Origin of the sequence: Lacimicrobium sp. SS2-24 (genome assembly GCF_002201535.1) — a bacterium.
Lineage (GTDB): Bacteria > Pseudomonadota > Gammaproteobacteria > Enterobacterales > Alteromonadaceae > Lacimicrobium.
The window spans coordinates 229489-460174 of record NZ_NIWW01000002.1 but is presented as its reverse complement, the minus strand read 5'-3'; the positions used below and the strand labels follow the sequence as shown (position 1 = coordinate 460174).

The window sequence follows — 230686 nt, the reverse complement described above, 5'->3', positions numbered from 1 at the left end:
GATTGCGTGAAAACGCGAGTAATAGCGGCGATAAACAGCTTTTCAGAAGCAGTTCGGGACAGTGCTTACTAATAAGAAGAGAGGGTTATGGCAGCTTCAACTTAAGCTGATTCGCTTCAATAAAATAGAAATCTGCGTAAATAATACCGGTATCGATCTCGCTGGCTGCCGGCATGTTTCCGGTTGCAGAGGTCAGCACGAATCCGCGATGATATGCAGCTGAGGTAGTATCTGACTTGCTCAGAAAGTTTTCTGTCAGCGCTCTCATAATGGCATCTGCTTGTTCAATCACCCTTTGCTTTTCAGGCCATGCCGGATTCAAAGCAAGACGATAAAGAGCCGATGCCAGAACAGCTGCAGCGGAACTGTCTTTCGGTATTTTGCCTGTGTAACGCTGACTTAAATCGCGACCACATGGATAGAAGCTTTCTTGCACAAGCAAAGGTTCTCCTCCCTCAGATCTAAGACTTGCCAGTTGTACTATCGCTGAATCCTTTAATAATGTCGTATCCAGTCTCAATGGCCGAAAACCACGATAGGGCATAATCGCTTTTTCCAGTTGCTCAGGGCAGAGATCCTGCATAGGCGAATAAGGTATTCCGGTATCATCAATCACAAAATCTGCTGCATTATCCTGTGCCGCGATAAAATCCCAATCAGGTACTTTATGCTGCGACAACAGCACTTCCAATGTATCGACTAGTTTATGCGTATGGCGGAGAAATAAAGCATGCTGCTGCTCACTTAATGTCAATGAGGGTTGCTGCTCCAGCAGGGTAGCGAAGCCATATAATGACCAGCCCTGACCGCGGGACCAGATACTATGATTTCCCAGTCCCTGCCAGTTCCCCGGCAGCCTGAGTTCATAATCATAAAGATGATAGGCAAGCGTAAGTGACTCGCCAGAGGATGCCGTTTTAGTATAATAATGGTTATCCAGAGTCTGTTGCCCATGGCTCAGCGCCGCTAACTGATGCTCCCGCAGAGGGCTATTTAACAGAAGCTCCAGGTTCATCATATTGTCGATGATAACCGGTATCTTCCAAGGCGTGTCCAGCTCAAAAGCCTGTTGTTGAGTCCCTTTTTCACTCTGCACAGGAAACTTGATCGCATTGCGCCAGTCCCAGGAGCGAATCACACCATATTCCGGTATATAACGCTGATACAAAGATGCGCTGGCCTGTTGCAACGCCTTTTCATAGCGATGTTCGAGCAGTTCAGGCAAGTCTTTATAAGCCAGAGCTTCAGCAAAGGAGTCGTAAATAATAAAACCCAGGTCATGAGTATCTGTTCGCCATACTTCTGGGTAGAGGCGTTGCTGATGCGCCACGGCATGTCTGAACAACTGCTGTTCGAGCACCTTATCCAGCATGGACAACTCGTTACCGACAGACAGTAGTTTCCAGAACACGCCGGAATAGAAACCATTTGTCCACTTACCGGGAACTTCCATCTGAATATTATTCTGATGCAAGGCTCTGGGTGTACACAGGCTGAGCACTTGTTGGCAAAAGCCTGGAAGATTCAGGTGTTTTTCGTTTTCCACCTGCTCCATCATCTTCACATACTGGCTCAGAGCAAAGCCAAGGTTCGCTCTTGCCTGTGCACCGGTAAAGCTGTCGGCTTTACCGGAATTGACAATCACCACCAGAATGCCCACCACGCAGATACCAAACTTCGTCACAGACAGCTCCACTTTTATTTATTGGTTATATAATCCGGCCATCGTCGGCAACCATTCACTCACACCAGGTACATAGGTGACGATCATCAACACCACAAACATGGCCGCATAGAGTGGCAGCAAGGGAGGAATCACTTTAGCGATACTGCTTTTACCTACCGAGCAGCCGACAAATAATACCGAACCAACAGGAGGTGAACACAACCCAATTGACAGGTTCATTACCAACATGATGCCAAAGTGCAATGGCGTCATCCCGAGGCTTTCAGCCACAGGTAATAAAATGGGGGTAAAGATCAATACCGCCGGCGTCATATCCATAAACGCCCCTACTACCAATAGCATCAGGTTAATAACCAAAAGAATAATGATGGGGTTGTCACTGATCCCCAGCAACACTTGGGTGATTTTCTCCGGAATATTTTCATAGGCCAGAATCCATGACATCGCCGAGGACACGGCAATTAACATCATCACGATGGATGTGACTTCTGCGGTTTTCAGCAGTACCGAAGACAGCTCGCGCCAGCCGATTTGCCGATACACACCCATTGCCAGAATCAGGGAGTAAACAACAGCTATCGCGCCTGCCTCGGTAGCAGTGAACAGTCCGGAAATAATTCCTCCCATGACCAGTACAATCAGAAACAGAGCCGGTAATGCAGACCAGGTCCGCTTAATCACCTCCACAAGAGGTAATGCGGCAATAACAGGATATCCTCGGGTTTTAGCGAAAATGGCACATACGATCATCAGCGCAAGTGCAACCAGAATACCGGGTAAATATCCGGCCACGAAAAGAGCAGAGATAGACACGCCTCCGCTGGCAATGGCAAAGATAATCAGAATATTACTGGGCGGTATCACCATCCCCGTTGTTGCTGAGGCAGTGGTCACGGCAGTGGCAAAATGCCGGTCGTAACCCTTCTTTTCCATTTCCGGGATCATAAAGCTACCTATAGCACTGGTGGTGGCCACAGCTGAGCCTGAAATCCCACCAAACAGGGTACAGGCCGCCACATTGACCAGCGCCAAGCCACCTGGCAGCATGCCGATATATGCCATAGCAAAGTCAATAAGTCGCCGGGCAATGCCACCCCGCCCCATAATCACCCCGGACAATACGAAAAACGGAATCGCCAGCAGAGCGAAACTGTTCAGCCCCCCCACCATCCGTTGAGCCAGGGTTGCTAACGCGGGCATAAAATCAATGCTGAGCAACATGGTTACCAACGTTGCCAGGCCGATACTAAAAGAAATAGGTACGTTCAGAACCAACAGCAGCAAAAAAACACAAAGCAATACTGCGCCACTATATTCCACTACTGCTCCTCCTCAACGGGGATGAATAAAGCCGCCAGCGCATAGAACGCCATCAAACTTCCTGATATTGGCAGAGCAGCATAGACCCAGGCCATATTGACCTCCATTGCCGAAGAATACTGGCCAGGATCGATGGCCAGCGCCATTAAACAGATCCCACCGACAACCATCACCGCCAGCGAAAATGTCAGCACCAGAATATGAACCAACATTTCAATGCGCCGGCGCAATAGCTTTGGCAACTGATTGACCAGCAAATCCAGTCCTAAATGCGCCCCTGTCCGATAAGCATAGGCCGATCCCAGAATACCCAACCATATCAGCAAGAAACGGGCTATTTCCTCACTATAAGCACTGGGCGTTTGGGTAACATAGCGAGACAATACCTGCCAGCAGACGCAAATCACAATCGCAGCCACCAGCATCACCAGTAACCTGCTCAAGGCTTTGTCCAGCCCTGCCAGCAGCGATATCACTGACCACCTCCCATGACCTTTATACGCTTGATAAGAGGGCCGAGCGCTGTCTGGCTCAGGCGCTGATGCAAGGGCTCAACGGCCTGGTAAAAGGGCGCTTTTTCTGGACGACTTATACTGACCCCAGCCTGAGCCAGTTTATTCAGAGCCTGCTGCTCCGCTTCGTTCCAGAGCTGCCGCTGTTTGTTCACCGCATCCTTCATCGCCAGTTGCAACCATTGGCTTTCCTGTTTCGTCAGGCTGTCGAGTATATGATTGCTGGCAATAATGACATCAGGAATGGACGTATGCTCGTTGAGAGCGTAGTAGCCGGCGATTTCAAAATGCCGGGATGAGTAGTAACTGGGTGGATTGTTTTCTGCCCCATCCACTACCCCCTGCTGCAGTGCAGCATACAACTCACCCCAGCCAAGAGGGGTTGCCGCACCCTGCATGGCATCAATAAGTTGCACTGCCATAGGACTGTTCATTACCCGTATCTTCTTGCCCTGAACATCTGCGGGACCATTAACCGGAGCTTTAGTCATATAAAAACTGCGACTACCTGCATCCATATATGCCATGCCCGTAAATCTGGCTGAACGGGTTGCATGGAGAATGTCCTCTCCGATTGATGATTCCAACACCTGCCATCGGTGTTGGTCTGAACGGAATAAATAGGGCACACCGAAGACCTTCATTTGTGGCACAAAACCTTCGAGAGAGGCCGCTGACACTTTGGTCATGGCCAGACTGCCGATCTGTAACAACTCGACCATGGCCCGCTCTGAACCCAACTGACCATTGGGATAAAGCTTTATCTGCATTGTTCCGCCTGAGTAGTGTGCCAGCCTCTCTGCCATATACTCTAACGCCAGATGAACAGAATGATTCGTGTCAAGAGTATGTCCCACCCTTAATATCCGGGTGGAATCTTCTGTTTTGCAAGCTGATAAGGCCACCAATACAATGCTGAATAAAAATGGCTTCAGTGAATACATCTCTGCTTCCCGAAATCTGGCAGTAAAAATAACAACAAGCTGTTAACGTATCTCTGCAGGGCCGTATTTGTCCATATCATCATAATCCAGATTTTCGCCCGCCATCCCCCAGATAAAGGTATAATTGGCGGTACCTGCACCACTATGGATGGACCAGGAGGGCGAAACCACAGCCTGTTTATTGGACATCCAGATATGCCGGGTTTCTTTGGGTTCGCCCATAAAATGGCAGACGGCTTGATCTTCGGGAACATCAATATACAGATACGTCTCCATACGGCGATCATGCTGGTGCACCGGCATCGTATTCCAGATACTGCCTGGCTGCAGGCATGTCATACCCATTTGCAACTGGCAGGTATCTACCACCCCATTGATGATCATCTGATTAATAACGCGCTCATTGCACGTCTCTTTAGAACCCAGTTCCAGCACCCGGGCCTGATCACGGCCAACCTTTTTCACCGGATACTGTGCATGAGCCGGAGCCGAATTCAGATAAAACTGTGCAGGATGGGTTTCATCTGCACTCTCAAACAATACCCTTTCGTTACCGGCACCGACGTAGAGCGCTTCTTTTTGTCCGATTTCATATGTCTGACCATCGACTGTCACTCTGCCCGCGCCACCCACATTGATCATACCCAGCTCTCTGCGAGACAGGAAATAGGGGGCTTTCAGGGGGTCAATACTATCAAGTTCTAATGCCCCTTTTACCGGCACCGCAGCGCCAACGATAAAGCGGTCATAATGGGTGTAAACCAGTTTAATTTTGTCTTCGACAAACAATTCCGAGAGCAGGAAGTTATCGCGAATTTGCTCTGTACCAAAGCTCTTAAACTCATTATGCCCGACCGCATACAATACTTCATAATCTACCATGATGATGGTCTCCTGATTGATTCTAGCGTGCCAGCCAGCCGCCATCGACGGCTAATACATGGCCATTGATATAGTCACTACCCCGGGAGGCTAGAAAAATGACTGCACCGCTTAGCTGCTCCGGTTCACCCCAGCGCCCGGCCGGAATGCGTTTTTCAATTTCCTTATTGCGCTCGGGATCGGCCTGTAAGGCCGCTGTATTGTCTGTGCGGAAATACCCCGGAGCAATCGCGTTAACCTGCACATTTGCGCCAGCCCACTCGTTCGCCAGCGCTTTAGTCAGGCCTACAATGGCATGCTTGCTGGCAGCATAGGCAGGTACGGTAATACCGCCCGTAAATGACAACATGGAGGCGATATTGATTATCTTTCCGCTGCCACGTTCGACCATGTGTTTACCGATAATCTGACTCAGCAGGAAAGGCGCATCGATATTCACATCCATCACCTGCTTCCAGTCGTTAAAGGGATAATCCACCGCCGGACTGCGCGCTATCGTACCGCCATTATTGACCAGAACATCGACTTGTCCAGTAACACTCAAAGCCTGTTCTGCCAACGCGATGACCTGTTCAGGCTGACTTAAGTCAGCAACCAGTTCATGGCTCTGGCCTTTGAATTCTGAAATCGCGTTACGGGTCGCATCGCAACCGCCTTGTTTAGAGCTTGAACAAATTACTGTTGCCCCTGCGCTGGCCAAACCAATTGCCATGGCCTGCCCCAACCCGCGACTGGCCCCGGTGACCAGTGCCGTCTTACCTACTAAAGAAAAAGTACTCTCTATCTGGCTCATCATGCTTAAGCCTCATTATCTACCAGTCTAATATGACTTATGTTGTATGTCTTCATACAACATAACATCTGTTAACTCCGTGTCAAGAACCTATTGCCGATTTAAACCGACAACATCTCTACCGTTAATCCGTTACCCGCTTGCGCTATATAGATATCAGCCTGTAAGCCAAATTTGTCAGGGTAGATTTGCTCTATAAGTCGACAGAGCTCTTCCACCTGATGGTGAGGACACAAGCAAAGAATTGCGCCTCCGAAGCCACCACCCGTCATACGGGCAGCGCCAGTGTTTCCGAGGAGATCATCACAAATTGACACCAAGCCATCCGTGGCAGGCACTGTCACTTCAAAATCCTCACGCAAAGACCGATGAGAGGCTCGCATCAACTCGCTCATTTGCTGTATATCGCTATCTTTTAGAGCGCGATGGAAATCAATTACCCGATGGTTCTCACTGATCACATGCCTGGCCCGCGCAAACTGATTGTCTGTCAATAACGAACGGTGCCGTTGCAGCATGGGCAAAGTGGCATCTCGCAGTGATTTCAGTCCCATAATACGAGCGGCGTCTTCACAATCCTGACGCCTTTGGTTGTATGCACTGTCCACCAGCTTTCGAGGGACATTGGAATTGATAACCAGTAAGGAAAGATGTTCTGGCAGGGGGGCAAAATCGGTACTGAGATCCGCACAATCGATGAGAACCGCCTGACCGGCTCTGCCGGTTGCAGACACCAATTGATCCATAATGCCGCACTGACAATGCATGAATTCATTTTCGGCCTGCTGGCCGATGAGTGCCATCTGTTCTGGCGTCAGTTCGCATGACAACGCCGCATTGATTGCACCAGCAATCGACACTTCTAATGCGGCCGACGATGACAAACCGGCCCCTTGAGGTACATTGCTGGCAATGGCCAAATCCATCCCTCGCAAGCGATATCCACGACGCTGAAAGGTGGCAAATACGGCTCGCACATAATTGCCCCACTGGCATTCACCCGGCGTAACTACCTTTGCCACACAAAACTGATCCGACTCCCCGGGATAGTTATGAGAAATGACGCGAACCTCATTGTCATCTCTGAGTCTATAGGCCGTCTGGGTGCGAAATTGCAGTGCAACCGGATAGACGAAGCCATTGTTAAAATCCGTAAATTCACCGATCAGATTAACCCGTCCGGGCGCGCTGGCAATGCCTTGAGGAGCAGTTTTGAAATACCTTTGGAAGGCCTGCCCGACATCGGATTCAGTCATGACCCTCCTCCTTGTAATGAGTAAGCGGAAGCTGGCGAAGTACTGCTGCCGCCTTCTCCGGGGTCAGATCCCGCTGACTCTCGGCCAACATCTCATAACCCACCATGTGTTTTTTGATCGTGGCTGAACGTAACAACGGTGGATAAAAATGTGCATGCAATCGCCAGTGCCGGTTATCCTGACCGGTCGCAGGTCCGTTGTGCCACCCCATAGAGTAGGGAAAGCGGCACCGGAAAAGATTGTCATAGCGGGTAGTGATATTTTTCAGAATAGCGGCCAGGTCATGCTGTTGTGCCTGATTCAGTTGTGTAAAATCACTGACCTCGGCGCGAACGATCAGCAATATCTCAAATGGCCAGGCAGCCCAGTAGGGCACGACGGCCAGCCAGTTTTCATTCTGCTCTACAATCCTGTTCTGCTGGTCAAGCTCCCGCTCTATATAGTCACCCAGCAGTGAGCGACCATGTTGCCGGTAATATCCGGCCTGATGCACATCCTCCCGCTCAACTTCAGTGGAAAGATGATGGTGGGCCCATATCTGCCCGTGAGGATGCGGCTGTGAGCATCCCATCATTTCACCCTTATTCTCGAAAATCTGTATGCAGGCGTAGTCCTGACTCAGCGCCTGATACTGGCTTTTCCAGGTAGAAACGACATGAGTTAACTCATCTAATGATAGCTCCGGCAGCGTTTTATCGTGCCTCGGAGAAAAACAAATAACTCTGGCACAGCCTTGTGATGATTCGGCCTGCAACAGATCATCTTTTGCGCTCATGATTTCCGGTGAGTCGGGCAGCAAGGCCGCAAAGTCATTATTAAACACGAAGGTATTGGTGTAGTCCGGGTTCACCTCACCGTTCGCCCTTTCTACTTTGGGGCAGAGCGGACAGTCCTGCTCATAGGACGGTAAGTGAGGCTCTGAATGACTTTCCAGAGCCCCATTCCATGGCCGGTTATTGCGATGAGGCGAAACCAATACCCATTCACCACTCAGTGGGTTTCGCCGCCGATGTGGAAATTCCAGGTTCTTCATAACCACTCCTAAATACCCTCGGGATAATTTGATTGCCAACGCCAACTGTCACCAAGCATGGTTTTAAGATCACGTTGCGCATGCCATTCCAATACCTGCCTGGCTAAAGCCGGTGAAGCGACAGATACTGCTACATCACCGGGACGACGATGTGTTATCGAGTATGGGACGGACACGCCAGTCACCAACTCAAACTCTTTAAGCACATCCAGTACAGAGGCGCCGTTACCTGTGCCCAGGTTAAACGCATGAAACCCTTGCTCACTAAACAGCCGATCCACTGCCTGCACATGACCTTCGGCCAGATCCATCACATGCACATAGTCACGCACACCTGTGCCATCCGGTGTGTCATAGTCATTGCCATAGATATAGAGTTTTTCTCTGTGTCCTGTCGCCGTCTGGGTCACATATGGCATCAGGTTATTTGGAATACCGCTTGGATTTTCGCCAAGCAAGCCGCTGGGATGTGCTCCAACAGGGTTAAAATAACGAAGTGCAATGGCCAGCCAGTCAGCATTTGCTGAACACTGATCGCGCATTATCTGCTCCACCATCAACTTGCTCCACCCGTAAGGATTGGTCGGCGCTTTGCTATGATTCTCATCAATAGGAAGATATTGCGGCACACCATAAACCGTTGCCGATGAACTGAATACCAGACGCCGGACACCAGCATTCTGCATCTCAGACATCAGGGTGGCGCTGTGACAGACGTTATTCTGATAATAATTCAGGGGCTGAGCGGTAGATTCACCCACCGCTTTGTAAGCCGCAAAATGCAATACAGCCTCTATTGAAAAATCCGTAAAGCATTGTCTTAACGCCAAAGCATCGCCCACATCCGCTTGGATAAAACTAAACCGCTTGCCACAGATTTTCGCTAGCTGGTCCAATACAACAATGCTGGCATTACTCAGGTTGTCATAAATGACCGGTCTGTAACCGGCCTGATGCAAGGCAATACAAGTGTGACTCCCCACATATCCCAGCCCACCGGTAACCAGAACATCAATGGAACCTCTATTCGTCATCGTTACCACCACGTAAAATAAAATGCCGCCACGAGAACACATACACCCACAGCACTAAGGTTGAAACCGGGACCGGTGTGGAAGCTGACTGGGTGTGACGCATTGGGCTCTGTGGTCTGATTTTTATGTAACAGTGAAACCAATACACCTGTGATCAGACAGAGCACAAACACCAGCCCCACTCTGTCCATAAAAGGCAGGGCCGGCCAGGCCAGCTTAAATATGAGAGACATCAATGCAGATCCGAGCGCTGCGGCTAACGCACCATTGGCGGTAGCACGCGGCCAGAACATGCCCAGTAAGAACAACACCACAATGCCCGGTGTAAAGAAGCCCGTGAATTCCTGAATATATTGAAAGGCCTGGTCAAATTGACCCAATAGCGGCTTCGCCGTCAGCAGTGCCAGAGTCAACCCAATCAGACTGACAATACGCCCCACCTTCACATAATGATGTTGTGAACGGCCCGGTACCCGGTGCTGATAGATGTCCATGGTAAAAATCGTCGCGATACTGTTGCTCATCGACGCGACCGATGAAACGATAGCCGCCACTAAGGCGGCAAAAACCAGTCCTTTTAGTCCCTCAGGCATCAGCGTCATCAGTTGAGGATAGGCCTGATCCGGCCTATCCAAGCCAGGCACCAGAATCACTGCGGCCACTCCAGGTAAAACCACAATCACAGGCATCAGTATCTTTAGGAAAGCGGCAAAAACGATGCCTTTCTGGCCTTCTTCGAGGCTGCGGGCGCCCAGAGCACGCTGAATAATGTATTGATTGAAGCCCCAATACGACAGATTCATCACCCACAGACCACCCAACAATACCGAAAGGCCTGGCAAGTCAGCATAATGAGGACTGTCTTCAGATAGAATCATGTCAAACTTGGCAGGTACCTGATTGGTCAGCGCACTGAATCCGGCCAGCACACCCTGTCCGTCACCAATCAGATTTAACGCCGTATAAGTTAAGAACAGACCTCCAGCCACCAGCAATATCACCTGAATAATATCCGTCAGCGCGACTGCTTTTAGTCCGCCATAGAGAGAGTAAGCGACGGAGAAAAGTGCCAGGAAGACCATGGCTGCGACCATATTGATACCCGTAATGGTGTGAATGGCCAAAGCCCCTAACCACAGGATTGCGGTCAGATTGACAAACACGTAAACCCCCAGCCAGAAGATCGCCATCAGGGTCCTGACCCTGTGGTCAAAACGCTGTTCGAGAAACTGTGGCATGGTATAAATTTGCCGCTTCAGGAAAATGGGTAAGAAGTACTTGGCGACGATAATAAGTGTAATTGCCGCCATCCATTCATAAGAGGCGATGGCCAGACCGATCTGATAACCCGATCCTGACATGCCTATGATTTGCTCTGCCGAAATATTGGCAGCAATTAAAGATGCGCCAATGGCCCACCAGGGCAAGGACTTGCCAGCCAGAAAATAGTCATTCGTATCTTTATCATGGCCCTCTTTCTCTCGTGACACCCACCAGGCAAGCCCAATCAGCCCCATCACGTAGATGCAAAAAACACTGATATCCAACACAGTTAATTGCATGTTTTCTTGCTCCGTATCATGACAATCAAGTTAAAAGACATCATCTCATCTGACAACTAAAAGCGGGTTAAAAAAATGCCCCACCCAGGTGGGGCAACGTCAGGGAGACTAATTAGTCCGGTTGTACACTTTTAAGACTGAAGCTGTACTGGTATTCCCTCTGGCTCAGTGTGTAAGGTGGTAACATCGGCGTCTGCCAGCTATCCACACCACCCACGCCCATCTGGCCGAAATCAACATTGACGCTGACCAGCTCCCTGGGCTCCAGTTCGCCGGAATGATAATTCTGGCGGACCATGCCAGGGTCTAAATCTGCAATACGATAATGCAGCGCACTGAAATCAAAAGTTGGTCTACCCACTATGGCAACACCCTGGCCGTGCTGATTAACCAGCTTTGCCCAACGAACCCCAGTTTTATAACCACTTTCCTGGGGGCGTATATAGGGATGGTATTGTTCTTCCACTGTACTTTGATACAGACCCACATGGGCGCTGTAATGGCGATCCTGATAATTCTCATGGGGACCACGACCGTAAAATCTGAGTTGGTCAAACTCCTTAAACAATTCCAGATTGAGACCCACTCTTGGGATCATCGGAATGTCGTCATTATGCAGCGTCAGGGAATAGTCCACCTGCACATCACCAGCGCGATTCACGCGGTAATCAATGGCAACATCAGCTTCTACATCCGGCACAGCGAAGCGGGTTTTAAATCCAATATCGCCATTGTCGTAGCGAACCAGAGATGCGTTTTCCAGTGTCTGACGCTCCGAGGCAAGCTTCCATATCCGAAGCTTGTCCTGTAAACCGGCACCAAAGTCATTATCATTCGGGGCACGCCAAAAGTTTATCATTGGAGCCTGTTTAAGTAGTTCCTGGCCATGAGAACGCCAGCCAGCCAGTTGCCCACGCAATTTAGAAAAGCGCACTTCAAAATCCTGCCCGGCCACTGTCGCAATTCGCTCCGTGTCATACAGCTTCAGCGCGGGTAAATCATCGTAACTGGATTGCTCCCTGGCCAGCTGAAGAACCGGCAGCTTAAATTGTTCTTTAGCCACTTCATGTCCCTGCTCCAGTAACGGCAGAGACTGTTTGGTTACCACACTTAAGTTTAAGAACCATTCGCGGTGATCTTCATCCTCAATGTCATAGTCAAGTTCCAGTGTCCGCGATTGCTGAGGGCCAAGTTTAAGCTCTTCAACGCGACCGCTTTGGATCACTTCACCATCCGCCTGTACCTGCCATACCAGTTGATAGTCGCTGAGGTCCTTGAAGAAATACTCATTAAACAGTTCAATCTCACCGTCTTCCAAATCCTTGGCGGTAAACTGAATATTTTGATGGACTTTTTTGACCTCATACAGTGACGGGTGAGGCTGGCGATCCGGATTCACCAGACCATTGAGCAGGAAGTTACCATCGGATGGTGTTCCAGGGGGGCCATAATCACCACCATAGGCAAAGAAGGATTGGCCCTTTTCATTGGTCTTGCGCAAGCCCTGATCGACCCAGTCCCAGATATAGCCACCCTGCAACATGGGGTACTGACGAATATAGACCCAGAAGTCGCGGAAGTTACCCACACTATTACCCATGGCATGGGCATACTCGCTCATGATCATGGGCCGGCCATCATTGCTCTGTGCAAAGGCTTTCAGATCTTCAGGCCTGGGATACTGCGGCACATACATGTCCGTATTCCATTGATTGATAGCGCGCTCATACTGGATTGGCCGAGTCGGATCCCGCGCATCTACCCAGTCATAGGCATGGAAAAAGTTGTAACCATTACCGCCCTCATTGCCCAATGACCAGACAATAACCGATGGATGATTCTTATCCCGCTCCACCATCGCTTCAATACGGGCCAGATGGGCCTTTTTCCAGGCGGGGTTGTTACCCAGGCTTTCGCCACGGTCAAGGCCATAATAAAAAGCATGAGACTCGATATTGGCTTCATCGATGACATAAATACCGTAGCGATCACACAACTCATAAAAATAGGGATCATTAGGATAATGGGCCAGACGAACAGCATTGATATTAAACTGTTTAAATAGCTGAATGTCTTTGAGCATGCTTTGACGACTGACCACCTGCCCGCTATCCGGGTCGTGCTCATGACGATTCACGCCCTTGATCAGCACCGGTTTGCCGTTTACCAGCAACTGTGCATTCTCGACTTTTACATCCCGAAAGCCCAGATCCCGCTTAACCAGTTGCTGCAACTGCCCCTGGGCATTGTGTAATCTCAGTTCAAGTCTGTAGAGGTTGGGAGTCTCCGCGCTCCAGACATTTACATCAGCAATCTCTGCATTAAACTCATAATCTTGGTTACCCTTTGCGACATCATAGTCTTGGGATGACTGCCACAACACTTTGCCTTGCTGATCCAGTAATTGCGCCTGAAGCAGCCCTTTGGCCTTTTCCTCAGTTAAATTCTGTATGTCTACTGACAATGCTAACTGCCCGTCAGTGTAGTTATTGGTCAGGCCCCCTTTGGCGAAGTAATCCTGTATACGCTGCTGCGGAGTGGCATACAGATAGACATCGCGGGTAATTCCCGATAAACGCCAGAAATCCTGATCTTCGAGGTAACTGCCATCACTCCAGCGCAGAACTTGCAAGGTAATCTGATTATCGCCAGACTTCAGGTAAGGCGTGATATGGAACTCCGCCGGCGTCTTACTACCCTGGCTGTACCCCACGCGCTGACCATTTACCCAGACATAAAATGCTGATTTGACCGCACCAAAGTGTAGGAACACCTCTTTGCCCTGCCAGTCTTTATCCAGCACAAATCCCTTTCGATAAAGGCCTGTCGGATTGTTATGCTCCTGAATAAACGGCGGATTCTTCTCAAAAGGCAAAGGGATATTCAGGTAAATGGGAATACCATAGCCCTGTACCTCCCAGTTGGATGGCACCTCAATACTGTCCCACTGAGAATCGTCATAACCAGAGGCATAAAAGGGCTTACCTTGCTGATCCAGCGTCGCTGTCAGTGACGGCTTTTCCAGCCACTTGAACTGCCAGCGACCATTCAGATTCTGGTAATTAGCGGCCTGCTCAGGGGCTTTCTGCGCATCCTCCTCACTGATGAATGGAAAAAAACTGGCGCGCGGTTCTAGCTTGTTGAGCTGAATCACATTCTGATCCTGCCAATGAGTCGGGTTAGGCCCCTCACTTGCCAGGACTGCGGCTGAAAGGATAACGGCAGAGGTTAAGATTGTTTGCAGAAACTTAGTCATGTGCTTGCTCCCTGGCTTTATCTTCCTCTAACAATCGATACAACTCCGTACCAGTCAGCAGAAACGCCCCCACTGCATAAATCTGAGAATCGTCTTCATCCACCGACTCTGGTGATGCCGCAATTTGTTGTACCCATCCAAGCTTGCCATCGGGTTGAATGGCACTTTTAAGGCCTTGCCAGGCCGACAGCAACACTGGCATATAGGTGTTTTTATCCAACACGCCCTGATTGATACCGGAAGCAAAAGCAAAGGCCATCAATGCCGTACCACTGGTTTCTTTGTAGGGCTGCGTTTCAGGTGCCAGTACTGACGGTCGCCAGAATCCATCAGGCTGCTGAGCACCGGCCAGACGCGCCATCAGTTTCTTGAAAATGTCCTCATAGCGAGGTCGCTCAGGATAGTCGGCGGGTAGCTGTTCCAATATCCTGGCCAGGCCTGCGGCTACCCAACCCACACCCCGGGCCCAAATGACTTTCTCTCCATTGGGTTCGCGCTTGTCAAAAAATCGGGTGTCACGGAAAAACAGGTGATCTTCTTCATCCCAGAGCAAATCTACTGTTTCCCAGAATTCCTGATTGGCAAAATCACGATAGCGCTTGTCGCCGGTTACATTGGCCAGATGAAACCACACCGGCGGCCCCATAAAAAGTGCATCGGCCCAGCACCAGCGGTTTTTGCAGGGTACGTAGCTAAAGTCCCGACCATCAAAGTAATCAGCCATCAATTCGCCGGTGAACTGAGATTTCTGAGTAACGCGCTCGAAGCGAAGATCCACTGTTGGCGGGGAGTTCAGGATCTGGTCAAATATCACCTGCAACGGAGTGATCATCGCCGGATCCTGATATTTTTCATACAAATCCAGATATAACTGGCCGATGGCATAGTCATCAGCATTGTAGATACGCGGGGCAAAAAGGTAACCACTGCGTTTGGCAATGCGTTTTAGACGCTCAAGGTGCTCATCATTGCCTGACTCCTGAGCTAAGCGGGCATAGCGGGCCATACCAACATAAAAAGCCGCATATACCCAGCCCTGCGGGTGACTGTCTCCCGATGAAGGAGACATATGTGCGGACTCATCGTAACCTACAAACTGATTCAGGTTGGCATCAAACTGCTTCCACTGCCAGTCCGATACCGTTTCCATTGTCTCGATCAGGTTTGCCTGATTTAAGTTTATTGTCTGAGCAGGAGCAGAATGACACCCGCCCACGACCAGAAGACTGATGATGCTCGCGGCACGAATTTTACGACATACAAAAATGAACCCGGCTGTGGCATTGCTCATATTAATCCTCAAAACTACTTGTCAGTCTTCATACAACTATATTTAAAAAACACTTCAGTAACAACACTTACATATTATTTATTTTCCACCTAATAATTAATATTGTTTTTATTCAACAATTTAAGAGATATAAGTCTTCATACATGTGATATTAAGTTGAATGATTTTTAACCTCATGTTAACAATTAAGAGACCTTTGAAAATGGAAGACCTTCTATTCTTGCGGAACAATATCGCTGGACGCCCTATTGCTCCCCCTAAATACAACGGAGCGAAATATGATAAACACAAAATTCGAGCCAGGCGTACGGATATGGCTCAACATAAAGCCGGTTTTATTATCTTTGCTGTTAACTTTTCTGCTGATTTACAGCCATCAGTCAGCGGCTCAAAGTAGCGAAATTGCCACACTAAAGACCCGCCTAATACCCGACTTTATCAGTGATGAACAGCAGCGGGCAGAAGAGGACAGCACCACTATCAGTGTTCTGGCTGCGGACTATTACAACAGTCAGCAATCCAATGGCAGCTGGAGTGATATCGACTACACGGATATCTCACGCTCAGAATGGGCGCCATCAGAACACCTGGCAAGGCTTAGAACAATGGCCGCCGACTACTATCAGACACCGACATCCGCCAAGTTGTCTCAGCTGTCAGATGGCATTGACTACTGGTATCAGGTTAATCCTGTCAGCGACAACTGGTGGTGGGGAGATATCGGCAAACAGAAATACCTTGGCCCAATAGGGTTGATACTCGAATCACAACTCCAACCGTATCAAAAAGCCAATATCCTGAGTGATTTCCCTACTACACCGTCAATGACAGGTGCGAACCGAACAGACATATCGCAGTCAGTCATTTACGGCGGCTTGCTGGATAATGACGGCAACAGAGTGCAAGCCGGCATTGATGGTATTGGCGACAGCATTGTGCAGACAACAGCCGAGGGCATCCAGCCGGATAATTCCTACCATCAACACGGACCACTGCTGCATAACGGGTCCTATGGCAAGGTGTTGCTGGGCAGTTCACTTTACTGGGCGTATCAGGTGCGCGATTTACAGTGGGCTTATCCGCAAAGCAAAGTGAATATTATCACAGACTATTTTCTTGATGGTGATCGCTGGATGACCCGCCATGGTCGCATGGACTACAGCACCGGCGGCCGTTCCATATCCCGTCCTGGCCCGCTGATGCTCAGTAATGACACCTTGCTAAAGCGCATTGATTATGTAGAGGCCCTGGTACCTGCCCGAGCAAGTGAAACCCAGGCGTTCCGCGCTCATGTCAATGGCGGCCCCTCGGGATTGGATCAGTACAAGCATTACTGGCGCTCCGACTACAGTATCAACGCCCGCCCTGAGTACCTTTTTAGCGTACACATGAGCTCGAACCGGGTCCGCTCCAGCGAAACAGGCAACGGTGAAAATCTGCTCGGCTTCTGGCTTGGTTTGGGAAACACCTTCTTATACCAGAGTGGTCAGGAATATCGGGATATTTTCCCGGTGTGGGACTGGACAAAGCTACCCGGCGTCACCGGCCCTGCCTATGAAGGCCCCAGCAGCAGTTGGGGTGAATCACCATTACACAATTCAACTTTTGTGGGCGGAGTGAGCAGTGGCGATGCAGGTATCAGTGTAATGAAACTGGATATTCTCGCAACCCGGGCTAACAAAGCCTGGTTTCACTTCGAAGATATGATCGTAGCTTTGGGCAGTGATATTAACTCCACGCATGTTAATGACGTGTTCACTACCGTTGAGCAGAATCTGCTTGATGGTGACGTCACGGTTGATGGCAGTGCACTGAACATCGGGACTCATAACCTGACCAACGCTGGTTGGGTACATCATAAAAACGTAGGTTATCTGTTTCCCAACGACTGGTCCGGTACTGTCAGCCTGCAATCCCAAAATGGCAGCTGGAAACGCATCAACGAAAGCAAGTCTGACTCACTCATAAGTAAAGACGTGTTTAAACTTGCGATCGCCCATGGTAATCAGCCTGCATCAGATGATTATGCCTACATTATCCTGCCGAACGTTTCAGTTAGCGAGACCCAAAATGCGGCTCAATCCTCTGGCATCGACATCCTGGTAAATAACGAATCACTGCAAGCCGTCTACCACCAGAATACTCAAACAACTGGGATCGTCTTTTATCAGCCTGGTAGTCTGATACTGCCAGGCGGTGAAACCATCAGTGTGACTCATTCCAGTGCCGTTTTGATTGACCAGAGCCTCAGCACCCCGTCAATCATGCTCGCCACACCAGGGAGTGGCGGTATGGATGTGGGGATATGCTGGACCGATAACAGCGGGCTAACGCAAAAAGAGCTGGTTGCCATGCCCGGTAGCACGGCCGATCTGGGTCGTGGTCAACCCGTGACATTTGACGGAACTACTGGTGAATGCTCGGCCACGCCCGCTATATTACCCGCCCATGATGCTTATACCCGGGATGGCAGTTATGCCGACACCAACTATGGGAACCGTTCCTATATTGCAGTTAAAGACAGCGTCAGTGGTTTTCAGCGGGCGGGGTTTTTACAGTGGGACCTGAGTCAACTGGCGAACACATCTCTCCAGTCAGCCAACCTCAGGCTACACATTCGCAACAGTGATGCTGCCTCTATTAAGCTGTATGCAAGCGCTGATAACTGGGAGGAATTGTCGCTAACCCACAACACGGCACCGAATAAAGGCGTCTTGCTTGCCCAGCCAGGCATAAGTGGCAACGATCAGTGGCTAATGCTGGATTTAACCAGCTATATCAACAGTGAACTTGCCTCTGACCAGACGGCAAGTATTATCATCGAAGGTGGTGACCCTGAATCCTACACCGCCATTGACAGTAAAGAGCACAGTAGTTCACCTCAGTTGCTGATCACACCAATGGCATTACTGCCTAGCGAAGATGCCATGGTTAGAGATGGTAGTTACGCTAATGATAACTACGGAAGCTGGTCATATATGGCAACGAAGCCAAGTAGCAGCGGCTTCAATCGCAAAGTATTGATGCAGTGGGATCTCAGTAAGTTAAGTACAGACAATGTCAGTCAGGCCCAGCTTAAACTGCATGTGCGCAACACGGATGCCGCCACAACCCTGAACCTGTATAAAACCGGCGACGGCTGGAACGAACAAAGCCTGAGCTGGAATACGGCCCCGGCTAGTGGCTGGCTCTTTGCGCAGCCCGCTGTATCCGGCGATAACCAGTGGATAACAGTGGATATTACTGATTTTGTTAATGCTGAGCTGGCGGGTGACAAGCATCTCAGTTTTGTTATCGAGGGCAGCGATGCGGAGGTTTACACCGCCATTGACAGCAAGGAGGATAACAATCAGCCACAGATTGTGATCGGTCTCTGAACTTACTAGTGGCCATGACTGCCCCGGCTTGTCCGGGGCTTTTTTGTGACTATCGTCAGGTTTAATCACACTGTCTGAATGTCATTAATACACGGGCATTAAAAAGAAATAAAAAAGCCTCCACATGCGGAGGCTTTTTCAGGTAGCTCTGGTGCTCGTTATTAAAACTATGTGGCGCTTAGTCTTTTAACGACTTATCCCGCTGCACATCACTGTCTCCACCCCACACTTTTTTCGCTGTCCAGGCTTCGGACGGACTGGTCCAGAATGAATGTTCAGCTGGCAACCCAAGGGGTAAAAATCCCAGTGACGCCATATACAAGCTGCCAGCAGAAATGTAGGGCTCAGCCAAGCCGACTTGTTCGCCTATCACACCAATCTTTAACCAGCCATCATCGTCATAACTGACGTCACTCAGTAATCTCTTCATTACTGCAGTCATGGCTGCCCGCACCTGACCTTCACTAAGCTCTGCTGGAAGACGCTCCATTAACGCCATTTGTGCCAAAGTCTGAAACGCACCAAAGCGATAAATGGCAGAGCGGCCAACAATCGGATACGTACCCTGTGGCGAGATTTGTCTTTCCAGAATAGCGGCATAACGCTGTGAACGTGCCATCACCTTTTCATAGAGGGCATTCAGGCGATGTCCGGTCTTGTCTTTCAGGATCTGGTGTACATCCACCAGCATGGGCTGAATAACATAGGAGTTATAGTAATCCCAGTGATAGGGTTCCCCGTCAGAGTATACGCCGTCGCCCACATACCAGTCTTTATGTTTGTGCAAACCAAACTCTATCCTCGGCAGGTTGGCCTCGTAGCCAAATTTCAGATAAAACGCTTCCAGTGTGGCCGGAAACATCAGCCAGTTACTGTATGGGGTGTCCGTAATTTTGCGGGTCTTTTCAAATGCCGCCAGCACGTTTTTCTGCACCGGCTCTGACAACCCATACCAAAGCTGTTGCGGTGCACGAATGAAGGCCTGCGCTAAATAAGCCACATCAACTAACGGCTGATGGCCATTGTCAAAGTTCAGATAGTCCGGTGAATCGGGATTCACGCCATTGGCGATCGCCTTGTGCGCCAAGGCAATATATTCGGCTCTGAGTTTGCCCTCCGCCGTATCAGCTGGACCTAATTCCAACCAGGGTGCCAACCCGGCCATCAATCGCCCCAATGACTCGAGCGGCGCATACTGAATACGCTGCCCATACTCTGGCTCATATTCGCCTTGTTTATCAGGTATTGAGCGTTTCAGAGTTTCATTGGCCAGATTACGCAATACCGGATCTGCCAGTTTAGTCAAATGGTCAACCCAAAGCTGACGATCAGAGACTTCGGCCACTGCCGGAACAGTAAAAAAAATACTGAGCGTAAGAATTTGAATAAGTCGTTGGATACCCTTCATGGTCTTTCCTTTTAATCCCTTTTTAATCAATCTGTAGTTGTAATGGTTGATTAAGGCGTGTGAGTGTTCGCTCCAGTTCGGTCTTAAACTGCTCCTGATCTGAGATACCATCGGGCCCCTGTTGCCAATAGCCAGCGAAGTAATATTGCAAGTGTTTGGCTGATGGCTTCATGACCACAAGATGGTTGTGTTGATCTTCACCAAGCTTCTGAAGATCCTCAGCCCGATAAAAAATTGCCATACCCAGTGCATCATTGATGTAACTCTGAGGACCAAAGGTGGCGACATAATGCCAGTCTCCCTGCTGTTGCAAGTCTGAACGCATCAATGTTTCCACGTGTTTTACAATCCCGGTAACAAGAGGCGGAGCCTCGCCCTCAACGGATACCGTGACTTTAGTCAGGGCAGAGCCCGCGGCAATACTATAGTGGGTGTCGATAGCAGCCAGGCCCTCTTTGCTGACAAATCCGCGGTGAGCAACATTGACCTCACTATAAAGAGGGCTGCTGTGAGCAATACTGACCTGCATCATTTCACTATTATCGATACGTCTCGCCTGCCCATCTTCATAGAACGCCACACTGCCAAGGCCGATAGACGGCCCCGTCTTCAGAATATCCATCCCCCAGTCTTGCAGCTCATGATATGACGGTGCCCCTACCTGCCCAACCTGAGGCAGGGTGATGTCAGAACGGCGCTTACCGAAAATATCGAGTATATTGCGCTGATCAAAGTAAAGCCGATAGGCCACCTTGTCGGATTCCCAACCCGGGCCTTCGTACTTAAATAAACCATCACCAATTTCATGCTTTTCCGGCAGAGTCATTGCTTTCGCTGACTTAAAGCTACCGCCGGTCAGGCGCCCATCCTGCCATTTTGCATTCTGTCGCACCCCAAGTTCGGCGTGAGTACGCTTACTCAGATTGGCGTTTTGTGTACCTACCAATTCATAGCTCACCTTACTCTCAGCGGGCACGGAAACACTAAATAGCAGCTCGTCGGGCTGACCGTCCTTATCCGTATCCAGCCATTGCCCGGGTATTGTTGTTCGCCCATTGTCCAGCATCACCTCGCTGTGGATCAGCGTACTTTCCGCCTGCCCCAGTGAAGTTAGCGGGACTCTGACCACCTCATCCTGCCTGTCAATGGAGGAAGGATTGGTAATAGTGATTTGAGACCCCGATTGTGCTGCATACTGGCATCCGGTCATTGAGGAAGCGGTAAGCAGAAGGGCAAGATATGCCGTTCGGCGAATAGAATGTAAACTCATAAATGTCTCTCCTGGAATATTCCGGTTAACCTGCTAGCTATCAGACGTGTTTAGAACCATTGTCGGCATTGCAGAAGGTGGAATAATGGCACCGGCATGCTGAATAACCTCTGACGCCAGTGATGCAGCCCACTGCACACGCTCAGACAGCGGCTGCCCATCCAGCAGAGCCGCCAGGTATCCTGCGTTGAAAGAGTCTCCTGCCGCAGTGGTATCAACAACAGTGTCGACCGGCTCGATCTCAAAGGCATAATGATAATTTGGTGTTATCACCAGCACCTGTTCTTTGCCTGCTTTAATCACCAATTCCGGAATTTTTAAGGGAGTCAGCTCTCTGGCAACATCTTTGGCATTCATACCACAATGGTTGAGTACGCCAGCCATATCTTCCGCCCCGGCGAAGGCTAAATCGCTGCCTGCCAACATCTTATAGATCCAGACTCTGGCAATATCCGGACATTCCCACAAAGATGAACGATAGTTGGTGTCAAAAGCCAGCTTCACCCCACAACGTTGCAATCTCTGTAACTGCTGGAACAATCCTTGTCGATTCTCTTCAGATAAAATGGCTAGACTAATAGCGGACACAAACACCCAATCCATCTGCTCAGCGAATTCCAGCCAGTCATCGTCACTCAACATCTGAATGAGCGTGCGTGCTGCTGAATTTTCCCGATAATAGGAAAACTGCCGCTCACCCTGACTGTCTGTCTGAATGAAATACAAGCCACAGGAGCGCTCCTGATGGCACTTCAGCCATCGTGAATTAAGCATTTCGCTATCACAATATGTTCGCAAAGCTCGACTAAACATATCGATACCGACAACTGACGCAAACGCCACATCAGTTTGGGCCGACAGTCTTTTTAGATACACCGCGGTGTTAAACACATCGCCAGCAAAGGCTTGCTGCCAGTTTCCGCAGTCATTCTGGCGAAACTCGGCCATGCACTCCCCTATCACAAGTACCTTCATTGCCACCACTTATATGTCTTCATACAACATATGACATTACCTTTAAACTTTAGTAATATCAAATTGCTTTACATAGCCGTTGATACGCAAATAACCCGTTGTATTGTGCTGAAGATACTTCAGCTATAGTATTATCTTCAGATCAGATGACAGAGAAAGTTATATTATGGAAAACGCAATTTTCAGTATTTCGCAGTTACAGGGCTCGCGTAGCCTGTCTATCGACCTGACAAATTCACTTCGACAGAAAATTCTCGATGGCAATCTGCCCCCCGGCACAAAACTGCCAACAGCCAAAGAAATTGAAGAGCAAGCTGGAGTAAGTCGCAGTGTTGTCAGAGAAGCGGTAGCAGCCCTCAAAGCGGAAAAACTGATTATCAGCCGACAAGGAATTGGCGTTTTTGTTGCTGATGGGGTGACCAGTCGTCCTTTTGAAATCGAAACGAATGAATTCGCTTCGATTGAAGACGCCATTCAAATACTCGAACTTCGTATGGCAGTAGAACTGGAAATGTCGGCAATGGCTGCGCGTAATCGTAAAAAAGTCCAGATGAAACGGATATGGCAGTGTATTGAAGATTTTGAGACCAAGAAAAATCAGGGGGAAGACGCCGTCAAAGAGGATCTGGCTCTTCATTTAGCCATTGCTGATGCCTCAGGCAACCCTTATTTTGCCCGTTTTATCAAGTACATTGGCTCGGGGGCTATACCATCTCGGGATCTGATCAGTAAATACGATAAAACTGCGAATAAACCTGAATATCTGCAACAATTGCATGACGAACACCGTCGCCTGGCCCAAGCCATTGAGGACAAAAACGAAGAAGATGCCAGAGAAGCGGTGCGTCTGCACCTGGGGAACAGCCTTAAGCGTCATAGAGCGCTGGCTAAAAAAGCGGTCACTAAATAACCAGCGATTAGCCAATTAAGAGTGTTAAATACACGGCTTATTAACTTCTGTTTATATGGAAACGGGAGGCTTTAGCATCCCAATGACAGATCACCCGGGTGATCCGTCATGGTCATTATCAACCTGCGGCGAACTCATGGTCATTATCAACCTGCGGCGAACTATTGACCTCATCTTAACCTGAGGTTTTAGGCTACCCCTGAATCTTCATTTACAGGGGAGCGCAATGTCTACTATCGCTGTGATTTATTTCAGTCAAACCGGGGTTACACAGGCACTGGCACAATCCATTCGCCAGGGTCTTGAGTATCAGCCCCATACCACCGTCATCTGCCATGCACTAGAAGGGCGAGAAATCCTTAATGGCCGCTTCATCAACATGGCCCTGATAGAACGACTGCGCCATTGCGATGGGATCATTTTCGGCTCACCGACCTATATGGGTGGAGTAGCGGCGCAGTTTAAGGCCTTTGCCGATGCCACCAGCGAACTGTGGTGTGAACAACAGTGGGCAGGGAAACTCGCTGCCGGTTTTACCTGTGGCAGCAACCTCAATGGTGATCAATCCATGACTCTTCAGTATATGAGTACGTTTGCCAGTCAACATGGCATGCTGTGGGTCGGCCTGGATACCCCTCGGGGTTTTGGCTCCCACGGCGTCAATCGCCTTGGTTGCCAGATGGGCGTCACGGCGTGCACAACAACGGGCAAGGCGGACAGCGCTGATCTCGATACGGCCCGGTATTTGGGGCAGCGGGTGGCCAGACTCGCGTCTTGTTACATATGACTTTCGATAGCTGTCTTATCTGGTGTTCTACGCCCATTTGCCCTGACCACTATTGCTCAGTGCCGAACTCAAACGCTTTTTTATTGCACTGATTAAGACGCTTTCGCCAGGAATCGAGAACCGCTTGCAGCAGGTGGGTAGATTGAGCGTCTATGATTGAAGCGGTCAGTTTGGCCACCAGCGCGCCATGGGAACGATGCACATAGTGAAAAATATCCGCTTCCAGTTCAGGGATATAGCGATAAACAAATTGCTGTGTCTGGCTCTGACATAACAGGCTGGGCGCCAAATACAGCGGTACCAGCATGGCGTCCACCCGTCTGTTGTCAAACACCTTCACCAAGGTTTCCAGATCGGGCGCAAAATAACAATTCAACTGATTGTCCTGACAAAATGTTATGCCCATATTGTATCCCCCCGTCACACCGATGCGCTTATTTTCGAGGGAATGACAATCCGCCTGGGGTTGACAAAAAAACACCACTTTTAATTTACCCAGCACCACAGGCACCTTGACCAGGTGATCATATTCTTTAGCAACAAGCTCTGTGCGCGCCGCTTCAGCGTCCAGCAGTCCGCGGTTGACCATATCGAGACCGCGATAAGAGGGGAAATACACAAAAGAGGGGGCAATGCCAAGCGGTGCATACGCTTTGATGAAAAAGGCCTCTACGTCGGACTGCTCGCCGGAGAAGTGCAGATTGTTGATAACATTAATGGTAAAGCCCTGTGCATGGGGAAGATCAATCACACCAAACCACATCATGAAGGCGACAAACACCAATAGCGCACGGATCCTGGGCTTTTCCCTAAGCCTCGAAAATATTGAGGCTGGATACATCATTATGACCAATCAGGCTAATTACAAAAGGCATCAGCAGTTGCCATGCCCCCGTCTTTTATTTGCAATTAATAAAAGTTCGACGCCCAAACCCCTATCGGATCAGGCTATATCCAGTATAGTCCCTTAAGGTCAGAAAAAATATTGATACAGCTCAATATGTTAACTGAGTAGGCCGGGCATTGATTTCATCTGAGCCCCGCCTCCTGTGTCAAAACATACCATTTTCGTGAGGCATGGTACCGGGGATGTCTTGCCATACATCCCAATGCTCAACAATTTTACCGTCACTGACCCGGAAAATGTCCACGCCGGCGCGGCCTGGCTTGTCATTGCTGATATCGTATTGATGAACGTGCAGGACCACATGATCTGCCGAACTCACCACTCGCTTGATTCGGGTTCGCTGGGTTTCAGGCATTTGTGCTCGCCAGCTGCTCACAGCGGTAATAAAAGCCTCTCTGCCGGTGGGCACAAAGGGATTGTGCTGAATATAGTCAGGGTGCAGGTAACGTTCAGCTATTTCGCGAACATCCTGCTGCAGGATGAATATCCGTCGGTAAAAATCTACCACCATGGCTTCTGACTCACTTGTGTCATCTGAAACTACTTCATCCGCTTTGAGCCCCGGGCAAAACACTATCGTCATTATCAGCCACGATGCCAGAACAACTATTCTCATTATCTTACTCCATGCTTGTTTTAGGATTCCTCAACACCATGCCAGCGCTAATCGCAATGGCACCGGAACATGGCTTTTATATTGCTTCGGTCAGACAGACCTGTGTTTACTCAAAAAAATTACGCTGCCCCTGATTGCCCCCAACCCTGATAGCAAAAGGCCCATGAAGTAAGCGCTTCCATTGTCTCGAATTTATGTTGATTATTTTTTCGACAAAGTATCCGGCGAGGACTACGTTTAATCGACGCGCACTGTCGCGCGCTTAGATACGGAGATAATCAAAATGTATAAATTGTTACTCAGAGGAATCGTGTTTTGTGCTTTTAGCGTACTGGCGGTACAACATGCTTACGCCGATGACCATGAGCCACCCTTTATTGGTGGACAATATTGGGAAGTCACAGGCATTAAAGTGGCAGATGGTGCGGGACTCAAATATGCAAAATGGCTGGCCAGCGAATGGCGTAAAAACCTGGACTTTGCTGTTTCTCAGGGCTGGTTAACCAGCTACCAGGTATTAAGCAATGTGCACGCCAGAGCCGATGAGCCGGATCTGTACCTGATTCGCGTATTCGAAAACATGGCTACTGTGGCGGAAAATGAGAAACGCCGGGGCAAGTATCTGGAATGGGCGAAAAAAAGTATGGATAAGATGGCTGAAGAGAGCGGTAATCGCGCCGAATTCAGAACCATCATGAGTACCGCCCTGATGCAGGAGCTGAAATTCAGAAAGTAAGCGATACTTTTTAAACCAGGGCTGCCGTATCGCCCTGCTGCTTTTCTCTCCCCCCCTAATAATGCTGGCATATCTCAACAAAATTAACCGAGCTGAACACATTGACCCGGCGGCGCCTGATTGCGCACGCCGGGCCAGTCGCGGATGGCTATATTACTGAATCGGCGACAACAGTTTAGGGTTTTGCACCAGGTTACGCACTCCATGGGCGTGATCTTCTTCGAAGACATTTCCCTCACACCATTTACCCACTGAGTTGATATCAACCACGGCCACTTGTGGCCGAACACTCCAACTGACTTGTAGCGGGGAGCCTTGTTCATTGTACGAAGGGCCTGTGGTAGATCCCAGATAAGCCACCGGTTCTCCGGTATTCATTGGAATATTCGGTGCCTGGGCATAACCATTTACCTGTGCCACTTCCGCCAGATGATTGAAATCCAGAGCCTTATCGTCATTTGCCAACACAAAAACCTGCCCCTCTACGCGCAAGCCCGGGTTCATCGTGCTATCAGCCAGACAGGCACCTAGTGTGGGGCCCGGGCTCACTTGTGCAGAAGAGAAAACCCAATGCACCTCAATGGTATCGCCGGATTGCAAGGGATCACCTTTGGCTGCACAGACCCCACCGCTGACAGCTTTACGTTGCGCATCCGAGAGCTCACCGTCGTAAACGTAACCAGTGTTTTTACCTTTACCATCGCCATTCCCGGCATAAGTGGTGAATTCACCGCCTTTATGCTCGGCATTTTTGTGAAAATGGATATTACACAGGTTCATCTGGCTGCGATTCGGGGCCGTGCCGAATACCCGCAGGTTCGTGCCGTAGGCCTTGTCGATGTCTCTGGGAGATTGAGGACCAAATCCCTTGCCATCGGTATTCGCTTCCAGGTTGGCACGTTGCGTGGAGATGACGTCATCGCTAACGCCTTTGGCCACAGCAGAGCTGGCAACGATACCGGCCACTGCTGCACAAACAGCCCATTTCTGACGGGTAATACGTGTTGTTTTCATCGTTATCCTTACTGATATACGTTAGTTTCAATTCAGATTACGGCACTGAGTCTGAAAAAGACCTTACGAAAAGATTAAAATCAGATTAACAACCCGCAAATCACCCTAAGGGTAGGCTATAGATGGTGTCGATGCTGCATGTCAGTGCTGCGTGACGGCTCAGCAGCAACCCACGCCCACTATCTCTTGAAACTCAGGGCAAGAATACTGCGCAATACCCATGCTATCAGGTGACGTGGCGACCTTAGAGGTCAATGATCCTAAGCGTGCAGATGGGAGTAAATCACCCGCAAGGTGGACATAAGCTGCGCCTTGAACGCCGGCCAGCCGATGGAAATATTATCCATAAACCTGTGCTCACAGAAATATTCTAATTTCTTCGCCATGTCGTTGAGTGGTACCGAGGGAATGGTCGCAAGCACTGCAATCAACTTACGCGCAGCCAGTTGAATATCCCTCTCGGAGTCATCTTTGAGAGCCTGATCCATGGTATCGATGCTGCTTTGCAACTTCTCAATTAACTGTTGCAAAGCGATCGCCAGTGACGTAACTCCTCGTTGATTTTGCAGGTAAGGTAGTAGCTCAAACCAGACCTCTGGATCGTCTGGCATTGGCAGCTTGGCGAACTCCGGTACAGGCTGCGAAACGGTGTCTGATTGCTGGCCGCTGGCCAGCTTGAGCTCTTCTTTTTGCGCATCAATCAGCGCATTTTCCTGTTCAGCCAGCTTGCTGGCGTGACTGGCGATAAGATCCTGAGCATCTTTTAGGGCAGTTTCCTTATCATTGAGCTGCTCTTTACTGTTTTTAAGTTCGGTTTCCAGTTCTTTTAACTGCTGAGTAAGCTGCTGCTGACTGCTGTTCTGATCATCGAGTGAGCTCTGGCTTTGTTCATATTCCTCTTTCACCGAGCGCAGCGCTTCCGTCAGCCGCTGTTGTTCTTCTTTTAGCGCCTGTATGCTGTCTTCCCGCTGCTGCAAGCTACTTTGTTGCTCGCTGACCTGACGCTGAAGTTGTTTCTCCTGTTCTTCCTGGCGTGCAAGTTTCGCTTGTAATGCTTCTGCCTGCTCTTTGGCTGCGGCGAGCTCTTTTTGTAACTTCTGCTCATCGGACTGTGTTTTCGAGACAGTGGACTCGGCACCCTTGAGGGCTTCGAGTTTGCTCGCCAGAGTCGACTGCATTTCTTTGTTTTGCGCCTCAGCTTGTTCTAAAGCCTGTTGCAACTGCTGTTTTTGTTTTTCAATTTCTGCATGGTGCTGGCGCCATTGCTCATCGCTGCCCTCCAGCATTTCACGTTGCTTGCTGGCGCGCGACTCAACGTCCGCCATCTCCTGCTTCAGTTGCGCCAGTTTATCTTGTTGTGCCTTGCGGGCCAGCTTCTCAGCATCCATTTGTCGCTGATGCTCATCAAGCTGCTGTTGTGTGGCATCAAGTTGCGCGCGTTTTGCAGCCAGCTCCTCGGCCAGGGTCTGTTGTTCCTGCTGACGTTGCTGTTCACTTTTAGCAATCTTCTCCGCCTGAGCCGTGGCACGCTGTTCAACTTCCTGAAGCTCTGCTTCCAATTTATCTACCAGCGCGGCCTGCTGCGCCCTCTCTTCGTCGGTTTGCTGCTGAGTACTATTGAGCTGCTCTGTTACCTGTTGCAGCTCATCCTGTTTGGCTTTCAACTCACTCTGCAAGGCGGCTTGCTGTTGCTGCCATTTTTCATCGGCCTGGTTAATCTTCTGTTGTTGCTCTGCGTGGCGCTTCTCAACTTCCTGCAATTCCGTTTTAAGCTGCATTAACTCGGCTTCGCGGGCAGCACTCTGTTTCTTCTCCTGCTCAGACTGCTCTTTGGCCTGACTCAGTTGTTGCTCCGTTTCATCCAGTTTTTTCTGTTTGGCGGCTAATTCCTCGGCCAGTTGCTGGGTTTGCTTTTCCATGTCACCTTTTTGTTGCTGTGACATTTGTTCCAGCATCTTCATTTCATGTTGCAGGTGCTCAACGTAGCCGGTTTTGTTCTCCAGTTCCGACTGCACACTCTGACAGATCAGTTCCAGCTCGCGGCGTTTCTTCTCAGCGATTTCACTGGCTTTACGCTGATTTGCCAGACGCTCCCGTAATTTTTCACTGGCCTGTCCGGAACTGACCAGTTGTGACTGCAGTGTATTAATCTGACCACCGACATCACGAAGCTGCTTGTCTTTCTGATCGATGGAGTTTTTCAACGAGGCGATCTGTGCCTGTGACGCCTCAAGGGAAGCTAACTGCTTGGCCTGTTCTTCCTTCAGTCGCTGTGTCGCCTGTTCACTTAACGCCAGTTTTTCCTGCGCCTGTTTGTGACTGCGCTCACTGCGCTGCAGCGCATCAGCAATCTGATTACGCTGGTTTTGCAAGCGGCTGACTTTATCACTGGACTCTTCCAGCTGCGCTTCGAGTTCCGCATTGGCTTTCTGGCTCTGGTTCAGCAGTTCGAGGTTACGCTCATAGTCATTCTGTACCGATTGCAGGTGCCCGCTGATGTCCTCATGGGCCTGCTGCAAGCCCTTAATGGTATCCATTTTTGCGGCCAGATCGGTCTCTGCCGCTTCCAGTTTTTCCTGCGTGTTTTGCAACGACCGGGCTCGGCTGGCGAGAAGATCCTGGCTGTTCTGCAGCAATTGCTGTTTCTCAGCGATTTCTCGCTCCGCCGCCTGGCGCAGATTGACTGCCTCAAGTCGCGCCTCATTCGCGCGCTCCAATGCCCTTAGATCTGTCCACATACACAAGGTGGCTGTGTGTTGCTGCTGATAAAACAGCGGAACCAGCGTAATTTCGCAGGGCAAGGAGTCACCATGGTGCTGATGCACCCAGGAAAACTCCACAACCTGCTGCTGTTGTTGCAAGCGCTGTAAATGAGCCGCCATTTCCTCTGCACTTTGCTCTGAGGGGTTCAGTACCTTGCTGGCCGGTGACAGCCCGAGCAGTTCATTTTCAGATTTAACGTCAAAAAACGCACAGGCAGCCGGGTTAACGTTGCTAAAGCCGTCATCACCCAACACCGCAACTGGCATATTGCTGTAGCGAATCAACCGCTCTAACTGGTCACTTAAATAGCGTTGGTGCCGTGAGTCAGCCACCCAGCAAATATATTCTGTCTCCGCCCCTTTTAGCCGCGACACATCCAGCCGGGTTGAAAAAGGGATTTCGTCCTTACCAACCAATTCCGCTTGCAGGTCATTCACCTGACCTTTTTGATGCAACAATTTTGCCGCCCTTCCCGCTTGTTCAGGATTGCTGAACAACTGATAAAAGGTCTGCTGTTTGAGCGTGTCCGCACTCTTACCCAGAATCTCTGTCATGGCAGGGTTGACCCGAATCAGACTGTCGTCTTCATTCAGCAGGGCCACGCCCAACGGGGATTGCTCAATCAGGCTGTTAAGCCGTTCCTCACCCATCGACACCTGTTTTTCCAGATTTTTGAGTGGCGTAAGATCTTCAATGATGGCAACGGTACCGGCCGCCTCGTTGCCTGCACGGTAAGCCAGTAAATGCAGATTAATGTCTATTTGCCTGTCTTCAGCCAGCGTAATTGTCGCGGATTTGCGGCGCGTGGCTACGCCATCACCGCCAGCATGCAATGCTTTAAACGCCTGATCAAAGGCCGCAATGTCCTCAATGGATTTGTTTCTGAGCAGATTCATCTGCACGTTAAAGAGCCTGCTGAAGGCTTGATTACAATCCACCAGTTGCTTATTGGTATCTAGCAAATAAACCGGTAAAGGACTGGCACTCATGATGGCCTTGGCTTGCTTGAGGGAAAACTCCGCTTGCTGCTTAAGCTGTTCCAGTCGTGATAGATCAACGAAAACCAGGCTTGCCGAAGTCGTCTCTTCACTTTCTTCGTGTTGCGGACAGGCATGAATTTTTATGGGTACAGCACGGTCCTGCAGTTGCATTTTCCCTTCAAAGGTTTGCGCCTGCCCCTCATTCAACAGCTTCAACTGGGTATCCCACTTTGCCTTATCCGCGCTATCAAAGCATTCAGCGAAGCGCTCAGCACTAATTTGATGTTCGTCTCCCAGCTCCAACATTTTGGCCAGCGCCCCATTAACACTGAGTCTTTCCTGCGCAATTTCATACACTGCAAAGCCGATACCGGCCTGTTCCATTGCCTGCTCACGGTGGTGAATCAGACCGCGTTGTCGATTGATTTTTTGCTGATAGTGTTCGACATCATCAATCGTTACCGAAGCAGCCACCTCACCAATCGGCTTTTTATGCAATGTGATACGGATTCTGGCATGTCGGTGATAATGTCCTAACTGACAGGCAATGGGCGCGTCTTTCTCTCCTGCTAATGTGGCCGCAACCTCTGCTTGCAGGGGCTCAGGGCACACCTCAATGAACGACATTTCCGTCAGTTGTTCAATTTTTCGCTCAAAGAAATACGCGGCCATGGGGTTGGCATACAAAATGGTTCCTGATGCGTCCAGTTGTAAAACGCCGCTGACAGAACGGTCAGTTTGCTCCTGCATCCACTGGCGTTGCTGATGGGCCTCCGCCAGCGACCGCTCTCTGGCGTTAATGCGCACTTTGAACAGAATAAGCGCGATAACTAAACCCAGCAGCAGAGCAACTACGACGTACACCAGGCCATTGACCACAGGCTCACCCAGACTTTGTATGGATTGATAAACCGCCCGGGCTGGCAGGGAAAACAAACTGAGTAACAACACAGCTAGGGGCTTAACTATCAAAATAGGGGCCGTGCGGGACAAATGTGACATAAGAGTTTATTTCCGGTGCCTTCAGTCATTATTAACAAAACCAACACTATATAACTAAACCCATGCCGGTAAAGGCTTGCGATCACCCTGTGGGTGTCGGTTTTCATACGTTTTAGAAAACAGGCTGGCTGGTCACTAAAACATAGCAGAAAGCGGTGTATTCACCTTGTTTCAGCTGACAGGATATTGCTGAGGTATAACGTTTATCTTCAGGCTACCGAAAAAGCCGGTAAAAAACCATGACCGAAATATACGTAAATGTAGGGCAGTTTAGGTTCCAAGCCTTTTGGGCAATGCTTTGTCATGGGCATGAGTGTTGCAGGCCTCATCAACAGAAGTATGAATGTATCCGTGATGAAATCTCATTCCTGCGATAAGATACAAAAAATAGAAAAATAAGGCTGCAGGAAAACCCCATGCGAATCGTGATTGCCGATGATCACCAGTTGTTTCGTGAAGGCTTGCGATTAATTTTAAGCAATACACCTGCCTGGCAGGTCATCGCCGAAGTGGACAATGCCCAGGATCTGCTGAGCACTGTCAAGGCTGAGCAACCGGATCTTGTGATGCTGGATTACCGCATGCCAGGCGGTGGCAGTCTTTCCGCGCTGGAATATATCAAAAAGCGTTACCCTGAAATTAAAGTGATCATGCTCACCGGGGTGCAGTCCCGCACCTTATTTATGCAAATCATGGCCTGTCAGGCCGACGGCGTATTATTAAAAGAAATGTCGGCAGAGGACTTAGTAAAAGCCGTGCGTGGGGTCTTAGCCGGTAAAAAAGTCACCTCTGCCGCAGTGGCAGAAGAGCTGGGCAGTCAGGTTCCCGAGCTGACCGCCCGCGAGTTTCAGGTATTAGACCTGGTATTGACCGGGCTTAACAGCAATACCATTGCCGAGCGCCTGAATCTGTCCAGCAAGACAGTGGAAAACCACCGTTATAGCGTGATGCAGAAACTGGGGGTGAAAAATACCGTCGAGCTGATGCGCTATGCCAGCCGTCATGGACTCTTGTGAACACTTCGCTGAGTAACCTCTTTGCCGATAGCGCCCAGTCTGATCCTATTATGGAATCCAGGCTCGATGTGCTGATTAAACAAACCAATTTATCCGGTGTGGTCAGTCTGGGTGCAGCCATTATTCTGCTGGTATTACTGCGAAACCATGCCGATAGCAGTGCATTGCTGGCGTGGGTGGCAACCTTTGCGATCATCACCCTTGTTCGTTTTTTGTTTGTCTACCGGCCGATGCAACAGCGCCGCGAAAAAGGAGAAAAACGCTATCAACTGTATCACCTGACTATCGTATTTTTTTTAGCGTTGTCTGGTGCCAACTGGGGTATAGGGGTCTACGCGTTTTTACCCGAGCCGGGGGCCACCGAACTCTTTGTCACCTTCTTTATTTTTATCTTTGGCATTACCACCGGCTTATTGGTAGCGCTGGTGTATTCCTTCTGGGGTTATATGGTGTTCCTGATCCCCATGATGCTGGGTACCGTCCTGCGCATTGCAGAGTTTGATCAGTATCTGCTGCTCACAGGGGCCGGGCTTTACAGCCTGTATCTGACCATCACGGCCATGCGTTTATCCAAAGTGGTGACCAATGCCATCAGTATCGATGTGGCGAACGCCAACCTGCTGCAACAAGTGACCGAAGAGAAAATCAAGGCCGAGCAGGCCAATGCGGAGAAATCCCGTTTTCTGGCCGCGGCCAGTCACGACTTGCGCCAGCCCTTAAATGCCATCGGGCTGTTTATTCAGGCCCTGAGTCAGCGCTTAACCGACAAGCAGCACCAGGATATTTTATCGCCTTTAAGGCAGTCCTTTTCTTCCCTGAAAGGTCTGCTGGATACCTTACTCGATCTGTCCCGGCTGGACTCAGGCGATCTGGAACTGGACTGGCGTCAGGTCACGCTGGACAGCGTGGTGCTGCCACTGCTGGATGAATTCAGGGTCAAAGCCACAAACAAAGGCTTAAGCTTAGACTATGATTCTTGTGATGCGGTGGTGCAGACCGACCCGATGGTGTTGGCCCGTATCCTGCGCAACCTGCTCGACAATGCCGTCAAATATACCCATGAGGGTGGTATCCACATTCTGGTGTCTCGCCAGGAGAGTCAGTTGAGGCTGTCAATTCAGGACTCAGGGATAGGTATTCCCCGTCAGGAACTTGGCAAGATTTTTAATGAGTACCACCAGATTGCCAACAAACGCCGTGACGCCAGAAAAGGTATCGGCCTGGGTTTGTCTATCGTACAAAAATTGGCCCACCTTTTGGGCAGCGAGGTGGACGTAGAATCCGAGCCTGGCAAAGGCTCTACCTTTTCACTGACCTTGCCCGTGGTGGAGTCCATTGTAACCACGCCACAGGCACCTCGTATTCAGGGCAGTCGCCTGTTTGGGGTCAGGGTGCTGTTAATTGATGACGACCCGAACAGCCTCACCGCCCTGAGCCTGGTGCTGGAAGGGCAACAATGCCATGTTATCTGCGCCCAGAATGATGAGCAGGCGCTCAGCAGCCTGGAGCAACAACGACCGGATATTATTTTGTGTGATTACCGCTTAATGGATAATAAAACTGGTGTGGAGCTTATTGCGCAGCTTCGCCAGGCACTCGGTGAGCCGGTAAAAGCCATCATATTAACCGGTGATACCGACCCTGAGCTGCTTGAACGTATCAAAGCACAACACCTGCCCTTACTAAACAAACCCGTCGATCTCGACGTACTGGAACAGCTGATCTTCGATCTCTTGTCAGAATAAATTTCACCTCAGCCAGCAAAATGAGGGTTTTCACCCAAGCCTCGGCAATAAGAATCTGTTCCAATCTGAAACCACGTTTTTGCTTTTTTACCTAGTAGAGGGTAACCATGAATAAACTCGGGCTCTGTCTGGCCACAGCTACAACTGTTTTCACCTTACTTAACTCGCAACAGGCTGTTGCCAGTAGCACAACCGACATTGGCATTAAGCTGGCTGAGAAAGTCGCGGGGCTGATACTTGGGGACGCATTTGAATCAATTTTTGGCGGCGATGATCCTGCTGCTACGCCTCAACAAGTGCAAAACATCGTAGATGAAGGCTTTAATCAGGCTGCCTTAGATCAAATTGAAGTGAGCATCGGCGACGTTTTTAACGGTATTAACACCTACAATCCCAATTCAAACTATTTAAAGAACAAAAATAAAATAGATAAAATCGTCGACGACGCGGGCACAGTGCAAAACGAAATACGCACTCATATGAACCACAATAACTTTGTGGCTTTGCTAAAAACCTATACCACAGCGACAACCTTACGCCTCGGCTTCTTATCAGAGCGCCGCCGTTATATCCAGGAAGTAGGTCAGGCCGAAATCGACGGTCTCACTGCGGCTGATGCGGCCACCAAAGGCCAGGAAATGGCCGCCAACCTGACAGCCGAGCTACAGGAAGAAAACAATATTATTGCCACCATCGCCCTGGAAGGGGTAACCGATCTGGCCAACTTCTTTTATGAAGATTTCTATGAAAAAGGCCCAGGCACCCAGGGCTGTCTGTATAAATACCCAGAAACACCCTGGTCATTTCCTGATGGCCGCCTCGGCTTAAACCGTGACATGAGCGGTGATGAGCGTACGACTGTTACCTGTCGCAATTATAACTACATCATACCAGCAGCGGTTGGCGATAAATGGATGAATTATATGAGCAACTATCCCCAGATGATTGGCATGTACGGTAAATCCATGAATGTGTCTGGCACCACGCCCTTTCAAACCACGGATGTCATGCCTATTCACAAGGACGACCTGTGGGCCTTCTCCTTTAAGAAGTGGCAGAACAACCCGGGGGCTCATCAGTATGATTACCATATGATGGTGGTTAAAGGTGAAGATCTGGCCCGTTATGTGAGAAACTTAAACTCCATTACCAAGTATCCCAACTGGTTTGGTGACGTGGAAACTCAGGCCATCACCTGGATTGATATTATCGCCTCCAACGGTAACAGCGACCAGTTAAGCTCTGCTCTGAAAAAAGCCACCGAACTGGGTGTTGAGCACAGCAAACTGACCGCTCGCTACAAAGCCAAGCACCCTTCTGTTGTAGCCGCATTTGAACAGTGGTTCCAGGGTAAACTGTCAACCTGGGGATTATCCAGTGACCATGCGCCTACCCGCATCAGCTTTGATCCAACGGTGTTTTATCCGACCGATGCGCCCGCCTGGTTAGCGGACGCCATGCAATAACAGGTTATTTTGAACACATACCGGCACTACTTTAGTGCCGGTTTTTTCGTATTGAGGTTGCCATGAAGTATTTAGTTGCCTGCAGCACTGTGCTTATTCTTATAAGTGGCTGTACGTCCCTGGAATACCCCGTACCTAAGCAAAGCACCTTAGACAATAACCATGTTCTGACCACCACCTCCGGTCAGGGGCAAATCTATGTGATGCAACGGGACAATAACCATTATCTGTGTTCCCTGCCGCATCCGGACTCCGCCTTTGATCAAAAAGACGGGGGTAATATTGATGTGTCCCTGATCAATACCGGGGGCGACAAAGGTGCCAGCACCAATGAAGATTCAGAAGAAGTGGAATTGGCGGGCAGAACCCCCACGGTACTCATGACCCGGGAGTTGTTTTTTCGTGCCTGTGAGTTTTCCTCTAACTATCAACTGAGCAAAGACGAAGCCAAAGCCCTGTATATGAAAACCCTGGACGGCGTATTAACCAATTGGGCCATTGAAGCAGGCCACACCACCGTCACCATTGGCGATACCGTTGATAATAAAGCCGCCATCTCCAATCAGAAAGCGGAGCAAAGTTCAACAACACAGTCTACAACCGACGCCAGCAAAACGCCCAGCACCGGTATTCAAAGCTACTAATCAGACCTCCCAGCGCTTTATCTCTCACTAAGATGTAAGCGCTGGCTCTGCTCATTTACCCCCCCTGATTGAGCAGTTTTTAGCCTGAACAGGCAAAATAGGGGTTTTCACCCAAGCCTGAATCGCCCGGATTTGCTCTAATACAGCCTAATAGACTTTTGCATGTTGGCGGTGGTTTAGCCGGGGTAGGATGTCAGAGGCAAAAGAGTGGACAAATTTCCGTTTATCAGGAATCAACACATCAGCCTCTTCATCAATATAAAACGGTCGGGTTCCCATTCGAATACGGCGCAGCAAAGTAGTGGTTTAACGGGTTTTCAGGAGTAAACATTTTGCAAAAACGTATTTTATCTATTGGCATACTCGCCAGCGCGATGTTGATGTCAACCGCCCAGGCCGGTTTGGTGCAACTGGAATTTAACCACGGTACGACCCCTTCCGGACAGGCTAACTATATCAATGTGTTAAAGGATCTGACCTTCACCCAGACGCACCTGCTGAATTACGGTGAAGGCTTTGGCTACAACGATTTTCGGCTGGATATTCGTTTTTCAGACTTCAACCACCAGTTTGACCCCTCCAGCGGGGCGCTGTGGCATAGCTGGGAGGATCCTTTTCAGGTAAATTCCACCTTTAGCGTGGATTTTGATGACGCCAGTAATCAGGAAAAGTTTTATCAAACCGTCGCTAACCGGGATTTTTACCAACAAGCAACGGTTATGATGCTAGAAACTAGGATAGCTGACGGGTTTTCTGGCCCACTGTTTAATTTCTATGACCGTAACAACAGCCTGGTATCGGACCCGAATAAAAGCCTCAGCGATATCGCGCCAATGGCTGCCCCTTCAGGCAGTCACCTGGCAATAGGGCTGCAAGGTGAGTTTTATAACAAATCCGAATTTGATGCTGGTATATTCTATAGCGAATTGATACAGAATCCCTTTGAGAGTTTCTTTCTGGATACTTACCAAGGTTTCGAGCCTGGCCTAACAGACCCGACCCAAGCCGAGGTGGATCAATATGTGGCGGATAATTTTATCTCTGCCATTAACTGGAGCTTTTCCTTCAACCGCTCTTTCAATAGCCTGGACAGCGATTACCAGGGCTATTTTGTGGATGCAAAGATAAATTTTGAGTATGCCCCCAGCGCCGAGCCTTTTGTAAAAGACATTTTCAACAAGGAAACAGATAGACTGTTGCAGGTCATCGATTATATCCCCAGACCCCTGATTTATCTGGATGAAGCCAATACTTCTTATGAGTTTGTGGCGGCCAAGCCCACTGATGTAACAGCTGTGCCCGAACCGGGTACCTTCCTGCTTAGCCTGTTTGGCCTCTCAGCCCTGGCATGGCGAAGACGCAAAGCCGGTTAAATAACCAAGTTTGGGCCAGCGTTCGTCTGGCCCAACGTTTATCCGCTTCGCCCGCAGATAACCCCTGCGTATCCATCCTTGCCTTTGGTGGGCTGCGGGTTATTCATTGTCTGGTCGTCACGGGTTGTCTTCGCCTTCATGGTGAGTTGTCTGTTTCAGGTAAAGGCAACGCAGCCAGGTGCAGGCCCAGTCTATACCTGAGGCCGCCACTTCTATACATGTGAACAAACGAGGTCGCCAATGTATAAAAAATTACTTTCCACTTTACTCATTGCCATGATGTTAACCGCGTGCGGAGGGGGAGGCAGCGACAGTAGCCCCAACCCGGATAATAGTGGTGGAACCGGAACGGGTGGTGACACGGGTACAGGTGGGGATACCGGCACCAGTGACGATGCTCCCACTTTCACCCAGGGCTTGGCCACGGTAACAGAAGCCAATTTATTCCCTGCGGGTAGCCGGGTCGCTGCCCTTGGAAGCATCGATGACAGCCAGGGCAATAGCTGGACAGTACCGGCAGAAGTTCGGTTTTTGGATAATAGCGTTCCTGCCGCCAGCGACCTTTATAATACCTATGTGTCGGGCCATAGCTACAACAGTTCAGCCGATGCCATTGCCGCACTTAGCGGCAGTGATATTGTTGAGATAGATGCCGATGGCGAAATCATCAGTGCCTTTATTTTTGCCGACAATTACTTCGAGCTATACGTCAATGGCGTGGCTGTTGGCAAAGACCCCGTTCCCTTTACCGAATTTAACTCCAATATTGTACGTTTCAAAGTTAAGCAGCCCTTTACTGTAGCCATGCACCTGGTGGACTGGGAAGAAAACCTGGGCACCGGCACAGAAAGTAACCAGGGCGGTGACTATCATCCGGGTGACGGTGGCCTGGTGGCGGTATTTAAAGACGCTGATGGCGAAATCATCGGCAAAACCGATGAAAACTGGAAGGCGCAGACCTTTTATACTGCCCCGCTCACCGACACCGACTGCCTAACCCAATCTGATGGGTTACGCAGCAGTGCAGCCTGTTCCACTGATGCTCCTGCAGATATAAATCAGGTATATGGCGCCCACTGGAGCCTGCCTCAGAATTGGGCGGCCAGCAGCTTTGATGATGCCAACTGGCCAAGTGCCAGCACCTACACCAATACCACGGTAGGTGTGGATAATAAGCCTGCCTATACCCGTTTTACCGATCTATTTGATAACAGCGCCAATGACGCCCAGTTTATCTGGAGCAGCAATTTGGTTTTGGATAACGACGTGATTGTTCGCGCCACTATTGGCTCTGCGGATTCTTCAGGCGGCGATACGCCAACCGGCGACTTTACGTTGTCCAGCCCGGCATTGAAATCCAACCTTATTATGCCCCTTAGCACCACCTGCGAAGGCGCAGGCCACGGGAAGATGCTGCCCCTTAGCTGGGAAAATGCACCTGCCGGAACTCAGTCTTTCGCGCTGGAAATGTATACCTTCCCCAATCCGGCCGATACTAATTTGGCCGGGGCACATTATTACGAAATACTGTTTGATATTCCTGCCTCGACCACCGCTTTGGCGGAAGCCGAAACCAAAGTGGGGGTATTTGGCATTAATTCGGTCAACGGCCTTCAGGAATTTTCCGCGCCTTGCTCGCAAGGTCAGTCAGAGCACACCTATATCATTAAGCTGTATGCACTGTCTGCCGAGGTGGGTAGCCTCGGTCTGAACGGCAGTAGTACCGATCTGGTCACCCTGGAAGAAGCCATTGCTGACAAAGTTCTGGCTAGTAGCACACTGAACATGACCCGCATACGTTACGACCAAAACGATGACGAGCATGTGCCCACATCTACCCCAAGCGACTGTGCAACCAAGTCACAAGCGTTTGAAGACTACAGTGATCTGGTCTCGGTGAGCTGTGACAGCAACACTATGACGGTGAACACCTTAGTCGGCCTTCCCGATCGCTCACAACTGGACATAGATAAACCCAACGTCGGCACCCAGTCCTGGATTGGCCGTGTTCCACTGGAGCAACAGGTGAGTTGGGCGGTGCCGCTGCAGCCGGAGTATCTTGGAACCACCAGCAGCAATTTAAATATTCACTATCCCATTGGCATTGCCGTTGATGGTGTGCCCATTCTCCACTATGCAAAAGAAAACAGCCCCGGTGAAGTGGCACAACTTGGCGAAGACTATAGTGATCGCGATACCGTGCTGCTGGGTGAGCTGGACCAGTGTGGTGCCCATGCCGGTAACGGTGAAGACTATCACTACCATTATGCCCCATTGTGTCTGATGGACACCCATAACCCGTCCAAACCCCTGGGTTATATGTTCGATGGTATTCCCCTGTATTTCGGAACAGGTGGCGGACAACTGACCAGCGATGGCGTCAATTATGGTGGCGGTCGTTATACCGACCTGGATTATCGCCCTAACAAAGTGAAAACCGGAGACAGACCGTTAGACGAATGTAATGCCTACGACCTTCATGGTGACGGCAGCGAGTATGTCTATTACTCCAGCACAACAGCGCCTTATACCATCGCTTGCTATCGGGCAGCTGCAGATCAGGAAAACGCCATGTTAACCGCACCGGCACATTGGGAAAATGAGCGTCTTGATGATTTTAAATTTGGTACTGAGGTGGAGTTAACGGACTACGACACCATGACTTTCGAGGGCAAAAACTGGACCTTTATCGAGGTCACGCCGCACCCGGAAAATACTCATATTCCTGCCGGCAATATTGCCCTGATCATGTATCGGGCCTACGGCGAAGGGGAGTCAGGGTATGAGTCTGGCAAAGCCTGTTACAACTTCCGTTATCGTCTGGACAAAACCGACACCAGCGGCAGCAATGATGTGGTCACCAGCCATTGTCGTTAAGGCTGACAAGAGAGACGCAATAGCATGAAAAAGTTACTCTTGATAATACTGGCCTTGGGTTTGTTCGAAACTGCCATGGTCAGTGCCCACGGGTTAAATATCACCACGGCCACCATGACCTTACGGCAAAAAGATCATCTGTCGGTACGGGTGGCCACCTCGTTAACCGCCTTGTTTCAGCGTATGCAGTGGCAGGGAAAGCCGCTTTCCATCGCCCACCTGGTGGCTGACGAAAGCAAAATGGTGGAATTCCATCAACAACTGGTGAAGATGTTCAGTCAGGAGCTGGTTATTGCAGTAGACGGCCAGCCGCTGGAAAGTCGGCAAACCCGATTGCTAAACATAGCGCAGCTGCGCCAGCAACTGCAGGATGAGATTGCCACCGCCGTACTGCCTGGCCACACAGATCACCATAAACAGGATACACACGGGCGTTATCATGACCTGGTGATCAATATCGATGGGTTTATTCCCGCTGCCGGTCAGTTAAAGGATCTGCAAATCGACTTTCCCATCGAGCTTGGCCCTATTATGACCAGCTACAGTGAACCTAAGATCCAGACCCTGGCTGCCGGGCAGCAAACCACCCGCTACCATTTACAGCTTAGATAATAGCTTGCACATTTATTACAAGAAGGGGCATCTAAACAATGCTCCCTGGGGTTAACTGCTGTCATACCCTTTGCTATCGCAATGCACACAATAACCGCTTAATTACCCTGAGGAATATTGGTAACATCGCCTTTTTACCTTGCCCATATTTTGACAAGATTGCACAGGACCCTCGATGGAATCCAATGTTAGGGGCTTTACGCTCATCGAACTGATTATCGTTATTGTTGTTTTAGGTATTCTTGCCGTCATCGCCGCACCTAAGTTTCTCGATATCAGCGCGGATGCACGAATAGCCTCACTAGAGGCCCTCAAGGGGAACATGCGTTCGGCATCGGATCTGGTCAATTACAAAGCAAGAATCGAGAATAAAACCGATTGTTCCACTGATCCCACCATTGATGTTGGCACAGAGACCATCACCCTGCGCTGCGGGTATCCCTGCCCTCATCCCAGTGGTATCGCGCGGGCCGTAGCCACTGACGATCCATTTGAGTGGATCGGGGGGAATTGTGGCGGACAATTAGGTGCGATTGATGTGCGCATCAGCAACGCGCCCGATCCCGCCAACTGTAAAATTCGTTATACTTCTGCCCGCGAAGATCGCGCCCCAACCTTCATCGCTACAACGGATGGTTGCTGATACAACTATCCAAGACAGCTCATTACGCACCGAAGAGCTTTAAAAAATACCGCGACGTTGGGGGAGGCTAATAGAAGCGCCATCTTTAGAAGTATAGCCTGAGCTTCAAATACAAAAAAACGACTTCCGCTGGCATTAAGTCACTCTCTAAGAGTTGGTACCACAAAATTGCAGGAGCAAATTTTGCACAATGCGCAGCATTGGCCCGCAGGCAGAGCGGAAGGGACGTCGCGAATAATGGCCGGAGCACGATTGTCCGGAACAATCGTCAACAGCCGAAGGCTGGTCCGAAGGGCGAAGGCCATGGATGGCCTGAGTACTTTAACCGGATACCGGTTCTAGTCCGGCGAGTATCAGTTTTACTGTGTTCCAGAAACAACACAATTTTGTCTGGACAAAAAATTGGACAGCTTTAGCTGGCTCCGAAGGAGTGAATATCAGGGAAGATATGAACAAAACCCGCTAAAAAGCAGGTTTGGAGTTTGGTACCAGAGGCCGGACTTGAACCGGCACAGTGTTGCCACCGGCGGATTTTGAATCCGCTGCGTCTACCAATTTCGCCACTCTGGCACAGTACCTTTTTGTGCTCTCGCTAATATCGCGAGAGGGCCGCATTATAGCTATTGGGCTGGCCCTTGCAAGTCTTTTGTCCGGGCATATTTTGCAGTTGCCGGAAAAAACAACATCAGGCTGGCCTGATGGCTGTTGCTGCACGGATTAGCTGGTACACTGCGCTTTTATTGATTCTGTCTGGTTAGCCTGAATGAGCGAAACGACATCCTTTCCCCGTGCAGGATTTATCCGCCGTCTTGCGGCAATGATTTACGATACGCTGGTGGCCATCGCTGTGGGGATGTGCGCAGCATTAGTGGCCATTGTTGTACTGGTCATTTTGCTGGAAAACAACATCCTCGATAAACACGGCATGGAACACACCAGCGAAGTCATTCAGGCTTCGTTACTCTACAAAACCCTGATTCAGATCTGGGTCGCTGCCTGGGTGCTGGGCTTTTTTGTCTGGTTCTGGCGCAATGGCGGCCAAACCATTGGTATGCGCGCCTGGCGATTACGCTTGTTCAGCACCAACGATAAGCCACTGAGCTACAGCCGCGCACTATGGCGTATTCTGTGTTCTTTAGGAGGTATCGGCACGTTGCTGGTACTGCTGGATGTTAAAAGTAAGCAGTCCTTACAGGACAGGCTGGCCCACACCGAAATGCTGGTTTTATCAAAAGAAGCGAATCATCACCGCTCCTGGGGCAACGTTTAGGTCAGTGGCCCGGCGAAGCGCAGGCGGTTCCTGCCCATAGATTTTGCCTGATAAAGCGCCCTATCGGCCTGACGCAAGCACAGCTCCAGGTCTGTCTGCGTCGTGATATTACTTGTCGCACCAATACTGATGGTGACATCAATGGGTTTGCCCTGGTTGTTGAAAGGGGTGGAAGAAATGTCCCTCAGCAATCGCCGGGCAATTGACTGTGCCAGCTCCTGGGGCGTATCCGGCATCAGCACGCCAAACTCTTCACCACCCAGCCGTCCCAGCAGGTCGGTTTTTCGAATGTTGCCATATACCCGCTGTGCCACTTGTTGCAGCACCACATCACCAATGGCGTGACCATGGCGATCATTGATTTTTTTAAAATGATCAATATCAATCATCAGGAAACTGCATGATTTAAGAGGAGCGGTTTTTAGCAGGGCCTGCGCCCGGTCGAAGAAGCCTCTGCGGTTCAGCGCCGATGTCAGTGCATCTGTATTTGCCAAATCCTGCCAGCGCTGCTTAACACGGATGGCATGTAACATGGGCAGTGTCAGGGCTGTTGCAACCGTTAGAACCAGGTGACTGAATACCAATAGAGGCTGACTTCCCACAACCTCAGCGCCAGGAAATCGCACCCCGAAGTGAGTGATTGCCTGCGCTGCCATTACCACTGCATGCATAATCATCAGGGCGCGCAGCAACACCATCACAGAGCCCCCATAGGTATACCCTTTCGCCAGAGTCCGTTCCGTCAAAATGAATGCCAGTGCCATCATCATGGCAGCCAGGCCGCCCTGTTCCAGTCCCACCTGAGGCGCCAGCGCTATGCTCAGCGCAACCACGATGAAGACTGGGAGACTGGCCTCTGCGCCTTGCCAGCCAATCGCTTTATCCGCCAGTGATGCTGCACCGCGTAACAAAAAATACGCAGACAGCACTAACAGCGTGTAGCCTGCGGTGGGCTGGTAAAATGCCATGTGCTGGTTCGTTATCAGCAACCCACTTCCTGCCACAAAACAGCCACAGGCCAGTGCCCAGATCAAAAAAGCCTGCTCACGCTGATGGTAGAAATAGACCGCCAACATAAAGCCACTGACTAACAGATTGATAATGAGCGCCGAGGCAATGCCAACGACAAGTAAGGTGTCCATGAAGGAAGAACCAGATAAACAGGCGTATGTGATCCATGACTCTAACATGGCCTTTGCACTGTTACAGGGGTGTTTTCTATACCCGGGATGCAGCGATGATACCTGACAAGATGATCCTTTTCCCACGACCGGTTTTTGATCGGAATCAAGGCAACATGGCGCAAAGGGGTCTAGGCTGAAAGCTCTACCTGAACACGAGGGAATGAAGATGAAATATCTGCTTGGCCTAAGCGCCACACTGCTACTCATTGCAGCTTGTAAACAGGGACCTGAATCACCGCGGGGTTTTAGTTTACCCGAAGGAGATGCTCTGGCGGGTGAAGCCGTATTTATCGCTTATCAGTGCCTGGCGTGTCACACCCTAAAGGGCTATGAAGGCGCTGACGTTGCGCAAAAACTGGAAAAAAGGGTGCGACTGGGCGGTGAAGTGAGCACCATCAAAACCTATGCGGAACTTGTCACATCGGTCATTAATCCTTCCCATAAAATTGCGCCGGGATTAAGAAACGAGAGCTATACCGATGAACAAGGGCAGTCGAAAATGCAGAATTACAACGACGTGATGACGGTAACCGAAATGGTTAATCTGGTGGCGTTTCTGCAACCCCAGTATCAGTTGCTGCCCTTTAATCGGACCAATTACCCGCAATATTTCCCGTAGATTCGAGCGACCAACGGCATGACAACAAAACAGGCTGCATGGGCCGGTTTACAGGGTTCAGACCCACTGTTAGCCTGCGCTTTACCTGATTTCCAGCTCATTGCCGTCGGAGCAGGTAAACGGCCAGGCCGGCAAACAGCAGACTGGGTAACAAGGCACCGGCCACCGCGGGCAACTGATAAACCAGTGAAAGGGGCCCGAATACCTCGTTGGCAATAAAAAAGCCAAAGCCCGTGAGTACGCCCATGATCACCCTCGCCCCCATGGTCACCGTGCGCAGTGGGCCAAAGATAAAAGACAGCGCCAGCAGCAACATCACGCCCACTGTCACCGGCTGCATCACTTTGCGCCATAGCGCCAGCTCATAACGACTGGCATCCTGACTGTTGCTGCGCAAATATGTCAGGTAATCATTCAGGCCACGAATAGACAAGGCTTCAGGCTTGATTGTGACCACGCCGAGCTTGTCCGGTGTCAGACTCGATTGCCATTTATCGCTGGGCTGGCGGGTGACGGTCACCTGCTCCTGCAAAAGCTCGGTGTGCGTGACATCCAGCAAGCGCCAGCTCTGACCGCTGAAACTGGCCTGGCCGGCATTGATAATACGTACCAGGTTAAGGCTTTCATCGAACTGATAAATACTGATATCCAGCAGTTTATCGCGGCTCAAGACCTCGCCGATGCTGACAAAGTCGCTGCCGTCTTTGGCCCATACCAGACGTTGAGAGGAGAACAGGCTTCCCCCTGAAATGGCCTGGGTGCGAATTTCTTTGGCCTGGGTTTCACTCACCGGCGCCACCCACTCGCCGATCGCCATCACAAACACCACCATGAGCAGCGCAGATTTCATGGCCGAACCAATAATACTCAGACGACTCATGCCCGCCGCCTGCATCACAATAAGCTCGCTGTTACTGGCCAGCATGCCCATACCAATCAGCCCACCGATAAGGGTGGCCATGGGAAAAAACTGTTCAATTTCTCTGGGAATACTCAACAGTACATAAATGCCGGCCACCATCACATCGTAATCGCCACGATCTATGTACTTAAGTTGCTCGACAAACTTGATCAGACTGCTCAGGCCTATTAGCACCAGCAGTGTAATAAACACCGTGCCAATCAGCGTTCTGGCCAGATACACATCGAGGGTACGGATCATTTTCCGGCTCCTCTTAACCTGGCTCGCATTCTCACCCCCAGTGGGCGGCGCCGCACCACTAAAAAGGTGCCAATCAGTAACATCACACCGTGCACCCACCACAGTCCAATCACCGGAGGAACACCACCGGTTTCAAGGGCTTTGCGCCCGGCCATCAGCAACATGAAATAGCCAAGGTACAACAACAAACCGGGGAAGATGCGACCAAACCGTCCTTGTCTGGGGTCGACCGCACTCAGAGGCACGGCAATTAATACCAACAAGGGCATGGATAACGGGATCGCCAGTCGCCATTGCCACTCTGCCAGCGCTTCAATACTCGGATCATCAAGCAGTTTAGGGGTCGGGTACGCTGCCAGCTTGCGGCTCTGGTGTTCTGCCTGGCGTTCGGCAATCTGAACCTGATACTGATCAAAGGTTACCTGCCGGAAACTCGCCTGTCCCTGCTGTCCTTCAAACTGATAGCCCTGACTTAAGACCAGTTTTTCTGCGCCGTCGGCTTCCTGCTGAACACTGCCGTAGTTCGCATAGATAATCCGAAAGTCTTTGCGATCATCGCCCTGTTCCTGCTGAGCCAGAAACACTTTTTCCAGCTGATTGTCTCCGCCACCGATGTCATGCACGAAGATCACGGCTTTTTCGTTTGCCGTTTGCTGGAATCGCCCTGGCATCAGACTGGTCAGGCCCGATTCGGCGCTCACCTGCTCTTCCAGCTGATACTCAATTTCCATCGACATCGGTGCCAGCCACAATGTCAGGAGGGCAGAAAACAGCGCAACCAGGGTTGCCAGTACCAGCATCACCCGGGTCACATACCATTCACTGATGCCACAGGCATGCATAACCGCCATCTCATGATCCACATAGAAGCGCCCATGAGCGAGCATAATGCCCAGAAAGACACTTAATGGCAGGATCAATGACGCCAGCACAGGCATATTCAACGCAAGAAAGCCCAACACCAGCCCGGCAGGAATGTCACCGTCAGTGGCTGCCGCCAGCACCCTGACAAACTTTTGAATCACGAAGATCGCCATGAGCACCAAAAAGACGGCAATTTGGGACTTCAGGGTCTCCCTGAGTAAATATCGGAAAATCAGCACAGCCGTTCCAAAAAGAATACGTGTTTTCGTCGCCTGAAACCTGTCCTTGCGGTTATGCGAAGGCAGAGTAAACTGACGCTTTTAGTGGAATACTGTGAATTTTTAAGTAAACTTAACATTTTCACAAGTTTAATTTGCAATTCCGGCGTTTTTATCAGGCTTTTGATAGCAACGGTTTTAAAAAATGGCATGTCCTGACGGTGCAAAAACCTAACGTCACCGCCAGAGCTTACCGGAACATGAGCAAAAGGCTAACGCACAGACAGAAGTAACACCAGCACAGATGGGGTGATGAATGGAATTTAGTGTAAAAAGTGGTAGTCCGGAGAAACAACGCAGCGCCTGCATAGTGGTGGGCGTGTTCGAACCCCGCAGACTAACGCCAGTCGCCGAGCAGCTCGACGAGATTAGCGGCGGCTATATCAGCAATTTGCTGCGTCGCGGCGATCTTGAGGGCAAAGCCGGACAGATGCTGCTATTGCATCATGTGCCTAATATTCTGAGCGAACGGGTCTTGTTGGTAGGTTGTGGCAAAGAGCGTGAACTGGATGAGCGCCAGTATAAGCAAATCATTGCGCGCACCATCAGCAACCTCAATGAAACCGGCTCCATGGAAGCCGTGTGCTTTTTAACAGAGCTGCATGTCAAAGGCCGGGATACCTACTGGAAAGTACGCCAGGCCGTTGAAGCCACGCAGGATTGCCTTTACACCTTTACCCAGCTGAAGACCAAGAAAGATGAGCCTCGTCGTCCTCTGCGCAAAATGGTGTTCAACGTGCCGACGCGCCGTGAACTGGCAGTGGGTGAACGTGCTATCAATCACGGACTGGCCGTGGCAACAGGTGTCAAAATCTGTAAAGACGTGGCGAATATGCCGCCTAATATCTGTAATCCTCGCTATCTGTTGGAACAGGCACAGCAACTGGCCGAAAAACACGGCACCGTCAACGTTGAATACGTGGATGAAAAACAAATGGAAGAACTGGGCATGCAGTCTTACCTTGCGGTTGGACGCGGCTCTCACAACGAATCCATTATGACCCTGATCCATTACCAGGGCGCCGAAAATCCGGCTCAGGCACCGGTGGTGCTGGTGGGCAAAGGTCTCACCTTTGATTCAGGTGGCATTTCCATCAAGCCCTCAGAAGCGATGGATGAAATGAAATATGATATGGGCGGCGCGGCCGGCGTGCTGGGTGCCATGGCCTCTATCGCCGAGCTGAATCTGCCTATTAATGTGATTGGGGTACTGGCAGGCTGTGAGAATATGCCCGACGCCAATGCCTATCGCCCCGGTGATATCCTTACCACCATGTCGGGTCAGACCGTTGAGGTACTCAATACCGACGCGGAAGGTCGCCTGGTGTTATGTGATGCCCTGACCTACGTGGAGCGTTTCAATCCTGAGCTGGTGGTCGATGTCGCCACGCTGACCGGTGCCTGTGTGATTGCCCTGGGTAAGCATGCGTCTGCCGTGCTCAGCAGCCACAACCCGCTGGCCCATGAACTGATCAGCGCTTCTGAGCAAAGCAGTGACAAGGCCTGGCGCCTGCCGTTATGGGATGAATACCAGGAACAAATCGAGAGCCCCTTTGCCGATATGTCTAATGTGGGCGGGCGTCCTGCAGGTACCATTACCGCAGCCTGTTTCCTTTCCCGGTTCACCAAAAAGTACCATTGGGCACATATGGATGTCGCCGGTACAGCCTGGGTCAGCGGCGGCAAAACCAAGGGCGCTACGGGTAGACCGGTGCCAATGCTGACACAGTTCGTTATGAACCGGGCCGGTGTTGAAACCGAGGACTGATGCTTACATGGCAGACGTAACCTTTTACCTGCTTGAGCAGGAAGAGCTTGACCACAAGCCAGCGCCCCAGGCGCTGGCTTGTCAGTTGGCGGCCTCACTTTATCGGCAGAAACAAGCCTGTCTGATTCTGTGTGACAGCCAGCAGCAGGCTGAACAAATGGATGAGTTATTGTGGCAACTGCCCGCCAATGCCTTTGTACCGCATAATTTAAGCGGTGAAGGCCCGCCGCGGGGCACACCTGTGCAAATCAGCTGGGAACTGCCACAACGACTCAGTCAGCCCGTGGTGATCAATTTGCAAACGCAGTGTCCATCACTGCCCGGCAGTGTCCGCCAGATCTATGATTTTGTGCCTGCCGAAGAGACGCAGAAACAGCACGCCAGAGACAGATACAAACATTATCGCGCTGCGGGTTATCAACTGGATACCCGCCCCGCCAGCAGTTTAGATGAGAGTGAACATGGAAAAGACCTTTAATCCGCAGAATATAGAGCAGCAACGCTACCAGCAATGGGAACAAAGCGGCTACTTCAAAGCCAGCGGTCAGGGCGAACCCTACTGTATTTTACTTCCGCCGCCGAATGTCACCGGCAGTCTGCATATGGGGCACGCTTTTCAGCATACTATTATGGATGCCCTGATCCGGTATCACCGCATGAAAGGCGACAACACGCTATGGCAGTGTGGAACCGACCATGCCGGTATTGCCACCCAGATGGTGGTGGAACGTCAACTCAATGCGCAGGGCAAGACCCGTCATGATCTCGGCCGCGACGCGTTTATCGAGAAAATCTGGGAGTGGAAAGAGCACTCCGGCGGCACCATCACCTCACAGATGCGACGCATGGGCACCTCTCCGGACTGGAGCCGTGAAGCGTTCACCATGAGTGATGAGTTGTCCAATGCCGTCAAAGAAGTGTTTGTTCGCCTGCACGAAGAAGGCCTGATCTACCGCGGTAAACGTCTGGTGAACTGGGACCCGGTATTACACACGGCCGTATCTGACCTCGAAGTGCTAAATGAGGAAGAAAACGGCCACATGTGGCATATGCGCTATCCGCTGGCCGACGGCTCCGGTGAACTGATTGTTGCCACCACCCGTCCTGAGACGATGCTGGGTGATACGGCGGTGGCAGTGCACCCTGATGATGAGCGTTACCAGTCTTACATTGGTAAACAGATTCGCCTGCCCCTCACTGATCGCCTGATCACCATTATTGCCGACGATTATGTGGATCCGGAATTTGGCAGTGGCTGCGTGAAAATAACGCCGGCACATGATTTCAATGACTATGAGATTGGCAAACGTCACAATCTGGACATGATCAACGTGTTTACTGATGAGGCGCGCATCAACAACCAGGCACCTGAGATGTTTCGAGGTCTGGATAGGTTCGAAGCCCGCGAGAAAGTCGTTCAGGCACTGGAACAACAAGGCCTGCTGGTTAAAGTTGAAGATCACAAATTAAAAGTACCCAGAGGGGATCGCACCGGCGCCGTGATCGAACCCTACCTCACCAACCAGTGGTATGTGGCGGTAGAATCGCTGGCCAAGCCTGCCATTGATGCGGTGGAGTCCGGCGAAATCAAGTTTGTGCCCGAAAACTGGAACAAGACCTACTATCAGTGGATGTACAACATTCAGGACTGGTGTATTTCCCGTCAGCTTTGGTGGGGACATCGTATTCCCGCCTGGTATGACGAACAGGAAAATGTCTACGTGGGCCGTGATGAGGCCGAAGTCAGAGCCCGGCATCAGTTAGGCGATGATGTGGTGCTACGACAGGATGAGGATGTGCTGGATACCTGGTTCTCCTCTGCCCTGTGGCCTTTTGCCACGCTCGGCTGGCCCGAAGAAACCCCGGAACTGGAAACCTTCGTGCCCAGCTCGGTACTGGTAACCGGTTTTGACATCATCTTCTTCTGGGTAGCCAGAATGATCATGATGACGAAGAAATTCACCGGCAAAATTCCTTTTAAAGAAATCTACATTACCGGTCTTATTCGCGACGAGCAGGGCAACAAGATGTCCAAGTCGAAGGGTAACGTGCTCGATCCCATCGATTTGATTGACGGTATAGAACTGGAAAAACTGGTTGAGAAGCGCACCGCAGGCATGATGCAGCCGCAGCTGGCAGAGAAAATCGCCAAGCGTACCCGCCAGCAGTTTCCTGACGGTATTGCAGCATACGGCACCGATGCCCTGCGCTTTACGTTTGCGGCCATGGCTTCCACCAGTCGCGACATTAATTTCGACATGGGTCGTGTTGAGGGCTATCGCAACTTCTGCAACAAACTGTGGAATGCATCACGTTTCGTGCTGATGAACACCGAAGACCAGGATACCGGCGTAACAGGCGGTGAACTTGAACTGAGCCTGGCAGACAAGTGGATCTGGGCGCGCTTCCAGCAAACCCTGCAAACCTTTGAAGCAGCACTCAAAGACTACCGTTTCGATCTGGCTGCTCAGGCTGTGTACGAATTTACCTGGAATCAGTTCTGTGACTGGTATCTGGAGTTGTCTAAGCCCGTTCTCAATGCTGACAGCAGCACAGAGGCGCAAAAGCGTGGCACACGCCATACCCTGGTCAATGTGCTGGAGAGTCTGCTGCGTCTGGTTCATCCCTTTATGCCCTACATCACTGAAGAGATTTGGCAGCGGGTTTCACCACTTTGTGCCGACAATGCCGGCGACAGCATCATGGTGCAGTCGTTCCCTGTACAGGACAGCAGCCTCATCAATGAGCAGGTGCTGGCCGATATAGAGTGGGTTAAGCAGGTGATCATGGGTGTGCGCAATATTCGTGGTGAAATGGACATCAGCCCCAGCAAACCGTTATCGGTGTTACTGCGTAATGCGGGTGAAAAGGATCTGCGCCGGCTTAAAGACACGGAGCTGTTGCTTAGCCGCCTGGCCAGACTCGAACACATCGATATTCTGCCCGCCGGTGAAAAAGGGCCCGCGTCGGCCTCTGCCATTGTGGGTGATATGGAGGTTCTGATCCCCATGGCAGGCCTTATCGATAAGGACGCAGAGCTGGCCAGAATCAACAAAGCCATGGAGAAGCTTAACAGTGACATGCAGCGGACCGAAGGCAAACTGAACAATCAGAATTTTGTCAGCAAAGCACCGCCGGCCGTGATCGAAAAAGAGCAGGCCAAACTGGATGAGTTTCGTGCGCAAGCGACGAAATTGCAGGAGCAAAAGGAAACCATTGAGCAGTTATAAACCTGGGCAGGACGGCAGTGTTGTCGGCACGCCGTTCTGCTTATGCCGTTTTGCTTATTATGGTGTGTACCTGTTTGCTGATTAACCCACGGTGAGGCCCGAAAACAGCGGGTCTCGCATTTTGGATATCACAGGCATTTGATGACGCTGTTCAAAGAGCCACTCAAAAACATATTCTCTGTCAACGAAATGCTGCACAGTGCGGCGCTCATGTTTTGCTGGCTGTTGTTGTGGCGAGTGTCTGTACTGATGGAATACGCCCCCCATGCGAGCATCTGGTTTCCGCCTGCGGCCTTAAGCTTTGCGGCCTTTCTGGTTATGGGATTGCGGGCCATGCCTGTGTTAATGCTGTGCAGTATCATCGCCACCTTCTGGGTCGATGACATGTACCAGTCCCAGCAGCCATGGCTGCAACTGGCCAATAGCGGCATTTTATTTGGTGCCGTGCATTGCCTGAGCTACTGGCTAGGGGCCACATTGCTCAAGACTGCAGTGAAATCACTGGTGGTAGATGTACTGCCCAGGGTCATACTGTTGTTTCTCGTCATTGGCTCCCTTACCGCACTGGCGGCAGCGCTGCTAGGGGTGCAGGCTCTGCATGTCAGTGGCATGCTCTCAGCCCAGGACATCGCCACTACCTGGCTACCCTGGTGGATTGGCGATCTGGCGGCTACCATTGTATTAACGCCTCTTTTTCTCGGTCTGCTGAGCTGGCGCTACCCGCAGATAGATAACTGGTTGGGTGGCGTGGACTTTCACTCCCTTAATCAGCCTCTTAAGCCTTACCTGCTCAAACTCCTCGTCTGTGTGATGATGCTCAGCACCATCATGTTGCTGGCCCATTATTTCCCCTATGACGAGGTGGCCTTTGCGGTATTTTTCCTGATCATTCCACAAATGTGGATGGTGTATACCGAATCGGCGTTTCGCAGCGCCGTGAGCCTGGCAATATTCAGTCTGCTCACAGCAATCTGGGTTGCGGTACTCGGGTTGATGGACCAGGCACTGGTGTATCAGTTTGCCATCACCGTCATCGCCGCCACGGCGTATTTCGGGCTGGCGGTACCGGTACTGGTGGCAGACAACAGACACTTACGCAAGCTGGCCTTAAATGACGGACTGACACAAGTTTCCAACCGACTCTATTTCTTTGAGCGGGCTGAGCAGGAGCTACTGCGTAGCCGTCGCTATCAGCAACCGGTGTCGCTGATACTCTTCGATATTGATTACTTCAAGCAAATCAATGACAACCAGGGGCACAGTGCCGGGGATCAGGTTCTGGTTCAGGTCGCCAATCAGATTCAGGACAATCTTCGTCAGTCCGATATATTCGGGCGCTTTGGCGGGGACGAATTCATGTTGCTGTTACCGAATAACCACCTGGAACAGGCCTGTGAAACAGCACAACGCTTACGTCAGAGTCTGCTTCAGATTCCGGTTGATAACACGACCAAACGCCTGTCAGGCAGCTTTGGCGTGGTTGAGTTTGCCCCAGACGAAAGCGTACAACAGGCTTTTGAGCGGGCCGATGCTAACTTGTTGCTGGCAAAGCGTCAGGGGCGTAATCAGGTTGTCGCAGATCCAAAGCCGCAACCTCCCCTTAATTGAGGCTGTCGTCTTTCCAGTATTTGGTGCCTTTAATGGTTGCCTGCAAGGCAAGACCTGACTCCGTTAACTGATAGATCTCCACATCGTCGGCCATAATTTCACCACCGGCTGCCGCCCCTTTATCACCCCCTTTGGCAGCTGCATCGGCATGCGCACCGACCATCCAGCCGTGTTCAATAAAACGCTCAAAGGCCGCACGGGTCTTAAACACAAATATCGCCCGGAAGTCTTTGACCCCTAGTCCTAAACCCAGCCCGGCTTCTCCCATTTTCATATAGATGTCCTGCCCGCTCTGGTTGTCATGCGCCACACCATAGCCGCCGGAAAAACTGGCGAAAATAAGGTTCACATTGGCGTTACTAAAGACCGCGTAGCCCGGTGCAGACTTAATTTTACTGCGGATATTAGACTGGTGCGCTTCGATAGCAGAAATGGTTTGAGCACGCATCTTCAACACTTCCGCGCGTCGCTGCTCTACCGATTGCTTTGGTGTGGACGTGCAGGCCAGCAGCCCGGCACAGATAATCGCCGTGAAAATTACTCTGAACATCATCTGTCTCCTGTATGACATCATTGTTATTCCATCACCAGTTTGGCAGGCAGTGGCAAAAATCGCAGCATAATTCTTGATCGTGACCATTGGCCACTCTATAGTGATATCACTTTGATATCTATTTGCGGTAATTATGATGAGTGAGAAAATTGGATTTTCAATGAATGGCTATCTGGTGGCATTGATTCTGCTGATCCTGATCCCGGTTTCGACCCTGGGCCTTGGCCCTGTTATGAGCCACACAGTAATAGCGAGCCTGACCCTATTGGTGCTATCGCTGGGATGCCTGGCGGGCTTTTTTATGGTTCAGCCCAACCAGGCTAAAGTGATGACCCTGTTCGGCGCCTATGTCGGCACCGTAAAGGCAAACGGACTGAGATGGACCATCCCCTTCTTCATCCGCAAGAATATCTCGTTGCGAATACGCAACTTTGAAAGTGGTAAAATCAAAGTCAATGATAACCAGGGTAACCCGGTAGAGATCGCCACGATTGTAGTGTGGTCAGTGACAGACAGCGCAGAAGCCATGTTTGAGGTGGATGATTACAAGAGTTTTGTCAGCATTCAGAGCGAATCGGCGCTACGGAATATGGCCAGCAGCTACCCCTACGATCCCCATGAAGAAGAAGGCATTGCCCTGCGCAGTCACCCACAGACCATTTCAGATATTCTGAAAAAAGAGATTCAGGATCGACTGGACAAGGCCGGTGTTACCGTTCATGAAGCCCGCATCAGTCATCTGGCCTATGCGCCTGAAATAGCCAGCGCCATGTTGCAACGTCAACAGGCTTCTGCCATCGTTGCCGCGCGCACCCGTATCCTCGAAGGAGCCGTTGGTATGGTCGACATGGCGTTAGAACGACTCAAAGAAGATAATGTGGTGGAGCTGGATGAAGAGCGCAAAGCCGCCATGGTCAGCAACCTGCTCGTGGTGTTGTGCGGCGATAAACACACTCAGCCGGTGATTAATGCTGGCAGTCTTTACTAGACTGCCAGCGGCATAACGAACCCCGCCGATGTTAACCCCGAAACGGAGCCATTTTGTCTAAAAAAGCTTATCCTCTTCGTATCAATGCAGATGTACTGGCGGCCATGCAACGCTGGGCAGACGATGAACTTCGCAGCGTTAACGCACAAATTGAATATGTACTGCGCGACGCACTGGTGCGCCATGGAAGGGTCAAACTGGTACAAAAAGTGGTGACGGAGATCGAGGATGGCAACGCCGCCCCCGTGAACCAAAAAAAAGAGGGCAAGGATGGCACGCCAATTGAATAGCTAACCCGGAAATATCGTTAAACACATTTTTTTGACACCGGGAGAATCCATGAGCCAGCGTGCCTTAATTAATAATATCGAATCCTTCTCGACGACCCTGAATCAGAAACAACTGGTAAGGTTTCTGGACATTATGGATGAGATGGCCGAACTCATTCAAAAAGCACAACAGCAACCGCCTGTGGAATCCGCTTCGGTGGCCACAATGGCGCAGCAGGTTGCCGGCGTTCACTAACCGCCTTTGCTATTCAACAAAATAGGTTCCCCAGCCATCGTAATGAACCCGATGTTTATCGGCGATGGTCAGCAGTGTCTGGGTGTCCTGATTGATCTGCTCCAGATCAAGGGGCCTTTCCACCACCGCATCAAAGCAAAACAATGTGCCGCCGTCGTCGAGAATTAACTCTTCGGCGTCGCCCACCTCGAAACCGGCCTTGAACGCGTCCACCGCCGCTTTCTCCAGGCGATCGAAGTTGTCACTGGCAAAGTGGTATTCGATGGAATGGGGTTCGCTGGCGCTGGAACCATCGTCCAACAGGGCCTGTATCGTTTCCTGGTTAAAGTCGTACCACTGGCTGTGTTCTGGGTTCATTATTACATTCTCAATATCAATTTAGCCGCAGTCTAGCCCAATAGGGGGGACAGAAGAAAGCCTGTCGCTACACAGATTTTTCACTTTGTCCCCGACGGCCCCATACCAGACTCCCGGGGGCTGTTTATTGCGCCGCTTCCAGTTCAGCCACTTCTTCATCCAGGGCCCGGATTTTCTCCTGCATTTGCGCGTGAAAGTAATCACTCCACTCTTTCACACTACGACTCTTATCCAGCTCCACGGGTGCGGTGACTTCCACCAACACCACGCCATTATTCCAGCGATTGAGACGGATTTTATTGTGCAGGTTACTGGCACAAATCATTGATACGGGCTCCTTTGTGCCACGGGCAATCAGAAACGCACCGCTCTTGAACGGCAGCAACCCCCGCCCGTAGCTGCGGGTCCCCTCGGGAAACAACCACACAGACAGCCTGCGCTCGCGAATTTTTTTGATGGTTTGTTTCACCGTATTACTAGCTTTGCTGGAATTCTTGCGGTCGATGAGGATATTACCTGACAGCCAGTACAGTTGGCCCATCAGCGGTACCCAGGCCAGACTTTTCTTGCCTACGGTCACGGTGCCTGGCTGCGTGGCTGAGCAGATGGTAATGAGATCATAGCTGTTCTGATGATTGCCGATATACACCACCGGCTGCGTCGGGTTGAGTTTGTCCGACACCCTGACCACCACTTTTACTCCCAGTAATCTGGCCATCGTGCCATAGGCTCTGGCACTGTAATGCACGTTGTTGCGATGAAAGGGCCGCACAACACACATCAGCAGCAAAAACAGATTAAGCAGAATAAAGTACAGCAGAATAACAGGTATGCGGATCAGGGCTAACACTCAGGCTTCCGTTAGTTAAATCAGGCGCCAGAGTATACCTTTTCTGTGAGTACAAGATATCTGATCAGTCCGGCATTTCTGCTAAACTGATCCCGCTTGCTATTATTTACACTTTACCGGCCGATAGTCTTGAATAGCAGCTGGTATAATAGAATGATTCAAAGGCCCGCAACTGTTCATGCCGGGTAGTTTTCAGTGGATACCTTTTCCAACGAGGCAGCCGTATTAATGCAAAGTTTTCGACCCGACGATCTGGATGATGACATCCTCACCGACCTGCTTGAAGAAATTAATGAACTGTATGAAGCCAGTGAACAAACCCTGATGGAACTGGAGTTGCAGCCCGAAGATAACGAGCTGCAGCGGGCGTTATTTCGCTCCATACACACCATCAAAGGGGATTTGGGGCTGGTGAATTTCACACCGATGATCCCCTTGCTTCAGCATGTGGAAGACCTGCTCGATTATTTGCGCAAAGGTCAGATTCAGTACACCAGCACCATGAGTGATCTGGTGCTGCTGACCATGGACAGGGTCAAGCTGTTTGTAGAGGCTTGCAGTCGCCACGGTGTGGCAAAGTATGATGCCGAGCTGTACAAGCTGCTGGCGAAACACATCGCCCGGATCACGCCCCAGAATGCCACAGAGCATGAAAAGCTGCTGACCGAATCAGTCTTACTGCTGGACCCGTCACTGGATGCCACCCCAAAAAGCGAGGCTGCGGAAGAGTCGGCGCAACAAACGGCCGAGCAGGCGCTTAACCACATAGGCTTAACCGCCGACACCGAAGATGCAGAGCATAAGGATATTCTGTTCTTCCGAGAACTGATGGAGCCGGTTGAAAAACGCTCCAAGTACTGGGAAGGCCGGGGCGACCGTATCGCCAGACTGGCCCTGTTTCTGAATAAAATGCGCGGCAGCCCTGTAGAGCCAAACCAACTGGCCGTCGCCTGCTATGTGCATGACTTTGGCATGGCCTTTATGCCCTTGCGCGTACTGCACAAAGTGGAACCCCTGGATCAGAACGAATTTAATCTGATGCGCTCACATGTGTACAAGAGTGCGCGCTTGCTGGAACATCTGGATCAGTGGAACGAAGCCCGCAAAATTGTCATCCAGCATCATGAACGTATGGACGGGTCCGGTTACCCGTTGGGTATAAAGGGTGAAGAGATCTGTGAAGGGGCCAAGCTGTTAGCCATTGTCGATACTTTCGACGCCCTCACCCACTCACGGGCGCACCAGGGGCATCACAAACGGCCTAAGAAACGGGCCGTGATGGAAATCAATAAAGTCGCCACCAGCCAGTTTTGCCCTAACTGGATAAAAGTCTTCAATAAGGCCATGGCAAACCTGCTACTCAGACAAGGCGAATAGACAGCCTCAGTCATCAGTCCAAAAAAACAGTCGGGTCATACCCCTGGTGTCTTCAGGTATGACCCGCCTTAGGCGATTATCGCTGAGCACCCGAAACGAGCCGATCTTTTCTAGCTCAGTTAAATGGGGCAGAGACAACGTCATCTGACCGGTTTAATCATAGCGCCTGGCTACACCCGATAGTCAGCCAGAGGTGGACGTTTAACTTTGAACTGCCTCTTTTTTATTAGAAATAATTATAGCCGTGTCATAATCAATTAGAATCGCCAAAAATGAATAGCGGGGACGTATATCTCATGGAGTGGAAATCTATCAATTTTGATTGGAATCATGCGAAGACATTCCTGGTTACCGCTGAGGAGGGCTCGTTTTCTTCAGGCGCGGCGGCACTCGGCGTATCGCAGCCCACATTGAGCCGCCAAGTCAGCGCATTAGAAGAAAATTTAGGTGTGACGTTATTCGCAAGAAGCTCAAAAGGGATTACGCTGACACCCCATGGTCAAGCCTTGTTGCTCTATGTCAGAGAAATGGCTCGGCTTGCTAATCAGCTATCCTTTTCTGCAACAGGTCGGTCAGAAGAAATTGAAGGTAAGGTCATCGTATCGGTCACGGATCTGGTCGCTATGCATATCTTGCCCGACATTCTCAAAAATTTTGCACTTCAGGCACCCAGTATCGACATTGAACTCATAACTACCGACAGCCTGAGTGACCTTCATGCTCGGGAAGCTGATATCGCGATTCGCGCCTCCAGGCCCAAACAGCCAGAACTAATAGCAAGAAGACTGCGTGAAGTACGAGCCCACTTGTATGCCTCGAAGGAGTACATTGAACAATTAGGAAGGCCATTGGATCTGGATAAATTAAAACGAGCAAACTATGTCGGCTTTGCGGTAGGGAGTCCTTACATGTCCCTGCTCCAACAGTACATTGGTCAACCACCTCAACGTTCACCCTTGGTTATTGATAGCAGTATAATTCAATGGGAATACATCAAAAAGGGTATGGGGATTGGCTTTATGGTAGAGGATATTGGTGACAAGGAGCCGCTTGTCGAGAGGGTAATGCCTGATTCACCGCCACTCTCTTTCGAGATATGGTTAGTCGTACATAGAGAGTTGAGATCAAGCCGTCGATTAAAAATAGTGTATGACTATTTAGCTGAGCACTTAAGTGTTTGATGAAATGTACTGAAAGCTACTGATAGTAGTGTAATAGCCTGCCAGAACTCCCAGATTGAAAAACTGACTACCACCTTACATTTTATAAGAGGAGAACACTTGAAAAATATGGCACCCCAGGAAGGTTATAGGCATATTTTTGACTACAAATTGTGTTGTTGGTATACATTCGTTCACATTGTACTTCGCGCTGATTTCTCTTTTTTATTGTCCTGTTGGCTTCTTTGCACTCTTACTAATATTGCAAATACTATCGAATAATCGAACTCTCAATGACGGGCACTATTTAGGGTGCCTGGCTCAGTTTTGATTTAAGACAGAGCGTAACCCTACTTCATTCTTAGCTATACAAATATGCATATACCGCCTTCAGTTTGTGCTATTCAGCAATCACCTGGCTTTTGAAATAATCCTCCCATTCAATAACAAAGCGCTAACGGCTCCGCCACACTTTCGCTCTCATAAACCATTGTGGAGATTAAGTTTATGCAACATCGTACACAGACAATACTGTCGACACTTTGGATATTCATCGTCCTGAATATGTTTGCCAGAGACATTCATGAATTGGGCAGGCCAGGTATGTTGGAACAAATGATGTCTGGCGTGATAGACGGGGTGGTGATCACTGAAGAACTCATGCTTATTGGCGGCCTGATGATGGAGGTGTTCCTAATAATGGTCGTCTTGTCGCAAGTATTAACCTATCGAATTAATCGTATTACCAACCTTGTCATGGCCTTTATTGGAATAGCCATCGTAGTTGCAACTAACTTAACACCAGATTTGGATAATATTTTCTTCATGGTCATCGAGTTGACTGCGCTATTGGCGATTATTTTCAAGGCTTGGAAATGGCACGAACAACCTCAAGCTGATGCTTAATTTGAAATTACAAAAAGAGTAAATAGACATGAAACAGTTCTTTAGTCATTTGTGCATGGTAATTTTTATTGTTATATCGCCAACATCATTCGCTGATGAGCATTGTGATAATGCAGAATGTGTCGATCTAAGCAGGGTGAGTGATTCAAGTAAGAAAGCCGGTCTAGCCTTTGTTGCGTTGGTTGGTGCGGCAGCTGCTACTGCTTACTTAATCATGAATGATGATAAGACTGAGAACAAAGAGGATTTTTTAAGAAGAATGAATGAGTATGAAAAAGGAATGGGAATGCGCTTAACTTCCTATGATAGCGTGTTAGATGTCCGCCTTATGGCAAGACCCAAAAGTGACTTTGAATCCACAAAGTATATTAATTCTTTGAGTTATATTGTGGATAGGCACCGTTATAATTTAATTCACCTTAATATTGAATTTTAATGCTAATAGCTGACAGACTGGGTTTCTGCGACGACTACAACAGAAGCTTCAGTTTGTCTTTGCCGTTGCTTGCAAAGCACATACAAATAAAAAAGGTCACAAATAAAAGGGTCGATCCATATTAACAACCAGCAGTCATACTGTTCTTTTGCCTAAGCTAGCAAACTTATCTGAAAATGTCCGTTAGTGACTGCTTACAGCCTGCCAACTTAAGTCGGAACATCTCAGGCAATAGATCAGGTATGTGCCACTCCGCATTGAAGCGGGCCCGGAAAAAACCGGGCTTACTCCGGTTGCTCGATATCTGGCTCGGTTTGTTGTGGCAGTATGACTTCTATATCATCCACCCGTTGCAAGCCTCGCGGCAGTTTGTGTCCACGACGTCCACGTTCGCCGCGGAAGTGGGCAAGATCTTCCTGGCTCAGGCTCATGCCACGTTTACCGGCAATGATTTTCACCTGCGCACCATCGGGCACAACCGTTAACACCTTCACATACTCTTCGCGGGTTTTCGCTTTAGCCGAGCTGATGCTGATGATCTTGTTACCTTTTCCTTTACCCAGGGTAGGCAGATCTTTGAGCGGGAACATCAACATCCGCCCTTCGTTGGAGATGGCCAGACACCAGTCAGAGTCAGGATTTCTGACACGCTGAGGAGGTAACGCCTTGGCCGCCGTTGGCAGGCTTAAATAGGCTTTGCCGTTTTTATTTTTGCTGACCATGTCGGCAAACTGACCAATAAAGCCGTAACCTGCATCAGAAGCAATCAGGAATTTGTCTTCTTCGGCGCCCATCACTACATGTTCAATGGTCTCACCGGCCACAATATTAAACCGGCCGGTGAGTGGTTCGCCCTGACTGCGCGCCGACGGCAAGGTGTGAGCATCGCAGGCAAAGGCGCGCCCCGATGAATCAATAAACACGGCAGGCTGATTACTGCGCCCCCTGGCATCCGCCAGATAGGTGTCGCCGGCTTTGTAACTGAGTCCGGCGGCATCTACATCATGGCCCTTGGCACACCGTGCCCAGCCTTTTTCTGATACCACAATGGTGACCGCTTCTGAGGGAACCAGTTGTTTTTCAGATAATGCTCTGGCCTCACCCCGTTCCACCAAAGGCGAACGCCGGTCATCACCATAGGTTTCGGCATCGGCGAGAATTTCTTTTTTAATCAGGGTTTTAAGCTTTCTGTCTGAGGCCAGCAGGGCTTGTAGTTTATCCCGCTCTGCACTCAGTTCATCCTGCTCACCGCGGATTTTAATTTCTTCCAGGCGGGCAAGATGACGTAATTTGAGCTCCAGAATGGCTTCTGCCTGCGTATCGGTCAGACCAAAGCGCTCCATCAATACGGGCTTGGGGCTGTCCTCGGTACGAATGATATGAATCACTTCATCGATATTCAAAAAGGCAATCAGTAAGCCTTCCAGAATATGCAGGCGAGCCAGTACCTTATCCAGTCTGTACTGGAGTCGGCGCACCACGGTGTCGCGTCTGAACGCTAACCATTCCGTCAGAATAGTGCGCAGATCTTTGACCTGCGGACGGCCATCCAGACCAATCATGTTGAGATTGGCGCGATAGTTCTTTTCCAGATCTGTGGTGGCGAACAGGTGCTGCATCAGCTGGACCACATCCACCCTGTTTGAGCGCGGAGTGATCACCAACCGTGTGGGATTTTCATGATCTGATTCATCCCGCAGGTCGCTGACCATAGGCAGCTTTTTGGCCTGCATTTGCGCCGCAATTTGTTCCAGCACCTTGGCCCCGGAAGCCTGGTGTGGCAGTGCCGTAATCACAATTTCACCATTGTCTTCGGTGTACACCGCACGGGACTTAATCGAGCCACGGCCGGTTTCATAGATCTTCACCAGATCTTCACGGGGGGTGATGATTTCGGCTTCGGTGGGGTAATCCGGCCCTTTTACAAATTCCATTAAGTCGGCCAGCTGGGCCTTGCTGTTATCCAGCAAATGAGCACAGGCATGGGCCAGTTCACGCACATTGTGAGGGGGAATATCGGTGGCCATACCTACCGCGATACCGGTAATGCCGTTGATCAGAATATGTGGCAGTCGCGCCGGCAACACCTTGGGCTCTTTGAGGGTACCGTCAAAATTGGGCTGCCAATCGACCGTGCCCTGACCCAGTTCACTCAGCAGCACTTCACTGAAGCGTGACAACCGGGCTTCGGTATAACGCATGGCGGCAAAGGACTTCGGATCATCCGGTGCCCCCCAGTTGCCCTGACCATCCACCAGCGGATAGCGATAGGTAAAGGGCTGTGCCATTAACACCATGGCCTCATAACAGGCGGAGTCACCATGGGGATGGAATTTACCTAACACGTCACCCACAGTACGGGCCGATTTCTTGTATTTGGCATTGGCGCTCAGCCCCAGATCCGACATGGCGTAGATAATGCGCCGCTGAACCGGTTTCAGGCCATCGCCAATATTCGGCAGGGCACGGTCCATGATGACGTACATGGAATAGTTAAGGTAGGCGTCTTCTGTAAAGTGTCTCAGAGGAAGTTGTTCAACACCTTCAGCACTGATAGTGATTTCATGACTCATAGGTACACATTTTCTTATTGTGAAATCAGGTAATGTAACGTAGTGGGTTGCTGTGCCCGCAGACCAAACCCTGATGGATTCCCCCGCGCCCGTCTTTTCTGTAGCGAAAGGTGCAGACAGCAACCGTTTTATTAAGCTTACCGGATTGCAGCCTCTCAGGCACCCTGCATTTAGCCTCCACAACTTAGCATTGGTATCCCTCTGGGGACAATGGTTAAATAGAGAAATACAATACTCTTCACTGGAGCCAGCATGTCCTTGTTCAGACTGTTAATCAGTTGCTGTCTGTGTCTGATATCACTTCAGGTCAGTGCGCAGGTGAGCCTGCAGCTGATAGACAGTGACAAAGTGCAGTCACTCAAAGGACAGTATCGGGTGCTCTACGACGACAAAGGCACGCTGGATATCAACGAGGTCATGTCCAGATTATCCGAGTTCTCCTGGCCTGACAGTCAGAATCCGAATTTTGGCTTTGGTGATGAAGCCATCTGGTTGCATACCAGTTTCAGCAATGTCAGCCAGGCCTCTCAGTGGGTCATTGATTTAAGTTATGCCCAGAATGACCGGGTCGACTTCTATCTGATGGACGACGGCGTGCTGCTGGCCCATAGCACCCAGGGTAAAGAACATTCACAGGCCTATCGCTTTCCGACGCTGGAAACCCGGCTGCCCTTTGCCACCCGGCTGGATCTGTTTATTCGCATTCAAAGCACCGGCGAAGTGCGGGTGGCACCACTGGAATTGATGTCTAAATCCGCCCATGACCGCTTTTTGGCGCTGGACAATCTGCTCTGGGGCGCGTTTTACGGCGCCTTGTTGATTTTACTGCTGTATAACCTGACCCTGTTTGTCAGCCTCAAAGATGCCAGCCTGCTGGTGTATGGGGCGTACATTATCAGTGTGTTGTTGTGGCAGTTTGTATGGGGCGGGCACCTTCAGCAATTTACCCAAAGCCCGGTCACGCCATGGCTGAACCAACACGTAGACTTGTTGTTTATTCTGGTCGCCCTGTGCGCGGGGCTGTTTACCCTGGTGTTTCTCAACGCGCCGAAAACCGCGCCCCGCACCAGCAAGCTGATTTATATAACACTCAGCACGCTGTTGATACTGGGACTGTTTTCACTGACATCACTGCTGCCTGAATCGTGGCAAAGTAACCTGGTTTTTGTGGTCGGCATTCTGGCCATTTGCAGCTTCCTTTATGCGGGCTATGAAAGTTATGCCAACCATTTCAAACCGGCCCGCTACTTTATTTTCGCCTGGAGTATTCTGCTGGCCTGTGCACTGGTGGGCATGTTGGGCTTGCTGGCCATTCTGCCCTCCAACGCCTTTACCACCTATAGTTTTCAGGTTGGTGTCTTTATTGAAGTGTTCCTGTTCTCGCTGGCACTGATGGAAAAGAGCCAGAGTAAACTGGCATCATCGGTTGATACCGTGACCGAAGACTTGCGCAACAATATCGAAATTATTGAAGAGCAAAATGCGCGCCTGGATATCGCCCGCAAACAGGCGGTACAGGCGAGTAAAATTAAATCTCAGTTTCTGGCCAACATGAGCCATGAAATCCGTACACCGTTAAATGCCATCCTCGGCTTTAGCCAGGAGCTGGCACAAACCCCGTTACCGCCGCAGAAGCAGCAACATTTACGCATTATCAATTCCTCCGCCAATAGCCTGCTCAATATCATCAATGATGTGCTCGATTTTTCCAAAATTGAGGCGGGTAAATTACAGATCAGCAACGATCCCTTTTCGCCTGTTGAGTTGCTCGAAGAACTGAGCGACATGATGGCGCGCTCAGCACACGCCAAAAATCTGGAATTTATTTGTGACCTCAGTCCCCTGCCACAGAAGCTCATCGGCGATGCGCCGCGCATCCGCCAGGTACTGACAAACCTGCTCAGCAACGCGATCAAATTTACGCGTCATGGGCATGTAAGACTGGCGGTCAGTGGTGAGGATCAGAGCAACGGTTTATACGAGCTCGTCTTTGTGATTGAAGACACCGGCATCGGCATTAAGAGCCAGGATCGGCATCGGCTGTTCAGCGCCTTTTCACAGCTGGATGCCGCCATTAACCGCGAGTATCAGGGAACGGGATTAGGACTGGCCATTAGCCAGGAGCTGATCAAGATGATGCATGGCAACATAGAACTGCAGAGTGAACAGGGGCAGGGCAGCGAGTTTACCGTGCGCTTGCGGGTGCACAAGCTCAGTTATCGATTGGGCGTGGAAGCCAGTGAAAACTGGCGGGACAAACAGGTGTTGCTCTATGACCGCTACCCACCATCCCGGCGCGCCCATGCCAGACTACTGCAGCACCTGGGCGCAAAAATTACCAGTACTGACAGCCTTCAATACCTGGCAACCTGTGAGGATACCTACGATTACCTGATGTTTTCCTGCACGGAAGACAGTACCGATGTGTGTCCATTGCAGATCCAGATGCTGCAAAATGTTAATGCTCAGCAGCGCATATTACTGGAATGCTCTCAGCGCCCCTTTATGCATCCAGACAAAGAACAGCTTTTCCACTATGTGCTGACTCGCCCCATCACGCCCAATAAGCTCAAGGGATTGCTCGAACCTGCACCGGTACTGCAGCCCGACCGGTTCAAAAACAAGCTGGATACCCTGCCCGAGGCCAGAGTGCTGGCGGTTGATGATATGGAAATCAACCTCAGCCTGCTGAGTACCTGGCTGAAAAATTCACGTATCCATCTGACCCTGAGTTTCAGCGGTCGGGATGCCGTTGAGCGCTGTGAAACTGAAGCCTTCGACCTCATTCTGATGGATGTACAGATGCCCGGGCTGGACGGGCTGGCGGCAACACAACTGATTCGCAGGACCCAACAGAATCAGGGCACCCCCATTGTTGCGGTCACGGCCCACGCCTTCAGAGAAGAAAAAGAAAAATTGCTCAATTCGGGCATGGACGATTATCTGCCAAAACCCATCGACTTTGATGCACTGATCACCCTGATTAAAAGATGGTGTCAGCCGCTGGTGCAAGACACGGTGCAAACCCTCGACTGGAGCCTGGCGGTACAACGGGCAAACGGAGATGAGGACAGCGCCAGAGCGCTTTTACGCAGCTTTATCCAGCAACTACCGGATTTCAAAGAGCAAATCGCCTCTGCGGTGATCAATGAGGAAGAACTGAACCTGCAACAACTGATCCACAAACTGCATGGTGGCTGCTGCTATACCGGCGTACCGGCACTGAAAACCCTGTGCGAAGAAACCGAAAGCCTGCTGAAACAAGGCCAGCGCCAAGAAGCCATTGCCAAACTGATGTTTCTTGATGAAGCGTGCGATCAGGTCATTGCAGAAGCGTCTGCCTTTTTACAACAAGGCCAGATGCAACCGCGGCAGAGCCCCTAGCCCTGCTTAATAGTGTTCAAGGGCTTTTTGTTGGCAGGATTTTAGCAGCTCAACAAACTCTCTTTCTTCGCGGTCCAGTTCACTGGCATACAGATAAAGATCATAGCCAAATGCCTCGCGCATGCGCTGCATCCGATGCGCCAGCATGGCTATCATGCCGCGGTACACCTTACCCTCAGGCGACTTGAAGCTATCGTCTTCAATCAGCGAATCACTGTAGCAGCCACCCCCCACGCACTGCTGACGCTGAGCCTGTAACAGCAATGGACGTTGTTGCATCAGAATATTACTGGCCAGGCGCGGAGAAATATTATCCAGCAGCGGAGCATAGTGCTTAAGACGAATGCCCACTAATTCCAGTGGCTCATGGCTGAGCCCCGTATGCAGGCGTGGGATATCCACACGCTGAATATTGTTCCAGTCCAGGCTGTAACTGCCAAAACGATGAAGGTAGGTAAACTTGTCTGGCGTCAGCTCGAAGCTGTACGCCGGTTCACGAATTTTCAGCCAGCCAATGAGGATCGTCACCAACGATGCGCTGGTCAGAAAAATGCCCGCCAGCTTCAATATTTCCGGCATCCAAACCAGCCACATGGCACTCAGAAATAAGGCTACCATCCCCGCCAGACACAGGGTAAAACCATTGCGTTTAACACCCGCGCGAATACGAATAATGTCACTCATAATTACAGCCAGAAAAGCTCCAGTAACAGGTACATCAATGCGCCCCATAACAGCGCTGCCCGAATCGCTCTGCACCTTGGGCAGTCACTGAAAAGGGACGATTTCTTATCACTACTTTTATTTTTCTGCATCAGATCCATGTCAGGTATATGCTTTTGCCTGTGGTATCATAGATCAATTATTTTATTTGTTTACGGCAAAATCCAAATTCGTCACAGACGCGTATCTTTGCCATCGATTATTATTTGAGATCACACTATGTCCGATGAGATTAAGCATCATTATCAGAAAATTATAGAGCTGCTGGGAGAAGATGTCCGCCGTGACGGCCTGGTCGACACCCCAAAACGGGCGGCGACCGCCATGCAGTATCTGACAGATGGTTATAATAAAACACTCAGCGAAGTGGTGAATGATGCGGTATTTGAGTCCGACACCGATGAAATGGTCGTGATTCAGGACATTGAATTCTATTCACTGTGCGAACACCACATGCTGCCGTTCATCGGACGCTGTCACATTGCTTATCTGCCCACCGGTAAAGTACTGGGCTTATCCAAGTTTGCCCGTATCGTGGATATGTTTGCCCGTCGCCTGCAGATTCAGGAAGGCCTCACCAAACAAATCGCCGAGGCCGTGCAGGACGTTACCGGTGCCAAAGGCGTCGGGGTGATCATGGAAGGCAAACACATGTGCATGATGATGCGCGGTGTACAAAAACAGAATTCTTCCATGGTGACGTCCGTAATGCTCGGCCATATGCGCTCAAATCAGGCGACCCGCAACGAATTTTTACGTCTGATTGGTAAGTAGTCCTGGCATTACAAACACCGCAGAAAATGACGTGTTGAGTGAAAGCTCCAGGGATGAAAGGGTAGTGACAGAGAAAGTCTCCGCCCTTTGCATGTTATAGCTTCCTTACTGTAACGGTAAACTTGAGCTAACCTGACACCTCGTGCAACGCCCTGAGCGCTGTCAACACGTTTAAACGTATCTGATGCAACCGGTCCGAGCGCTTTGAGCTTAATCGTCTTCACCACTGGTGAAGGTTTCAAACTGGTTGGGCAGATACGCGGCCAGGCTGCCAGACAGGCGCACATAGCTTTGTAACGCCCGCGGCAAGGTTAATGCGATGTCAGCAAGCTGCTCGCTCAGATGAGGATTACCTTTCTCAGCGGCCTGTTCGATGGCCAGTTGCACATTGGCAAAGGTACTGAACAGGCGCAGCGTATGAGTCAATGTCCTGGCAGCCTCAGGTGCCTGCTGCGGGGTCTGTTGCTGCATCTTCTGCCAGGCCCCTTGCCAGACCGGTTCCAGTTGGCGATGTCCCAGCAAACAGCCACATAACCATTGACTCAGGGGGGACTCAAAGGTCATCCCCTGAAAGTATTCACACTCTTTGGGCAATACCCGGGCGGATAGTTCATCGCGCATCAACAGCAATTGTTGTTTAAAACAGTTCATCAGTGGCTCTGCCAGTTTGTCTGCCAGAGGTTGATCAATCTCATCAGGGCTGATCAGCGCCCAGGCCATCCATTGCTGTGGCGGAGGGATCTCCGGCGATGCCGCCACCGCAAAACACAGCCCCTGAATTTCAAAATGACTGCGCAGCTGTTGTGGGTATTCGTCACACAATTCAGCCAGTATGTCCTGATTCATTTTTTGCGCTCCTGCACAGCGATTACCTGACGCGTTTTATCCAGTTCATAGAGCCAGTCAACCCGCTCTGGTGGGGATTCCAGCTGGTATTGGGTAAGCCGCTGATAATGCAACATAAAATCTTTTAGTTCAGCACGGTTCATGCCTTTTCCGGAACCTGCAATCAGGGCTTGCTCCTGCTCCAGACGCCAGTCTATGACCGTTTCCCAATCTGGTGCCTGTAGCATGATCAGCTCATCTAATTGGCTAAACCAGCGCTGATACTCGCCACTCAGACAATCGTTCACATACCCACGCCATACGCTATTCTCGTCCTGCTGAGCCTCAAGTTCGTTGACCGGCTCCTGCAACTGCGCCTCGGATTGTGCCGTTGTACCAAGGCACCAGCCTTCCAGGATGAGGATATCTGCCGGTCCCTGCAACCAGTCAGACTCAAGTTTGCGATCATCTGAGGCTTTGTCAAAACGGGGAAGCTGCAGGTGACGACCGGCGCGAAAACGGCGCACCAGCTCGATGCCCAGAGCGACATCATGGGTACCGGGTACCCCACGGGTCAGGAGTAGCGGATGAATATGCTCTGACAGCCAGCGCCGATGGGCCCTGGTATGATAGACATCATCCATGGATAACACCGCCACCTGCAAGCCATACTCCTGCGCCAGGATACGCTGTAGCGCCGTGGCAAGGGTCGTTTTACCACTGCCCTGGGCGCCATTAATACCCAGCACAAAGGGGTGTGCGGCCTGTGCAACCCGCTCCGCCAGAGACCACCAGCAAGGAGGAAGCCGCTGCATAAAAGGTGCCTCAGTGGAGAGACTGTCAGTGAAACCGGCTCTGACAGATAGCCTGTGGTATTGGCGAGACATGGGACCGCTGGTTGTCATCAGGTAGGGCTATTACAACAAATTCTGAAGCGTTTGGTAATAACCGCTTTGGTAATCATGGGATCAATCTGGCAAAGGCACCTCCAGCCAGAACAGCGCACCGTCGCCGGGTTCAGAGGTAAATCCTACGCTGCCTCCCATTCGCTCCATCAGTTCGCGGGTAATGGCCAGCCCCAGTCCTGTTCCCCCTTTTTCGCGGGTATCTGAACTGTCCGCCTGGGCAAAACGGTCAAAAATACGTGTCTGGAACTGCTTGGGGATACCACTGCCATGGTCTTGCACGAAAATGCGCACGGACTTGTCGGAGATCTCGGTATACACCTCAACCCTGCCATTTTGTGGTGAGAACTTAATGCCGTTAGACAGCAGGTTTTTCAGTGCCTGCTTGAGTTTTTGTTCATCGGCCATCACATACTCGTCAGTCAGCTGCAACATACGCACGCTGACGCCTTTGTCCTGACCATAGTGCTGCAGCGACTCCGCCGTTTCCTGGACCACCGACCTGACCGACACCGGCTCAATATTCATGCTCATGTTGCCCGTACTGAGTTTCTCCAGATCGAGTAAATCATTGATCAACAGATGCAGATTCTGGGTGTTGCGCATGGCGATATTAATAAGGTTCAACACTTTCTCGGGTAACTCACCGAGCTTGCCGCTCGCGATCAACCCCAGTGAGCCGGCAATGGAGGTCAAAGGAGTGCGCAATTCATGGCTGACCGTAGAAATAAATTCCTGCTGCATTCGCTCGGTGCGTTTTTGCTGGGATACGTCTTCCACCACTAACCAGACGAAGCGTCCTTTGCTGCCCTCATCCACCAGCAATTCGTAACAGCGGGTTTCAACGGGCTGTTGCCAGCGATTCAGGTACTGTCGTTCAAAAGGCCCCGAATAGCCCTGCTTAAACTCGACTTTGCGTTTCGTATTCACAGGATTCGGCGGACTGAGTTGTATGTCCTCCTCCCGTTTGCCCAATAACGCTTTGGGCTCTATCTCCAGCATGGCTGCCATGGCCGGGTTGACGGCCACAAACTGTCCGTCGTGCCAGTTTTTCAATGCCATGCCAATCGGGGAGAACTGAAACAGCGCGCGAAAATGCTGTTGATTCTGGCGCTCACGCAGCATCAGGCGGGTGGGCCAGAAAACGGCGGCACTGAGCAATAGCCAGAACAAAATCAGCACCGCTCTGAGCAGCGGCGTACCCGGAGCCTGTCTTGACCAACCCTGCTCAGGACCGGCCAACAGTAACCAGTTGTTGCCCGGAATATAGATGCGGTTGATTACGGGTGCGTTGATGAGCGAACTTGCCTCTCCCCAGAAAATCTCGCCGGGCTCACCATCGCTGTTTTCTTTGGCAAGCCAAACCGATAGCCCGTTGAGATCGTCCAGACCAACGCTTTGATACAGCTTTTCCAGATCCAGCACCGCCGATATCAGTCCCCACAGCTCGCCAGAGTTCTCCTTGTAGACCGGGATACGTCCAATCAGCCCCTGCCCACCCTGCACCAGATTGACCGGCCCGGCAAATACCAGCTCGCCCCGTTCTATGGCTTGTCTTACCCCACCCCACTGATCCTCAAGGCCACGAAAATCCAGACCAATGACCGCTTCGTTTCCCTTCATCGGATACATAAGCTTCATCACCAGACCCGGTGCGGCTCCCACGTTGCGAAGTTGAGGCCCTCCACGCAGAATAATCCGCGCCAGTTCTGCAAAGCGCTGTTGTGTCATGTCAGGTTCGGTGGCAATACTGGCGTTGAGGCCCTGCACCACCTGAATGTTTTGCAGAATCCGGCTTTCCAGGTGCCACTTCACCTCCGCCACGGATTGCGCGACTTCTTCGCGCTCTTCTTCCTGGTACTGCAACAGGTAGAGCTGATCGGCAAAAAACAACACGGCGCTCAGCAAGACCGGAATAGCAATACGCAACAGCCACACCATGGGCACAAACAGGTCGCTGCGACTGCGCAAGGGGTTCGCTTTTTCCAACATCAGTCCGACACTCCGTCTGTTGCGGCGGGAAGCGTTAACCAGAAAGTGGCCCCTTGCCCGAACTCCGACTCAAATCCGACATCACCGCCCATTTTCACCATCAGTTCTGCTGTGATCGCCAGTCCCAGGCCTGTTCCCCCTTTTTTACGATTATCAGAACTATCTGCCTGCGCAAAGCGTTTGAATATGCGTTCCCTGAACGTATCGGGGATGCCTTCTCCCTGATCCTCCACCTGCAAACGAATATGCTGCTGATGGCGCCGGGCAGACAAGGTCACCACACCCTGCTCTGGCGAAAATTTAATGGCATTAGAAAGCAGGTTAGCCAAAGCCTGTAACAAATACTTTTTATCTGCATACACGACATAGTCTTCTTGCGGGTGTATCAGGCTGACGGTGACCCCCTGCTTCAGCCCATAATGCTGGTAAAGCTCTTTGGCCTCTTCAAGCACCGCCGATACAGACAACGCCTGCATATTGAAGGTAATGGCATCGGCGGACAGTTTTTCCAGGTCGAGAATATCGTTGATCAGATCGTTCAGTTGCTGACTGTTTTTATAGGCTGTGGACAGCAAACTCTTTGCTTTTTCCGGCATGTCCGCAATGGCTCCGCCGGCGAGCAGACTAAGCACGCCTTTGATGGATGTCAGAGGCGTTCGCAGCTCATGGCTGACCATGGCGATAAACTCTTTTTGCATGCGCTCTACACGCTTATGCTCTGTGATATCTTCAATCAGGCACCAGACCAGTGTCCGCTGATCCTGATCGGCAATCTTCACGCCCTGCAAACGAATGGGATAGCTATCAGTATTGTGACAACGAAGCTTTGCCTCCAAGGGACCGAACCTATCCTGTGAGCTGATTTGCTCAAGGATTTTGCTGCGCAGATGTATATGGCTTTGCGGCACCAGATCCATAATGTTCATACTCAGTAGCTGCTGGCGCGAATAGCCTGAGGGTCGCAACAGGGCTGCGTTGCAATCCAGCAATTGTCCGGTTTGATAGTCTGCCAGCAATATACCTATAGGACTGAGCTCAAACAGGGAGCGCAGACGCTGCTCACTGCTTTCCAGCGACAACTCAATTAACTTAGACTGATGGATGTTGGCGATATAGCCAAACCAGATGGTGCTGCCATCTTCAAGACGCTGAGGACGTGCACGGCCTTCCACCCACTCAGGCTGCCCCTGTTGATTTAACACACGATATTGCTCATTCCACACACTTAACTGCGCTCTGGAGTCCTCGATAGACTGACTGACACGCGGCAAGTCTTCATCAAAGATACGTTCAAAAACCCGGGCAGCATCAGCCTTCACAGCCTCGGCCGACACACCGTAAATGTCTTTTATGGCACTGCTGGTATAGGGGAAGGCAATATGGCCATCGGGCCACTGCCGGAACTGATAAATCATACCCGGTACCTGCTCCACCAGGTTGTTTAACATCTTACGCTGCTGATGCCGTTCCAGTTTAGCGCCCAGCCAGCGTTCCAGTAATGCCACGAACAACTTGTCTATTTCATCAAAGCCCTGTGGCCGGGGCGTCGCAGCAGAAAAGTTAAGCGTACCAAAGATTTTACCGTCCACGTTTAACGGTTGTGCAATGTAGCTTTCCAGTCCAAATGCCTGGTAGCAGGGATGCTGACAATATTGCGATTCGCCCATATGTGATATCGCCAACAAACTGCGGTTTTTCAGAGTAATATCACAATAGGTCTGCAACAGATCAAAATGCTGTCCATGCTCAAGCCCCCCACCAGGGGGTTGATAATACCAGCGCACTACATAGGTGTTTTGCAGTACTTCACTGACGATGGCCATGTCCATCTGCAAGAACTCACAGCCAAGCTTCAGAGCCTGTTCGATAACCTCTGAGACGCTGCCGCGTAGTTCAAAACTGATACGGTTAAGTAATTTCAGAGCCTGATTATGCCGCTCAAGCTTGTCTCTTGCCTGCCGCTCGCGGGTGATATCCAGTAAAAAGCCCTCAATATAGACCTCCTCACCGCTGTCGTCTGTGACTGCCCGGGCGCGATCTTCCAGCCAGCGGTATTGACCTGACTGGGTGACAACCGGATATTCCAGTTGCCAGGACTGTCCGCTGGCAACCGCCTGCTGAACCTGCCCAGTAAGGGCCGAGAGGTAGTCGTGAGGTATTAAAGCGGCGAAATTAACAGGCTGAGCATGAATAAGCTGATCGGCTGAGTATCCGCAAAGTGCCTGTATCTGCTCACTGATATATAACATGGTCCAGTTTTTGTCATTGCGCCGACGATAGGTGACACCGGGGATATTTCTCACTAACGAAGCATATTGCTCAGTGCTTTGCTGTAACTGCTGGTTTAAAGATTGGGTATCCTGATACTGAATTTCACGCTCTACCAAAGCCGCAAAATCCCACAACAATTGTTGTTGGCTGTCGCTCAGCTGACGCGGACGATTGTCAATCAGACAGAGTGTGCCTAAGGCAAACCCCTGAGCATCCTTAATGGGCGCACCTGCGTAGAAGCCAATTTGTGGTGCAGAGCGAACCAGAGGATTATCGCTGAAACGGGGGTCCAGGGGAGCATTACTGACAATAAAAAGCTGGTCAGGGGTGAGAATAGCATGGCCACAGAAAGAGATGTCTCTTGGCGTTTCGGTGGCGGTAAGGCCCTGCCTGGACTTAAACCACTGGCGATCCTTATCCACCAGCGAAATCAGCACAATGGGTACGTCGAACACCGCTTTGGCCATGGCCGTGATGCGATCGAAACGTTCCTCCGGCGCCGAATCCAGTAAAGCACAGTGAGTCAGTGCCTTGAGCCGGGCGTCTTCATTTTCAGGGTACTGCGGTGGCTGCATCTGTTGTCCTTGTCACTAAATCAACCTGATCTGTAGACAGGCTAAGAAAGACAAATATATGACGTACTCAAAGCCATCTGTTAACTTTAAATAACTTCAGTTAAAAAGCCAGCCCGGTATTTACAGTGGAGTGTTTTACAACTATGACAAAATCCGCACCTTCAGACACTGTTGAACACCAGCTTGCACAGTTGTCGCAACGCTTTATTCAAAGAAGTGAGCGCGAACTCGGTGAATACTGCGACAAGGTCAGTCAGTTAGACGAAAAGCACAGCAACTGGCCATTCATTGAAGAGCTGCATCAGTTTCTTCACCGTCTGACAGGCTCCGCCGGGACTTTTGGGTTGCCTGAATTCAGTCAGCAGTGTCGTGAACTGGAAAAGCGGGTGAAAGATTACCTGCAACACGCTGATGACCCGCAAACCGGATGGAGCACGGTAATGTCAAAGCTGCACCACGACGTGCAGCCTGTATTGCAGCAATTACCTTCGCACCTTGTTCTGACAACACATGCTGTTCCCCACGGACTGACCCGAGCTGACACTCATGATGACCCTGTAGTGGTCGCCCTGGTTGAGCATCCGGGAGGATTTATCGATGCCCTGCAGGAAGAATTAAGGCACTTTGGCTTCACCCTGCTGCGGGTGAAAAAACCCAAGGCATTGCAACATCAGCTGGATACGACAACCTCGGCAGTGATCATCATTACCCATGCGTCACTGGCCAGTGACAGCCTTGCCATCAAGCAGCATCTGCACCGCAGTGCACCACAACGCACCATAGCCACCGTGTGCTTTGGAACCTACCCTGATTTTGACAGCCGCTATCGGCTCGCAGCGATGGGCATAGATGGTTTATTCGCTGATTCGACACATGTCAGCGATGTGGCAGAGTACCTGCAGCGTTTGCAAAGTGAGCACTTACAAGCCGTTGAAGGAAAAGTGCTGATTGTTGATGATGATGCCCAATTGCTGGAACACTACAGCCTGGTGTTAAGTACAACGGGTATCGAGGTGAAAACTCTCAGCAAACCCGAGAGAATTTTTTCGCTCCTGTCTGAGTTTCAACCCGACATTCTGCTGCTGGATGTACACATGCATGCCTACTTTGGCCCAACGCTGGCGCGGATGATTCGCTTTCAACCCGAATGGCTGAGCCTGCCGATTATTTACCTTTCTGCTGAGCAGGATAAAACCGCGCAGATGAAAGCACTGGCCAGCGGTGCCGATGAATTTATCAGTAAACCCATTTCAGATATGGAACTAAAAGAAACGGTGATCACCCGCTGTTTCAGAGCCAGACAACTGGCGGGTTTGCTGGCCAGAGACAGCCTCACCGGATTGTTAAAACACTCATTGATTAAACAGGAAATTGCCAATGAGCATACCCGTTGCCAACGGCTGAAAGAACGTGCCACAGTGGTCATGCTGGATATCGATCATTTTAAAAAAGTCAATGACAACTACGGCCATAGTACTGGTGATATGGTCATCAAAGCGCTGGCCAATCTGCTCAAACACAGACTGCGAAAAACCGACAAAATTGGTCGCTATGGGGGCGAGGAGTTTGCCGTGGTCATGCCACAATGTGAACTGAGGCAAGCGCAACAGATACTCGAAGAAATTCGCATACATTTCGCTGAACTGGTTTTCCACTGTGCAGAATTAGAGTTTCACGTCACCCTCAGTGCAGGCATCGCACAGCTGGAGGCGTATGCCAACGCCGATGCCGCGCTGGAGGCAGCAGATAAAGCCTTGTACGAGCGTAAACAGCAAGGGCGGAACGGGATCACGCTGGCTCAGGTTGACGCACAGGGATAGCGTTTCATGAAAGTGATGATCCTCGAAGACGATGAGTTAATTGCGGAATTACTGGAAAGCCTGGTGTCAGGCCTGCATGTGGAGATGGATGTGCTCAAAGCAGAAACACTGTCTCAGGCGGTGCAGCTGTGGCAAAAACATTCACCAGATTGCCTGCTTTGTGACTGGAACCTGCCTGATGGTCATGGCCTCGATCTGGTCAAACAGATTCGCAGCACACAAAACGATATCAAGGTCATCATGATTACCGCCAGGGCCGACAAAGAATCCGTAGTGCAGGCCGCAAGGTGTAAGGTTAATGGTTTTATTACCAAACCTTTTGATATTGAAGAGGTACACAAACGCCTGAAGACCCTGTTAATGACCTCAACCGCCGAGGCAGAAAACAGCCTGGATATTCAACAAATGCTGTCCAGACGCTCAGAATCTCTTGTCCAGCTGCCCGGTGATATTGATCCTGTGACACTGTTCACGCTGATTGCACAAAAAGAGCGCATCTCGCCCTCTGATTTGGCCCGGCAGTGGCGTGAGATGCCGGGTATCACCGCCCGGCTGCTGGACATTGCCAATCATTATTCCATGGGACGCAGCGGTAAAGCGATTCACTCGCTCAGTGATGCGATTGCCGCTCTGGGCGTAGACATGGCGCTGAGTCATGTGCTGGCCTTATCGCTGGACATCTCTTCCAGTCTGAAGCACCCCTATCTGGCACAATTAGCAAGCACTTACCGCCAGCACGCTGAAAAAGTAGCTAAAACGGCCATGGTACTGGCAGAGAAAGGCAATATTCCCGCGCAACCCCTTTACGTTGCAGGCTTATTGAGCCGCATTGGTGAATTAGGCGTACTGAAAGTGTTGCAGGATTTAAATTACGCGGGCGCGGCACTAAAAAACGATGAAATCGACTTATTGGTAAAAGACTGGGCGAAAGTGTTTGGCAACAGATTAAAGATACAATGGCGATTACCCTTGCCATTGAGACGTTTAATTGGCGCTGTTCACCTGCTCCCTGAGGGTACGACCAATCTACAAATACTAACCATGCACCTGGCAGCACTAAGTGCACAGGGCCAGCTGGCGACGCCGCTAGCGCAAAAACTGATGCGTCAGACAGGCATGAGCACCACTAGCCAGATTATTCAGGGAGAACAACGATGACCGCCCCCCCTAAGTTACAGCGCATTATGTGCGTGGAAGACGATGAAGATATTCGCCAGGTGATAGAGATCTCACTTCAACACATCGGCCAGTTTGACGTGTTGTTGTGTGAAAGTGGCAACAAAGCGCTGCAAAAAGTTGACGAGTACCAACCCGACCTGATCTTACTGGACGTGATGATGCCCGGTATGGACGGCCCCAGCACACTGGAAGCCATTCGCAGCAAACCGCACAATCAGGGGATTCCGGTGATCTTTATGACAGCTAAGGTTCAACCCTCTGAGATAGAACACTATCTGTCGCTGGGCGCACTGGATGTGATTGCCAAACCCTTTGATCCCATGACTCTGCCACAGCAGATTGAAACCATCTGGGAAAAAGCGCTCTGACAGAGTCAGACGAAGCCAGCAGCCTATGGCTGCCGGCTTGGCATACTTAAACGTCTAATCAGAATTGCTGTTTGATATTCACATACAGCATTCTGCCTCTGGGGTCATGTACTGTGGCATCGTAACCAATGGAGTTGCGCACCTGAGGGGCTGCACGGTCAAACAAGTTGCTGGCGCCAAGGGTTAAGCGGGGGCCCTGACCTTGCTCATACCAGGCATCAAACTGATAATTGTACTGCATATCAATTCGGGTCCAGCTGGCGACCTTGGCATTGTCATCATTATCATTCTCATAATCACCAATATGGCGGACATACAAATTGGCAGAATGCTTTTCGTGACGCCAGATCAGGCCCAGATTAGCGCGCAGGGGCACCGTCGACACACCAAAATTGTTGTCATTAACATTACCTCTGCCGTCGATCACACCCAGTAACGGGTCATCCAGGTCATAACTGAGAATATAGGTACCATCCAGTGTTGTGCGCAGGGTGCCCAACTCGCCCAACGACCAGTCGTAGTAGAGATTGAAATCCAGACCGTCAGTTTCAACCGAGCCTGCATTGCGGTAATAGGTTGTAATTTTAACCGCCTCGCCGCTTGGACTGCGTTCAATCTGTTCACTGTCCGGATTGGTCATCAACAAGGCCGCCGGAGATTCTGGTGTAATAAAGTCGGAATAATCGAAGCGCCAGTAATCAGCACTGACAGACAGGCCCTCGACTGGGAACCAGCTAAAGCCCAGATTGTAGGCCTTCGATGTCTGGGGTTTTAGAGGTTTATCCGGATCACCGGTCAGCAACGAAATAAAGCTGACTTCCTCGCCCCCGGCAAAACCACCGGCATAAGGGTCAACAGCGGTCTGAGGGGTGATAAATTGGGAGTCGGTCTGAAACACCGTTGCGATCCGAAATGACGAGCCGTAGCTGGCTCTCATACTGAAATCCTCTGTGGGAGCCCACAGGAATGCCACCTTAGGATCGGTGGTGCTGGCAATATCAAAGCTTTCGTGACGCAACGCCGTTTGCAACTCCAACGTCTCTGTCAAAGGTACCGATAACTCGGTGAATACTGCCCATACATCCTGTTTTCCACTGAAGTCTTCGCCACCACCAAAGAAATTGAATGCCAGCTCGTTGGAACGTTCATTAAAATCATATTCCAGTTTGTCGCTCCGGTACTGGGCACCAAACGCCACCCCCACAGGGCCGGCATCCAGTTCGAATAAGTCGCCGGTAATATGAGCATCGAAAACGGTCTGACTGGATTTGGCTTTGTAGCCAAATTCACCAAAGATAAAATCGTACATCTCGGGTGTGTTCTTATGCTGGCTGGAGGATAGCCAATAATAGTATTGGTCGCCCGATGGTCCGCCCTGACCATTTAAGGCCGCCTGCAGGTTATCGGTAATAACATCTTTACGCGAATTTTCAGTCTCATTCACACTACTGGTCATACTTGCCTGCCATGACCAGTAATTAGCCAGGTCGCCTTTAATGCCCAGTTGGTAGCGCCAGGAACGATAGACCTTATCATCCACATTGGGCGCTGAACCGGCGCCAAGTGGCCGGATAAATAACACACCACTGTTTGATGCACTGCCAGGGAAAGGATCGACCCCGCCCACTTCAATAGCATCCGGATGATAAGCCGGTACCCGTACCTCATCGAGCTGCGGCTGACTGGGCACGGAATGGATGGTCGTACGGTTGCGGGCCACCACCAGCTCACTAAACAATGTGGTATTGCCAGTCAGATCATAAGATCCCTGTGCCATTGCCTGCATCTGCTCTGCTTCTGCGATTATGTCGCCATAATAGCCATAGTTCAGCTGGCACGACCCATCGCTGGGGTGTTCACCGTCTGGCTTGCGACGCACCAGTCCCGGATACTGCTCATAGACAGAACCATCAAGACAAACGGGATCAATCAGCTTAATAGGCGGGCCCGGCGGGCCGTCAAACGCGATCACTTTGCCCGGGAAGCCATAGCCACTCCAGGAGTCCTGCTTCGCGGCATAGTCATCACGCCGTTCAGAATTTGGCACATTGCTGCGTGTCAGGTAGTTTACCGCCAACATCAGGTTGCCCTTATTACTGGTGGCACCGGTAATCGCGCCCAAGCTAACTTCATCAGATCCATACTTATTGTTCTGATAATTCACATCAAACTCCAGTCCCTCAAACTTAGAGCGAGTGATAAAGTTCACGACCCCAGCTACCGCGTCCGAACCATATAGTGATGACGCCCCGTCTTTTAAAATTTCGACCCGTTCAACCGCAATCGCAGGAACCAGGGTACTTAGATCCACAAACTGGTCACCGCCCTCGGTCACTGCAGGCGACAGAGTCTGGCGCTGGCCGTTGAGTAAAACCAGTGTCGATGTCACACCCAGACCACGTAAGTTGATATTGGTAGTACCTACCGAACGCGCTTGCTCAAAGCTGTCGGAGTAAACCTGCGCACCGGTATTAACGGTCAGCGTGTTGACCAGATCAGAAACACTGGTAGCGCCGATATTAGCAAGATCTTCCGCGCTCACCGAGGAAATGGGAGAGGCACTGCTGCTTTGAATCCGGCCTTTGATAAAAGATCCCGTTACGCTGATTTTCTCGACTTTCTCCTGTTGCGATTCATCCTGCTGCGCCAACACGGTGGCAGAGCTCAATAAAGAGCCAATGAGCAGGCTGAGATAGCGCTTATGGGTAACAAGCGTGGTGTTCAGGGTCATAGCATGTTCCTTCTTTCTCTTGAGTGTTGAATGGGTTTTATACGGCGATTTTTGCATTCACCTTTCTACTTTATAATTCATTGATCACTATTTGTACATATTATTAACATATTAAATACATTTAATATTTATTGTATACATGTTTAACTACGCTCAGACAGTCACCCGAGTCGTTTGTCTGTCGACGAAAAACAGCAATGTCACTAAAGGTAAATGCAATGAAAGAAGAAAAACCGGCGTTAACCCTCTACCATGACTGGGATTCACTGATGTCTTTTAAGGTCCGTGCCTGTCTGGCAGAGAAGCAGTTACCTTGGCAAAGCCAGCGGGTGGTGTTGAGAAATTTCGAGCATTTGCAGCCGGATTACCTTCGATTAAACCCCAATGGAGTGGTGCCGACACTGGTGCATCAGCAAAGGGTGATCATAGAGTCCAGCGTCATCAATGAATACCTGGATGACGCGTTTCCAGCCAACCCCCTAAGGCCTGTCGCTGCTGAAGATAAGGCAAAGATGCGCCAGTGGTGCAAGTACTTCGATGATGAGATTCACCCGGCGCTCAGGCCATTGACCTTTGAGCTGATGATCCGCCAACGCTTTCAAAAAATGCAGAAAACACAACTGGAGCAACTGGTACAGGCACATCCAATGCCGCAAAGAGCCCAGGCGTTCCGCAAACTGGTGGGTACCGATACCGATATGGCTGCGGTGTTCAATGCCATAGACCGCGTACGCAAGATTATCCGTAATGTGGCACAAAGGGTCAGTCATACCCCCTGGCTCGCCGGGCCTGACTATTCGCTCGCCGATACTGCCAGCATGGCACTGGTAGACAGATTGCAACGCCTGCAGCTGGATTGTCTCTGGCAGGAGGTACCAGAGACAACGGACTGGCTGCGACGCTTGCTGGCGCGCCCGGCATTTAAGCTAGTCCAGCCCGCGACGGATTTACGCATGCCCTCCCCGAAGCCTGAAATCATGACCCGAGTCAGACAAGGGCTACTGACTTCTGCATACCAGACTGACTAAATCAGCTCGCAGGCCTCGTCAAAATCCAGCCGGGGCAGGCGCTGAAACAGTTTGTCGGTATCGCCGTAGCCCAGCGAGCACAGAAAGTTACTCTTGATGGTGGTACCAGCAAAAAACGTTTCGTCACAGACTTGGTTATTGAATCCGGACATCGGTCCTACATCCAACCCCAGTGCCCGGGCCGCAATCATCAGATACGCCCCCTGCAAGGTTCCATTACGAAACGCCGAGGTGGCGGCCAGCTCAGCATTGTTCTCAAACATAACCGCAGCGTCGGGATTATGGGCAAAGAGTTTTGGCATTTTCCGATAAAAAGCCTGGTCATGCGCGATGATCACGGTCACAGGTGCACTCAGCACTTTATTGACATTCAGTGGCGCCAGACAGGGTCTTAATCTGGCTTTGGCTTCGTCGCTTTGAATAAACACAAAGCGAGCCGGACAGGTGTTCATGCTGGTTGAACCCATTTTAACGATGTCATAAAGCTGCTGCAGTACGTCTTCAGTCACAGGCTTATCGAGCCAGCCATTGTGGCTGCGGGCCTCACGAATAATCAGATCAAGGCTATCGTCATCCAGCGGTGCGACCCGTTTTTTTAATGCTCTGGCTCGCTTTTGGGCCTGCTCAATCTGTTCCTGCTGCTGCGCACTGATTTGTACTGACGTCATAGGGTGTTTCTCCTGTTAAAAAGGGGCGCGGAATAACTCACCTCCCGCCTTATGAGTACAATTTGATTTTATTGTATACATAATATAGATTAAGGTACACCAATTAGAGATTCAAACAAAGAGTAGGGTGATGGATGTAGTCAATGATTTACTGCCGCTGGCAGCAATGATGCTAGTAACAGGTGCCATAGCAGGTGTGCTTGCAGGACTGCTTGGTGTTGGTGGTGGCATTGTCATCGTGCCAGTGCTGGATGCGGCGCTGAGCATTTACGGTGTGGATCCGGAGATCCGTATGCACGTAGCCGTAGCCACCTCACTCACCTGCATTATCTTTACGTCCATTTCGTCGGCACGAGCGCATCATCAGAAAGGATCAGTGGACCTGCGTCTGGTCAGAATATGGGGGGTATGGATACTGCTGGGATCACTGGCTGGCGCGATTGCCGCCTCATCCGTTAATAGTCAGATACTCTCTGCCATCTTTGGTGTGGTTGCGTTGATCGTCGCATTGAAAATGATGCTCCCGACAGACAATCTGACCGTAAGCAACGATCTCCCCCAGGGCCTGGTTGCACCGGTTCCCCCCCTTATGATTGGAGGATTATCCAGCATGATGGGGATCGGTGGCGGCACCTTGAGTGTGCCAGTACTGACTTTACTCAACCAACCCATTCATCGCGCAGTCGGTACGGCAGCTCTGTTTGGCTTGCTGATCAGCCTACCTGGCACTGCCGGATTTGTCGTCTCTGGCTGGGGTGATAGCCGTTTACCCCCTGGTAGCCTGGGTTTTGTGAACCTCATCGGTGTGGCCTTAATCGCCCCGGTCACCGTGATGATGGCACCTTTTGGGGCCCGCATTGCTCATCGTCTGAATAAGCGTCAGTTAAGTATGTTATTTGGCAGCTTTTTGCTGTTGGTGGCGTTGCGGATGCTTTACCAGACGTTCAGTGGCTGAACCTGTTGATATACAATTATAAATATTCAGTTCAATTTAGGTATATTTTTTTAGTTATAAAAGAAAGCCAATTAATTAGTCGATTTTCTGCCTCGGACAACGCACATTGAGGTAACAGAATCGCCACAGCGTAGCACCGCAAAGGAGACAAAGATTATGAGCCATTATGCTCTGACCCGATATCTAAAAAACGATAAACCGAAAACAGCCATGGTTATTGGCCACTATCGTTACGACCTGGCGGATCTGTATGAGGCCGCGAATCCGACACAAGAGATACCCGATTGGGCCCGGGACAGCAATCAATGTATCGCTGCCTGGCCACAACTCTCATCACAGTTAAATGAACTGGCAACCAAAGCGGCCAGCCTTGCGTCTCAGGAAAAAATCATTCCGCTGGCCGATAACATCAAGCTAACTACGCCGTTTACGCCAACCACCATCTTCGGTACAGCGTCCAATTACCATGAACATGCCGAAGAAATGCAAACCGTGCTGGCAGCCAAAGAAGATAGCTCTCCCTATGTATTTATGAAAGCCACCAGCAGTGTCATCGCCACTGATGAAGACGTAGTAATGCCACCGGAAACTTCGCAACTGGATTGGGAAGTCGAGCTGGGCGTGGTCATCGGTAAACCAGCCCGAAGGGTCAAAGCCGAAAATGCGCTGGACTATATCGCTGGCTACACCGTGGTCAATGATATCTCCGCCCGTGACCTGAATCGTCGCAGTGATTATCCCTTCAAGCATGACTGGTTCAGGGGCAAGAGCTGGGACACCTTTTGCCCTATGGGACCCGTGTTTGTGCCTAAACAAGCCATCGCCGATCCGCACAAGGTAAAACTTGGTTTATGGCTCAATGGCAAACAGATGCAAAACGGCAATACCAGTGAACTGATCTGGAATATCTTCGAACAGATTGAATACCTGTCCGGCATTTTAACCCTGCGCCCTGGCGACCTGATCATGACAGGCACCCCGGCTGGTGTCGGTAAAGGTATGGGCTTATTTCTCAAAGCCGGGGACAAACTCGAAGCCAGCGCCGAAGGCGTGGGTTGTATTGTCAATACCGTGCGCGCTGAAGCCGTTTAACCTCAGTTCAAGGAGAGAGTTATGTATACCCCTAAACCAACAAAACTCGGCCACCTGGTACTTAAAGTGCAGGATATTCAGCGTTCAGTGGCCTTTTATCAGGACATCGTCGGACTGAAAATTTCTGACTGGATTGATGATCGTATGGTGTTTTTACGCGCCGGTGAAGACCACCACGACCTGGCGCTGTTGCAATTACCACCGGATCAAATCGATAAACAGGATCCGACCCTGTCACGGGTTGAACACTTTTCCTATCACGTTGAGTCCATCGACGAGATAAAAAAAATCACACAAATGCTGGTCGAACGTGGCATCGAGATCGACCGCGGTCTCGGCCGTCACGGCCCTGGCGACAATACGTTTATCGTGTTCAAAGATCCCGACGGTAACAATGTGGAGTTTTATTCCGACATGTTGCAGATCACACCTGACAAGCCCTATGAGCCGTCCATCTGGCCAGGCAATAAGATGTCCACCTTTGATCAGTGGGATCTGGAAAATTTTGTGGTCGATCCGCCCGAGCGTATCAAGGCCATTATCGACAAACCGCAATAAGGAAAACACCTCATGGCAATTCTCAATATTGGTGACGACCAACTTTATTACGAAGTGCATGGCAAAGGTGAGCCACTAATACTGGCGCACGGCCTTGGTGGCAATCATGCCATTTGGTACAAACAAGTGGATGTGCTGGCCAGGGCCTATCAGGTGATCACTTTTGACCACCGGGGCTTTGGCAATTCTACTGACCATGCCGGACTTGGCAGAAGTGGCTTTGTAGATGACCTCAAAGCACTATTGGATCATCTGCAATTAGACAAAGTGGCGCTGATTGGCCAGTCCATGGGCGGTGGCACTGCCATTACCTTTGCCAGTCAATACCCACAGCGGGTGAGTGCTCTGATGATTGCTGATTCACTGCATGGTCTGAAAGAGGATGGGCAGGTGGCTGACATTATGGATAAGGCCCGGGCAGAAACAGCTCAGCTCAGTCAACTGGACAGAGTGCTGGGTGCGGATTTTAAACTGAAAAATTCCGAGCAGGCGTTGCTATACCGTCAAATCAGCAGTTTTAATCAAACCGATAAAAACACCCTGAGCGGCCAGTATGCCGAGCAGAAGGTCGCGCCGGAGCAACTTGGTAAACTCGGATTCCCGGTGCTTTTTGTTGCTGGTCAGGATGACATTCTGTTCCCTATTGAGGCCATTCGTCTGGTGCAGGAACAGGTACCGAATTCCTTTATTGTTGAGTTTGATCATTGCGGTCACTCGGCATTTTTTGAAAAGCCGGTGGAGTTTAATGACAGCCTCCTCAGCTTCTTGCAAATGGCAGAACTTGAACCACTGAATCAGTCAGTGCACAGCAATTCCGCCGGTTACATTCACCCTTAATTCAATACAGGCGAATTTACATGACACAAATTAGCGTTGCACAACAAGTAGTTGATGCCCTCAAAGAGTTGGGTGTAAAACATGTTTTCGGTGTACCCAGCGGCGGCTGGGTTGATTATATGGAAGCCATTCGTACTACCGAAGGCATAGACTTTGTACTGGCCACCCATGAGGGCGGCGCAGCCTTTATGGCCGATGTGTGCGGAAGAATTACCGGTGTACCCGGTGTCTGCTTCGGGACGTTTGGCCCGGGCGCCACGAATCTGGCCACCGGGGTAGGCAGTGCCTACCTGGACCGCTCACCGATGATTGCCCTGACCGATGAGATGCCGGAACACAAGCGCGGTCGTATCGTACAGATGGCCATAGATCATCAGGCGCTTTTCAAGCCCATAACCAAAAAGACCACCCGCCTGGAGCCCGGCAAGGTCAGAGAAATTCTGTTTGAGGCGGCCCAGGAAGCACTTTCCGGTGTACCTGGTCCGGTGCATGTGGGCTTACCCGTTGGCATGAGTGCCGAAAAGACTACACCGCAGGATATGGCACCGCTGCCTGTGATCAAGGCAGACAAGGCCAGTGATGAACAGCTTGAGAAGATGCAAAGCCTCTTTTCCGACGCCAAAAAACCCGTGCTTGTTCTGGGACTCAGAGCCGCCACCTGTGGTTTGGGCAAAGAAATCAAAGCACTGGCAGAGAAGTTCAATGTGCCAGTGGTGATTAACCCCATGGCCAAAGGTATTCTCGACGAAACAGACCCCCACTATGCCGGGGTGCTGTTCCACGCGCTGAGCGATGTGGTGGGACAAACCCATCAGCAGGCCGATCTGGTGGTCAGCATCGGTTATGACGAAGTGGAATTCAGCTATGAAGACTGGCTGCCCGATGCACCACTGGTGAGTCTGGATATTGTCGCCACCGACCTGGATACCAACACCTATACCCTGGCCTGCGATGTACTGGGCGATATCGCCCATTCAGTAAACCAGTTGCTGGCCTGTGATTGCGGCCCTAAAGATTGGGACCTGCAGGCACTGGCTGAACGTAAAGCCGATATGTTCGCGCGCATGTCACCACAGAATAACGCCTTTGGCCCCTGCGCGGCACTGGATATTCTAAGAGAAAAGTTCCCTCAAAACGGCATTATGACCTGTGATGTGGGCGCCCATATTCATTTGATTGGGCAGAAGTGGCCAACCCCAAAAGTAGGCCTGCAAATCATGACCAATGGCTGGTCAGCCATGGGTTTTGGTATTCCCTCGGCGATTACCGCCAAACTCTGCCTGCCCGATACGCCGGTCTGTTCAGTGGTGGGCGACGGCGGCTTTCTGATGACAGCGGGCGAACTGGCGGTTGCGGTACGGGAGAACCTGAGCATTGTGTTTGTACTCTTTACCGACAATGACCTGGCTCTGATCCGAATCAAGCAGGAAAAGAAAAATAATCCCATCTACGGCACGCCCATTCGTGAGCGCGGTACCATCGGCGGCGACAATATCTTTGGCGTACCGGTGCTTAAAGCCTTTGATCAGAATGAGTACGGTCAGGCACTGGATAAAGCCTTTGCAATGGGCGGCCCGGTGATCGTCGAGGCGATTCTCGATTCGCGGGAATATGACGACCTGGTACTGCGCAAGGACAGGGGGTGATATGCAGGCACAGGCAATATTCCCATCAGCAGACACGTCCGATGCGCAAACTCTGTTAATTGACGGGCACTGGCAGGCAGGTAAAACCAGCATGACCATTCACAGCCCCTACGACAACAATGAGCTGGCCAGGGTAGCCTGCGCCGACAACGAGGACGCGCTGCGGGCAATCAGCAGCGCTCAATCGGCCTTTGCCCGTTACCGCCATCAGCCCAGTAAAGACAGGGCGCGGCTATTACAGGACGCCGCTAAACTGGTTGAATCACGCCAGGAAAGCTTTGCACGCACGATCAGTATGGAAACCGGTAAGCCCATTAAGGCGGCGCGTAAAGAAGTAAAGCGGTGTATCAACACTCTCACCCTGGCCGCCGAGGAAGCTATACGGCTGGCAGGTGAAACCATTCCCTTCGACAGTTTTGATGGTGGCGAGCAGCGGGTTGGCTATTACGAACATGTGCCGTTGGGCGTTATCGTGGCCATCACTCCGTTTAACGATCCACTCAACCTGGCCGCCCATAAACTAGGTCCGGCGCTGGCTGCTGGCAATACGGTGGTGCTTAAACCCTCACAACAGGCACCGCTGTCTGCATTGCAGCTGGTTAAGGCACTGGTTGACTGTGGTCTGGAACCCGGCAAAGTGAATGTGCTGACCGGTTATGCACGGGATTTTGGCAACACCATGGTTGGTCATAAAGATGTGGCAATGGTGACCTACACCGGTGGTGAAGCCTCGGCAGAAGTGATTGCAAAAAACGCCGGCATTAAGAAGCTGGCCATGGAACTGGGTGCCAATTCACCGGTGATTGTGATGGACGACTGTGACATTGAGCGCGCCGTTGAAGCCTGCGTGTCCGGCTCTTACTCGGCAGTGGGACAGAACTGCATTGGCGTTCAGCGTATTTATGTACACCGCAATGTTTACGACACCTTCAGGGCAAAATTTGTGCGCCAGACCCGTCAGCTTAAAGTGGGTGATCCCTTGCTGGACGATACCGATCTTGGGCCCATGATCCACGAACGTGAAGCCATTCGTATCGAAAACTGGGTAAAAGAAGCAGTGCACAGCGGTGCCAATCTATTAGTAGGGGGCGTTCGCAACGGTGCCTGCTATCACCCAACTGCACTGGATAATGTGGCGCAAGACCAGAATCTTACCTGCCACGAAGCCTTTGGCCCGGTAGTCAGTCTGTATCCTTTTGACAGTGTGGACAATGCAATCGCTTTAGCGAATCAGGCCGACTACGCCATTCATGGGGCGGTGTTCACCAGCAATATCAACACTGCGCACAAGGTTTCGCGGGAGCTGGATATGGCCGGGGTGATGGTCAATGACTCCACCGACTACCGCCTGGATGCCATGCCCTTCGGTGGCGCCCGGCGCGGCAGTATGGGCCGCGAAGGCGTGCGCTTTGCCATTAAGGAAATGACACAGACCAAAGTGATGTGTATTAATCTGGCCAACTGAGTCAGCACGTTTTATTGGGGCTGGCCTCCATATTCGCTAGCATCACTAAGGCGGCAAAGCCGCCACTTCCCCCTAAAAGCGCCACGTCCGGACAGGTGATGTGTAAAAGGCGGGTAATTTTCAGGGATGAAAATTAAGCGGAGACTGAACTTCGGACGTGAATCTCCGCGACCGCCTTTTACCGAGCCATGAGCGGACTTTGTGTGGCGTTAGGGGCGTGCTTTCTTTTGGTTACTTTTCTTTGCACGAACAAAGAAAAGTAACTGGCTCGAAGGGACGAGAGACATAAAAGACAGGGAAGTCGATGCATCTTGAGATATCCCCTGTTCCCGGATCCCGCTTCGCTGCATCACGGGCTACAGGACCCCAGACAGCCACTATACGACAATGCTACAGGGAGCGTAGGTTGGACTTTAGTCCAACAATAGACGCGAATACAACAGCAACAGAATCCGGGCTTTTTCGGTTAATCACCACCCATATGCACACAAAGCCATGGTTATGTATATAAACAGTTGCAACTTAGCTGCCATCTCGTACTATAAGCTCAGTTTACCTTTTTAAGTATACAATCTATGGCCAACCTGACGATTTCCGATAAGATTTATAACCAGCTCTCTGCACAGATTATCTCCGGCGAGATCAAACCTGGGCAAAAACTTGAAGAGCAGGACATTGCCAATCAGTTTGGCGTTTCCCGCACCCCGATTCGCGAAGCCTTTCGCCTGTTGCATACCAGTGGCCTGGTAGAGAGCAAAGCCCACCGTGGCGTCACCGTGATTGAACTGGATATCGAACAGCTGGGCGATATGTACGAAGCCCTGCAGGAGCTGGAAGCCCTGTGCGCCCGTTTAAGTGCAGAGCGCATGACAGCGGTGGAGCGTAAGCAGATAGAGCGAATGCACCAACAATCCAAACAGGCCGTTGAGGAAGAAGATGTGGAACGCTTTGCCGAACTCAACGATCAATTGCACAGTGCCATCCATCAGGGCTCGCGCAATAAAACCCTTCTCGAAACCATCGCCAAGATGCGCAAACGCCTGACGCTTTACCGTCAGCCCTGGCTGTTTGAAAAGCGTAACCGTCTGGAAACCTCATTCAGCGAACACGGCGAACTGGTTGACGCGATCCTCAAGGGCGATAAAGACAAAGCCTTTGACGCCATGCGCAACCATATCTCCAATACCAGCCTCGGCACCATTGACTATCTGATGAGCCAGAAGCCTTAAGAAGCGGCCTCTGGCTTAACTGATGGAACTACCCCACCAGTAGGGTCACCAGGCGTCGGATCAGCGGGGAGATCACCAAAACCACCGGAAAAGCCACCATAAAGCCAAACCCCCAGGCTTTTAACCAGATATACAGCAGCCCTTCAGGCAATCCCAGGTTATACAGCGTGACTACCAACGACATAATGCACGACATACTCAGCGACATAAAAAACGAGGTGAGTACGGCTTTAAAGCGGGGTGAGACCATTTACGGCTCCAGCAATTGTACGCTGATATTTTCCAGCGCGTCGGTCACCACCACCTGGCAGGCCAGCCTGGAGCCCGATGTCGCAGTCGGTAGTTGCGCCAATATTTGTTGCTCACCGACATAAGGGGCGGGCACTTTTTCAGCTGATTCCGGCGGCAGCTGCACATGGCAGGTACCACAGCTGCAACAGCCACCGCAAATGGCCGCCATGCCGGGCAGATCGTTTTCCTGCGCCGCCACCATCAGGCTGACACCGGGCTCGGCGTTGATGGTGATGGCGTTGCCATCGGGCCGAATAAATCGAATCGCGGTCATTGATGCCTCCTTAGTTGAGGTACTGGTAAAGGCTACGAAACAAAATCCACAGCGCCATCAGGGTCAGTAAGCCTTTGATCAACGGGAAAAAAAGCTGAGCCGGAATATGGGCCCGCAAGCGAGTGCCCAGCCAGGAACCCAGGGTCGCGCCCAGTACCGTACTGAGCAGCACGCTGGCGTATTCTGAAAACCGGAATCCGATCACCACAAACACACTGATTTTGCAGATATTGCCTATCAGCATAAACAAAGAGGCAGTGGCAATGACCGCATTTTTATCGCTCAGACGTTTGTACAGTAATGTCACCGCCAGTGGGCCGGGGGCGCCCACTAACAATCCCAGGCCGCTTTGCAGGGCACCGATAATAAAGAAGTTCTCAAACCGACTCATCAGGCGGTCTACCCGCACCGACCACAAGGAAAGCAACAGATAACAGGCAATAAACAGCGGAATCAGGCGGGTGTCCAGCTGCACCAGAAACAGGCTAAATACCGTCACACCGACTATGGAGCCGAGCAGATATAAGGGGATCAGTGACCAACAGGTTGCCGACAGATTAAACGCCAGCCGAGAGCCATTGCTGGCCAGTTGTGTGACCGCATGCACCGGTACAATGGCCCCCGGAGTGACAAACAGCGGCAGCAACAGCACCAGGATCATGCCACCGCCCATGGCGCAGATACCGGCAAGCGTTGAGGTGAGTGTCGTGAGAATAAACAGCCATAGTTCGGCAGAACTCATTGGTGCCTGATCCGTAAAAATGAAAAAATCCCAAAACCGTCACACAAACCGGCTTTGGGACAAGGCAAGACGAACATGGACGTCTTACAAAACCTGTTACAGGGTTTTATAACTTTGCGTGCCTACCCAGCCCCGTTCAGAGATATCTACCATGATATTTTCCGGGCCATTCATCTTATACTCGGCATTGTCTTTGGCCGGGTTTTTACCCAGGCCCTGAGCCAGATTCACATCATGGCGCGGTTCATAACCATTGGCCTTAAAGCTTGCCACCATTTGCTCAATGTCATCACACTGGAAACCCACATGGTGAAGACCCACATAACCCTGCGGAAACTCTTTGCCAGCGGCCGGGCCGTTCTTAAACTTAAGGATGGCCAGATTAATATTGCCATCGGTCATGTAGTAGCCGTTGGCATTACGACTGGCAACCACCCCGGCCACGTCCCACCCCAATACATTCTCGAAAAAGGCTTTGCTCTTATCCGGATCGTCGGAGGCCATGGCCAGATGTTTTAACTGAATCGGTGAACTTGGCTTTGCTGCCATAATCATTACTCCTGCAAAAGTTAACTGCCAACCCGCAGTGGCGAGGTCAGCGAACGTAAGGCTTCAATCACACTGAGTGCGGTAATACGCCCTGTGCCGGGATTCTCAACCGTGGGCACGTTTTCAATAGTCATCTCAAAACTGGCGCTGTCAGCATCCACGCGGATAGTATGAGTGTTGCGGGTTTTATCCGGGTCGGCCCAGATTTCCAGTTCGGTCTTATCCGCACCCACGCCCGCCAGACCAAGGGCTGCGGCCACATTAACGTTAGACGGGAACAACCTGGATCCCTCTGCAGCACTGCCTTTAAAAACCTGCAAGGGTTGGGTTAAACCCTGCAGCTCTATCTGGTTTTCGACAATGTACTTAGCTTTAACCAACGACGTAGGCGGCTTACGGGTGACCATGCTGACAGAATAGATGGTTCCCAGTGCCGCAGCACGCACGGCGTCGAGCCCTAAAAACGCCCCGGTTGCGAGAATAATGCGGCCATGGCAGCGCCGTGCCAGCTCAACCACTTGCGGGTGCTGCAAGATGGCCGCACCACTTACCGTAATCAGGGTTTTACCCGCACTGAGGACAGGTTCGGCAATGTCCATAAAGGCTGCAGTGGGGGCACAATCCACCACCACATCGGCCTCGCTGGCCAGTTTGTTTGCATTCAGCAAGGCAACAGGCTTAGTCAGTTGCTGCATGGCCTGACGAGCCTTTTGCTCATTGCCAGAGACAATACCACTGAGTACCAGCCCTTCCATGCCCTCATCCAGGGCTTTGGCAACAACGCGGCCTATCGTGCCGAAACCGGCAATGCCTACTTTGAGGTCCTGGCTCATATCTCACCTGTTATCTTGAACAACACAAACAAAGAATACATCTATCAATAATTGTATACAAGTAATTTATTTTGTTCTTTATACTGAGGTGCTGCCAGCTTCTGCAGGTCTGGACGGCAGCACCGGGTACTTACCCATCATCAGAATCAGCACGCAGCAGATAATCATCGTCGCCGACATGGCCCACAGCACCTCGGTATAGCGCCCCAACAGATCGTAGGCCACGCCCATGATTAGGGGGCCAACGCTGGCACCTATTTTGAATCCGGAATAGCTGTAACCATAAATGACCCCAAAGGAACGATTACCAAAGTAACGACTGGTAAAATAAGCCATCACATCAAATTCGGCGCCAATGGCGATGCCGATAAGTGCGGTACATAAAGCCGCGGAATGACCGGTAGCCCCAAGTGCAAACGCTGCCAGGCCAATCACCGGGCCGAACATAAAGAACACCACCACATAGGGGGCAAAAAACTTATCCATCAGGTAACCGGCTACCAGCCGCCCGAGAATGATGGAAATCCCCAGATAGGCAAAGGTTTCCACTGCCTGTTGCAGGGTTAAACCGCGATCCATCATCATGGGTACCAGATGTACCAGCACCGTGGAGGTGGTCAGGCCGGTAATCAGAAAGGATGCGAACATTAGCCAGAAGGTTTTCTGTTTCAGCGCTTCTTTGGCGGTATAGCCGATCAAGGGTTTATCAGTGGTGGCCTGTGCCGTGGTAGCTTTAGGCGCAGCTTGCGGTGCGATACCATCGGGTTGCAGCCCCATATCTGCTGGCTTATTCCGCATCAGGAATTTGGTCATGGGCAATACCAGCACCAGAATGATCAGACCGATGGCCAGATAGGCTTCGCGCCAGCTGTAAAGTCCGATGAAATAAGAGGCGATCAATGGCACCAGGGTTGTACCCAGCCCTACGCCGGCAAGGCCAATACCAAGAGCCAATCCGCGACGTTTGTTAAACCAGCTTACCAGTAATCTGGAATAGGTCAGCGGTGCTGTTCCGGCGCCCAACAAGGGGATCAGAATGCACATGGCATAGAGATGCCAGATAGAAGAGGTCATCAGAGACATCGACGCTATGGTCACCGCGAACAATAAGGTGGACGGCACCAGAACTTTCTTCGCACCGTATTTGTCCACCAGCGAGCCCACATAAGGAAAAAACAGAATGGCGGTAATACCAATCACTGTCGAGCCAAACGAAATCTGACCGCGACTCCAGCCGAAACTGCTCTCGAATTCCTTAATAAAGGTACCAAAAGACATGGCGATCACACTGTAACCAAAGGCCAGACCGATGATCGACCCCACTACAATCCACCAGCCATAAAAGATACCGGTGGGCTTTACTGCACTCTGCTCTACTCGTTCATTCATGGGATTGCCCTCTCTTTATGAATACATTTAAATCTATTTGTATACATGTTAACTGTCAAGAACACTTTAATCAGATGTTATATTTTTGTAGGCATCTTTGGGGTAGCGATTGGCTCACGCCGGGGTATCACTACAGCGGTTGCACTGAAAGGAAAGTAACGAAACAGCAGGCCGGGGCGACATGCCCCGACCTGTCGTTAATCAGAACTGATAGGTGACTGACACACCAAAGGTTCTGGGGGCTTTGTAGGATGAGAATACCGTATTGTCCCAGGCCGCATAGACCGTCGTCGAGGCAATATTCTGTTCATCGGTAAGGTTTTTACCCCACAGTTGCACCGACCATGTATCGTCCAGGCTGGCCAGTTGCACACTGGCATTAAGGGTGGTTTCAGAGTCGACCTGGGTCAGTGGATCATTGGAGTTATCGAAGAAGTACTCGTCCTGATACTGGTAATCCAGTCGCGCGGACCAATAGCCGCTCTCTGTCTCCCAGTCATAGGTAGCGGCCAGATTCAGGCTGTGCTCCGGAGTACGGCGCATTCTGTTACCCTGAAAATCTTCTCCGTCAACTTCGAAAGAATCGGTAAATTCAGCATCGATAAAGCCATAACTACCGGTCAGGGTGAAGTTGTCGGTAACCAGCGCGGTCAGTTCCAGCTCAAGGCCTTTGGCTTCACCGGTACCGTTTCTGACTTCCAGGTCGTCTGGCGTATTTGGACCGGTCTCGACCCAGATCTGGTTCTGCATATCGGTGTACTGTGTAAAGAACACGGCCGCATTGAGACGCAAACGGTCATCAAAGGCTTGCGACTTCAAACCGATTTCGTGGTTAAGGGCAAATTCCGGTGCGAAGGCAAGAATCGCTTCTTCAGCACTTTCCGGGCCCTCGCCATTAAAGCCACCGGCTTTGTAACCCCTGGAGAGCGAATAATAATAAAACAAGTCTTTGTCGGCTTTGTAATCCACCACCAGACTTGGTGTCCAGGCATCCCAGGATTCTGACGTTGACACATCATAACGCTCGACCCGGTTACCATTCAGATCCTGATGCAGGGTATCCCAGTTATCAAAGCGGCGCCCCCACGCCACTGAGCGGAAATCTTTTTTGTCTTCACTCCAGCGCAACCCTGCGGTAACTCGCCATTTCTCATTGAAGTTATAACTGGCCTGGCCAAACACCGCATAGCTGTCGGTGACATTCTCAGTGATATTGTAAAGTCGGCCGGTAGTGGTGCCCCACTGAGTATGGAACCAATACTGCACCATTTCATCACGCTCGATGTCTTCACGCATATAATAGGCACCCAGCTGCCAGTCCACCGCGCCACTGACACCGGCGAGACGGAACTCCTGTGAGAACTGAGAGGATTGCTCATTCTTTTGCTGGTACCACATATCGTCTACCTGTAACGCAGCAATCTCGTCATCACCGGCAACATTGTTGTTGGCGGGATCTCCCCAAGGGTCATAAAATACTGACGTGTCCACCAGTCCGGCTGCCGCGTTCTCAAAGAAGGAAAATTCATTGTCGCGGTAAGCAGTGATGGAGGTCAGGGTCGCATTCGTCAACTGATAGTCGACTTTTGCGCTGATACCTTTGACCTTGGCTTTCTCAAAACCGTCAAATTCATTACGGGCATGGCGGGGATCGTCGCTGATAAAAGGCTGATTACGCCCATCGCTGTAACTGATGTAACGCACAGGGGGTACCGAATCCGAATCGGAAGCATCAGCACTGAGCAGTATTTCCAGATCATCTGCGGGGGTAAACAATAGCTGACCACGCAGGCTATATCTGTCCATGGTGTCGGCATCATTGCCGGTATAAGTGTTCTCACCAAAGCCATCCCGCTTGGTGGCACTGAAGGCAAGCTTTCCGCCAACATTGTCGGCCAGACCGCCGGTCACATAGCCTTTGCCTTCGAGCAGACCATAATTGCCCACATTCAGTTCGACTTTTCCTTCGGGATAGGCCTGCGAAGGCTTGCGGGTGATAAAATTAATCGCTCCGCCCACCACGTTCTTACCGTATAAGGTGCCCTGCGGGCCACGCAGTACCTCAACACTGGCCAAATCGTAAAGATCCATGGCTGCAGCCACACCGCGGGAGATATATACACCATCCACATACACACCAATGGCCGCACCGGCTCCGGCACTTTCAATATCACTGCCGATACCACGCATAAACAGCTCCGGCTCCGCGGCGTTATACACATTCATCTGAAAACCCGGTACGCGCTCAGCAATCCCATTAAGCGCGTCGATACGGGCATCATTGAGATCGTCGCCGCTGAACGCAGAGATGGCGATGGGCGTTTCCTGCAGGCTCTCGACCTTATGTCTGGCAGTAACCTTAATCACTTCAATGGTTTTCGCCGACGATTCTGCCTCAACATCCTGTGCCATTGCGTTACCGGAAAGTACCAGGGCAATACTCATAGCCAGCGGATGGCGACGAATTAAAGGGTTTTTGGTCAATCTCATCTTGTGTACTCCTCCCCGGTAACCAGGGTTAAGGTTGTGATCCAATGGGCCAGAGAGACATTCCCCCGCCGCTGTGAAATAACCCTAAGGGAGGTGTTGTTATAATAGAAATACTTTGTTTTGCCTCTGCTATAACATAATTTACATATCTATAACATTTGAGATGCCTGCCTGCATTCCTCGCCTGACCCACAGGAGAACCCATGTTGTGCCAACGCGGTAATTAAAACCAAAAGTTACCACCTTCACCTCGTCACAATAGAAGCGTCAGCGGGTAGACTGATATCTTGGTTTCACCTTTGACATACAATTAATGATATAGCTGGCGCAATTATTATTATTTTTAACAAAAGGCACAACTCTCTAACATGATTTCATCAGGGTCGTTTAGTAACGTCCGGAACCTATTGGCAGACATATTATGATCTATACCAGAGAACACTTTGAAAAACTCGATAAACAAGATCCACTGGCGAGCTTTCGCGATAAATTCGCGCTGAATCCGGGAGAAATTTATCTGGATGGTAATTCCCTTGGGGCGCGCCCCAAAAAAGCCGCACAGCGCGCCAAAGAAGTGCTGGAGCAGGAGTGGGGGAAAGATCTTATACGCAGCTGGAATACCCATCACTGGTTTGAATTGCCTTATCGTATTGGTGACAAAATTGCTGGCCTTATCGGTGCCAATAAAGGCGAAGTGGTATGTACCGACGCCACCGGCATCAATTTATATAAAGCCGTCGCTACGGCACTCAAACTCAAGCCAACGCGCAAAGTGGTGTTGATGGAAGGCAGTAACTTTCCCACTAACAACTACATGATTCAGGGTCTGGTGGCACAGCTCGGTGATGACTTTGAAGTGCGCTTCGCTGAAGAACACGAATTTGCAGACAAAATTGACGAGCAGGTAGCCGTGGTGTGCCTGACTCAGGTGCACTACAAAAGTGGCCGATTGCTGGACATGCAGGCCATCACTGAACAGGCACAGCAAAAAGGCTGCCTGGTGGTCTGGGATTTGTGCCACAGCGCCGGCGCTTTGCCGGTCGATTTAAATGCCGCGAACGCCGACCTCGCAGTTGGCTGTACCTACAAATACCTTAACGGGGGGCCGGGCAGTCAGGCGTTTATCTTTGTAGCCAAACGCCATCAGAACAAAGTCAATCAGCCGCTGAGCGGCTGGTGGGGCCACAGTGCGCCATTTAAATTCGAGCGCGACTACCAGCCCGGAGAAGGCATTAGTCAGATGCTGACGGGCACTCAGGGGATACTGAGCCTGGCCGTTACCGAAGTGGGCATTGACCTGATGTGCGCGGCAGATATGCAGCAGGTGCGCGTTAAATCTCAGGCACTGACCCGGTACTTTATCGAACTGGTGGAAAGCCACTGCGGCGACTACGGATTTACGCTGGTCAGCCCCCGCGACGATGAACGGCGTGGCAGCCAGGTTGCCTTCAGTCACCCCGAAGGCTATCCCATTATGCAGGCACTGATTGATGCCGGTGTAGTGGGTGATTTCCGTGCCCCCGACATTCTACGGTTCGGCTTTGCGCCTCTTTACAACAGTTATGCCGACATCTGGGATGCGGTGCAGCGCTTTAAAGACATTATGCAAAGTGGCCGCTGGCAGGAACCTCGTTTTAATCAGCGCCATGCGGTTACCTAATCCCACCCTCATTTGTCAGCCATAAAGAGGAACTGAAATGTCATCCACTCGCACTGCCCCACAATGGTCTTCACATTTTGCCTTTATGATGGCCTCTATTGGCACCGCTGTAGGGCTGGCGAATATCTGGCGTTTCCCTTATACCGCAGGCATGAATGGGGGTGGCGCCTTTGTGTTTATTTATATTCTCGCCGCACTGCTGATTGCCATGCCGGTACTGATTGCTGAGTTAATGGTAGGGCGAAGAGGCAGGAACAGCCCACCTCAAGCTATTGCAACGGTGTCCCGGGAATCCAGAGGCAGTTCCATGTGGCGGCATATGGGTAACCTCGGTGTGTTAGGCGCCGTTTTGGTTCTGTCTTTCTATGCCATCGTTGGCGGCTGGACGATGGCCTATGTGCTGGAACTGGCATCGGGTAACTTGCAAGGACTGAACGCCGAGGCTGTGTCAACGGTCTTTGACAACCTACAGGCCGCTCCGGGACTGATTCTGTTCTGGCATATTCTGTTTCTGGCACTGGTTGTAGGCATTTCTTCACTGGGGCTGGCCGGCGGTGTCGAGCGCCTGGTCAAAATCGTCATGCCACTGCTATTTGTCATGTTGCTGATGATGGTGGGCTATGCCGCCTGGATAGGGGATTTTTCTGCTGCGCTGGCATTTCTGTTCACTCCGGATTTTTCTAAAGTTACGCCGGGCGTTGTATTGGAGGCCACAGGACAAGCCTTTTTCTCTATCAGTGTCGGACTGACCAATTTAATGGTCTACGGCGCTTATATGAATAAAAACACCTCCATTCCCCGTTCCTCCGTGACCATTGTGGCTGCAGATACGCTGGTTGCGCTGTTGGCAGGCCTGGCCATTTTCCCGATCATTTTTGCCTTTGGTCTTAATCCTGCGGAAGGCCCCGGACTGGTATTCGTGTCACTGCCGGTCGCCTTTGCACAGATGCCAGCGGGCGCGCTGCTCGGGGCATTGTTTTTTACCCTGTTATTTTTTGCCGCCCTGACCTCGGCCATCTGCATGCTCGAAGTACCAACCAGCTGGTTGATGAATAAAACCACCTGGTCCCGTCGTCGTGCCTCGTTGTGTGCCGGTTCCATGGCCTGGGGGCTGGGCATTTTGGCTGCACTGTCATTTAACCTGCTTGCCGACGTCTATCCGCTGGGTTTTATTCCGGCTTTTGCGACGACAACCTTCTTTGGCCTGTTCGACTATTTCACCTCTAATATCGCCATGCCTCTGGGCGGGATCTTCGTGGTGCTCTTTGTGGGTTGGGTGGTCGCCAGGCATATCAGCGCCGACGAACTGGGCTGGCAATCTGACAGCATCAGATACAGAGTCTGGCTGTGGGTGTCGAGAGTTATCGCACCCGGTGTACTGGTACTGATGTTTATCAACAATTTCTGATCCCGCCGTTTCTATCTTTAAATTTGTGAGGCCATTATGAGTAATAAAATCAATGCCGCCATTATTGGGCCGGGAAATATCGGCACCGACCTGCTCTACAAGGCGCTGCGTAGTGAATACATTAACCCGGTACTGATGGTAGGGGTCGATCCGGCGTCAGAGGGTTTAAAGCGCGCGGCTAATCTTGGTATCGCTACCTGTTCCACGGGTGTAGAAGGGGCATTAGAGCAGGTGCAGGAAATGAATATCGGCATCGCATTTGATGCCACATCGGCGTACGCGCACAAAGCCAATGCCGAAAAACTGAATGCTCTGGGTGTGACCATGGTCGACCTGACGCCTGCCGCTATCGGCCCGTTCTGCGTGCCCCCGGTCAATCTGGGTAAACTGGAGCCGGGCAAACTCGATAACGTCAATATGGTTACCTGTGGCGGTCAGGCCACCATCCCCATGGTGGCGGCAGTCGCTCAGATACAGGCGGTCACGTACGCCGAAATTGTGGCTACGGTTTCCAGCCGCTCTGTCGGCCCCGGTACCCGGCAAAATATTGATGAGTTTACCCGTACCACAGCCAGTGCCGTGGAATCTGTGGGCGGAGCACAGCAAGGTAAAGCGATTATTATTATTAACCCGGCAGAGCCGCCTCTCATCATGCGCGATACTATTCACTGCCTGTGTGAGAGTCAGCCCGATGAACACGCCATTACCGACTCCGTCCTTAAAATGGTCGAAAAGGTTCAGGCCTATGTACCCGGTTACCGGCTGAAAAACGGCCCGGTATTTGATGGTAATAAGGTATCCATATATCTGGAGGTCGAGGGTCGAGGTGACTTTTTACCCAACTACGCTGGCAACCTCGACATTATGACCGCCGCCGGTCTTCACACCGCCGAATTGATTGCCCAGCATAAACTGGCCTGAGGAGAATCCTATGAATTTAACCAACAAAGCCGTAACGCTGCATGACATGAGTCTGCGCGATGGCATGCATGCCAAACAACATCAGATATCATTGCAGCAGATGGTCGATATAGCCACCGGTCTTGATGAGGCGGGCATGCCCATGATTGAAGTTACCCACGGCGATGGCCTTGGCGGAGCCTCCCTCAATTATGGCTTTGCCGCACACAGTGACGAAGAATACCTCAAAGCCGTTGTTCCCAAAATGCGCCAGGCAAAAATTTCGGCCTTACTGCTTCCGGGTATCGGTACCGTTGATCATCTGCGCATGGCCAAAGATCTGGGCGTAAGCTGCATTCGGGTTGCCACTCACTGCACTGAAGCGGATGTTTCAGAGCAACATATTGGCCTGTCGGCCAAACTGGGCCTGGATACAGTTGGCTTCCTGATGATGGCCCATATGATCAGCGCCGAACAACTTCTGGAACAGGCAAAATTAATGGAATCATACGGCGCTAACTGTATTTACTGCACCGACTCAGCCGGTTTCATGTTACCCGATGAAGTGACCGCCAAAATCGGGCTGTTACGTCAGCACCTGTCAAACAAGACCGAAATCGGTTTTCATGGTCATCATAACCTCGCCATGGGCGTAGCTAACTCCCTCGCGGCTATCGAAGCTGGCGCCAGCCGAATCGATGGTTCTGTCGCCGGTCTGGGTGCAGGTGCCGGCAATACCCCCCTTGAGGTGCTGGTGGCGGTGCTTGATCGCATGGGCGCCAAACATAATATCGATCTGTATAAGATCATGGACGTGGCAGAAGATCTGGTGGTGCCGATGATGGATCAGCCAATCCGTGTTGACAGGGATGCGCTGACACTAGGCTATGCCGGCGTATATTCCTCTTTTCTGCTGTTTGCCAAGCGGGCGGAAGCCCGTCACGGTGTCAGCGCCAGAGATATTCTGGTGGAGCTGGGTAAACGCGGTACCGTCGGTGGCCAGGAAGATATGATTGAAGACCTGGCACTGGATATGGCCCGCCAGAATTAGTCCCGCCGGGCACCGGCCTGCAACATACTTGTTAGACCATCTGTCATGCCCGAGTGCTGTTATCGGGCATCCAGTGCCGTTTTCGTTTCGGTGTCTTAAAGTCGCTAGGTTCCCGCCAACAACATGCGGGAACGACAGGCTGTAATGCCTGAGCAAGGATTCATAACCGCCGGTCATGCCCGAGTGCCATTATCGGGCATCCAGTGCCTTTTTCGTTTCGGTGTCTTAAAGTCGCTGGGTTCCCGCCAACAACATGCGGGAACGACAGGCTGTAATGCCCGAGTGCTGTTATCGGGCATCCAGTGCCGTTTTCGTTTCGGTGTCTTATCTTAAAGTCGCTGGGTTCCCGCCAACAACATGCGGGAACGACAGGCTATAATGCCTGAACAAGGATTCATAACCGCCGGTCATGCCCGAGTGCTGTTATCGGGCATCCAGTGCCTTTTCATTTCGGTGTCTTAAGATAGCTGGGTTCCCGCCAACAACATGCGGGAAAGACAAAAAAGGGGGCCGCAGCCCCCTGTTTATTAATACCGTTAACAACTACCGGCTTTACGGTCTGGGTGGCCAGGGTGTCTTGGGTGCGCTGAAGCTCGGCTCACCCAATACCGGGCTGGATAGCGCGTAGAACCCATGGTTAGTAAATAACCAAAACAGATTGCGGTCATATTCCACATACACTGAGTGAGACAGATTCCCCATGGCATAACTGGCCACCTTATCCGGTGCAAAAGGCGGCACAAAGTAGGCACTGATTTGCGGTTTTTCCGGGTTGGAGACATCAAACACCTGCAAACCGGCGTTATAGAAGTTAAAGGGCAGAATGCCCTGTTTGGCGACTCCGGGTTGATGATAAGCCCCGGTGCGTTTTGGCCCGAAACTGCCACGGCGCTGACAAAAATCAGTAAAGGCGGCATCGGCAGGCGGCTTCGGCCTGGGCATAACGCCCTTTTCTACCGGATTGGTTGGATCGGATACGTCGATAATATGAATATTTTTATAGGGCTCATAGCAATCTTCATTTAGCGGGTAACCACTAAAATAAACCAGACCAGTTTCCTCAACCTGAGAAACATCGATGAAATCCCCTTCAGTACCGGCGATATTCGGCGGAAACTTCAGGTTGCCCACCACCTTCATATTGCTAGGGTCACTGATATCCACGACATAGAAACCCAAGCCACCCATGGCGGCATAGCCATAGCGGGAATCTTTATGGGGCAGAAACAGTGCCATACGAGCACCCATCCAGGAGGTACGGTTGCCTACCCGTGCATCGGCCCTGTATACGGCCTCATGTTCGGGGTCGCCGATAATCTGGCCAGGAACGGAAAGCATATCCAGGAATCTGGGATTGGCCGGATCAGACATATCCCATGCCTGATAGCCAGCGCTGTATAGATCATTAGGATATTCAGTGAGGCCATAACGCTTATCGGGCGCCGCCGCCACATACATAATGCCATCACCATAGTAGGCCGGAATATCACGCACACCGGAACCCTGCTGCTCGCCCACCGGGGCATCCGGATTGAGGATATCAGTGGTGCGCTCTGCCAGTAAGATCCAGTCTTGAGGCATCGGGCCTTTCATTTCATAAACTTTAAAGCCTTTAAGGTGTGGACTCTTGCGAATGGCCTCTACCTTGTCCGGCTGACGATATTTATCGCGCAGCAAACCAAAACGGCGAATCTCATAAGCCTGCACCATTACATAGTTTTGCCGTGTTTCACTCCACTTGATGGACGCTGCGCCCATCATTTCCCCCTCAGGGAACGGGTTAACTGGCTCGCCGCCCCCTTCCGGGCCCCAGGTATGCCCTTTGGTCAGCAACAGCTCAACCTTTTTCGGATTGGTAATATCGAAGATCTTCAGATCGCCACGGACATACTGGTAGAGGTAACGTTTACCATCAAAGTCCACGATATTCTGCCAGGTATGAAAAGGCTCAACCTGAATCGGATAGTAAGCCTCCACCTTCATATTCTTGATGTAACTTTCTGTATCCCAGTAATCCAGTTGCCCGGCAAAAGGATGGGAATCATGAGATTCGGGTGCCGCAACAGGATGTTTAAAACTGCCATCTGACTGCATGCCATAACTGTCCGCTGCAGGGGGGTTAGGGCTTCGATCAGTTGACATGCCTGCCTGTATTGCCACCATCGGATCTTTGATATTAATCGGGGCGTCTTTACTGATGTCCCAGGGGCTGGCGTGAGCCAGACCGTTGAGTCCAAGTGCAACTAAAATAGCAAGACTGGTTCGGTGATATATCTTCATTATGACTCCTGCAGACCCGTAGTCTTTTCGGTTATAAGATTCAGTCCAGATTAAAAAACTCAGCGGCGTTATGTGCCAGAATGCGAGACTTTACATTGTCACTCAGTGTTGAATGATCTTTCACCAGTTCGCCAATTACCTGCTCCCCCAGCGGAAACGGATAATCAGACCCTAACATCACTCTCTTTTCTCCCATGGTTTTCACCAGGAGTTCGAGGGCATCTGGGTGGAACACAGCTGAATCCACATAGAACCTGTCCATGTAGCTGGAGGGCAGATGCGGACAGTCCTGACGTACAATGTCGCGATGCCGCCAGGCATTATCTACACGACCGATCAGGTAGGGGAAACTGCCACCCCCATGGGCAAAACAAATTTTGAGGCTCTTAGGCAAGCGCTCGAAGGCACCTGACAGAATCAGTGACAATATGGATAACTGGGTTTCGGCTGGCATCGCCACCAGCCAGGGCAGCATATACTTAGGCATTCTTTCCGGTGCCATCATGTCCCAGGGATGAATCAACACCGGGGCGCCAATGTCAGCACAGTGGTGTAAAAAACTGACAATGCCCTCATCATCGAGATTCTTCAGCCCAACATGATTACCGATCTGTACACCGACATGGCCGTTGTCCATGCAACGGGAAACTTCCTTGCAGGCCGCATCAATATCCTGAAGTGGTACCTGACATAAGGCTTTGAGGCGCTGCGTTGAAGGTTGACACATCTCCAGCGCTTCATCGTTTAGCCATTCTGCCAGCGCCAGGGTCTGCTCTACGGGGCGGTGATAAGCAAATAAAACTGGCGTCGCACAGATTATCTGAGTATCGATGCCAAGCACGTCCATATCAGCCAGGCGCTTCTGAGTGTCCCAGCACGCATGCGTAATGGGCCTGAAGACGTTACCATCAATTACAATGTCAGCCTGCTCACTATTGCGATGGACGACCGTTGGCCAGCCATTATTTGAAAAGCGGCTGGCAAAATCGGGAACGGATGCCGGGAAAAAGTGTGCGTGCATATCAATCAGTTTCATCGTCACTCCTATTTACCCGGGTGCAATTGACCGCAGGCATTGCAGGTACGCAATTGCTCATTCTGCGCAAAAGCATCAAACAACGGCGGTAGATCGTTAACGATGGAGACTAATTCCACCTGCACTTCATGCAGCATGTGATTGCAATTCAGACAATACCAGCGAAACGCGTCTTTTTTCCCGGACGGACGCTTAGGCTCAATCACCAGACACAGACTATTCGCTTCAGGACGTTGCGGCGAGTGGGGAACATAGGGGGGCAGCAGGAACACATCGCCTTCTTTTAATTCCAGCTTATATGGACCATCCTCTCCCATGATATTGAGATAAGCATTACCTTTAAACTGATAGAAAAATTCCTCCACCGGATCCACATGATAGTCCAGTCTATGATTCGGGCCGCCCACCACGGTGCACATCATATCCGCGTCTTCCCAGATCATGGCATTGTTAACCGGTGGCTTTAGTTTGCTCTGGTTGTCTTCCAGCCATTGCTGGAAGTTGAAGGCTTTTAACTGACTCATAGGATGTCCTTTTTTTGCAGAGGGCAGTAAGCGACGCCCTTAATTTCAATCAGAAGGTGTGGATGGGGTAACTGATGCACGGCGACGGTCGTTCGTACCGGCCCTTGTTCATCAAAATATTCTGCGTATACCTGGTTGTATCCACCGAAGTCATTCATATTCACCAAAAAGGTATTCAGTTCTACCAGATCCTGTAATGTCGCACCCTCAGCGGCAAGTATGTCGGCGATATTATCGATAACAGCGCGGGTCTGTGCCTTAATATCCAGTGTCGTGGTACCCATTTTATCTGCCGTTGCGCCAACAATACTGTTGTCAGGTAAACGGGAGCTGGTACCAGAAATGAATAACAGGTCACCGGCGCGCTTAATGTGCGGGAACGCGCCTCGTGGCGTCGCCTTACCTTTTACCAGCGTAGCGGTCGATTTCATCCTTGCTCTCCTTGTTTGGGATTTGATGTGTAAAGATGCACATCTCCTAAGCCAGAGGTTTGAAGATGAATATGACTGTTGGCTGGAATGGCCTGAGCCGCGGTGGCAGCCCCTGCCAAAACTGTCCATCCGGCTTCCAGACAGAGTCCGGCTTCACCGGCCAGCCTTGCCGCTTCAACGAGGGAACGATAGGGGTTGCCCAGAATGGCAGAAGATGAGCCCACCTCCTTAGCCCGACCATTGATGTTCAGAATCATCGCCTGATTACTAATGTCTTCAGTTGGACTGCACCAGGGGCCCAGTACAAAAGCCGATGAAGAAGAGTTATCGGCCACCACATCGGTCAGTGAAAACTTAAAATTGGCGTAACGCGAGTCGATAATTTCCAACGCAGGCGCCAGCGAATCCACGGCGGCCATGGCTTCAGTCAGACTGACTTTTCCTTTCAGGGACGTCTTCAGCCGAAAGGCGATCTCCGGTTCAATCCGGGGATGCACATAATGTTGCATTTCCAGCATCCCACCTTCCACGAGTTGCATACTGTCGGTCAGTTGGCCCCAGATCAGGTCATCAACGCCCATTTGCACCATTTTGGCTCGACTGGTGAAACCCATTTTTACACCAACCAACCTTTCTTTACGCGATAATCGGCGGGCAATACTGGCTTGCTGGATCTTATAAGCCTGTTGCAGGTCGATCTCCGGAAAATCCTCGCTCAACTGCGCTGTTGCTGTGGCTGTCATTGCCGCCTTATCCAAACGTTCGGCCAGTTGCTGAGTCTGATGCTGTTTATTGTTCATGCCTGTTCTCCTGTGGCCGAATCCTCAGCAAAAAATGCACTCACACTGCCGAGTCCGCTGATCTGACATTCAAATACGTCTCCCGGTTGAACGGCAACCATGGGCCCTAACGCACCGGTTAGAATCGTATCGCCCTCTCGCAGCGGCTGACCAAACTTGCTCATGGTTCGAGCCAGCCATAAGGCCGCACTCAGGGGATTGCCAAGACAGGCTACGCCGGCACCGGTGGAAATAGGCTGTCCGCGTTTCCAAAGCGTCATGGCGCTGGTTTTGAGATCGAGCTGACTGAGACTCACAGGCTTACTGCCAAGGACATAAAGGCCACTGGATGCATTGTCGGCAATGGTATCGAGAATATTGATATCCCAGTTTGCAATGCGGCTGTCGACAATTTCCAGTGCAGGCAAAGCGAACGCCGTCGCTCGAATGACATCCGCGACAGTGGGCTGCTCCATATCCAGATCTTTTTCCAGCACCAGCGCAACCTCCGCTTCTATTTTAGGCTGCATCAGTCTGGCAGAGGCAATCTCTTCACCTTCAGCGATCGCCATATCCGAAAACAACGCACCAAAGTCAGGCTGATCAACCCCCAGTTGGCTCTGCACCACTTTGGATGTCAGACCAATTTTGCGACCGACAAGGCGTCGTCCCTGCTGCTGCCAGTGGCGGGTGTTGATATCCTGCACCCTATAGGCAGAATCCAGTTCCTGCTCTGCCAATAGGGTTCTGATTGGCTTGCAAGGCGCCCCGGACTCTGCCGCCTGGCGCAATTGCAAAGCGGCCTGCTGTTCTGTGTCGCTGCAACCTGTTGTCATAAACACCTCTTATAATTTGATACAAATGTTGCTGGGCTCGGCATAGAAGTTCAGCGAGTGCTGACCACCTTCACGACCGATACCGGACATTTTCACCCCGCCGAATGGCGTACGCAGATCGCGCAGGTACCAGGTATTGACCCAGACCATACCTGCATCCATCGCTTTGGCGACCCGGTGGCCGCGGCTGATATCTCGTGTCCAAATGGCAGCCGCCAGACCATAACGGCTATCGTTGGCAAGGCTTATAGCCTCCTCTTCAGTGTCAAACGGCGTGATATGGCAAATCGGTCCGAAAATTTCTTCTTTAATACAGCGCGAAGTTTCTGGTAAACCGGTAATGATGGTTGGCTCAACCCAGGCTCCCTGATCCCGTTGGTCACCAAATTCAGGAACACCGCCGCCGGTAATGAAGGTTGCCCCTTCTTCACGTGCCAGACGATAATAAGACAGCACTTTATTTTTATGTTCTGCTGATATCAGCGGTCCCATGTCGGTATCCGACTCTTTTGGCCAGCCAATTTTCAGTTGCTCAGCCTTAGCCTTAAGCTTGTCAACGAAGGTCTCAAAAATTTCCCGCTGTACATAAACGCGTTCGGTACACAGACAAACCTGGCCACCATTGGTAAACACGGACCGCGCGGTGCCGGCAACGGCGTCATCTAAATCAGCATCGGCGAATATTACCGCGGCATTCTTGCCTCCCAGTTCAAAGGATAAAGGCTTAACATGCTCAGCGGCTGCTCGCATGATGGCACTGCCAGTGCGCGACTCACCGGTAAACGTGATGGCATCGATTTGTGGATGGCTGGTGAGGAATTCCCCCGCTGAATTAGGTCCATATCCATGCACCAGATTAAATACGCCTGCTGGCACCCCTGCCTCATGCATCACTTCTGCCAGCAATGTGGCTGTGGAGGGCGTCTCCTCGGAAGGTTTGGCGACGATACAATTTCCTGCTGCCAATGCGGGGGCCAATTTCCAGGTAAGCAGAAGTAGCGGTAGATTCCAGGGTGCTATGACGGCAACCACTCCTAATGGGCGAGGAAGACTGTAATTAAGTGCCCCTTTACCATCCTCTGTGTCGCTATGAAAACAGTTGCTGGAGGCGGTTTTTACCATGTCTGCAAAAACCCGGAAATTTGCGGCGCCCCTTGGGATGTCGATGCTCGATGCCTGTTGCAAAGATTTACCGGTATCGGCCATCTCCGCAGCGACAAACTCATCGAACCTGGCTTCTATACCATCGGCAACTTTGTGTAAAAGCGCTGCTCGCTGTTGCACTGAGAATTTCCCCCAGGGCCCTTTGAGAGCTTGCTTGGCGGCAACGACGGCCTGACTGACCAGTTCCTGATCGGCCTCACAAACCAGGTTAACGATCTCGCCAGTGACCGGGTTGATATTACGAAACTCACGGCAACCGCTGACAAACTCTCCGGCGATATAGTTCTTTAGAATACTCACTGTCATGCCCGACTCTCAATGATGGCTGTCTGACAACCTGATTAAGGACTGAGAGTGACTTTACAGACCGTTAACATAATATAAAAATAGAATTTAAGCGCTTAGATATATAAAAATCATTATTACAATAGAGAGCGGAGGATCGCACTGGAGAAAGGCTATTTCGTTCGCCGATGAATTGTGATAGTTATAACTTAATAGATGAAACTATTACCCACGTATATTATTAACCTTATAGTAATTAGCCACGCATAGAGACGCTATCGATGACACCGGAAAAATTACAAAGGGACATGGTCGCCCGGATGAAGCTCAAGCACCTGAAACTGCTGGTCACGGTAGGGGAACAATGCAACATTTTCAAAGCCGCACAACTGATGAATATGGCGCAGCCCGCTGCCACCAAAATCATTCGCGATATTGAATCGGCCTACGAGCTGACCCTGTTCGAACGCTCATCCCGGGGTGTCACCCCAACGTTATATGGCGAGGTATTGATCAAGCACGCCAAACTGGTGTTGTCGCAAATCAAACATGTCAGTGAAGAGTTAACCTCCTTACAAGGCGGGTTATCCGGCCACGTCACCGTAGGTACGCTGATCACAGCAAGTCTGACCTTATTACCCAAGGCTCTGGTCAGGTTGCGCTCGGAGCGTCCTAATATTTCTGTGACGGTCATAGAGGGAACCCAGGATGTCCTGTTACCAGGACTGGTTCAGGGTGATTTAGACATGGTTGTCGGACGTATTCCTGAGCATCAGGATTATGACGGACTGACTTCAGTTGAGCTTTATCAGGAGCCCACTGTCATTGTGGCCCGTACAGGACATCACCTGAGTAACCGGGGAATACTCAGTTTAGAAGACTTGCTGGAAGAGTCCTGGATCCTGCCCTCAGTGCAAACCTATCTGCGTCGCGAACTGGATCAGAATTTCCGCGATCAGGGACTCCCCTCACCTGTGCCAGTAGTAGAATCGGTGTCAGTACTTACCAACCGCACACTATTAAGAGAAACAGACATGCTCGCCGCCATGCCTTACCAGATATTCAGAACCTATGAAAAGCTCGGTGAACTGTGTCGATTGCCAGTGCCGGATCTGGCACGAAAGGGGCCCGTTGGCATTACCATGCGCACACAAGGTGGGCTCACGCCTGCAGCCACGTGCCTGGTAGAAGATCTCAAAGTGATTGCTGAAGAGATTTCCCGGGACTAACGCGACCGGCTGCTACACTCTTAAAGAAACGCTAAGCAAGGATAAGCCCGGCGACATGCTCTTTGACCCAGGTTCATAACGATGATCGCAATACCTTGCTATTTTTCGGTCAGTCTTCTGCGACCCGCGCGAAGCAGAGTGTTCTGGCTGATAGTGTTGTTAGTTGGTTCCTGTGGCGCTTCTGCACGCTGCACTGAGCCGCTGACACTGGTTTTCACTGGCGATTGGTTTCCCTACTTGTACAGAATAAACGACAGCAGTTATGCCGGTAGCGACAAAGCACTGTTAGTGGAGACATTGGCCGAACTGGACTGTCAGTTAGAGATACTTCCTCTGCCAGAGAAGCGAGTGGAAAGAGCACTGCTTTCCGGCCAGGCAGATATCGTGATTGCAGCCAGTAAAAGCCCAAAGAGACTACAAAATTTCTGGTTCTCCTTAGCTTATCGCACCCAAAGAAATGTTTTGGTGTATCGCGAAGATTTATCTCTTCCCCCTGAGCCTGGCTCTTTGCGGTCATGGCTGCAAGAGGGGCGGATTATCGCCCTTAATGATGGAGGCTGGTATGGCAGCAACGTAGAACAGTTAAAACGCGCCAGTCTTACAGGATCGCTATTGCATGTGGAATCCTTTGGCTCACGTTTAGATATGCTGAGCCTGGGCAGAGTTGACGGGTTTATCGATGATGCTGAAGCCATAAATGCCTATATCGCGAAGCACCAGCTAAAGGATCTTAGGATGGTAAATGAGGCCATTCACACCACCCCCCAACATTTTATGTTTAGCCGCCAAAACCTTGCTCCGGAATTTATCAATGCCTTTAATCAGGCACTGTCTGAAACATTGAAAACCACAACGACACCAGATTGAGAAAAACTTGCAGTTTTTTTCGGTCAGGCACTTGAGATTACACCCTGCATCCCCATCTTGGCTGTCAGTAACGATTCAGACTGGCAGGCGAGCCTGCGGTCATACATTCCCCGAGTGATCGGGACCTATCCTTCGATATTGGTAATTTCAGGAGATTTGAGAATGAAAATCCGTCCTTTACACGATCGCGTTATCGTTAAGCGCCAAGAGCAGGAGAGCAAGTCTGCTGGAGGTATCGTACTGACAGGCTCTGCTGCCGAGAAGTCGACCCGTGGCGAAGTTATTGCTGTTGGCAATGGCCGTATTCTTGAAAACGGTGACGTAAAAGCCCTGGATGTGAAAGTGGGTGACACCGTGATTTTCAACGATGGTTACGGCGTAAAAACAGAAAAAATGGATGGCGATGAAGTGCTGATCATGAGCGAAAGCGACATCCTGGCTGTGGTTGAAGCCTGATCCGGCCGATTGGTTTAACTGAATTTAGAGGAATACTATTATGTCAGCAAAAGAAGTACGTTTTTCTGATGATGCCCGCACAAGAATGCTCAAGGGCGTTAATATTCTTGCCAACGCAGTAAAAGTTACCCTGGGGCCTAAAGGCCGCAACGTGGTACTGGAAAAGTCTTTTGGTGCGCCCAGCATCACTAAAGATGGTGTCTCTGTGGCCAAAGAAATCGAACTGGAAGATAAGTTCGAGAACATGGGCGCACAGATGGTCAAAGAAGTGGCGTCCAAGGCTAATGACGAAGCCGGTGACGGTACCACCACTGCCACCGTGCTGGCCCAGGCCATTATCACTGAAGGTCTGAAATCAGTTGCCGCCGGTATGAACCCGATGGATCTGAAACGCGGTATCGATAAAGCCGTAACCGTTGCTGTTGAAGAGCTCAGAGCCCTCTCTGTAGATTGCGCCGACAGCAAAGCCATCGCTCAGGTCGGTACCATCTCTGCTAACTCCGACGAAGAAGTGGGCAAGCTGATCGCCGACGCCATGGAGAAAGTGGGTAAAGAAGGTGTGATCACCGTTGAAGAAGGCCAGAGCCTGCAAAACGAACTGGATGTGGTTGAAGGCATGCAGTTTGACCGCGGTTACTTGTCTCCTTACTTCATCAACAAGTCTGAAAATGGCACCGTTGAACTGGACAGCCCTTATATCCTGTTAGTTGACAAGAAAGTCTCTAACATCCGCGAGCTGTTGCCAACTCTGGAAGCCGTTGCCAAATCTTCCAAGCCCTTGCTGGTAATTGCCGAAGATCTGGAAGGCGAAGCGCTGGCGACACTGGTCGTGAACAACATGCGTGGCATCGTCAAAGTAGCGGCCGTTAAAGCGCCCGGTTTCGGTGACCGCCGCAAAGCCATGCTGCAGGATATCGCCGTACTGACTGGTGGTACTGTGATTTCTGAAGAAATCGGCATGGAACTGGAAAAAGCCACCCTGGAAGATCTGGGTACCGCCAAACGTGTTGTTATCAACAAAGACAACACCACTATTGTTGACGGTGCTGGTGAAGAGTCTGCCATCGAAGACCGTGTTGGTCAGATCCGCGCACAAATCGAAGAGTCTACCTCTGATTACGATAAAGAAAAGCTGCAAGAACGTCTGGCCAAGCTGGCTGGCGGTGTTGCGGTAATCAAAGTCGGTGCTGCCACCGAAATGGAAATGAAAGAGAAGAAAGCCCGCGTTGAAGACGCGCTGCATGCAACCCGTGCTGCCGTTGAAGAAGGTGTGGTACCTGGTGGTGGTGTGGCTCTGGTACGTGCTGCCGCTAAAGTTGGCGAGCTCCAGGGTGACAACGAAGACCAGACTCACGGTATCAAACTGGCCCTGCGTGCCATGGAAGCGCCACTGCGTCAGATCTCTTCTAACGCCGGTGCCGAAGCTTCTGTTGTAGTGAACAAGGTCAAAGCTGGCTCTGGTAACTATGGTTACAACGCCGGTAATGACACCTACGGCGATATGCTGGAAATGGGTATCCTGGATCCGACTAAGGTAACCCGCAGTGCACTGCAATTTGCAGCGTCTGTAGCCAGCCTGATGATCACCACTGAAGCCATGGTTGCTGAAATTCCAAAGGAAGACGCGCCAGCCATGCCTGATATGGGTGGCATGGGCGGCATGGGCGGCATGATGTAATCAGCCCCCAGGCTAAGTAATCTGAGAAGCCCGGTCCTGTACCGGGCTTTTTTGTGCTTTTTCAAACGCTCTAGCAAAACAGATGGCTTGGCTGTCTCTGCAGGTATGACACACCGTCCCTGGTGTGCCAGTTACCTTTCTTTACTCGTGTAAAGCAAGGTAACCCAAAGAAAGCACGCCCCTAACGCCACACAAAGTCCGGTCATGGCTTGGTAAAAGCCGGTCGCGGAGATTCACGTCCCTGTTCAGTCTCCGCTTAATTTTCATCCCTGAAAATTATCCGCCCTTTACACAGCGCCCTGTCCGGACGTGGCGTTTCAAGGGGGAATACGAGGCGGCTTCGCCGCCTTAACCGCGAATACAGCTTCCCGTTGCAGAAGCTGGCTTACCGCACTGGCGAACAGGGACGTTCGCCAGAGGCCGCCACCTTTACATGGATGTTACCTAAGGCCTGTGCGACAAATTCTTCGGGAAAGAATTTGAACATCGGAGGTACGACGATGGCCCGAAGGGGGAGTGCCATGGATGGCACGAATAACAGTAAGCCTGCTTCGAAAACGGAATCAGAAGCTGTCCTGAGCGAGGGACTTTTCGGTTACCTTTGTGTCCTTACAAAGGTAACTGGCTCGAAGGGACGAGAGACATAAAAGACAGGGAGGTCAAAGTTGAGTCAACATACAAAACCCACATTTCTTTAACTAATAAGATGGAATCTCCATCATATTGTCGAGTGGGTAAAGGGGGTAGCGATAAGCTGAGCAACTTAGTGTTGTTGCATCCTAATTGTCATCGGCAGTTGCATGCAAATAGCTGTTGATATTTTACTCAAAAGCTATATATATGGGGTGTGAGCTTTATCAGGCTCACTTGTCACCAATGATACGGTGGCTTAAGGGCTTCCTTGAAGTCGGTTACATATTCGGGTGGAACGAGACCACTGAAAAATACTCGGTAAAGTTTGACGAAACTTTAAATCGTAAGTCGAGGTAGGGTCGGTGACCCTTAACCGCCGTGTGTACACCCCACGTTAATATGGTGGAAGCTGTCCGCTGAGACAGTCTAATAAATCAGTATCGAATATGACTTACCTTCCGATTGTTGTCCGCTGTTGTTGTTTATTCTAGACAAAGCTTCAACTAGCGCCTTGGCAAGGGCGCGAATATAAATTCCAGTCCATCAACACTTTGGTCTGGGCGCCCAGATCGAATTTGAGGCTTTAGCCATGAATTACGATCTGAAAATTACGGTGACTTTTGATGTTGCAAAGATAATTTCTGCATTTAGCACGTTACTATTTACTGCATATATTACTGGTTTACTGTGATAAAAGTCCGAGTGGTTTACCACTCGGCACCCCATTTAGTCGCCGGTCAGTACTTAGGTACTGACTTATAAAAGCTTAAACCGTATGCGGGGAAACTCGCTCGTACGGTTCTTATGCAGTAATGCACTGCTGCTGCCCGACAGCCAGCCTTTCGGCCTTAAAAACTCAAAAGCCCGGTCCTGTACCGGGCTTTTTTGTGTCTGTTGTCCATAAAAACCTGCTTGCCAGCAACAGCTTTGGTAAAGTAACGTCACGTAATGCAGTTTAAATAATTAGTATGAAATATTTGTCTTTGGCAGCAGCTTTTTGCTGAGTGGTTGTGCATCACAAAGCATCAGTGAGCAGGTTGAAGACAGTCTTTTTGAAGCCGCCACCGGCAAAGAGTACTCCCGCAATCCGGCCGGATGCGCGAGTATTAAACGTCAGTGCCGGGCCGACGATTATGCCCAGTGGACACAGAAAAATGGGCAGATAGCCTGCGCCTGCAACACCTGAGCTTTTAGAAATGATCCAGAAACTTGAACTTCGTATTCCTCCTGTTGTGCAGGTAGCTATTTTCGCCCTGGTAATGTGGTTACTGGATCAGTGGTTTCCGGCAGCGGCTCTGGAACTGCCTGCTAACCTTTGGATGGCAATTCTACTGGCTGTGGGGGGTGCTGCCATCGCTTTGTCCGGGGTGTGGGCATTCAGAAAGGCCCGTACCACGGTGGATCCCCGGGTGCCCGAACAGGCCAGCAGCCTGGTCACCGGTGGCATCTACCGTTACAGCCGCAACCCTATGTATCTGGGTTTTTTACTGGCATTATTGGGCTGGGCATACTTTCTTGGTAACCCTATCAACCTTGTAGTGTTGATAGGATTTGTGATTTACATGAATCGATTTCAGATCCAACCTGAGGAGCGCATCATGCAGCAAAAGTTCGGCCATCAATTCAGGCAGTACCAGTCTGATGTCAGACGCTGGATATAAGCAACGATGAGTGGATGTTGTAACAGCAGCTGTTCTGTAGATGCGCTGCGACAGCGCCAGAAAGGCACGCTGCAGATGGTTCTGGCCATTAACGCGGTAATGTTTTTTGTCATCGCCGGTGCAGCACTGTATTCCTATTCCAGTGCATTGCTGGCGGATAGTCTGGATAACCTCGGCGATGCGCTCACTTATGCCCTTAGCTTGTATGTCGTATCACGCAGCAATACGGCCAAGGCTCGGGTCGCATTGTTCAAAGGGGCCCTTATTTTTATTGCAGCCTGTGTGGTGGCCAGTCAGGTTGTGTATAAATTGCTTGAGCCACAAACCCCTATCTTTGAAGTCATGGGCAGTTTCAGTTTACTGGCACTGCTGGCTAACTCCATATGCCTGTATCTGCTCTGGCGTCACCGCCATGAGGACGTCAACATGAGCTCGGTGTGGGAATGTTCGCGCAATGACATTGCCACCAATCTGTCGGTGTTTATCGCTGCTGGCGGCGTTTGGCTGACCGGTTCTGGCTGGCCTGATGTGGTGGTGGCCATGGGTCTGGTAGTGCTATTGTTACGTTCATCCATCAGAGTACTGTCATCGGCAGTCAGAGAGTTACGTCATGAGCCTTAAACTGATTACACCCGCCCACCACTATCAGCCCAGTTTTCAGGGGTATATTCAGGAGTTAGGTGAGGAAGAGCGCTATCCCTTCGTGCTGGATTTGGATGCGACCGACTTTGAGGCATATCTGATACGATTACAGGAAATTGAACAAGGAACAAACCTGCCCACAGGCCATATGCCCAGCAGCACCTATTGGCTGATGGAGGACGATGAGCTCATCGGTGTGTCTAATCTGCGCCATGGCTTAAATGACACCATCCGTCATTTGGGGGGACATATCGGCCTGAGTATTCGTCCCTCACGGCGAGGTCAGGGACTGAGTAAAATCCTGCTACAACAGACCATAGACAAAGCCAGTGCAATGGGCATTGAGAGTCTGCATATTCATTGTTACCGACACAACACCGCTTCGGCGCGAATGATCATGGCCTGTGGCGGTGTGCTTGAATCAGAGGTCATTCTTGAGCAGGAATCTGAGTCTAAAATTGTTCAGCGCTATCTGTGCGCAGTGTCATCGACGCGACAGTGACTGACAGGCCGGCTCAGGCCTGTTTTTTCTCCAGTTTAACGACTTCAGCCTTTTCCTGTTCAAGCAATGTTTTGGCATCGGTGCCTTTAAATAACTTAGCCACACCGTCTTTATTCTGTGACAACAGAATAGACAGTTCTTCCAGCAAAGCTTCGTCCAGCTCCACACCTTTAGCCTGGATATAATCGGCCAGATTATCCGCCACATCCAACATCTTATCGTAGCGGTCGGCTTCTTTTTTATCTGTTGTCACCAGCTTCTCTACCCCTTTGTGTTCAACCACATAGCGCGTAATGATCGCCATAACAATCTCCTGTGTTGGAAAGCGATCAATACCATACCACAGATACTGTATAGATAAACAGTAAATGATGGAGTTTGCAGTCTGGCGCTTTAAAGTAGCGATGTTCACCACTATGTTTGATACAGAGCCCGTTGGTTTTTAAGCACATTGCACCGTGGTTGTCATACCGCGAAGCGGCAGCGACTATCGGGCAACACAAATATTGGAGTAGAATTATGTCAACATCCTCAGAAAAGATTACTGGCATTAATGAAATGTCAGGTCTGAAGACCATTATCGTCAACGGTGACCTTGAGAGCCTCAGACAAACACTGGGGAACAAAACGCTGAATGAGTTAGAAGTGGGTTATCTGATCGATCTGGCGAAGCTGAACAATGAACCAGAAATGGTCAAGCTGCTCAAACAGCATGCCGGGTAAAAACGTTATCAGCTACCAGCTATCAGGAAAACTGAGAGCTGGTAGCTGAAAATTGGTCGCTGATGCTACAACAGCGGCGCGATAACCAGACTGACAATGGCCATGACATTGATCAAAATGTTCATGGACGGCCCGGAAGTGTCTTTAAAGGGATCACCGACGGTGTCGCCTACCACCGCTGCGGCGTGCACATCTGAACCTTTACCGCCAAAGTTACCCTTTTCTACATACTTTTTCGCATTGTCCCAGGCGCCACCGGAGTTTGCCATCATCAACGCCAGCAACACGCAGCCCAGCAGTGCACCACCCAGCATGCCACCCAGTGCATGAGGACCAATAACAAAGCCCACTAACGGGGGAACCGCCACGGCCAGCACCCCGGGCAGAATCATCTTCTTGAGTGCGGCTTTGGTGGCGATATCCACGCAGCGCGCCGTATCCGGTTCTGCGGTACCCTCCATCAGACCGGTAATTTCCTTAAACTGACGTCGAATTTCCTGAATCATCTCAAACGCAGCATCACCCACTGCGGTCATGGTGATCGAAGCAATCAGAAACGGCAGTACACCACCGATAAACAGGCCCGTCAGTACCATGGGATCGCCAAGGTGCAAGGTAAAGTTGGGATACTTGACCGTCATGGTCTCCACAAAGGCGGCAATAATCGCCAGTGCCGCCAGTGCCGCTGCGCCGATAGCAAAACCCTTACCGATAGCCGCCGTGGTATTTCCAAGCTCATCCAGCGAATCGGTAATTTCCCGGGTCTCTTTTCCGAGGCCACCCATCTCGGCGATACCGCCGGCGTTGTCGGCCACGGGGCCGTAAGCGTCGATCGCCATGGTAATACCCACCGTAGCGAGCATCCCCACTGCGGCAATACCCACACCATAAAGTCCGGATAAACTGGTAGAAATGTAGATAATGGCGCACAAAGTCAGCACCGGAATCACCACTGACTGCATTCCCACAGACAAGCCCGTTATCATTACGGTCGCCGGACCCGTTTCACCGGATTTGGCAATTTTTCTGATGGGTGCACCCGCGGTGTAATACTCGGTAACCAGGCCGATAATAATACCGCCCACGGCACCGGCCACCACAGACCACCAGACATTGGCATGAATACCGGCCTGCTGAATCACAAACCAGGCGGCAATGACAAACAACACGGCTGCACCTATGGTACCTGCTCGCAATGCCACTTCGGGCTTGTTGGAGGACATCAGATTAACCAGCAAAATGCCCAGCACAGAGCAGATTAAACCTGTGGAGGCCAATCCCAGTGGCAAAAACATGAGTGTTTCGCGACTGCCTAAATCACTCATCACCAGCGTCGAAGCAATGGCAATGGTGGCGATCATCGAACCGCAATAAGACTCAAAAATATCCGAGCCCATACCGGCCACATCGCCCACATTATCGCCGACGTTATCGGCGATAACACCAGGGTTACGTGGGTCATCTTCAGGGATTCCGGCCTCTATTTTACCCACCAGGTCGGCACCCACATCGGCACTCTTGGTAAAGATTCCCCCACCTACACGAGAGAACAAGGCCACACTGGATGCGCCCATACCGAAACCGTGAATCACATGGGCAGTGGCCGGGTCATCACCAAAATACCAATACAGCATGCCTAATCCGAGCAAGCCCATTGCGGCCACACATAAGCCCATCACCGAACCGCCCATGAAGGCCACAGACAGCGCAGATGCCGCACCTTTGTCATGGGCCGCCTGAGTAGTACGCACATTGGCTTTGGTGGCGGTAAACATACCGATATAACCGGCAGCGGCGGAGCTGATTGCGCCTACGGCAAAAGCCAGTGTGGTGTTGGCACCCAGGGAGAAATACAAAAAGATCCCCAGCACCAGCGAGAAAATGAACAGCATCTTGTATTCACGGTGCATAAACACCATCGCACCGAGATGAATACGATCGGCGATCACATCGATGGTTTTATTGGTTACCGGAATACGTTTAATCAAGGCATAAATTACGAACGCGAGTATCAGCCCTACCAGGCCGAAAAGCGGTGGCAGATAATGTAGTTCAGTCATAGTTTCCCCAACAATTGATCAGTGCAACAGTGCCAATTCACCAACATAGATGTCGGTTCTGGCCAGTTGTTGCTATTCGGGGCATCACCACTACAACTTATAAAACGCGGATTTACCCCGTTGTTTTATTTAGATTTTTTGCATTACGCAAAACTCACTATAAACGCCATATTGAGATCTGTCAGCAACTGATTGATGAAAAATAGAACAATGGCCGTTCAGGAGGGAGGGGGGCGTCCACTATTCTGCCAGTAGCCGGCACGCTTTGACATTACAAAAGTATCAGTACAAACTCATGTCGCAGATAACAGAAAACATGGACTTGATCCGAGTCGCAGTCTTGGTGCAAGATTCGCCACCCTAATAACCAGAGTGAAATGTGGCCCACGATGCAAAATCAAACCCACTCCGAAAACTATGGACCAGGCTGGTTTGAACAATTGGTGGAAAAGACACATGACAAACTCAAACGTGCACTTTGCCAGATGTTGTCCCCCGCAGAGTCGGAAGAAGTCATTCAGGAATCCTATTTAAAGCTGTTTGAAACACTGAAAAAGGAAAATCTGGACAATCCTCAGGGCTACCTTTATCGCAGCGCCAGAAACCTGGCCATTACCCGTATCAGAAATAAGAATGTGGCACAGAAGTTCCTGGATCAAAAAACTGAGCAAATTCAGGTGATTGAGGGTAATAACGAGGGATATCAGGCATTAAAGGAAGATCAACAGCACCAGCAACTGCATCAGGTTATTGCCACACTTCCGCCCGTTTGCCGACAAGTCTTTGTGCTGAGAAAACTGCATGGTTATTCTCATAAAGAAATTGCAGAAACCATGAATATATCTCAGAAAACGGTCGAGAATCATATCGCCAAAGGCATGCGGGCGTGTTTGGAGGCATTTCGCCGCCCAACCAAAATTGATTCTAATTATAAGCGCTCGCAACGCGGATAATGGCCATGTCTATTGATGAATGGGTTGGTTATGGCATCCCTGAAGAGATTATAGACGAGGCCATTGTCTGGCTGACTAAACTCGATTCCGGTGAAATGAGTGATCAGCAAAAGACTGAGTTTGCACACTGGCTTGATGACGACCCTAATCACAGATGGGCTTTTGAGGAAGTGTCGACGGTTTGGGCCAGGTCATCTATCAGACATGATACCTCCGTCTCTAAATCAAAAGCATCCGGACTGACGAATCATAAAAACGGTTCACGCTATTATGCCTCCCTCAGCTATATCGCCATTGCTTTAGTGATACTTGGCCTGGTTGTTAACTTTTTGTAAAGATCCGAAAAGAGTGCAGGATGCACTGCACCGGTGGACTAAGTAAACAACACACACCGGCTTCAGGACCTTCAGCAGTGAGTTGGATTGGATAAAGATCGTCAGCCTGCTCCATATAAGCGAAATCAGTTACAAAAATAATTCATTTACGAGTAGGGGAAGTTGCGCTGTCGTGCGTTTACATATTGATAACAAGAAAAAACATCGAATTATCATATGGAGCACGGTCAATGTTAAACCCAATTACCCAAGCGATCCGAAATCGCAAAGTCAGTTTTTTTACTCTCCCACTCACGCTTGTTGCCGGGCTTACGGCCCTGAACCTCAATGCACAGGAACAAAGTACCGAGACTGCTGAAGCAGAAGATGTAGAGCGCGTCGCTGTCGTCGGTTCACAAATTCGCGGAGGTAAAGTCAGCGAAGCCCTGGCAGTATCTGTGTTTGATGCGGATGACATTGCCGAACTTGGCATTGAGTCGGGTGATGAATTACTCGATTTGATTCCGGAAAATGGGCAAAACTTTTTCAATGAAGCAGGCAACATCGGCGGTGGTGTAAATGCCGCGCGCGGTGATGTCGGCGCGTTCAATTTACGCAATTTGGGTACCGGCAATACCCTGGTACTGCTTAACGGCCGAAGAATGGTGAACTCTGCCTCCTATCAAACAGAAGAAGTCGGCGGCAGTTTTGTACCAGTGAATTCGGTTAATTCCAACACCATTCCTGTCGGTGGTTTACAGCGACTGGAAGTTCTGCGCGATGGCGCCTCAGCTATCTACGGTGCCGACGCGGTAGCCGGCGTTGTGAATAATGTCCTGAAAACTGACTTTGTCGGTTTAAATGTCGGCTTGCGTTACAAAGACTATGAAAACCTCCCCCGTAATGACAAACAGCTGACGCTGGAATGGGGTAAAGATTTCAATGACGGCCGCACCAATGTCAGTGTCTTTGGCAGCTATTATGATCGTGGCCGGGTGAACTCTACCCATGATCCGCGTTGGTCAAATTCAGATTTCCGCGACCGCCTTCCTGAGGATTCCCCGTGGGCAGGTGACACCAATTTTCGCAACGATTCCGCCAACTCACTCTACGGTCAGTTTGACCTGCAAGGGGCGAGCGCCCGTGATGTGGGTCTGAGAGACGTGTTTACCGATAGTAGTGGCGAATTTGAGACCTATCCTATTGGCGATGAACGTTGTCAGTACACTATCAACCAGTATCTTTGCGGAGCAATCGATGGCCAGGGTGTCATCCGGCACAACTTTAACGGCCATGCCGGAATCGGACGCGACCTGGTATCTGACTTAGAGCGTCAAAATATGTTTGTGTTCGTTAACCATGCCTTTGATAACGGTATGGAGTCGTTTACCGAAGCATCCTATTACAACTTCAGCTCTAATCTTATCCGCCATGCTTCAGCGCAGTTTTCCACCTCTGAGCTGCGTGTCGGTGCCCAAAACTACTACAACCCGTTTGGGCCATGCGGTTCTCCCTATCGTCTTTCTGAGGAACTGATTCCGGATGTGCCGTGTGAAGGATTAGAATTCAGACTGGACAACTATCGCTTCGCGGAATTACCGCGCATTGTCGATAACGAAGGCACCACCTATCGCCTGTTGCAAGGACTCCGGGGTTATGTGGGCGATTGGGAATGGGAGTCAGCCATTGCTTATTCAAAGGCGACCAAGTCGGATGTCACTCACAATCGTGTCTCCAACACCTTGATGCAGGAGGCCTTGTTTGACTCCACGGAAGCAGCCTATAACCCCTTCAGTGCGGGCGTAAACAGTAACATTGAACGTGCACTGGTGGATGTTCGTCGTGACAACGAAACCACTTTGACGACCTTTGACATCAAGGCCTTTCACCCGGCTATGTTTGAACTGCCAGGCGGAGATGCTGGATTGTTGGTGGGGGTAGATTATCGTCGCGAGACCTTTGATGATGACCGTGACCCGCGCCTGGATGGCACGATTCGCTTTACCGACTGGGAGGGGGATACCTATCCCTTTGTGTCTGACATAGCGAACTCCAGCCCGACCCCCGATAACAGCGGCTCGCGCAAGGTAACCGCATTGTTCACGGAACTTCAGTTACCGGTTCTAAAGAATCTGGACGTGCAGGCCGCATTGCGTTACGAGGACTTCTCTGATGTGGGTAACACCACCGTAGGTAAGCTCGCCTTTGGCTGGCGACCCAACGACGCAATCCTGGTGAGAGGCTCCTGGTCAGAAGCTTTCCGGGCGCCAAATCTGGTGACCATTAATGAAGAGTTTGTAGCCCGTAGCAACACCCGTACCGACTGGACTTGTGTGTATGCCGCAGAAAATGGCGGTGATCCTGAGCAGGATGTGCTGGATTGTCGTAACTCCACTCAGCGCAGTGCTGAAGGCAGTCAGGATCTTAAACCGGAAGATTCAACCAATACGTCTGTTGGCCTGGTACTGACGCCAACCGACAGCCTGACGCTGACTCTGGACTACTGGTCCATAGAGAAAAACAACACCATTGGCCTGTTGGGTGAAGAAAACCACACGCTGCTTGATCTGGTTTACCGGTTACAAGGAGATGTAAATAGTTGCAATACGAACCCTGCGGTAGATCGTGTTGAAGCGACCGACGATCAGGCTGCTATTTATGCGGCAGCCGGAATATGTCCAGCCGGTGACATCCGCTTTATCAACGATACCTATGCGAATCTTGATAAGCGCACCGTACAAGGTTTTGATATCGGTGTGTATTACGAGGAAACCTTTGATTTTGGTCGTTTAGATTTTCGCTACAATGCATCAATTCTGGATAAGTTTGAGCAAGAAGCCGGCGGTGATGCAGCCGTACTGGTCAACGCCAAAGAGCAGGGTATTCTTCCTGAGAGCTTCCCGGTAGACGGCTTTGCTGATTTAATAGGTAAAGACGGAAATCAGAAACAACGTCATACGTTCAAGCTCTCATGGCGCAAAGATGCCTGGGGAGCGGCCATTTCCGGGAATCGTATCGGTAGCTTCTATCAAAGTCACTTAACCCTGGACGATGGCACACGTTACATCATTCCAGCGATGACGACTTATGATGCTATGGTTGATTATCGCTTTGACGTAAGTGATGTGCGCACCCGGGTACGCCTGGGGGTTAAAAATCTGACCGATGAGCGCGCGCCACTTGCCGATGATTACTTTGGCTTCTTCTCTGATGCACATCGTGACTATGGCCGTAATTACTACGTTGATGTAAAAGCGTATTTCTAACCTTGAGTCAATGAAAGAGAAAAGTGGGTCGCCTGCTTTTCTCTTTTTATTTAATGAAGTTGAACACTATGACAAAAGAAAAGAATCAGACCAAATCCGGTGATGCCGCGAGTCGCGGGCGCTATCAGGACATCGGATTGGTGCTCGGCCCTCTGGCTTTTGCCATCATGATGCTGTTCGCAGCATCGCAAACTGCGATGCCCGATGCAGCCTGGCGAACCGCTGCTGTAGGTATATGGATGGCAATTTGGTGGGCGTCAGAAGCCATTCCCGTACCAGCTACCGCTCTGGTGCCACTTGCCATGTTCGATATCCTCGGCATCGCAAGTTTTGAAGAGGCTGCAGCACCCTTTGCAAATCCGATTATCTATCTGTTTTTAGGTGCTTTTTTACTGGCTATTTCAGTAGAAAAATGGAACTTACATAAGCGAATAGCTCTCAATCTGCTGGCAGTGACTGGCACTGAAGGGCGACGCCTTATCGCTGGCTTCATGCTGGTCGCGGCGTTTCTGTCTATGTGGATGAGTAACACCTCTACTACCCTGATGTTACTGCCTATTGCGCTGTCAGTGGCAAAAGTGATTGCCGATAATCTGTCGGCAGCTTCTGAAACACAGATAAAACACTTCCAAACAGCGCTGTTACTGGGACTCGCGTATGCCGCCACGATCGGCGGATTATCTACCCTCATCGGCACACCGCCCAATGCGCTGCTGGCCGCATTTTTATCTGAAAACTATGACATGAAAATCGACTTCATCACCTGGATGAAAGTGGGTTTACCGGTGAGTTTCATCATGCTGCCATTAGCATGGTTGGTCCTGACAAGGGTGGTTTACAAGGTCGATATTGCAGCAAACCCGGCGGTGGATGCACACCTGAACAAGCTGCGACAAGAGCTTGGCTCGATGAGTGCAGCAGAGAAACGTGTTGCCGTGGTATTTGTATTGGTGATCACTTCGTGGATTATGCGTCGACCATTAACTGAGTGGTTGGATCTTGAGGGCGTAACCGATGCCGGTATTGCTATGTTTGCAGCACTACTGCTGTTTTTAATCCCCAGTGATAAGGATGGCGTCACGCGCCTGCTCAACTGGCATGATGCCAGCCGCGTTCCCTGGGGCGTGCTGATTCTGTTTGGTGGGGGCTTGAGTCTGGCCGCTGCCGTATCCAATTCAGGATTAGCGACCTTTTTGGGTGAGTCATTACAACCGCTTTCTATCTTTGGCATCGCCGCTTTAATCATTGGGGCCACGGCTCTGGTTATTTTCCTGACGGAGCTGACCAGTAATCTGGCAACAGCAGCGACCTTGTTGCCTGTTGTGGCAGCAATTGCCATGCAAATGGATATCTCACCGCTTTTACTGACCGTTCCCGTTACATTAGCCGCCAGTTGTGCGTTTATGCTGCCCGTAGCGACACCGCCCAATGCCATTGTTTTTGCCTCGGGCATGCTCACCATTCCACAGATGATTCGCTGCGGAGTACTGCTGAATATTTTAGGTATGGTGCTGCTGTCTATCGTGGCGGTGTGGTGGGCACCCATGTTGTTAATAGGATAAACCCCAATGCATAAAATAAGTTTATTGTTTCTGCTGTTTATCAGCCTTTTTTCTGCCTCTGTGAATGCCGGGGATATCGAAAAGCCTGAGCTCGTTCCTACGACAACGCCACAAAAAGTACTGTTTGTAGGTAACAGCTTTAGTTACTTCAATGGGGGGCTGCATAATCATGTCAGCAACCTGATTCGTGCCGCAGGAAAGTGGCAAAAAGGCACAAACCGTTACCGCCTTAAAACCCTGTCAGGGGGTAAATTGTACGAACATGTCGCTGGCATGCCCTACCTGGCTAACCAACCACAGGGAAAGGCCTGGGATGTGGTGGTCATTCAGGGGCACTCGAATGAGTCTGTGACAAAAAAACGCTACAAGAGGTTTGTTCAGGGTGCCAAGGCTCTGGCAAAAATAATCAGGGAACATGACGCTGAACCGGTGCTATTTATGACCTGGCCTTATAAAAATCATGCGGAGATGACTCAGGCCCTGCACAGCAGCTATGTAAGCCTGGGGAATCATCTGGATGCACTTGTCGTTCCAGTGGGTCTAGCCTTTGATCAGGTTAATCAACAACACCCTGAGATTGAGCTATATCACGCTGATGTGGAGGGATTCACCGAAGCCGGCACAGAAATATATAAAGAGGAACTGAAGCACCCTTCCCTGGCCGGCACCTATCTGGCTGCCTGCGTATTCTACGCGGCCTTCTATCAGCAATCGCCACAAGGTCTTGCATATACTGCCGGACTGAACAGCGAGACCTCGATGAAGCTACAGCAGGCTGCCTGGCAGAGCTACCAGTCTTTCTATGCTAAAGAGTAAGCGGCTAACATTCGTCTCCTTTTGTCTGTGCAGTATCTCCTGGTTAGTTTCTGCACAGACAGCAGGGAGCGCATGCACTGGCAACGGCGTGACAATCACGCAGGCGTTCGAAGGAGGCGCCTTTGCCCACTGTGACAGCGTCGGAAAAGGCCTGTTTGAACTGACTATCTCACCTGAAAGTATCCCCATTAACCCAAGCCCATGGTATGCATTCAAAGTGCATTCGGACACCCGTAGCCACATCCGCATCCACCTCAACTACTCGCACAGTAAGCACCGATACTGGCCGAAATACAGCCATGACTTTATACATTGGCAGTCCCTACCTGCATCTCAATGGCAGCTGAATGAGAGTGAAACAAAACTGGTTTTGCAACTTAAACTTGAACCCGGTCAGCAATGGATCGCAGCGCAAGATGTCATCACCAGCGCCTGGTATCAGAGATGGTTTACCCAACTATCTGAACACAATGCGGTGCAGGTTTATCATTATGGAACGTCCGTGGAAGGGCGCAAACTTCACGGCGCGTCCATTCAATCTGACAAGTCCAATCCCCTCGTGGTATTGCTGGGACGCGCTCACCCGCCAGAGGTAACCGGCGCAATTGGCTTGAAGTACTTTACCAGCACATTGCTAAGCGACACAAAACTGGCACAACAGTTTCGCAATCGTTTCTCTGTATTTATTTATCCTTATCTGAACCCGGATGGGGTTGCGAACGGGCATTGGCGTCTGAACGCCAACGGCGAGGATATCAACAGAGATTGGGGACCGTTTTCACAACCAGAAACGCTGGCAACCTTTGAGGATATTCAGCGCCACCTGCAGCATACTGATTTGGCGGTCATGCTCGATTTTCACTCCACCAGAAAAGACATCTTTTATGTTCAACCCGCCAGCCTGCCAAGTGCGATCCCCGCATTTGCCCAGCGCTGGATAAAACTCATGCACCAAAGTGGATTGCCACAAAACATCAGCATCAAAGCTGGGCATAATCACTCAGCAACGAACGCCAAAACCTTTTTTTACAATCAGTATCAAATCCCTTCGATCACCTATGAAGTGGCTGATGCTGCCTCATTGGAAGAAATCCAACATAATGCCCGCATTTCAGCCAACAGCTTTATGCAGTTACTGCTGGACAGTTTGCCTGCAACGCTCGACTGACTGACGTGCGGGGCCACTGAGGGGCATTGTCATATTCGCTAACACTTATTCTGCTTCGTTATCTGTGCAGCTCTGGTAGGCTACTGACACAATTATTAGTTAAAGAGCACTGCCCATGAAAAAGTCACTTATCGCACTGGCCCTTTCCGCAAGTCTTTTGCAGGCTTGCAGCAACACGGCACAGCAGGTGTCCGTCGATCCCAGGTTGCAGGACGTCATGCAAAGCGCACAAAGCGCCGATGCAAGACTGGTTGCGCTGACCGATCACTACATCGAAGAGACGCTGCCACGTTCACCGATTAATGCGTTATTCCAGGGGGATAACCGTTTCAACCATTTGTGGCCCAACAGTTTGTCTCCTGAGTTTATCGACGAAGGTCATGCCATTACTGACAAGTATCTGGCAGCACTGCAACAGATAGACCGTTCAGCGCTTAAAGGACAGGACCTGTATACCTATGAAATATTCAAAGAAAACCTAGAACAGCAGGTTCAGGCGCGCGCTTTTCCGGTTGAACTGTTGCCCCTTAACCAATTTATTTTCAGCCCCCATAACTTCTTTATGCAGTTAGGTGGCGGGGTCAGCGCACAGCCATTTAATACCGTGCAGGATTTCGACAACTTCCTGCAGCGGGCTGACGGCTTTGTGGTCTGGCTTGATCAAGCAGTGATCAATATGCGCAAAGGGATAGAGCAGGGGGTAGTCCAGCCGCGTCCGGTGGTGGAATCTATGCTGCCACAGATCGCCGCACTGATACACGAAGAGCCGACCCAGAGTGATTTATTTACCCCGCTTACAAAAGCCAAAGAAACCATGGACAAGGCGGACTACGAGCGTCTGCACCAATCCTATTCAGAATTGGTAGGAGAGCGTCTGACTCCGGCGTTTGCGCGACTGCATCACTTTTTGGAAAACGAGTATTTACCGGCGGCGAGAACCTCTCACGGCTATGGCGGCTTACCCAATGGCAAAGCCTGGTATGAATTTGCCATTAAAGCTAATACCACACTCGATCTCACTGCACAGAGTATTCATCAAACGGGCCTGGATGAAGTCAAACGCATCCATGAAGAAATGAGAGGTGTGGCCAGGCAAACAGGTTTTGAAGGCAGTCTTGAGGACTTTTTTACCTTTTTGAAAACCGATCCTCAATTTTACTTCGACTCAGAGGAGGCGGTTCTCGCCGCGTATGAGTCGGTCAAATCCCGCATGGCACCGAGACTGGAAAAGCTGTTCAGTAAAATCCCTAAAGCGGATTATATGGTTCAACCCTATCCACCGGCACAGGCCAAATCAGCACCGGGCGCCTCCTATATCCCGCCAGCCAAAGACGGCTCCAGACCGGGAATTTTCTTTGCCAATACCTACAACCTCAAGGCTCAGCCTAAGTATGGCGTAGAGACCTTGTCGATACATGAGGCATCACCGGGACATCATTTCCAGATCAGTCTGCAACAGGAAATCGATAATCTGCCGAAAATCCGTACCCAGAACTTTTACACCGCCTACGCGGAAGGTTGGGCATTGTATGCTGAGAGTCTGGGTAAAGAGTTGGGCTTTTTCACCGATCCTTATCAGTATTACGGTAAATTGAGCGCAGAGCTCTTTCGTGCCATGCGTCTGGTTGTCGACACCGGGCTGCATGCCAAAGGCTGGACGCGCGAGAAGGCCATTGAGTATATGCTAAGCAACTCTGCGATGCCCAGAAGTGATGTGGAAGCTGAAATCGAACGCTACATGATTATGCCCGGACAGGCACTGTCCTATAAAACCGGCCAGCTGAAGATTCAGGAGCTGCGCGACTATGCAGAAGCGCAACTTGGTGATCGCTTCGATATCAAGACCTTCCATAACCTGATTTTGCTGGATGGCCCTCTGCCTTTGCCGCTGCTTGAGCGGAAAATCAAAGACTGGGTTGCATCAGCCTGATATAACACCAGAGCACCACAAGGCCGCTTACAGCGGCCTTTTTTATGTCCAGGGATGGACGGTATGCCGGGGTTGTCGGGAACAGATCCCCGGCGATGTCTTTATCGACCATGGCAGGATGCCATTTGTGGTCAAAAACCGTATAATCCCCCGCATTTCCCGTTATTAAACTTACAAGGAACTTTTAATGAGCCTTAATGATGTGCCTTCTGGCAAGAATTTGCCCGATGAAATAAACGTAATCATCGAAATTCCGGCCCACTCTGACCCGGTTAAGTACGAAGTGGATAAAGACTCGGGGGCCATTTTCGTGGACCGTTTTATGTCATCCTGCATGCACTATCCGACTAACTATGGCTATGTACCGCACACCTTGTCCGATGACGGCGATCCGGTAGATGTGTTAGTCATGACGCCTTTCCCATTGTTGCCAGGCTGCGTGATCCGCTGCCGCCCTGTGGGTGTACTGAAGATGACCGATGAGTCGGGTGAAGATGCCAAGGTATTAGCGGTGCCTGCCGACAAACTGTCGACCATCTATCGTGGGATCCATGAAATTGACCAGGTCGATGAGCTACTGAAAAACCAAATCGAACATTTCTTTGCCCACTACAAAGATCTGGAACCCAATAAATGGGTCAAGATCCAGGGCTGGGAAGACAGCGTAGCTGCAAAGAAAGAAATCACCGAGAGTGTGCAGCGTTTTAATGATGCGCCAGATAAGCCTGCTTTCTAAGACTGTCACCAAAGGCCAGCCTCGCTGGCCTTTTTTCTCTACTCGCAATGATTAGCAATCGCGGAGAGCCAAAAATGAAAAAGTGGATCCTTGCTCTGTCACTCTTGCCGATGCTGGCCCTGGCCGATGAGCCCCTTGAATTGTTCTGGGAAGACCTGATCCCAGAAGATTACCAGCTGCCTGAGCAACTGGTGGATCATGAAGCCAATAACAGCATGACTCAGCAAAGTCTGGACGCGCCCGTCGTCGAAGCATTAAATGGCAGCTTCGTGAAAATTCCCGGCTTTGTGGTGCCTTTGGAAGGGGATGAAGAAAAACTGACTGAATTCTTGTTAGTGCCGTTCTTTGGGGCCTGTATCCATGTTCCGCCGCCGCCGCCCAATCAGATCGTGCATGTGAAATTTCCCGCCGGTGCGCCGGTTGATAACCTCTGGGATGCCGTATGGCTGACCGGTACGCTCTCCACTGAGCCCTGGAAAGGTGACATTGCCACGGTCGGATACCGTCTTGAGGGCGTGAAAGTGGAGCCTTACGAGGGCTGATACCGGGCGCAGGTAAGCCTATACCCGGAACTGTTTGGCGATGGCTTCAAGGTTCTTGGCTAATTCTGCCAGCTCACTCCCTACCGAAGCGAGTTCTTTGGAGCTGGACGAGGTTTGCTCAGTGCGCTGATGAATTTCGTCCACATGCCTGACAATGCTCGCCGACACCGATTGCTGTTCATCGGTAGCATCGGCAATCTGACGGTTCATCTCACTGATTTGATTAATGGTTTTGGTGATCATGCTAAGGCTGTTGCCGGCCGTGTTGGCCGTTTCCACACTGCTGTCCGCCTGCTCCGTCCCCTTTTTCATCACCCCTACCGCCGAACGAGCCGCGTTCTGCAGTTGCTCAATCGTATTTTGTATCTCTTCGGTGGACTGCTGCGTACGACTGGCCAGGGTACGCACCTCATCGGCCACCACCGCAAACCCGCGCCCCTGCTCCCCCGCCCTGGCGGCCTCAATGGCCGCATTCAAGGCCAGTAAGTTGGTTTGCTCCGCAATGCCTTTTATCACGTCCAGTACAGAGCCGACCTTGTTAGAGTCCGCTTCTAGTTTCTGAATCACATCGGCTGAGGCCTGAACATTATCGGCTAACTGACGGATACTGTTGACGGTTTCATTGACGACCCGCTGGCCATCATCGGCCGCGCCCGTCGCTTCACCGGCCGCCCCAGCAGCCTGGGCTGCACTTTGCGCCACATTGGCTACAGAACCGCTCATCCGGTCTACTTCACGCTTGGCATCATCGGCCGCACGGCGCTGCACCTCGATGGTTTGATTGGTGTCCTCGGTTAGCTGGTTTAAGCTTTGGGCCAGTTTCGACAGGGGCATACTGGCGTTGACAATGTCTTTGACCACGGTTTGCAGTTTTTCCATAAACTGATTAAACCAAAACACCAGTTGCCCAATTTCATCCTCGCTGTTGGTTTTAATTCTGACCGTTAAATCACCGTCTTCCTCGGCAATATCCTTTAACGAACCAACCACCTCAACAATGCTGGTTTTGATACCTTTGACTATCGGGTAAGCGGTGGCAAACAGAATACCTGTGGTGACCAATGCCAACACGATACCGGTGCTGATCAGCGCATCATTAGCGTCGTTTGAATCATCAAAGGCCTTTTCGAAAGCCTGTTGCTGATGATCACGGAAATCCGCCATCGCATTGGTGGCGCGATCATAGGTTTTATTCATCTGCTCAGACAACTCGCCCAGCTTAGAAAAGTCCGCCGTGCCTTTTATCATGGAATCAGAAATGTCATAGGCGACCTTAAAGTATTCATCAAAACCGTCACTGATACTGCGCATCTGGGAACGGAAGTCAGCACTGAGCTGACTGATCTGCTCTATGTCATCACGCACCTGTGCTGCCGTATTGCGCGCATTAGAAAGGGCATCCTCATCCCCGGTGGTCACGGCGCTACTGAGCGTATCCCTGAGTTTCTGCATTTTCACTAACGCCGCAGCGGAAGTTTGCAAGGCAGGAAATTGCACTTCCCGGGCCTGGGCAAGCATGGCGCTGTTATCCAGGGCAGTGAAAACGGTGATCAGCAGGTAAATGACAAAACTGGCGGTGGCGATCCCGGGAATCAGGAATATTTTCGTGGCAATGGGCAACTTGTTGAGTACATTCATGCTTTAACCTGTTTTGTGACAACGCATACAGACTCATTAAACATAGTCTGAAAAATTTCACTCTAGCAACGAAATTGTGGCGATTTTTCAATAAGCTGTGTTTCTGAGGTAGCCTTGATGACGTTACCAATTTGAGTCGGCTATTGCCTGATGCCTATTAAAAACCGGCCAACACCACGCCAACACGTCTTTCCTTTGTCGGCCAAAATTAACCTTTAGTTAACATTTTTGCACTTTTGGCACCTTCGCATATAGTTAGATTCACGACCATGCTCCGCTAAGTCGCGATAAGAACACACTTTTATCTGGAGTCAGCACATGAAAACACACTACCTGTTACCCACTGCTTTGCTGATATTGTCTGCACCTGCCACGGCTGAAATCACCTTTAATGGGTTCGGTTCCATCGTCGCCGGAGTCAGTGAAGATTCACCTTTTCGTAATAACCTGTATGACGATGACGTGAGTTTCCGTCCACAGAGCAAGTTGGCGCTGCAGGCGTCCGCTGACCTCGGGGAGGGCTTGTCAGTGACGGCGCAAATCATGGCCCGGGGCGCCGATGACTTCGATGCAGAATTTGAATGGGCGTACCTGAGTTATGACATCAGCGACAGCACCACGTTAAGAGCGGGGCGCCTGCGCATTCCCTTCTATCGTTACTCGGATTATCTGGATGTGGGCTTTGCCTACCCCTTTATTTCTCCGCCACGCACTATGTACAGCCTGACCTTCTCCACTTACGAGGGGCTCAGCCTGCTGCACAATTTCTCAATGTCCAGTGTTGATGTGAATGTGAACCTGGTTTACGGGCGTGTAGAAGAAACCTTTTTTCCTACCACCAACCCGACCAAAGGCACATTGTCGGATATAGCAGGCTTTAATACACAAGCCTCCTGGCAGTCCTTCACTGGCTATGTCACCTATTTACGTACCGATGTCACCATTCCTGTTCCGGCGATTGAAGGGTTAGCCGCCCAGCTTAATCAGGCCGGCGTACCAGGATCTCTGACTGAGCAGTTAAGGATCAATGAAGACAAAGGCAGCTTTTTCGGTTTTGGCTTAAGTTACGATGATGGTGACTGGGTGTTTAACAGTGAAAAGTCTGAAGTCTCTATTGACGATTCACTGAATCTGACAAGTGACCAATGGTATGTCAATCTCGGGCACCGGTTTGGTGAGTTCTTACCCTACTTTTACTATGGTGAAATTGAGTCAGAGCGTAACACCTCCATTCCCTCGCAATTTCCGGCATCGTTGCAGCCCACCATTCAGGGAGCCTTTGATAGTCAGTACATTGAATATACCGAAACCGGTATCGGTGTGCGCTGGGATTTTCACGCCACGACCGCCCTTAAAGTTGAATTCACAAAATACGATGATATCTGGGACAGAAACCCCGCCACGGCATTGGGAACCGCAGATAATAAAGAAAGCATGAATCAGCTCAGAGTCGGCGTCGACTTTATCTTTTAAGGAGATCAGCTCATGAAACAGTTAAAACGAGTAAGCGGTTTCGCTCTGATGTTCCTGTCATTCTCTGTCTTTGCGGAGATTGCGGTCATTGTGCATCCCTCTAATACCGATACGCTCAGCCAGGAAGAGATCCAGCGGGTTTTTCTGGCTAAGACAAAAACCTTTCCCAGTGGAGAGCAGGCGGTGCCGATTGATTTTGATGACAGCGTGGCAGTAAAAAATGACTTTATCGGTCAGGTACTGAATCGCAACAGTTCTCAGATAAAAGCCTATTGGGCAAAGCTGGTCTTCACCGGAAAAGCTCAGCCCCCTAAAACCGTGGCATCCGATGATGAGATGTTGAAGCTGATCGCCGCCAATCCGAATATGATTGGCTATATTGATGCATCCAAAGTCAGTCCGGATGTCAGGGTGGTAGGTACATTCTGAGCCTGTTCCATCCATTCCGTTGCTACGCCCCGCGCCATACGGGGCTTTTTATTCGCAATTACTGGCCCCGATAGAGCTGCTCTGCCCGATTAAACAAAACCCAGGATGTGAGGATATATTTATCATTGCTGACTGGCACCTGGCCTCTGTGTGTGTGGGTAAAATAGGCCGGCGCGATGACCATGCGACCGCGCTTTGGTCGTACAGACAGGTCCTGATAGTAGAAGTCCGTCTCCCCACCTTGCTCGACATCGTTAAGATAATACATAAACAGTAGAATGCGGTGCAGCGCGTCGTTGTGCTCAGCCTGCGGGTATACTTCTGAGTGCCAGTAGGGGTAACCTCCTTTGCCAGCGGGATAGCGCTGCGCATTGATATCGCCCATGCGAAAGAGATACTGCACCAGGCTTGGCAGATTCGGCCGGGCGACCTCGTCAAAGTTTTCCTCGGTCAGCTTCACCGGCTCACCGGTGCGGGGATGCTTCAGTGTCAGACCGATGGGCCCTATCAGGGCAAAGTAATACTTGGCGAAGTAGTCCACCAGCGCCGGCGTGGTATGAGCCAGTACTTTAGGTAGCAACGCGGAAAATTCAGTGTGAGTGCAAATAGATACATCTTCACTGACCTTTTTACTGGTATCGACGCCACCGCCTGTGCGCCCCGGTTGGCGGTTGGGACTGACATCAATCTGCTCAACCAATTCCTGGCACAGTGCATCAGGTAACACATTGTCGATCACTTCAATAAACTGGCTCATTGGTTACTCCTGATGCCTACTGGTGAGGTATCAGCAAAGCCTGTAATTGCTCGCCAATATGAGGGGGAATAGGTTGAGACTTTTGTTGCCGATAGTCAAAATGGACTAAGGTGGTGACACCCTCGGCCGCTTTCTCACCCTGCTGCCAGACCTGTTGCAAAACATCAAAAGAGCTGTTGCCGATGCGCTGGATACCGGTACGAATTTCCACTTCATGGCCAAAATAAATCTGGCGTAAGAAGTCAATTTTATAGCTGGCCAGGATCAACGGCCAGTTGTGCAGATCCATCTCTGGCGTGAAGTAACGAAACACCGGCTCCCTGGCAGCTTCAAACCATCCTGCAAGCACCGTATTGCTGACATGTTTAAGGGCGTCGGTCTCGTAAAATCTGACCTTAAATGTTTCGCTTAACATCCTCACTCCATTATTAATCACCGCGCCGCCGTACAGCACACAGAGCCCCTTTTAGCCCCGAGTACCGCATATACGCTGCATGGCTTAAACCTATGAATTGACTTTCAACAAGGGTTTCAGAAAATGTCCGGTGTGGGAACCTTCGGTTGCCGCCACCTGCTCGGGTGTCCCCTGAGCAATAATCTGTCCTCCTCCTGAGCCCCCCTCGGGTCCGAGATCGATTATCCAATCGGCCGTTTTGATCACATCCAGATTATGCTCAATCACCACCACCGTGTTGCCATGGTCGCGCAGTCGGTGCAACACCTCCAACAACTGACGAATATCATGAAAGTGCAACCCGGTAGTGGGTTCATCCAGAATATACAAAGTCTGACCGGTATCCCGTTTGGACAGCTCACGCGACAGTTTGACCCGCTGCGCTTCACCACCAGAGAGTGTGGTCGCACTTTGTCCCAGGCGGATATAGGATAATCCCACATCCATCAGGGTTTGCAGTTTACGGGCAATAGAAGGGATCACATCAAAAAACTCACGGGCCTCTTCGACTGTCATCTCCAGCACTTCGTGAATGCTTTTTCCTTTGTATTTCACTTCCAGTGTTTCGCGGTTGTAGCGTTTGCCTTTGCACACATCACAGGGCACATAGACATCCGGTAAGAAATGCATTTCTACCTTGATCACGCCGTCTCCCTGACACGCCTCACAGCGCCCGCCTTTCACGTTAAAGCTGAAACGTCCGGGTTTATAGCCCCGCGAACGCGCTTCCTGGGTACCGGCAAACAGCTCTCGAATGGGCGTAAACAATCCCGCGTAGGTGGCGGGGTTAGAACGAGGTGTCCGGCCAATAGGGCTCTGGTCAATGTCCACCACTTTATCAAGGTGTTCCAGTCCACGAATGCCTTTGTGGGGCGAGGCTTCACCGAGGGTGGCACCATTGAGTTCTTTGTGCGCCAGAACATAAAGGGTGTCGTTGATCAGCGTTGACTTGCCGGAACCTGAAACACCGGTGACACAGGTCATCAAGCCAATAGGAATGCGCAAATCCACCTCTTTGAGGTTATTCCCTGAGGCCCCTTCAAGCACCACCCAGGTATCCTCTTTATTTGCATTTCGTTGGACCGGTACTTCTATTTTCTCTTTCCCACAAAGATACTTCCCGGTAAGCGAGCGCTCACTACCTATTATATCATCCAGATTCCCCTGCGCGACAATCTCACCGCCATGTACCCCTGCACCCGGCCCGATATCGAGAATATGGTCGGCGGCGCGAATGGCATCTTCATCGTGTTCCACCACGATCACTGTATTTCCCAAATCACGCAGATGTACCAGTGTACTGAGCAGACGTTCATTATCGCGCTGATGCAATCCGATTGACGGTTCATCGAGCACATACATCACGCCCACGAGGCCCGCCCCAATCTGGCTGGCCAGACGAATACGCTGCGCTTCACCTCCGGAGAGGGTGTCGGCACTGCGCGAAAGGGACAGATAATTCAGGCCAACATTGACCAAAAAGCGCAATCTGTCATTGATCTCTTTGAGGATCTTGTCAGCAATCTGGGCCCGCTGCCCGGTGAGTGTCAGCTGCTCAAAATACCCCAGGCTACCGGCAATCGACATGTCCGTCACATCGGGCAGACGGGTGTCACCGATAAACACATTACGCGCTTCCAGACGCAGACGGCTGCCACCACAACTGTCACAGGGCTGCTGGCTGAGGTATTTGGCCAGTTCATCCCGCACCGCCGAAGACTCGGTCTCGCGGTATCGACGCTGCATATTCGGAATGATCCCTTCAAAGGGATGCTTACGCTCCATCACATCACCGCGATCGTTGATATAACGGAATTTTATCGAGGTTCCCTGACTGCCATACAGGACAACGTCGCGATGCGCCTTATCCAGTTCACGAAAAGGTTTACTCAGATCGAACTGATAGTGGTCAGCCACCGCTTGCAGCATCTGGAAATAGTAGTAGCTGCGCTTATCCCAGCCACGAATGACACCGCCGGCCAGGCTCAGCTCGTCATTGTGAATCAGCTTGGCTGGGTCGAAGAATTGCTTGGTTCCCAGACCATCACAGGTCTGACAGGCTCCTGCCGGGTTATTGAAGGAAAACATGCGCGGTTCCAGCTCCGACATGGAGTAGCCACAATGGGGGCAGGCGAAATTGGCAGAAAACACCACTTCATCGCGCTCACTGTCGTCCATCCAAGCCACTTTTGCGGTACCGCCGGACAACCCCAATGCCGTTTCAAAGGACTCGGATAAACGCAGCTGCAGGTCTTCGCGCACTTTGAAGCGGTCAACCACCACCTCAATACTGTGTTTTTTGTGTAAGTCCAGAGTCGGCGGATCGGATAAGTCACAGATTTCGCCATCAATTCGGGCCCGGATAAATCCCTGGGCCGCCAGGTTTTCCAGGATCTTGATATGCTCTCCTTTGCGATCCTGAACCACCGGCGCCAACAGCATCAGTTTACTTCCCTCAGGCATCGCCAGTACTTTGTCTACCATCTGACTGATGGTCTGCGCGTCTAATGGCACTTTATGATCGGGGCAGCGAGGCTCCCCCACCCGGGCGAAGAGCAAACGCAGGTAATCATAGATTTCAGTTATGGTACCGACCGTCGACCTCGGGTTATGGGAGGTGGACTTTTGCTCAATAGAAATGGCCGGCGACAACCCCTCAATATGGTCCACATCGGGTTTTTCCATCATCGACAAGAACTGACGCGCATAGGCAGAGAGTGACTCCACATAACGTCGCTGCCCCTCTGCATACAAGGTGTCAAATGCCAGGGATGACTTACCGGAACCAGATAACCCGGTAATCACAATGAGCTTGTCACGGGGCAGGGTGAGATTGATATTCTTCAGATTGTGGGTACGGGCCCCACGAACTTCTATCTTGTCCACAAAAAGACACCTGGTAGCAGAATCAAACCCCTATTGTCTCACATACCCAAGTCACCTCAAAATATGAGTTCAAATAACATTTCACGCTATCAAAATGTCCGGTGCCCCCGCTAATACTGACCACAGCATAGGCTGTCCAATTCAAGCGGCTATGTTAAACTGCGCAGCCTGAAAACTGGCAGTACTTTGCCGTAAATCCATTTTTCCTTGAATTAACGACGGGTTATTTTGAACAATACCGAAATCCGTGGTGCCAGTGCGCTGGCTATCGTCTACGTTATGCGCATGCTTGGCCTGTTTATGGTCATGCCAGTGTTGGCCGTGCTCGCGCTGGACTACCCTGATTACTCCCCCTTATTGGTCGGTCTCGCCATCGGCGGTTATGGCCTGACCCAGGCGCTGCTGCAAATTCCCATGGGCGTGCTCTCAGATCGTATCGGGCGCAAACCTGTCATTATCGCGGGCTTGGTGTTGTTTGCTGTGGGAAGTCTGGTAGCAGGGTTGGCTGAGAGTATGACCGGGGTTGTGCTCGGGCGTATCATCCAGGGAGGCGGAGCCATTGCCGGTGCCGTGATGGCACTGGCCGGTGATATCAGTCGCGAAAATCAACGCGCCAAGGTCATGGCCATTATCGGCGTTGCCATTGGTTTTTCCTTCTATCTGGCATTACTACTGGGCCCGCTGTTATCACAACACTACGGACTTGCCGGTATTTTCTTTGCCACCGCGCTACTGGCGGTTAGTTGTATTCCTCTGGTGTTATTCGTGGTGCCATCGGCAACCAATCTTGCCCCAAGCGGTGATACGCTGCCCAAGCTGGCAGAGCTCGGCAGCCTGCTCAGTCATGCTCCCCTGCTCAAGCTCAATGCCAGCGTCTTTGTGTTGCATCTGCTGATCACCTTGCTGTTCATTCAGCTACCCGCACTTTTCGTTGAGGCGGGCTGGCCCCTCAGTCAGCACTGGCAGCTTTATCTGCCAATTCTGGCCACATCCGTAGGGGGACTGATCCTATTGATGCGTCTGACTCAGTCGCTCGGGCAGCAGCGCATACTTTATATGGCCATTGCACTGATGGCATTGGCCTTTGCAAGTCTGTTGCTGGAGACCGGGCTGATAGGATTACTGTTAATCAGCTGGTTATTTTTTACCGGATTTAACTATCTTGAAGCAAATCTGCCGGCCATGGTCTCAACACTGGCGCCAGCCGGGCGCAAAGGTTCAGCCATGGGTGCCTATGCCAGTGCACAGTTTCTCGGTGCGTTTGTAGGTGGTTCGGTGGCTGGCGCAATCAACGAATACCTGAGCAGCAACTGGTTATACACGCTGGCACTGATGTTGTGCCTGATCTGGATCCTGGTGATTCGTGGCCTTGCTGCTGGCGCCCCTCACGCAAAACGTTATACACTAGCCCTGGATTCGGACGGACCTGTGGCTAAACAGTGTGTGGAACAACTCAGACAACTGGCCGGTGTCACCGATATCACCTGGGTTGAACAGGAAAAGGCGGTCTACCTGAAGGTGGACAACAGAACCTTTAATTTACAACACGCCAGACAAATCATCCGTCCGTCAAATTAAGTATTATAAGCCGCACAGCAGCGACTAGAATTAAAGCTGGAAACCGGCGAGCGTAAGGAGCGAACATGGCAAGCAGAGGCATCAATAAAGTAATCCTGGTAGGCAATCTTGGACAGGATCCCGAAGTCCGTTACACCGCGAATGGAAAGGCGGTCGCGAACCTGAGTCTTGCCACATCTGAAAGCTGGAAAGATCAGAGCGGTCAGATTCAGGAAAAAACAGAATGGCACCGTGTGGTGCTGTTCGGCAAATTGGCTGAGATCGCTGGTGAGTACCTGCGTAAAGGCAGTCAGATATACGTAGAAGGCAAGCTGCAAACCCGCAAATGGCAGGATCAGCAAGGCCAGGACAAGTATACCACCGAGATTGTGTTGGATCCCTTCAATGGGGTTATGCAGATGCTTGGCGGCAATGCCGGTGGTGGGGCCAGCAGCGGTGCACCCAGAGGGAATGCCCCCGCAGGTAATTACAATCAGGCACCTCAGCAGCAACCACAGTATCAGCAATACCCAAATCAGGGCGGGGGTCAGTCCAAACCCCAGCAACAACCGCAAAATCAGCCCGGTTCTATGCCAGAGCCTGACTTTGATTTTGATGATGACATTCCCTTCTAAGTTAATGACATCGCATTGAAACCTTGTGCCGGCCCATCGAAAAAGGTACGCCTGTATCCTAAGCTGGCACAAGGTTTGACTGTTCTATGTCACCGGCTACCCTGTTAAAGCGCTCCCCCATGGCCTTAGGTTCAGCCACATTATCACCAACCAGTCCTGCCAATCTGAGGGTAAGTGCCCATAAAGAAGGCGTTAATACCTGATGAGCCTGAATTCACCCTTTCTGCAAATCTGCCCCCTCGCACGCATCGTGGTGATGCTGTTTGTTTTTTTTGCCTGCCTGGCCAAAGCGTCAGACGGAAATCAGACACAACCGTCTGCAGAAGCAGTGTTATCATCCGTTGACAACTGCATTATGGATGCACCACGGTGCAAAGCCATTGCCCTGAAAATGCAGGCGGAACAGCCGAAATATTCACGAGCCTGGTTCAGAACCACTTACCTGTTACTCAATGCGATGTGGGAAATCGACCGTCTCAGTATCCCGCGCGAACAAATAGCAGCCTATGCAGAAATTGAGAACAGTCCGGCGGTATTTGCGGCCAAGGCCAAAACCATCTATGCCAAGCAACTTATCAGTGACGGCGATCTCGAAGCAGGACGTCGTTACGCCGATGAAGCCGCAGCACTGCTGCTTAATATGTCTGGAGATGCACTCACCCCACGCCGATATGCAGATGTCATAGAGCTTTATCAGTATCTGGGTGAATATGATCAGGCGCAGCAACTTATCGACCAGGCCATGGCGCACTTTTCCAGTATTGGCAGAGCATTTATAAAAGCGGATTTGCTTATGGCCGCCGGGCACAATGCTTTTCATCTTAAACAGTGGCAGCAAGCCATTCATTGGTATCAGCGCGCTGCCGAAGCACACCTGACGACCAAAAGCTTTATTGGTGCTGCCGTCTCCTACGCCAATGTTGGCCGCGCCCTGCAATCTCAGGGACGCTGGTCTGAAGCGCAGCAGGCCTTTATCAAATCCATCGACACCTATGAACAACTTCAACAGGATTATCCCTTACGGGACAAATACTATATCGTGCTAAGACTATGTGAAGTGCTGATTGAGCAAGGCAAGACAGCCGAAGCGTGGATAGCCTTTAACGGCCTGCAGCGCCATTCCCTGCATGGTTATCATCACGACCTTTACGATAAGCTGGCCAGGCAACTGACCCAGAATCCAGACCGGTAACGGGTCGTCTTCAAGGCTTTGACACCCCATCAATAGGACGGTTGTGGGCCTTTGCTGGCAATCGCAGCCAATCTTGCAGCCTGTTGACTCAGGGCTTGTTGAAGCGCGGGTGGTTCCAGAATACTGAAATCGAAAGGTAACTGACTTAGCCATAGGGCAAACCAGGACGTGCTGTCAGTGCGGGTTTCTAGCAGCAACCCTTGCTCCTGCGGCGCCAGCATGGCCGCCATCGATCCCATGATTTCAGTGGCTTGTGTGATGTCGGTGTGCAGCAATATCTTAACCCTGAGATTACCGGGCATATTGTTGAGACTGGCACGAAAGTGCTCGGCCGTGTTGAAATTTTGCGGGCGTGCAAAGGTCTGTTCGAGCATTTCTGTGTGCTCCAGCCGGTCCAGTCTGAAGGTCCGCAGCTCCCTGCGCAGGTGGCAATAGCCGCTCATATACCAGTGCCCACGACGAAACAATAACCCATAAGGGTCTACCTCACGTTCCACGGTATCTCTTTCATGAGGGGCGTACCGAATCCGGAGAGAGCGCTGTTGCTGAATCGCTTCCAGCAAGGGATGCAAATGTTGCTGCGGTTTGCCCGGCAAGGACTCTGGCAGCATCAGGTCAATGTTTTCTGCAATCGCCCGCGCTCTGGACTGGAGGTTAGCGGGCATCACCCGTTCCAGTTTAGCCTGCACACTGCTGATAGCGGGCTGAGTATCGGCCAGCTTTAAGGTCCTTGCAGCAAGTAGCCCCAGCGACAGAGCCAGAGTCTCATCATTGGTGAACATCATTGGTGGTAATTTAAACCCGGCAACCAGCATATAACCGCCGTCACGGCCCTGCTCCGTGGTGACCGGAATACCCAAATCCTCCAGTGAACGGATATAGCGGCGCACCGTGCGCTTGTGCACACCCAACTGCTGCGCCAGTTCTGTGCCTGTCATGCGTCCGTGAGACTGCAATAGTTCCAGCAAAGTCAGTACCCGAACCGTAGGACCACTCATTGTATTTTTCATATTATTCATTAATTAGGATCATTTATGTCCTATATAGGTCTTATGGTACTCCGGTGTCAGCAACGTACACAAGCTGAAGGGTCGCCAGGTAGTAAACAGGCGAAAGGTTTTTTTAATTTCAAAGGATAACCATGATGCAAGATCTGACGTTTTTTACTAACCCCAATTCACGAGGCCGCATCGTCCGCTGGATGCTGGAGGAACTCGATGTGCCATATAAAACAACCATGCTGGAATATGACGGTGATATTAAGTCACCCTATTTTCTGAAGCTCAATCCCATGGGAAAAGTGCCTGCGATCAAACACGGCGATCTGGTGGTCACCGAGGGTGCGGCGATTTGTGCCTATCTGGCTGACCACTTCGCCGAAAAAAACCTGGCACCGGCTCTCAACAGCCCGGAGCGAGGCACTTATTATCGCTGGTTGTTTTTTGCCGCAGGACCTCTGGAGATGGCGACAACCGCAAAAGCCTATGGCTGGCGAATAGACGCTGAGAATGCTCAGTCAGTAGGTTGTGGTCTGTATCAGGATGTGCTGAATACACTGGAAAGTGCGCTAGAGAACGGCCCTTATTTGTGTGGCGAGCAGTTTACTGCAGCGGATGTCTATGTGGGCAGCCACATTAGTTGGGGGATGATGTTTAAAAACCTGGACGAACGCCCGGCTTTTAAACGTTATGTGCAACGACTGGCATCAAGAGAAGCCGCTATCCGTGCCAATCAACTGGACGACGAACTGGCAAAATCTGGCTGATGTCAGTCCAGGCCTGACATCAGCCAGGTGAGCGCCGACGCCTCACTGGTAAAGTTTCTCAGGGGATAGTTTCGGGTGTCAGCAATAGACTGCACCAGTTGCTGCTGCGGGTCATGGGTATTGATCACTCTGGCCACCCGAATGCGTCTGAGCAAACTGTCCAGCTGGTCAATCATGGCCATGAGGCGCTCGTCGTCTACCTGTTTTTGCATATGCCGCATGTCAATCAATGCGCGATGACAATCGTAGCGATCACTCAGTGCCATGATCTTATTGTACATAGCAAAAATATCTTCCGGTTCAGCCAACCCGCATGCGGTCACCTGAAGTGTATCTGACTGACGATCATAACAATGGGTTGCTGTGAATTTATCTGCCATAGTGACCTGCTGCATATTCAGTGTATTCCCTGACACATCCTCTGATTTAACGAATAGACCAGTTTTACCCGTGTGCAAAGATTTCTTTATGGATTACTGAGTGAATAAGCTGACATCGAAGCAATAAAAATCTCACGTAACAGATTCACCGACGGGACTGGTACAGTCGCCTAATCTCTGCTCTAATTAGCACAAATTATTACAATTAATACATAGGTATAGTGCGCTTGGCCTTTTGGGATACGTTGACAGGTAAATTCTCCGGCACCTCCCGCTTCTTTGCCGTGGGCATTGAGTTTGGACAGCAGGCTCTGCTTATCTCTGTGCTGACTTCCCGCCAGGGGCGTTTATTCTGGGCTCAGCAACATCGTCTGGACATCAACAACTGGCAACGGAGTCTGGCAGACTGGGTGAAACAACATCAGGCCGCCAACACTCCCTGCCATGTGGTGTTTTCCACCAACAGATATCAAATCATGCAGGTTGACCGCCCGGCAGTGGAAGAGCAGGAATTAACGCAGGCCCTGCGCTGGTCCGCCAAAGAGTTGCTTGCCAGCAGCGAAGAAATGGCGGTGGACTATTTTGATATGCCCGCTCAGCCCACCGGCAGCAATAAGCTTAATCTGGTGACTATTCCTCAATCCCTTATTCAAAGCGTCTCGCAAGGCATTCTGCAAAGTGGGCTGATACTAAAAAGTCTGGGCATTGAAGAGCTCAGTCAATGCGATGTGCTGGAACCACAGGAATATGCCCAGATTACCTTGTTGCAGGAACCCGGAGAAGAAATCAGTCTCAGCATCATTCGTCAGCAACAACTGTACTTTACCCGAAGGCTCAAAGGCTACGAACAACTCAGTACGTATAGCATCGAGCAAATTCAGCAGGGGATTGCGGAGACCCTGAGTCTGGAAGTACAGCGCTCCATGGATTATTTCGAGAGCCAACTACGACAAGCTCCGGCAAAACAAATGCTGATCTGCATGGATACTCCGTTTGCAGAAGCACTTAGCCAGAGTTTGCAGCAGATGCTGATGATTGAGACCCACTTACTGGAAATCGACATCGACAAAGAGCCGGAACTGAGTTTCTCACCGGGCACCATCACCAGCCTGGGTGCCGCTCTGCGTCAGCGCAGTGAGGCAGACGCATGAAAAACCGGGTCAATTTTTATCAGCCGTCAATGCGACCACAGCAGCAGTCCTTTAATCTCAATCAGGTGCTGATCGGTTATCTCCTTGCCATTGTTATCATCACAGGATGGGCCGTCTGGGAGAGCAGTGAATATGATCATTGGCAACAGGCGCAAAATGCAGCGAAACGTGATCTGGATACCGCCCGTCAGACCCTGCAACAGATCAGCGCAGAGCTTGACGCAGAACCGGACCGAAGACTGGTGCAGCAAGCGGAGAATCTGCAAAAAGAAATTCGTGCACAGGCGTATCTGCTTGGCAGGCTTGACAGTCAGCAACACAGTGGGCAAGGCACATATGCACAGCTGCTGGAGGCACTGGCACAACATCATCATCAGGATATCTGGCTGACGCAGATCACCTTGTCGCAAGGTAAACTACAGCTGGAAGGCAGAACGCTCAATGCAGAGTCTGTTCCTGCCTGGTTACAAGGCCTGAGCCAGAGTGAGTACTTCACAGGCACCGAATTTGGTTCCCTCAAGGTGTTTCGTGACGAGGATCGACAACTGAATTTTGTGCTCGGTGCCATTGAAGTGCCATCGCCAAAAGCTGCGAGGGTGAGTCAATGAATTATCAACAGCTGAAAAAATGGTTCAGTGAAAGACAGCCCAGAGAGCGGCAACTGGTGCTTTTGGCTGGTCTTTTCCTGATCCTCTATGGCGGGTATCTGTTGTTTATTGAGCCGGTTCAGCTTCAAACGGCGACACTGGAGCGCCAGACTCAGCAGCAACAGACACAATATCAGGCCATTACCAGCGAGACCGAGGCGTTACTGAGCGGCAGCCAGGATCCGGATGCGGCGGTTAAGCGTCGCATCACGCAGCTACAAAATCTGCAACAGCAACAACAACAGCAGATCCAAAGCCAAACCCGCGATCTGGTGCCACCATACCGCATGCGCGAGATGCTGCAGGCCCTGCTGGCAGACAAAGACACACTGCAATTATTAGAAATGCGCTCGTTGCCAGCGGTGAACCTTACTGAAGAGGATAAGACCGATTCGGCCGAGGCCGAACCACTGCCGGGTTTATACCAGCATGGCATCGTGTTAATTGTTGAGGGCAGATATTTTGACCTCCATCGTTATCTGGTGGAGCTGGAACAGCTGCCCTGGCGCTTCCAATGGAAGCGACTGGATTACAGTGTGCAGGAGCATCCTGTCGGGCGCATGCAGCTGGAGCTTTATACACTCAGTACCGACAAAGCCTTTGTAGGAGTGTGATGATGAGATGGTTTTTGTGGACAGGGCTGCTGGCTGGCTTTTTATGCCAGGCTCAGGTGTTGGAGGATCCCACCCGGCCTGCGTCAACCAGTCCGTCATCTGTCGGCAGTGCACAACAAGCCAACAGCTCGGCTGACGGTATGCCGCAGGTGTCGGCCATTTTTATTGGTCCACAACAGCGTCATGCTATCGTTGACGGGGAACCCCTGTATCCTGGCCAACATTATCAGAGCATGGAGCTCATCGAAATTCGCACCGGTTCGGTGCTGTTCAGACATAACGACAAGAATACTGAAGTTTTCCTGAGGCAGGGTAAGACAATGAAAAAAGGTAAAGCCAATGGCTTTTAAGCATATCGTTTCGATTTCACTGCTGCTCTCTCTCGCCGCTTGCCAAAGTAGCCAGATAGGCAAAGATGCAACACAGGCGCTTGATAAGGCGATGCAAAGCAATACCGCCTCATCAGAGCAGGACACCCGGAAACTGCAACAGCTGCCTGATGAAGTAGCCGATCTGTTGCTCAGCGCTGATGCGTCACAGGAGCAAGCGCCTCTTTTCAGTGAAGAGCGATATGACATTTCGGCGAGTCAGACCCCCGCCAGAGACTTTTTTGCCGGATTGGTCGAGGGCACGCCCTATTCAGTGGCGATACATCCTCAGGTCAACGGCAACATAGACCTGGATCTGAAACAGGTAACCCTGAGCGATGTGTTTGAGCTCACTTCGGAACTTTACGGCTACCACATCGAGCGCAATGGTGGCGTCTTTCGCATCTTCCCTTCAGGCATGCGCACCGAGACCTTTCCGGTCAATTACTTGCTGATGACCCGCGACGGCTCTACCCAGTCCAGCATTGTCTCAGGTGGCGTGTCGACACAGGATGGCAATCGCTCAAATGGTAACAACACCAACAGTTTCGGCGGCAATGCACTGACCGGCGGCAACCAGTACGGGAATAGCGGCAACCTCAACACCAATGTCAGTAATAACAATGGCACCAATATTCTGACCCGAACACAAACCGACTTCTGGAAAGATCTCAAAGAAACCCTGCAAACTCTGATCGGCACTGAACAGGGCAGAGCCGTTATCGTCTCCCCACAGGCCGGGTTAGTCACCGTCAGGGCCATGCCAGATGAAATCCGTGCCGTGCAGGGCTTTTTACAACTCACGGAAGAAACCGTGCAGCGCCAGGTGGTGCTGGAAGCCAGAATCATCGAAGTTACCCTCAACGACGAATATCAACAGGGTATCGACTGGACCAAGATCGCTAACAGCAGCCGTCTTGGCCCCATCAGTTTTTCCGGCATGAATGTTGGCAATGCCATCACCAATAGTCTTGGTGGCGTGACCGGTCTGAGTTTTGAAACGGGCAGCTTCTCCAGCGTACTGTCACTGTTATCAACGCAGGGCAATATGCAGGTGCTTTCCAGCCCCCGGGTTACGGCCACGAATAATCAGAAGGCGGTCATCAAGGTGGGCGATGACGAGTATTTTGTTACCGATGTGTCCAGTCAGAGCACTATCACGGCGGCGACAACTTCCACAGGCCCCAATATTGAGCTGACGCCTTTCTTCTCCGGTATCGCGCTGGATGTGACCCCGCAAATTGATGCCGAAGGCGGTGTGTTGTTGCATGTTCACCCTTCAGTGATCGAGACGCAGGAACAGGAAAAAGTGGTCACCCTCAATGAGGAGCGCTTTGTGTTGCCGCTGGCTCAAAGCAATATCCGCGAATCGGATACGGTCATTCACGCCCGCACCGGCGAAATTGTGGTGATTGGCGGCCTGATGCAGACCATTATCAATGAAACCCATTCCAAGACACCGATATTAGGCAGCATTCCGCTACTTGGAGAACTGTTTAAAAACCGTCGCGAGTCAGAACAGAAAAAGGAACTGGTGATTCTGCTTAAACCCACGGTCGTGGAGCGCGGCACCTGGCAGCAGCAGCTCAGGGGGAGTCGTGACCAGATTCGGGACTGGACGGACACGCACTGACCATGTACCTGTATCACTTCGGCCTTCAGGAACTGCCCTTTACGCTGACCCCGAACACCAGCTATTTCTTTGGCCTGCCCAGCCATAACCAGGCCATAGATGTACTGACCACGGCACTGAAAACCGGTGAAGGCTTTATTAAAGTCACCGGTGAGGTGGGTACAGGAAAGACACTCATTTGCCGTAAATTGCTCAATGAGTTACCGGATCATTTTGTTTCCGCCTACATTCCTAATCCCTATCTGTCACCGGCAGAATTGCGTGCGGCGGTTGCCAGAGAGCTGGGAGTCACGCTCAGTGCCCACGCCGATCAACAGGAATTTACCCAGCGCATTGAGCAGCGTCTGATCGAAATCAATCAACAACACAAAGCCGCTGTGCTGATCATCGATGAAGCGCAGGCCCTGCCCATAGAGAGTATTGAGGCGCTGCGCCTGTTTACCAATCTGGAGACTGAGTCACGAAAATTGCTGCAGGTGGTGCTATTCGGTCAGCCTGAGCTGGATCAAAAGCTGGCCTTACCGGAACTGAGACAACTTAAACAACGCATTACCTTCAGTTACCAGCTGGCCACCATGGATTTTGACCAGTTAAGCCAATACGTGCAGCACCGTATGCGTGTGGCCGGTTTTCGTGGAAGCGAGATGTTCAATCGCCGCTGCTGCAAAATGCTGTTTAGCGCCTCAGAGGGCACGCCCCGTATCGTCAACGTACTGTGTCACAAAGCCCTGATGCTGGCCTATGGTGAGGGCAAACTGCTGGTCAGCCCAAAACACATTCAGCTGGCCATCGCCGATACCGAAGCCGCCGCCCAGCGCCGGCCTTTCAACTGGTTATGGCTATATGCATCGCTGCTGATTGTCCTGCTCGTGCTGGGCAGCTATTACTTTTATCCTCCGGGTACCTTATGAGTGTAGTGAATAAGATGCTCCAGGATTTGGAGTCGCGAAAACAACAACAGGGCAGTGCCAATTATCAGCCCCCGCCTAAAAAGGCACGCCAATGGTGGCTGGTGACGATATTACCTATTGCGCTGCTGGTGGGCGCGATGTACTGGTTGTGGCCGCTGATTGGAACCGGCCCGCAACAGCCGGCCGAACACACCGCTTTGCCGGTAACTGAATCTGCGCGCACTGCTGTACCAGACGATCCAGTCCCGGGCGATGCAATCCCGGGCGATACAGGGCCAGGCGATATACTGCCAAGCCATACAAGGACACAGCAGGTGGCAGCCACCACTGTCGCACACGCCACCCCAGACTCAACCGAAAAGCCTGAGACGCCAACGGCACCCGCCACGGCGTCATCAAATTCAGTGGAGCCCGCGCCCACAGAGCCTCAACCGTTACAGCAGCAGACACCAGCGCCTGTATCGGAAGAAGCCTCAGCTAAGGCGCCTGTCCAGGGTGTTACAGCAACGCCGCCAGAAGAACCGGCGGAGACCGACGTCGAATCCGCCCCCGCGTTTAGCAAATCCAAGACAGCGGGTACTGCCGAGCAGCAGTGGCAACAATTGAAAGCCCGTGCCAGCAATGCCATCAGTCAGGGCGATGACGCTGAAGCCATCACCCTGTTAACCCAGATGCTCGACATGCAGCCGGATCAGCACCTGCTCAGACGTAAACTGGCGGGATTGCTGCTAAAAAGCGGTGCCACCCAGCGCAGTGCGCTGATACTGGAACAGGGCATAGAACAGTATCCGCAAGAATATACGCTGATCGCATCACTGGCCCGCTTCTACCACCAGAATGGCCAGAATAATCAAGCCCTTAACCTGTTAAAACCCCATCAGCCGGCGATATTACAGCATCCTGATTTCATTCAGTTACGTGCCCGCCTCGCACAACTGCAGCAGGATTACAGCCAGGCACAGGCAGACTATGGACTGCTCAGCCGCTACCAACCGGATAACATTAAATGGCGACTTGGTCTTGCTGTGGCACTGGATCAAGGCGGGAACTATGATGCTGCCCTGGCAGCGTATCGGTGGTTGAGCACTGCCAATACACCCGCTGAAGTGACCACCTTTGTGCAACAGCGACTCAAGGCATTGGGAGGGTAAGCAGAATGTCAGGCATGAAACCCAAACTGAGAATGCGCCTGGGCGATTTGCTGGTGCATGAGAACATTATCAGTGAAGAACAGTTGCAACAGGCCCTCGATGCGCAGAAACAAAGCGGTCGCAAGCTGGGACATACACTGGTGGATCTCGGCCTGGTGGAAGAAGAACAGCTGCTGGAGTTTCTCTCTCATCAGCTTAAGGTGCCGCTGATAGATATCAGTCAACGTAGCCTCGATGCCGACGCCGTTAAAAAGCTGCCGGAAGTGCAGGCACGTCGCCACCGTGCGCTGGTGTTGGAAGAGCATCCCGATCACCTGCTTATTGGCATGAGCGATCCGGCAGATCTGGCGGCCATGGATGCCATTGCTAATATTCTGCCAAAGCCTATTAAAGTGGCGGTGGTGAAAGAGGCGCAGCTGTTTAGTGCATTTGATCGCCATTATCGCCGCACTGAAGACATTGCCTCCTTCGCCCATGAACTGGCCAGTGAGCACAGTGAGGCCGATGAGTTTGATTTTGCCGATCTGGGCACCGAAGACGGCGATACAGCTGTAGCACGCTTGCTCAAGTCCATCTTCGAAGATGCCGTCCAGATGCAGGCCTCAGATATTCATATTGAACCCGACGAAGATACCCTGCGCATCCGCCTCAGGGTTGACGGTGTGCTGCAGGAAAGTCTGCTCAAAGAGCGCAATATTGCTTCGGCGCTGGTACTCAGATTAAAGCTGATGTCCGGCCTGGATATCTCTGAAAAACGTCTGCCCCAGGATGGCCGCACCCATATCAAGGTTAAGGGGCACAGTATCGATGTGCGTCTTTCGACCATGCCAGTGCAGCATGGTGAGTCGGTGGTCATGCGACTGCTGGATCAGTCTGCTGGCCTGCTGAGCCTGGACGAGACCGGTATGCCACAAGATATTCTCAAGCGCTTTCGGCATCTGCTGCATCGTCCCCATGGCATGGTGCTGGTGACCGGCCCAACCGGTTCAGGTAAAACCACTACGTTGTACGGCGCTCTGAGCGAACTCAACCAACCCGGCGTAAAAGTCATTACCGTGGAAGATCCGGTGGAATACCGGTTGCCGCGAATCAATCAGGTGCAAACCAACAATAAAATTGGCCTGACCTTTTCCAGTGTCCTGCGTACCACCCTGCGTCAGGATCCCGATATCATTATGGTCGGTGAGATGCGCGACAATGAGACTGTAGAAATTGGTCTTCGCGGCGCCCTGACTGGCCACCTTGTGTTATCGACCCTGCATACCAATGACGCCATATCCAGTGCGATCCGTCTGTTAGATATGGGGGCACCAGGTTATCTGGTGGCCACCTCCTTGCGCGCAATCGTGGCTCAGCGTCTGGTTCGCCGATTATGCGAAAAATGCACTGAGGACTATCAGCCCGATCATGAGGAGACCTTCTGGCTGAAGAGTCTTGCGGAGGATGTGGATCAGATTCGTTTTCGCCATGGTCGGGGCTGTGATAATTGCAATCACACTGGCTACCGGGGACGGATTGGTGTGTTTGAACTTCTGGAAATGACCGATGCCATGATGAATGCGCTGAAGGGCGATGATACCGCAGCCTTTAGTACTATTGCTAAAGCCAGTCCCGGCTACCACCCTCTTGCCAGGTCAGCACTGGCGTATGCACGTCAGGGCGTCACCAGTGTCGAAGAAGTGCTCAAACTGGTAGAAATGGTGGCCGAGCAGGAAACAGAGGTGCAACAATAAGTGGCCAGGTTCACCTATAAAGCCAGAAGTGCCGATGGTGCGCTGCAAAACGGCAACCTTGAGGCAGCCGACCAGGCGAATGCCGCACAAATTCTGCTCAATCGTGAGCTGATCCCTATTGATATTCGCCCTGTTCAGGAAGGGCAGCAGAGTGCGCTGTTTGAACAGTGGCTCACCCCTAAGGTCAAGCTGGCTGAGATGGTGATTTTTGCCCGGCAAATGTATTCACTGAGTAAAGCCGGCATTCCTATTTTAAGGGCCATCGGCGGCCTGGCTGAATCCTCCGGCTCGAAACGTCTGAGGCAAGCACTGACGGATGTGGGTGATCAACTGGAACGTGGCCGCAACATCTCCAGTGCACTGAACCGCCACCCCCAGGTGTTCAGTCCCCTCTTTGTCAGTGTGGTACATGTGGGTGAAAACACCGGTAAGCTGGATGAGGCTTTCCTGCTGCTGTCACAGTATCTGGAAAGTGAGCAGGAAACACGCAAACAGATCAAATCTGCCACCCGTTACCCCATGTTTGTGATGATCGCCATTGTAGTGGCCCTGGTGATCATGAACCTGGTGGTGATTCCGACCTTTTCCAGCATGTTTGATCGCCTCGGCGCCGAACTGCCCCTGATGACGCGTTTTTTAATTGGCATGTCAGACACCTTTGTCAATTACTGGCATCTGATGTTACTGGCGCTGATCGGGTTGCTATGGATCGGGCGACGCTACCTCAACAGTGAGTCAGGGCGGCTCAGCTGGGACAGGCGAAAACTCAGAATTTATGCCATAGGTAATATTATTGAGCGTTCTTTGCTTTCCCGCTTTGCGCGCAGTTTTGCGATGATGGTCAAAGCGGGCGTGCCGCTCACCCACGCCCTGACACTGGTGGCCGATGCGGTGGACAATCAGTACATGGGCAAACGCATTCTGGAGATGCGACGCAGTATTGAAAAAGGCGAAAACCTTTCCAGAGTGTGTACCGAAAGTAAGCTGTTTACTCCCTTGGTACTACAGATGATCAGTGTGGGAGAAGAAACCGGACGCGTCGACGAGCTGTTAAATGATGTGGCCGACTTTTACGAGCGCGAAGTGGCCTATGACCTGAAGAGTCTGACATCTAAGATTGAACCGGTATTGATCGCCATTGTGGCAGCCATGGTTCTAGTCTTGGCGCTGGGTATTTTCACGCCAATGTGGGATATGATGAGTGCATACAGAGGGCGCTGAGTGAGAACAGAATGAATCAACAGTCTGACAGTGAAAACCGACAAATGCGCCTGATTATGCAGGTGGCCGTGGTGCTGATATTTGCCTCGCTGATGGCGACGTTTATCTGGTATTTCGAGGATGGCGAAGAAAACATGCAGGAGATCACACTGAATTTACTGGCCGAAGAAATGGCTCGCAGTGTGGTCAGTGCCCGCTGGCAATGGGAGGCAGAAGGTCGCCCCCCGAGGATTTTACAGGTTCAGTATGACCGTGAGGGTAACGAGACCGATCGGCGTCCTATTCCCATGAGCCATCTCGGATGGCCCAAGGTGGAGCCCAACGCCGAGGGCTGTGACCAGCTTTGGAAAACGGTTCTCAATACCCCCATGCAGGTAGGCAGTTTTAAAGTGTATGGCGAGTTTTTTGACGGTGTCAAAATGAGTGGTAAGGCCCTGGACAGCATGTGTCGCTTCAGGGTCTCTACCGGGCCTTATTTTGACTACAGAATTTATACCGGACAGGTAATCAAGCACTGAATTGGGGCAAGAATATCGCCCCGTTAACGACAGAAAAATAGCAGAGACAATAGGATGGCTATGAAAACGTACAAACAATCCCGGGGGTTTACCCTGATCGAGCTGGTGATAGTCGTGGTCGTGCTCGGCCTGCTGGCGGCCGTCGCGTTGCCGCGCATGCTGGAAGTCACCAAGGATGCCGAAAAAGCCACCGTTGAAGGTGTCGCCGGTGGTTTTGCCACAGGCGTCGGTCTGGTCCGTGCACAATGGGAGCTGGAAGGCAGACCCGCACAAAACGGCGGGGCCAATATTACCTTTGTAACCGTGGGTGGCATTCAGATCGGCATCGACAAAGACACCGGTTATCCTACCGGAGAAGCCGCCAATGATGCCAGTACCGAAGATGATGCTATGGTGAATCTGGACTGTGTCAGCACCTTTAATCTGATCATGCAAAGTGCGCCCACTATCACCGAAGACTGGAATCAACGCCCCTTTGAATCTCACCGCTACTTTACCCGAAGTGGCGACGGTATTGCCCCTGCCGGGAATGATGTCTGCTATTACTATCTTACTCAGACCATCAAGAATCAGCAGAATGAGCCCGTTGACAATACCAGTGGCAATGGATTCGTTTATGACCCCCGTATCGGTCAGGTCATTGTATTCAGTAATCAGTAGAGCTGTAGGTCGGAATTTATTCCAACCTAAAAAAAAGACAGAGATTTAAAAACAGTTGCTTTCAGGATGGAACGCAGCACAATAACAACAAGGGATATCCATTCGTTAACTTAAGGCTAGAACATTATGAAACAGCAAGGTTTTACATTAATCGAACTGATTATCGTGATCGTAATACTGGGTATTCTCGCGGTAACGGCCGCGCCAAAATTTATTGATATTCAGTCCGATGCTACCGCGTCAACCTTACAGGGTGCCAAGGCAGCCATTCAGGGTGGTGCTCAGCTGGTTTATGCCAAATCCGCCATTGCCGGTGAACAGAACAACGCCAATGCTGGTGACGGCGCTACAACGACTACCGATGACGTTATCATTGGTACTGTAAGAGTAGAAACAGAAAACGGTTATCCGGATGCCGATTCCCATGATTCAGCCATGTTAGCCGGCTGGGCTGACCTACCTTCAACTGAGTGGGTGTTTGTGGGTGCCGGTGCTGGTGATGCCGATGAGCCACCAGCTGGCAGTTTTGGTATCCACCCGGTTGGTGCGACTGTAGACTTCACCGCGTCAGGCATTGATGGTGCTAGCTGCCATATCCTTTATACGAATTCTGCTGGTGACGGTGCGGCACCTGCTGTGACGGTTGTAGCAGGTAACTGCTAAAAGACCAAGCAACATGAAATCCGCCGGTTACACCTTATTAGAACTGATTGTGGTGATCACCGTTCTGGGGGTGCTGGCGGTGTCGGCCTACAGCCGTTTTCAGGGTAGCGATGGTGTGGCGGAATACACCTATCAGGCCCGCCTGGTAGGGGCCCTTCGCAACATGCAGACCCGCGCCATGCAGGACACCCGACCAGGGTATTGCTATCAGATTAACTTTGATACGGCTTCGCCGGGCTTTGGTCCTCCCACCATGTCCTACGCCGCGGGCGGCGGTGTCACAGAGCAGTCGCAAAGCTGCACCACCGGTATTGATTTTACAGCCCCCTCCTATCTGCGCACGGACGCCGATGAGATGAGTCAGAACAACGTTGGGCTCAGTGCACTCAGTGGCAGCAGCGCGGTCAGCCATATTGGTTTTGATAGCATGGGCCGTCCGGTGAACAATACCCAACAGCTTATCTGCACCAGTTCCAATGGCTGTCGGATTACCTTCAGTGGCACAGCCAGTGTCAGAGTCTGCGTGGAATCGCAAGGCTATATTCATGCCTGTTAACAGAGCAGCGAAAGGCTTTACACTGGTGGAAATGGTGATCGGCATCATCGTCTTTGGCATTGCGCTGACCCTGATCACCAGTTTACTGTTACCCCAGTCGGGACGCAGTATTGATCCTATCTACCAGGCCAGAGCCACGGAACTGGCACAATCTCTGCTCAACGAAATTTCAGCCAAATCCTTTGATGAAAACTCCGATCGCAGCGGCGGCTCGCTACGTTGCGGGGAAGATATGAACGGCGATGGCAGCGTCGAATCCTGCTCCATGCCCGCAGCACTGGGACTGGATAGCACCGAAAGTTGCAGCGACCGAGACAGCTTTGATGATGTGGATGATTACTTTTGTATCAGCAATCAGGATGCTGTAACCCTGCTCGATACCCCTGACAGGCCCATGAATAGCTCATTGCAGCCCCTTTATCAGGGATTCCTGGTCAGCGTCAGTGGCTTCTATGATAGTGACCTCAATGGCACAGATGATGGCAGCATCAGTCAGCTTAAGCTGATTCGGGTCAGCGTCACGACACCCAATGACGAGACCCTTGAGTTTGCCACTTACCGGGGCAACTACTGATGATTCGCCGTGGCTTTACCCTGATAGAACTGGTCACGGTCATTGTTATCCTGTCCATCGTGTCTGTCGGCATCTTCAGTTTTGTGGGTGTGGGTACCCGAATTTATGTGGATGTTACCGAGCGGGATCAGATATTAAGTGAAGCCCGTTTTGTGATTGAACGGCTCAACAGAGAGCTACGCAATGCGGTACCCAATAGCATCCGCATCTCGGATAATTACCGCTGTATCGAGTTTGCCCCTATCGCCTGGAGCAGCTTTTATGAGGATGTAGCGGTCGCCCCACAGACCGCGTCTGATGAGATCACGGTGGCAGATTTAAGCGGCTACCAGAGACAAATCAACGACAGAGTCATCATCTATCCCCTGCAGCCGGATCATATCTACCTGGGCTCAGATAGTCACAATGTCGCGCCAGATGCCAATCCGGTCTCCGGCAACGTGTTGCGGCTCACTTCAGCCCACCAGTTTGCCGCCGACAGTCCCGCCCAGCGTTTATACATTGGCCGGACACCGGTCAGTTATTGTCTGCTGGCCAATAACCGACTGACACGCCATACCGGTTATGCTTACCGGGACGTTCAATCAGAAAGCCCAACTAATGCCGGTATAGGCCGGGGGGTACTCATGGCACAATACGTTATTAATGATCCGCTGGATGCCAATGACAGGCCATTCAGGCTTGAATCTGCTACGCTGAACAGGAATGCTCTGGTGCAATTGCAGCTCCGGTTTGAGCTCAACGAAGAGTTAGTGGTATTTAACAACGAAGTCCATTTGCCTAATGTTCCCTAAAACCCGCTCCTTTGCTTATCAACACAACCAGCGTGGCAGCATGCTGATCATCAGTCTGTTTGTGATTGTGGTGATGGCATTACTGGTACTGACCCTGAACCGGCTGCTGTCTGCCTCCAGCGACACCCTGATTTTCGAGGTATACGGCCTGCGCGCCCACCAGGCGGCAAAGACCGGACTGGAAGTCAAACTCGGTGAGGTGTTTCCGCTATGCCCACCCGGCTCAGTGAATCAGGTATGTGTGGATGGCAGTAAAAATGAACCCAATGCCTGCGACGCGACGACCCAGCTATCTCTGACCACGGGCGGACTGCAGGGTTGTAGTGTTAACAGCAGTTGCACTGCCACCGTGACCGCCGGTACTGCTTATTATGAAGTGACCAGCACCGCCACCTGCGAAGCCGGCGACATCGTCACATCGCGAACCGTGACACTCAATGCCAGGGCTGCACCATGATGAGACGCTGGGTTATTCCGCTAGCCATTGGTTTATGGGGCCTTTCATTCACCTTGCATGCTGAAGATTACAGTCTTCCGGCACAAACTGCTTCCCTGCCGGGTAGTTGCAGTCTTAGTGGTAGCACCATTACCTGTAACGGTAACCTGCAGTTCACTAAAGAGACCCGTGTTTTCATTACCTCTCCTCTTACTCTGGTGATAACGGGCGATTTCACCATGCAAAAGGAGTTTGAAGCCAATGTCGGTGGCAATGCAGCCAGTCTGACCATAGATGCCAGAAGCAATGTCAATATCAGTAAAGAAGCCGTAATCAATGCCAACATGTTAGTAGCCGGCTCTGTCAATATTAATAAAGACACGAACTATAATGGTGACCTGACGATTTCCGGCAACTTATCCCTAGCCAAAGATAGCGAGATCAATGGCGATATCATCGCGGCAAGTATCAATCTGGATAAGGACTCCGTCATCAACGGCAATATCACCGCCGCAACCCTCAATATTGGTAATAATACGATCATCAACGGTAATGTTAACGTTACCGGAAGCCTGAACAATAATGGCACCATTACCGGCTATGTTAATGCGCCCTGTGGCGCCACAGAGTCCTGCAATGGCGACATTCAGGGAGTGCAATGTGATGAGAACAGCAATGTGGGCCCCTGCTCGGGCAGTAGTCCCGGCATTGACCATTTTCGCCTGATCCACAGCACCACCGCCCTGACCTGCGAGCGCTACAATGTTAACGTGATAGCTTGTCAGAATGCAGATTGTTCTATCCAATACGCCTTTTCCGGTAGCGTTAATGTTGCCGAAACCAGTAGCGGTTTTAACGCGGTGACCGCCAGCTTCAGCAATGCCAGTCAGTCTCAGGTCAGCCTCAGTATTCCGGTCACAGGCAATTATACCCTGACAACAAGCAATGCAACGCCAGAGACGCCAGCTAACCCCACGCAATGTCCCGGTGGCTGTGCTGTTACAGCCACCGATACCGCATTGCGATTCAGCGGTGAATCAACCCAGAGCTCGGGGAGTAACTTTGTACTGGGTTTACAGGCAATTCGCACCGACAGCGAAACCGGCGCCTGCGCCAGCGCCCTTAGCGATAACCATCCGGTGACATTCACCCTGGACTGTATCGACCCCGGTAGTTGCAGTAATACCGTCACCCACCCACAGGCCGTTATGACCGTTAATGGTCAACCTGTATCTGATAGCGGAGACAGCGTAGAAGTCGATTTTGGTAGCGATGGACAGGCGAATCTCTCGGTGGCTTATGGTGATGCCGGACAGATCCGCCTCAGCGCAGCGACAACCAGCAATGAGACTGGCGCAACATTGAGCGGTGACTCCCTGCCCTTTGCTGTCGTGCCCACACAATTGATCCTGAGTCATGGCGCCTCCTCTCCCCAGATCGCCGGCGATGCCTTTGCATTGACGGTCGAAGCCCGGGGCAACCACAATCAGGCAACCCCCAATTATCAGCCCGGTGACTTACAGATTCGTCTGATTAAAGACATTCCCGATGGCGAAGGCATGCAGGGCTTACTGGATATCAGCGGCACCGGCACATTCAGTCAGGACAGTCCCGGTATCTTCACGGATCTGGATGAGGCTGCCTTGAGTTTTAGTAGCGGCATAAGCAGTGTACAGGCGACGCTATCAGAAGTGGGTACTTACAACCTATCTCTCATCGATAGCAACTATTTTTCAGCCAGTATCACTTCTAACAACCTCAGCCTGGGCCGATTTATTCCCGCCTATTTTGCTGTTACGGCTAACGTTCCCGCATTGCTCGACACCTGTACCGAGGTTAGCTCCTTCAGTTATATGGGTGAGGCAATTGGCTTTGATGAGACCAACCAACTGCAACCGGCGATTCGCATAGAAGCCCGTAACCAGCAGGACCAGGTTACAAATAACTATGCCAACAGCTTATGGCGCCTCGGTGGCTGGGATATTCCTGCACAGCTCAGTTACAGTGACAGCAGCTACGCCGAGACACTGACTGCCAACACCGGAGCGCAACAACTGACTCAACTGGAACTGGACAGTTACGATGGCGTAGGTGTGTATCGCATCGACAATGCCACTCTCACGTACGATAAAGGGACAACGCCTTTGGCACCCCTGACGCCGTCACTGGATCTTATCATCAGTGAGGGGGCGCTCACGGATGCCGACGGCGTCTGTTTCAGAACCTCCGCTGACGACCCTTGCCTGGCCTTCACGCTCGGCGATATCAATGGCGCGAATCTGCGCTACGGGCGCGCGAACCTGACCAATGCTTATGGTCAGGAAACCGAACCTCTGCCGCTCCCCCTGATAGTGGAATATTATGATGGCAGCGACTGGCTGCGTAATAGCGATGATAATTGCACCAGCTATAATGCCAGTGGCTTACAACTGACCACCAGCCTCACCACAACGGCGTCCGGTGATGGTGTGGTGACCGGCGGACGCCCCCTTGTCCCCATGCAGGGCTTTGTACTCAGTGCCAGTGGAGAAATGGGTGAAGTCAGTGTCGAATGGCTGGATGCACCTCAGTGGCTGCAATTTGATTGGCAGGGCGATGGTATGGCACTTTCTCCCCCTACTTCGGTGGCGACTTTTGGGCAATATCGGGGCAACGACCGTATCATTCACTGGCGTGAAATCTTTGAGTAACTCACAGGTTTTTAGTGAATAGCTGTCAGTCGTCAGAAAAAGCATGATAATTTACCGCAAATGTGGGGTTTTGTTTTGCTGACTGAAAGCTGATGACTGCGGACTGATAACTTATTGAGTCCTGTGTGTCATTCGTGCCTCTGTGGTTAATTTCTTTTGCTTACTTTCAGGAATTCTGGTTTTGCAGGGAATGATATGGTGATTCTGTTGTCTGAATCTGACCATTGTGCCTGAAGCGAAAAGACAGATTTTCTGACTTTGGTCAGAAAAATCTGACCAAAGGCAAAAAAATCTACTTTTTAGTGTTTTTTTATACCTAAGTCGCCACTGTCAACTTGTGCAGTGGCTGGGGCATTGGTAAAGTTAAGCCAGTTTCAGTTATACCCTGTTTTATTCAAAATAGGGACTTTAAGGACCAGGTCAGTTCATGTTCAAAAAGCTTCGCGGAATGTTTTCCAATGACTTATCTATCGACCTGGGGACAGCCAATACACTGATTTATGTGAAGGATCAGGGCATCGTGCTCAATGAACCTTCCGTGGTTGCCATTCGCCAGGAGCGAGCCGGTGGACCAAAAAGTGTCGCAGCAGTAGGCACCGAAGCAAAGCGCATGCTGGGCCGTACCCCGGGCAACATCAAGGCTATCCGACCAATGAAAGACGGTGTGATTGCCGACTTTTATGTCACAGAAAAAATGTTGCAGTACTTTATCAAACAGGTACACGACAATAACTTCCTGCGTCCCAGCCCCAGAGTGCTGGTGTGCGTGCCCTGTGGTTCCACCCAGGTAGAGCGCCGGGCCATCAGGGAATCCGCACTGGGTGCCGGTGCCCGGGAAGTGTTTCTGATTGATGAACCCATGGCGGCGGCTATTGGTTCAGGACTACCGGTATCAGAAGCCACAGGGTCAATGGTGGTGGATATTGGTGGTGGTACCACCGAGGTGGCGATTATCTCACTTAACGGCGTCGTCTATTCTTCTTCCGTACGCATTGGTGGTGATAAATTTGATGAAGCCATCATCAACTACATCCGCCGCAACTTTGGCTCACTGATTGGTGAGGCCACTGCCGAGCGCATCAAACACGAAATCGGCGCGGCCTATCCGGGCGAGGAAGTCAGAGAAATTGAAGTCCGTGGTCGTAACCTTGCCGAAGGGGTTCCAAGAAGCTTCACCCTCAATTCCAATGAGATTCTGGAGGCCCTGCAGGAGCCACTGACCGGAATCGTTTCTGCAGTCATGGTAGCACTGGAGCAATCACCACCAGAACTGGCCTCTGATATTTCTGAGCGCGGTATGGTGCTCACCGGCGGCGGTGCATTGCTTAAAGATCTTGATCGTCTGCTGATGGAAGAAACCGGTATTCCAGTGGTTATCGCCGATGATCCACTGACCTGTGTTGCCCGTGGTGGTGGCAAAGCGCTGGAGATGATCGATATGCACGGCGGCGACCTGTTCAGTTACGAATAAGTTGGACAATCAGGCGATGAATCCATTCAGGAGCACGTTCGGTAAGGACTCGCTCTGTATTCAGAGCCTGGTTGTTTAGTATGGATACGATCTTTGCCCGAGGCCCCTCTCTGCTGAGCCGGCTAATTCTGGCCAGCCTGCTGTCATTGCTGTTGATTATTCTTGATCACAGGCTGGATAGCTTCAGTACTATCCGGCTCTATCTCAATTCGTTGGTCAGTCCGCTCCAGTATATGGCCAATTTACCCGGGCAAATGCTCAATCAGGCCTCCAGCGCAGTGACAACGCAGCGGGAATTGCTGGAGCAAAATGCCCGACTGACTCGTCAGAATATTCTCATGAGTGAGGAAATCCAGCGCTTCAATCTGCTTAAGAAAGAAAATGACAGACTCCGCAGCCTGCTTGGATCACCGGTTCGCCCCGGTGTGCGCAAAGTTGTCGCCGAGCTTATGGCCGTTGATAACAACCCCTACAGCCATCAGATTGTGATCAACAAGGGCACCATTCACGGTGTTTACGAAGGCCAGCCAGTGTTAGATGACAAAGGCATTGTGGGGCAGGTGATGCAGGTGGGCACTACGACCAGTCGGGTGCTGCTGATTGCCGATGTGACCCATGGTGTGCCGGTCAGGGTTGTACGCAATGATGTGCGTATGGTGGCCTCCGGTTCAGGGCAGCTTTCCCGCCTGAGCGTCAATCATGTACCCCACAGTACTGATATTGAAGTGGGCGATGTGCTGGTGTCTTCCGGTTTGGGCGATGTGTTTCCGGAGGGCTATCCAGTGGGAGAAGTGACCACAGTCGTGCGCGATGAGACTCGGCCTTTTGCTGTTGTCAGAGCCAAGCCTGCAGCTCAGCTCGACAGACTCAAACATTTACTGCTGCTATGGCCAAAGGATGCGCCCAGTGAACCGGTTGCCACTGAGGAGCAAAGAAAGGATGTTTAGTCTGCGCAACTACACCATTTCCATCAGCCTGCTGGTTGCTCTGATGCTGCAAATCATGCCCATGCCGATTGTTGCCGACCCGTTCAGACCTGACTGGGTGTTACTGGTACTGGCTTACTGGACGCTGGCATTGCCGCAACGGGTCAATGTGGGGGTGGCTTTTATCAATGGCCTGTTACTGGATCTGCTGTTGGGTACCGCTTTGGGTATCCATAGTTTTGCGCTGAGCCTGGTGATTTTTATTCTGGCCGCCAATTACCAGCGCCTGCGTAACTACTCGGTATGGCAGCAAGCCTTTATGGTAGGTCTGCTGACTTCACTCTATCACCTGGTAATTTTCTGGTTGCAGCATCTGCTCACCGATATCTATTTTATGTTTAATTACTTGTGGCCGGTATTAACCACCATGCTCTTCTGGCCATGGTGTTTTCTGATACTGCGTAAAGTCCGTCGCCAACTGAAGGTAAACTGACATGTTAATTCTTGCATCTGGATCACCACGGCGCGCTGAATTGCTAAAGCAGTTACAGGTTGAGTTTCGTCAGCTTCCTCTGGACGTGGACGAAAGCCAGCTCAAACAGGAAGACCCGGTTGATTATGTGGTGCGACTGGCACGCAAGAAAGCACAGGCAGGCAGACAACAAGCCGGCCATGTAGATCCGGTATTGGGCGCTGACACGGTGGTCGTTTGTCAGGGGCAGATGATGGGCAAGCCCGCGAATAAGACCGAGTTTACACAGATGTTCCGCCTGCTCAGTGGCGCTACGCATCAGGTGATGACCGCCGTCGCCCTGCATACCGACACGGGTTTGCAACATCGGCTGGTTATTACCCAGGTCAGTTTTAAAGTTCTCAGCAATGAAGAGATTGACTGGTACTGGCAGACCGGCGAGCCCAAAGACAAGGCAGGCGGCTATGGAATACAGGGACTGGCTGGGCGATTTGTTACACACATCAAGGGCAGTTACAGCGCCGTTGTCGGGCTACCGCTGTATGAAACCTGCGAATTGCTGAAGGAAAATCAGGTGTTATGAGTGCAGAACTGCTGATCAATGTAACCCCCTCAGAATCCAGAGTGGCCCTGATCGAAAACGGTATCCTGCAGGAAGTCCATGTGGAGCGCCATACCAAGCGTGGGCTGGTGGGCAATATTTACCGTGGCAAAATCAGCCGGGTGCTGCCGGGTATGCAAGCAGCCTTTGTAGATATCGGCCTGGAAAAAGCCGCCTTTTTACATGCCTCGGATATTGTCATCCACAATGAAGTCATCGATGAAGTAACAGAGAACCACCTCGTTCGGCAGGATATCCGCGATTTGGTGCGCGATGGCCAGGACATTGTGGTACAGGTAGTCAAAGATCCCATAGGGACAAAGGGCGCCCGCCTCACCACCGATATCACCCTGCCCTCACGCTATCTGGTGTTTATGCCAAGCGTTTCCCACGTTGGTGTCTCTCAGCGCATCGAAGATGAGCAGGAAAGAGAGCGGCTGAAAACCCTGGTACAGGAGTTTTGTGACGACGACGGGGGCTTTATTCTGCGCACCGCCGCAGAGGGTGCCAAAGAGGATGAGCTGTCTCAGGATGCTCAGTTTCTGCGCCGTTTGTGGAATAAAGTCAAATCCCGTATGAAGGCACGTAAAACCCATGTGTTGTACGAGGACTTGCCCCTTGCCAGGCGTGTGTTGCGGGATTTTGTCGGCACAGAGCTGGATAAGATCCGTATAGATTCGAAACTGGTCTTCAATGAGCTGGTGGACTTTACCAAAGAATACGTACCCGGTTTACACAGTCTGCTCGAACTGTATCAGGGCGAGCGTCCTATTTTTGACCTTTTCGATGTGGAAAATGAGGTACAGCGTGCGCTGGAACGACGGGTAGATCTTAAATCCGGTGGCTACCTGATCATCGATCAGACTGAAGCCATGACCACCATCGACATCAACACCGGTGCCTTTGTGGGCCATCGCAACCTCGAAGAGACCATCTTTAATACCAATATTGAAGCGACGCTGGCCATCGCAAGACAGCTGCGATTACGTAATCTGGGTGGCATGATTATCATCGACTTCATCGACATGACAGATGCCGATCATCAGCGGCGGGTACTGCACAGCCTGGAGATGGCAACCAGTAAAGATCGCGCAAAAATCAATATTCATGGCTTCACGGCCTTAGGTCTCATTGAGATGACCCGCAAAAGAACCCGCGAAAGTCTGGAACATATTCTCTGTGGTGAGTGTCCAGTATGTAAGGGCCGCGGCTCAATGAAGACCGTTGAAACCGTCTGTTTTGAGATCATGCGCGAGATTGTGCGCGTCAACCGGGCCTACGATGCCGATAAATTTGTGGTGTATGCCGCCCCAGCCGTAGCAGACGCCCTGATGGAAGAAGAGTCACACATGCTTGCCGAGCTTGAGCTGTTTGTCAGCAAACAAATCAAAATTCAGACAGAACCCTTGTACCATCAGGACAAGTACGACGTGGTGATGATGTGACCAGTACCGCGTCCCGTCCTGCCATTTTTTATCTTTCCTGGACATTAAGAAAACTCTGGACCCTCAGTGCGATTGTCTTACTGAGTCTGGCGGTGCTACTGAGTCTGTTGAGACTGGCCCTGCCGCATATGGATGACTATAAGCACTGGCTGGAACGTTATATCAGCGAAGAATATGGCGCCAATCTGCAAATTGGCAGCATCAGCGCCACCTGGAAGGGCTCAGGTCCGGCAATTGTATTGCAGGACATTGCCCTGAACAATCAACTGGATTCCCCCATTCAGCTCAACATTGAAGAAACTCAGATTGAACTGGATTTCTGGTCCAGCCTGCTCAACAGACGAGTGCAATCGCAACGTTTTAACCTCAACCGCCTGACCCTCGCACTGGATATTCCGAGGCTTGAGGCCGGCAGCTCCGATTATCCGGTTATTGATGCCCTCAAAGAACTGTTTCTGGAACAACTACATCGTTTCTCGGTCAATGACAGTGAGCTTTTTCTGGCGACTGACCGTCAACGTCAGCAAGTGCATATTGAACAACTGAGCTGGTTAAACAAAGACAATCAGCATCAGGGCGTGGGCCTGATGCGCGTGGCAGAACTGACGCGCAATTCAACCCGCTTTATTCTGGATCTGGAGGGCGGCAGGGACGACCTCAGTGGCACCTTCTATGCTGATGCAAAAGATCTGGATATTTCTCCGTGGGTAGAACAGGTCAACCCCAGTGACAAGCAGTTGGTTTTTGCTCGCGTCAACATGACATTCTGGGCAGATATTTACGACGCAAAGCCCACGTCGCTGCAGGTTGATATCAATGACAGCCGCTTTCGCTGGCAGGACCAGGAGTCGCTGGACGTGCAGCTTCTGGGTGGCACATTGCACGCAAGCCCTGTGGACAGAGACTGGCATTTTGCCCTGGATAACCTGCAACTGCAGTTGAATCAGGACACGCCCATTCTTATTAATCTTGCGGGTAAGCACACCTCGACTGATGCACTTGAAGTGCACTCGGAAGATCTGCAGCTGGCATCATTAATGCCACTGAGCGCACTGCTTATGCCCTCTGACGACTATGCCGCACTCACCAGACTCGCCCCACAGGCGCAGCTCTCTGACATTCACGCTACGATTGATGGTCATCGTAACCTGGCACTGACCCTGGCGTTTGAGGACTTCAGCACCCACCAGAGTCCGCTTATTCCTGGCCTGAGCAATGTGGACGGGCGTCTGGACTGGCATCATAACCAGGGACGATTACATTTTGATGGTGCCAGCGGTGTCCTCAACAGCGAGCTGTTACTCGGTAATAACCTGGATTACGACGGATTTTACGGGGATATATATTTTACCCTTGCGCAGCAACAACTGGATATTGTGGCGCCCAAAATACGCTTTGAGAGCGACAAGCTGAACGTCACTCAGGCACTGGCGTTTCATTCGCACAACAACAGCCTGAGCCTGCTGACTGAGATTGATGAAATGGCGGTGGCAGACGCCCGGCATTATTTTCCCGGCGACTTAATGGGACAACAGACCCAGTCTTATCTTGAACGGTCACTCGTCTCAGGCCAGATAGAGGGGGCCACGCTATTGTGGCATGGACCGGTCAGCGCCTTTCCCTTTAGCAACAATGACGGCATATTTCAGGCCAGTGTCAGTATTGCGGACAGCGAATTTGATTTCGATGCGAACTGGCCTTCTCTGACTGAGCTGGATATGCAGTTATTGTTCGAAAATGAACGCCTCACCATGACCAGCGAATCCGGCAAGCTACAGGATCTGCAAATAGGCCAGATCAACGCCGTCATCCCCAGGCTCGTCAGTTCTGCCACCTTGTCTATCGACATTGACACCCAAGCGCAGGGCCGCGATGTCGCAGCGCTGATGAACAATAGCCAGATGGCTGATTCGTTGGGCAAAGTCCTTGAGCAAATCCGTATCGAGGGTGAGTTGAGTACGCGCATGAACCTTAGTATTCCCCTTACCGGCAAAGAGGTTGTAGCCAGCGGTCAGGTCAGTTTTGCCAACAACCCCGTGTATATTGAAAATCTTGAACTCAGTGTGGAGGATCTCACGGGGGAGCTGACCTTTAATAATGACCAGATTGCTGCCAGAGATTTAACCGCCAGGCTGTTTGAACACCCGGTCGATATCACATTGGAAGGTCAGCAAAAGGCGCAGCACTATCGCTCAGACATTGAGCTAAAAGGCGACTGGGATATTCGCGCGTTACTCAATAGGCAGGGCAATTCACTGGCCGATTATGTGGAGGGCAGCACGAAATGGCAGGCTGATCTGGCGCTTATACTGCCGCCTGAGGGATACCAGTACGAGTTTTATCTACGTTCCGACATGGCAGGGTTTGCCTCGGCGCTACCGGATCCCTTTGCCAAGCCCGCAGAGCAGGAGAAACCTCTGATCATTGATGTAGAGGGAGACGAGCTGGTTTCCAACGTGCGCGTTCTTTTTGGTGACAGGGTCAGGTTTAATGGCCTGTTGCCTCACAAAGAGATGCGCTTTTCCCGGGCTCATCTGGCACTGGGCGACAGCAGCTTTACCGGCATGGGAACAGGCTTTAGTGTGTCTGCCAATTTACCCTTTATTGACGCGCAAAAAATCATCGACAGCATCAACGCACTGATCGGATCGATGGGCGAATCGGGCCACAGTCCGTTGGGGTTGCCAGAGCGAATCTTCATTAACGCTGAGCGAATGAATCTATATGGTGGCGAATTTGACAGGGTCGAGATCAATGTCAAGCATACCGACCTGGCCTGGCTTGCCAGTGTTAACTCCAGTCAGAGTCGCGCCGACATAGAAATCAGCCACGATTGGCGCGGGCGGGGCGTGAGAGTCGAAGCCGACTACCTCAATTTACCCGCCTGGCAGCAGCAAGAAGGACTGGCACTGCGCGACAGTAAAGAATTGCCACCCATTGAAGTCAACTGCCAGCGCTGCAACTATGCCGGCCACGATCTGGGACAAGTTCGCCTTAAACTGGTTCCTGCCCGTCATGGCATGCAGATTCAAACTCTGGATGTTAAGCGCAACGATGACAGACTCAGTGCCAGCGGCGACTGGTTTATCAGCCCTGAGCAGAGCCGCACTCAGCTTGCCGGAAAATTTGAGTCTGAAGACTTTGGCGGTCTGATCAGAGATTTTGGCTTTGATGCCGGGGTTCGTGACTCGTCCGCCCGCATGGACTTCGACTTATCCTGGCAACAGGCACCCTTTAATTTCAACTTTGCCACCATCAATGGTGATGTGGACTGGGAGTTAGGTGACGGCTATCTGACTGAGGTGAGCGACAAAGGCGCGCGCATCTTCAGTATTCTCAGTCTGGAATCCCTGATCCGCAAACTCACTCTGGATTTTCGGGATGTCTTTGCCAAGGGCTTTTTCTATGATCAGATGAGTGGTACCTTTCAGATCGAAGACGGTTTAGTGAGTACAGAAGACACCATGATAGACGGCTCAGCGGGCAAAATGACCCTGGCCGGTTATACTGATCTGAATACTCAGGCCATTAACTATAATATTGGCTTCACACCCAAAGTCACATCCAGTCTGCCGGTGATCCTTGCCTGGATGATCAATACACCCGCAGCCATTGCTGCGCTGGCTATTGATGAGGTGTTAACCTCCGCCAAAGTCATCTCCAATATCAAGTATTCACTTACCGGCACCCTGGATAAACCCGTACTTGAGGAGCTTGGCCGGGACAGTCGGGAAATCCAGTTACCCGCAAAGACTCAGCCAGAGCCCCAGAGTAACGGGTCACTGGACAACAGCAAAGAGGAGGCAATTAATGGCTAATTTAGTCGCATTGCAAATGATCTCCACACCCGAGCCACAGCAAAACCTGCAACAGGTGGATCGATTGCTGGCGAATCTGGATGTCAGTGAGCCCACCCTGGTGGTGTTACCAGAGTGCTTTGCCTGTTTCGGCGGCAGTGATAAACGTCAGCTTGAACTCGCCGAGCAACCCGGTGCAGGCCCGATCCAGTCAGCCCTGGCCAGCATGGCCAAACAATACGGGGTATGGCTGGTAGCGGGCACTATGCCCCTAAGGTCGCAAAGGGATCCAAATAAGTTTACAGCTTCGAACTTACTCTTTAACCCCGCAGGCGAACAGGTCGCCGAATATCAGAAAATTCATTTATTTGACGTACAGGTGGATGACAACACACGCAGTTATAAAGAGTCGGCCACCACCGAAGCGGGGAAAAATGTCGTGGTCGTCGACACCCCCTTCGGGCGTTTAGGACTGGCAGTCTGTTATGATCTGCGTTTTCCCGGCTTATTTCAGGCCATGGATGACGTGGATGTACTGACTTTACCGTCAGCCTTCACGCAGGTCACAGGACAGGCGCACTGGATGCCTTTATTGCAGGCCAGAGCCATCGAAAAACAATGCTATATGGTAGCCGCCAATCAGGGCGGAGAACACGAGAATGGTCGCCAGACTTACGGCCACTCAGTGATTCTCTCGCCCTGGGGCGAAGTGCTGAACATGATCCGAAAGGGTGAGGGCATCATTCAGGCCCCTGTAGATGAAAAAGCGCTACAGAAAATCCGTGCCAATATGCCCGTACGCCAACACAACCAATTCAGGAGTTATTCGATTGAACCAACAGGTTGAAACTAACTTACTCCATGCCTCTGACTTGCAGGCCAGTGATCTGCAACAGGCTCTGGGAGTAATCTATGCGCACAATAATGACTTCGCCGATCTGTATTTTCAGTCCAGTCACCATGAAAGCTGGGTGTTAGAAGACGGCATCATCAAAGACGGCAGCTACAATATTGAGCGTGGCGTCGGCGTGCGAGCCGTGAGTGGGGAAAAAACCGGTTTTGCCTACTCGGATGAAATTTCCAAATCCGCGTTGTTGCAGGCCTGTAAAGCAACCCGCAATATCGCCAGTGTCGGCGGACAGCATCAGGTTGCCGCCTTTCACACACAGCACTCTGACAGTCAGTCACTGTACCGGGCCTTTAATCCATTGAGCGACCTGAGCGAACAGGACAAGGTGTCGATGTTACGCAATCTCGATGAACATGTACGTAAGCTGGAGCCAAATATCAGTCAGGTGATCGTAAGTCTGACCGGCGTCTATGAAGAGATTCTGGTGGCATCCACGGATGGCACCTACAGCACCGATGTGCGGCCTCTGGTGCGCCTGAATTGTTCCGTATTGATGGAAAAAGACGGGCGCCGGGAGCGCGGCAGTGCCGGTATGGGTGGCCGTTATGGTTATGGCTGGTTACTGGAGCTGGATCAGGGGCAGCCAAGATACCACCAGCTGGCCGACGAGGCACTGCATATGGCCAGAGTTAATATGATGGCAGTGGATGCGCCTGCGGGCACCATGCCGGTGGTATTAGGAAATGGCTGGCCTGGAGTGCTCTTACACGAAGCCGTAGGACATGGCCTTGAGGGTGATTTTAACCGTAAAGGCAGCTCCGCATTCAGCGGCCGCATTGGCGAACAGGTCGCCGCCAAAGGGGTGACTGTAGTGGATGATGGAACACTCCAGCAACGCCGGGGTTCATTGAATATGGATGACGAAGGTACCCCAACCCGGGCCAATGTGCTTATAGAAGATGGTGTGCTCAAGGGCTATATGCAGGACAAGCTCAATGCCCGGCTGATGGGCGTATCCGCAACAGGCAACGGACGCCGGGAATCTTACGCACACCTTCCCATGCCACGAATGACCAACACATATATGTTAAGCGGGAAGTATGAGCCTGAGGAAATTATTGCCAGTATCGACAAAGGATTGTACGCGCCCAATTTTGGGGGCGGTCAGGTCGACATTACATCGGGTAAATTCGTCTTTTCCACGTCTGAAGCCTACCTGATTGAAAAAGGCAAAATCACCACCCCGGTCAAAGGCGCCACATTAATTGGTAACGGGCCCGAAGTGATGCGCCAGGTGTCCATGATTGGCAACGATATGGCGTTGGATAAGGGCGTGGGTGTATGCGGTAAAGATGGCCAGAGCGTGCCTGTCGGTGTTGGCCAGCCCACACTGCGGGTCGATCAACTGACGGTGGGGGGCACCGCCTGATGCAATTAGACTTCATTATTTATCGGATATAGCGCTACACTGACAGCAATGTTGCCGCACATCAGGCCGAAATTTTCGTGAAGTGGATACTTGTGAAGCGCCGAAATCTGAGACTGCACCTTGGCATAAGCCTTATGTTTGCCGGGCTTTCCTGCGCCCTGGCACAAACAGCGCCACAAACGCAGGGGGGGCTTTTTGAACTCAGTCTGGACGAACTGATGCAGGTCTCTGTGGCAACAGGCGACAAAGAAGCCATTGCACTGACGCCAGCGGTGGTGTCCAGCCTGGATTACCAGCAAATGCGCGCCCTGGGCCTGGAAAAAATTGAAGATGCGCTGTCCTTTCTGCCCGGCATTAATCTGCAAAAAACCGCCATCGGTACCACCACTATCGGCGTGCGGGGGCTGGTGGAGCCTTTCAATCAGAAAGTGCTGTTCATGCTGGATAACGTGCCCTACTGGCAGCCTGCCCATGGTGACAATGCATTGCTGGGCATCCCATTGTCCGCCATCGACAGAATAGAAGTGATTCGCGGCCCTGGCGCCGTGATCTATGGCACCAATGCCTCTGCCGGGGTTATCAATATCATTACCCGCAAGGACTATAAAAAAGAAGTTGAGGTCACACTGGGCTCGCAACAGCGCAGAAATCTGCAGGGTTACGGCCAATTTATGCTGACAGATGAACTGAGCCTGCGCCTCTCAGCACAAATCTACAACGAAGACGGCTTTAGTGGTGTATATACCAATCGTCCACAGCCCCCATTCTTTCCTTCTACACCGCCCCGCGATGCCCAATTCAGACGCGGACAAGACCAGCAGAGCCTGCTGCTACAACTGAATTGGCGTGACGTGTCACTGAGCTACCATAGCTTTGAGACCACCACACAGGGACTGGCAGGGCCTGCTGCCAGTACCAATGAAAGCGAATTGATCGATCGGGGAGATTTACTTGCGCTGAACTATCAGTATCAGACAGAAGCAGGAGCGCTGGAGCTCTACACCGATTACAACCGCTTCTTCCTTGAGATCCCCAATGAAAATCTGTTTGGTGGCCGCGAATTTGGTACCCAGAATTTTACCGATGGAAATGACAACATCCGCGTCAGAGTGGGTGCCAACTGGCGCCAGCCCTTTACAGAGCAGATTGACTGGCTGATAGGGGTGGAGAGTGAGCGTCGTGAGACCGGCGAGTACCTGCAAACCGATCGCAATCAGCACGTTCGGGTTAAGGCCCTGCCCCATATCCATGTGAATGAGTCATCGGTGTTCACACAGTTTGATTATGCCAGTGGAGACTGGCGCTGGATGGTGGGCGCTCGTTATGTGAACAATGACAATGCTGGCAGCAAGATCCTGCCCAGACTCTCTCTGGTCAAACGCCTGAGTGCCAGCTCTTCGTTAAAATTTCTGTATGCCAGTGGCTACAACGCCCCTAATTTGTTTCAACTTTATATCAATATCCCACCAGGGGTGGTGCTGGGCTCGGAAGATCTGAGCGCGGAGACGGTAGACTCCTATGAGCTGGCATACACACACCAGACTGCCAGCCAATTACTGGTGGTAAACCTGTTCTATCTCAACGCCGAAGACTTTATCCAGCGTGTCAGTAACGCCAGAGGAACCTCGGCCCAATACTTTAACAGCGAAAATTTCAGCCGCCGTGGCATAGAGTTGGATTGGCATGGCCAATGGGACAAAGTGATGCTGCAAGGGAATATCAGCTATCAACCCGACGTGGGGGAGCAAAGAAGCGGCGATCTTAGCGCTCATTTCATGCCCAGGTGGAACCTTTCAGCAGGCATCAACTATCAAATGGATGAAAACAGCAGTGTCGGTGTATCCTGGCGCTATCTTTCAGATCGCACTGTGGCCTCTGACAGCCATTTACTCAATGCCAGTTACCAGTACCAGTATGAGCGCCATCATATCAGGCTGAGTGCAGAAAACCTGCTTGCAGAGCAGTTGGAATATGCAGATGTTCAGGATTTTGTTACCGACCGGGTCATTCCCGGCAACGATGGCAGTCGCCTGCTGTCCGTGAGTTACGGATATCGCTTTTTCTAGCGTAATTTAGCCAGGTTTTTTGTCAGCGTCCAGGCACTGCAAGCGCAGTGCACAGGTAACCAGGGTAATTATCTCTCGTCCAGCTCACTTTTCAGGTACTGGAACAGCTCGCGGGACGATTTTGGCGGCTTATTGGCCGCTTTTTCTTTGTTGGCCTGACGACTCAATTGCCGCAGTTTCTGTCTTTCCAGCATTGGATGCTCGCTCATAAGCTGATCAATCACCTCATCCCCCTGAGCAATAATGTCATCACGCAGTTGCTCCAGCTGATGATGCTGCCGGACCAGTTGTTGATGCTTATTTTCCAACACCGCCAGTGCCTCACGAATTGGCTCGACGTCAGTATTGCGCATGATTTTACCGATGAGCTGCAGCTGCCGCCGAAAGCCTTCCTTTTTCCGATTAATGCGTCTGGCCAGCATCACGGCCTCATTCAGCTCGGGCGACATGGGGATCTTATCCAGTGCGCCCTGGCCTAAGTCTACCAGCTTAACGCCCAGCTGCTGTAGCTCATGCATCTCGTTCTTGAGTTGCGTTTTACTTTTGGGTTCAAAGTCCGCTTCGTCCTGCCACATTTCAGTCATCGATTCATCTTTAATGTTACACTGTGCCCATATAATTAAGATTGTAACACTAAGGCAGCAGTTCCAGTATATGAATCCGAATCAGACACTGACAGAGATCCAAAACGTCGTCGACGACACCCTCACCCTGGCGAAAAAGCTCGGTGCTTCTCAGGCCGAAGCCAGTATGAGTAAAGTGCAGGGCATCGCCGTATCCTCGCGCCTGCAACAGATCGAAACCCTGGAATTCACCAATGACGGGGGACTGGGGATCAGTGTCTATGTGGGTCGGCGTAAGGGTAGCGCATCTACGGCCGATCTCAGCCCTCAGGCACTCAAGATGACAGTGGAAAAAGCCATTGAAATCGCCCGCTATACCAGCGAGGACCCCTATTCAGGGCTTGCCGACGCACAGCTTATCGCCCGTGATATTCCCGATTTGGACCTCTATCACCCCCAGGAACTGGATGCAGAAGCCGGTATTCGTTATGCCATAGAAGCAGAGCAGGCTGCCTTCGAAGCAGACAGCAGAATCGTCAACTCAGACGGTGCCTCCTACAATGCCAACCTGGGCGTGAAAGTCTATGGCAACACTCACGGTATTAATGCCGGCTATCCCAGCAGCCGCTACAGCCTCAGTTGTGTGCTGATCGGCAAGCAGGGGGATGACATGCAACGGGACTATGCCTACAGTCTCAGCCGCCAACCCGACAAGCTGAGCAGCCCGCGTGAAGTGGGTCTGGAAGCCGCCAAAACTACTCTCTCCCGTTTAGGCGGCCGCAAAGCAAAAACCGCGAAAGTTCCGGTGCTGTTTCACCACGAAATTGCATCCAGTCTGTTTGGCCATTTTGTCTCTGCCATCAGTGGTGGCAGTCTGTACCGCAAGTCTTCATTTCTGTTGGATAAACTCAGTCAGCAAGTGATGCCGCAATGGCTCAACATTCATGAACGTCCTCATATTCCGCGCGGATTAGCCAGCTCGCCTTTTGATGCAGAAGGTGTGCAAACCCGGAATATGGATATCGTGGAAAAAGGGGTATTACAGCATTACCTATTGACCAGCTATTCAGCCAGAAAGATGAATATGACCACTAACGGTCATGCTGGCGGCATACATAATTGGCTGGTCAGTAACAGTGGTCACGACTATGAACAGTTACTGAAGGAAATGGGTACCGGGCTGCTGGTCACCGAGCTAATGGGTCAGGGCGTGAATATCGTTAACGGCGATTATTCAAGAGGCGCCGCAGGTTTCTGGGTAGAAAACGGGGTCATTCAATATCCCGTGCATGAAGTGACCATCGCGGGCAATCTAGCCAGCATGCTGATGAACATTCGCGCAATCGGCACAGACACAGAAACCCGGGGGGCAGTACAAAGCGGTTCAGTGCTGGTGGACGGAATGCAGATAGCAGGGGAGTAGAGTATCTGTTGAGGTGAGAGGAGGAAAGAGTGAGGAAATCATCTCTCTCCTCACACCTTACACCTTACACCTTACACAAAATCAGGCATCCACTTCGCCGCAGAAGCGATAACCCTCACCATGTATGGTCACAATAAGTTCTTCGGCACTGGGCTCTGACTCAAAGTGTTTGCGTATACGACGAATGGTGACATCCACCGTCCGGTCATTGGGGCGCAATTCACGTCCTGTCATTTCCATGATCAGTTGCTCACGGGTGAGGATTTTGCCCGGGTGACGCAGGAATAAGTGCAGCGCACGGAATTCACTGCGCGGTAAACGGAACTCTTTACCTGATGGCGAGATCAGACTGCGACTGTCGCTGTCGAGCACCCAACCATTAAAGCTCACTTTGTTAGGCAGATCATCGTCTTCACTGCTGTTCAGTGTGCGGGACAGCAGATTCCGTGCTCTGATCGTCAGCTCTCTGGGATTAAAAGGCTTGGTAAGATAATCATCAGCGCCGATTTCCAGCCCGAGGATGCGATCGACGTCGTTATCTCTGCCGGTCAGAAAAATCAGGCCGACATTTTTACGGTCACGGACTTCTCTGGCCAGAATAAGACCATTTTTACCAGGCAGGTTGATGTCCATAATCACCAGATTAATGCTGTGATTGGCGAAAATATCATGCATTTCCTCGCCATTTTCAGCTTCATACACCTGATATCCTTCTGCCTCGAACAGGCTGGTCAGGGTTGTTCTGGTCACTACCTCATCTTCGACTATCAGGATGTTTGGGGTCTGCATCTTCTCAATTCCACGGGTTGTTATACTCAGTCTCTGGCATAAAGTGTACCAGAATATACGCTTTGTACGTAGCCCATGCGCGCGATACTGATAAAACCGTCACTTATAGGCCAATCAGGCGTGCGGGCTTTCACATTCGGGGGGATGCTGATAAACCGCTTTTCAGTCATGCTTCCCGCCGCACCAGCGATGGTTAAACGCGCTGGCGCAGGCTGTTGGACGATGCGGGTCAGCGAAAGTTCACCCGCTTTAACAGGGCCGAGCTGAACTTCAATTGAGTATTCTGATAAGCCTCACGATTGAAGAATATTTTCATTTTTGAGGGCAGCGGGTATATGGCCATCATTCCGCCATGTTCAATGAACCCAGGGCTCTCTCCCACAGAGATCGTATGCTGATTCAGTTGTTCCAGCAACGCATACACCTCATCACTTTCCTGCTCTTCTCCGATAAACAACAGATGGCAGGGCTGCTCGTCGTCCACCTTGGGGATATCACTGATGTCGCTCAGCGTGTATAGGGATATATCCCGGCCGTTGACCTTTTTACCGGTTGCCTGGCGAAATATCTGTGCATGGGGGAAGTCCTCACCCTCAAAAAAACAAAACCGTAAGGGTCCTGTCTGCACGGCGGCCTCAGAAAACTGTGTATAGCCGACGATATATAACAGAAAAGGCGCCCGCAGCTGTTCAGAGGTAAAGCCAATGGCCGAAGCCGAAAAAGCGCCCATCAGCGCCAGGCCCCAAACAATACGTTTAAAGATACTGTATAGCGGCGGCATTACTGATTCCTCGCTCGCGCCGCAGAGCTTTCCACTTTCCTCACCGGAAAGAGAATTTCGAAGGAGACACCATGTCCTTCTTCACTGCTGACCGTGATCGAACCATCCAGCGCCTGTGTGACCAGGTTAAATGCCAGGTGCATGCCCAGTCCACTGCCTCCCTGACCACGCTTAGTGGTCACGAAGGGATCAAAAATCCGTTTACACAGATGTTCAGGAATGCCCTTACCGTTGTCTTTATAGTCAATGTGCAGCTTGTCGTTACCCTGCATCCTGACAATGATGTCGATGCGCCCCTTCTCGATAAACTCAAAACCATGAATCAACGAGTTCATGATCAGATTAATAATCACCTGATTGATGGGGCCGGCTTTGCTCTCAATCACCAGATCCGGATCGCAATCGATATTGATTTCATGGCTGACTTTCTTGAGCCTTGGACGCAGCGACATCAGAATTTCATCCAGCAACTGGGTGAAACTGAAGACCCGCGTATTCTCGCTGCTCTGATCCACAGCAACCTGCTTGAAGCTGGATATCAACTCGGCCGCACGATTAAGATTACGGTAAATAATATTGAGGTTTTCCTCCCCTTCATTGAGGAAGCGCTCCAGCGCACTGGCCTTGAGTGTCTTGTTTTTGAAGTCATGTTGCAGCTGACTGAGCCTGTCCAGCATCATGGTAGATGCCGTCACACCCAAACCGATTGGCGTATTGACCTCGTGAGCGACCCCGGCGACCATGTCGCCCAGTGAGGCCATCTTCTCGTTCTGTACAATCTGACGCTGGAACTGATGCAACTTCTCCAGAGTCTGAATCAGTTCTTTGTTAGCTTCTTTAAGGGCCGTGGTACGTTGACTGACCTTCTCTTCCAGACTCAGGTTAAGACGGCGATGCTCTTCTTCTGCTTCTTCCTGTCGCTGAATATGCTGCTGTATTTTTTCCAGCATGCCGTTGAAGGCTTCAGCAAGAATGTCCAGTTCGCGCAGACTGGAGTCATTGGCCCGGTTAGAGTAGTCCTTCTGACTGGAAATCTGTTGTACCAGATATACCAGTTCCTCTATGGGACGAGTGATAATCTTTTGCAGCCTCAGGGTGAGCAGGAAGCTGAGCACCAGCGCAAGCAGCAACACAGAAAGGGTGATCATCACGGTGTTGAGGGTCAGCTGATTAAGCGGCTCGGTACTGGCCCTGACATACACATAGCCCACATGGTTTCCATCCAGACGGATAGGCGTGATGAGTTCCAGTCCATCGGGCCCAAACCTGGGTTCCGCCAGTTCATTGATTCGTTCAAACATGGCCCGCACTGGCGCCTGCCCGGTTTTGTTATAACTGGCAAAAAACTCCGGTTCATTAGCGGGATTGAGTTTATACAGATGCACATTGTTGATGACCGTCGCTGCACCGAGGGCTTCAAGACTCTTTTCTTCTGTGGCAATGTCGTTAAACACGATACCGCTGGCGGCGTTGTGGCTGATGATTTTGGCAAAGGTGGCGACTTCAGTCTGCATTTCCTCTTTTGCATTGGTGATCTGCATAAATAAGGAAATGGTTGAGGCAATAATCAGCACGATAGTCGTAATAGACATTACGACCCAGATAAACAGGTTCTTAATCGACAATGTGCGTTTGGGTGCTGACATAATCAGAATGCTGTTCTTTCACCTGGTTACCGCTAAGCTTATCACCATATTGATACAATCTTGCCGAAAATGACAACTTTTCTGCATTCTATGAGCCAATATTCACACACTGACAAGCTCGAAGACCTTTGGCAGGCCTACGCCGATACCGTATTCCTTGTTGATTCGCCGCTGCCTGACTGGCCACAGGCCGCCATTATCACTGCCTGTAATCCACCGGGCGAAATCATGACCGCGACAGAGAACCATCGTCTGCACAACCAGTTGGTGCATCACCTCGCTGGGCGCAACCTGATGTTTTCTGAAATTACTGGGGCAAGTCCGGATCACGCCCATCAGGAACGCAGCCTGCTGATTCGATGCTCGAAAAAACAGGCGAACGCGTTGTCTGAAAAGGTGTCACAAAATGCCTTCTTCTGGATTGAGCAGGGCACCTTATACCTTTGCCCTTGTCTGCTAAGACAGGTTACAGAACGTCGGCTCGGCAATTTTTCTGCAAGACTAATCCATCGGTAAACAATGCTGATAGAGTGCCTGATAATTGAGTGCAGCATCGTACCAGGTGAAACGATGGCGCATGGCGCGTTGTTGCATAGCACTGAATTGCTGTGGATATTCATGGTAAAACAACAGCGCCCGGCGCACACAATTGAGTAATGCGGAGCTGTCCGGGGCCTCAAACATAAAGCCCGTAGCCTGCTCAGGCAGCATCTGCAGATCCAATACTGTATCCCTTAACCCCCCCACAGCCCGCACAATAGGAATAGTGCCATAGGCCAGACTGTACATCTGATTAAGGCCGCAGGGCTCAAAGAGTGAAGGCATCAGAAAAAAGTCACTGCCGGCTTCCAGCAAATGGGCAATACGGGTACTGAAGTCATTTCTGAACACCAGTTTGTCAGGATGCTGAGATGCATTGAACTCCAGTACATCACTGATCACCGGGTCACCGGTACCTATCACCAATAACTGCACATTGTGTTGTAATAACTGGCTCAGAACCGGTAACAGATAGCCGAAACCTTTTTGCTCAGTCAGCCGGCACAGCATACCAATAAGTGGCACGTTGTCCTTTTCGGGTAACCCCACTTCTTTCTGCAGCGCGGTTTTGCATGCGGCTTTGCCCTTGAGAGACTCAGAATTGTAATTTTTCGGTAGCAACGTGTCGGTGGCAGGATCCCACTGCTGATAATCGCACCCATTGAGGATGCCACTGACATCATTGGCTCGCAGTTGAAAGTCCTGATACAGATTATGAGAGCCCAATGGGGTGAGCAATTCGCGGCCATAATTGGGACTGACCGCATTAATTTTATCGGCATAGCGCAATCCCATACGTAAATAATTGAGATTGCCCTGACTGTCTATTTGCGATGCCAGTTCTGCAAAAGGCCTGACATAGGGTATATCTGCGAAGCGGTGGATACCCTGATACGCCCCATTGTGGATAGTCAGTAACGTGCGGGTCTGGCTAAAAAAGCCACTATCGTCCTGTTTAACAAAAAACGGACACAGGGCGGTATGCCAGTCATTACAATGAATCACATCCGGCTGAAAATTTATGGCTTTAGCAGTCTGTAGCGCAGCGGCCGAGAAAAAGGCGAAACGCTCAGCATTGTCACCGAAGGCCTCGTAACCGTCTGAATATAATCCTTTGCGATGAAAATATTCCGGGTAGTCGATGCAGTAAACGGGCACAGACTCGAGCTCCAGCCGCTTGATGTTAAACGGGTACTCGTGATCTCCTGAGACCAGTTTCTGAGTCTCTGTGAGGTTATCCAGGGCGAATTTTTCTGCCAGTTGTCGATAATAAGGTTTCACTATCCTGACATCGTGGCCCAAAGCGCGCAGCGCTATCGGCAAAGACTTGGCCACATCAGCAAGACCGCCGGTCTTTGCCAAATCTTCCACCTCGGAAACCACAAACAGTATTTTCATTCAAAGCCAACCTTCATGTCTCTGGGGATCACCACTATCCCCTGATTCGTCACCGTTAATCCACGGGCTTTATCCTGCTCAGGGTTTACACCCAGTTCAGTCCCGGGAGCAATACTTACACCCTTATCGGTAATCACCCGATTGAGAAAACAACCGGATCCGATATCAGACTTACCGAGGATAACGCATTCATTGAGTCGAGAGCCAGCACCAAGATGCGTATTGAACCCCAATACCGAGCGTTCAACCCTGGCGCCAACAACGCGACTGCCGGAGGAGATGATAGAGTTGAGAATGGTCGAATGATTGCCTTGCTTATCGGCCAGTATGCGTGCGGGAGGAACGGGCGGATGATAACTGCGCAGCGGCCATTTCTCGTTATTCAGTTCAAAGGCCGGGGTACAGGCCAGCAAATCCATGTGTGCCTGCCAGTATGAGTCCAGGGTGCCCACATCCCGCCAGTAGTGATGATTGGGCTCCTCACCGGGGATCTTATTCTGCGTGAAGTCATAAACATAGACGGCTTTGTCGCGAAACAACCGGGGAATGATGTCGCGGCCAAAGTCATGGCTGGAAAGCTTATCCTCAGCGTCGTTACGCAGGGCTTTGAACAACACCTGTGTATTGAAAACATAATTTCCCATAGACACCAGCGCCATACTGGGGTCATCGGGAAGGGGTTTGGGTGTGGCCGGTTTTTCCTCAAAGCCAATCATTCTGTAGTCGTCATCCACTTCGATGACGCCGAAGCGACTCGCCTGCTCAATCGGTACCCGGGTTGCACAGACGGTCAGGGCCGCATCCCGCTTCTCGTGATAGCGGATCACCTGCCTGACTTCCATTTTATAGATATGATCGCTACCAAAAATACACACATTGTCGGGGGCATGGATCTCGATCAGCTTGATATTCTGGTAAATGGCATCGGCAGTCCCCTCATACCAGCGGGCCCCCATGCGCATCTGCGCTGGAATGGCATCGATAAAATTGCCAGTCAGCCCCGACAGATACCAGGCCTGACGCAGATGAATGTTGAGCGACTGAGATTTGAACTGGGTTAACAGATAAATCTTCAGCAGATCCGAATTCACAAAATTATTCAGCACAAAGTCCACCAGTCTGAGTCCACCAGCAAAAGGCACGGCAGGCTTAGTGCGAGATTGTGTCAAAGGAAACAGGCGAGTGCCGGCGCCACCGGCAAGGATCATGGCGAGGGTTCGTGACATGGGTTCTCCTGATACGATTACAATCATCAAAAGGTTGCATCCGGCGCCAAGCGACAGGCTGCAATGATCTTATTTGTCGGATCCGTCGGATCCCGGGTATCAGCGAGAAGTATAGTCAACCGGCTCAGTGACGATGGTTCAGCATGCTGATCCGGATCAATGAATCGGCGATTCAACACAAAGGCGAAAGGCCTCAGATGACGACAGATAGCGCTCTGTTTGCTGCAAAAACTTCGCTCAGCGCATCGGAAAATCCTCTCAGGCGGTATGGGCCAGATATCGTCCTTTTAACCAGGCAATTTGCTGTTGCTGATGATTCAGTTGCTCGATTAATCTATCTCGCTCTGATTCGTGCTGATACCTGAATTCCGGCTCTTCCGCGATCAGCTCATTACAAAGCTGAATGCCGGCCAATATGGTGCGAATGCGTTCTTTAATGGCTGAAAGCTTCTCCGTATGACCATATTTTGGACAAAGGGGGGTCACATTTGACATGAGCGTTTCTCCTGTGGCGCAAGGTATACCGGGAAATTAAAAAAACTACCGACAAAAAAGCAGTAACAAAATTAATGCCAGAATCTGACCGCTAACGATAACTAACTGAATTAATTATATTTCATAGCCTAAAAGGCACGAATGACAGCAATATGAACGGCCCGTGACAAATGGATGAATGCGTCGTTGCGAAGCAACCAAGCACCGTCACAGTGCAAGCATTGCGAGAGAGTCTTGCCGGCCCCGAACCGGGCCGGCAAGAGTGGTTCAGCGAGCCAGATAGAGACGGAATTTAGTGGACTGAGCGAGTACCTTTACGGATTTAAAGACCTGTTGCAATACCGGCTGGTAAGGAATAAAACTGTTCGCCACCAGTTGCAATGTTGCGCCCGGTTGCAAATATCCCGAAAGCTGTCGGATAAAGCCCAGCGTAACCTCGTAGTCGGTATGTAAACCAGTATGAAAAGGTGGGTTGGTGTACGCGGCGGCAAACTTTCCACTGATTTCACTGAGGCCGTCTGACGGAATGATGTGGACATCAATGCCATTGGATTCTGCCGTGCGCTGAGCACAACATAGCGCCAGCGCACTGACATCGGTCATCACAACCTCTGCGTGTGGATTTTCCAGTGCCACATAGCAACCAATGACACCCGCACCGCAACCAAAATCGAGCACCCGGCCATCCGGAACAGGATGAAGGTTTTCCAGCAGCATTCGAGTTGCCGGATCCAGGCTGCCACTGCTGAACACACCCGGCAAAAATGACACCGGGTAGCAACGCTGGCCCACTTCGATGTTACGTTGTTTGAACCAGTCTTCAACGCAAAAGGGGGCGGGCACTTTGTCTGGCTGCATGCCATACAGTGCGCAATGGCGGGCAGAATCCAGCTTTACACAGTGTTCTGCGTAAGGCGAAAACAATTTAGGCGCGCTTTTCACACCACCTTTATTGTCACCGGCAAGCAAAAGTTGGCCTCCCGGAACCAGGCAATGTACCAGATTGGCGATCAGCATCTGTGCCTGCTCTTTAGCTTTGGGCATCATGATAACAATGCCGTCGAAACGCGCCTCAAGGGGGTAACTGACACCGAAGTGGTGTTTATCGGCGCCGCTTACAGCAGCGCTCTGCTGGTAGATATCGAAATACTGGTGGAAGCCGCTGACATCAGCCTCCAGCTGTGAGAAAACCTGGGCATCCTGAGGGTTCACCAACAGCCAGCGCCCACGAAAACGGGCCTGATTGCGCATGAGTAACTGACTTACCGGACTCAACATCAGGACACCCGCTCAAACATCAAATCCCACACACCATGGCCAAGACGCTGCCCCCGTTGTTCAAACTTGGTCAACGGCCGGAAGGCGGGCCTTTCAACATAGTCATTTGTGTCTGAGAGATTCTTAAAACCCTCAGCGGCAGACATCACTTCGAGCATATGCTCAGCATAGTTTTCCCAGTCCGTCGCCATATGCCAGACGCCACCTTGGGCCAATTTGCGGCGCACCAGTTGGGCAAAGTCTGGTTGGACAATACGACGCTTATGATGACGTTTCTTATGCCAGGGGTCAGGGAAGTAAAGTTGCAGACGGGCAAGGCCGTTATCGGCAATGCATTTTTCCAGCACTTCAACGGCATCTGCCTCGTAAACACGTAAGTTAGTTAGCTCAGCCGCCTCGGCATCCATCAGACAGGCGCCGATTCCGGGGCGGTGCACTTCGATACCAATAAAATCTTTATCACGCTCGGCGGCGGCCATCTCTACCAGAGACTTGCCCATACCAAAGCCAATTTCCAGTACCACCGGAGCACTGCGACCGAACACCTCGTTCATATCCAGCAAACCTTGTTGCAACGTTAGCCCCATGGCTTCCCAGTTATTGTCAATGGCGCGGGCCTGCCCCTGCGTCAAACGGCCTTCACGCTTAACAAAACTGCGGATTTTGCGGATATATACGCCTGTTTTTGCATCAGCCTGCTGTTCGCTCATGTTCTGTAGCACTCTTTGGTCTGGGTGAGGGTTTAAAAACGCGCGTAGTATACGCCAGTCGCCTGCGCAAAGACACCTGTCAGCTTACTGGGCTGTGAACCTCGGCCCAGTAATCACTGCAGGCCTGTGCCAACCCTTGTGGATTTTCCAGTGCAAGCATGTGACCACAATCCGGCAAAGAGGTATATCGGCTTTGAGGTATCTGTTTATGCATCTTCTGTAGCTGGGACGTCGGCGCGATCTGATCGGCATCACCACCAATCAGATGAATCTGCAGACCACTGTCAGCCAATGGCGTGGTCAGGTCCTGGCGATGGGAGGTACATTGCAGATGATATTTCAACACACTGGGCCCCAGATCTTTTTCCATTTCCTGCACGCTTTGCATCGCCTCAGCCGCATGGGAGCCCTGCATGTTGACCATCTGCGCCAGTCGCTTAGAGGACATGACGCCGCCCTGTCCTTTTTCCAGTACCCGCAAATACTGCTGTCGCTGTTGTTGCTCTGCATCGCTGAGACCTGCACTGCAATATCCCATCAATGTCAGCGAGCGCACCTGCTCAGGATGAGCCAGTGCAAACCGACTGGCAATGAACCCACCCATGGAAAAGCCTACCAGGTGTACGGAATCCACGCCGACGGCATGAGCAGTGAGGCCATCCATCTGCTCCAGCGTTTCGGCCCACTGCAGGGGCACATAACGTCTATCATGCAAGTCTAATTTTTGCCACAAGGGCACAAAGGCGCGCTCATCACATTGTGTGCCGGGAAGAAAGACAACGGTCTGCTGCATCTGACTGGTACCTGTATTGGTTGAAGTAGTATCATACCTGTTCAATCTGCAGTATTCAGGATTCAATCCCTTTTGTGACAGACTTTTCCGACAAAATTCTACGCTGGTTCGATGAGCATGGTCGTAAGAACTTACCCTGGCAGCTAAACAAGACTGCTTATTCTGTTTGGATATCGGAGATCATGCTGCAGCAAACCCAGGTCAGTACGGTGATCCCCTATTACCTGCGGTTTATGCAGCGCTTCAGCAACATCAATCAACTTGCCGATGCACCTCAGGATGAGGTGTTACATCATTGGACCGGGCTGGGCTATTATGCCCGCGCCAGAAATCTGCATAAAGCCGCACAGATTATGCGGGACCAATACCAGGGGCAGTTTCCTGAACAATTCGAACAGGTGGTGGCGCTGCCTGGCATTGGTCGCTCTACTGCCGGGGCCATTCTGTCGCTGGCGCTGAACCAGCACCATGCCATTCTGGACGGCAACGTCAAACGGGTACTGAGTCGCTATAGGGCGATTGCGGGCTGGCCCGGTGAAAAGGCGGTCGAGAAAACGCTCTGGCATCTGGCACAGACGCTTACCCCTGAGAAAAGGGTGGCGGATTATAATCAGGCCATGATGGATCTCGGCGCCAGCCTGTGTAGCCGCACTCAGCCCGACTGCGCGGCCTGTCCGGTGGAAGACGATTGTCAGGCGCGATATCAGAATCAACAACAGGCCTACCCTGGTAAAAAACCGCGCAAGACACTGCCCGAAAAACACACGGTCATGCTGCTTCCTCGCTGGCAGCAACAGATTCTATTGTATAAACGGCCACCGAGCGGTTTATGGGGAGGGTTATGGGGCCTTTACGAAGTGCAGCACCCACAGCAGGTAAAACACAAGGCTGAGTCTCTGGGGCTGGGCGACTACCAGATTCAAGAACTGACGCCCTTCCGCCATACTTTCAGCCATTTCCATTTGCATATACAACCGCTGTTACTGGAGCTGGAGGCGTCCCCCAACATCAATGCAGTACAGGAAAACTCACAGCTTTGGTATGACCTGGACCAACCGGCGAACGTCGGACTGGCCGCGCCAACCAGCAAACTTTTTAGTACACTGACCCTGTCACCTGAATCACACGACTAGGAATCCAATCATGAGCCGTACCGTATTTTGCCAATACCTGAACCAGGAAGCCGAAGGACTCGACTTTCAGCTCTACCCCGGTGAGCTGGGGAAACGTATCTTCGACAATATCTCTAAACAAGCCTGGACCGAATGGCAGAAGAAACAAACCATGCTGATCAACGAGAAAAAACTCAATATGATGGATGCCGAACATCGCGCCATGCTGGAAAAGGAAATGCAGGCTTTTCTGTTTGAAGGCAAAGATGTCAAGATCGACGGCTATGTGCCACCGCAAAAAGACTAGCCGTTAAGTACCTGCCAACGACCGGTTTCAGTTTTTTTACCCGGTTTTTGGTTATTCCTTGTGCAAAGAAACCGTCAGGCTAAAAAAGAGGTTGACTTGCGCGGTGCAAATCCGTTTAATACGCACCCACAGCGAAACAGGCCGTGAAGGCAGTCACGCTAAAAAATTCGCCCAGATAGCTCAGTCGGTAGAGCAGTGGATTGAAAATCCTCGTGTCGGTGGTTCGATTCCGCCTCTGGGCACCATCTTTAAAAGAAAAGGCCTCTTCGAAAGAAGGGGCCTTTTCTTTTTGGGGCTTAGAGGCGGATGAGAACCACCGCCTGGTTCGACAAAAATGCCGGGAGCATTTTTGGATGCCCGGAGGGCGGGCCACTGGTTCCTGACCATTCTGTCCGCTGCCCGCCATGTTTTCAGACTTACCAACATACTTGACCATAGGCCAATAAAAGGTATTTTCTAAGTTACGCTCATTTATAAGAAGAAAGTACTCAATGGATGGTTTCGACAGAAAAATATTATTCGAATTACAGCGGGATTGCTCACTGTCTCTGGCGGAGCTTTCTGAACGGGTTGGCCTGAGTCAGACTCCCTGCTGGCGACGTATACAAAATCTGGAAAAACAGGGAGTGATACGCAAAAGGGTGGCCTTACTCAATACCGAAGCTGTCAACCTGGGCCTGACCGTTTTCGTTAACCTGAAGACCAATCAGCATAACCCTGAGTGGCTGGAATCTGTTGCCGATTTCGCCGAGCAGGCACCGGAGATCACTGAGTTTTATCGTATGAGCGGGGAGACCGACTACCTTCTCAAAGTACTGGTTCCCGATATGAAAGCCTATGACGCCTTTTATAAACGCTTGATCAGTCAGGCTGGTTTTTCCGATGTCAGCTCCAGCTTTGCCATGGAGCAGATGAAATACTCCACTGAAGTGCCGCTAGATTATATTGAGCGGAAGAGTTAGCAATATTTTTTATCATTTAAACCTTATGAAGAATATTGTTCCAATAAACCTCATTTAATGAGTGATTGAGTAAACAATTTCTAGTCCATCAGCGGCACAATACCTGACATCATTCAACGAACAGCCGTGCTAATGAGTCAGTTACACCAACATTTTCTACCCTTCAGAGAGCAGATTATCGGTCAGACATTACACTACCCTCTGGCGGGTAACACCATGCCTATCCTCTACGCTGACTGGACTGCCAGCGGCCGCCTGTATGCACCCATAGAGCGCTATCTTACCCACCACATCGGACCCTTTGTGGCAAATACTCATACCCAGACCAACCTGACCGGCTCCACCATGACACAGTTGTATCATGAGGCGCAGCAGCGGATTAAACAGCATGTAAATGCCGGTGACGATGACGTGCTGATCTGCGCAGGGTCGGGCATGACCACGGTCATCAATAAGCTACAACGTATGATGGGATTGCGTGTAGGCGAAGGTGTCCGGCCCCCCTTGCCGGAGGAGCAAAAGCCCGTTGTTTTTGTCAGCCACATGGAACACCATTCCAATCAAACCACCTGGAATACCTGTGATGTGACGGTGGAAGTCATTCAACGAGGCGCAGATGGCAAGCCCAGTGAAACCCATCTGGCATCCTTACTGCGGCACTATCGAAACCGCCCCATGAAAATTGGCTCTTTTACCGCTTGCAGTAATGTCACCGGCATAAAAACGGACTATCACAATCTGGCCAAAATCATGCATCGCCATAATGGCATCTGTCTGGTGGACTTTGCCTGTTCGGCGCCCTATGTGGATATTAATATGCATCCGGACGACCCCGATGCACGTCTGGACGGCGTTTTTTTTTCGCCACACAAGTTCCTGGGTGGACCGGGCAGCAGCGGAGTATTGGTCTTTAATAAAGCGCTATATACCAGAACCCTGCCCGATCAGCCTGGTGGCGGCACCGTGAGCTGGACCAATCCCTGGGGCCAACAGGGATTCTTTCGTGATATCGAAGTGCGTGAAGATGGAGGCACCCCCGGCTTTTTGCAGGTGATTAAAGTGGCGCTGGCCATCGCGCTCAAAGACGCGATGGGCACCGACAAGATGCAACAGCGTGAAGCCCAGCTGACCCGTATCCTGATGCGCGGCCTGGCGGCAATTCCTGGAGTACACCTGCTGGAGGAGTCCATTACCGACAGATTGTGTGTTGTTTCTTTTTATGTACCGGGTCTGCACTACAACCTGATCGTCAGGCTACTGAATGACAAATTTGGTATCCAGGTGCGCGGAGGATGCAGTTGCGCCGGCACATACGGGCATCTTCTTCTGGATGTTGATAAACAACAATCGGCTGCCATTACGAATAAGATTGACCGTGGTGATCTCAGCGACAAGCCTGGCTGGGTCAGGGTTTCCCTGCACCCTGTCAATAGCGATGAAGAAGCCCGTTTTATCGTCAACGCGGTGGCTCAGGTAGTAGAAAATGCGACCACCTGGATAAAAGACTATGAATTCGATCATCAGCAAGGCGATTACGTGGCAAAGCTGTCAACCCGTATTCCCTCTCTGTCGTCCTTCGCTGTGTTGCCACACACCTCGACGCAAACCTCGTCGGCACAGCCTTTAAGCGATTCCAGAGATGGCACCCCATGGTTCAGGCGACTGATGAAAACACTGACGGATAAGAGCCTTTCCTGAGTGCCAATTTTTTGTCTTCTTTTTCAGGCACATAACTTGCTTTTTCTGAATATTCGGAGCAGGTAGTAGATTCGATATAAGGCTGAAAAAGATGAAGAAAAAGGCAATACCACTGGCATTGCTGATGCCCTTAGTGGGGACAAATGCGCAGGAATCCATGCAGGAATACGCCGGCAATGTGACTGACCTGATGATCACGAAAAGTGGCAGCGTGCTGGTCGGCGTAAAACAGACTGACGACAACAACCTGCTTTGCGAAGAAAGTGACTGGCCACTGGCTTTTGACGCAGGTAGTGGTGTTGGACAACACTGGCTCGACTTTCTGATGCTGGCACGCAACACCAACCAGAAGATCCGTATCGGCTATATGCCTGCAGAGTCCACTCGCTGTGACGTCGAATATGTGGCCGCAACAGCAGCTGACGGATACGGCGATGGCAGCGACCCCATAGGTGGAGAAGGGGACAACCTGATTGAAACCGGAGTCTATGGGAACGTTGCATTAATTGACAGCAACGGGCTTTCCGCAGCGAGTTTCAGTGCCAGCGGCCATTATCGTGACGATGTGCCCGCCGCGGCGTTTGACGGCTATACCTGGGATAATAAAGTCAATGAAGATGCGGGGCAGAAAATCAATCGCGGCCTGTGGTTGTTTCGCATAGAAGAAGATACAGAGGCCTGGATACAGGTGGATTTTGGCCACAAGGTCAGCATTTCGGGCATGCGCCTGACCCTGAATGAAAAAGCCTCTCAGCTTGGTCGCGGACCACGGGATGTGGTGGTACAGGCCTCCAATGACGGCAACAATTTTGTCGATCATGAGTCCTTTCGCCTGGCCAACATTGCCGATCAAACCGGCAGCTTCAATTCCGCTATCGAGGCCAGATATATACGCCTGCAGATCCTTAACAATTTCGGCGATGCAAACTACATCGAAATTGATGAACTCGAGCTGTATCAGAAACAGAACTGACTCAATGCCCCGGCCTTCTTAAATACTAATATTTGGCCGGGGTATGAACGTGTTTCTGCTGCCACCATAACCGGGCATGCCACAACGTGGCAAAACGCTCATGTGCGACGGGTATCAGTACCCTTCTCATGTTGGGTTGTAGCATCCGATGAAACCAGCAGAAAGTTAGAATTGTGCGCGAACATAGACTTGCCAGTGGCGATCGGCTAAACGGGGTACCTGATAACGAAATCCATCGCCACTATAGGTGCTCACATAAGGCTCATCCAGGGCATTTTTAAGTGCCACGCCAAGGCGATATTTGCCCTGTTGCCAGCCCATACTCCCATGAAGATTCAACACTCGCTGGTGAGGCAACAAGGCGGCTGCAGAAAACTCACCTCGGGTGTCTGGTAAATCTGAATACTGCTGGTCGGTAAAGTGGTACCAGGCAGACAGTTGCATCTCAGCACCTGCCCAATTCTGCAAGTAGGTGGTTCCGATACTGTATTTCAGATCGGGGGAAAAGGGCACATCCGCGCCGGCCCGACTCGTACATTGCTGGCCTGTTGGGCAATTGAAGTGATCAATTTGCGCATTGATGCGGGCCAGACTGGCCTCAACTCGCCAGTTTGCGTTGGGCTGCCAACTGACATCCAGCTCTAAACCTCTGGTGGACACATCACCCGCATTGGTCAGGCGGGTAATGGCGACGCCGCCACTGATATCCGCATTATTGGCCTGAAAATTTTCAAAGCGGGTGTAAAACAGTGTTGCGTTGACGGACCACTGCGCCAATGTTCTGCGATAGCCAAATTCAAACGCATCGGAGGTTTCCGCATCAATGAGCTGAGTATCCTGCTCCGTCATATTAAAAAACACGTTATACCCTGGGCCCTTAAAGCCCTGTGTCCAACTCAGATAGGCGCGACTCTGCTCATTAGGCAAGAATTGCATGCCCAGGCGCGCAGACAGATTATATTTATCGCTGCGCCCATTGTACGCAGTGTCTTCATCTGAGGGGCGTATGCCAATGCCAACTCTGCCGTACGTATCATTGCTCCTGCGCTGATGGTGATAAGTCACTCTGTCTTTCGAATAGCGCAGTCCGTAAAAGCCTCGCCATTGTTCTGAAAAGTCATATTCGCCGGCACTAAACAGCGCGGCATTATCAAGTTGCGTGGTCATATCCGCCGTTGCGCTGACAATGTCATTAGCCAGGCATGTCAGCTGTGGATACTGCTCTAACACCTGATCATTCTGGCCACTGTTATTCTGGCAACTGGAAAAACGGGTAAACTCGCGCTCTGACGTCATATGCCATAAAAAGAGCCCAAGCTGATAACGAAAATCCTGCTGCTCCTGCGTTTGAATCCTCAGCTCCTGAGAGCTCTGCTTCCATTGCTGTGGTCCGATATCATGCAACTGAAAAGGCACGCTGAACAGCGGTGCAGCAGCGGTGCCTCCTGTGGAGGTATAGTCACCCTCGCGGTATTCTGTATTATCCCACAGCCGATGCCCCGTAATGGAAACCAGCTGGTAATCCCCGACGTCTGTTGACAATTCCAGGCCAACGCCCCGCGCACGATCCAGGGTTCGGGTCGCGAAATCATGATCCACCAGCCGCTGGTGCAAGTCGATGTCGGCTTTGCCACTGACGATCCCCTGACTGTCCGGGGCTGCATCAGAATCTGGCTGTCGGCCGGCCGGTAAGCCTTCCACGTCGGCACAACAACGATCATCGGCCTTATAGTAATCCAGGGTAAGTTTGGCGCTGGTGTCTTCGGTCAACGCGTATTTGAGTTTTGCTCTGACCCCTTTGCGATTGTATCCGTTTATCTGTTGCTGACTGAACAGGTTGTACACATTGCCATCGTAGCCGGAACGCAATACTGCGAGGCTGGCTGACAGTTTCTCCGTCACCGGACCCGACATTTTCAACACGGCGCGATACTCGTCATCATCCGTAAAATAGACATCACTGCTGGCCTGGAACTGTTGTGCCGGGTCCCGGGTGATGATGTGCACTAATCCTGCGGAGGCATTTTTGCCAAATAAGGTTCCCTGCGGCCCTCGCATCACTTCAATACGCTCAATATCATAGAGATCACGAAACACCTGTCCGGAGCGCCCCATAACCACACCATCAATCAAGGTAGAAACGCTGGGCTCTGCCGCCACACTGAAGGACACGGTGCCAATACCCCGAATACTTAACATGGAATTGCGGGTGGTATTGCCTTTTCGGAAACTGACCGACGACAAACGTTGCTGTGCGGTCTCAATATCAAACAGCCCTAACCGCTCTAATTCCGAACCACGTATTACCGACACCGCAACCGGTACATCCAGCAGCTTCTGCGGGCGTTTTTGCGTGGTCACTTCAATGTCCAGTAACTCTTCAAAGGACAGGCTGAACACATCATCTGATTCTGAACCGGCAGCCGACCATGACAGAAGTATCGCAACCAGGCAGCAGAATGACGCCAGGAAGGAGCTTAGTGAAGATGAAATTTTATTCATTTATCAGACCGTTACATACTGCCAGGGCCATGAGGGTACTTTATAAACTAGAGCCAGCAAGGCTTTTTTGCAACCCTGTTACCGGCTCAATGTCTATTGGCAAACATCCGCGAAAGTGTGACGCAATCGTCACTTTTACGGCTCAATCAGAATCTGCCTCTATCACAAACGGCGATGCTAGCGGCTGATAAGAGGCCGGCTTGTCAATCGGGGTGGCAATCAGTTTTTGGGGTAAATGAGGTCTGAGCAAGTCCTCAAACACCTGTGTGGTGGTCACCTCTTCATACAGCCACATCGACAGGGTGTCATCATGCTGAGGCAATATCATCGGCATCGATTTACCATGGATAGCGGCGAGCCTGGGGTGCGGCGGCAATGTAATCACCGAGCAGGACAGCACCCGCTGACCGCTGCCATGGTGAACCCACTCCCTGCACAGTCCGCCCAGCGCCAGTGCGTGACCAGGTTCGGCTTCCAGATCATGATAATGCAGCGGTTTTCCGTTGCAGTATTCCGTTTCCCCAAATCCTTTTACCGGAATAATACAGCGGCTATGGCGGTAAGCGTGAAAGCCTGCACTGCGGGTGACATTGAGCTTGTCATAACGGGTATTGAAGCTGGTGAAACGTGAGGGTTTGAAGCCTTCCTGCGTCGGCTCCAGAAGTAGCCACCACAGTGCATTTTGCATACAGCGCACACCCTCTCGCTGACGCACTACAGAAACGGGCTGAGCCGCGCGAATAAAGCGGCTGAACACCTGGCCATGTTCGGGCCATAGGGCGATACCAAGTTGATCACATAACGCCCTGACGCCGGGATCATCAATGACATTCAGTCTGCCGCACATGGGTTCACGCAATTTAAAAAAACGTATGCCCTAGGCTATCACTGGTTTTAACGCGAATCACGCCAAGCCGCACCACCGCGACTCTGCTACCAGACAAACCCGCGCCGTTTTATTCATCCTGCATACCTCTGACGATAAAAAATTTCCAGCCAGCCAGGGCCGTGTATAAAAATTAAGCAGTGCCTTCCGATACAATAAGAGGAGGTGAGGTGATGCAGATTGAATCCTATCAGGCCAGATTTGAGCTGACGCAGCAGCAGATGAGTCATACCCAACGCCATGTCGCCGGACTCTCGCCCGGCGCTCCGGTGTCAGATATGCCCCCTCAATCTACGCTGCCATCGCGGGTCGCAGTGGAGCCTGACCCGGATGCATCAATGGACACAGACGGTGATTACCGACAAGCCCTCAAAAAACGCCTGATTGAACTGATGTCCCGACGTGAGCTGGATTGGTATGACCCGCGCTCAATAAAGAATACTCAGTCTGATTCAAAGCAAGGAATTGAACAATCTACACCTGAAAGCAGAATGATGGTGCGTGAAACCAAACTGGATTATCAGGCCTATCAGCTGCAACTGGAACTCGAGGTTAAGAACGAAAATGGACAAAGTCAGGCCTTTTCGGCATCACTGGACTGGCAGCAACTAAACATCAGTAGCAGCCTGACCATCATGAGCACCCAGCAGCTTAAAGATCCTTTGGTATTAAACTTCGACTGGCAGCCGGTGCGCTTTAAAGGCGATACCGCCTTTGATCTGGACAATGATGGCAACACAGACCGTCTGCCAACGCCCCAGGGACATGCCGGTTATCTGGTCAGAGATATCAATCATAACGCCAGAATAGACGACAGCAACGAGCTGATTGGAGTACAAAGTGGTGATGCCTGGGCAGATATCCGTGCCATGGACAGTAATGGCGACGGCTGGCTTAATCACCAGGACAACCACTATGAAGATCTGTATTGGTGGCAGCCCGGCTCCGGGAAAAGCCTTTTTTCGCTGACCGATTTAAAGGTTGACGGACTCCTGCTACAGGGCGCAGCAACTCAGGCAGACATCGCACCAGACGGGGAGAAACAGGCAAGGCTCAGGCAAACCGGCGCCTTTGTTTACAACACTCGTCAACTGGGATTAATGCAACAGTTTGATTTTTATATCTAATCCCATTGAGACATCTCAGATATGGCTGCGTCAGGCCTTAATCTGAACGGGTCTGAATGCGTCTGACCCCTTCTTGCCAGTGTCGATATAGTCGATCACGGTCGGCTTTACTGATTTCAGGTGTAAACGCCTTGTCTTCTTTCCATAGCTGACTGATATGCGCCAGCGATGTAAATACTCCGGCCTGCAAGCCAGCCAGATACGCCGCCCCCAGAGCTGTGGTTTCAGCCACATTGCTGCGCCTGACATTGGCACCAAGCATATCGGCCAGAAACTGCATAAGCCAATCGTTGCTAACCATCCCTCCGTCTACCCGCCAATCTGTGGGCCGCACACCGTCAGCCTCCATGGCTTTTTGCAAATCTTTACTCTGGTAACAGACGGACTGCAGACCGGCACTGACGATTTCCTTAATCCCCGTATCCCGTGTCAGCCCCAGAATGGCACCCCGCGCATCCGGATCCCAGTAGGGTGCCCCAAGACCAGTGAAAGCCGGCACCAGGATAACATCATGTTCAGTGCCCACTTCTCTGGCCAGCGCTTCAGACTCTCCCGCCTGCTGTATCAGATTAAGTCCATCCCTGAGCCATTGAATCGTCGCGCCAGCCATAAAAATGCTGCCTTCCAGTGCATAAGTCACCTTACCCTCGATGCGATAAGCGACTGTCGTTAGCAAGCGATGCTGAGAGTACAATGCCTGCTCGCCTGTATTGACCATAACGAAACAGCCGGTGCCATAGGTGCTCTTTGCCATGCCAGGGGAAAAACACCCCTGCCCGACCAGCGCCGCCTGCTGGTCTCCTGCCATTGCCAGAATGGGTACCGGTCCGCCTAGCAGGTCGGACTGTGTATGACCAAAGTCACTGGCATTGTCATGCACTTCCGGAAGTAGGGTGCGCGGAATATTGAACAAGACTAATAGTTCTTCATCCCACTCCTGTGCATGAATATCGAATAGCAGGGTGCGTGAAGCATTACTGGCATCCGTGCAGTGGCATTTGCCACCGGTAAGCTTCCACAGTAGATAGGTTTCCACGGTACCAAAAAGCAACTGTCCCTGAGCGGCTCGGTCTCTGGCGCCTTTTACATTTTCAAGCACCCAGTGGATTTTGCTGGCACAAAAATAGGGATCCAACAGCAAGCCGGTCTTTGCCTGGATGCGCGCCTCCAGTCCAGGATTATCCTCAGCCAGTTGCTGGCAATATTCGGCTGTGCGCCGGTCCTGCCAGACAATGGCATTATAAACAGGCTGGCCGGTGTCTTTGTCCCATAATAAGGTGGTTTCGCGCTGATTGGTGATGCCGATACCGGTCAGATCTGCTGCGCTTAACTGATGACGGCGCACAAGGGTGCTACAACACTGTAAAACGCTTTGCCAGAGATCCTCAGGCTGGTGTTCTACCCATCCCGATTGCGGGTAGTGCTGTGCAAAATCCTGCTGTTCAATATCGACCACATGGCCGTTGTGGTCCACCAGAATGGCACGGGAACTGGTGGTGCCCTGGTCTATGCCCAGCAAGTATCGGCTCATAAGCGCCCTTAAAAAAAGACATTTATGATAACCCTATACCAAATCTGCCCTATTGCACATCCAGCTCTTTTAATTTGCGCGTCAGCGTATTGCGACCCCAACCGAGTTTTTTTGCTGCTTCCTGTTTGTGGCCATGGGTATGATGCAGGGCCCGCTCGAGCAGAATTTTTTCCATTAATCTCTGCGCTTCACACAGGATGTCATTTTCACCGGCCTGAAGCTGCTTGTCAGCCCAGTGACTCAAAAGAGACTGCCAGTTGCCCCCCTGTTGCTGCGCCTCTTTACTCAGAGGCTGTTCATACAACTCAGGTGGCAGATCGGCCGGAATAATTTCCTGACCACTGGCCATCACTGTCAGCCATCGGCACAGGTTTTCCAGCTGCCGGACATTGCCCGGCCAGGGCAACTGGCTCAGGATCTGGCGGGTTTCCTTTCCCATCACTTTCGCTTCCACTTCCAGCTCTTTGGCGGCCTTTATCAGAAAATGCCCTGCCAGCAACGGAATATCCTCACGGCGCTCGGAAAGACGTGGAATATGAATGCGAATCACATTAAGGCGGTGAAAGAGATCTTCACGAAACTTACCCTGCGCCACACGTTGTTCAAGATTCTGGTGGGTCGCTGCAATAATGCGCACATCCACCGTCACCGAACTGTGCCCCCCTACGCGGTAAAACTGACCATCGGCGAGCACACGCAGCAAGCGGGTTTGCACATCTAATGGCATATCTCCGATTTCATCCAGAAACAGGGTGCCGCCATTGGCCTGCTCAAAGCGACCCTGACGTGTCGTTTGCGCGCCGGTAAAGGCACCTTTTTCATGACCAAACAATTCGGATTCGATCAGATCAGTGGGGATCGCCGCCATATTCAGAGCAATAAAAGGTTCTTTCGCTCTGGGGCTATGACGGTGCAACGCCTGCGCAACCAATTCTTTACCCGTGCCCGATTCACCGTTGATCAGCACACTGATGCTGGAGCGGGACAAGCGGCCAATGGCACGAAACACTTCCTGCATGGCCGGTGCCTCACCAATGATCTCCGTGGCAATTTCCGGCTCCTGATGCAGTTGCTGTTTGAGTTGCTCACGGGCATGCGACAAGGCCCGCTTGACCAGGTTCACGGCATCATCGATGTCAAAAGGCTTGGGCAGGTATTCGAAGGCGCCACTTTGGTAAGCGTTCACCGCACTGTCCAGATCGGAATGAGCCGTCATGATGATCACCGGCATATTGGCGAACTGTTTGTGCACTTCCTGCAACAGGGTCATGCCATCCATCTGAGGCATACGAATATCTGACACAATCACCTGGGGCGGTTGTTCGGTATTCAGCTGCAACAACAAATCTTCCGGATTTTCAAAGCTGTAGCATTCAATATCGGCACTTTTCAGTGCCTTTTGTAAGACCCAGCGGATCGAGCTGTCGTCGTCAACTATCCAAACCGGTGCAGCACTCATCAGGCTGGCTCCTTTTTATCTATTGGCAGGTAAATGGTAAATTCGGTGTGACCGGGCCAGCTATCCACTTCGATTTTCCCCCTGTGGTGATCAATCAGGGTCTGAGCGATAGACAACCCCAGGCCGGTGCCATCCTGATTACCCGTGGTCATGGGGTAGAAAAGCGTGTCTTTGAGGTGTTCCGGGATACCCGGACCATTGTCGATAATACGAATACGGGCACACAGGGGATAGCGCTGCCCATGTATGGTCACCTGTCGTTCAATGCGGGTGATAAAGTCGATGCGTCCTTTACCGTTCAGTGCCTGCACGGCATTGCGGGCAATGTTTAATACCGCCTGCTGGATTTTCTCATCATCAATCCACACATCCGGAATACTAGGATCATAGTCGCGGTACAGTTGCACATCGGCAATATCATCCAGGCTCAGCAGCGTGCGAATTTTCTCCAGCACTTTATGTAGGTTATGCCACTGAAAGCGAGGCAGTTGATTTGGTCCCAGCAGCCGGTCTACCAGATTCCTGAGCCGGTCAGACTGCTCAATGATAAGCCCGGTGTACTCTCTGAGTTCGTCATCCAGCAGTTCTTTTTCCAGCAACTGCGCAGCGCCACGCAAGCCACCCAGCGGGTTTTTAATTTCATGGGCTAACCCTCTGACCAAATCCCGAGCCGCCTGCTGCTGGGCCCACTGCTGATTTTCCTGGCTGATACGCTTAAGGTTATCGATCTGTTTGATTTCCAGCAGGAGGTAACTGTTGTCGTCTTTTTCCATACTGGTGGCAGTGATCTCGGCCAGCGTGTGACGGCCGTCGTGAAAAGTCAGTTGTACCTCACTGTCAGAGAAACTGTCGCGGTACTGCAAGGCATTTTCCAGTCTTTGCGAATCCAGACTCGAATGCAGGAACAGTTTACTGAGAAGCTGCCCCTGCAACTGATTACAGCTCTGCTCAAAAAAGGACTCGGCGGCGGCATTGGCAAAACAGACACTCAGCGTGTCGTCGATCACCAGAATGCCCACCGACAAATTACTTACCAGATTTTGTGCTGACCAGGTCGTCACCCCATCCCCTTTTGATTTGACTCTGCCTGCAAAGATAGCAATGCACCAATATAGTGCAAGATAACTTTACCTTTTTTGCATCGGTCTCCTCAAAAGCCCCGTTGTGCCTGAGGGAGGCGCCTCAAGGTCTATTGAGTACCGATGCCTGGTGCAGGAAAAACTCTGTTGGAGAGGATGATGCAAAGACCTTGCCTGAATTATCAACATAGCGCACTTCGATGGTATGAGCCCCTCGGTTGACACCTTCAAGCTCAAACTGCGGGGTAGGATTGGCCGCAACTAACGCTCCATCCAAATGCAATTCGAAGATTCCCGCAGCTCGGGTATCCGGCTGCAATTGGGCAACAACGGTAATGTTCCCCCGGTTGTCACGGAGTGTTTGCTGCGGTTTGGGGAAAAGAATACTCAGCTGATACTCGGTGGGTGGGCGCTGCGGACTTTTCTCTGAGGTTTGCGTCTTGATCTTGGGTGCCAGTGACCCCGCCATATTGACCCTGGGCAACGCCACGGGCTCTGCACCAGCCACAGGCTGGTCGGTGTACATAACGGAACCATCCGCCTTCACTACCTTATATAAGGTGCTTGCCGGTATCGCGAACGACAGCATCAGTAAACCTAGCCAGCAGTATCGCATTGTGCCTCCTTTACCCGTTTTTCAGCCACGCAGCCTTACCAGTTTACGCCTTTTTTTACGCCTTCGCTGTAGTCTCTGGGTATGTGTGTTTATTCCCAGACATAAAAAAGCCCGCTTTCGCGGGCTCTTTCTTGTCTACGCTGCGTTTACACGCTGTAGTACATATCAAACTCAACCGGGTGCGTGCTCATGGCCAGTTTCTCCACTTCATCACGCTTCAGACCGATGTAGGCATCAATCATATCATCAGACATTACGCCACCTTCTTTAAGGAAGTCACGGTCTGCATCCAGTGCATCCAATGCCATTTCCAGTGATGAGGCAACTGTCGGAATTTCCTTGGCTTCCTCGGCTGGCAGGTCATACAAGTCCTTATCCATGGCATCGCCAGGATGGATCTTGTTACGAATACCGTCCAGACCGGCCATCATCATCGCGGTAAAGGCCAGATAGGGGTTAGCGGTTGGGTCAGGGAAACGTACTTCAATCCGACGCGCCTTGGCACTGCTCACGTGCGGTATACGGATAGAGGCACTGCGGTTACGGGCTGAATAGGCCAGCATTACTGGGGCTTCAAATCCGGGGACCAGACGCTTGTACGAGTTGGTTGAAGCATTGGTAAAGGCGTTAATGGCACGGGCGTGCTTAATGATACCACCGATGTAGTACAGCGCTTCTTCTGACAGGCCGGCATATTTGTCACCGGCAAAGATGTTCTTACCATCTTTACTGATGGACTGGTGCACGTGCATACCAGAACCATTATCACCTACCAGTGGCTTGGGCATAAAGGTTGCAGATTTGCCATAGGCGTCAGCAACATTGTGCACAACATACTTATAGATTTGGATTTCATCGGCTTTATTCACCAGAGTGTTAAAACGACAGGCGATTTCGTTCTGACCGGCTGTCGCTACTTCATGGTGGTGCGCTTCAATATGCAGTCCCATTTCTTCCATTACCAGACACATGGCGGTACGAATGTCATGGGCTGAATCAACGGGAGGTACCGGGAAGTAACCGCCTTTCACACCAGGACGGTGACCCAGGTTACCACCCTCAATAGCGGAACCGGAGTTCCACTTCGCTTCAGAGGAGTCGATTTCATAGAAAGAACCCGCCATATCGGTGTGGAAACGCACATCATCGAACATAAAGAATTCTGGCTCAGGGCCAAACAAAACGGTGTCACCGATACCTGTTGATTTGAGGTAGTCTTCGGCGCGCTTTGCAACAGAGCGAGGATCGCGGTCGTAGCCTTGCATGGTAGAAGGTTCAACGATGTCACAACGGATATTCACCTGAGTTTCTTCAGAGAAGGGATCCAGTACCGCCGATTCAGGGTCTGGCATAAGAATCATGTCTGATTCGTTAATCCCTTTCCAGCCGGAGATGGAGGAACCATCGAACATTTTGCCTTCTTCAAAGAATTCCTCATCAACCAGTGATGTAGGGATAGAGACGTGCTGCTCTTTACCTTTGGTGTCGGTAAAACGCAGATCAACAAATTTCGCTTCGCTTTCTTGGATTAAATCCAGGGCCTTTTGTACTGACATTATGTCCTCCAGGTTGAATATTAAAAGGCTGAATACATTCTCTTGTCGCCGTTACCGCATTTAAAGCGATAATCGTGCCAATCATCCTGACTTGGCCACAGACCGCACATTGCCGGTGCACCGCTCTGGGCACATTGAGTGATGCAACGCCTGATTGCACCATTTAAGTGCACAGGTGCACCAAAAAGATCACCACTTTAGCCTGTTGCTGCACCTAAAGGTAGCCGAATTCCATTTTGGTGCAATAACCTGATGCGCCTGCGCTCACGGTGTCATCAAAAGGTCATCATTTGGCAACTATGATAGACAGACGCATTTATTGCTTTTGGTCTATGCGATAAAACTGTACAATCCGCCGCCTGAAAAACCGGCTGTTGATTAAAATCTGCACATCTGCGCAGCGCTCCGCTCTGTCCTTTGCCAAGCCACTTACTGAGAAATGCATTATGAGTTCACAACATACCTCACTCGACAAATTGAGGAATATCGCCATTATCGCCCACGTTGACCACGGTAAAACCACCCTGGTAGACAAACTGCTGCAGCAGTCCGGCACCCTGGACAGCCGCAAAGATGCTGACGAGAGGGTAATGGACTCAAATGCGCTGGAAAAAGAGCGTGGCATCACGATTCTGGCCAAGAATACGGCAATTAACTGGCAGGACTACCGCATCAACATTCTGGATACCCCAGGACACGCCGATTTCGGTGGTGAAGTGGAACGGGTATTGTCGATGGCCGACTCCGTACTATTGCTGGTGGACGCTGTAGATGGACCTATGCCGCAAACACGCTTTGTAACCCAGAAGGCGTTTGCCCATGGCCTCAACCCGATTCTGGTTATCAACAAAATTGACCGTCCGGGCGCACGCCCTGATTGGGTAATGGATCAGGTATTCGATCTGTTTGACAATCTGGGGGCCAACGACCAACAACTGGACTTCCCGGTTATCTACGCATCGGCATTGCAGGGCTGGGCCAGCAGCGATGAAAACGCATCCGGTGGCGATATGACACCGTTGTTTGAAGCCATCGTTGAGAAAGTGTCGCCGCCTGATGCCAATCCACAGGGCGCTCTGCAGATGCAAATCTCGCAGCTGGATTACTCCAGCTACCTGGGTGTTATCGGTATTGGCCGACTGAAGCAGGGACAGGTTCAGGTGAACCAGCCCGTCACCATAGTGGGCGCCGATGGCAGTAAACGTAATGGTAAAATAGGAAAGGTCTTTGGCTATCTGGGACTGGACAGGTACGAAGCAGAAACCGCCTCTGCTGGTGACATCATTGCGCTCAGTGGTCTGGGTGAGCTTAAAATCTCTGATACCCTGTGCGCTGTGGATGCCGTTGAAGCCTTACCTGCACTGACCGTTGATGAACCTACTGTGACCATGACCTTTCAGGTCAATACCTCTCCCTTCGCCGGTCAGGACGGTAAATTCGTCACCTCCAGACAAATTCTGGAACGCCTGCAAACCGAACTGAAGCACAACGTGGCACTGCGGGTGGAAGAAACGGTGGATCCGGATAAATTCCGGGTGTCGGGTCGCGGTGAACTGCACCTTGGCGTACTGATTGAAAACATGCGCCGTGAAGGTTATGAGCTGGCCGTATCTCGTCCAGAAGTCATTCTCAAGAAGGATGGCGAGCAGCTGATGGAACCCTTCGAGACACTGACGGTGGACATCGAAGAAGAACATCAGGGTGCCATCATGGAGCAACTGGGTTTGCGTAAGGCCGAGATGCGCGACATGAACCCGGACGGCAAAGGCCGTGTGCGTATCGACTTTTTCGTACCCAGTCGCGGACTGATCGGCTTTCAGACCGACTTTATGACGCTGACCTCTGGCAGTGGCCTGATTTACCATACCTTTGACAGCTATCAGCCCCATGTGGGTGGCCGTATCGGTCAGCGTAATAACGGTGTGCTGATTTCTAACGGCAAAGGCAAGGCATTGGCCTATGCGCTGTTCAATTTGCAGGAACGGGGTCGCCTGTTTACCGGACATGGTGAAGAGGTATACGAAGGCCAGATTATCGGTATACACAGCCGCTCTAATGATCTGACCGTTAACTGTCTTAAAGGCAAGCAGTTGACCAACGTTCGCGCGGCGGGCACCGATGAGGCACTGACCCTGTCACCCCCAATCAGAATGTCACTGGAACAGGCACTGGAGTTTATCGACGACGATGAGCTGGTGGAAGTCACCCCTAACCACATTCGTTTGCGCAAAAAATTGCTCACAGAAAACGAGCGCAAACGCGCATCCAGAAGCAGCGACTAAGCCTGTTTGACCGTAAAATGAAAAAACCGCAGTCCCGGACTGCGGTTTTTTTTGCCTGGCGGTTACACCTTGGTGAGAATTTTCGTGCTACCGGGCCGCATCACGCTAATGACGCCATGACACTGACGCGCCTTGTAAGGGGGATTATTCCAGCGCCTGAATCACATACTCCAACCCGCCTGTTACGGCCGCAACCTGAGCCTGATTGCATTGCTGTGGCGTGACCCTAGGACTATCAGGGTAAACTTCTGTCGTCGTCTTGTATTGGGCATCACTGAAACCAATACATAAGCCATACTTTTTGGTGGGATAATAGATAAGCCCATGCCTTGCGATGGGGGTACCAATCAGTTGCCCTTGCGCATCCGCTTCTGCAATGTGAGTCACTTGGCTGACGCTATCCAGTACCGCCTGCTGAAATGCGGCTTGCTGCTGCTCACTGTCACCAACCAGGTAGAATCCGTCGGGAATATTCCAGTTGTGATTGACGACGCCGTCCCGCGCGGCCAGCGCGGGTCTGAATTCAAGGTTATCTGAGTCTGTTGTTTCGTGAAGATCAATATGAGTAAGAATATCTGTTCTTTGTTTACCGACCCAAGCTATCAGCAGGGAGGATTCGGCGACGGGGCTGTACGCAGTAAAATTGCGATTTGGATCCTGTGCCTCAGGATTCCAGCGATTGATAGTTTCATAGGCCCAGGGACTGATACAGGGTGCAACCAGAATGTTCAGGCTGTCACTGTATCCCATCGCCTGCTCGTGCAGAAAATCAAGAGCACCTTGCACACCGCTGGTTTCATAACCATGCACGCCGCCGGTAATCAGCGCCGTAGGCCTGCCATCTTGCCAACCGGGGGCTTTCACCCCGAACAGCGGATACGTACCCTGCTGGTAACGAAGCGTTCCATATTGTTCTATTTCAAAGCCTTGTGGCAGGGAATCTAAACGTACCAGCACCTCATCCTCATAGCTGCGTTTGATCGCCTGTGCCGCCAGCCACTGTGCTTTTTCTTTATCTGTCCAGGGCGTACCCGGCGTGCCAATGGGGTAGGTCATGGTCATCCCTTGCTTTGAATGTTGGCTCAATGGCAGCATCATAACAAAGGTTTACACTCTTGCCCCAGTCAAAACTAACCAGATGCACAGCAACCCTTTTCCGTGACTGATCGGATCTGTAGGATAGGCCTATAATTGTCCTGAGAGTCCTATTATGCGCAGTGTCTGGTGTGTATTAAGTGTTTTAACCTTATTGGGCTGTAATCAGCCCACAACACCCACTTCTGAACACATCCGTCCCATTGCCTGGATGGAGGTACAAAGGGTTCAACTTGAACAGATACGCCGCTTATCCGGTACCCTGGCACCGGTGGAAGCCGCCAGTCTGAGCTTTGAAGTGAATGGCAAAGTCGCCTCGGTTGGCGTCAAACTGGGCGAAACGGTGCGTAAAGATCAGGAACTGGCCCGCCTCGACCAACGCAGCTTCAGACTGGGACTGCAATCTGCACAGGCATCCCTGGCTCAGGCTACGGCAACCCTGACCGAGGCCGAAAATGAGTATCACCGCTACGCCGAACTGCTCAAACAAGGCGTCGTCTCACGTTCAGGTTTCGATAACGCCAAGGGCGCCTTTGAGACGGCCCGCAGTGGTGCAGCAGTGGCTGAAGCGCAACTGGATATCGCCCGTAAAAATCTGCAGGACAGTATCTTGCTGGCCCCCTATGACGGTGTGATTACGCGTCGTATCATCGAACCCTCACAGCAAGTCGCTGCCGGTCAGACGGCGTTTGAAATAGAGGGTAATCACGGCCTGGAAGCCCGCGTCATGGTGCCGGAGACCCTCATTCAGGAACTGCGCAAGGAAATGCAGGTTCCGGTGCATTTTCCTGCCGCCGATGGTCTCACGGTTAAGGGTATCGTCAGTGAAATTGGTACGCGCGCCGAAGCGGCGAATGCGTTCCCTGTGGTGGTCAGACTGACCGAGGCGCCACCCCGGCTCAGAGGAGGCATGACCGCCGAAGTGGACTTCACCTTTGAAGCCAGCGGGCGCAGCGGTCATTCAGATTCAAGTATCAGAGTTCCGGTGTCGGCGGTTGCGGCAGGTAGCGGCCAAACCGCCCATGTTTTCGTGTATGACAGTGACAAGGAAGTGGTTCATAAACGACAGGTGCAGACAGAAAACCTGCTCAATAATGAAGTGTATATTTCCTCCGGTCTGGAACAAGGTGACATCATCGCCACCGCTGGTGTCGCCTTTTTACGGGATGGTCAGCCGGTGACGCTGCTGGATCAGCAAGTTAAATTGTTTAACTGAGGGTCGGCTATGAATCTTACTGAACTGGCCTTTCATTACCGCAAAACCTTATTTGTGGTGCTTGCCCTGTTGCTCATCAACGGCATCTATGCCTATTTCACAATGCCGGCGCAGGAAGATCCCAGCATTACCATCCGCGAAGCCATTGTCACAACGTCTTATCCTGGCATGGCGCCTGAACGTGTCGAGCAGCTGATCACCAAGAAGCTTGAAGAAGAAATTCGCAAGATTCCGGAAGTCAAAAAGCTGACCTCCTCATCCTCAACCGGTTTATCCATCATTCACGTCAAAATTTATGACCGATATTTTAACCTGGACGCGATCTGGCAGGATCTACGCAATAAAGTGACCGAAGCGCAGCGTCGCCTGCCCGATGGAACCCGCACCCCTGTTGTCAACGATGAGTTTGGGGATGTTTCGGTGATTACCCTGGCGCTCACCGCCGATGGCTTTGATATGGCCAAAATGCACAGTATGGCGAAACATATCCGTGACAGCCTCTATGGCGTGGAGGGCACAAAGAAAATTGATCTGCTCGGTCAGCAGGAGCAGCGAATCTACTTGCAAGCATCCAATGCCAGACTGGCCCAGCTGGGTATATCTCCCCAGTCGCTCATTGGCGAACTGCAGAACCAGAATATTATCAGTCCCGGCGGCCAGGTCGATACCGGTACCCGCAGCTTTATTATTGAGCCATCAGGCAATTTCAATAGTCTCAGTGATATCGCCAACACCCACATTACTATTCCAGGCAGTGATGAGTTTATTGCCCTTAAAGATATCGTCGACATCCGTCGTGATTTTCAGGATCCACCCGTGAAACCCGCCTACTTTAACGGTGAGCCCGCGATTTTCTTTGCCATTGCCATGCTGCCTGGTTACAACATTCTCGAATACGCGCCAAGAATGACGCAGAAAATCAATCAGATAGAGACAACACTGCCGTTAGGTTATGAACTGGATATCGCTACGTATCAAGCCGAGCAGGTGGAAAAAACCATCAACGGTGTCTCGTTAAGCGTATTGCAGACGCTGGCGATTGTGCTGGTGGTTGTGGTGTTGTTTCTGGGCGTGCGCACCGGCCTGATTGTGGGCACCATCATTCCGATGGTGATGCTGGCCAGCCTCACTCTGATGCAATTTCTGGACATAAAGCTGGAGCGTATGAGCCTGGCCACCCTGATTATTGCGCTGGGGTTACTGGTAGATAATGGCATTGTGCTGGCGGAGGATTTTAAACGTCGCCTGGAAAAAGGCCAGGAGCGCTTTAACGCCATGTGCCAGAGTGGACGGGAACTGGCGCTGCCGCTGTTAAGCTCATCGGCAACCACGGTGCTGTTTTTCCTGCCATTGATGCTGGCAGATCATGTGGCCGGGGAATATACCCGCTCTATTTCACTGGTCATTCTGATTACGCTGTTCACCAGCTGGGTGCTGGCCCTGTGTATTACCCCGGTGCTGTGTTACTACTTTATTCGGGTCAATACCGACAACAAGGTTGCCGCGACAGAACGCCATCCAGCCTTATACGCTCGTTATGAAGGCTTTTTGCACTGGATTCTTGCACGCAAAGCCCTTTTCATGGGTGCGCTGACGCTGGTATTTGTATTGTCTGTGGTGGCCCTGGGGCACCTGCCGAAACAGTTTTTTCCTAACTCCGACCGAACCCAGATTCTGATTAATATTGATTTACCCAGTGGCACCTCCGCACGGGCCACCAATCGCCAGATGCAGGAAATCTTCGCCTGGCTGGACCATGAGCGCTTCGATCAGGTGATTGAATCCTACTCCGGCTATGTGGGCTTTAGCGGCCCCAGATTCGTGCTCTCACTCAACCCCGAAGATCCCGCAGAGAACAAAGGCTTTATCGTACTCAATACCCATCCAGGACAGGATCTCAAAGCCTTAGCCCTGCAGCTCAATAATGAATTAGAACGTTCATTCCCAAACCTGGTCGCCAGGGTTAAAAAGATGTTCCTCGGGCCATCAGATTCAAGCACCATCAAGATTCAGGTGAAGGGCCCCGATAAGGATGTCATCTACAACAAGGCTCAGCAGATCATGGCATTGCTGCAGCAAATTCCGGACACACTGGACATTCGCAGCGACTGGGAAAACCGGATTACCAAGGTGGAAGTGCGCGTCGATCAGCACCGGGCCAGGCGAGCCGGTGTCACCTCTCAGGACATCGCCAATGCCTTGCAGGGCTATTTTTCCGGGCTCACCATCACTGAGTTTCGGGAGCAGGACGAAATTATCCCCATTATGCTGCGTGCCGAAGACGCTGAGCGCTCTAACCTCGACAGGCTGCGTACCCGTAATGTTTACTCTCACAGTACCGGCAGAGCGGTCCCCTTGTTTCAGGTGGCAGAGTTTGCACCGGTAAACCAGTACGCCATTATCCATCGTGAAGACATGTTCCGTACGGTAAGTGTCGAAGCCCGCAATATCCATATGTCGGCCGAAGACTTGCAGCAGCAGATTGATGCAGACATTCAGGCCCTGGCCGAAGACCTTTCCATTAATCACAGCATTGAATACGATGGTGCCATTACCGAGTCAGCGGCTGCTCAGCGCGCCCTGAGTGCCAGTATGCCGATGGTATTGGGACTGATTCTGATATTACTGATCGCCCAGTTTAATGGTTACCGGCCGGCCATGGTGATTGTACTGACCATTCCACTGTCCTTTATTGGCGCTATCGTCGGACTGTTTGTGATGCAGGCGCCCTTCGGTTTTATGGTCTCACTGGGCTTGTACAGCCTGGCAGGAATTATCATTAACAATGCCATCGTGCTGATCGATCGCATCAACCTGGAAAAGCAGGAAGACAAGGCTGATTATCAAGCGGTTATTGACGCCTGCCTGATGCGCGTTCGCCCTATCGCCATGACCACCATTACCACCATCATGGGCCTGATGCCGCTGATAATAGGGAACGACCCTTTGTTTTACGGTATGGCCAGTGCCATTGCCTTTGGGTTGGGGATTGGTACGGTGATGACACTGGGTGTGGTACCCGTATTGTACTGCGCCTTCTACCGCATCCAGCGAAATTAAGAACAGAAGTTCTTATTTTAAGAGTTGTCAGGTAAGGCAGGGGCGAGCCTTTGATGCAGCTGGCCCCTATATTATCTGGGGCTGTGATAGCGAGTTAAGCCTGAGCCGGGCTTACGCAATACCACCTGAAAGAGTTGCAGGTTGCGGCTTCTGAACGCACCGGCACAACACTGCAAATAGTAGATCCACATACGGTAAAAGCGCTCATTATATTTGTCTTTCAGATCTGGCCAGGCGACCAGGAAGTTTTCCAGCCAGCTCATCAGGGTACGATCATAGTCTGGCCCGAAATTGTGTACGTCTTCGATGACAAAATAGGGCTCACAGGCCTGGCTGATTTGTGTCAGCGACGGAATCGCCCCGTTCGGGAAAATGTATTTGTGGATCCAGGGGTCTGTCCCCAGCTGCGACTCCATTTTACCTATGGTATGCAGCACAAATACCCCATCGTCCTTGAGCAAGCGTCGGGCTTTAGCAAAATAGGTGTCGTAATTCTTCTGCCCAACATGCTCAAACATGCCGATAGAAACCAGCTTATTGAATTGTCCTTCAAGGCTGCGATAGTCCTGCAAACGAATATCGACGTCTAACTCTTTGCAGCGTTCCCTGGCCAGCTTTTGTTGCTCCCTGGAAATGGTCACACCGGTGACACTGGCCTGATATTCACGCGCGGCAAATTCGGCAAAACTCCCCCAGCCACAACCGATATCCAGAACACGGTCGCCTGCCTGCAACTCCATTTTCCGGCATACCAGATCGAGCTTGGCCCGCTGGGCCTCGTACAATGATTGTGCCTGATGCCAATAACCACAGGAATAACACAGGGTCGGGTCAAGCATGGCCTCATACAGATCATTGCCCACATCATAATGTTGCTCTGCTACCTGAAAAGCACGCTTCACCGATTGCAGATTGATCAACCTCGCCATCATCCAGTGCTTCAGTGCCACCCACTTCCCGCTAATCGCTTTTTCAACATGGCGGCTGGTCAGACGGGTAAAAAACTCATCCAGTCTGGCACAGTCCCACCAACCATCCATGTAGCTTTCTCCGGCGCCTAAAGATCCTTCCTGTAAAACTCTGTGATAGAAACGCTGATCATGAATCTGGGGGTCCCAGGGGTTGGGTCCGTTGATGGTAATTCCAGCCGGGCTCAGCTGCTGTTTCAGCCACTCTGGCACCTTGTCTGCGGTACCTTGTGGCACGTGGGTCACTTCTCGTAGCTTATTCTGTGTACCTGCTGTTTCTGACATGACTCCCTCCATTGGTGAAGTACGGCATAAACCTGATACTGCGCTTTGAGCCGCTGTACAGAAATTATGCTAAGGGACAGTCAGCCATAAATCAAATCAGGGCATCAGGCTCAATGGCGGCTCCTGCAAAGCAGAGAGCTGTTCTTTGAGAGAGAGAATTTGCTGTTCCCAGTACTTCGGAGTACTGAACCAGGGAAACGCCTGTGGAAATGCGGGGTCTTCCCAGCGACGGCTGAGCCACGCCATGTAGTGAATCATGCGCATAGCCCGTAAAGGTTCAATCAGCGCCAGTTGTTTGTGATCAAAGTCACAGAATTCCTCATAGGCACCGATCAGCGTGTCCAGTTGTAATAACCTCTCACCGCGCTCACCACAGAGCATCATCCACAAATCCTGTATGGCAGGTCCCATTCGGCAATCATCCAGATCAACAAAGGTAGGGCCGTCCCGCCACAGGATGTTACCAGGGTGGCAGTCTCCATGCAGACGTATTGGCGAGAAGCTGCTTTGCTGGAACTGCTCAGCGGCAATGTCAATGACCTGGTCCATAATGGTAAACAAGGGCAGTCTGAGTGATTCAGGCACCAGTATGGTCTGCGTCAATACCTGACGAGGCTGATGCAAAAAGTCTTGCGTGCAAATCGACGGACGGCAAGCAAAAGGACGTGTGCCGGCAACGCCGTGAATGCGGCCAATAAAGCGCCCCATCCACTCCAGCTGGTCAAGATTATCTACCTCAAACTGACGGCCACCAACAGAGGGAAACAGGGCAAAGGCATACCCCTGATAATGGTGCAGCGTATTACCATCTAACAAGAGGGGCGCCACCACCGGTATTTCCTGGTCCTGCAACTCGATGGCAAAGTCGTGCTCTTCCTGTATTTGCTCACTGCTCCAACGGGCGGGTCGGTAAAACTTAACGACCAGACGCTGCTTATCCTGATCGCTAAACTGATACACACGGTTTTCGTAGCTGTTGAGGGCCAGCAGACCAGAATCCACCAGAATTCCGGTGCTCTCAATGGCGTCGAGGATCAGATCCGGTGTCAGGTTGGCATAGCTGAAATCAGACATCAGCGGTACAAAAACCGCGTTTGGGTTCGTACTCTGACCGGTTCACCCTGTGTATCCAGGCTTTCAACCACAATAAAAATGTCCTGCATGCTGCTGTCCAGATTGTAGGGGTCGGTGGCGACACTCACGGGTTCCACATAGACTTCGCCGCCCTGCACCGTCACTTCGCTGTTGCCAATCAGACGATGCTCATCAAGGCCTTCTACTGAGATGCTGTAGCGCTGTTGTTGCTGTGACTTATTGAGAATCTTCAGGGTATACACGTTTTCCACCAGACCGTCATTGGTCTCACGATAAAGCTGGTTACGATCTCGAAGAATGTCCACCTGCAAAGGCACCCGGGTCAGAATTTCAAATACCAGAAAACCCAGCATGACCGTGAGGACCACCGCATACCCCACCAGTTTAGGCCGCACAATATGGGTTGTGCCACCTGTGAGGCGGGTTTCAGTGGTGTAACTGATGAGCCCTCGTGGATAGTCCATTTTATCCATCACACCGTTACAGGCATCGACGCAGGCACCGCAATTTATGCACTCGTATTGCAGACCATTACGAATATCGATACCGGTGGGACATACCTGTACACACAGCTGACAATCAATGCAGTCGCCCAGACCTTTTTCTGCCAGTTCCTCTCGACCGGTTTTCCTGGAGCGTGGTCCTCGCTGCTCTCCACGCTGCTTATCATAGGCTACGGTAAACGTGTCCTTATCAAACATCACTGACTGGAAGCGGGCATAAGGACAGATATGGGTACACATGATTTCCCGCATCCAACCAGCATTACCGTAAGTACAAAAGGTAAAAAACCACACTGCGAAAGCAGCCCAGAAGCCGGTTTCAAAGCGGATAAAATCAATGAACAACTCACCGATGGGGGTAAAGTAACCGACGAACGTGAGTGAGGTGAGCAAGGCAATCAACAACCAGCTGAGGTGTTTGAACGCTTTTCGCCAGAATTTATCAAAGTCCAGCGGTCGCTGATCCAGTTTCATACGCTGGTGCCGGCCACCTTCAAACTTCTCTTCCAGCCATACAAACATATAGGTCCAAGTCGTTTGCGGACACATAAAGCCGCACCAAACACGCCCTGCGAAGGTGGTCACAAAAAACAGTGCAAAGGCCGCAATAATAAAAATCCACGCCAGCAAAGTAAGATCCTGCGGCCACAGCGTCAGGGAAAAGAATGAGAAGCGCTGCTGAGCGATATCCAGCAAAATCGCCTGCTGCCCGTTGTAGGAAATCCAGGGTAGCGCGGCAAAGAGCGCTAAAAAGATAAAGCCAAAGTAACGACGAAAGGTTTCCAGTGGCCCTTGCACAGCACGTACATAGATTCGCTTTCTGGAGGGATCCTGAGGCTGCGGCCCCTTTTCAGGCTGATGAATTTTTACCTGAGTCACATCTTTTACAGGAATCTGATTCTTCATAGGGATCTCGTTGTCGTACCGTTCGCCGTACAATGCTGTGTTCACTCAGCGCATGAGTGCAGCACACCTTCAGTGATTAGCGGCCACATTTAGCGGAATGAGCAGCAGTATATCATCAGGTACCGGCCTTTGCTTTGCTCTGCGTCAAACTCCCAACCGTGAAAATGGCATGGTGGTTAAATATTAACCAGTAAACTTAGTTATCTCTGCGCATAAGTAATGGGTATAGGCAGGCACGCCCTACAGGCGTATACTTTAAGCCGTAGTCAGAGGTGAATAAATCAATGAAACGAAACATTATACTCTTGTTAGAAATTGCATTACTGCTGGTGATCCTGCGCTCTTCTTTTGCCCAGTATCTGCTTGCCGATATGCAACATTCTTTGTCAGACTGGATCACGCACATTGCGCAAATGGGTGAACGTCAAAAGCTGTCTGAATTGCAGGAGCGTATCGACCCGATGATCGCCAATATGAGCGAGTATCAGCGTGATTATATTTTCGAAATCACCTCAAATCGCAGCCAGTTAGAGAGCTTTGAACGTCATTACTGCCTGAATGACGACAAGAATCCCTATGTATACGGTAACACCCGCATTTACTTATGCTCAGAAATACGCAAACTCGAATTCTGAGCGTACCCGTTTACATCCATAACCAAAACACCGTAATACTATTAAAGGCATTTTGTCCGACGCCGGCATGCTGATTTAAGCCCCGCCGGCGCCCCCACTTCCTGTGTATAGCGCCAACGAGCAACTTATTTGACAGGAGCAATCAGACTGGTGGTAACACCGTAGCGCGGGTACCAACAGCCTTAAAAGGGGCTCTCCAGCTTATTCATACCCATATACACGGCTTTGAGCTGTGTATAGTGCCTCAGGGTCTCAACACCATTTTCCCGGCCCACCCCGGAGTGTTTATATCCTCCTACCGGCATTTCTGCTGGTGAAGCACCATAGCTATTCACCCAACAGATACCGGCCTGAAGCTGATGAATAACACGATGAGCCCGACGCAGATCCTGCGTCATCACACCGGCCGCCAGACCATAGGAGGTGCCGTTAGCACGGCGAATCACCTCCTCCTCATCACTAAAGCGCAATATCGACATCACCGGACCAAATATTTCTTCCCGCACGATGGTCATATCATCATTACAGTCGGTGAAAATCGTCGGCTGAACAAAAAATCCGTTCGGAGCTGAATCAGGCTGGGCCGCTTCGCCGCCATAGGCCAGCGTTGCCCCCTCCTGTTTACCTTTTTCGATATAGTCGAGCACCAGTTGCTGATGTTTGGCAGAGATCAAGGCGCCCAGGTTTGTATCCGGATCTAAGGGGTCCCCCATCACAATGTTATCCCGGGTGCGCGTCAACAGCGTCTGCATAAAGCGGTCATAGAGGGTCTCATGCACAAAAACTCGGGTACAATTGGTACACACTTCTCCCTGGGTATAAAAGTTACCCAACATTGCCGCCGACACCGCCTCATCAATGTCCGCATCGTCGAAGACGATCAACGGGGATTTCCCCCCCAGCTCCATCGTCACATCCTTGAGACTCCCGGAAGCTGCCGCCATCACCTTCTTACCGGTACCCACCTCTCCGGTAAAAGAGACTTTGGCAATGGCCTCATGCTCTGTCAGCCATGCACCGACCGAGCCATCGCCATGCACCACATTAAATACCCCATCGGGTACGCCCGCCTCGGTAAAGACCCGGGCCAGCTCCATGGCACCCATGGGTGTCTCTTCTGAGGCCTTAAAAATCATACTGTTGCCACATGCCAGAGCAGGTGCAGCCTTCCAACAGGCTATCTGAAGGGGATAATTCCATGCGCCGATACCAGCACAAATTCCTAATGGCTCGCGACGGGTATAGTAAAAGTCCCCGCCGAGATCCTGCTGATTACCCTCAATACTGGGGGCCAGACCCGCAAAAAATTCGATGGCATCGGCACCAGTTACCACGTCCACCTCTTTCGCTTCCTGAATAGGCTTTCCGGTATCGATCACTTCAAGTCGCGCCAACCTGTCGTTATGCTCGCGCAATAACGCTACCGCGCGGTACAGAATGCGACTACGCTCAACCGGCGTCATCGAAGACCAGGTTGCGAAACCTTTGCGCGCGCTGTCGATGGCTGCATGCTGCACCGATTCATCCGCCACCTCCACCTGGTAGGCCAATTTGCCGGTGGCAGGGTTAATGACATCGAAGGTCTCGCCACTGCGATTATCGATAAATTTGCCATGAACATAGTTTTTAAAACGTTGTGTCATTATTCTGCTCCTGAAAGTGTTTCAGCCTATAGCATAGTCAATACCCGACAGAGTCCCTACCCGGCATCATTGCAACAGCCACGATGATGGCAACGCACGCCTGATATAGCACTGCGAGAATGCCAGTAAACAGCAGTATGAATTAACCCGGCCTTGTATCTGACAAGGCTGTTTTTCGTCACCAGGGCTATCTTTTTTAGAGCATACCGTTATAATCGCCGCCGATTATGGTGCTTTTGGTGATAAAAGACGATGTGTAGATAGGATCTGCAGATTGGCTGACAAAAGTTAAACGGGAAGTTCATTGCATCAACCAGACAACAGGGTTGATGTCAGACGCTGCCCCCGCAACGGTACGCAAGAGAATGCAGCATGATGCCACTGTCGGTTTACGATGGGAAGGCGCTGCAATATTAGCTTCTTTACCTGAATAGGGTGAAGCCTAATACCTTGTTTGTGAGAGCAAATGAGTCTTGCCAGCCCGGATACCGGCCTGATCAGGTTGCCGAACGACAGCTTTCGGTGTAAAGAAAACGCACTCGGGTGGAGTGCCAATCTGGACTCAATGATATGAAATATTTCCATTCTGCGGCCGCCATGGCCGTGAAAGCGACATTATGCGCCAGCCCCCTTACTCATGCTCAACCTATTGAAACGATAAGTGTTATTGGCGCCAGCAATCCGCTGCAACAGCGCCAGTTAAGTTCCGCACTCACGCAGATTGACCGGGATGAAATAGAAGCATCGGGTGCCATCAGTCTGGCGGAGTTACTCCGTGGTCAGCCCGGCATCAGCCTCAGCCGCTCTGGGGCGCGGGGGGCAGTAACCCAAATCAGAATGCGTGGCAGTGAAGCCAATCATGTACTGGTGATGGTTGATGGTGTGGAGATCAATGATCTCAGCGATGGAGGCGTTGACTTTGCGCACCTGCACCTGGACAACATCGCCAGCATCGAAATCTTGCGTGGTCCGCAAAGTGCCCTGTGGGGCAATGGCGCCGTGGCAGGGGTCATTAGTATCACGACGCTGACAGCGGATAGTCCGCTAAGTGGCGGAGTCAGTGTCGCAGCGGGCGAAGCCAACAGTCTGAATGTGGCCGCCAGTGCCAGGGGGCAACAGCAGCAATTCCACTACGCCTTTAACCTCAGCGATTACCAGTCAGATGGGCAGAACGTCTCGCGCCAGGGAGACGAAAAGGATGGCTACAAGAACCGTCAATTCAACACTCACCTTGGCTGGCAGGCGACTGCTGCCTCTCGTATCAATCTGAGATTGCGCCATGTCCGCGCCAGCAGCGACTATGATGAGACAGACTATATGGTGACCGGCCTGCCTCAGGACAGTGATCATTACACAGACATTGAGCAATATCAGGGCAAACTGGATTGGCGTTACACCCCCAAAGACAGTCAATGGCAACAGGATTTAGGGCTGGAGCTTAATCATAACGACAACCAGAACGTTGCCAATGGTACCTACACCAATGCCAATGAGAGCGAAAAATTACGGCTCTACTGGCAGGGAAGTTACCAATATAAGAACCACAGTCATGTCAGTGTCATCGCCGAACGCACAGAAGAGGATTTTAACCAGCAGGATCCCGCTGGATTCTCTGATCAATCCCGCAGCAATGATGCAAATAGCATCGGGCTCGACTGGTTGCATCAGGTTAACGACAACTGGTCCGTGTCCGCTGGTTTCAGACATGACAGTAATAACTTTTTTGATAATGCACAAAGCTATCAGTCCGGTATCAGTTATTCGTCCAGCCCAGGCAACAAGCTGTATATCAGTGTCGGAAAGGCGATTAAAAACCCGACGTTTCTGGAACTGTTCGGCTACTTCCCTGGCAGTTTTGTCGGTAACCCGGATCTGAAGCCCGAGCAATCGGTCAGTATGGAAGTCGGTGCTGAGATTCAACTGACCGAAGACTGGCAACTCAGCGGAGCATGGTATAGCGCGCGTCTGAAAGATGAAATCAGTAACAGTGCGGATTTCACCAGTTCCATTAATCTTGCAGATGACAGCGAACGCCAGGGTGTGGAGCTTGAAATAACCGGAAACTGGCAACAGTGGCAATTCAGCGGTGCGTACAGTTATCTGGATTCGCAACAGCCCGACTTCAGTGGTGAATTGAAACCGGAATTACGCCGGGCAAGGCATTCGGGCCATATCACGGCCCGCTACCGCTATGCCTCAATCCCCTTAAGCCTCTACGCTAAAGCTAGCTACCAGGGGACTCAGCTGGACACTAACTTTCTGACTTTCAGCCGCATCAGGTTGCCAGCCTATACGCTGCTAGACCTGACACTGAACTACGAGCTAAGCCCTGATTGGAGTCTGGCCCTGAGGGCAGAAAATCTGTTGGACCATGACCATGAGGATGTCCTCGGTTTTGTCGGCCAGCAGAAACAGTTCTGGCTCTCCGTCGACTACCAGTTCTGAGTCAGACAGCCCGTCTTGCCCGGGTGCGATCCCGGGCGCAAAAAACTGAACCCTGGCTGACTGAGTCGCTAAAGCGTGTCGACAGGATCGGCATTTACAAAAAATAGTGGTAATCTTGCTGCGGTTTCATTTAAAGGATAAGACACGTTATGAAAAAGTTGTTTGGCCTGCTGGCCTTTGCCCTGATTTTTCCCCTGCAAGCCTGCGCTCAGCAGCAAATCTGGCAGGAAGGAACGCATTATGAAGTGATTGCCGATGACGCCACGGCGAAACCGGAAATCATGGAGTTTTTCTCTTTTTGGTGCCCCGCCTGTAACGCCTTTGAGCCGCTGGTTGCGCAGATGAAGAGTAAAATTGACGACAACGTCAAATTTACCAAGGTTCACGTCAACTTCATGGGCTTTGCAGAAAAGGAAACTCAGGAAAGCGCCACCCGCGCCATGCTGGTGGGTCGTGCCCTAAAAGAAGAAGAAAAGTTCAACAAGGCCATCTTTGACTATATCCACAAGCAACGCGCCAGCATCACGGAAATGCGTGATCTGAGAAACATCTTTCAGTTGCAGGGTGTGGAAGCGGAAGAGTTCGACAAACTGGCGCAGAGCTTTGGCGTCAACAACATGGTAGGGCGCAATAATAAGAATATTGAAACCTATCGTCAGCATCTCGGTGGCGTGCCAGCCTTTATCGTCAACGGCAAGTATAAAGCCAAATTTACCCGCGATATGACACCAGACCAAATCGTCGATCTGGTGGTGTGGCTGTCAGAGCAAAAATAACCTCTTCGGCACGACACAAAAAAAGCCAGTCTTGCACTGGCTTTTTTTTACCCTGACAGCAGGGTTATTGGCTAAGTCCCGTGTGACTGACCATGATCAGATAAAGTCATAGGCATCGCCGTAGAGGTTTTCCAGCATCAGTCCCTGCTGATGAAAATCTTCCCGCGCTGCACCGGCCATCTCAAAACGACCTGCGATATAGACTCTGTAAGGCTCCAGACTAACGAAGTCCTCCAGCACCGCCTGATGCACCAGTCCCGATCGTCCCTGCCACCCAGATGACGGGTTTTCCAGTACCGGCACAAAGCGGAATTTCGAATGGGCCTTGGCCAATGTTTCCAATTCCGCCAGGGCATACATATCGGCTTCCGTACGGGTTCCCCAATACAGGAATAATGGTTCTTTTAATGGAGTTCTGAGCAGCTGCTGAAGAATACTCCAGGTATAAGAAAAGCCGGTGCCCCCCGCCATCAGAATCGTCGGGTGTGGCCCATCCTCACGTACATAAGCATTGCCATGGGGGCCGTCCAGGGTAATCTCGGCCGCTGACTGCATTCTTTCAATCACCTGCATGGCCCAGGGATTATGCTCTGCCGCGCCGATATGCAGTTCGATCAGGCCAGAGTCGTCAGGGGCATTGGCAATAGAGAAGGGACGTTTATCCCCCTCATCCATGACCACGCGGATATATTGTCCGGCCTTAAAGTCAGGCTGACCAGGGGGTTGCAACAGAATTCGCTGAACATTTTCGGTGAGCGGTTCGATTGCGATGACTTTACATTTAAATTCTGACATGGTCTGTGTTGATACCCTTAATCCAGTCCGAGTTGATCCCAGATACTGTCTATCTTTTCTTTGATCTTATCATCCATCACTATCGGGCGTCCCCACTCTCTGTTGGTTTCACCCGGCCATTTATTGGTGGCATCCAGGCCCATTTTTGACCCCAGACCGGATACCGGCGAGGCAAAATCCAGGTAATCGATAGGAGTATGCTCGATCAGCGTGGTGTCCCTTGCCGGATCCATCCTGGTGGTGATCGCCCAGATGACGTCCTGCCAGTCGCGGGCATTGACGTCATCATCACAGACCACCACAAACTTGGTGTACATAAATTGGCGCAGGAAAGACCATACCCCCATCATGACCCGCTTGGCATGACCCGGGTATTGCTTTTTCATGGTAATCACCGCCATACGGTACGAACACCCCTCGGGCGGGAGATAAAAATCAACGATTTCAGGAAATTGTTTCTGCAGAATCGGCACAAAGACTTCGTTCAGGGCGACCCCGAGAATCGCCGGTTCGTCTGGTGGCCGGCCGGTATACGTAGAGTGATATATGGGATCTTTTCTGTGGGTAATATGGGTTACCGTAAACACGGGAAACTCATCAATCTCGTTATAGTAACCGGTGTGATCCCCATAGGGTCCTTCAGGCGCGGTTTCGCCTGGTGCAATATAACCCTCCAGCACGATTTCGGCACTCGCCGGTACCTGCAGGTCATTACTGATGCATTTCACCACTTCCGTCTTGTCACCCCGCAACAGACCGGCAAAAGCATACTCTGAGAGGGTGTCGGGCACCGGTGTTACGGCCCCAAGTATGGTCGCCGGGTCCGCGCCAAGAGCAACGGAAACGGGAAAATTCTCGCCGGGATGCTGTTCACACCACTCGCGAAAATCCAGCGCACCGCCGCGATGGCTCAGCCAGCGCATGATCAACTTGTTAGGACCCAGCAACTGCTGACGGTAAATGCCCAGATTCTGACGTTTCTTGTGCGGACCCCGGGTCACAGTCAGCCCCCAGGTAATGAGCGGAGCGGCATCCTCCGGCCAACAGGTCTGAATCGGGATCTGTGTCAGGTCCACTTCATCACCCTGTTTGACAATCTGTTGGCAGGGCGCTTTTTTTAGCTCCTTTGCAGGCATGTTCAATACCTGCTTGAACAGCGGCAGTTTTTCCCACAACTCCTTAAAACCTTTGGGCGGATCCGGCTCTTTCAGATAGGCCAGTAATTTGCCCACATCACGCAGGGCTTCGACCGAATCCTGCCCCATGCCCAGTGCAACCCGCTTAGGCGTACCAAACAGGTTAACCAGAACCGGCATATCATAGCCTCTGGGATTTTCGAACAGAATAGCTGGTCCCTGTGCACGCAGCGTCCGGTCGGCGATCTCTGTCATTTCCAGTACCGGATCGATTTCCTGGGTAACCCGTTTCAGTTCACCGGTCGCTTCCAGTTGAGTAATAAAATCCCTCAGGTCTTTGTACTTCATCAGCAGGCAATCCTCAGCGTGCGATTAATAAAAGTGTTATAGGCGTCAAACCCATTGCAGCGCCCTGACCTCTTGTCACGGCTAATCCCCACTCAATACCAGCACACTGCCATTATGGTGTGGCTTCGGCTAGGCTCAAAGGTGCCCTGCAAGTATATCGGAGAAGCCCATGAGAATCCTGTTAGTGTGCCTGCTATTGATGCAGATTTCATTCCCTGTGCTGGCGACATGTCAGTCCTCTTCCTACCAGCAGTTTGATTTCTGGCTGGGTGAATGGCAGGTTTACGCCGACGGTAAGCTCGCCGGTACGAATCGAATCAGCAAAGACCTGGACAATTGTGCCATCCGCGAGCACTACACAACGCCCTCAGGTTACAGCGGAAGAAGCCTTAATATCTACGATTCAACGCGCCAGGTCTGGCACCAGACCTGGGTAGATAACCAGGGGGTATTACTGGTGCTGGAGGGTCGCCTCGAACAACAGAGTATGCGTCTTAGCGGTGAGGGGATCACTGCCGAAGGCGAAAAAGTCTTGCACAGAATCACCTGGACACCCAATATGGAGGACAACACTGTGCGCCAACATTGGCAGTCCAGTAAAGACATGGGGCAGACGTGGTTGAGTCTGTTCGATGGTCGGTATAAGAAAGTCGGTGACTGAGCACGAAAGCTAGACAGGGCTCAGGCACGACCAATCAATGCGGAGTCTGTTATGCCTTTTACCCAGCCCATGCTTGAAGAATTAAACCTGTTGCTCAAATTCCCATTATCCAGCCTGCACCAGGGCCTGAAAATCCATCAGGATGCCGATGCTGCGGTGATTGCCGCGGCCTCGCGCCTGTATGAAAAAGGCATCATTGATCAGCCGGACGGCGGTTATCTCACTGATCTGGGCCATGATCTTATCGAACATGCCCAAATCCTGTCATCAGCCCTGTCGGAGTAATGCTATGAACCCCGTATCACAAGATAAGTACAGTTTGCTGGCGCAAAATCCGGAGCAGCGCGCAGAGTATTTATTCACCACAATCAAACAACAGGGCGATATCTGGACGCTGGTTGATGATGACGGCGCCATGATTCTGACTTCAGACGATGAGGACTGCATCCCGGTATGGCCCGATGAGGTCTTTGCCCAGGACTGGATTAATGGTGACTGGTCGCAGTGCCGGGCATACCGCATCAGCCTGGAAGACTGGCTACAGCGTTGGCTGCCTGGTCTGGAAGAAGATGATATCCAGATTGCACTGTTTCCGGTGCCAGCCGAAGAAGGGCTGATTCTGCCTCCCTGGGAGATGAAGGATAAACTCAGCTGATGCCAAGGCGCTGTGACATTGCTATTATTGCCGTCATGAAGATAAATAAGGCCAGAGCATGTTAGACCCTAAAAAAATTGAAGAAATTGCCAAGCAAATCGCGGATTCTATTCCTCCCGGCGTCAGGAATATGGCCGAAGGTGCTGAGACCAGAGTCAAGCAGGTGTTGCAGTCACAACTGAGCCGGTTGGATTTTGTCAGCCGCGAAGAGTTTGATGTGCAGACGCATGTGTTACAGCGCACCCGGGAGAAACTTGAGGCCATGGAAGCCCGTCTTTTTGAGCTCGAAAAGCAGCTTAAAGAAGATTAAGACGCAGTAGGATTCAACCCGAATCGTTGCCGGTACACCTTAGGCGTCAGCTGCGTATGATTGACGAAAAGGCGTCGGAATGACGCCGGATCGTCATAACCAACCTGCTCCACAATCCGTTCTACTGACTGGTCGGTGGCCTCCAGCAGGCTCTTCGCTTTTTCCACTCTTAGTTGCTGCAGATACACCAGAGGCGTTTGCCCGGTAGCAGCCTTAAACCGGCGTATCAGCGTGCGTTTAGTCAGCGCAAACTGGTCACAAAGCTGATCGAGAGACACCGCCTCGGTGTAGTGCCTGCGCATCCATAATTGAATATTGGTAATCACACTATCGCGGTGGCCTATTACCAGGGCAGGGTTAATAAAGGGCTGCTGCGACAGACGCTGGCGATCGAGGAGCAGCACTTTTGACAGCCCGCTGGCAAACTGGGCATCGCTCATGTCCTCCACCAGTGCCATCAGCATGTTGGAAAACGCCGTCGTGGCACCGGCCGTGGTCACATTATCCGATTGCACCACCAGACGATCCATAATCATCTCGACTTTGGGGTAGCGGCGGGCAAATACCTCCTTCATCCACCAGCAGGTGGTGGCCTGCCTGCCATCCAGAATACCCGCCTCAGCCAGCGCAAAGGTGCCCACACAATGGCTGGCCAGCCTTTTTCCACTGTTCACCGCTTCTTGCATTATGGGCACCATAGCCTGCGACTGATTTAAATATGTGAACAAAGATTCTTTATTATAGGCGTAGGCCGCCACCGCAATCAGTGCATCAACCTGTTCCAGCTTACTGATATTCAGGCTCGGCACCGACAGTCCATTGGAACAAGTAATCACCCGCCCATCTGATGAGTAAATATCACTGGTAAAGAGAGGTTCTGTGCCCGGGTGCAAAAAACTTTGGTAGGAATTGGCGAAAGCCACAAAGTCCTTGACCCCCATCAACTCCGATCCCAGTGCATTGTCGGTGGCCAGAATGGCAATCTTTTTCATTTCACGCTCGATGTCTATATTGGCACTTTTTTTATCATTATTGCCACTAATTTTCTTTTAGACAAGAGCGTAGACTAAAAATCCATCAACTTTTCCGGGCAAAAGCAGCCTGGAACCAGGGAGCGTAAACCATGTGTGTCACCAAGAAAGTGTGTTTAGTCATGTTAATTCTCAGTGCGGGCTGGGCAATGGTTTTCTGGTTACAGCAAGCGCTACCACTTAGCGCAACGCTGCACTACATTGCTGTGCCGGTCTTATTGGTGCTAATCCTGCTTCTGGCAGCACTGGCAGTGGATAGAGGCAATATGTCGTAACTTACTGGGAATGCCAGAGGTTTCTGATCTGTTCTGCAAAGCCGACAACAGGATGCAGCTGGACAATCCAGCCTAAGCAGTTTTCAGGCAGCCTGTCGGGCGCCGGGCCATAGCCAATTTTTTGTAGCTGTACCGGCATCGTCACGAGGGGATCTTTGCGGGCCAGAACCAGTTCAAAGGCCTGGCTCAGCAATGGCGATACAGCCTGCTGCGCACTGGCGACCGGTGTCACCTCATATCCGCCAGTGGTTTGCAGTACCAGACTCAGTTGCTGTCGAAGCTGCGCATCGGCCTCAATCAATAAGATTCGCATGCGCAAGACAGCCGACGACTTTACTCGCCGCGGGGATCAAGGCTGGCATAGTAGGCTGCCAGGTTCGCGATGTCCTCATCACTTAAGGGTTTGGCCATAGGCCCCATAACCATGTTCTTTCTGGTGCCGTCCCGATATGCTTTCAGCGCGATAGCCAGATACGCCTCTTTCTGGCCGGCCAGATTCGGGTACATGGGAATGGCGGAAATACCCTTGCTGCCATGACAGGCCGCACAGGTGGCAGATTTGGCTTCGCCGGCTTCTTTGTCGGCAGATAACACAGGGGCACTGAGAACAAGGGCAGTCAGCAACATGATGTATTTCATAACAAGGTCCTTCGCATAATACCGTTAAAGATCACAAGTCAGGGCTATCCCCTTTTTCCTCCCCTCAAAACCGAGGCGCGGAGCGACTGGTGGAGAGTATAAGCTACCAGTTAACTGAGGGTATTGCATAGTAAAAGCGGCTATCGGATTCCAATGTTGCCAATTCAATTGCATGATTTTTAATCTTTGGGGTTTCAAGGCAGAACAAAGAATTTATACTGGCAGCATAATCACAATAACGAAGTAATGCTTTGAAGCGACTAGGGTTTCTGATTTTACTGTGCAATGTGTTGCTGATTCCGCTGACGGCGGTCGCGCAGCAGCGGCTGATATTGGATGCACAGTTTGAGTACCTGGATATCAAAGAGAACGCCGAATTTCTGCGTACTGAAAAATATGCCTTGTTGTCCGAGGTACAGCATCGTGCTGACTGGCACAGCGGCTACAGCATAGAGCCGCTGGCAGCAGACCAGAGTCTATGGGGACGTATCCGGGTCAGAAACGACGTGGGGGGACAGGAGCGCTTCGACCTTATCATTGCCAATCCCAGTCTGGACGAGGTGGATATCCATGTACTGGATGATAAAGGACGCATTCGTAAAGCCCTGATGATGGGGGCAAAGCGCCCGTTATCAGCCAGAGAACTGAATCATCGGCACTTTGTCAGCCGTCTGGACATGTACCCGGGCGAGCAACTGGATGTGTATTTCCGAATTGCTGACAGCGGACCCATGGTGTTCTCCGCCGAGTTATGGCGTGACGAGAGTGTGATCAAGACAGAACAGGCGAACATGGCTCTGATCGGCATGATCGGGGGAGCACTGGCGATCCTGTTTTGCTATTACCTGATCACTTACGTGTTACTCAGAAGCCCGGTGCGATTCTGGTTCTCGCTGGCCAGTCTCAGCTTTATGTTGCTATTCCTTAATCTGGAAGGCATTCTCGCGCAGCTCATTCCCGGATTATCCAAATACATTTCAGTGATCAGTACGGCGTTAGCGGCACTGGTTCTGTTTAATGCCGCCAAAGTGTCACACCTGATGCTTCGCGGCGTACCTCTGTACTGGCGCTACGCATCCTATGTCCTCTCATATTTGTTATTTTTCAGTGCCCTGGTTCTGAACGATTACTGGAAGCTGATTGTCGCGATTGGTCTGGCCGGTGCCACCGTTGCTCTGCAATTTATGCTCGCCTGGCTTTTCAGTAATCGGCGGGATGGCAGACCGAACAGAATCTACGCCATTGGGTGGTCCTGCATTGCCCTTGTGGCACTGGTGCAGGCTGGGCTTTATCTCAGTGGCATCATTCTGGACGCCGACCTGAGTCTGTATATGATGTTACTGGTGCTCTTCGGCGTGCTGCTCATCGCCCTGGCTTTAGAAGCCCATGAACAAATGAAAACCCTGCATCGCCAGCAGCGTCAGAGTGACACTATTAATGACTTGCGTCGCTTCTACGACTTGTTCCGTAACTCCGCCGAGGGTCTGTACACCTCCACCATAGACGGCCGTCTGATTACCACCAATCCGGCCATGTGTAGCCTGTTTGGTTATGACGATGAAAAGCAAATGCTAAGGGAGTGCCGCACTACGGCGCAGTTTTACGCCAACCAGCAGGACCGGCTAAAGCTGGTTGAGGACTTACGCGAGAAAGGGGTCGTCATGGGCAAGGAAATTCGTGGCGTGCGCCGGGACGGCACCGAGTTCTGGTTTTCCATCTCCGTCCAGTTGCGCAATGAGCACAACGAAGATTTCCTCTTCGGTACCATTTTTGATATTACCGAACGCAAAGAGTCTAACCTCAGCCTCGAATATATGGCCACCCACGATCCGCTAACCGGGGTCAATAATCGCAGGGAGTTCGAACGCAGTCTCAAGGCAGCGCTGGAACAGGCTAACCTCAATGGCGAGGAGCTAACCCTGTTATATATGGATCTCGACCAATTCAAAGTGGTCAATGATACCTGTGGTCACAAAGCGGGCGATGTGCTGATCAAGCAGCTTTCGAAACAGTTAAACGACGTAGTAGAAGGCAAAGGTCTGCTGGCCCGTTTGGGCGGAGATGAATTCGGTGTATTGCTACAGGGTGACCAGGCCAGTGAAGATCAGGCTTACTTGCTGGCGAATAAGCTGCTGAATGTACTGCAACAATTCCGTTTTGTCTGGGAAAACCGGATATTCACCCTGGGCATCAGTATCGGGCTGGTACCCTATGACAAACATATTCATAGCTCAGAACAACTGCTCAGTATGGCCGACTCAGCCTGTTATATGGCCAAAGAGGAAGGTCGCAATCAGATTCATGCCTATTCCAAGGAAGATGAAAAAATTCAGCGATATGAAACCGAACTGCACTGGGTTTCACTGATTAATCAGGCGCTGCAACACGACAGATTCGAGCTTTTCTATCAGCACTATCATCCCCTGCATAAACTGGCGGGAGGGCATCACTATGAAATTCTGCTACGCATGCGCGGTGACAATGATGAACTGGTATCACCGGGTTTCTTTTTGCCCGCCGCCGAGCGCTATAATCTGACCGCCCAGATCGATAAATGGGTAATAGAACATTACTTCAAATGGCTGGCCGAACACCCGCAGCATAAGCAAGAACTGATCAAAGCCAATATAAACCTCAGTGGGCACTCGTTGGGCGATAAAGAGCTGCGACTCTTTGTGCTCAACGCATTCGAAAAATATGCCATTCCGTACCACAAAGTCTGTTTCGAAATCACCGAGAGCGTGGCCATCATTAAGATGGATGAAACCCTTCAGTTTATAAAAACCTTTCATCAGCTCGGTTGCCAGTTCGCCCTGGATGATTTTGGCAGCGGCTTTTCTTCTTATGGTTACCTCAAAAGTCTGCCCGTTGATTTTGTTAAAATAGACGGCAGCTTTGTCAAAGATCTGTTGGTAGACCCCGTTGACATGGCCATGGTCCGGTCCATTAAAGAGGTTGCCAAAGCCATGGGCATGCAGACCGTGGCTGAGTTTGTGGAAAGCAAGGAAATCATGATTGAGCTGGGTAAAATTGGCGTCGATTATGCGCAGGGTTATGGGGTGGCAAAACCCGCCGATATTAATGCATTTTCACCACTAACCATATCATCCACAAAAACAGATTAGTCTGGCCAGTTTTTGTGACTGGTTTTCTGTTTCTGCGGTCCCTATAGTTTGGGCCTGTATGGCCTCAGTACGACACGCTGACCATGGCTTTTACAGGTACCATTTTTTGAACTATGTCGCACTCTGATGGCCTGTTAAGTGTATAATGGCGCCTTTGCTGTGAAGATGATTGACTCCCGGACTCCGATGAAACACCAAGATCCACATTTTGACTATATTAGCTCAGCCCGTTTGCCAACCCGCTGGGGCCAGTTCACTATTCACGGTTTTGTGGAAAAGGACAGTGGTCAGGAGCATGTGGCGCTATCTTACGGAGACTGGCAGCCCGACGAGGTCGTGCCCATTCGCATCCACTCCGAATGTCTGACCGGTGACGCACTGTTCAGCACGCGCTGTGATTGTGGTGCACAATTAGAAAAAGCCCTGCAGAACATTGTTGAGCAGGGCAGAGGGGTGTTGCTGTATTTACGTCAGGAAGGCAGAGGCATAGGGTTGTTAAACAAGATCCGCGCCTACCATCTGCAAGACAAAGGGATGGACACGGTAGAAGCGAACGAACACTTAGGTTTTGATGCCGATCTGCGCGACTACGGCATCTGTCGTTATATGCTTGATTGCCTTGGGGTGACAAAAGTCAGTCTGATGACCAACAATCCACGCAAGATCCAGGCGTTACAGGATCTGGGTATTGAGGTCGTCGCCAGAACCCCTATTGATCACGGTATTACCGACGATAACAGGGTGTATATACGTACCAAAACACTTAAACTCGGTCACGCATTTGACCCTCACCTGTTAAAGTAAAGAGCAACCACAGCCAGACTGCGAATGCGATGACGATTAAAGGAGACACCCACCGTCTATGCTTACTCATTCTCCCCTCTCTGCGTCCTTGCTGACCAAACAGCAGTTGCTGTTGGTGATTGCTGCCCAGACCGATATTATCCGTAAGCACCTCGATGCGCAGGGTGCCATGGAGCGCATGGCAGAACTGGCGACAGAGCTTACCTTTGCCAGTGGTGCCGTGGTAGAAATGGTGGAAGGGGACGAGATGGTGTATGTGGCCGCAACCGGCAAGGCACGGGAGAATATCGGTCTGCGACTCAAAGCTGCAGCCAGTCTTTCGGGGCTCTGTATCAAAAAAGGTCAGGTATTAAATTGCAAGGATTCCGACAACGATAGTCGGGTGGATGCCGAAGCCTGTAAAAAAGTGGGCCTGCGTTCAATGCTGGTGGTGCCTCTGCGCACAGATGGTGCGCTGGTAGGGGTACTCAAAGTATTTTCCTCCAAAACCGAGGCCTTTGATGATGTCGATGTACAGGTGCTGGAGCTGGTAGCGAGCATTATCAGTGCTGCCATAGCTTCTGACAGCACTGAATAGGTAGGCAGACTAGTCTTTATAGTAAGTCAGGCACGCTTCCACCTCATCGGCAGAACCCAGAATAACCGGTACCCGCTGATGGATATCGTCAGGCATAACTTCAAGAATTCTCATTCTACCTGTTGAAGCGGCACCACCGGCCTGCTCCATCAAAAAGGCCATGGGGTTAGCCTCATACATCAGCCGTAATTTGCCGGCTTTGTTTGGCTCGCGGTTATCCCAGGGGTAGGCAAAAATACCGCCCCGACACAGCACGCGATGAATATCACCGACCATGGCAGCAACCCAGCGCATATTGTAATTTTTGCCCCTGGGCCCCTGATCTCCGGCCAGCAAATCTGCCATATACTTTTGCATACTGGGTTCCCAATGGCGCTGGTTAGAGGTGTTGATGGCAAACTCCTGGGTTTCCTTTGGCACCTGAACCCGTTCTCTGGTGAGCAGGAAACCGCCATGGGTCTTATCCAGCGTATACAGATGCGTGCCTCTGCCCGTCGTCATCGCCAGCATAGTAGAGGGGCCGTAGAGTACGTAACCGGCGGCCACTTGCTGTGTACCGGGCTGAAGAAAGGCCGACGGGTCGTCGGGATCCATCCATTGCGGTGCATGCATCACAGAAAATATGGTTCCGATAAGACTGTTAATATCGGTATTCGAAGAACCATCCAGAGGGTCGAAACTGATCAGATATTTGCCATCATTAGTACAGCCAATGACCTTATCTTCTTCTTCCGAAGAGATCGCCTTAACATAGCCCGACTCGCTGAGAATGTCCTTGAGGATCTGGTTGGAAATCACATCCAGTTTCTTCTGCCGCTCGCCCTGAACATTGTCACTCAGGGTTGACCCCAGTACCCCGGCGAGGGCACCCTGACTCACCCGGAACGAGATCTCTTTACAGGCAGCCAACAGAGTCCGAATCAGAAGAATCAACTCAAGAGGGCAATCGTCCTCTTGCAATTGTGTGTTCAGTCGCTTCATTTCATAAACCTTTGCATTATCAGATTGTAGGTGTAGGGAGTAGAGTTATTCTTTTTTCCGCGATTGTAACCCAGATCAGTTAGTCTGTCGCTGTTAGCCTGATTCTGATAGGCTTTGCGGCAGTCAACGTCACAGTTAATTTTAAATTTTTATGCATATTCATATACTCGGCATATGCGGTACCTTCATGGGCGGCATTGCGGCACTGGCCAAAGCACTGGGCCATAAGGTTACCGGCAGTGATGCGAATGTCTACCCACCGATGAGCACTCAGCTGCAACAATTGGATATTACCCTGACCGAAGGATTTGACCCGGCGCAGCTGGAGCCACAACCGGATTTGGTGGTCATTGGCAATGCCCT

Annotated in this window: 199 protein-coding genes, 2 tRNA genes and 1 riboswitch (1 of these 202 cut by a window edge); of the genes, 117 read left to right on the top strand and 84 right to left on the bottom strand. The window is 51.2% G+C overall.

Annotated elements, in window-relative coordinates:
* Positions 1-85 precede the first annotated feature (85 nt).
* The 12 genes from CCY32_RS05845 to CCY32_RS05790 form a co-directional block, all read right to left on the bottom strand.
* Positions 86-1684: a hypothetical protein gene (locus tag CCY32_RS05845; RefSeq protein ID WP_141096180.1), complete on the bottom strand. Its 1599-nt coding sequence runs from the start codon at positions 1682-1684 to the stop codon at positions 86-88.
* 18 nt (positions 1685-1702) lie between these two features.
* Entirely contained in the window at positions 1703-3007 is a 1305-nt protein-coding gene (locus tag CCY32_RS05840; RefSeq protein ID WP_088329646.1) for a TRAP transporter large permease, read from the bottom strand.
* Complete coding sequence (locus CCY32_RS05835) at positions 3007-3483, bottom strand: TRAP transporter small permease (RefSeq protein ID WP_210401686.1); 477 nt, start codon at positions 3481-3483, stop codon at positions 3007-3009. The genes CCY32_RS05840 and CCY32_RS05835 overlap by 1 nt, the downstream gene beginning before the upstream one ends.
* Positions 3480-4463: a TRAP transporter substrate-binding protein gene (locus tag CCY32_RS05830; RefSeq protein ID WP_088329645.1), complete on the bottom strand. Its 984-nt coding sequence runs from the start codon at positions 4461-4463 to the stop codon at positions 3480-3482. The genes CCY32_RS05835 and CCY32_RS05830 overlap by 4 nt, the downstream gene beginning before the upstream one ends.
* Positions 4464-4505: 42 nt before the next feature.
* Positions 4506-5345, bottom strand: a complete 840-nt coding sequence (gene kduI / locus CCY32_RS05825) for a 5-dehydro-4-deoxy-D-glucuronate isomerase (protein ID WP_088329644.1) — start codon at positions 5343-5345, stop codon at positions 4506-4508.
* A 22-nt stretch (positions 5346-5367) separates the two neighbouring features.
* Entirely contained in the window at positions 5368-6141 is a 774-nt protein-coding gene (kduD, locus tag CCY32_RS05820; protein ID WP_281492503.1) for a 2-dehydro-3-deoxy-D-gluconate 5-dehydrogenase KduD, read from the bottom strand.
* Between the two features lie 98 nt (positions 6142-6239).
* Positions 6240-7394, bottom strand: a complete 1155-nt coding sequence (gene galK, locus CCY32_RS05815; RefSeq protein WP_088329643.1) for a galactokinase — start codon at positions 7392-7394, stop codon at positions 6240-6242.
* Positions 7387-8427: a UDP-glucose--hexose-1-phosphate uridylyltransferase gene (locus CCY32_RS05810; RefSeq protein WP_088329642.1), complete on the bottom strand. Its 1041-nt coding sequence runs from the start codon at positions 8425-8427 to the stop codon at positions 7387-7389. Before CCY32_RS05810 ends, galK begins: the two co-directional genes overlap by 8 nt.
* Positions 8428-8435: 8 nt before the next feature.
* Positions 8436-9443 carry a UDP-glucose 4-epimerase GalE gene (galE, locus tag CCY32_RS05805; protein WP_088329713.1) on the bottom strand — a complete coding sequence of 336 codons (1008 nt, stop codon included), beginning with the start codon at positions 9441-9443 and terminating at the stop codon, positions 8436-8438.
* 20 nt (positions 9444-9463) lie between these two features.
* Positions 9464-11023 (bottom strand): sodium/sugar symporter, encoded by a 1560-nt coding sequence (locus CCY32_RS05800; RefSeq protein ID WP_088329641.1) that lies wholly within the window; start codon positions 11021-11023, stop codon positions 9464-9466.
* A 112-nt stretch (positions 11024-11135) separates the two neighbouring features.
* A complete protein-coding gene (locus tag CCY32_RS05795) occupies positions 11136-14279 on the bottom strand; it encodes a glycoside hydrolase family 2 TIM barrel-domain containing protein (protein ID WP_088329640.1) in 3144 nt (1047 codons plus the stop codon).
* Positions 14272-15570 carry a glycoside hydrolase family 88 protein gene (locus CCY32_RS05790; protein WP_088329639.1) on the bottom strand — a complete coding sequence of 433 codons (1299 nt, stop codon included), beginning with the start codon at positions 15568-15570 and terminating at the stop codon, positions 14272-14274. Before CCY32_RS05790 ends, CCY32_RS05795 begins: the two co-directional genes overlap by 8 nt.
* Positions 15571-15848: 278 nt before the next feature.
* Here CCY32_RS05790 and CCY32_RS05785 point away from each other — a divergent pair, with 278 nt between their 5' ends.
* The gene (locus tag CCY32_RS05785) at positions 15849-18947 is read left to right on the top strand and encodes a polysaccharide lyase family 8 super-sandwich domain-containing protein (RefSeq protein ID WP_088329638.1); all 3099 of its coding nucleotides are present in this window, start codon (positions 15849-15851) and stop codon (positions 18945-18947) included.
* A 178-nt stretch (positions 18948-19125) separates the two neighbouring features.
* Here the strand turns inward: CCY32_RS05785 and CCY32_RS05780 are convergent, their stop codons facing one another.
* From CCY32_RS05780 to CCY32_RS05770, 3 genes are read right to left on the bottom strand one after another with little or no spacing between them, the layout of a single operon-like run.
* The gene (locus tag CCY32_RS05780) at positions 19126-20355 is read right to left on the bottom strand and encodes a DUF2264 domain-containing protein (protein ID WP_088329637.1); all 1230 of its coding nucleotides are present in this window, start codon (positions 20353-20355) and stop codon (positions 19126-19128) included.
* Positions 20356-20377: 22 nt separating this feature from the next.
* On the bottom strand, positions 20378-21625 hold the full coding sequence (locus CCY32_RS05775; RefSeq protein WP_088329636.1) for a DUF4861 family protein: 1248 nt from the start codon (positions 21623-21625) through the stop codon (positions 20378-20380).
* A 33-nt stretch (positions 21626-21658) separates the two neighbouring features.
* The gene (locus CCY32_RS05770) at positions 21659-22600 is read right to left on the bottom strand and encodes a sugar kinase (protein ID WP_088329635.1); all 942 of its coding nucleotides are present in this window, start codon (positions 22598-22600) and stop codon (positions 21659-21661) included.
* Positions 22601-22766: 166 nt separating this feature from the next.
* Here CCY32_RS05770 and CCY32_RS05765 point away from each other — a divergent pair, with 166 nt between their 5' ends.
* Together CCY32_RS05765 and CCY32_RS05760 are read left to right on the top strand one after the other, a co-directional pair.
* Positions 22767-23510: a FadR/GntR family transcriptional regulator gene (locus CCY32_RS05765; protein WP_088329634.1), complete on the top strand. Its 744-nt coding sequence runs from the start codon at positions 22767-22769 to the stop codon at positions 23508-23510.
* 226 nt (positions 23511-23736) lie between these two features.
* Positions 23737-24297 (top strand): flavodoxin family protein, encoded by a 561-nt coding sequence (locus tag CCY32_RS05760; RefSeq protein WP_088329633.1) that lies wholly within the window; start codon positions 23737-23739, stop codon positions 24295-24297.
* Between the two features lie 49 nt (positions 24298-24346).
* On the opposite strand, the gene CCY32_RS05755 is transcribed toward CCY32_RS05760, so the two are convergent.
* Both CCY32_RS05755 and CCY32_RS05750 read right to left on the bottom strand, forming a co-directional pair.
* Complete coding sequence (locus CCY32_RS05755) at positions 24347-25063, bottom strand: hypothetical protein (RefSeq protein WP_088329632.1); 717 nt, start codon at positions 25061-25063, stop codon at positions 24347-24349.
* A 286-nt stretch (positions 25064-25349) separates the two neighbouring features.
* Positions 25350-25820, bottom strand: coding sequence for an ester cyclase (locus CCY32_RS05750; protein ID WP_088329631.1), 471 nt, complete (start codon positions 25818-25820; stop codon positions 25350-25352).
* Between the two features lie 283 nt (positions 25821-26103).
* Between CCY32_RS05750 and CCY32_RS05745 the strand changes: the two genes are divergently transcribed.
* Positions 26104-26556, top strand: coding sequence for a hypothetical protein (locus tag CCY32_RS05745; RefSeq protein WP_088329630.1), 453 nt, complete (start codon positions 26104-26106; stop codon positions 26554-26556).
* Between the two features lie 153 nt (positions 26557-26709).
* Here the strand turns inward: CCY32_RS05745 and CCY32_RS05740 are convergent, their stop codons facing one another.
* Both CCY32_RS05740 and CCY32_RS05735 read right to left on the bottom strand, forming a co-directional pair.
* Entirely contained in the window at positions 26710-27570 is an 861-nt protein-coding gene (locus tag CCY32_RS05740; RefSeq protein ID WP_088329629.1) for a delta-class carbonic anhydrase, read from the bottom strand.
* Positions 27571-27830: 260 nt separating this feature from the next.
* Complete coding sequence (locus CCY32_RS05735) at positions 27831-32315, bottom strand: PAS domain-containing protein (RefSeq protein WP_088329628.1); 4485 nt, start codon at positions 32313-32315, stop codon at positions 27831-27833.
* Positions 32316-32731: 416 nt separating this feature from the next.
* Between CCY32_RS05735 and CCY32_RS05730 the strand changes: the two genes are divergently transcribed.
* From CCY32_RS05730 to CCY32_RS17435, 8 genes are all read left to right on the top strand, one after another.
* On the top strand, positions 32732-33331 hold the full coding sequence (locus CCY32_RS05730; protein WP_088329627.1) for a response regulator transcription factor: 600 nt from the start codon (positions 32732-32734) through the stop codon (positions 33329-33331).
* Entirely contained in the window at positions 33328-35076 is a 1749-nt protein-coding gene (locus CCY32_RS05725) for a hybrid sensor histidine kinase/response regulator (RefSeq protein ID WP_088329626.1), read from the top strand. The genes CCY32_RS05730 and CCY32_RS05725 overlap by 4 nt, the downstream gene beginning before the upstream one ends.
* Positions 35077-35183: 107 nt before the next feature.
* Positions 35184-36542 (top strand): hypothetical protein, encoded by a 1359-nt coding sequence (locus tag CCY32_RS05720; RefSeq protein WP_088329625.1) that lies wholly within the window; start codon positions 35184-35186, stop codon positions 36540-36542.
* A 62-nt stretch (positions 36543-36604) separates the two neighbouring features.
* Positions 36605-37186, top strand: a complete 582-nt coding sequence (locus CCY32_RS05715) for a hypothetical protein (protein WP_088329624.1) — start codon at positions 36605-36607, stop codon at positions 37184-37186.
* A 332-nt stretch (positions 37187-37518) separates the two neighbouring features.
* The gene (locus tag CCY32_RS05710) at positions 37519-38559 is read left to right on the top strand and encodes a PEP-CTERM sorting domain-containing protein (RefSeq protein ID WP_088329623.1); all 1041 of its coding nucleotides are present in this window, start codon (positions 37519-37521) and stop codon (positions 38557-38559) included.
* 240 nt (positions 38560-38799) lie between these two features.
* Complete coding sequence (locus CCY32_RS05705) at positions 38800-41436, top strand: YHYH protein (protein ID WP_088329622.1); 2637 nt, start codon at positions 38800-38802, stop codon at positions 41434-41436.
* A 24-nt stretch (positions 41437-41460) separates the two neighbouring features.
* Positions 41461-42048 carry a hypothetical protein gene (locus CCY32_RS05700; protein WP_088329621.1) on the top strand — a complete coding sequence of 196 codons (588 nt, stop codon included), beginning with the start codon at positions 41461-41463 and terminating at the stop codon, positions 42046-42048.
* A 175-nt stretch (positions 42049-42223) separates the two neighbouring features.
* Positions 42224-42691 (top strand): prepilin-type N-terminal cleavage/methylation domain-containing protein, encoded by a 468-nt coding sequence (locus CCY32_RS17435; RefSeq protein ID WP_088329620.1) that lies wholly within the window; start codon positions 42224-42226, stop codon positions 42689-42691.
* A 483-nt stretch (positions 42692-43174) separates the two neighbouring features.
* Here CCY32_RS17435 and CCY32_RS05690 read toward each other — a convergent pair.
* Positions 43175-43261: transfer RNA gene (locus tag CCY32_RS05690), tRNA-Leu, on the bottom strand.
* A gap of 193 nt (positions 43262-43454) precedes the next feature.
* Here CCY32_RS05690 and CCY32_RS05685 point away from each other — a divergent pair.
* The gene (locus CCY32_RS05685; RefSeq protein WP_088329619.1) at positions 43455-43961 is read left to right on the top strand and encodes an RDD family protein; all 507 of its coding nucleotides are present in this window, start codon (positions 43455-43457) and stop codon (positions 43959-43961) included.
* Here CCY32_RS05685 and CCY32_RS05680 read toward each other — a convergent pair.
* A complete protein-coding gene (locus tag CCY32_RS05680; protein ID WP_168171435.1) occupies positions 43958-45103 on the bottom strand; it encodes a GGDEF domain-containing protein in 1146 nt (381 codons plus the stop codon). The two genes, CCY32_RS05685 and CCY32_RS05680, sit on opposite strands and share 4 nt — an antisense overlap.
* 208 nt (positions 45104-45311) lie before the next feature.
* On the opposite strand from CCY32_RS05680, the gene CCY32_RS05675 reads away from it, so the two are divergent.
* On the top strand, positions 45312-45764 hold the full coding sequence (locus CCY32_RS05675) for a c-type cytochrome (protein WP_088329617.1): 453 nt from the start codon (positions 45312-45314) through the stop codon (positions 45762-45764).
* A 97-nt stretch (positions 45765-45861) separates the two neighbouring features.
* Here CCY32_RS05675 and lptG read toward each other — a convergent pair whose 3' ends face one another.
* Positions 45862-46926 carry an LPS export ABC transporter permease LptG gene (gene lptG, locus CCY32_RS05670; RefSeq protein WP_088329616.1) on the bottom strand — a complete coding sequence of 355 codons (1065 nt, stop codon included), beginning with the start codon at positions 46924-46926 and terminating at the stop codon, positions 45862-45864.
* The gene (lptF, locus tag CCY32_RS05665) at positions 46923-48029 is read right to left on the bottom strand and encodes an LPS export ABC transporter permease LptF (RefSeq protein WP_088329615.1); all 1107 of its coding nucleotides are present in this window, start codon (positions 48027-48029) and stop codon (positions 46923-46925) included. The genes lptG and lptF overlap by 4 nt, the downstream gene beginning before the upstream one ends.
* Before the next feature lie 295 nt (positions 48030-48324).
* Here lptF and pepA point away from each other — a divergent pair, with 295 nt between their 5' ends.
* From pepA to CCY32_RS05645, 4 genes are all read left to right on the top strand, one after another.
* Entirely contained in the window at positions 48325-49836 is a 1512-nt protein-coding gene (gene pepA, locus CCY32_RS05660) for a leucyl aminopeptidase (protein ID WP_088329614.1), read from the top strand.
* A gap of 7 nt (positions 49837-49843) precedes the next feature.
* Positions 49844-50314, top strand: a complete 471-nt coding sequence (locus CCY32_RS05655) for a DNA polymerase III subunit chi (RefSeq protein WP_088329613.1) — start codon at positions 49844-49846, stop codon at positions 50312-50314.
* A complete protein-coding gene (locus CCY32_RS05650) occupies positions 50298-53066 on the top strand; it encodes a valine--tRNA ligase (RefSeq protein ID WP_088329612.1) in 2769 nt (922 codons plus the stop codon). Before CCY32_RS05655 ends, CCY32_RS05650 begins: the two co-directional genes overlap by 17 nt.
* 141 nt (positions 53067-53207) lie before the next feature.
* Complete coding sequence (locus CCY32_RS05645) at positions 53208-54674, top strand: diguanylate cyclase (RefSeq protein ID WP_088329611.1); 1467 nt, start codon at positions 53208-53210, stop codon at positions 54672-54674.
* Here CCY32_RS05645 and CCY32_RS05640 read toward each other — a convergent pair.
* On the bottom strand, positions 54667-55227 hold the full coding sequence (locus CCY32_RS05640) for a YSC84-related protein (protein WP_246840537.1): 561 nt from the start codon (positions 55225-55227) through the stop codon (positions 54667-54669). The two genes, CCY32_RS05645 and CCY32_RS05640, sit on opposite strands and share 8 nt — an antisense overlap.
* A 136-nt stretch (positions 55228-55363) precedes the next feature.
* On the opposite strand from CCY32_RS05640, the gene CCY32_RS05635 reads away from it, so the two are divergent.
* Genes CCY32_RS05635 through CCY32_RS05625 form a run of 3 tightly spaced genes read left to right on the top strand, consistent with a single transcriptional unit; the run spans position 55364 to position 56740 of the window.
* Entirely contained in the window at positions 55364-56215 is an 852-nt protein-coding gene (locus tag CCY32_RS05635; RefSeq protein ID WP_088329610.1) for an SPFH domain-containing protein, read from the top strand.
* A gap of 50 nt (positions 56216-56265) precedes the next feature.
* Positions 56266-56505 (top strand): hypothetical protein, encoded by a 240-nt coding sequence (locus CCY32_RS05630; protein WP_088329609.1) that lies wholly within the window; start codon positions 56266-56268, stop codon positions 56503-56505.
* A 49-nt stretch (positions 56506-56554) separates the two neighbouring features.
* Positions 56555-56740: a hypothetical protein gene (locus tag CCY32_RS05625; RefSeq protein WP_088329608.1), complete on the top strand. Its 186-nt coding sequence runs from the start codon at positions 56555-56557 to the stop codon at positions 56738-56740.
* Positions 56741-56749: 9 nt separating this feature from the next.
* Here the strand turns inward: CCY32_RS05625 and rraB are convergent, their stop codons facing one another.
* Positions 56750-57097, bottom strand: coding sequence for a ribonuclease E inhibitor RraB (gene rraB / locus CCY32_RS05620; RefSeq protein ID WP_088329607.1), 348 nt, complete (start codon positions 57095-57097; stop codon positions 56750-56752).
* A 124-nt stretch (positions 57098-57221) separates the two neighbouring features.
* The gene (locus CCY32_RS05615) at positions 57222-57947 is read right to left on the bottom strand and encodes a 1-acylglycerol-3-phosphate O-acyltransferase (protein WP_088329606.1); all 726 of its coding nucleotides are present in this window, start codon (positions 57945-57947) and stop codon (positions 57222-57224) included.
* Between the two features lie 228 nt (positions 57948-58175).
* On the opposite strand from CCY32_RS05615, the gene CCY32_RS05610 reads away from it, so the two are divergent.
* The 4 genes from CCY32_RS05610 (at position 58176) to CCY32_RS05595 (ending at position 61826) form a co-directional block, all read left to right on the top strand.
* Positions 58176-59324 (top strand): HD domain-containing phosphohydrolase, encoded by a 1149-nt coding sequence (locus CCY32_RS05610; protein WP_088329605.1) that lies wholly within the window; start codon positions 58176-58178, stop codon positions 59322-59324.
* A 296-nt stretch (positions 59325-59620) separates the two neighbouring features.
* Positions 59621-60505 carry a LysR family transcriptional regulator gene (locus CCY32_RS05605; protein WP_168171434.1) on the top strand — a complete coding sequence of 295 codons (885 nt, stop codon included), beginning with the start codon at positions 59621-59623 and terminating at the stop codon, positions 60503-60505.
* A 486-nt stretch (positions 60506-60991) separates the two neighbouring features.
* Positions 60992-61390 carry a DUF6326 family protein gene (locus tag CCY32_RS05600; protein ID WP_088329603.1) on the top strand — a complete coding sequence of 133 codons (399 nt, stop codon included), beginning with the start codon at positions 60992-60994 and terminating at the stop codon, positions 61388-61390.
* A gap of 28 nt (positions 61391-61418) precedes the next feature.
* The gene (locus tag CCY32_RS05595) at positions 61419-61826 is read left to right on the top strand and encodes a hypothetical protein (protein ID WP_088329602.1); all 408 of its coding nucleotides are present in this window, start codon (positions 61419-61421) and stop codon (positions 61824-61826) included.
* A gap of 284 nt (positions 61827-62110) precedes the next feature.
* Here the strand turns inward: CCY32_RS05595 and parC are convergent, their stop codons facing one another.
* Positions 62111-64399 carry a DNA topoisomerase IV subunit A gene (gene parC, locus CCY32_RS05590; RefSeq protein WP_088329601.1) on the bottom strand — a complete coding sequence of 763 codons (2289 nt, stop codon included), beginning with the start codon at positions 64397-64399 and terminating at the stop codon, positions 62111-62113.
* 252 nt (positions 64400-64651) lie between these two features.
* Here parC and CCY32_RS05585 point away from each other — a divergent pair, with 252 nt between their 5' ends.
* Entirely contained in the window at positions 64652-67783 is a 3132-nt protein-coding gene (locus tag CCY32_RS05585; protein ID WP_088329600.1) for a hybrid sensor histidine kinase/response regulator, read from the top strand.
* Positions 67784-67789: 6 nt separating this feature from the next.
* Here CCY32_RS05585 and CCY32_RS05580 read toward each other — a convergent pair whose 3' ends face one another.
* A complete protein-coding gene (locus CCY32_RS05580; protein ID WP_088329711.1) occupies positions 67790-68467 on the bottom strand; it encodes a DUF2982 domain-containing protein in 678 nt (225 codons plus the stop codon).
* A 258-nt stretch (positions 68468-68725) separates the two neighbouring features.
* On the opposite strand from CCY32_RS05580, the gene folE reads away from it, so the two are divergent.
* Positions 68726-69280, top strand: a complete 555-nt coding sequence (gene folE, locus CCY32_RS05575; protein ID WP_088329599.1) for a GTP cyclohydrolase I FolE — start codon at positions 68726-68728, stop codon at positions 69278-69280.
* 210 nt (positions 69281-69490) lie between these two features.
* Here folE and CCY32_RS05570 read toward each other — a convergent pair whose 3' ends face one another.
* The 4 genes from CCY32_RS05570 to CCY32_RS05555 form a co-directional block, all read right to left on the bottom strand.
* Positions 69491-70126, bottom strand: coding sequence for a UPF0149 family protein (locus CCY32_RS05570; RefSeq protein WP_088329598.1), 636 nt, complete (start codon positions 70124-70126; stop codon positions 69491-69493).
* Positions 70123-71010 (bottom strand): hypothetical protein, encoded by an 888-nt coding sequence (locus CCY32_RS05565; protein ID WP_210401685.1) that lies wholly within the window; start codon positions 71008-71010, stop codon positions 70123-70125. Before CCY32_RS05565 ends, CCY32_RS05570 begins: the two co-directional genes overlap by 4 nt.
* A 63-nt stretch (positions 71011-71073) precedes the next feature.
* The gene (locus CCY32_RS05560; RefSeq protein WP_088329596.1) at positions 71074-73002 is read right to left on the bottom strand and encodes an ATP-binding protein; all 1929 of its coding nucleotides are present in this window, start codon (positions 73000-73002) and stop codon (positions 71074-71076) included.
* Positions 73002-75848 carry a PAS domain S-box protein gene (locus tag CCY32_RS05555; RefSeq protein WP_088329595.1) on the bottom strand — a complete coding sequence of 949 codons (2847 nt, stop codon included), beginning with the start codon at positions 75846-75848 and terminating at the stop codon, positions 73002-73004. The genes CCY32_RS05560 and CCY32_RS05555 overlap by 1 nt, the downstream gene beginning before the upstream one ends.
* Positions 75849-75991: 143 nt before the next feature.
* Here CCY32_RS05555 and CCY32_RS05550 point away from each other — a divergent pair, with 143 nt between their 5' ends.
* Genes CCY32_RS05550 through CCY32_RS05540 form a run of 3 tightly spaced genes read left to right on the top strand, consistent with a single transcriptional unit; the run spans position 75992 to position 79215 of the window.
* Positions 75992-77668, top strand: a complete 1677-nt coding sequence (locus CCY32_RS05550; protein WP_088329594.1) for a diguanylate cyclase — start codon at positions 75992-75994, stop codon at positions 77666-77668.
* A gap of 6 nt (positions 77669-77674) precedes the next feature.
* Positions 77675-78826: a response regulator gene (locus CCY32_RS05545; protein WP_088329593.1), complete on the top strand. Its 1152-nt coding sequence runs from the start codon at positions 77675-77677 to the stop codon at positions 78824-78826.
* On the top strand, positions 78823-79215 hold the full coding sequence (locus CCY32_RS05540) for a response regulator (RefSeq protein WP_088329592.1): 393 nt from the start codon (positions 78823-78825) through the stop codon (positions 79213-79215). Before CCY32_RS05545 ends, CCY32_RS05540 begins: the two co-directional genes overlap by 4 nt.
* A gap of 58 nt (positions 79216-79273) precedes the next feature.
* On the opposite strand, the gene CCY32_RS05535 is transcribed toward CCY32_RS05540, so the two are convergent.
* Positions 79274-81946 carry a TonB-dependent receptor gene (locus CCY32_RS05535; protein WP_168171433.1) on the bottom strand — a complete coding sequence of 891 codons (2673 nt, stop codon included), beginning with the start codon at positions 81944-81946 and terminating at the stop codon, positions 79274-79276.
* Positions 81947-82164: 218 nt separating this feature from the next.
* On the opposite strand from CCY32_RS05535, the gene CCY32_RS05530 reads away from it, so the two are divergent.
* Positions 82165-82974, top strand: a complete 810-nt coding sequence (locus CCY32_RS05530) for a glutathione S-transferase family protein (protein ID WP_168171432.1) — start codon at positions 82165-82167, stop codon at positions 82972-82974.
* Here CCY32_RS05530 and CCY32_RS05525 read toward each other — a convergent pair.
* Positions 82971-83642, bottom strand: coding sequence for a malonic semialdehyde reductase (locus CCY32_RS05525; RefSeq protein ID WP_088329589.1), 672 nt, complete (start codon positions 83640-83642; stop codon positions 82971-82973). The genes CCY32_RS05530 and CCY32_RS05525 overlap by 4 nt on opposite strands.
* A gap of 130 nt (positions 83643-83772) precedes the next feature.
* Between CCY32_RS05525 and CCY32_RS05520 the strand changes: the two genes are divergently transcribed.
* The 7 genes from CCY32_RS05520 to CCY32_RS05490 all read left to right on the top strand — a co-directional run bounded on the left by CCY32_RS05520 (position 83773) and on the right by CCY32_RS05490 (position 91424).
* The gene (locus CCY32_RS05520) at positions 83773-84597 is read left to right on the top strand and encodes a sulfite exporter TauE/SafE family protein (RefSeq protein WP_088329588.1); all 825 of its coding nucleotides are present in this window, start codon (positions 83773-83775) and stop codon (positions 84595-84597) included.
* 156 nt (positions 84598-84753) lie between these two features.
* Positions 84754-85689 (top strand): fumarylacetoacetate hydrolase family protein, encoded by a 936-nt coding sequence (locus CCY32_RS05515; protein WP_210401684.1) that lies wholly within the window; start codon positions 84754-84756, stop codon positions 85687-85689.
* A gap of 21 nt (positions 85690-85710) precedes the next feature.
* On the top strand, positions 85711-86247 hold the full coding sequence (locus CCY32_RS05510; protein ID WP_088329587.1) for a VOC family protein: 537 nt from the start codon (positions 85711-85713) through the stop codon (positions 86245-86247).
* A gap of 12 nt (positions 86248-86259) precedes the next feature.
* Entirely contained in the window at positions 86260-87084 is an 825-nt protein-coding gene (locus CCY32_RS05505; protein WP_088329586.1) for an alpha/beta hydrolase, read from the top strand.
* A 20-nt stretch (positions 87085-87104) separates the two neighbouring features.
* Positions 87105-88730, top strand: a complete 1626-nt coding sequence (locus CCY32_RS05500) for a thiamine pyrophosphate-binding protein (RefSeq protein ID WP_088329585.1) — start codon at positions 87105-87107, stop codon at positions 88728-88730.
* A gap of 1 nt (position 88731) precedes the next feature.
* A complete protein-coding gene (locus CCY32_RS05495; RefSeq protein ID WP_088329584.1) occupies positions 88732-90195 on the top strand; it encodes an aldehyde dehydrogenase family protein in 1464 nt (487 codons plus the stop codon).
* A gap of 575 nt (positions 90196-90770) precedes the next feature.
* On the top strand, positions 90771-91424 hold the full coding sequence (locus CCY32_RS05490; protein ID WP_088329583.1) for a GntR family transcriptional regulator: 654 nt from the start codon (positions 90771-90773) through the stop codon (positions 91422-91424).
* A 28-nt stretch (positions 91425-91452) separates the two neighbouring features.
* Here the strand turns inward: CCY32_RS05490 and CCY32_RS05485 are convergent, their stop codons facing one another.
* The 7 genes from CCY32_RS05485 to CCY32_RS05455 form a co-directional block, all read right to left on the bottom strand.
* Entirely contained in the window at positions 91453-91674 is a 222-nt protein-coding gene (locus tag CCY32_RS05485) for a DUF2798 domain-containing protein (protein ID WP_088329582.1), read from the bottom strand.
* Entirely contained in the window at positions 91675-91989 is a 315-nt protein-coding gene (locus tag CCY32_RS05480) for a 2Fe-2S iron-sulfur cluster-binding protein (protein ID WP_088329581.1), read from the bottom strand.
* A gap of 10 nt (positions 91990-91999) precedes the next feature.
* Positions 92000-92731 carry a sulfite exporter TauE/SafE family protein gene (locus CCY32_RS05475; protein WP_088329580.1) on the bottom strand — a complete coding sequence of 244 codons (732 nt, stop codon included), beginning with the start codon at positions 92729-92731 and terminating at the stop codon, positions 92000-92002.
* A gap of 96 nt (positions 92732-92827) precedes the next feature.
* On the bottom strand, positions 92828-93280 hold the full coding sequence (locus CCY32_RS05470) for a VOC family protein (protein WP_088329709.1): 453 nt from the start codon (positions 93278-93280) through the stop codon (positions 92828-92830).
* A 20-nt stretch (positions 93281-93300) separates the two neighbouring features.
* Positions 93301-94113, bottom strand: a complete 813-nt coding sequence (locus tag CCY32_RS05465) for an aspartate dehydrogenase (RefSeq protein ID WP_088329579.1) — start codon at positions 94111-94113, stop codon at positions 93301-93303.
* Positions 94114-94191: 78 nt separating this feature from the next.
* The gene (locus CCY32_RS05460; RefSeq protein ID WP_088329578.1) at positions 94192-95502 is read right to left on the bottom strand and encodes an MFS transporter; all 1311 of its coding nucleotides are present in this window, start codon (positions 95500-95502) and stop codon (positions 94192-94194) included.
* Positions 95503-95703: 201 nt separating this feature from the next.
* The gene (locus CCY32_RS05455; protein WP_088329577.1) at positions 95704-97992 is read right to left on the bottom strand and encodes a TonB-dependent receptor; all 2289 of its coding nucleotides are present in this window, start codon (positions 97990-97992) and stop codon (positions 95704-95706) included.
* 421 nt (positions 97993-98413) lie between these two features.
* Between CCY32_RS05455 and kynU the strand changes: the two genes are divergently transcribed.
* The 4 genes from kynU to dmpG are packed head-to-tail and all read left to right on the top strand — an operon-like array spanning position 98414 to position 103011.
* A complete protein-coding gene (gene kynU / locus CCY32_RS05450; protein ID WP_210401683.1) occupies positions 98414-99652 on the top strand; it encodes a kynureninase in 1239 nt (412 codons plus the stop codon).
* A 37-nt stretch (positions 99653-99689) separates the two neighbouring features.
* On the top strand, positions 99690-101060 hold the full coding sequence (locus CCY32_RS05445; RefSeq protein WP_088329576.1) for a sodium-dependent transporter: 1371 nt from the start codon (positions 99690-99692) through the stop codon (positions 101058-101060).
* 36 nt (positions 101061-101096) lie between these two features.
* The gene (locus tag CCY32_RS05440; RefSeq protein WP_088329575.1) at positions 101097-101981 is read left to right on the top strand and encodes an acetaldehyde dehydrogenase (acetylating); all 885 of its coding nucleotides are present in this window, start codon (positions 101097-101099) and stop codon (positions 101979-101981) included.
* Between the two features lie 10 nt (positions 101982-101991).
* Complete coding sequence (dmpG, locus tag CCY32_RS05435; RefSeq protein ID WP_088329574.1) at positions 101992-103011, top strand: 4-hydroxy-2-oxovalerate aldolase; 1020 nt, start codon at positions 101992-101994, stop codon at positions 103009-103011.
* Between the two features lie 552 nt (positions 103012-103563).
* On the opposite strand, the gene CCY32_RS05430 is transcribed toward dmpG, so the two are convergent.
* Genes CCY32_RS05430 through CCY32_RS05400 form a run of 7 tightly spaced genes read right to left on the bottom strand, consistent with a single transcriptional unit; the run spans position 103564 to position 110367 of the window.
* Positions 103564-105291, bottom strand: coding sequence for a hypothetical protein (locus CCY32_RS05430; RefSeq protein ID WP_088329573.1), 1728 nt, complete (start codon positions 105289-105291; stop codon positions 103564-103566).
* A 40-nt stretch (positions 105292-105331) separates the two neighbouring features.
* A complete protein-coding gene (locus CCY32_RS05425) occupies positions 105332-106327 on the bottom strand; it encodes an amidohydrolase family protein (RefSeq protein WP_088329572.1) in 996 nt (331 codons plus the stop codon).
* An 8-nt stretch (positions 106328-106335) separates the two neighbouring features.
* Positions 106336-106851: a 3-hydroxyanthranilate 3,4-dioxygenase gene (locus CCY32_RS05420; protein ID WP_088329571.1), complete on the bottom strand. Its 516-nt coding sequence runs from the start codon at positions 106849-106851 to the stop codon at positions 106336-106338.
* Positions 106848-107282: a RidA family protein gene (locus CCY32_RS05415; protein ID WP_088329570.1), complete on the bottom strand. Its 435-nt coding sequence runs from the start codon at positions 107280-107282 to the stop codon at positions 106848-106850. Before CCY32_RS05415 ends, CCY32_RS05420 begins: the two co-directional genes overlap by 4 nt.
* A complete protein-coding gene (locus tag CCY32_RS05410; RefSeq protein ID WP_088329569.1) occupies positions 107279-108082 on the bottom strand; it encodes a fumarylacetoacetate hydrolase family protein in 804 nt (267 codons plus the stop codon). The genes CCY32_RS05415 and CCY32_RS05410 overlap by 4 nt, the downstream gene beginning before the upstream one ends.
* Complete coding sequence (locus CCY32_RS05405) at positions 108079-108897, bottom strand: fumarylacetoacetate hydrolase family protein (RefSeq protein WP_088329568.1); 819 nt, start codon at positions 108895-108897, stop codon at positions 108079-108081. The genes CCY32_RS05410 and CCY32_RS05405 overlap by 4 nt, the downstream gene beginning before the upstream one ends.
* A 9-nt stretch (positions 108898-108906) precedes the next feature.
* The gene (locus tag CCY32_RS05400) at positions 108907-110367 is read right to left on the bottom strand and encodes a 2-hydroxymuconic semialdehyde dehydrogenase (protein ID WP_088329567.1); all 1461 of its coding nucleotides are present in this window, start codon (positions 110365-110367) and stop codon (positions 108907-108909) included.
* Positions 110368-110627: 260 nt separating this feature from the next.
* Here CCY32_RS05400 and CCY32_RS05395 point away from each other — a divergent pair, with 260 nt between their 5' ends.
* The 9 genes from CCY32_RS05395 (at position 110628) to CCY32_RS05355 (ending at position 118014) form a co-directional block, all read left to right on the top strand.
* Positions 110628-111575, top strand: a complete 948-nt coding sequence (locus tag CCY32_RS05395) for a LysR family transcriptional regulator (protein ID WP_088329566.1) — start codon at positions 110628-110630, stop codon at positions 111573-111575.
* A gap of 81 nt (positions 111576-111656) precedes the next feature.
* On the top strand, positions 111657-112442 hold the full coding sequence (locus CCY32_RS05390; RefSeq protein WP_088329565.1) for a transporter substrate-binding domain-containing protein: 786 nt from the start codon (positions 111657-111659) through the stop codon (positions 112440-112442).
* Between the two features lie 162 nt (positions 112443-112604).
* On the top strand, positions 112605-112898 hold the full coding sequence (locus CCY32_RS05385; protein WP_088329564.1) for a co-chaperone GroES: 294 nt from the start codon (positions 112605-112607) through the stop codon (positions 112896-112898).
* Positions 112899-112938: 40 nt separating this feature from the next.
* Positions 112939-114576: a chaperonin GroEL gene (gene groL / locus CCY32_RS05380; RefSeq protein WP_088329563.1), complete on the top strand. Its 1638-nt coding sequence runs from the start codon at positions 112939-112941 to the stop codon at positions 114574-114576.
* A 706-nt stretch (positions 114577-115282) separates the two neighbouring features.
* On the top strand, positions 115283-115393 hold the full coding sequence (locus CCY32_RS17490; protein ID WP_348638936.1) for an HNH endonuclease: 111 nt from the start codon (positions 115283-115285) through the stop codon (positions 115391-115393).
* An 813-nt stretch (positions 115394-116206) separates the two neighbouring features.
* On the top strand, positions 116207-116395 hold the full coding sequence (locus CCY32_RS05370) for a hypothetical protein (RefSeq protein ID WP_088329562.1): 189 nt from the start codon (positions 116207-116209) through the stop codon (positions 116393-116395).
* Between the two features lie 10 nt (positions 116396-116405).
* Positions 116406-116870 (top strand): isoprenylcysteine carboxylmethyltransferase family protein, encoded by a 465-nt coding sequence (locus tag CCY32_RS05365; protein WP_246840536.1) that lies wholly within the window; start codon positions 116406-116408, stop codon positions 116868-116870.
* A gap of 6 nt (positions 116871-116876) precedes the next feature.
* Positions 116877-117491 (top strand): cation transporter, encoded by a 615-nt coding sequence (locus CCY32_RS05360; RefSeq protein ID WP_088329561.1) that lies wholly within the window; start codon positions 116877-116879, stop codon positions 117489-117491.
* On the top strand, positions 117481-118014 hold the full coding sequence (locus CCY32_RS05355; RefSeq protein WP_088329560.1) for a GNAT family N-acetyltransferase: 534 nt from the start codon (positions 117481-117483) through the stop codon (positions 118012-118014). The genes CCY32_RS05360 and CCY32_RS05355 overlap by 11 nt, the downstream gene beginning before the upstream one ends.
* A 13-nt stretch (positions 118015-118027) precedes the next feature.
* Here CCY32_RS05355 and CCY32_RS05350 read toward each other — a convergent pair whose 3' ends face one another.
* The gene (locus CCY32_RS05350) at positions 118028-118318 is read right to left on the bottom strand and encodes a YebG family protein (RefSeq protein ID WP_088329559.1); all 291 of its coding nucleotides are present in this window, start codon (positions 118316-118318) and stop codon (positions 118028-118030) included.
* A 215-nt stretch (positions 118319-118533) separates the two neighbouring features.
* On the opposite strand from CCY32_RS05350, the gene CCY32_RS05345 reads away from it, so the two are divergent.
* Positions 118534-118737 (top strand): hypothetical protein, encoded by a 204-nt coding sequence (locus CCY32_RS05345; RefSeq protein ID WP_088329558.1) that lies wholly within the window; start codon positions 118534-118536, stop codon positions 118735-118737.
* 65 nt (positions 118738-118802) lie between these two features.
* On the opposite strand, the gene CCY32_RS05340 is transcribed toward CCY32_RS05345, so the two are convergent.
* On the bottom strand, positions 118803-120797 hold the full coding sequence (locus tag CCY32_RS05340) for a sodium-translocating pyrophosphatase (RefSeq protein ID WP_088329557.1): 1995 nt from the start codon (positions 120795-120797) through the stop codon (positions 118803-118805).
* A 389-nt stretch (positions 120798-121186) separates the two neighbouring features.
* Between CCY32_RS05340 and CCY32_RS05335 the strand changes: the two genes are divergently transcribed.
* From CCY32_RS05335 to CCY32_RS05295, 9 genes are all read left to right on the top strand, one after another.
* Positions 121187-121750 (top strand): sigma-70 family RNA polymerase sigma factor, encoded by a 564-nt coding sequence (locus CCY32_RS05335; protein ID WP_168171431.1) that lies wholly within the window; start codon positions 121187-121189, stop codon positions 121748-121750.
* Between the two features lie 5 nt (positions 121751-121755).
* The gene (locus tag CCY32_RS05330) at positions 121756-122085 is read left to right on the top strand and encodes a FecR/PupR family sigma factor regulator (RefSeq protein ID WP_168171430.1); all 330 of its coding nucleotides are present in this window, start codon (positions 121756-121758) and stop codon (positions 122083-122085) included.
* A gap of 230 nt (positions 122086-122315) precedes the next feature.
* On the top strand, positions 122316-125330 hold the full coding sequence (locus CCY32_RS05325; RefSeq protein WP_088329554.1) for a TonB-dependent receptor: 3015 nt from the start codon (positions 122316-122318) through the stop codon (positions 125328-125330).
* A gap of 68 nt (positions 125331-125398) precedes the next feature.
* Entirely contained in the window at positions 125399-126892 is a 1494-nt protein-coding gene (locus CCY32_RS05320; RefSeq protein WP_088329553.1) for a DASS family sodium-coupled anion symporter, read from the top strand.
* 6 nt (positions 126893-126898) lie between these two features.
* The gene (locus CCY32_RS05315; RefSeq protein WP_088329552.1) at positions 126899-127708 is read left to right on the top strand and encodes a hypothetical protein; all 810 of its coding nucleotides are present in this window, start codon (positions 126899-126901) and stop codon (positions 127706-127708) included.
* Positions 127709-127796: 88 nt separating this feature from the next.
* Positions 127797-128876, top strand: a complete 1080-nt coding sequence (locus tag CCY32_RS05310; RefSeq protein ID WP_168171429.1) for a M14 family metallopeptidase — start codon at positions 127797-127799, stop codon at positions 128874-128876.
* A gap of 115 nt (positions 128877-128991) precedes the next feature.
* Positions 128992-130806, top strand: a complete 1815-nt coding sequence (locus tag CCY32_RS05305) for a DUF885 domain-containing protein (RefSeq protein WP_088329550.1) — start codon at positions 128992-128994, stop codon at positions 130804-130806.
* Between the two features lie 187 nt (positions 130807-130993).
* Positions 130994-131542 carry an inorganic diphosphatase gene (gene ppa / locus CCY32_RS05300; protein ID WP_088329549.1) on the top strand — a complete coding sequence of 183 codons (549 nt, stop codon included), beginning with the start codon at positions 130994-130996 and terminating at the stop codon, positions 131540-131542.
* 74 nt (positions 131543-131616) lie between these two features.
* On the top strand, positions 131617-132084 hold the full coding sequence (locus CCY32_RS05295; RefSeq protein WP_088329548.1) for a DUF3299 domain-containing protein: 468 nt from the start codon (positions 131617-131619) through the stop codon (positions 132082-132084).
* Positions 132085-132102: 18 nt separating this feature from the next.
* Here CCY32_RS05295 and CCY32_RS05290 read toward each other — a convergent pair whose 3' ends face one another.
* A complete protein-coding gene (locus CCY32_RS05290) occupies positions 132103-133722 on the bottom strand; it encodes a methyl-accepting chemotaxis protein (protein ID WP_088329547.1) in 1620 nt (539 codons plus the stop codon).
* 318 nt (positions 133723-134040) lie between these two features.
* On the opposite strand from CCY32_RS05290, the gene CCY32_RS05285 reads away from it, so the two are divergent.
* Together CCY32_RS05285 and CCY32_RS05280 are read left to right on the top strand one after the other, a co-directional pair.
* Positions 134041-135195 (top strand): porin, encoded by a 1155-nt coding sequence (locus CCY32_RS05285; RefSeq protein WP_088329546.1) that lies wholly within the window; start codon positions 134041-134043, stop codon positions 135193-135195.
* A gap of 12 nt (positions 135196-135207) precedes the next feature.
* On the top strand, positions 135208-135624 hold the full coding sequence (locus CCY32_RS05280) for a phosphate ABC transporter substrate-binding protein (RefSeq protein WP_088329545.1): 417 nt from the start codon (positions 135208-135210) through the stop codon (positions 135622-135624).
* 58 nt (positions 135625-135682) lie between these two features.
* Here CCY32_RS05280 and CCY32_RS05275 read toward each other — a convergent pair whose 3' ends face one another.
* The 3 genes from CCY32_RS05275 to uvrA all read right to left on the bottom strand — a co-directional run bounded on the left by CCY32_RS05275 (position 135683) and on the right by uvrA (position 139721).
* Positions 135683-136381, bottom strand: coding sequence for a 2OG-Fe(II) oxygenase (locus tag CCY32_RS05275; protein WP_088329544.1), 699 nt, complete (start codon positions 136379-136381; stop codon positions 135683-135685).
* 16 nt (positions 136382-136397) lie between these two features.
* Complete coding sequence (locus CCY32_RS05270; RefSeq protein WP_088329543.1) at positions 136398-136796, bottom strand: thioesterase family protein; 399 nt, start codon at positions 136794-136796, stop codon at positions 136398-136400.
* A gap of 90 nt (positions 136797-136886) precedes the next feature.
* On the bottom strand, positions 136887-139721 hold the full coding sequence (gene uvrA, locus CCY32_RS05265; RefSeq protein ID WP_088329542.1) for an excinuclease ABC subunit UvrA: 2835 nt from the start codon (positions 139719-139721) through the stop codon (positions 136887-136889).
* A gap of 228 nt (positions 139722-139949) precedes the next feature.
* Between uvrA and CCY32_RS05260 the strand changes: the two genes are divergently transcribed.
* The 3 genes from CCY32_RS05260 to CCY32_RS05250 all read left to right on the top strand — a co-directional run bounded on the left by CCY32_RS05260 (position 139950) and on the right by CCY32_RS05250 (position 143105).
* Entirely contained in the window at positions 139950-141299 is a 1350-nt protein-coding gene (locus CCY32_RS05260) for an MFS transporter (RefSeq protein WP_088329541.1), read from the top strand.
* Between the two features lie 65 nt (positions 141300-141364).
* The gene (ssb, locus tag CCY32_RS05255; RefSeq protein ID WP_088329540.1) at positions 141365-141913 is read left to right on the top strand and encodes a single-stranded DNA-binding protein; all 549 of its coding nucleotides are present in this window, start codon (positions 141365-141367) and stop codon (positions 141911-141913) included.
* 202 nt (positions 141914-142115) lie between these two features.
* Complete coding sequence (locus CCY32_RS05250) at positions 142116-143105, top strand: tetratricopeptide repeat protein (RefSeq protein WP_088329539.1); 990 nt, start codon at positions 142116-142118, stop codon at positions 143103-143105.
* 29 nt (positions 143106-143134) lie between these two features.
* Here the strand turns inward: CCY32_RS05250 and CCY32_RS05245 are convergent, their stop codons facing one another.
* Positions 143135-144115 (bottom strand): YafY family protein, encoded by a 981-nt coding sequence (locus tag CCY32_RS05245; RefSeq protein ID WP_246840535.1) that lies wholly within the window; start codon positions 144113-144115, stop codon positions 143135-143137.
* Positions 144116-144246: 131 nt separating this feature from the next.
* Here CCY32_RS05245 and CCY32_RS05240 point away from each other — a divergent pair, with 131 nt between their 5' ends.
* Positions 144247-144870, top strand: a complete 624-nt coding sequence (locus tag CCY32_RS05240; RefSeq protein WP_088329538.1) for a glutathione S-transferase family protein — start codon at positions 144247-144249, stop codon at positions 144868-144870.
* 2 nt (positions 144871-144872) lie between these two features.
* Here CCY32_RS05240 and CCY32_RS05235 read toward each other — a convergent pair whose 3' ends face one another.
* On the bottom strand, positions 144873-145250 hold the full coding sequence (locus tag CCY32_RS05235) for a hypothetical protein (protein WP_141096179.1): 378 nt from the start codon (positions 145248-145250) through the stop codon (positions 144873-144875).
* 227 nt (positions 145251-145477) lie between these two features.
* On the opposite strand from CCY32_RS05235, the gene CCY32_RS05230 reads away from it, so the two are divergent.
* From CCY32_RS05230 to CCY32_RS05105, 26 genes are all read left to right on the top strand, one after another.
* Positions 145478-146401 (top strand): MSHA biogenesis protein MshI, encoded by a 924-nt coding sequence (locus CCY32_RS05230; RefSeq protein WP_088329536.1) that lies wholly within the window; start codon positions 145478-145480, stop codon positions 146399-146401.
* Positions 146402-146430: 29 nt separating this feature from the next.
* Positions 146431-147009 carry a PilN domain-containing protein gene (locus CCY32_RS05225; RefSeq protein WP_168171428.1) on the top strand — a complete coding sequence of 193 codons (579 nt, stop codon included), beginning with the start codon at positions 146431-146433 and terminating at the stop codon, positions 147007-147009.
* A complete protein-coding gene (gene gspM, locus CCY32_RS05220; protein WP_088329534.1) occupies positions 147006-147662 on the top strand; it encodes a type II secretion system protein GspM in 657 nt (218 codons plus the stop codon). The genes CCY32_RS05225 and gspM overlap by 4 nt, the downstream gene beginning before the upstream one ends.
* Positions 147662-148012, top strand: a complete 351-nt coding sequence (locus CCY32_RS05215) for a hypothetical protein (protein ID WP_141096178.1) — start codon at positions 147662-147664, stop codon at positions 148010-148012. The genes gspM and CCY32_RS05215 overlap by 1 nt, the downstream gene beginning before the upstream one ends.
* Complete coding sequence (gene mshL / locus CCY32_RS05210; protein ID WP_088329532.1) at positions 148002-149663, top strand: pilus (MSHA type) biogenesis protein MshL; 1662 nt, start codon at positions 148002-148004, stop codon at positions 149661-149663. The genes CCY32_RS05215 and mshL overlap by 11 nt, the downstream gene beginning before the upstream one ends.
* A 2-nt stretch (positions 149664-149665) precedes the next feature.
* A complete protein-coding gene (locus CCY32_RS05205) occupies positions 149666-150574 on the top strand; it encodes an AAA family ATPase (RefSeq protein ID WP_088329531.1) in 909 nt (302 codons plus the stop codon).
* Positions 150571-151725 carry a tetratricopeptide repeat protein gene (locus tag CCY32_RS05200; protein WP_088329530.1) on the top strand — a complete coding sequence of 385 codons (1155 nt, stop codon included), beginning with the start codon at positions 150571-150573 and terminating at the stop codon, positions 151723-151725. The genes CCY32_RS05205 and CCY32_RS05200 overlap by 4 nt, the downstream gene beginning before the upstream one ends.
* Before the next feature lie 14 nt (positions 151726-151739).
* Positions 151740-153458, top strand: a complete 1719-nt coding sequence (locus tag CCY32_RS05195) for an ATPase, T2SS/T4P/T4SS family (RefSeq protein ID WP_088329529.1) — start codon at positions 151740-151742, stop codon at positions 153456-153458.
* Positions 153459-154679, top strand: a complete 1221-nt coding sequence (locus CCY32_RS05190) for a type II secretion system F family protein (RefSeq protein ID WP_088329528.1) — start codon at positions 153459-153461, stop codon at positions 154677-154679. It begins immediately after the preceding gene.
* An 11-nt stretch (positions 154680-154690) separates the two neighbouring features.
* A complete protein-coding gene (locus CCY32_RS05185) occupies positions 154691-155197 on the top strand; it encodes a hypothetical protein (RefSeq protein ID WP_088329527.1) in 507 nt (168 codons plus the stop codon).
* 60 nt (positions 155198-155257) lie between these two features.
* Positions 155258-155857: a prepilin-type N-terminal cleavage/methylation domain-containing protein gene (locus tag CCY32_RS05180; RefSeq protein ID WP_168171427.1), complete on the top strand. Its 600-nt coding sequence runs from the start codon at positions 155258-155260 to the stop codon at positions 155855-155857.
* 126 nt (positions 155858-155983) lie between these two features.
* Positions 155984-156520 carry a prepilin-type N-terminal cleavage/methylation domain-containing protein gene (locus tag CCY32_RS05175; protein ID WP_088329525.1) on the top strand — a complete coding sequence of 179 codons (537 nt, stop codon included), beginning with the start codon at positions 155984-155986 and terminating at the stop codon, positions 156518-156520.
* A 13-nt stretch (positions 156521-156533) separates the two neighbouring features.
* Entirely contained in the window at positions 156534-157076 is a 543-nt protein-coding gene (locus tag CCY32_RS05170) for a prepilin-type N-terminal cleavage/methylation domain-containing protein (RefSeq protein ID WP_088329524.1), read from the top strand.
* Entirely contained in the window at positions 157066-157650 is a 585-nt protein-coding gene (locus CCY32_RS05165; protein ID WP_088329523.1) for a type II secretion system protein, read from the top strand. The genes CCY32_RS05170 and CCY32_RS05165 overlap by 11 nt, the downstream gene beginning before the upstream one ends.
* Positions 157650-158444 (top strand): type II secretion system protein, encoded by a 795-nt coding sequence (locus tag CCY32_RS05160; protein WP_088329522.1) that lies wholly within the window; start codon positions 157650-157652, stop codon positions 158442-158444. Before CCY32_RS05165 ends, CCY32_RS05160 begins: the two co-directional genes overlap by 1 nt.
* Entirely contained in the window at positions 158434-158901 is a 468-nt protein-coding gene (locus CCY32_RS05155) for a hypothetical protein (RefSeq protein WP_088329521.1), read from the top strand. Before CCY32_RS05160 ends, CCY32_RS05155 begins: the two co-directional genes overlap by 11 nt.
* Positions 158898-161570: a polymer-forming cytoskeletal protein gene (locus CCY32_RS05150; protein ID WP_088329520.1), complete on the top strand. Its 2673-nt coding sequence runs from the start codon at positions 158898-158900 to the stop codon at positions 161568-161570. Before CCY32_RS05155 ends, CCY32_RS05150 begins: the two co-directional genes overlap by 4 nt.
* 427 nt (positions 161571-161997) lie before the next feature.
* On the top strand, positions 161998-163041 hold the full coding sequence (locus CCY32_RS05145; RefSeq protein ID WP_062475200.1) for a rod shape-determining protein: 1044 nt from the start codon (positions 161998-162000) through the stop codon (positions 163039-163041).
* Between the two features lie 80 nt (positions 163042-163121).
* Positions 163122-163988: a rod shape-determining protein MreC gene (mreC, locus tag CCY32_RS05140; RefSeq protein ID WP_088329519.1), complete on the top strand. Its 867-nt coding sequence runs from the start codon at positions 163122-163124 to the stop codon at positions 163986-163988.
* Entirely contained in the window at positions 163981-164460 is a 480-nt protein-coding gene (mreD, locus tag CCY32_RS05135; protein WP_088329518.1) for a rod shape-determining protein MreD, read from the top strand. The genes mreC and mreD overlap by 8 nt, the downstream gene beginning before the upstream one ends.
* 1 nt (position 164461) lies before the next feature.
* The gene (locus CCY32_RS05130; RefSeq protein WP_088329517.1) at positions 164462-165022 is read left to right on the top strand and encodes a Maf family protein; all 561 of its coding nucleotides are present in this window, start codon (positions 164462-164464) and stop codon (positions 165020-165022) included.
* Positions 165019-166485, top strand: coding sequence for a ribonuclease G (gene rng / locus CCY32_RS05125; RefSeq protein WP_088329516.1), 1467 nt, complete (start codon positions 165019-165021; stop codon positions 166483-166485). The genes CCY32_RS05130 and rng overlap by 4 nt, the downstream gene beginning before the upstream one ends.
* Entirely contained in the window at positions 166482-170303 is a 3822-nt protein-coding gene (locus tag CCY32_RS05120) for a YhdP family protein (protein WP_088329515.1), read from the top strand. Before rng ends, CCY32_RS05120 begins: the two co-directional genes overlap by 4 nt.
* A complete protein-coding gene (locus CCY32_RS05115; protein ID WP_088329514.1) occupies positions 170296-171129 on the top strand; it encodes a carbon-nitrogen hydrolase family protein in 834 nt (277 codons plus the stop codon). The genes CCY32_RS05120 and CCY32_RS05115 overlap by 8 nt, the downstream gene beginning before the upstream one ends.
* A complete protein-coding gene (gene tldD / locus CCY32_RS05110; RefSeq protein ID WP_088329513.1) occupies positions 171113-172561 on the top strand; it encodes a metalloprotease TldD in 1449 nt (482 codons plus the stop codon). Before CCY32_RS05115 ends, tldD begins: the two co-directional genes overlap by 17 nt.
* A 77-nt stretch (positions 172562-172638) precedes the next feature.
* Complete coding sequence (locus tag CCY32_RS05105) at positions 172639-174627, top strand: TonB-dependent receptor (protein ID WP_141096176.1); 1989 nt, start codon at positions 172639-172641, stop codon at positions 174625-174627.
* Between the two features lie 68 nt (positions 174628-174695).
* Here CCY32_RS05105 and yjgA read toward each other — a convergent pair whose 3' ends face one another.
* Positions 174696-175211: a ribosome biogenesis factor YjgA gene (yjgA, locus tag CCY32_RS05100; RefSeq protein ID WP_088329511.1), complete on the bottom strand. Its 516-nt coding sequence runs from the start codon at positions 175209-175211 to the stop codon at positions 174696-174698.
* A 70-nt stretch (positions 175212-175281) separates the two neighbouring features.
* Between yjgA and pmbA the strand changes: the two genes are divergently transcribed.
* Positions 175282-176613: a metalloprotease PmbA gene (gene pmbA, locus CCY32_RS05095; RefSeq protein ID WP_088329510.1), complete on the top strand. Its 1332-nt coding sequence runs from the start codon at positions 175282-175284 to the stop codon at positions 176611-176613.
* An 81-nt stretch (positions 176614-176694) separates the two neighbouring features.
* On the opposite strand, the gene arcA is transcribed toward pmbA, so the two are convergent.
* The 3 genes from arcA to CCY32_RS05080 all read right to left on the bottom strand — a co-directional run bounded on the left by arcA (position 176695) and on the right by CCY32_RS05080 (position 179829).
* A complete protein-coding gene (gene arcA, locus CCY32_RS05090; protein ID WP_088329509.1) occupies positions 176695-177402 on the bottom strand; it encodes a two-component system response regulator ArcA in 708 nt (235 codons plus the stop codon).
* Between the two features lie 229 nt (positions 177403-177631).
* A complete protein-coding gene (locus CCY32_RS05085) occupies positions 177632-178183 on the bottom strand; it encodes a YfiR family protein (RefSeq protein WP_088329508.1) in 552 nt (183 codons plus the stop codon).
* Positions 178183-179829: an ATP-binding protein gene (locus CCY32_RS05080; protein ID WP_246840534.1), complete on the bottom strand. Its 1647-nt coding sequence runs from the start codon at positions 179827-179829 to the stop codon at positions 178183-178185. Before CCY32_RS05080 ends, CCY32_RS05085 begins: the two co-directional genes overlap by 1 nt.
* Positions 179830-179919: 90 nt before the next feature.
* Between CCY32_RS05080 and CCY32_RS05075 the strand changes: the two genes are divergently transcribed.
* Positions 179920-180345 carry a DUF3293 domain-containing protein gene (locus tag CCY32_RS05075; RefSeq protein WP_168171426.1) on the top strand — a complete coding sequence of 142 codons (426 nt, stop codon included), beginning with the start codon at positions 179920-179922 and terminating at the stop codon, positions 180343-180345.
* On the opposite strand, the gene glgA is transcribed toward CCY32_RS05075, so the two are convergent.
* The 6 genes from glgA to CCY32_RS05045 all read right to left on the bottom strand — a co-directional run bounded on the left by glgA (position 180331) and on the right by CCY32_RS05045 (position 186269).
* Positions 180331-181767: a glycogen synthase GlgA gene (gene glgA, locus CCY32_RS05070; RefSeq protein ID WP_088329506.1), complete on the bottom strand. Its 1437-nt coding sequence runs from the start codon at positions 181765-181767 to the stop codon at positions 180331-180333. The two genes, CCY32_RS05075 and glgA, sit on opposite strands and share 15 nt — an antisense overlap.
* Entirely contained in the window at positions 181764-182993 is a 1230-nt protein-coding gene (glgC, locus tag CCY32_RS05065) for a glucose-1-phosphate adenylyltransferase (RefSeq protein ID WP_088329505.1), read from the bottom strand. Before glgC ends, glgA begins: the two co-directional genes overlap by 4 nt.
* Before the next feature lie 258 nt (positions 182994-183251).
* Positions 183252-183488, bottom strand: a complete 237-nt coding sequence (locus tag CCY32_RS05060) for a hypothetical protein (protein ID WP_088329504.1) — start codon at positions 183486-183488, stop codon at positions 183252-183254.
* Positions 183489-183755: 267 nt separating this feature from the next.
* On the bottom strand, positions 183756-184766 hold the full coding sequence (locus CCY32_RS05055) for a class I SAM-dependent methyltransferase (RefSeq protein ID WP_088329503.1): 1011 nt from the start codon (positions 184764-184766) through the stop codon (positions 183756-183758).
* Positions 184766-185476, bottom strand: a complete 711-nt coding sequence (gene trmB, locus CCY32_RS05050; RefSeq protein ID WP_088329502.1) for a tRNA (guanosine(46)-N7)-methyltransferase TrmB — start codon at positions 185474-185476, stop codon at positions 184766-184768. Before trmB ends, CCY32_RS05055 begins: the two co-directional genes overlap by 1 nt.
* Positions 185477-185555: 79 nt before the next feature.
* Positions 185556-186269, bottom strand: coding sequence for an alpha/beta hydrolase (locus CCY32_RS05045; RefSeq protein ID WP_088329501.1), 714 nt, complete (start codon positions 186267-186269; stop codon positions 185556-185558).
* Between the two features lie 74 nt (positions 186270-186343).
* Between CCY32_RS05045 and mutY the strand changes: the two genes are divergently transcribed.
* The 6 genes from mutY (at position 186344) to CCY32_RS05015 (ending at position 191321) form a co-directional block, all read left to right on the top strand.
* Complete coding sequence (gene mutY / locus CCY32_RS05040; protein WP_246840533.1) at positions 186344-187402, top strand: A/G-specific adenine glycosylase; 1059 nt, start codon at positions 186344-186346, stop codon at positions 187400-187402.
* 10 nt (positions 187403-187412) lie between these two features.
* Positions 187413-187688 carry an oxidative damage protection protein gene (locus CCY32_RS05035; RefSeq protein ID WP_088329499.1) on the top strand — a complete coding sequence of 92 codons (276 nt, stop codon included), beginning with the start codon at positions 187413-187415 and terminating at the stop codon, positions 187686-187688.
* A 169-nt stretch (positions 187689-187857) separates the two neighbouring features.
* Positions 187858-187933, top strand: a tRNA-Phe gene (locus tag CCY32_RS05030).
* Positions 187934-188179: 246 nt separating this feature from the next.
* A complete protein-coding gene (locus tag CCY32_RS05025; RefSeq protein WP_088329498.1) occupies positions 188180-188650 on the top strand; it encodes an Lrp/AsnC family transcriptional regulator in 471 nt (156 codons plus the stop codon).
* A 132-nt stretch (positions 188651-188782) separates the two neighbouring features.
* Positions 188783-190348 carry an aminotransferase class V-fold PLP-dependent enzyme gene (locus CCY32_RS05020; RefSeq protein WP_088329497.1) on the top strand — a complete coding sequence of 522 codons (1566 nt, stop codon included), beginning with the start codon at positions 188783-188785 and terminating at the stop codon, positions 190346-190348.
* Between the two features lie 91 nt (positions 190349-190439).
* Positions 190440-191321, top strand: a complete 882-nt coding sequence (locus CCY32_RS05015; RefSeq protein ID WP_088329496.1) for a discoidin domain-containing protein — start codon at positions 190440-190442, stop codon at positions 191319-191321.
* A gap of 165 nt (positions 191322-191486) precedes the next feature.
* Here the strand turns inward: CCY32_RS05015 and CCY32_RS05010 are convergent, their stop codons facing one another.
* Positions 191487-193823, bottom strand: coding sequence for a TonB-dependent receptor (locus CCY32_RS05010; protein WP_088329495.1), 2337 nt, complete (start codon positions 193821-193823; stop codon positions 191487-191489).
* Between the two features lie 142 nt (positions 193824-193965).
* Complete coding sequence (locus tag CCY32_RS05005; RefSeq protein ID WP_088329494.1) at positions 193966-194670, bottom strand: SOS response-associated peptidase family protein; 705 nt, start codon at positions 194668-194670, stop codon at positions 193966-193968.
* Positions 194671-194882: 212 nt separating this feature from the next.
* Here CCY32_RS05005 and CCY32_RS05000 point away from each other — a divergent pair, with 212 nt between their 5' ends.
* On the top strand, positions 194883-195836 hold the full coding sequence (locus CCY32_RS05000) for a hypothetical protein (RefSeq protein ID WP_088329493.1): 954 nt from the start codon (positions 194883-194885) through the stop codon (positions 195834-195836).
* Between the two features lie 37 nt (positions 195837-195873).
* Here CCY32_RS05000 and glpK read toward each other — a convergent pair whose 3' ends face one another.
* The 5 genes from glpK to glnA all read right to left on the bottom strand — a co-directional run bounded on the left by glpK (position 195874) and on the right by glnA (position 202077).
* Positions 195874-197367, bottom strand: a complete 1494-nt coding sequence (gene glpK / locus CCY32_RS04995) for a glycerol kinase GlpK (protein WP_088329492.1) — start codon at positions 197365-197367, stop codon at positions 195874-195876.
* 49 nt (positions 197368-197416) lie between these two features.
* On the bottom strand, positions 197417-198826 hold the full coding sequence (glnG, locus tag CCY32_RS04990; RefSeq protein WP_088329491.1) for a nitrogen regulation protein NR(I): 1410 nt from the start codon (positions 198824-198826) through the stop codon (positions 197417-197419).
* Positions 198826-199887 carry a nitrogen regulation protein NR(II) gene (gene glnL, locus CCY32_RS04985; protein ID WP_168171425.1) on the bottom strand — a complete coding sequence of 354 codons (1062 nt, stop codon included), beginning with the start codon at positions 199885-199887 and terminating at the stop codon, positions 198826-198828. The genes glnG and glnL overlap by 1 nt, the downstream gene beginning before the upstream one ends.
* Before the next feature lie 121 nt (positions 199888-200008).
* Complete coding sequence (locus CCY32_RS04980; RefSeq protein ID WP_168171424.1) at positions 200009-200494, bottom strand: DUF4124 domain-containing protein; 486 nt, start codon at positions 200492-200494, stop codon at positions 200009-200011.
* Positions 200495-200667: 173 nt separating this feature from the next.
* Complete coding sequence (gene glnA / locus CCY32_RS04975) at positions 200668-202077, bottom strand: glutamate--ammonia ligase (protein ID WP_088329488.1); 1410 nt, start codon at positions 202075-202077, stop codon at positions 200668-200670.
* 446 nt (positions 202078-202523) lie between these two features.
* Between glnA and typA the strand changes: the two genes are divergently transcribed.
* Entirely contained in the window at positions 202524-204359 is a 1836-nt protein-coding gene (typA, locus tag CCY32_RS04970) for a translational GTPase TypA (RefSeq protein WP_088329487.1), read from the top strand.
* 144 nt (positions 204360-204503) lie between these two features.
* Here typA and CCY32_RS04965 read toward each other — a convergent pair whose 3' ends face one another.
* On the bottom strand, positions 204504-205421 hold the full coding sequence (locus CCY32_RS04965) for a M14 family metallocarboxypeptidase (protein WP_088329486.1): 918 nt from the start codon (positions 205419-205421) through the stop codon (positions 204504-204506).
* Positions 205422-205569: 148 nt separating this feature from the next.
* Here CCY32_RS04965 and CCY32_RS04960 point away from each other — a divergent pair, with 148 nt between their 5' ends.
* A complete protein-coding gene (locus tag CCY32_RS04960; RefSeq protein ID WP_088329485.1) occupies positions 205570-206670 on the top strand; it encodes an efflux RND transporter periplasmic adaptor subunit in 1101 nt (366 codons plus the stop codon).
* A gap of 9 nt (positions 206671-206679) precedes the next feature.
* Positions 206680-209730 (top strand): efflux RND transporter permease subunit, encoded by a 3051-nt coding sequence (locus tag CCY32_RS04955; RefSeq protein ID WP_088329484.1) that lies wholly within the window; start codon positions 206680-206682, stop codon positions 209728-209730.
* Between the two features lie 71 nt (positions 209731-209801).
* Here the strand turns inward: CCY32_RS04955 and cfa are convergent, their stop codons facing one another.
* The 3 genes from cfa to ccoG all read right to left on the bottom strand — a co-directional run bounded on the left by cfa (position 209802) and on the right by ccoG (position 213487).
* Entirely contained in the window at positions 209802-210983 is a 1182-nt protein-coding gene (gene cfa, locus CCY32_RS04950) for a cyclopropane fatty acyl phospholipid synthase (RefSeq protein ID WP_088329483.1), read from the bottom strand.
* A 96-nt stretch (positions 210984-211079) separates the two neighbouring features.
* Positions 211080-212057: a serine/threonine protein kinase gene (locus tag CCY32_RS04945; RefSeq protein ID WP_088329482.1), complete on the bottom strand. Its 978-nt coding sequence runs from the start codon at positions 212055-212057 to the stop codon at positions 211080-211082.
* A complete protein-coding gene (gene ccoG / locus CCY32_RS04940; protein WP_088329481.1) occupies positions 212057-213487 on the bottom strand; it encodes a cytochrome c oxidase accessory protein CcoG in 1431 nt (476 codons plus the stop codon). Before ccoG ends, CCY32_RS04945 begins: the two co-directional genes overlap by 1 nt.
* A 284-nt stretch (positions 213488-213771) precedes the next feature.
* Here ccoG and CCY32_RS04935 point away from each other — a divergent pair, with 284 nt between their 5' ends.
* Positions 213772-214122, top strand: a complete 351-nt coding sequence (locus CCY32_RS04935; protein ID WP_088329480.1) for a hypothetical protein — start codon at positions 213772-213774, stop codon at positions 214120-214122.
* Positions 214123-214304: 182 nt separating this feature from the next.
* Here CCY32_RS04935 and betB read toward each other — a convergent pair whose 3' ends face one another.
* Positions 214305-215765 carry a betaine-aldehyde dehydrogenase gene (betB, locus tag CCY32_RS04930; RefSeq protein WP_088329479.1) on the bottom strand — a complete coding sequence of 487 codons (1461 nt, stop codon included), beginning with the start codon at positions 215763-215765 and terminating at the stop codon, positions 214305-214307.
* Positions 215766-216010: 245 nt separating this feature from the next.
* Positions 216011-216277: riboswitch (cobalamin riboswitch) on the top strand.
* A 58-nt stretch (positions 216278-216335) separates the two neighbouring features.
* On the opposite strand from betB, the gene CCY32_RS04925 reads away from it, so the two are divergent.
* Positions 216336-218210, top strand: coding sequence for a TonB-dependent receptor (locus CCY32_RS04925; RefSeq protein WP_088329478.1), 1875 nt, complete (start codon positions 216336-216338; stop codon positions 218208-218210).
* Positions 218211-218359: 149 nt separating this feature from the next.
* The gene (locus tag CCY32_RS04920) at positions 218360-218986 is read left to right on the top strand and encodes a thiol:disulfide interchange protein DsbA/DsbL (RefSeq protein WP_088329477.1); all 627 of its coding nucleotides are present in this window, start codon (positions 218360-218362) and stop codon (positions 218984-218986) included.
* Between the two features lie 96 nt (positions 218987-219082).
* On the opposite strand, the gene fre is transcribed toward CCY32_RS04920, so the two are convergent.
* Both fre and ubiD read right to left on the bottom strand, forming a co-directional pair.
* Positions 219083-219781: an NAD(P)H-flavin reductase gene (gene fre, locus CCY32_RS04915; protein WP_088329476.1), complete on the bottom strand. Its 699-nt coding sequence runs from the start codon at positions 219779-219781 to the stop codon at positions 219083-219085.
* A 17-nt stretch (positions 219782-219798) separates the two neighbouring features.
* Positions 219799-221265 (bottom strand): 4-hydroxy-3-polyprenylbenzoate decarboxylase, encoded by a 1467-nt coding sequence (gene ubiD, locus CCY32_RS04910; protein ID WP_088329475.1) that lies wholly within the window; start codon positions 221263-221265, stop codon positions 219799-219801.
* A gap of 169 nt (positions 221266-221434) precedes the next feature.
* On the opposite strand from ubiD, the gene CCY32_RS04905 reads away from it, so the two are divergent.
* From CCY32_RS04905 to CCY32_RS04890, 4 genes are read left to right on the top strand one after another with little or no spacing between them, the layout of a single operon-like run.
* Positions 221435-221926, top strand: a complete 492-nt coding sequence (locus CCY32_RS04905; RefSeq protein WP_088329474.1) for a hypothetical protein — start codon at positions 221435-221437, stop codon at positions 221924-221926.
* A gap of 51 nt (positions 221927-221977) precedes the next feature.
* Positions 221978-222211 (top strand): TIGR02647 family protein, encoded by a 234-nt coding sequence (locus CCY32_RS04900; RefSeq protein ID WP_088329473.1) that lies wholly within the window; start codon positions 221978-221980, stop codon positions 222209-222211.
* 4 nt (positions 222212-222215) lie between these two features.
* Positions 222216-222581, top strand: a complete 366-nt coding sequence (locus tag CCY32_RS04895) for a DUF2750 domain-containing protein (protein WP_088329472.1) — start codon at positions 222216-222218, stop codon at positions 222579-222581.
* 58 nt (positions 222582-222639) lie between these two features.
* Positions 222640-222891: an accessory factor UbiK family protein gene (locus CCY32_RS04890; protein ID WP_088329471.1), complete on the top strand. Its 252-nt coding sequence runs from the start codon at positions 222640-222642 to the stop codon at positions 222889-222891.
* Here CCY32_RS04890 and CCY32_RS04885 read toward each other — a convergent pair.
* Positions 222888-223883, bottom strand: a complete 996-nt coding sequence (locus CCY32_RS04885; RefSeq protein ID WP_088329470.1) for a helix-turn-helix domain-containing protein — start codon at positions 223881-223883, stop codon at positions 222888-222890. The genes CCY32_RS04890 and CCY32_RS04885 overlap by 4 nt on opposite strands.
* A gap of 161 nt (positions 223884-224044) precedes the next feature.
* On the opposite strand from CCY32_RS04885, the gene CCY32_RS17180 reads away from it, so the two are divergent.
* A complete protein-coding gene (locus tag CCY32_RS17180; RefSeq protein ID WP_168171423.1) occupies positions 224045-224197 on the top strand; it encodes a hypothetical protein in 153 nt (50 codons plus the stop codon).
* Between the two features lies 1 nt (position 224198).
* Here CCY32_RS17180 and CCY32_RS04875 read toward each other — a convergent pair whose 3' ends face one another.
* Complete coding sequence (locus tag CCY32_RS04875) at positions 224199-224510, bottom strand: response regulator transcription factor (protein ID WP_088329468.1); 312 nt, start codon at positions 224508-224510, stop codon at positions 224199-224201.
* 20 nt (positions 224511-224530) lie between these two features.
* Positions 224531-224836: a cytochrome c gene (locus tag CCY32_RS04870; RefSeq protein WP_088329467.1), complete on the bottom strand. Its 306-nt coding sequence runs from the start codon at positions 224834-224836 to the stop codon at positions 224531-224533.
* 251 nt (positions 224837-225087) lie between these two features.
* On the opposite strand from CCY32_RS04870, the gene CCY32_RS04865 reads away from it, so the two are divergent.
* From CCY32_RS04865 to CCY32_RS04855, 3 genes are all read left to right on the top strand, one after another.
* On the top strand, positions 225088-227961 hold the full coding sequence (locus CCY32_RS04865; protein ID WP_246840532.1) for an EAL domain-containing protein: 2874 nt from the start codon (positions 225088-225090) through the stop codon (positions 227959-227961).
* A gap of 186 nt (positions 227962-228147) precedes the next feature.
* Positions 228148-228765 carry a GTP cyclohydrolase II gene (ribA, locus tag CCY32_RS04860; protein WP_088329466.1) on the top strand — a complete coding sequence of 206 codons (618 nt, stop codon included), beginning with the start codon at positions 228148-228150 and terminating at the stop codon, positions 228763-228765.
* Between the two features lie 58 nt (positions 228766-228823).
* The gene (locus CCY32_RS04855; protein WP_088329465.1) at positions 228824-229342 is read left to right on the top strand and encodes a GAF domain-containing protein; all 519 of its coding nucleotides are present in this window, start codon (positions 228824-228826) and stop codon (positions 229340-229342) included.
* Between the two features lie 9 nt (positions 229343-229351).
* Here the strand turns inward: CCY32_RS04855 and CCY32_RS04850 are convergent, their stop codons facing one another.
* On the bottom strand, positions 229352-230323 hold the full coding sequence (locus tag CCY32_RS04850) for a class 1 fructose-bisphosphatase (protein ID WP_088329464.1): 972 nt from the start codon (positions 230321-230323) through the stop codon (positions 229352-229354).
* 151 nt (positions 230324-230474) lie between these two features.
* Here CCY32_RS04850 and mpl point away from each other — a divergent pair, with 151 nt between their 5' ends.
* On the top strand, positions 230475-230686 hold the start of the coding sequence (gene mpl, locus CCY32_RS04845; RefSeq protein ID WP_088329463.1) for a UDP-N-acetylmuramate:L-alanyl-gamma-D-glutamyl-meso-diaminopimelate ligase. Its footprint extends 1147 nt past the window's final position; the window shows 212 of its 1359 coding nt (coding positions 1-212); it begins with the start codon at positions 230475-230477; the stop codon falls past the right edge of the window.

Excerpts from the sequence above, each read along its gene's own strand:
- CCY32_RS05415 (WP_088329570.1), bottom strand. The coding sequence starts at position 107,282 with ATGAAATCGACCGCTACGCTGGTAAAAGGTAAGGCGACGCCACGAGGC.
- CCY32_RS05270 (WP_088329543.1), bottom strand. The coding sequence starts at position 136,796 with ATGTTAAGCGAAACATTTAAGGTCAGATTTTACGAGACCGACGCCCTT.
- CCY32_RS05200 (WP_088329530.1), top strand. The coding sequence starts at position 150,571 with ATGAGTGTAGTGAATAAGATGCTCCAGGATTTGGAGTCGCGAAAACAA.
- CCY32_RS05470 (WP_088329709.1), bottom strand. The coding sequence starts at position 93,280 with ATGGCAGCAAAGCCAAGTTCACCGATTCAGTTAAAACATCTGGCCATG.
- CCY32_RS05770 (WP_088329635.1), bottom strand. The coding sequence starts at position 22,600 with ATGAAGGTACTTGTGATAGGGGAGTGCATGGCCGAGTTTCGCCAGAAT.
- CCY32_RS05645 (WP_088329611.1), top strand. The coding sequence starts at position 53,208 with ATGACGCTGTTCAAAGAGCCACTCAAAAACATATTCTCTGTCAACGAA.
- CCY32_RS05515 (WP_210401684.1), top strand. The coding sequence starts at position 84,754 with ATGAGCCATTATGCTCTGACCCGATATCTAAAAAACGATAAACCGAAA.
- CCY32_RS05675 (WP_088329617.1), top strand. The coding sequence starts at position 45,312 with ATGAAATATCTGCTTGGCCTAAGCGCCACACTGCTACTCATTGCAGCT.
- CCY32_RS05795 (WP_088329640.1), bottom strand. The coding sequence starts at position 14,279 with ATGACTAAGTTTCTGCAAACAATCTTAACCTCTGCCGTTATCCTTTCA.
- CCY32_RS05465 (WP_088329579.1), bottom strand. The coding sequence starts at position 94,113 with ATGAGCCAGGACCTCAAAGTAGGCATTGCCGGTTTCGGCACGATAGGC.
- CCY32_RS17435 (WP_088329620.1), top strand. The coding sequence starts at position 42,224 with ATGGAATCCAATGTTAGGGGCTTTACGCTCATCGAACTGATTATCGTT.
- betB (WP_088329479.1), bottom strand. The coding sequence starts at position 215,765 with ATGACACAACGTTTTAAAAACTATGTTCATGGCAAATTTATCGATAAT.
- CCY32_RS05585 (WP_088329600.1), top strand. The coding sequence starts at position 64,652 with ATGTCCTTGTTCAGACTGTTAATCAGTTGCTGTCTGTGTCTGATATCA.
- CCY32_RS05085 (WP_088329508.1), bottom strand. The coding sequence starts at position 178,183 with ATGCCGCCGCTATACAGTATCTTTAAACGTATTGTTTGGGGCCTGGCG.
- CCY32_RS05365 (WP_246840536.1), top strand. The coding sequence starts at position 116,406 with ATGATCCAGAAACTTGAACTTCGTATTCCTCCTGTTGTGCAGGTAGCT.
- CCY32_RS04900 (WP_088329473.1), top strand. The coding sequence starts at position 221,978 with ATGCCTTTTACCCAGCCCATGCTTGAAGAATTAAACCTGTTGCTCAAA.
- CCY32_RS05445 (WP_088329576.1), top strand. The coding sequence starts at position 99,690 with ATGTCATCCACTCGCACTGCCCCACAATGGTCTTCACATTTTGCCTTT.
- CCY32_RS05385 (WP_088329564.1), top strand. The coding sequence starts at position 112,605 with ATGAAAATCCGTCCTTTACACGATCGCGTTATCGTTAAGCGCCAAGAG.
- CCY32_RS05160 (WP_088329522.1), top strand. The coding sequence starts at position 157,650 with ATGATTCGCCGTGGCTTTACCCTGATAGAACTGGTCACGGTCATTGTT.
- CCY32_RS05540 (WP_088329592.1), top strand. The coding sequence starts at position 78,823 with ATGACCGCCCCCCCTAAGTTACAGCGCATTATGTGCGTGGAAGACGAT.
- CCY32_RS05490 (WP_088329583.1), top strand. The coding sequence starts at position 90,771 with ATGGCCAACCTGACGATTTCCGATAAGATTTATAACCAGCTCTCTGCA.
- CCY32_RS05175 (WP_088329525.1), top strand. The coding sequence starts at position 155,984 with ATGAAACAGCAAGGTTTTACATTAATCGAACTGATTATCGTGATCGTA.
- CCY32_RS04870 (WP_088329467.1), bottom strand. The coding sequence starts at position 224,836 with ATGAAATACATCATGTTGCTGACTGCCCTTGTTCTCAGTGCCCCTGTG.
- CCY32_RS05605 (WP_168171434.1), top strand. The coding sequence starts at position 59,621 with ATGGAGTGGAAATCTATCAATTTTGATTGGAATCATGCGAAGACATTC.
- CCY32_RS05325 (WP_088329554.1), top strand. The coding sequence starts at position 122,316 with ATGTTAAACCCAATTACCCAAGCGATCCGAAATCGCAAAGTCAGTTTT.
- CCY32_RS05250 (WP_088329539.1), top strand. The coding sequence starts at position 142,116 with ATGAGCCTGAATTCACCCTTTCTGCAAATCTGCCCCCTCGCACGCATC.
- CCY32_RS05750 (WP_088329631.1), bottom strand. The coding sequence starts at position 25,820 with ATGAGAATAGTTGTTCTGGCATCGTGGCTGATAATGACGATAGTGTTT.
- typA (WP_088329487.1), top strand. The coding sequence starts at position 202,524 with ATGAGTTCACAACATACCTCACTCGACAAATTGAGGAATATCGCCATT.
- CCY32_RS05320 (WP_088329553.1), top strand. The coding sequence starts at position 125,399 with ATGACAAAAGAAAAGAATCAGACCAAATCCGGTGATGCCGCGAGTCGC.
- CCY32_RS05240 (WP_088329538.1), top strand. The coding sequence starts at position 144,247 with ATGATGCAAGATCTGACGTTTTTTACTAACCCCAATTCACGAGGCCGC.
- glnA (WP_088329488.1), bottom strand. The coding sequence starts at position 202,077 with ATGTCAGTACAAAAGGCCCTGGATTTAATCCAAGAAAGCGAAGCGAAA.
- CCY32_RS05165 (WP_088329523.1), top strand. The coding sequence starts at position 157,066 with ATGCCTGTTAACAGAGCAGCGAAAGGCTTTACACTGGTGGAAATGGTG.
- CCY32_RS05790 (WP_088329639.1), bottom strand. The coding sequence starts at position 15,570 with ATGAGCAATGCCACAGCCGGGTTCATTTTTGTATGTCGTAAAATTCGT.
- CCY32_RS05405 (WP_088329568.1), bottom strand. The coding sequence starts at position 108,897 with ATGACAACAGGTTGCAGCGACACAGAACAGCAGGCCGCTTTGCAATTG.
- CCY32_RS05000 (WP_088329493.1), top strand. The coding sequence starts at position 194,883 with ATGCAGATTGAATCCTATCAGGCCAGATTTGAGCTGACGCAGCAGCAG.
- ppa (WP_088329549.1), top strand. The coding sequence starts at position 130,994 with ATGAGCCTTAATGATGTGCCTTCTGGCAAGAATTTGCCCGATGAAATA.
- CCY32_RS05075 (WP_168171426.1), top strand. The coding sequence starts at position 179,920 with ATGAGCCAATATTCACACACTGACAAGCTCGAAGACCTTTGGCAGGCC.
- CCY32_RS05650 (WP_088329612.1), top strand. The coding sequence starts at position 50,298 with ATGGAAAAGACCTTTAATCCGCAGAATATAGAGCAGCAACGCTACCAG.
- CCY32_RS05015 (WP_088329496.1), top strand. The coding sequence starts at position 190,440 with ATGAAGAAAAAGGCAATACCACTGGCATTGCTGATGCCCTTAGTGGGG.
- CCY32_RS05390 (WP_088329565.1), top strand. The coding sequence starts at position 111,657 with ATGATCGCAATACCTTGCTATTTTTCGGTCAGTCTTCTGCGACCCGCG.
- CCY32_RS05460 (WP_088329578.1), bottom strand. The coding sequence starts at position 95,502 with ATGAATGAACGAGTAGAGCAGAGTGCAGTAAAGCCCACCGGTATCTTT.
- CCY32_RS17180 (WP_168171423.1), top strand. The coding sequence starts at position 224,045 with ATGTTAATTCTCAGTGCGGGCTGGGCAATGGTTTTCTGGTTACAGCAA.
- CCY32_RS05335 (WP_168171431.1), top strand. The coding sequence starts at position 121,187 with ATGCAAAATCAAACCCACTCCGAAAACTATGGACCAGGCTGGTTTGAA.
- CCY32_RS05420 (WP_088329571.1), bottom strand. The coding sequence starts at position 106,851 with ATGAGTCAGTTAAAAGCCTTCAACTTCCAGCAATGGCTGGAAGACAAC.
- CCY32_RS05775 (WP_088329636.1), bottom strand. The coding sequence starts at position 21,625 with ATGAGTTTACATTCTATTCGCCGAACGGCATATCTTGCCCTTCTGCTT.
- arcA (WP_088329509.1), bottom strand. The coding sequence starts at position 177,402 with ATGCAGACCCCAAACATCCTGATAGTCGAAGATGAGGTAGTGACCAGA.
- folE (WP_088329599.1), top strand. The coding sequence starts at position 68,726 with ATGTCCGATGAGATTAAGCATCATTATCAGAAAATTATAGAGCTGCTG.
- CCY32_RS04980 (WP_168171424.1), bottom strand. The coding sequence starts at position 200,494 with ATGCTGTCGTTCGCGATACCGGCAAGCACCTTATATAAGGTAGTGAAG.
- CCY32_RS05705 (WP_088329622.1), top strand. The coding sequence starts at position 38,800 with ATGTATAAAAAATTACTTTCCACTTTACTCATTGCCATGATGTTAACC.
- CCY32_RS05495 (WP_088329584.1), top strand. The coding sequence starts at position 88,732 with ATGCAGGCACAGGCAATATTCCCATCAGCAGACACGTCCGATGCGCAA.
- rraB (WP_088329607.1), bottom strand. The coding sequence starts at position 57,097 with ATGAACCCAGAACACAGCCAGTGGTACGACTTTAACCAGGAAACGATA.
- glgC (WP_088329505.1), bottom strand. The coding sequence starts at position 182,993 with ATGTCACGAACCCTCGCCATGATCCTTGCCGGTGGCGCCGGCACTCGC.
- CCY32_RS05580 (WP_088329711.1), bottom strand. The coding sequence starts at position 68,467 with ATGAGTGACATTATTCGTATTCGCGCGGGTGTTAAACGCAATGGTTTT.
- kynU (WP_210401683.1), top strand. The coding sequence starts at position 98,414 with ATGATCTATACCAGAGAACACTTTGAAAAACTCGATAAACAAGATCCA.
- CCY32_RS05330 (WP_168171430.1), top strand. The coding sequence starts at position 121,756 with ATGTCTATTGATGAATGGGTTGGTTATGGCATCCCTGAAGAGATTATA.
- parC (WP_088329601.1), bottom strand. The coding sequence starts at position 64,399 with ATGAGTCATGAAATCACTATCAGTGCTGAAGGTGTTGAACAACTTCCT.
- CCY32_RS05060 (WP_088329504.1), bottom strand. The coding sequence starts at position 183,488 with ATGTCAAATGTGACCCCCCTTTGTCCAAAATATGGTCATACGGAGAAG.
- dmpG (WP_088329574.1), top strand. The coding sequence starts at position 101,992 with ATGAATTTAACCAACAAAGCCGTAACGCTGCATGACATGAGTCTGCGC.
- CCY32_RS05655 (WP_088329613.1), top strand. The coding sequence starts at position 49,844 with ATGGCAGACGTAACCTTTTACCTGCTTGAGCAGGAAGAGCTTGACCAC.
- CCY32_RS05745 (WP_088329630.1), top strand. The coding sequence starts at position 26,104 with ATGTATAAATTGTTACTCAGAGGAATCGTGTTTTGTGCTTTTAGCGTA.
- CCY32_RS05720 (WP_088329625.1), top strand. The coding sequence starts at position 35,184 with ATGAATAAACTCGGGCTCTGTCTGGCCACAGCTACAACTGTTTTCACC.
- CCY32_RS04855 (WP_088329465.1), top strand. The coding sequence starts at position 228,824 with ATGCTTACTCATTCTCCCCTCTCTGCGTCCTTGCTGACCAAACAGCAG.
- CCY32_RS05810 (WP_088329642.1), bottom strand. The coding sequence starts at position 8,427 with ATGAAGAACCTGGAATTTCCACATCGGCGGCGAAACCCACTGAGTGGT.
- CCY32_RS05545 (WP_088329593.1), top strand. The coding sequence starts at position 77,675 with ATGAAAGTGATGATCCTCGAAGACGATGAGTTAATTGCGGAATTACTG.
- ccoG (WP_088329481.1), bottom strand. The coding sequence starts at position 213,487 with ATGAAGAATCAGATTCCTGTAAAAGATGTGACTCAGGTAAAAATTCAT.
- CCY32_RS05155 (WP_088329521.1), top strand. The coding sequence starts at position 158,434 with ATGTTCCCTAAAACCCGCTCCTTTGCTTATCAACACAACCAGCGTGGC.
- mreC (WP_088329519.1), top strand. The coding sequence starts at position 163,122 with ATGGATACGATCTTTGCCCGAGGCCCCTCTCTGCTGAGCCGGCTAATT.
- CCY32_RS05570 (WP_088329598.1), bottom strand. The coding sequence starts at position 70,126 with ATGAATCAGGACATACTGGCTGAATTGTGTGACGAATACCCACAACAG.
- glpK (WP_088329492.1), bottom strand. The coding sequence starts at position 197,367 with ATGAGCCGATACTTGCTGGGCATAGACCAGGGCACCACCAGTTCCCGT.
- CCY32_RS04960 (WP_088329485.1), top strand. The coding sequence starts at position 205,570 with ATGCGCAGTGTCTGGTGTGTATTAAGTGTTTTAACCTTATTGGGCTGT.
- glgA (WP_088329506.1), bottom strand. The coding sequence starts at position 181,767 with ATGAAAATACTGTTTGTGGTTTCCGAGGTGGAAGATTTGGCAAAGACC.
- CCY32_RS05020 (WP_088329497.1), top strand. The coding sequence starts at position 188,783 with ATGAGTCAGTTACACCAACATTTTCTACCCTTCAGAGAGCAGATTATC.
- CCY32_RS05185 (WP_088329527.1), top strand. The coding sequence starts at position 154,691 with ATGAATCAACAGTCTGACAGTGAAAACCGACAAATGCGCCTGATTATG.
- CCY32_RS04905 (WP_088329474.1), top strand. The coding sequence starts at position 221,435 with ATGAGAATCCTGTTAGTGTGCCTGCTATTGATGCAGATTTCATTCCCT.
- CCY32_RS05635 (WP_088329610.1), top strand. The coding sequence starts at position 55,364 with ATGAGTGAGAAAATTGGATTTTCAATGAATGGCTATCTGGTGGCATTG.
- CCY32_RS05305 (WP_088329550.1), top strand. The coding sequence starts at position 128,992 with ATGAAAAAGTCACTTATCGCACTGGCCCTTTCCGCAAGTCTTTTGCAG.
- CCY32_RS05785 (WP_088329638.1), top strand. The coding sequence starts at position 15,849 with ATGATAAACACAAAATTCGAGCCAGGCGTACGGATATGGCTCAACATA.
- CCY32_RS05350 (WP_088329559.1), bottom strand. The coding sequence starts at position 118,318 with ATGGCGATCATTACGCGCTATGTGGTTGAACACAAAGGGGTAGAGAAG.
- CCY32_RS04850 (WP_088329464.1), bottom strand. The coding sequence starts at position 230,323 with ATGAAGCGACTGAACACACAATTGCAAGAGGACGATTGCCCTCTTGAG.
- CCY32_RS05150 (WP_088329520.1), top strand. The coding sequence starts at position 158,898 with ATGATGAGACGCTGGGTTATTCCGCTAGCCATTGGTTTATGGGGCCTT.
- CCY32_RS05535 (WP_168171433.1), bottom strand. The coding sequence starts at position 81,946 with ATGACCCTGAACACCACGCTTGTTACCCATAAGCGCTATCTCAGCCTG.
- CCY32_RS05410 (WP_088329569.1), bottom strand. The coding sequence starts at position 108,082 with ATGAACAATAAACAGCATCAGACTCAGCAACTGGCCGAACGTTTGGAT.
- CCY32_RS04875 (WP_088329468.1), bottom strand. The coding sequence starts at position 224,510 with ATGCGAATCTTATTGATTGAGGCCGATGCGCAGCTTCGACAGCAACTG.
- mshL (WP_088329532.1), top strand. The coding sequence starts at position 148,002 with ATGGCTTTTAAGCATATCGTTTCGATTTCACTGCTGCTCTCTCTCGCC.
- CCY32_RS05360 (WP_088329561.1), top strand. The coding sequence starts at position 116,877 with ATGAGTGGATGTTGTAACAGCAGCTGTTCTGTAGATGCGCTGCGACAG.
- CCY32_RS05340 (WP_088329557.1), bottom strand. The coding sequence starts at position 120,797 with ATGACTGAACTACATTATCTGCCACCGCTTTTCGGCCTGGTAGGGCTG.
- CCY32_RS04945 (WP_088329482.1), bottom strand. The coding sequence starts at position 212,057 with ATGTCTGATTTCAGCTATGCCAACCTGACACCGGATCTGATCCTCGAC.
- glnG (WP_088329491.1), bottom strand. The coding sequence starts at position 198,826 with ATGAGTGCTGCACCGGTTTGGATAGTTGACGACGACAGCTCGATCCGC.
- CCY32_RS05215 (WP_141096178.1), top strand. The coding sequence starts at position 147,662 with ATGATGAGATGGTTTTTGTGGACAGGGCTGCTGGCTGGCTTTTTATGC.
- CCY32_RS04890 (WP_088329471.1), top strand. The coding sequence starts at position 222,640 with ATGTTAGACCCTAAAAAAATTGAAGAAATTGCCAAGCAAATCGCGGAT.
- gspM (WP_088329534.1), top strand. The coding sequence starts at position 147,006 with ATGAATTATCAACAGCTGAAAAAATGGTTCAGTGAAAGACAGCCCAGA.
- CCY32_RS05080 (WP_246840534.1), bottom strand. The coding sequence starts at position 179,829 with ATGTCAGCACCCAAACGCACATTGTCGATTAAGAACCTGTTTATCTGG.
- CCY32_RS05315 (WP_088329552.1), top strand. The coding sequence starts at position 126,899 with ATGCATAAAATAAGTTTATTGTTTCTGCTGTTTATCAGCCTTTTTTCT.
- CCY32_RS05295 (WP_088329548.1), top strand. The coding sequence starts at position 131,617 with ATGAAAAAGTGGATCCTTGCTCTGTCACTCTTGCCGATGCTGGCCCTG.
- CCY32_RS05755 (WP_088329632.1), bottom strand. The coding sequence starts at position 25,063 with ATGATGTGGTTTGGTGTGATTGATCTTCCCCATGCACAGGGCTTTACC.
- CCY32_RS05595 (WP_088329602.1), top strand. The coding sequence starts at position 61,419 with ATGAAACAGTTCTTTAGTCATTTGTGCATGGTAATTTTTATTGTTATA.
- CCY32_RS05610 (WP_088329605.1), top strand. The coding sequence starts at position 58,176 with ATGCAAAGTTTTCGACCCGACGATCTGGATGATGACATCCTCACCGAC.
- CCY32_RS05740 (WP_088329629.1), bottom strand. The coding sequence starts at position 27,570 with ATGAAAACAACACGTATTACCCGTCAGAAATGGGCTGTTTGTGCAGCA.
- CCY32_RS04955 (WP_088329484.1), top strand. The coding sequence starts at position 206,680 with ATGAATCTTACTGAACTGGCCTTTCATTACCGCAAAACCTTATTTGTG.
- CCY32_RS05345 (WP_088329558.1), top strand. The coding sequence starts at position 118,534 with ATGTCAACATCCTCAGAAAAGATTACTGGCATTAATGAAATGTCAGGT.
- CCY32_RS05480 (WP_088329581.1), bottom strand. The coding sequence starts at position 91,989 with ATGACCGCGATTCGATTTATTCGGCCCGATGGCAACGCCATCACCATC.
- CCY32_RS05640 (WP_246840537.1), bottom strand. The coding sequence starts at position 55,227 with ATGATGTTCAGAGTAATTTTCACGGCGATTATCTGTGCCGGGCTGCTG.
- CCY32_RS05045 (WP_088329501.1), bottom strand. The coding sequence starts at position 186,269 with ATGCAGCAGACCGTTGTCTTTCTTCCCGGCACACAATGTGATGAGCGC.
- ssb (WP_088329540.1), top strand. The coding sequence starts at position 141,365 with ATGGCAAGCAGAGGCATCAATAAAGTAATCCTGGTAGGCAATCTTGGA.
- CCY32_RS05145 (WP_062475200.1), top strand. The coding sequence starts at position 161,998 with ATGTTCAAAAAGCTTCGCGGAATGTTTTCCAATGACTTATCTATCGAC.
- CCY32_RS05730 (WP_088329627.1), top strand. The coding sequence starts at position 32,732 with ATGCGAATCGTGATTGCCGATGATCACCAGTTGTTTCGTGAAGGCTTG.
- CCY32_RS05510 (WP_088329587.1), top strand. The coding sequence starts at position 85,711 with ATGTATACCCCTAAACCAACAAAACTCGGCCACCTGGTACTTAAAGTG.
- CCY32_RS05005 (WP_088329494.1), bottom strand. The coding sequence starts at position 194,670 with ATGTGCGGCAGACTGAATGTCATTGATGATCCCGGCGTCAGGGCGTTA.
- CCY32_RS05765 (WP_088329634.1), top strand. The coding sequence starts at position 22,767 with ATGGAAAACGCAATTTTCAGTATTTCGCAGTTACAGGGCTCGCGTAGC.
- CCY32_RS04935 (WP_088329480.1), top strand. The coding sequence starts at position 213,772 with ATGAAACGAAACATTATACTCTTGTTAGAAATTGCATTACTGCTGGTG.
- CCY32_RS05735 (WP_088329628.1), bottom strand. The coding sequence starts at position 32,315 with ATGTCACATTTGTCCCGCACGGCCCCTATTTTGATAGTTAAGCCCCTA.
- CCY32_RS05530 (WP_168171432.1), top strand. The coding sequence starts at position 82,165 with ATGAAAGAAGAAAAACCGGCGTTAACCCTCTACCATGACTGGGATTCA.
- CCY32_RS05275 (WP_088329544.1), bottom strand. The coding sequence starts at position 136,381 with ATGAGCCAGTTTATTGAAGTGATCGACAATGTGTTACCTGATGCACTG.
- CCY32_RS05830 (WP_088329645.1), bottom strand. The coding sequence starts at position 4,463 with ATGTATTCACTGAAGCCATTTTTATTCAGCATTGTATTGGTGGCCTTA.
- CCY32_RS05505 (WP_088329586.1), top strand. The coding sequence starts at position 86,260 with ATGGCAATTCTCAATATTGGTGACGACCAACTTTATTACGAAGTGCAT.
- rng (WP_088329516.1), top strand. The coding sequence starts at position 165,019 with ATGAGTGCAGAACTGCTGATCAATGTAACCCCCTCAGAATCCAGAGTG.
- CCY32_RS05035 (WP_088329499.1), top strand. The coding sequence starts at position 187,413 with ATGAGCCGTACCGTATTTTGCCAATACCTGAACCAGGAAGCCGAAGGA.
- CCY32_RS04920 (WP_088329477.1), top strand. The coding sequence starts at position 218,360 with ATGAAAAAGTTGTTTGGCCTGCTGGCCTTTGCCCTGATTTTTCCCCTG.
- CCY32_RS05010 (WP_088329495.1), bottom strand. The coding sequence starts at position 193,823 with ATGAATAAAATTTCATCTTCACTAAGCTCCTTCCTGGCGTCATTCTGC.
- CCY32_RS05245 (WP_246840535.1), bottom strand. The coding sequence starts at position 144,115 with ATGAAAAATACAATGAGTGGTCCTACGGTTCGGGTACTGACTTTGCTG.
- galK (WP_088329643.1), bottom strand. The coding sequence starts at position 7,394 with ATGACTGAATCCGATGTCGGGCAGGCCTTCCAAAGGTATTTCAAAACT.
- CCY32_RS05395 (WP_088329566.1), top strand. The coding sequence starts at position 110,628 with ATGACACCGGAAAAATTACAAAGGGACATGGTCGCCCGGATGAAGCTC.
- CCY32_RS05685 (WP_088329619.1), top strand. The coding sequence starts at position 43,455 with ATGAGCGAAACGACATCCTTTCCCCGTGCAGGATTTATCCGCCGTCTT.
- CCY32_RS05290 (WP_088329547.1), bottom strand. The coding sequence starts at position 133,722 with ATGAATGTACTCAACAAGTTGCCCATTGCCACGAAAATATTCCTGATT.
- CCY32_RS05400 (WP_088329567.1), bottom strand. The coding sequence starts at position 110,367 with ATGACAGTGAGTATTCTAAAGAACTATATCGCCGGAGAGTTTGTCAGC.
- CCY32_RS05285 (WP_088329546.1), top strand. The coding sequence starts at position 134,041 with ATGAAAACACACTACCTGTTACCCACTGCTTTGCTGATATTGTCTGCA.
- CCY32_RS05680 (WP_168171435.1), bottom strand. The coding sequence starts at position 45,103 with ATGGACACCTTACTTGTCGTTGGCATTGCCTCGGCGCTCATTATCAAT.
- CCY32_RS05475 (WP_088329580.1), bottom strand. The coding sequence starts at position 92,731 with ATGAGTTCTGCCGAACTATGGCTGTTTATTCTCACGACACTCACCTCA.
- CCY32_RS05780 (WP_088329637.1), bottom strand. The coding sequence starts at position 20,355 with ATGAAGGGTATCCAACGACTTATTCAAATTCTTACGCTCAGTATTTTT.
- fre (WP_088329476.1), bottom strand. The coding sequence starts at position 219,781 with ATGTCAGAATTTAAATGTAAAGTCATCGCAATCGAACCGCTCACCGAA.
- CCY32_RS05430 (WP_088329573.1), bottom strand. The coding sequence starts at position 105,291 with ATGAAGATATATCACCGAACCAGTCTTGCTATTTTAGTTGCACTTGGA.
- pmbA (WP_088329510.1), top strand. The coding sequence starts at position 175,282 with ATGAATCCGAATCAGACACTGACAGAGATCCAAAACGTCGTCGACGAC.
- CCY32_RS05280 (WP_088329545.1), top strand. The coding sequence starts at position 135,208 with ATGAAACAGTTAAAACGAGTAAGCGGTTTCGCTCTGATGTTCCTGTCA.
- CCY32_RS05565 (WP_210401685.1), bottom strand. The coding sequence starts at position 71,010 with ATGACAACCAGCGGTCCCATGTCTCGCCAATACCACAGGCTATCTGTC.
- CCY32_RS05800 (WP_088329641.1), bottom strand. The coding sequence starts at position 11,023 with ATGCAATTAACTGTGTTGGATATCAGTGTTTTTTGCATCTACGTGATG.
- CCY32_RS05225 (WP_168171428.1), top strand. The coding sequence starts at position 146,431 with ATGCGACCACAGCAGCAGTCCTTTAATCTCAATCAGGTGCTGATCGGT.
- CCY32_RS05130 (WP_088329517.1), top strand. The coding sequence starts at position 164,462 with ATGTTAATTCTTGCATCTGGATCACCACGGCGCGCTGAATTGCTAAAG.
- CCY32_RS05455 (WP_088329577.1), bottom strand. The coding sequence starts at position 97,992 with ATGAGATTGACCAAAAACCCTTTAATTCGTCGCCATCCGCTGGCTATG.
- CCY32_RS05500 (WP_088329585.1), top strand. The coding sequence starts at position 87,105 with ATGACACAAATTAGCGTTGCACAACAAGTAGTTGATGCCCTCAAAGAG.
- CCY32_RS05195 (WP_088329529.1), top strand. The coding sequence starts at position 151,740 with ATGAAACCCAAACTGAGAATGCGCCTGGGCGATTTGCTGGTGCATGAG.
- CCY32_RS04965 (WP_088329486.1), bottom strand. The coding sequence starts at position 205,421 with ATGACCATGACCTACCCCATTGGCACGCCGGGTACGCCCTGGACAGAT.
- ribA (WP_088329466.1), top strand. The coding sequence starts at position 228,148 with ATGAAACACCAAGATCCACATTTTGACTATATTAGCTCAGCCCGTTTG.
- lptG (WP_088329616.1), bottom strand. The coding sequence starts at position 46,926 with ATGATCCGTACCCTCGATGTGTATCTGGCCAGAACGCTGATTGGCACG.
- CCY32_RS05170 (WP_088329524.1), top strand. The coding sequence starts at position 156,534 with ATGAAATCCGCCGGTTACACCTTATTAGAACTGATTGTGGTGATCACC.
- CCY32_RS05205 (WP_088329531.1), top strand. The coding sequence starts at position 149,666 with ATGTACCTGTATCACTTCGGCCTTCAGGAACTGCCCTTTACGCTGACC.
- groL (WP_088329563.1), top strand. The coding sequence starts at position 112,939 with ATGTCAGCAAAAGAAGTACGTTTTTCTGATGATGCCCGCACAAGAATG.
- CCY32_RS04925 (WP_088329478.1), top strand. The coding sequence starts at position 216,336 with ATGAAATATTTCCATTCTGCGGCCGCCATGGCCGTGAAAGCGACATTA.
- kduI (WP_088329644.1), bottom strand. The coding sequence starts at position 5,345 with ATGGTAGATTATGAAGTATTGTATGCGGTCGGGCATAATGAGTTTAAG.
- CCY32_RS05625 (WP_088329608.1), top strand. The coding sequence starts at position 56,555 with ATGAGCCAGCGTGCCTTAATTAATAATATCGAATCCTTCTCGACGACC.
- CCY32_RS05760 (WP_088329633.1), top strand. The coding sequence starts at position 23,737 with ATGTCTACTATCGCTGTGATTTATTTCAGTCAAACCGGGGTTACACAG.
- CCY32_RS05055 (WP_088329503.1), bottom strand. The coding sequence starts at position 184,766 with ATGTTGAGTCCGGTAAGTCAGTTACTCATGCGCAATCAGGCCCGTTTT.
- CCY32_RS05180 (WP_168171427.1), top strand. The coding sequence starts at position 155,258 with ATGAAAACGTACAAACAATCCCGGGGGTTTACCCTGATCGAGCTGGTG.
- CCY32_RS05025 (WP_088329498.1), top strand. The coding sequence starts at position 188,180 with ATGGATGGTTTCGACAGAAAAATATTATTCGAATTACAGCGGGATTGC.
- CCY32_RS05715 (WP_088329624.1), top strand. The coding sequence starts at position 36,605 with ATGAAGTATTTAGTTGCCTGCAGCACTGTGCTTATTCTTATAAGTGGC.
- CCY32_RS05520 (WP_088329588.1), top strand. The coding sequence starts at position 83,773 with ATGGATGTAGTCAATGATTTACTGCCGCTGGCAGCAATGATGCTAGTA.
- CCY32_RS05550 (WP_088329594.1), top strand. The coding sequence starts at position 75,992 with ATGACAAAATCCGCACCTTCAGACACTGTTGAACACCAGCTTGCACAG.
- CCY32_RS05235 (WP_141096179.1), bottom strand. The coding sequence starts at position 145,250 with ATGGCAGATAAATTCACAGCAACCCATTGTTATGATCGTCAGTCAGAT.
- CCY32_RS17490 (WP_348638936.1), top strand. The coding sequence starts at position 115,283 with ATGGAATCTCCATCATATTGTCGAGTGGGTAAAGGGGGTAGCGATAAG.
- CCY32_RS05485 (WP_088329582.1), bottom strand. The coding sequence starts at position 91,674 with ATGGTCTCACCCCGCTTTAAAGCCGTACTCACCTCGTTTTTTATGTCG.
- CCY32_RS05440 (WP_088329575.1), top strand. The coding sequence starts at position 101,097 with ATGAGTAATAAAATCAATGCCGCCATTATTGGGCCGGGAAATATCGGC.
- yjgA (WP_088329511.1), bottom strand. The coding sequence starts at position 175,211 with ATGACTGAAATGTGGCAGGACGAAGCGGACTTTGAACCCAAAAGTAAA.
- CCY32_RS04885 (WP_088329470.1), bottom strand. The coding sequence starts at position 223,883 with ATGAAAAAGATTGCCATTCTGGCCACCGACAATGCACTGGGATCGGAG.
- ubiD (WP_088329475.1), bottom strand. The coding sequence starts at position 221,265 with ATGAAGTACAAAGACCTGAGGGATTTTATTACTCAACTGGAAGCGACC.
- CCY32_RS05700 (WP_088329621.1), top strand. The coding sequence starts at position 41,461 with ATGAAAAAGTTACTCTTGATAATACTGGCCTTGGGTTTGTTCGAAACT.
- kduD (WP_281492503.1), bottom strand. The coding sequence starts at position 6,141 with ATGATGAGCCAGATAGAGAGTACTTTTTCTTTAGTAGGTAAGACGGCA.
- CCY32_RS05355 (WP_088329560.1), top strand. The coding sequence starts at position 117,481 with ATGAGCCTTAAACTGATTACACCCGCCCACCACTATCAGCCCAGTTTT.
- CCY32_RS05600 (WP_088329603.1), top strand. The coding sequence starts at position 60,992 with ATGCAACATCGTACACAGACAATACTGTCGACACTTTGGATATTCATC.
- CCY32_RS05425 (WP_088329572.1), bottom strand. The coding sequence starts at position 106,327 with ATGAAACTGATTGATATGCACGCACACTTTTTCCCGGCATCCGTTCCC.
- mreD (WP_088329518.1), top strand. The coding sequence starts at position 163,981 with ATGTTTAGTCTGCGCAACTACACCATTTCCATCAGCCTGCTGGTTGCT.
- CCY32_RS05525 (WP_088329589.1), bottom strand. The coding sequence starts at position 83,642 with ATGACGTCAGTACAAATCAGTGCGCAGCAGCAGGAACAGATTGAGCAG.
- CCY32_RS05560 (WP_088329596.1), bottom strand. The coding sequence starts at position 73,002 with ATGTTGGAAAAAGCGAACCCCTTGCGCAGTCGCAGCGACCTGTTTGTG.
- trmB (WP_088329502.1), bottom strand. The coding sequence starts at position 185,476 with ATGAGCGAACAGCAGGCTGATGCAAAAACAGGCGTATATATCCGCAAA.
- pepA (WP_088329614.1), top strand. The coding sequence starts at position 48,325 with ATGGAATTTAGTGTAAAAAGTGGTAGTCCGGAGAAACAACGCAGCGCC.
- CCY32_RS05115 (WP_088329514.1), top strand. The coding sequence starts at position 170,296 with ATGGCTAATTTAGTCGCATTGCAAATGATCTCCACACCCGAGCCACAG.
- cfa (WP_088329483.1), bottom strand. The coding sequence starts at position 210,983 with ATGTCAGAAACAGCAGGTACACAGAATAAGCTACGAGAAGTGACCCAC.
- CCY32_RS04895 (WP_088329472.1), top strand. The coding sequence starts at position 222,216 with ATGAACCCCGTATCACAAGATAAGTACAGTTTGCTGGCGCAAAATCCG.
- CCY32_RS05555 (WP_088329595.1), bottom strand. The coding sequence starts at position 75,848 with ATGCAGCCACCGCAGTACCCTGAAAATGAAGACGCCCGGCTCAAGGCA.